Source organism: Streptomyces sp. NPDC001933 (assembly GCF_042890955.1).
Classification (GTDB): Bacteria; Actinomycetota; Actinomycetes; order Streptomycetales; family Streptomycetaceae; genus Streptomyces.
On sequence record NZ_JBIASS010000016.1, the window covers coordinates 415 to 228,289 of the forward strand.

General features: G+C 71.6%; 209 protein-coding genes and 1 riboswitch (1 of these 210 cut by a window edge). Of the genes, 126 read left to right on the forward strand and 83 right to left on the reverse strand.

What is annotated here, in order from left to right; translation table 11 throughout:
* Positions 1-254: 254 nt before the first annotated feature.
* Both rplQ and truA read left to right on the forward strand, forming a co-directional pair.
* A complete protein-coding gene (gene rplQ / locus ACFYY7_RS31610; RefSeq protein WP_072486706.1) occupies positions 255-755 on the forward strand; it encodes a 50S ribosomal protein L17 in 501 nt (166 codons plus the stop codon).
* Between the two features lie 97 nt (positions 756-852).
* Positions 853-1,707 (forward strand): tRNA pseudouridine(38-40) synthase TruA, encoded by an 855-nt coding sequence (truA, locus tag ACFYY7_RS31615; RefSeq protein WP_388667203.1) that lies wholly within the window; start codon positions 853-855, stop codon positions 1,705-1,707.
* Positions 1,708-1,741: 34 nt separating this feature from the next.
* Here the strand turns inward: truA and ACFYY7_RS31620 are convergent, their stop codons facing one another.
* Complete coding sequence (locus ACFYY7_RS31620) at positions 1,742-2,605, reverse strand: hypothetical protein (RefSeq protein WP_388667206.1); 864 nt, start codon at positions 2,603-2,605, stop codon at positions 1,742-1,744.
* 57 nt (positions 2,606-2,662) lie between these two features.
* On the opposite strand from ACFYY7_RS31620, the gene ACFYY7_RS31625 reads away from it, so the two are divergent.
* The 4 genes from ACFYY7_RS31625 (at position 2,663) to glmM (ending at position 7,181) form a co-directional block, all read left to right on the forward strand.
* Complete coding sequence (locus ACFYY7_RS31625; protein ID WP_388667462.1) at positions 2,663-4,291, forward strand: ABC-F family ATP-binding cassette domain-containing protein; 1,629 nt, start codon at positions 2,663-2,665, stop codon at positions 4,289-4,291.
* Positions 4,292-4,631: 340 nt separating this feature from the next.
* Positions 4,632-5,075 (forward strand): 50S ribosomal protein L13, encoded by a 444-nt coding sequence (gene rplM / locus ACFYY7_RS31630; protein ID WP_072486702.1) that lies wholly within the window; start codon positions 4,632-4,634, stop codon positions 5,073-5,075.
* A 44-nt stretch (positions 5,076-5,119) separates the two neighbouring features.
* The gene (gene rpsI, locus ACFYY7_RS31635; RefSeq protein WP_030914197.1) at positions 5,120-5,647 is read left to right on the forward strand and encodes a 30S ribosomal protein S9; all 528 of its coding nucleotides are present in this window, start codon (positions 5,120-5,122) and stop codon (positions 5,645-5,647) included.
* Positions 5,648-5,822: 175 nt separating this feature from the next.
* Positions 5,823-7,181 (forward strand): phosphoglucosamine mutase, encoded by a 1,359-nt coding sequence (gene glmM, locus ACFYY7_RS31640; protein WP_388667209.1) that lies wholly within the window; start codon positions 5,823-5,825, stop codon positions 7,179-7,181.
* A 16-nt stretch (positions 7,182-7,197) separates the two neighbouring features.
* On the opposite strand, the gene ACFYY7_RS31645 is transcribed toward glmM, so the two are convergent.
* From ACFYY7_RS31645 to ACFYY7_RS31660, 4 genes are all read right to left on the reverse strand, one after another.
* Entirely contained in the window at positions 7,198-8,154 is a 957-nt protein-coding gene (locus ACFYY7_RS31645) for a DUF389 domain-containing protein (protein ID WP_388667211.1), read from the reverse strand.
* A 35-nt stretch (positions 8,155-8,189) separates the two neighbouring features.
* Complete coding sequence (coaA, locus tag ACFYY7_RS31650) at positions 8,190-9,185, reverse strand: type I pantothenate kinase (protein WP_388667214.1); 996 nt, start codon at positions 9,183-9,185, stop codon at positions 8,190-8,192.
* A gap of 180 nt (positions 9,186-9,365) precedes the next feature.
* Positions 9,366-10,349: a CU044_5270 family protein gene (locus ACFYY7_RS31655; protein ID WP_388667216.1), complete on the reverse strand. Its 984-nt coding sequence runs from the start codon at positions 10,347-10,349 to the stop codon at positions 9,366-9,368.
* Positions 10,337-10,936 (reverse strand): RNA polymerase sigma factor, encoded by a 600-nt coding sequence (locus ACFYY7_RS31660; protein WP_388667219.1) that lies wholly within the window; start codon positions 10,934-10,936, stop codon positions 10,337-10,339. Before ACFYY7_RS31660 ends, ACFYY7_RS31655 begins: the two co-directional genes overlap by 13 nt.
* Before the next feature lie 178 nt (positions 10,937-11,114).
* Here ACFYY7_RS31660 and glmS point away from each other — a divergent pair, with 178 nt between their 5' ends.
* From glmS to ACFYY7_RS31715, 11 genes are all read left to right on the forward strand, one after another.
* Positions 11,115-12,962, forward strand: a complete 1,848-nt coding sequence (glmS, locus tag ACFYY7_RS31665; protein ID WP_388667222.1) for a glutamine--fructose-6-phosphate transaminase (isomerizing) — start codon at positions 11,115-11,117, stop codon at positions 12,960-12,962.
* Positions 12,963-12,982: 20 nt separating this feature from the next.
* Entirely contained in the window at positions 12,983-13,351 is a 369-nt protein-coding gene (locus ACFYY7_RS31670; RefSeq protein WP_360932633.1) for a holo-ACP synthase, read from the forward strand.
* A 4-nt stretch (positions 13,352-13,355) separates the two neighbouring features.
* The gene (locus tag ACFYY7_RS31675; protein WP_388667225.1) at positions 13,356-14,825 is read left to right on the forward strand and encodes an NAD(P)H-hydrate dehydratase; all 1,470 of its coding nucleotides are present in this window, start codon (positions 13,356-13,358) and stop codon (positions 14,823-14,825) included.
* A 50-nt stretch (positions 14,826-14,875) separates the two neighbouring features.
* A complete protein-coding gene (locus ACFYY7_RS31680) occupies positions 14,876-15,259 on the forward strand; it encodes a DUF488 domain-containing protein (protein ID WP_388667228.1) in 384 nt (127 codons plus the stop codon).
* A 62-nt stretch (positions 15,260-15,321) separates the two neighbouring features.
* Complete coding sequence (gene alr / locus ACFYY7_RS31685; RefSeq protein ID WP_388667231.1) at positions 15,322-16,476, forward strand: alanine racemase; 1,155 nt, start codon at positions 15,322-15,324, stop codon at positions 16,474-16,476.
* Positions 16,477-16,569: 93 nt separating this feature from the next.
* Positions 16,570-17,823 (forward strand): alpha/beta fold hydrolase, encoded by a 1,254-nt coding sequence (locus tag ACFYY7_RS31690; RefSeq protein WP_388667234.1) that lies wholly within the window; start codon positions 16,570-16,572, stop codon positions 17,821-17,823.
* Complete coding sequence (gene tsaE, locus ACFYY7_RS31695; protein ID WP_388667237.1) at positions 17,792-18,331, forward strand: tRNA (adenosine(37)-N6)-threonylcarbamoyltransferase complex ATPase subunit type 1 TsaE; 540 nt, start codon at positions 17,792-17,794, stop codon at positions 18,329-18,331. The genes ACFYY7_RS31690 and tsaE overlap by 32 nt, the downstream gene beginning before the upstream one ends.
* A gap of 88 nt (positions 18,332-18,419) precedes the next feature.
* Positions 18,420-19,436 carry a serine/threonine protein kinase gene (locus ACFYY7_RS31700; protein WP_388667240.1) on the forward strand — a complete coding sequence of 339 codons (1,017 nt, stop codon included), beginning with the start codon at positions 18,420-18,422 and terminating at the stop codon, positions 19,434-19,436.
* 6 nt (positions 19,437-19,442) lie between these two features.
* Positions 19,443-21,629 (forward strand): serine/threonine-protein kinase, encoded by a 2,187-nt coding sequence (locus ACFYY7_RS31705; RefSeq protein ID WP_388667242.1) that lies wholly within the window; start codon positions 19,443-19,445, stop codon positions 21,627-21,629.
* 22 nt (positions 21,630-21,651) lie between these two features.
* A complete protein-coding gene (locus ACFYY7_RS31710; RefSeq protein WP_388667245.1) occupies positions 21,652-23,742 on the forward strand; it encodes a protein kinase in 2,091 nt (696 codons plus the stop codon).
* 167 nt (positions 23,743-23,909) lie between these two features.
* Positions 23,910-24,077, forward strand: a complete 168-nt coding sequence (locus tag ACFYY7_RS31715; RefSeq protein ID WP_266730342.1) for a hypothetical protein — start codon at positions 23,910-23,912, stop codon at positions 24,075-24,077.
* An 83-nt stretch (positions 24,078-24,160) separates the two neighbouring features.
* On the opposite strand, the gene ACFYY7_RS31720 is transcribed toward ACFYY7_RS31715, so the two are convergent.
* Positions 24,161-24,724, reverse strand: a complete 564-nt coding sequence (locus ACFYY7_RS31720; protein ID WP_388667248.1) for a L,D-transpeptidase — start codon at positions 24,722-24,724, stop codon at positions 24,161-24,163.
* Between the two features lie 153 nt (positions 24,725-24,877).
* Between ACFYY7_RS31720 and tsaB the strand changes: the two genes are divergently transcribed.
* The 4 genes from tsaB to ACFYY7_RS31740 are packed head-to-tail and all read left to right on the forward strand — an operon-like array spanning position 24,878 to position 27,433.
* Positions 24,878-25,540, forward strand: a complete 663-nt coding sequence (gene tsaB / locus ACFYY7_RS31725) for a tRNA (adenosine(37)-N6)-threonylcarbamoyltransferase complex dimerization subunit type 1 TsaB (protein ID WP_388667251.1) — start codon at positions 24,878-24,880, stop codon at positions 25,538-25,540.
* Positions 25,537-26,052, forward strand: coding sequence for a ribosomal protein S18-alanine N-acetyltransferase (gene rimI, locus ACFYY7_RS31730; protein ID WP_388667254.1), 516 nt, complete (start codon positions 25,537-25,539; stop codon positions 26,050-26,052). The genes tsaB and rimI overlap by 4 nt, the downstream gene beginning before the upstream one ends.
* Positions 26,052-27,158, forward strand: coding sequence for a tRNA (adenosine(37)-N6)-threonylcarbamoyltransferase complex transferase subunit TsaD (gene tsaD / locus ACFYY7_RS31735; RefSeq protein ID WP_259932525.1), 1,107 nt, complete (start codon positions 26,052-26,054; stop codon positions 27,156-27,158). The genes rimI and tsaD overlap by 1 nt, the downstream gene beginning before the upstream one ends.
* A complete protein-coding gene (locus ACFYY7_RS31740; protein WP_388667257.1) occupies positions 27,155-27,433 on the forward strand; it encodes a hypothetical protein in 279 nt (92 codons plus the stop codon). The genes tsaD and ACFYY7_RS31740 overlap by 4 nt, the downstream gene beginning before the upstream one ends.
* Before the next feature lie 15 nt (positions 27,434-27,448).
* On the opposite strand, the gene ACFYY7_RS31745 is transcribed toward ACFYY7_RS31740, so the two are convergent.
* On the reverse strand, positions 27,449-28,156 hold the full coding sequence (locus ACFYY7_RS31745; RefSeq protein WP_388667260.1) for a TetR/AcrR family transcriptional regulator: 708 nt from the start codon (positions 28,154-28,156) through the stop codon (positions 27,449-27,451).
* A 174-nt stretch (positions 28,157-28,330) separates the two neighbouring features.
* On the opposite strand from ACFYY7_RS31745, the gene ACFYY7_RS31750 reads away from it, so the two are divergent.
* From ACFYY7_RS31750 to ACFYY7_RS31775, 6 genes are all read left to right on the forward strand, one after another.
* Positions 28,331-29,755, forward strand: coding sequence for an MFS transporter (locus tag ACFYY7_RS31750; RefSeq protein WP_388667463.1), 1,425 nt, complete (start codon positions 28,331-28,333; stop codon positions 29,753-29,755).
* A gap of 41 nt (positions 29,756-29,796) precedes the next feature.
* Complete coding sequence (locus ACFYY7_RS31755; protein ID WP_388667263.1) at positions 29,797-30,165, forward strand: YciI family protein; 369 nt, start codon at positions 29,797-29,799, stop codon at positions 30,163-30,165.
* A 57-nt stretch (positions 30,166-30,222) separates the two neighbouring features.
* Positions 30,223-31,497, forward strand: a complete 1,275-nt coding sequence (locus tag ACFYY7_RS31760; RefSeq protein WP_388667266.1) for an RNA polymerase sigma factor — start codon at positions 30,223-30,225, stop codon at positions 31,495-31,497.
* Positions 31,498-31,559: 62 nt separating this feature from the next.
* On the forward strand, positions 31,560-32,024 hold the full coding sequence (locus ACFYY7_RS31765; protein ID WP_388667269.1) for a VOC family protein: 465 nt from the start codon (positions 31,560-31,562) through the stop codon (positions 32,022-32,024).
* Positions 32,025-32,070: 46 nt separating this feature from the next.
* Entirely contained in the window at positions 32,071-32,736 is a 666-nt protein-coding gene (locus ACFYY7_RS31770) for a hypothetical protein (RefSeq protein WP_388667272.1), read from the forward strand.
* A gap of 79 nt (positions 32,737-32,815) precedes the next feature.
* Positions 32,816-33,181, forward strand: coding sequence for a hypothetical protein (locus ACFYY7_RS31775; protein ID WP_388667275.1), 366 nt, complete (start codon positions 32,816-32,818; stop codon positions 33,179-33,181).
* A gap of 23 nt (positions 33,182-33,204) precedes the next feature.
* Here the strand turns inward: ACFYY7_RS31775 and ACFYY7_RS31780 are convergent, their stop codons facing one another.
* On the reverse strand, positions 33,205-34,440 hold the full coding sequence (locus tag ACFYY7_RS31780) for a methyltransferase domain-containing protein (protein ID WP_388667278.1): 1,236 nt from the start codon (positions 34,438-34,440) through the stop codon (positions 33,205-33,207).
* A 137-nt stretch (positions 34,441-34,577) separates the two neighbouring features.
* Here ACFYY7_RS31780 and ACFYY7_RS31785 point away from each other — a divergent pair, with 137 nt between their 5' ends.
* Entirely contained in the window at positions 34,578-35,579 is a 1,002-nt protein-coding gene (locus tag ACFYY7_RS31785; protein WP_388667282.1) for a polysaccharide deacetylase family protein, read from the forward strand.
* A 205-nt stretch (positions 35,580-35,784) separates the two neighbouring features.
* Here the strand turns inward: ACFYY7_RS31785 and ACFYY7_RS31790 are convergent, their stop codons facing one another.
* Positions 35,785-36,261 carry a DUF6234 family protein gene (locus ACFYY7_RS31790; protein ID WP_388667285.1) on the reverse strand — a complete coding sequence of 159 codons (477 nt, stop codon included), beginning with the start codon at positions 36,259-36,261 and terminating at the stop codon, positions 35,785-35,787.
* Between the two features lie 286 nt (positions 36,262-36,547).
* Here ACFYY7_RS31790 and groES point away from each other — a divergent pair, with 286 nt between their 5' ends.
* Both groES and groL read left to right on the forward strand, forming a co-directional pair.
* The gene (groES, locus tag ACFYY7_RS31795; protein ID WP_124716902.1) at positions 36,548-36,856 is read left to right on the forward strand and encodes a co-chaperone GroES; all 309 of its coding nucleotides are present in this window, start codon (positions 36,548-36,550) and stop codon (positions 36,854-36,856) included.
* Between the two features lie 98 nt (positions 36,857-36,954).
* The gene (groL, locus tag ACFYY7_RS31800) at positions 36,955-38,580 is read left to right on the forward strand and encodes a chaperonin GroEL (protein WP_266730323.1); all 1,626 of its coding nucleotides are present in this window, start codon (positions 36,955-36,957) and stop codon (positions 38,578-38,580) included.
* A 131-nt stretch (positions 38,581-38,711) separates the two neighbouring features.
* Here groL and ACFYY7_RS31805 read toward each other — a convergent pair whose 3' ends face one another.
* The 5 genes from ACFYY7_RS31805 to ACFYY7_RS31825 form a co-directional block, all read right to left on the reverse strand.
* Positions 38,712-39,740, reverse strand: coding sequence for a hydroxyacid dehydrogenase (locus ACFYY7_RS31805; protein WP_388667290.1), 1,029 nt, complete (start codon positions 39,738-39,740; stop codon positions 38,712-38,714).
* A 35-nt stretch (positions 39,741-39,775) separates the two neighbouring features.
* On the reverse strand, positions 39,776-40,630 hold the full coding sequence (locus ACFYY7_RS31810; RefSeq protein WP_266730320.1) for a carbohydrate ABC transporter permease: 855 nt from the start codon (positions 40,628-40,630) through the stop codon (positions 39,776-39,778).
* Positions 40,627-41,520, reverse strand: coding sequence for a sugar ABC transporter permease (locus ACFYY7_RS31815; RefSeq protein ID WP_327273458.1), 894 nt, complete (start codon positions 41,518-41,520; stop codon positions 40,627-40,629). Before ACFYY7_RS31815 ends, ACFYY7_RS31810 begins: the two co-directional genes overlap by 4 nt.
* Positions 41,520-42,848 (reverse strand): ABC transporter substrate-binding protein, encoded by a 1,329-nt coding sequence (locus tag ACFYY7_RS31820; protein WP_388667295.1) that lies wholly within the window; start codon positions 42,846-42,848, stop codon positions 41,520-41,522. Before ACFYY7_RS31820 ends, ACFYY7_RS31815 begins: the two co-directional genes overlap by 1 nt.
* A gap of 192 nt (positions 42,849-43,040) precedes the next feature.
* Positions 43,041-44,132, reverse strand: coding sequence for a substrate-binding domain-containing protein (locus ACFYY7_RS31825; protein ID WP_388667298.1), 1,092 nt, complete (start codon positions 44,130-44,132; stop codon positions 43,041-43,043).
* 242 nt (positions 44,133-44,374) lie between these two features.
* Here ACFYY7_RS31825 and ACFYY7_RS31830 point away from each other — a divergent pair, with 242 nt between their 5' ends.
* The gene (locus ACFYY7_RS31830; RefSeq protein WP_388667300.1) at positions 44,375-45,904 is read left to right on the forward strand and encodes a right-handed parallel beta-helix repeat-containing protein; all 1,530 of its coding nucleotides are present in this window, start codon (positions 44,375-44,377) and stop codon (positions 45,902-45,904) included.
* An 8-nt stretch (positions 45,905-45,912) separates the two neighbouring features.
* On the opposite strand, the gene ACFYY7_RS31835 is transcribed toward ACFYY7_RS31830, so the two are convergent.
* Together ACFYY7_RS31835 and ACFYY7_RS31840 are read right to left on the reverse strand one after the other, a co-directional pair.
* On the reverse strand, positions 45,913-46,686 hold the full coding sequence (locus ACFYY7_RS31835) for an SDR family NAD(P)-dependent oxidoreductase (protein ID WP_388667303.1): 774 nt from the start codon (positions 46,684-46,686) through the stop codon (positions 45,913-45,915).
* Between the two features lie 35 nt (positions 46,687-46,721).
* Positions 46,722-47,396, reverse strand: coding sequence for an MOSC domain-containing protein (locus ACFYY7_RS31840; protein ID WP_388667464.1), 675 nt, complete (start codon positions 47,394-47,396; stop codon positions 46,722-46,724).
* 108 nt (positions 47,397-47,504) lie between these two features.
* Between ACFYY7_RS31840 and ACFYY7_RS31845 the strand changes: the two genes are divergently transcribed.
* A complete protein-coding gene (locus tag ACFYY7_RS31845; RefSeq protein ID WP_388667307.1) occupies positions 47,505-48,395 on the forward strand; it encodes a LysR family transcriptional regulator in 891 nt (296 codons plus the stop codon).
* Between the two features lie 130 nt (positions 48,396-48,525).
* On the opposite strand, the gene ACFYY7_RS31850 is transcribed toward ACFYY7_RS31845, so the two are convergent.
* On the reverse strand, positions 48,526-48,852 hold the full coding sequence (locus ACFYY7_RS31850) for a WhiB family transcriptional regulator (RefSeq protein ID WP_266730313.1): 327 nt from the start codon (positions 48,850-48,852) through the stop codon (positions 48,526-48,528).
* Between the two features lie 412 nt (positions 48,853-49,264).
* Here ACFYY7_RS31850 and ACFYY7_RS31855 point away from each other — a divergent pair, with 412 nt between their 5' ends.
* From ACFYY7_RS31855 to ACFYY7_RS31875, 5 genes are all read left to right on the forward strand, one after another.
* Positions 49,265-49,876 (forward strand): response regulator transcription factor, encoded by a 612-nt coding sequence (locus tag ACFYY7_RS31855; protein ID WP_003948568.1) that lies wholly within the window; start codon positions 49,265-49,267, stop codon positions 49,874-49,876.
* A 297-nt stretch (positions 49,877-50,173) separates the two neighbouring features.
* Entirely contained in the window at positions 50,174-50,749 is a 576-nt protein-coding gene (locus ACFYY7_RS31860; RefSeq protein WP_376312453.1) for a sigma-70 family RNA polymerase sigma factor, read from the forward strand.
* A gap of 139 nt (positions 50,750-50,888) precedes the next feature.
* Positions 50,889-52,394 (forward strand): IMP dehydrogenase, encoded by a 1,506-nt coding sequence (gene guaB, locus ACFYY7_RS31865; protein WP_326767275.1) that lies wholly within the window; start codon positions 50,889-50,891, stop codon positions 52,392-52,394.
* A gap of 104 nt (positions 52,395-52,498) precedes the next feature.
* The gene (locus ACFYY7_RS31870; protein ID WP_072486665.1) at positions 52,499-53,623 is read left to right on the forward strand and encodes a GuaB3 family IMP dehydrogenase-related protein; all 1,125 of its coding nucleotides are present in this window, start codon (positions 52,499-52,501) and stop codon (positions 53,621-53,623) included.
* Between the two features lie 195 nt (positions 53,624-53,818).
* Positions 53,819-54,364 (forward strand): hypothetical protein, encoded by a 546-nt coding sequence (locus ACFYY7_RS31875; RefSeq protein WP_388667312.1) that lies wholly within the window; start codon positions 53,819-53,821, stop codon positions 54,362-54,364.
* Positions 54,365-54,446: 82 nt separating this feature from the next.
* Here the strand turns inward: ACFYY7_RS31875 and ACFYY7_RS31880 are convergent, their stop codons facing one another.
* Both ACFYY7_RS31880 and ACFYY7_RS31885 read right to left on the reverse strand, forming a co-directional pair.
* A complete protein-coding gene (locus tag ACFYY7_RS31880) occupies positions 54,447-55,010 on the reverse strand; it encodes a hypothetical protein (RefSeq protein WP_388667314.1) in 564 nt (187 codons plus the stop codon).
* Positions 55,011-55,114: 104 nt separating this feature from the next.
* On the reverse strand, positions 55,115-56,377 hold the full coding sequence (locus ACFYY7_RS31885; RefSeq protein ID WP_388667316.1) for a nucleotide sugar dehydrogenase: 1,263 nt from the start codon (positions 56,375-56,377) through the stop codon (positions 55,115-55,117).
* 258 nt (positions 56,378-56,635) lie between these two features.
* Here ACFYY7_RS31885 and ACFYY7_RS31890 point away from each other — a divergent pair, with 258 nt between their 5' ends.
* A complete protein-coding gene (locus ACFYY7_RS31890; protein ID WP_388667318.1) occupies positions 56,636-58,342 on the forward strand; it encodes a glycerol-3-phosphate dehydrogenase/oxidase in 1,707 nt (568 codons plus the stop codon).
* On the opposite strand, the gene ACFYY7_RS31895 is transcribed toward ACFYY7_RS31890, so the two are convergent.
* Positions 58,339-59,427, reverse strand: coding sequence for a serine hydrolase domain-containing protein (locus tag ACFYY7_RS31895; RefSeq protein ID WP_388667320.1), 1,089 nt, complete (start codon positions 59,425-59,427; stop codon positions 58,339-58,341). The genes ACFYY7_RS31890 and ACFYY7_RS31895 overlap by 4 nt on opposite strands.
* A 120-nt stretch (positions 59,428-59,547) precedes the next feature.
* On the opposite strand from ACFYY7_RS31895, the gene ACFYY7_RS31900 reads away from it, so the two are divergent.
* The 5 genes from ACFYY7_RS31900 to ACFYY7_RS31920 all read left to right on the forward strand — a co-directional run bounded on the left by ACFYY7_RS31900 (position 59,548) and on the right by ACFYY7_RS31920 (position 70,052).
* Positions 59,548-61,548, forward strand: a complete 2,001-nt coding sequence (locus ACFYY7_RS31900; RefSeq protein WP_388667322.1) for a serine/threonine-protein kinase — start codon at positions 59,548-59,550, stop codon at positions 61,546-61,548.
* A gap of 230 nt (positions 61,549-61,778) precedes the next feature.
* Positions 61,779-64,595, forward strand: coding sequence for a protein kinase (locus ACFYY7_RS31905; protein WP_388667324.1), 2,817 nt, complete (start codon positions 61,779-61,781; stop codon positions 64,593-64,595).
* Between the two features lie 131 nt (positions 64,596-64,726).
* Positions 64,727-66,403 carry a serine/threonine-protein kinase gene (locus ACFYY7_RS31910; RefSeq protein ID WP_388667325.1) on the forward strand — a complete coding sequence of 559 codons (1,677 nt, stop codon included), beginning with the start codon at positions 64,727-64,729 and terminating at the stop codon, positions 66,401-66,403.
* Positions 66,404-66,543: 140 nt separating this feature from the next.
* The gene (locus ACFYY7_RS31915) at positions 66,544-68,172 is read left to right on the forward strand and encodes a succinic semialdehyde dehydrogenase (protein WP_376317338.1); all 1,629 of its coding nucleotides are present in this window, start codon (positions 66,544-66,546) and stop codon (positions 68,170-68,172) included.
* A 50-nt stretch (positions 68,173-68,222) separates the two neighbouring features.
* A complete protein-coding gene (locus ACFYY7_RS31920; RefSeq protein ID WP_388667327.1) occupies positions 68,223-70,052 on the forward strand; it encodes a GMC oxidoreductase in 1,830 nt (609 codons plus the stop codon).
* A gap of 83 nt (positions 70,053-70,135) precedes the next feature.
* Here the strand turns inward: ACFYY7_RS31920 and ACFYY7_RS31925 are convergent, their stop codons facing one another.
* Complete coding sequence (locus ACFYY7_RS31925) at positions 70,136-71,170, reverse strand: LAETG motif-containing sortase-dependent surface protein (protein WP_388667329.1); 1,035 nt, start codon at positions 71,168-71,170, stop codon at positions 70,136-70,138.
* A 688-nt stretch (positions 71,171-71,858) separates the two neighbouring features.
* Entirely contained in the window at positions 71,859-72,194 is a 336-nt protein-coding gene (locus ACFYY7_RS31930; RefSeq protein WP_388667331.1) for a chorismate mutase, read from the reverse strand.
* A 364-nt stretch (positions 72,195-72,558) separates the two neighbouring features.
* Between ACFYY7_RS31930 and guaA the strand changes: the two genes are divergently transcribed.
* The 5 genes from guaA to ACFYY7_RS31955 all read left to right on the forward strand — a co-directional run bounded on the left by guaA (position 72,559) and on the right by ACFYY7_RS31955 (position 77,864).
* A complete protein-coding gene (guaA, locus tag ACFYY7_RS31935) occupies positions 72,559-74,154 on the forward strand; it encodes a glutamine-hydrolyzing GMP synthase (protein WP_388667333.1) in 1,596 nt (531 codons plus the stop codon).
* 114 nt (positions 74,155-74,268) lie between these two features.
* Positions 74,269-74,874, forward strand: coding sequence for a Uma2 family endonuclease (locus ACFYY7_RS31940; protein WP_388667335.1), 606 nt, complete (start codon positions 74,269-74,271; stop codon positions 74,872-74,874).
* Positions 74,875-74,986: 112 nt separating this feature from the next.
* Positions 74,987-75,757, forward strand: a complete 771-nt coding sequence (locus ACFYY7_RS31945) for a class II aldolase/adducin family protein (protein ID WP_388667337.1) — start codon at positions 74,987-74,989, stop codon at positions 75,755-75,757.
* Between the two features lie 134 nt (positions 75,758-75,891).
* Positions 75,892-77,160, forward strand: coding sequence for a hypothetical protein (locus ACFYY7_RS31950; protein ID WP_388667338.1), 1,269 nt, complete (start codon positions 75,892-75,894; stop codon positions 77,158-77,160).
* Positions 77,161-77,324: 164 nt separating this feature from the next.
* Positions 77,325-77,864, forward strand: coding sequence for a DoxX family protein (locus tag ACFYY7_RS31955; protein ID WP_388667339.1), 540 nt, complete (start codon positions 77,325-77,327; stop codon positions 77,862-77,864).
* Here the strand turns inward: ACFYY7_RS31955 and ACFYY7_RS31960 are convergent.
* Together ACFYY7_RS31960 and ACFYY7_RS31965 are read right to left on the reverse strand one after the other, a co-directional pair.
* On the reverse strand, positions 77,771-78,034 hold the full coding sequence (locus ACFYY7_RS31960; RefSeq protein ID WP_351255674.1) for a hypothetical protein: 264 nt from the start codon (positions 78,032-78,034) through the stop codon (positions 77,771-77,773). The genes ACFYY7_RS31955 and ACFYY7_RS31960 overlap by 94 nt on opposite strands.
* Positions 78,021-79,361, reverse strand: coding sequence for a PspC domain-containing protein (locus ACFYY7_RS31965; protein WP_388667340.1), 1,341 nt, complete (start codon positions 79,359-79,361; stop codon positions 78,021-78,023). The genes ACFYY7_RS31960 and ACFYY7_RS31965 overlap by 14 nt, the downstream gene beginning before the upstream one ends.
* Before the next feature lie 169 nt (positions 79,362-79,530).
* Here ACFYY7_RS31965 and ACFYY7_RS31970 point away from each other — a divergent pair, with 169 nt between their 5' ends.
* The gene (locus tag ACFYY7_RS31970; protein WP_266730285.1) at positions 79,531-80,829 is read left to right on the forward strand and encodes an ATP-binding protein; all 1,299 of its coding nucleotides are present in this window, start codon (positions 79,531-79,533) and stop codon (positions 80,827-80,829) included.
* Positions 80,813-81,508 (forward strand): response regulator transcription factor, encoded by a 696-nt coding sequence (locus tag ACFYY7_RS31975; RefSeq protein ID WP_259932479.1) that lies wholly within the window; start codon positions 80,813-80,815, stop codon positions 81,506-81,508. The genes ACFYY7_RS31970 and ACFYY7_RS31975 overlap by 17 nt, the downstream gene beginning before the upstream one ends.
* 31 nt (positions 81,509-81,539) lie before the next feature.
* Here ACFYY7_RS31975 and ACFYY7_RS31980 read toward each other — a convergent pair whose 3' ends face one another.
* Both ACFYY7_RS31980 and ACFYY7_RS31985 read right to left on the reverse strand, forming a co-directional pair.
* Positions 81,540-82,301 carry a GNAT family N-acetyltransferase gene (locus ACFYY7_RS31980; protein WP_388667341.1) on the reverse strand — a complete coding sequence of 254 codons (762 nt, stop codon included), beginning with the start codon at positions 82,299-82,301 and terminating at the stop codon, positions 81,540-81,542.
* 139 nt (positions 82,302-82,440) lie between these two features.
* A complete protein-coding gene (locus ACFYY7_RS31985; protein ID WP_388667342.1) occupies positions 82,441-83,502 on the reverse strand; it encodes an NlpC/P60 family protein in 1,062 nt (353 codons plus the stop codon).
* A 320-nt stretch (positions 83,503-83,822) separates the two neighbouring features.
* On the opposite strand from ACFYY7_RS31985, the gene ACFYY7_RS31990 reads away from it, so the two are divergent.
* The gene (locus ACFYY7_RS31990) at positions 83,823-84,176 is read left to right on the forward strand and encodes a hypothetical protein (protein ID WP_266730282.1); all 354 of its coding nucleotides are present in this window, start codon (positions 83,823-83,825) and stop codon (positions 84,174-84,176) included.
* Positions 84,177-84,236: 60 nt separating this feature from the next.
* On the opposite strand, the gene ACFYY7_RS31995 is transcribed toward ACFYY7_RS31990, so the two are convergent.
* On the reverse strand, positions 84,237-85,379 hold the full coding sequence (locus tag ACFYY7_RS31995; RefSeq protein ID WP_388667343.1) for an NlpC/P60 family protein: 1,143 nt from the start codon (positions 85,377-85,379) through the stop codon (positions 84,237-84,239).
* 7 nt (positions 85,380-85,386) lie between these two features.
* Positions 85,387-85,552: riboswitch (cyclic di-AMP (ydaO/yuaA leader) on the reverse strand.
* 259 nt (positions 85,553-85,811) lie between these two features.
* On the opposite strand from ACFYY7_RS31995, the gene pcrA reads away from it, so the two are divergent.
* Complete coding sequence (gene pcrA, locus ACFYY7_RS32000) at positions 85,812-88,298, forward strand: DNA helicase PcrA (RefSeq protein WP_388667344.1); 2,487 nt, start codon at positions 85,812-85,814, stop codon at positions 88,296-88,298.
* 63 nt (positions 88,299-88,361) lie between these two features.
* Here the strand turns inward: pcrA and ACFYY7_RS32005 are convergent, their stop codons facing one another.
* Entirely contained in the window at positions 88,362-89,936 is a 1,575-nt protein-coding gene (locus ACFYY7_RS32005; protein ID WP_388667345.1) for a M23 family metallopeptidase, read from the reverse strand.
* Between the two features lie 251 nt (positions 89,937-90,187).
* Positions 90,188-91,105, reverse strand: coding sequence for an esterase/lipase family protein (locus ACFYY7_RS32010; protein WP_388667346.1), 918 nt, complete (start codon positions 91,103-91,105; stop codon positions 90,188-90,190).
* Between the two features lie 363 nt (positions 91,106-91,468).
* On the opposite strand from ACFYY7_RS32010, the gene ACFYY7_RS32015 reads away from it, so the two are divergent.
* Positions 91,469-91,882: a cobalamin B12-binding domain-containing protein gene (locus tag ACFYY7_RS32015; RefSeq protein WP_124716864.1), complete on the forward strand. Its 414-nt coding sequence runs from the start codon at positions 91,469-91,471 to the stop codon at positions 91,880-91,882.
* A 122-nt stretch (positions 91,883-92,004) separates the two neighbouring features.
* Here the strand turns inward: ACFYY7_RS32015 and ACFYY7_RS32020 are convergent, their stop codons facing one another.
* Entirely contained in the window at positions 92,005-93,612 is a 1,608-nt protein-coding gene (locus ACFYY7_RS32020) for a DUF5691 domain-containing protein (RefSeq protein ID WP_388667347.1), read from the reverse strand.
* 29 nt (positions 93,613-93,641) lie between these two features.
* Positions 93,642-95,063: an SWIM zinc finger family protein gene (locus ACFYY7_RS32025; RefSeq protein ID WP_388667348.1), complete on the reverse strand. Its 1,422-nt coding sequence runs from the start codon at positions 95,061-95,063 to the stop codon at positions 93,642-93,644.
* A gap of 133 nt (positions 95,064-95,196) precedes the next feature.
* On the opposite strand from ACFYY7_RS32025, the gene ACFYY7_RS32030 reads away from it, so the two are divergent.
* The 6 genes from ACFYY7_RS32030 to sucD all read left to right on the forward strand — a co-directional run bounded on the left by ACFYY7_RS32030 (position 95,197) and on the right by sucD (position 102,970).
* Complete coding sequence (locus tag ACFYY7_RS32030) at positions 95,197-95,664, forward strand: MmpS family transport accessory protein (protein ID WP_388667349.1); 468 nt, start codon at positions 95,197-95,199, stop codon at positions 95,662-95,664.
* Positions 95,665-95,789: 125 nt separating this feature from the next.
* The gene (locus ACFYY7_RS32035) at positions 95,790-96,902 is read left to right on the forward strand and encodes an AAA family ATPase (RefSeq protein WP_266730268.1); all 1,113 of its coding nucleotides are present in this window, start codon (positions 95,790-95,792) and stop codon (positions 96,900-96,902) included.
* Positions 96,899-99,358 carry a DUF5682 family protein gene (locus ACFYY7_RS32040; RefSeq protein WP_388667350.1) on the forward strand — a complete coding sequence of 820 codons (2,460 nt, stop codon included), beginning with the start codon at positions 96,899-96,901 and terminating at the stop codon, positions 99,356-99,358. Before ACFYY7_RS32035 ends, ACFYY7_RS32040 begins: the two co-directional genes overlap by 4 nt.
* A complete protein-coding gene (locus ACFYY7_RS32045) occupies positions 99,355-100,641 on the forward strand; it encodes a VWA domain-containing protein (protein WP_388667351.1) in 1,287 nt (428 codons plus the stop codon). Before ACFYY7_RS32040 ends, ACFYY7_RS32045 begins: the two co-directional genes overlap by 4 nt.
* 241 nt (positions 100,642-100,882) lie before the next feature.
* Entirely contained in the window at positions 100,883-102,064 is a 1,182-nt protein-coding gene (gene sucC, locus ACFYY7_RS32050; RefSeq protein ID WP_388667352.1) for an ADP-forming succinate--CoA ligase subunit beta, read from the forward strand.
* 21 nt (positions 102,065-102,085) lie between these two features.
* On the forward strand, positions 102,086-102,970 hold the full coding sequence (gene sucD / locus ACFYY7_RS32055) for a succinate--CoA ligase subunit alpha (RefSeq protein WP_266730260.1): 885 nt from the start codon (positions 102,086-102,088) through the stop codon (positions 102,968-102,970).
* Between the two features lie 154 nt (positions 102,971-103,124).
* Here the strand turns inward: sucD and ACFYY7_RS32060 are convergent, their stop codons facing one another.
* Positions 103,125-104,465: a helix-turn-helix domain-containing protein gene (locus ACFYY7_RS32060; RefSeq protein WP_388667353.1), complete on the reverse strand. Its 1,341-nt coding sequence runs from the start codon at positions 104,463-104,465 to the stop codon at positions 103,125-103,127.
* A 116-nt stretch (positions 104,466-104,581) separates the two neighbouring features.
* Between ACFYY7_RS32060 and ACFYY7_RS32065 the strand changes: the two genes are divergently transcribed.
* Positions 104,582-106,321: a DUF6350 family protein gene (locus ACFYY7_RS32065; protein WP_388667354.1), complete on the forward strand. Its 1,740-nt coding sequence runs from the start codon at positions 104,582-104,584 to the stop codon at positions 106,319-106,321.
* A gap of 20 nt (positions 106,322-106,341) precedes the next feature.
* On the opposite strand, the gene ACFYY7_RS32070 is transcribed toward ACFYY7_RS32065, so the two are convergent.
* Positions 106,342-107,271, reverse strand: a complete 930-nt coding sequence (locus ACFYY7_RS32070) for a hypothetical protein (protein ID WP_388667355.1) — start codon at positions 107,269-107,271, stop codon at positions 106,342-106,344.
* A gap of 334 nt (positions 107,272-107,605) precedes the next feature.
* On the opposite strand from ACFYY7_RS32070, the gene purN reads away from it, so the two are divergent.
* Both purN and purH read left to right on the forward strand, forming a co-directional pair.
* The gene (gene purN / locus ACFYY7_RS32075) at positions 107,606-108,262 is read left to right on the forward strand and encodes a phosphoribosylglycinamide formyltransferase (protein WP_266730257.1); all 657 of its coding nucleotides are present in this window, start codon (positions 107,606-107,608) and stop codon (positions 108,260-108,262) included.
* Positions 108,249-109,802, forward strand: coding sequence for a bifunctional phosphoribosylaminoimidazolecarboxamide formyltransferase/IMP cyclohydrolase (gene purH / locus ACFYY7_RS32080; protein WP_388667356.1), 1,554 nt, complete (start codon positions 108,249-108,251; stop codon positions 109,800-109,802). Before purN ends, purH begins: the two co-directional genes overlap by 14 nt.
* Before the next feature lie 113 nt (positions 109,803-109,915).
* On the opposite strand, the gene ACFYY7_RS32085 is transcribed toward purH, so the two are convergent.
* Positions 109,916-110,686 carry an RDD family protein gene (locus ACFYY7_RS32085; protein WP_388667357.1) on the reverse strand — a complete coding sequence of 257 codons (771 nt, stop codon included), beginning with the start codon at positions 110,684-110,686 and terminating at the stop codon, positions 109,916-109,918.
* A 224-nt stretch (positions 110,687-110,910) separates the two neighbouring features.
* On the opposite strand from ACFYY7_RS32085, the gene ACFYY7_RS32090 reads away from it, so the two are divergent.
* From ACFYY7_RS32090 to ACFYY7_RS32110, 5 genes are all read left to right on the forward strand, one after another.
* Positions 110,911-111,774, forward strand: coding sequence for a bifunctional methylenetetrahydrofolate dehydrogenase/methenyltetrahydrofolate cyclohydrolase (locus ACFYY7_RS32090; protein WP_388667358.1), 864 nt, complete (start codon positions 110,911-110,913; stop codon positions 111,772-111,774).
* Positions 111,775-111,803: 29 nt separating this feature from the next.
* Entirely contained in the window at positions 111,804-112,421 is a 618-nt protein-coding gene (locus tag ACFYY7_RS32095; protein ID WP_388667359.1) for a DUF3017 domain-containing protein, read from the forward strand.
* A 422-nt stretch (positions 112,422-112,843) separates the two neighbouring features.
* Entirely contained in the window at positions 112,844-113,374 is a 531-nt protein-coding gene (locus tag ACFYY7_RS32100) for a helix-turn-helix domain-containing protein (protein WP_388667360.1), read from the forward strand.
* A gap of 188 nt (positions 113,375-113,562) precedes the next feature.
* Positions 113,563-114,552, forward strand: a complete 990-nt coding sequence (locus ACFYY7_RS32105) for a malate dehydrogenase (protein ID WP_388667361.1) — start codon at positions 113,563-113,565, stop codon at positions 114,550-114,552.
* A gap of 130 nt (positions 114,553-114,682) precedes the next feature.
* Complete coding sequence (locus ACFYY7_RS32110; RefSeq protein ID WP_388667362.1) at positions 114,683-116,059, forward strand: B12-binding domain-containing radical SAM protein; 1,377 nt, start codon at positions 114,683-114,685, stop codon at positions 116,057-116,059.
* 18 nt (positions 116,060-116,077) lie between these two features.
* Here ACFYY7_RS32110 and ACFYY7_RS32115 read toward each other — a convergent pair whose 3' ends face one another.
* Both ACFYY7_RS32115 and ACFYY7_RS32120 read right to left on the reverse strand, forming a co-directional pair.
* Complete coding sequence (locus ACFYY7_RS32115) at positions 116,078-116,812, reverse strand: isocitrate lyase/phosphoenolpyruvate mutase family protein (RefSeq protein WP_388667363.1); 735 nt, start codon at positions 116,810-116,812, stop codon at positions 116,078-116,080.
* A 58-nt stretch (positions 116,813-116,870) separates the two neighbouring features.
* Positions 116,871-117,386, reverse strand: a complete 516-nt coding sequence (locus tag ACFYY7_RS32120) for a carboxymuconolactone decarboxylase family protein (protein ID WP_388667364.1) — start codon at positions 117,384-117,386, stop codon at positions 116,871-116,873.
* A gap of 47 nt (positions 117,387-117,433) precedes the next feature.
* Here ACFYY7_RS32120 and ACFYY7_RS32125 point away from each other — a divergent pair, with 47 nt between their 5' ends.
* Complete coding sequence (locus ACFYY7_RS32125; RefSeq protein ID WP_388667365.1) at positions 117,434-118,852, forward strand: PLP-dependent aminotransferase family protein; 1,419 nt, start codon at positions 117,434-117,436, stop codon at positions 118,850-118,852.
* Positions 118,853-118,910: 58 nt separating this feature from the next.
* Here ACFYY7_RS32125 and ACFYY7_RS32130 read toward each other — a convergent pair whose 3' ends face one another.
* Both ACFYY7_RS32130 and ACFYY7_RS32135 read right to left on the reverse strand, forming a co-directional pair.
* On the reverse strand, positions 118,911-119,549 hold the full coding sequence (locus ACFYY7_RS32130; RefSeq protein WP_388667366.1) for a LysE family translocator: 639 nt from the start codon (positions 119,547-119,549) through the stop codon (positions 118,911-118,913).
* Positions 119,550-119,605: 56 nt separating this feature from the next.
* Positions 119,606-120,478, reverse strand: coding sequence for a hypothetical protein (locus ACFYY7_RS32135; RefSeq protein WP_388667465.1), 873 nt, complete (start codon positions 120,476-120,478; stop codon positions 119,606-119,608).
* Positions 120,479-120,604: 126 nt separating this feature from the next.
* On the opposite strand from ACFYY7_RS32135, the gene ACFYY7_RS32140 reads away from it, so the two are divergent.
* Both ACFYY7_RS32140 and ACFYY7_RS32145 read left to right on the forward strand, forming a co-directional pair.
* Positions 120,605-120,871 carry a hypothetical protein gene (locus ACFYY7_RS32140; protein WP_351255764.1) on the forward strand — a complete coding sequence of 89 codons (267 nt, stop codon included), beginning with the start codon at positions 120,605-120,607 and terminating at the stop codon, positions 120,869-120,871.
* Between the two features lie 6 nt (positions 120,872-120,877).
* Positions 120,878-122,059: a glutathionylspermidine synthase family protein gene (locus tag ACFYY7_RS32145; RefSeq protein WP_388667367.1), complete on the forward strand. Its 1,182-nt coding sequence runs from the start codon at positions 120,878-120,880 to the stop codon at positions 122,057-122,059.
* A gap of 18 nt (positions 122,060-122,077) precedes the next feature.
* On the opposite strand, the gene ACFYY7_RS32150 is transcribed toward ACFYY7_RS32145, so the two are convergent.
* Both ACFYY7_RS32150 and rocD read right to left on the reverse strand, forming a co-directional pair.
* Positions 122,078-122,887 carry an SMI1/KNR4 family protein gene (locus ACFYY7_RS32150; protein WP_388667368.1) on the reverse strand — a complete coding sequence of 270 codons (810 nt, stop codon included), beginning with the start codon at positions 122,885-122,887 and terminating at the stop codon, positions 122,078-122,080.
* 62 nt (positions 122,888-122,949) lie between these two features.
* Complete coding sequence (gene rocD, locus ACFYY7_RS32155) at positions 122,950-124,155, reverse strand: ornithine--oxo-acid transaminase (protein WP_388667369.1); 1,206 nt, start codon at positions 124,153-124,155, stop codon at positions 122,950-122,952.
* A 141-nt stretch (positions 124,156-124,296) separates the two neighbouring features.
* On the opposite strand from rocD, the gene trpS reads away from it, so the two are divergent.
* Together trpS and ACFYY7_RS32165 are read left to right on the forward strand one after the other, a co-directional pair.
* Positions 124,297-125,310 carry a tryptophan--tRNA ligase gene (trpS, locus tag ACFYY7_RS32160; RefSeq protein WP_388667370.1) on the forward strand — a complete coding sequence of 338 codons (1,014 nt, stop codon included), beginning with the start codon at positions 124,297-124,299 and terminating at the stop codon, positions 125,308-125,310.
* A gap of 113 nt (positions 125,311-125,423) precedes the next feature.
* Entirely contained in the window at positions 125,424-126,014 is a 591-nt protein-coding gene (locus ACFYY7_RS32165) for a 2'-5' RNA ligase family protein (protein ID WP_358944098.1), read from the forward strand.
* Between the two features lie 21 nt (positions 126,015-126,035).
* Here the strand turns inward: ACFYY7_RS32165 and ACFYY7_RS32170 are convergent, their stop codons facing one another.
* The gene (locus ACFYY7_RS32170; RefSeq protein WP_388667371.1) at positions 126,036-126,887 is read right to left on the reverse strand and encodes an SDR family NAD(P)-dependent oxidoreductase; all 852 of its coding nucleotides are present in this window, start codon (positions 126,885-126,887) and stop codon (positions 126,036-126,038) included.
* 57 nt (positions 126,888-126,944) lie between these two features.
* Positions 126,945-128,294 (reverse strand): FAD-binding protein, encoded by a 1,350-nt coding sequence (locus ACFYY7_RS32175; protein WP_388667372.1) that lies wholly within the window; start codon positions 128,292-128,294, stop codon positions 126,945-126,947.
* A gap of 143 nt (positions 128,295-128,437) precedes the next feature.
* Between ACFYY7_RS32175 and ACFYY7_RS32180 the strand changes: the two genes are divergently transcribed.
* Positions 128,438-129,295: a YihY/virulence factor BrkB family protein gene (locus ACFYY7_RS32180; RefSeq protein WP_388667373.1), complete on the forward strand. Its 858-nt coding sequence runs from the start codon at positions 128,438-128,440 to the stop codon at positions 129,293-129,295.
* A gap of 88 nt (positions 129,296-129,383) precedes the next feature.
* On the opposite strand, the gene ACFYY7_RS32185 is transcribed toward ACFYY7_RS32180, so the two are convergent.
* Positions 129,384-130,637, reverse strand: a complete 1,254-nt coding sequence (locus ACFYY7_RS32185) for a D-alanyl-D-alanine carboxypeptidase family protein (protein ID WP_388667374.1) — start codon at positions 130,635-130,637, stop codon at positions 129,384-129,386.
* A gap of 121 nt (positions 130,638-130,758) precedes the next feature.
* Here ACFYY7_RS32185 and ACFYY7_RS32190 point away from each other — a divergent pair, with 121 nt between their 5' ends.
* The 3 genes from ACFYY7_RS32190 (at position 130,759) to ACFYY7_RS32200 (ending at position 134,116) form a co-directional block, all read left to right on the forward strand.
* On the forward strand, positions 130,759-131,004 hold the full coding sequence (locus ACFYY7_RS32190; RefSeq protein WP_093549020.1) for an SCO4848 family membrane protein: 246 nt from the start codon (positions 130,759-130,761) through the stop codon (positions 131,002-131,004).
* A gap of 29 nt (positions 131,005-131,033) precedes the next feature.
* Positions 131,034-132,371 (forward strand): metallophosphoesterase, encoded by a 1,338-nt coding sequence (locus tag ACFYY7_RS32195; RefSeq protein ID WP_388667375.1) that lies wholly within the window; start codon positions 131,034-131,036, stop codon positions 132,369-132,371.
* 188 nt (positions 132,372-132,559) lie between these two features.
* On the forward strand, positions 132,560-134,116 hold the full coding sequence (locus ACFYY7_RS32200) for an ABC transporter substrate-binding protein (protein WP_388667376.1): 1,557 nt from the start codon (positions 132,560-132,562) through the stop codon (positions 134,114-134,116).
* Between the two features lie 75 nt (positions 134,117-134,191).
* Here the strand turns inward: ACFYY7_RS32200 and ACFYY7_RS32205 are convergent, their stop codons facing one another.
* From ACFYY7_RS32205 to ACFYY7_RS32220, 4 genes are all read right to left on the reverse strand, one after another.
* The gene (locus ACFYY7_RS32205; RefSeq protein ID WP_356082149.1) at positions 134,192-134,929 is read right to left on the reverse strand and encodes a TetR family transcriptional regulator; all 738 of its coding nucleotides are present in this window, start codon (positions 134,927-134,929) and stop codon (positions 134,192-134,194) included.
* A 23-nt stretch (positions 134,930-134,952) separates the two neighbouring features.
* Entirely contained in the window at positions 134,953-135,387 is a 435-nt protein-coding gene (locus ACFYY7_RS32210) for a thiol-disulfide oxidoreductase DCC family protein (RefSeq protein WP_388667377.1), read from the reverse strand.
* A 5-nt stretch (positions 135,388-135,392) separates the two neighbouring features.
* Positions 135,393-135,824: a hypothetical protein gene (locus ACFYY7_RS32215; RefSeq protein WP_388667378.1), complete on the reverse strand. Its 432-nt coding sequence runs from the start codon at positions 135,822-135,824 to the stop codon at positions 135,393-135,395.
* A 67-nt stretch (positions 135,825-135,891) separates the two neighbouring features.
* Entirely contained in the window at positions 135,892-137,118 is a 1,227-nt protein-coding gene (locus ACFYY7_RS32220) for an MFS transporter (RefSeq protein ID WP_388667379.1), read from the reverse strand.
* 88 nt (positions 137,119-137,206) lie between these two features.
* On the opposite strand from ACFYY7_RS32220, the gene ACFYY7_RS32225 reads away from it, so the two are divergent.
* Positions 137,207-137,716 carry a MarR family winged helix-turn-helix transcriptional regulator gene (locus ACFYY7_RS32225; RefSeq protein ID WP_388667380.1) on the forward strand — a complete coding sequence of 170 codons (510 nt, stop codon included), beginning with the start codon at positions 137,207-137,209 and terminating at the stop codon, positions 137,714-137,716.
* Between the two features lie 315 nt (positions 137,717-138,031).
* On the opposite strand, the gene ACFYY7_RS32230 is transcribed toward ACFYY7_RS32225, so the two are convergent.
* The 6 genes from ACFYY7_RS32230 to ACFYY7_RS32255 form a co-directional block, all read right to left on the reverse strand.
* A complete protein-coding gene (locus ACFYY7_RS32230) occupies positions 138,032-138,634 on the reverse strand; it encodes a hypothetical protein (protein WP_388667381.1) in 603 nt (200 codons plus the stop codon).
* Positions 138,635-138,807: 173 nt separating this feature from the next.
* On the reverse strand, positions 138,808-139,566 hold the full coding sequence (locus ACFYY7_RS32235) for a succinate dehydrogenase iron-sulfur subunit (protein WP_351255804.1): 759 nt from the start codon (positions 139,564-139,566) through the stop codon (positions 138,808-138,810).
* Positions 139,566-141,320: a succinate dehydrogenase flavoprotein subunit gene (sdhA, locus tag ACFYY7_RS32240; protein ID WP_388667382.1), complete on the reverse strand. Its 1,755-nt coding sequence runs from the start codon at positions 141,318-141,320 to the stop codon at positions 139,566-139,568. Before sdhA ends, ACFYY7_RS32235 begins: the two co-directional genes overlap by 1 nt.
* A gap of 29 nt (positions 141,321-141,349) precedes the next feature.
* The gene (locus ACFYY7_RS32245) at positions 141,350-141,826 is read right to left on the reverse strand and encodes a succinate dehydrogenase hydrophobic membrane anchor subunit (protein WP_360539099.1); all 477 of its coding nucleotides are present in this window, start codon (positions 141,824-141,826) and stop codon (positions 141,350-141,352) included.
* A gap of 5 nt (positions 141,827-141,831) precedes the next feature.
* Complete coding sequence (gene sdhC / locus ACFYY7_RS32250; RefSeq protein ID WP_266689036.1) at positions 141,832-142,212, reverse strand: succinate dehydrogenase, cytochrome b556 subunit; 381 nt, start codon at positions 142,210-142,212, stop codon at positions 141,832-141,834.
* 205 nt (positions 142,213-142,417) lie between these two features.
* Positions 142,418-142,948, reverse strand: a complete 531-nt coding sequence (locus tag ACFYY7_RS32255) for a 2-oxo-4-hydroxy-4-carboxy-5-ureidoimidazoline decarboxylase (protein ID WP_388667466.1) — start codon at positions 142,946-142,948, stop codon at positions 142,418-142,420.
* Positions 142,949-143,249: 301 nt separating this feature from the next.
* Here ACFYY7_RS32255 and ACFYY7_RS32260 point away from each other — a divergent pair, with 301 nt between their 5' ends.
* From ACFYY7_RS32260 to ACFYY7_RS32280, 5 genes are all read left to right on the forward strand, one after another.
* Positions 143,250-144,869, forward strand: a complete 1,620-nt coding sequence (locus ACFYY7_RS32260) for a glycoside hydrolase family 20 protein (RefSeq protein WP_388667383.1) — start codon at positions 143,250-143,252, stop codon at positions 144,867-144,869.
* A gap of 233 nt (positions 144,870-145,102) precedes the next feature.
* The gene (locus ACFYY7_RS32265) at positions 145,103-145,843 is read left to right on the forward strand and encodes a DUF4328 domain-containing protein (RefSeq protein ID WP_388667384.1); all 741 of its coding nucleotides are present in this window, start codon (positions 145,103-145,105) and stop codon (positions 145,841-145,843) included.
* A gap of 115 nt (positions 145,844-145,958) precedes the next feature.
* The gene (locus ACFYY7_RS32270) at positions 145,959-146,528 is read left to right on the forward strand and encodes a hypothetical protein (protein WP_388667385.1); all 570 of its coding nucleotides are present in this window, start codon (positions 145,959-145,961) and stop codon (positions 146,526-146,528) included.
* 299 nt (positions 146,529-146,827) lie between these two features.
* Positions 146,828-147,580 carry an RNA polymerase sigma factor gene (locus ACFYY7_RS32275; RefSeq protein ID WP_388667386.1) on the forward strand — a complete coding sequence of 251 codons (753 nt, stop codon included), beginning with the start codon at positions 146,828-146,830 and terminating at the stop codon, positions 147,578-147,580.
* A complete protein-coding gene (locus tag ACFYY7_RS32280; protein ID WP_388667387.1) occupies positions 147,580-148,701 on the forward strand; it encodes a hypothetical protein in 1,122 nt (373 codons plus the stop codon). Before ACFYY7_RS32275 ends, ACFYY7_RS32280 begins: the two co-directional genes overlap by 1 nt.
* 213 nt (positions 148,702-148,914) lie before the next feature.
* On the opposite strand, the gene ACFYY7_RS32285 is transcribed toward ACFYY7_RS32280, so the two are convergent.
* A complete protein-coding gene (locus ACFYY7_RS32285; protein ID WP_388667388.1) occupies positions 148,915-149,817 on the reverse strand; it encodes a peptidoglycan-binding protein in 903 nt (300 codons plus the stop codon).
* A 241-nt stretch (positions 149,818-150,058) separates the two neighbouring features.
* Here ACFYY7_RS32285 and ACFYY7_RS32290 point away from each other — a divergent pair, with 241 nt between their 5' ends.
* The 3 genes from ACFYY7_RS32290 to leuE all read left to right on the forward strand — a co-directional run bounded on the left by ACFYY7_RS32290 (position 150,059) and on the right by leuE (position 153,066).
* Complete coding sequence (locus ACFYY7_RS32290; RefSeq protein WP_388667389.1) at positions 150,059-151,639, forward strand: methylmalonyl-CoA mutase; 1,581 nt, start codon at positions 150,059-150,061, stop codon at positions 151,637-151,639.
* Between the two features lie 89 nt (positions 151,640-151,728).
* A complete protein-coding gene (locus ACFYY7_RS32295; RefSeq protein ID WP_388667390.1) occupies positions 151,729-152,340 on the forward strand; it encodes a Uma2 family endonuclease in 612 nt (203 codons plus the stop codon).
* 60 nt (positions 152,341-152,400) lie between these two features.
* Positions 152,401-153,066, forward strand: coding sequence for a leucine efflux protein LeuE (gene leuE / locus ACFYY7_RS32300; protein WP_388667391.1), 666 nt, complete (start codon positions 152,401-152,403; stop codon positions 153,064-153,066).
* 9 nt (positions 153,067-153,075) lie between these two features.
* Here the strand turns inward: leuE and ACFYY7_RS32305 are convergent, their stop codons facing one another.
* Entirely contained in the window at positions 153,076-154,509 is a 1,434-nt protein-coding gene (locus tag ACFYY7_RS32305; RefSeq protein WP_388667392.1) for an FAD-dependent monooxygenase, read from the reverse strand.
* Between the two features lie 38 nt (positions 154,510-154,547).
* Here ACFYY7_RS32305 and ACFYY7_RS32310 point away from each other — a divergent pair, with 38 nt between their 5' ends.
* From ACFYY7_RS32310 to ACFYY7_RS32320, 3 genes are all read left to right on the forward strand, one after another.
* Positions 154,548-155,192 (forward strand): TetR/AcrR family transcriptional regulator C-terminal domain-containing protein, encoded by a 645-nt coding sequence (locus ACFYY7_RS32310; RefSeq protein ID WP_388667393.1) that lies wholly within the window; start codon positions 154,548-154,550, stop codon positions 155,190-155,192.
* 207 nt (positions 155,193-155,399) lie between these two features.
* On the forward strand, positions 155,400-156,917 hold the full coding sequence (locus ACFYY7_RS32315) for a hypothetical protein (RefSeq protein WP_388667394.1): 1,518 nt from the start codon (positions 155,400-155,402) through the stop codon (positions 156,915-156,917).
* A complete protein-coding gene (locus tag ACFYY7_RS32320; RefSeq protein WP_388667395.1) occupies positions 156,914-159,259 on the forward strand; it encodes a glycosyltransferase in 2,346 nt (781 codons plus the stop codon). The genes ACFYY7_RS32315 and ACFYY7_RS32320 overlap by 4 nt, the downstream gene beginning before the upstream one ends.
* Before the next feature lie 102 nt (positions 159,260-159,361).
* On the opposite strand, the gene ACFYY7_RS32325 is transcribed toward ACFYY7_RS32320, so the two are convergent.
* Positions 159,362-160,762 (reverse strand): polysialyltransferase family glycosyltransferase, encoded by a 1,401-nt coding sequence (locus ACFYY7_RS32325; protein WP_388667396.1) that lies wholly within the window; start codon positions 160,760-160,762, stop codon positions 159,362-159,364.
* Complete coding sequence (locus ACFYY7_RS32330) at positions 160,759-161,748, reverse strand: glycosyltransferase family 2 protein (protein WP_388667397.1); 990 nt, start codon at positions 161,746-161,748, stop codon at positions 160,759-160,761. Before ACFYY7_RS32330 ends, ACFYY7_RS32325 begins: the two co-directional genes overlap by 4 nt.
* 209 nt (positions 161,749-161,957) lie before the next feature.
* Here ACFYY7_RS32330 and ACFYY7_RS32335 point away from each other — a divergent pair, with 209 nt between their 5' ends.
* The 5 genes from ACFYY7_RS32335 (at position 161,958) to ACFYY7_RS32355 (ending at position 167,949) form a co-directional block, all read left to right on the forward strand.
* Entirely contained in the window at positions 161,958-163,307 is a 1,350-nt protein-coding gene (locus ACFYY7_RS32335; RefSeq protein ID WP_388667398.1) for a DUF6716 putative glycosyltransferase, read from the forward strand.
* A gap of 20 nt (positions 163,308-163,327) precedes the next feature.
* The gene (locus ACFYY7_RS32340) at positions 163,328-164,560 is read left to right on the forward strand and encodes a cytidylyltransferase domain-containing protein (protein ID WP_388667399.1); all 1,233 of its coding nucleotides are present in this window, start codon (positions 163,328-163,330) and stop codon (positions 164,558-164,560) included.
* 44 nt (positions 164,561-164,604) lie between these two features.
* On the forward strand, positions 164,605-165,540 hold the full coding sequence (locus ACFYY7_RS32345) for an N-acetylneuraminate synthase family protein (RefSeq protein ID WP_356082214.1): 936 nt from the start codon (positions 164,605-164,607) through the stop codon (positions 165,538-165,540).
* 11 nt (positions 165,541-165,551) lie between these two features.
* Positions 165,552-166,607 (forward strand): hypothetical protein, encoded by a 1,056-nt coding sequence (locus ACFYY7_RS32350; protein WP_388667400.1) that lies wholly within the window; start codon positions 165,552-165,554, stop codon positions 166,605-166,607.
* A 577-nt stretch (positions 166,608-167,184) separates the two neighbouring features.
* Positions 167,185-167,949 carry an XRE family transcriptional regulator gene (locus tag ACFYY7_RS32355; RefSeq protein ID WP_388667401.1) on the forward strand — a complete coding sequence of 255 codons (765 nt, stop codon included), beginning with the start codon at positions 167,185-167,187 and terminating at the stop codon, positions 167,947-167,949.
* Positions 167,950-168,018: 69 nt separating this feature from the next.
* Here ACFYY7_RS32355 and ACFYY7_RS32360 read toward each other — a convergent pair whose 3' ends face one another.
* Positions 168,019-168,246 carry a type II toxin-antitoxin system Phd/YefM family antitoxin gene (locus tag ACFYY7_RS32360; protein WP_388667402.1) on the reverse strand — a complete coding sequence of 76 codons (228 nt, stop codon included), beginning with the start codon at positions 168,244-168,246 and terminating at the stop codon, positions 168,019-168,021.
* A 273-nt stretch (positions 168,247-168,519) separates the two neighbouring features.
* Here ACFYY7_RS32360 and ACFYY7_RS32365 point away from each other — a divergent pair, with 273 nt between their 5' ends.
* From ACFYY7_RS32365 to ACFYY7_RS32415, 11 genes are all read left to right on the forward strand, one after another.
* Positions 168,520-168,756, forward strand: coding sequence for a hypothetical protein (locus ACFYY7_RS32365; protein WP_388667403.1), 237 nt, complete (start codon positions 168,520-168,522; stop codon positions 168,754-168,756).
* Positions 168,757-168,829: 73 nt separating this feature from the next.
* The gene (locus ACFYY7_RS32370) at positions 168,830-169,210 is read left to right on the forward strand and encodes a hypothetical protein (protein WP_388667404.1); all 381 of its coding nucleotides are present in this window, start codon (positions 168,830-168,832) and stop codon (positions 169,208-169,210) included.
* Entirely contained in the window at positions 169,207-169,470 is a 264-nt protein-coding gene (locus tag ACFYY7_RS32375) for a hypothetical protein (RefSeq protein WP_388667405.1), read from the forward strand. Before ACFYY7_RS32370 ends, ACFYY7_RS32375 begins: the two co-directional genes overlap by 4 nt.
* Before the next feature lie 180 nt (positions 169,471-169,650).
* Positions 169,651-170,877: an amidohydrolase gene (locus ACFYY7_RS32380; RefSeq protein ID WP_388667467.1), complete on the forward strand. Its 1,227-nt coding sequence runs from the start codon at positions 169,651-169,653 to the stop codon at positions 170,875-170,877.
* A 138-nt stretch (positions 170,878-171,015) separates the two neighbouring features.
* Positions 171,016-172,056 carry a BMP family protein gene (locus tag ACFYY7_RS32385; RefSeq protein ID WP_388667406.1) on the forward strand — a complete coding sequence of 347 codons (1,041 nt, stop codon included), beginning with the start codon at positions 171,016-171,018 and terminating at the stop codon, positions 172,054-172,056.
* Between the two features lie 248 nt (positions 172,057-172,304).
* Positions 172,305-173,933 carry an ABC transporter ATP-binding protein gene (locus ACFYY7_RS32390; RefSeq protein WP_388667407.1) on the forward strand — a complete coding sequence of 543 codons (1,629 nt, stop codon included), beginning with the start codon at positions 172,305-172,307 and terminating at the stop codon, positions 173,931-173,933.
* Complete coding sequence (locus ACFYY7_RS32395; RefSeq protein WP_388667408.1) at positions 173,930-175,048, forward strand: ABC transporter permease; 1,119 nt, start codon at positions 173,930-173,932, stop codon at positions 175,046-175,048. Before ACFYY7_RS32390 ends, ACFYY7_RS32395 begins: the two co-directional genes overlap by 4 nt.
* Positions 175,045-176,334, forward strand: coding sequence for an ABC transporter permease (locus ACFYY7_RS32400; protein ID WP_388667409.1), 1,290 nt, complete (start codon positions 175,045-175,047; stop codon positions 176,332-176,334). Before ACFYY7_RS32395 ends, ACFYY7_RS32400 begins: the two co-directional genes overlap by 4 nt.
* Complete coding sequence (locus tag ACFYY7_RS32405; RefSeq protein ID WP_266415187.1) at positions 176,331-176,729, forward strand: cytidine deaminase; 399 nt, start codon at positions 176,331-176,333, stop codon at positions 176,727-176,729. Before ACFYY7_RS32400 ends, ACFYY7_RS32405 begins: the two co-directional genes overlap by 4 nt.
* Before the next feature lie 112 nt (positions 176,730-176,841).
* Positions 176,842-178,119: a thymidine phosphorylase gene (locus tag ACFYY7_RS32410; RefSeq protein ID WP_388667410.1), complete on the forward strand. Its 1,278-nt coding sequence runs from the start codon at positions 176,842-176,844 to the stop codon at positions 178,117-178,119.
* A 98-nt stretch (positions 178,120-178,217) separates the two neighbouring features.
* Positions 178,218-178,808, forward strand: coding sequence for a Uma2 family endonuclease (locus tag ACFYY7_RS32415; protein ID WP_388667411.1), 591 nt, complete (start codon positions 178,218-178,220; stop codon positions 178,806-178,808).
* Positions 178,809-178,923: 115 nt separating this feature from the next.
* On the opposite strand, the gene ACFYY7_RS32420 is transcribed toward ACFYY7_RS32415, so the two are convergent.
* Positions 178,924-182,214, reverse strand: coding sequence for a S8 family serine peptidase (locus ACFYY7_RS32420; protein ID WP_388667468.1), 3,291 nt, complete (start codon positions 182,212-182,214; stop codon positions 178,924-178,926).
* Positions 182,215-182,576: 362 nt separating this feature from the next.
* Between ACFYY7_RS32420 and ACFYY7_RS32425 the strand changes: the two genes are divergently transcribed.
* The gene (locus ACFYY7_RS32425; RefSeq protein WP_388667412.1) at positions 182,577-182,951 is read left to right on the forward strand and encodes an STAS domain-containing protein; all 375 of its coding nucleotides are present in this window, start codon (positions 182,577-182,579) and stop codon (positions 182,949-182,951) included.
* 34 nt (positions 182,952-182,985) lie between these two features.
* Here the strand turns inward: ACFYY7_RS32425 and ACFYY7_RS32430 are convergent, their stop codons facing one another.
* From ACFYY7_RS32430 to ACFYY7_RS32445, 4 genes are all read right to left on the reverse strand, one after another.
* A complete protein-coding gene (locus ACFYY7_RS32430) occupies positions 182,986-183,297 on the reverse strand; it encodes a hypothetical protein (protein ID WP_388667413.1) in 312 nt (103 codons plus the stop codon).
* 8 nt (positions 183,298-183,305) lie between these two features.
* Entirely contained in the window at positions 183,306-184,298 is a 993-nt protein-coding gene (locus tag ACFYY7_RS32435; protein WP_388667414.1) for a sigma-70 family RNA polymerase sigma factor, read from the reverse strand.
* 104 nt (positions 184,299-184,402) lie between these two features.
* Positions 184,403-185,119, reverse strand: coding sequence for a L,D-transpeptidase family protein (locus tag ACFYY7_RS32440; protein ID WP_388667415.1), 717 nt, complete (start codon positions 185,117-185,119; stop codon positions 184,403-184,405).
* An 85-nt stretch (positions 185,120-185,204) separates the two neighbouring features.
* Positions 185,205-186,551, reverse strand: coding sequence for an MFS transporter (locus ACFYY7_RS32445; RefSeq protein WP_388667416.1), 1,347 nt, complete (start codon positions 186,549-186,551; stop codon positions 185,205-185,207).
* A 62-nt stretch (positions 186,552-186,613) separates the two neighbouring features.
* On the opposite strand from ACFYY7_RS32445, the gene ACFYY7_RS32450 reads away from it, so the two are divergent.
* Complete coding sequence (locus ACFYY7_RS32450; protein ID WP_124716787.1) at positions 186,614-187,567, forward strand: LysR family transcriptional regulator; 954 nt, start codon at positions 186,614-186,616, stop codon at positions 187,565-187,567.
* Positions 187,568-187,694: 127 nt separating this feature from the next.
* The gene (locus ACFYY7_RS32455) at positions 187,695-188,000 is read left to right on the forward strand and encodes a hypothetical protein (RefSeq protein WP_388667417.1); all 306 of its coding nucleotides are present in this window, start codon (positions 187,695-187,697) and stop codon (positions 187,998-188,000) included.
* Positions 188,001-188,153: 153 nt separating this feature from the next.
* Here ACFYY7_RS32455 and ACFYY7_RS32460 read toward each other — a convergent pair whose 3' ends face one another.
* Complete coding sequence (locus ACFYY7_RS32460) at positions 188,154-188,924, reverse strand: alpha/beta hydrolase (RefSeq protein WP_388667418.1); 771 nt, start codon at positions 188,922-188,924, stop codon at positions 188,154-188,156.
* Positions 188,925-189,027: 103 nt separating this feature from the next.
* Here ACFYY7_RS32460 and ACFYY7_RS32465 point away from each other — a divergent pair, with 103 nt between their 5' ends.
* Both ACFYY7_RS32465 and ACFYY7_RS32470 read left to right on the forward strand, forming a co-directional pair.
* Positions 189,028-190,182, forward strand: coding sequence for an adenosine deaminase (locus ACFYY7_RS32465; protein ID WP_388667419.1), 1,155 nt, complete (start codon positions 189,028-189,030; stop codon positions 190,180-190,182).
* 136 nt (positions 190,183-190,318) lie between these two features.
* The gene (locus tag ACFYY7_RS32470) at positions 190,319-190,636 is read left to right on the forward strand and encodes a hypothetical protein (RefSeq protein WP_358948383.1); all 318 of its coding nucleotides are present in this window, start codon (positions 190,319-190,321) and stop codon (positions 190,634-190,636) included.
* Positions 190,637-190,706: 70 nt separating this feature from the next.
* Here the strand turns inward: ACFYY7_RS32470 and ACFYY7_RS32475 are convergent, their stop codons facing one another.
* The 5 genes from ACFYY7_RS32475 to afsQ1 form a co-directional block, all read right to left on the reverse strand.
* Positions 190,707-190,910, reverse strand: a complete 204-nt coding sequence (locus ACFYY7_RS32475) for a PspC domain-containing protein (RefSeq protein WP_259928209.1) — start codon at positions 190,908-190,910, stop codon at positions 190,707-190,709.
* A 93-nt stretch (positions 190,911-191,003) separates the two neighbouring features.
* Entirely contained in the window at positions 191,004-191,552 is a 549-nt protein-coding gene (locus ACFYY7_RS32480) for a VanZ family protein (protein ID WP_388667420.1), read from the reverse strand.
* A gap of 212 nt (positions 191,553-191,764) precedes the next feature.
* Entirely contained in the window at positions 191,765-192,394 is a 630-nt protein-coding gene (locus ACFYY7_RS32485; protein WP_388667469.1) for a GerMN domain-containing protein, read from the reverse strand.
* Between the two features lie 11 nt (positions 192,395-192,405).
* On the reverse strand, positions 192,406-193,944 hold the full coding sequence (locus tag ACFYY7_RS32490) for an ATP-binding protein (protein WP_388667421.1): 1,539 nt from the start codon (positions 193,942-193,944) through the stop codon (positions 192,406-192,408).
* Positions 193,941-194,618: a two-component system response regulator AfsQ1 gene (gene afsQ1 / locus ACFYY7_RS32495; protein ID WP_206433404.1), complete on the reverse strand. Its 678-nt coding sequence runs from the start codon at positions 194,616-194,618 to the stop codon at positions 193,941-193,943. The genes ACFYY7_RS32490 and afsQ1 overlap by 4 nt, the downstream gene beginning before the upstream one ends.
* 192 nt (positions 194,619-194,810) lie before the next feature.
* Between afsQ1 and ACFYY7_RS32500 the strand changes: the two genes are divergently transcribed.
* Complete coding sequence (locus tag ACFYY7_RS32500; RefSeq protein WP_266730167.1) at positions 194,811-195,572, forward strand: SigE family RNA polymerase sigma factor; 762 nt, start codon at positions 194,811-194,813, stop codon at positions 195,570-195,572.
* A gap of 135 nt (positions 195,573-195,707) precedes the next feature.
* Here ACFYY7_RS32500 and ACFYY7_RS32505 read toward each other — a convergent pair whose 3' ends face one another.
* Positions 195,708-196,415 carry a uridine kinase gene (locus ACFYY7_RS32505; RefSeq protein ID WP_388667422.1) on the reverse strand — a complete coding sequence of 236 codons (708 nt, stop codon included), beginning with the start codon at positions 196,413-196,415 and terminating at the stop codon, positions 195,708-195,710.
* A 63-nt stretch (positions 196,416-196,478) separates the two neighbouring features.
* On the opposite strand from ACFYY7_RS32505, the gene ACFYY7_RS32510 reads away from it, so the two are divergent.
* Complete coding sequence (locus tag ACFYY7_RS32510) at positions 196,479-196,898, forward strand: hypothetical protein (protein WP_388667423.1); 420 nt, start codon at positions 196,479-196,481, stop codon at positions 196,896-196,898.
* A 66-nt stretch (positions 196,899-196,964) separates the two neighbouring features.
* Here the strand turns inward: ACFYY7_RS32510 and ACFYY7_RS32515 are convergent, their stop codons facing one another.
* Genes ACFYY7_RS32515 through deoC form a run of 3 tightly spaced genes read right to left on the reverse strand, consistent with a single transcriptional unit; the run spans position 196,965 to position 200,324 of the window.
* Positions 196,965-197,927, reverse strand: a complete 963-nt coding sequence (locus tag ACFYY7_RS32515; RefSeq protein ID WP_388667424.1) for an aldehyde dehydrogenase family protein — start codon at positions 197,925-197,927, stop codon at positions 196,965-196,967.
* On the reverse strand, positions 197,917-199,356 hold the full coding sequence (locus ACFYY7_RS32520) for an aldehyde dehydrogenase family protein (RefSeq protein ID WP_388667425.1): 1,440 nt from the start codon (positions 199,354-199,356) through the stop codon (positions 197,917-197,919). Before ACFYY7_RS32520 ends, ACFYY7_RS32515 begins: the two co-directional genes overlap by 11 nt.
* 5 nt (positions 199,357-199,361) lie before the next feature.
* On the reverse strand, positions 199,362-200,324 hold the full coding sequence (gene deoC, locus ACFYY7_RS32525) for a deoxyribose-phosphate aldolase (protein WP_388667470.1): 963 nt from the start codon (positions 200,322-200,324) through the stop codon (positions 199,362-199,364).
* A gap of 124 nt (positions 200,325-200,448) precedes the next feature.
* Between deoC and ACFYY7_RS32530 the strand changes: the two genes are divergently transcribed.
* Positions 200,449-201,105, forward strand: a complete 657-nt coding sequence (locus ACFYY7_RS32530) for a PH domain-containing protein (protein WP_388667426.1) — start codon at positions 200,449-200,451, stop codon at positions 201,103-201,105.
* A gap of 70 nt (positions 201,106-201,175) precedes the next feature.
* Here the strand turns inward: ACFYY7_RS32530 and ACFYY7_RS32535 are convergent, their stop codons facing one another.
* Entirely contained in the window at positions 201,176-201,979 is an 804-nt protein-coding gene (locus tag ACFYY7_RS32535) for a hypothetical protein (RefSeq protein WP_388667427.1), read from the reverse strand.
* Between the two features lie 211 nt (positions 201,980-202,190).
* Between ACFYY7_RS32535 and ACFYY7_RS32540 the strand changes: the two genes are divergently transcribed.
* The 9 genes from ACFYY7_RS32540 (at position 202,191) to ACFYY7_RS32580 (ending at position 213,571) form a co-directional block, all read left to right on the forward strand.
* Positions 202,191-202,571: a hypothetical protein gene (locus tag ACFYY7_RS32540; protein WP_388667428.1), complete on the forward strand. Its 381-nt coding sequence runs from the start codon at positions 202,191-202,193 to the stop codon at positions 202,569-202,571.
* 61 nt (positions 202,572-202,632) lie between these two features.
* Entirely contained in the window at positions 202,633-203,637 is a 1,005-nt protein-coding gene (gene pstC, locus ACFYY7_RS32545) for a phosphate ABC transporter permease subunit PstC (protein WP_388667429.1), read from the forward strand.
* A 13-nt stretch (positions 203,638-203,650) separates the two neighbouring features.
* On the forward strand, positions 203,651-204,862 hold the full coding sequence (gene pstA, locus ACFYY7_RS32550) for a phosphate ABC transporter permease PstA (protein ID WP_388667430.1): 1,212 nt from the start codon (positions 203,651-203,653) through the stop codon (positions 204,860-204,862).
* A gap of 3 nt (positions 204,863-204,865) precedes the next feature.
* On the forward strand, positions 204,866-206,566 hold the full coding sequence (locus ACFYY7_RS32555; RefSeq protein WP_388667431.1) for a phosphate ABC transporter substrate-binding protein PstS: 1,701 nt from the start codon (positions 204,866-204,868) through the stop codon (positions 206,564-206,566).
* A 37-nt stretch (positions 206,567-206,603) separates the two neighbouring features.
* Complete coding sequence (locus ACFYY7_RS32560; protein WP_388667432.1) at positions 206,604-209,054, forward strand: hypothetical protein; 2,451 nt, start codon at positions 206,604-206,606, stop codon at positions 209,052-209,054.
* Positions 209,055-209,243: 189 nt separating this feature from the next.
* Entirely contained in the window at positions 209,244-210,212 is a 969-nt protein-coding gene (locus tag ACFYY7_RS32565; protein ID WP_388667433.1) for a hypothetical protein, read from the forward strand.
* 96 nt (positions 210,213-210,308) lie between these two features.
* Entirely contained in the window at positions 210,309-211,685 is a 1,377-nt protein-coding gene (locus tag ACFYY7_RS32570; protein WP_388667434.1) for an Ig-like domain-containing protein, read from the forward strand.
* An 83-nt stretch (positions 211,686-211,768) separates the two neighbouring features.
* Positions 211,769-212,710, forward strand: coding sequence for a sortase (locus ACFYY7_RS32575; RefSeq protein ID WP_388667435.1), 942 nt, complete (start codon positions 211,769-211,771; stop codon positions 212,708-212,710).
* A gap of 24 nt (positions 212,711-212,734) precedes the next feature.
* Positions 212,735-213,571, forward strand: a complete 837-nt coding sequence (locus ACFYY7_RS32580; protein ID WP_388667436.1) for a phosphate ABC transporter ATP-binding protein — start codon at positions 212,735-212,737, stop codon at positions 213,569-213,571.
* A gap of 70 nt (positions 213,572-213,641) precedes the next feature.
* On the opposite strand, the gene ACFYY7_RS32585 is transcribed toward ACFYY7_RS32580, so the two are convergent.
* From ACFYY7_RS32585 to ACFYY7_RS32595, 3 genes are all read right to left on the reverse strand, one after another.
* Positions 213,642-215,282, reverse strand: a complete 1,641-nt coding sequence (locus ACFYY7_RS32585; protein WP_388667437.1) for a phospho-sugar mutase — start codon at positions 215,280-215,282, stop codon at positions 213,642-213,644.
* A gap of 59 nt (positions 215,283-215,341) precedes the next feature.
* On the reverse strand, positions 215,342-216,166 hold the full coding sequence (locus tag ACFYY7_RS32590) for a purine-nucleoside phosphorylase (protein ID WP_351255921.1): 825 nt from the start codon (positions 216,164-216,166) through the stop codon (positions 215,342-215,344).
* A gap of 102 nt (positions 216,167-216,268) precedes the next feature.
* On the reverse strand, positions 216,269-216,706 hold the full coding sequence (locus ACFYY7_RS32595; RefSeq protein ID WP_072486709.1) for a gamma-glutamylcyclotransferase: 438 nt from the start codon (positions 216,704-216,706) through the stop codon (positions 216,269-216,271).
* Between the two features lie 249 nt (positions 216,707-216,955).
* Between ACFYY7_RS32595 and ACFYY7_RS32600 the strand changes: the two genes are divergently transcribed.
* The gene (locus ACFYY7_RS32600; protein ID WP_388667438.1) at positions 216,956-218,395 is read left to right on the forward strand and encodes an NAD(P)H-quinone dehydrogenase; all 1,440 of its coding nucleotides are present in this window, start codon (positions 216,956-216,958) and stop codon (positions 218,393-218,395) included.
* Positions 218,396-218,647: 252 nt separating this feature from the next.
* Positions 218,648-219,580 (forward strand): DeoR/GlpR family DNA-binding transcription regulator, encoded by a 933-nt coding sequence (locus tag ACFYY7_RS32605; RefSeq protein ID WP_388667471.1) that lies wholly within the window; start codon positions 218,648-218,650, stop codon positions 219,578-219,580.
* A gap of 112 nt (positions 219,581-219,692) precedes the next feature.
* Here ACFYY7_RS32605 and ACFYY7_RS32610 read toward each other — a convergent pair whose 3' ends face one another.
* Together ACFYY7_RS32610 and ACFYY7_RS32615 are read right to left on the reverse strand one after the other, a co-directional pair.
* Positions 219,693-220,292, reverse strand: a complete 600-nt coding sequence (locus ACFYY7_RS32610) for a TetR/AcrR family transcriptional regulator (RefSeq protein ID WP_388667439.1) — start codon at positions 220,290-220,292, stop codon at positions 219,693-219,695.
* A gap of 132 nt (positions 220,293-220,424) precedes the next feature.
* The gene (locus ACFYY7_RS32615; RefSeq protein ID WP_388667440.1) at positions 220,425-222,179 is read right to left on the reverse strand and encodes an acetyl/propionyl/methylcrotonyl-CoA carboxylase subunit alpha; all 1,755 of its coding nucleotides are present in this window, start codon (positions 222,177-222,179) and stop codon (positions 220,425-220,427) included.
* 410 nt (positions 222,180-222,589) lie between these two features.
* On the opposite strand from ACFYY7_RS32615, the gene ACFYY7_RS32620 reads away from it, so the two are divergent.
* Complete coding sequence (locus ACFYY7_RS32620; protein ID WP_388667441.1) at positions 222,590-223,048, forward strand: hypothetical protein; 459 nt, start codon at positions 222,590-222,592, stop codon at positions 223,046-223,048.
* A 79-nt stretch (positions 223,049-223,127) separates the two neighbouring features.
* Here ACFYY7_RS32620 and ACFYY7_RS32625 read toward each other — a convergent pair whose 3' ends face one another.
* The 4 genes from ACFYY7_RS32625 to ACFYY7_RS32640 form a co-directional block, all read right to left on the reverse strand.
* The gene (locus ACFYY7_RS32625) at positions 223,128-223,739 is read right to left on the reverse strand and encodes a nucleoside triphosphate pyrophosphatase (RefSeq protein ID WP_266730148.1); all 612 of its coding nucleotides are present in this window, start codon (positions 223,737-223,739) and stop codon (positions 223,128-223,130) included.
* 56 nt (positions 223,740-223,795) lie between these two features.
* Positions 223,796-223,924: a morphogenic membrane protein MmpB gene (gene mmpB, locus ACFYY7_RS32630; protein ID WP_351255940.1), complete on the reverse strand. Its 129-nt coding sequence runs from the start codon at positions 223,922-223,924 to the stop codon at positions 223,796-223,798.
* Positions 223,925-224,079: 155 nt separating this feature from the next.
* Positions 224,080-224,304, reverse strand: a complete 225-nt coding sequence (locus ACFYY7_RS32635; protein ID WP_388667442.1) for an acyl-CoA carboxylase subunit epsilon — start codon at positions 224,302-224,304, stop codon at positions 224,080-224,082.
* Between the two features lie 14 nt (positions 224,305-224,318).
* A complete protein-coding gene (locus ACFYY7_RS32640) occupies positions 224,319-225,911 on the reverse strand; it encodes an acyl-CoA carboxylase subunit beta (RefSeq protein WP_388667443.1) in 1,593 nt (530 codons plus the stop codon).
* 134 nt (positions 225,912-226,045) lie between these two features.
* Between ACFYY7_RS32640 and ACFYY7_RS32645 the strand changes: the two genes are divergently transcribed.
* Positions 226,046-226,912, forward strand: coding sequence for a biotin--[acetyl-CoA-carboxylase] ligase (locus tag ACFYY7_RS32645; RefSeq protein WP_388667444.1), 867 nt, complete (start codon positions 226,046-226,048; stop codon positions 226,910-226,912).
* Positions 226,913-227,340: 428 nt separating this feature from the next.
* Positions 227,341-227,875, forward strand: partial view of an adenylate/guanylate cyclase domain-containing protein gene (locus ACFYY7_RS32650; RefSeq protein WP_388667445.1) — the beginning only. The gene runs 638 nt beyond the window's last position; 535 of the gene's 1,173 nt are visible here — the first part of the coding sequence; its start codon is at positions 227,341-227,343; the stop codon falls past the right edge of the window.

Below are 227,875 nucleotides of genomic sequence, written 5' to 3' on the forward strand. Positions count from 1 at the left end.
GCCCCGCGCCCGGCCCGGGGGGGGGGGGGCGCCCGGGGGGGGGGGGGGGGGGGGCGCCCCCCCCCCCCCCGCCGCCGGGGGGGGGGGGGGGGGGGGGGGCCCCCCCCCCCCCCCCGGCCGGGGTGAGGCTTTGTCCTCGATCGCCGGACGGGCTTGTTCTGCCCGTCGGCTCTTGAACTTCCGGGTGGCGTCCGCCGCACGGGAACTGACACCGGTACCTGATACGGCCGGTGCAGCACACAAGGAGAAACACCATGCCGAAGCCCGCCAAGGGTGCCCGTCTGGGCGGCAGCGCCGCGCACGAGAAGCTGCTTCTCAACAACCTCGCGAAGTCGCTGTTCGAGCACGGCCGCATCACCACGACCGAGGCCAAGGCCCGTCGCCTGCGTCCGGTCGCCGAGCGTTTCATCACCAAGGCGAAGAAGGGCGACATCCACAACCGTCGCCTGGTGCTGCAGTCGATCACGGACAAGGGCGTCGTCCACACGCTCTTCACCGAGATCGCCCCGCGGTACGAGAACCGCCCCGGTGGTTACACCCGCATCACCAAGATCGGCAACCGTCGTGGCGACAACGCCCCGATGGCCGTCATCGAGCTGGTCGAGGCGCTGACCGTGGCCCAGCAGGCCACCGGTGAGGCCGAGGCCGCCACGAAGCGTGCGGTCAAGGAAGACGCCCTCAAGAAGGACGAGGCTCCGGCCGAGGCCGTCGAGGACGCCAAGCCGGCCGACGACGCCGAGTCCAAGGACGCCTGAGCGTTCTGAGACCACTGGACGGGCCCGCATCACCCTTCGGGGCGGTGCGGGCCCGTTCCGTATGCATCTGCGTGCACTCGCAGGAAAGGACCCATGGGTGAGTGACGAAGTGGAGCCCGGCTTCGTACGGGTGCGGCTCGACCTGGCGTACGACGGCAAGGACTTCTCGGGCTGGGCGAAGCAGACCTCCAGGCGGACCGTCCAGGGCGAGATCGAGGACGCGCTGCGGACCGTGACGCGGTCCTCGCGGACGTACGACCTGACCGTCGCCGGCCGGACCGATGCCGGGGTGCACGCGCGCGGGCAGGTCGCACATGTCGATCTGCCGGACGAGGTGTGGGCCGAGCACGGTGACAAGCTGCTGCGGCGGATGGCCGGGCGGATGGCGCCGGACGTACGGATCTGGCGGATCGCGCCGGCACCCGAGGGCTTCAACGCGCGGTTCTCGGCGCTGTGGCGTCGTTACGCCTACCGCGTCTGCGACCGGCCCGGTGGGGTGGATCCGCTGTTGCGCGGTCATGTGCTGTGGCACGACCGGTCGTTGGACCTGGACGCCATGAACGAGGCGGCCGCCCTGATGACCGGTGAGCACGACTTCGCCGCGTACTGCAAGAAGCGCGAGGGCGCGACGACCATCCGTACGCTGCAGAAGCTGAGTTGGGTCCGGGACGAGGCGAGCGGGATTCTGACGGCGACCGTGCAGGCGGACGCGTTCTGCCACAACATGGTCCGCGCGCTGATCGGGGCCGCGCTCTTCGTCGGGGACGGACGCCGCCGCCCCGGGTGGCCCGCGCAGGTGCTCGCGGCACGGGTCCGCGACCCCGGCGTGCACGTGGTGCGCCCGCACGGGCTGACGCTGGAGGAAGTGGCCTACCCGGTCGACGAGTTGCTGGCCGTCCGGGCCCGGGAAGCGCGCAATGTGCGGACGCTCCCCGGGGGCGGGTGCTGCTGAGGGCCGTTCCCCGGGACGGGGGAAGAGGGCGGGGTCAGGCGGTCCGGGCGCTCTGGGCGGTGGCCGCGGCGGAGGCCTGGACCTCGCCCCGGTGGTGGATCTGACGGAACGTGAAGTTCGTCAGATCGTCACCGGTGGTGTAGGCCTTCTTGTCGGCCGTGGTGACGCTCTTGCCGTTGGTGAACCCGCTGATGGCGAAGTAGGCGTAACGGCCGTAGGAGTTGGCGGTGCGGCGGCAGACCGATCCCGGCGGGCAGAAGGCCGGCACGCCTGCGCCGCTCAGCGTGGCGATGCTGCCGCTCGCCTGCTGGGCCGCCTTCTTGGCCTGTGCCTCCGTCCGGAAGACCGCGAGCCCGACGGTGACGGCGACGCCGTCCTTGCTGTACGTGGCCCGGATGACCTGGTCGCAGCCGTTGTTCACGAGGATCGAGCCGAGCGCGCCCTTCGTGGTCGCGGCGCAGTTCTTCGTCTGCTGCGTCGCGCCCTTGAGATAGACGCGGTCACCCATCGTCAGCTTCTTGCCGGGGAAGAACGCGTCGACGGTGATCGGCGCCCGGTCCTTCTTCGCGTCGGAGATGTAGTCCTTCGGGTTCGGCGGGGGGAGCGGTGCCACCGAGGAGAAGGACGGCTCCGGCTCGGCGGTCTCGTGCGGCAGGTCGCTCGGCGCGGGCAGCTCGCTCGCGTTCTTGCCGGAGCCGGTGGGGCTGTTGTTCTTGTTGGTCGAGATGACCGCGGTGGCCACGATCGCGCCGATCGCGGCGGTGGCGAGCACGCCGCCGCCGATCAGCAGCCACTTCTTGCGTCGGCCCCGCGCCGCGGACTCGTCGGCCAGCGCTGCCCAGTCAGGAGTCTGTGTGCCCCCGGGCCCCCAGGAGGGCCCCCCTTGCCCAAAGCTCATGCCGCGATCCTAGAGGAGACGTAAACCGGTTGGGCCAGGGCTTCGCGGGCCGTGACAATGCTGTGCATGGGACATCTTGAAGCGGGCCACCTGGAGTACTACCTACCGGACGGGCGGGTGCTGCTCGGCGATGCTTCGTTCCGGGTGGCGGACGGGGCCGTGGTCGCCCTCGTGGGGGCCAACGGGGCCGGCAAGACGACGCTGCTCAGGCTGCTGGCCGGGGAGCTCCAGCCGCACGGCGGCTCCGTCTCGGTGAGCGGTGGGCTCGGGGTGATGCAGCAGTTCGTGGGCTCGGTGCGGGACGAACGCACGGTCCGGGACCTGCTCGTCTCCGTGTCCCAGCCGCGCATCAGGGAGGCGGCCCTGGCGGTCGACAAGGCCGAGGAGCTGATCCTCACCGTCGACGACGAGGCCGCGCAGATGAAGTACGCGCAGGCCCTGAGCGACTGGGCGGAGGCCCGGGGGTACGAGGCCGAGACCGTCTGGGACATGTGCACCATGGCCGCGCTCGGCGTCCCGTACGAGAAGGCGCAGTGGCGCGAGGTGCGCACGCTCTCCGGGGGTGAGCAGAAGCGCCTGGTCCTCGAGGCGCTGCTGCGGGGGCCCGACGAGGTGCTGCTGCTCGACGAGCCGGACAACTATCTCGATGTGCCCGGCAAACGGTGGCTGGAGGACCGGCTCAAGGAGACCCGTAAGACGGTCCTGTTCGTCTCGCACGACCGCGAGCTGCTGTCCAGGGCCGCCGAGAAGATCGTCAGCGTGGAACCGAGCCCGGCGGGCAGTGACGTATGGGTGCACGGCGCCGGCTTCGACACGTACCACCAGGCCCGCAAGGACCGGTTCGCCCGGTTCGAGGAGCTGCTGCGGCGCTGGGAGGAGGAGCACGCCCGGCTGAAGGCGCTGGTCCACCGGCTGCGGCAGCAGGCGGCGATCAGCCCCGACATGGCGTCCCGCTACCGGGCGATGCAGACCCGCTTCAAGAAGTTCGAGGACGCGGGCCCGCCGCCGGAGCCGCCGCGCGAGCAGGACATCAAGATGCGGCTGCGCGGCGGGCGGACCGGGGTGCGCGCGGTGACCTGCAAGAACCTTGAGCTGTCCGGGCTGATGAAGCCGTTCGGCCTGGAGATCTTCTACGGGGAGCGGGTCGCCGTCCTCGGCTCGAACGGATCGGGCAAGTCGCACTTCCTGCGACTCCTCGCGGGCGAGCAGGTCGCGCACACCGGGGAGTGGAAGCTGGGGGCCCGGGTCGTGCCGGGCCACTTCGCGCAGACCCACGCCCATCCGGAGCTGCTGGGCAAGACACTCGTCGAGATCCTGTGGACCGAGCACGCCAAGGACCGCGGCGGGGCGATGTCCGTGCTGCGCCGCTACGAGCTGGAACGCCAGGGCGACCAGCCCTTCGAGAAGCTGTCCGGCGGCCAGCAGGCACGGTTCCAGATCCTCCTCCTGGAGCTGGCCGGCACGACCGCGCTGCTCCTCGACGAGCCGACGGACAACCTGGACCTGGAGTCGGCGGAGGCCCTCCAGGACGGCCTCGAGGCGTACGAGGGAACGGTGCTGGCCGTCACCCACGACCGCTGGTTCGCGAAGTCCTTCGACCGCTATCTGGTGTTCGGCTCGGACGGGGTCGTACGCGAGACGACGGAGCCGGTGTGGGACGAGCGGCGGGTGGAACGGGCCCGGTGACGCGGTTGCACCCCCGCGGGGAACCCGCACCGACCAGCCCGTGCGGCGATCGAGGACGGAACCCCCGGCAGCGGGGCCGGCCAGGCCGGGGAACCCCGCTGCCGCCCGCCCGAGGGCCACGCGTTTTGACCCGTCCGGGGCGGGGCGGGTAGTCTCGTCGATTGTTATGCGTATTGGCTTCGTCGTTCTCACGCGTAGGGCCCTTACGTAGGTTCTCTGGAGCAGTTACCAGTGGCTCGCATACGGGCAGCGTCCCCGGCATTGTGAGCCCCAGCTGCATGATCGCTTCAGAGGTGCCATGTGTCTGGACCCCATCCACTGAAGAAGCGAAGGCTACGAAGTGCGTACGTACAGCCCCAAGCCCGGCGATGTGACGCGCCAGTGGCACATCATTGACGCGCAGGACATCGTCCTGGGCCGTCTGGCCACCACGGCTGCGAACCTCCTCCGCGGCAAGCACAAGGCGATCTACGCCCCCCACATGGACATGGGCGACTTCGTCATCATCATCAACGCCGAGAAGGTTCACCTCTCCGGCAACAAGAAGACCCAGAAGATGGCGTACCGCCACTCCGGGTTCCCGGGTGGTCTGCGCTCCGTCCGTTACGACGAGCTGCTCGCCAAGAGCCCCGAGAAGGCCGTCGAGAAGGCCATCAAGGGCATGATCCCCAAGAACAGCCTGGGCCGTCAGATGCTCTCGAAGCTCAAGGTCTACGCGGGCGACCAGCACCCGCACGCTGCTCAGCAGCCGGTCCCGTTCGAGATCACCCAGGTCGCGCAGTAGTTCCGGCCTCCCCCTAAGACCAAAAGAAAGATCTGAGGAGAATCGTGGCCGAGACCACTGTTGAGAACCCCGTCGAGGGCACCGAGGGCGAAGAGGTCTTCGCCGAGGTGACCACCTTCGAGTCCGAGGTTCCCGTCGAGGGCGAGTACACCAGCGAGTCGCTGGCGTCCCGCTTCGGCGACCCGCAGCCCGCCGCCGGCCTTGGCCGTCGGAAGAACGCCATCGCCCGCGTCCGGATCGTTCCGGGCACCGGCAAGTGGAAGATCAACGGTCGCACCCTTGAGGACTACTTCCCCAACAAGGTGCACCAGCAGGAAGTCAACGAGCCCTTCAAGGTGCTCGAGCTCGACAACCGCTACGACGTCATCGCCCGCATCTCGGGTGGCGGCGTCTCGGGTCAGGCCGGCGCCCTGCGTCTCGGCGTGGCCCGTGCGCTGAACGAGGCGGACGTGGACAACAACCGCGCCCCGCTGAAGAAGGCCGGCTTCCTCTCCCGTGACGACCGTGCGGTCGAGCGCAAGAAGGCCGGTCTCAAGAAGGCCCGCAAGGCCCCGCAGTACAGCAAGCGCTAATCCGCCTGCTCATCTGCTTTACACGTTCGCCCCGGCGGCACACCTCGTGCTGCCGGGGCGTTCGTTTATCGGCACCCTCGGGCGTATAACGGCATAAGACGTTCATAGGCTTGTTGCGTTGCTTTGCTTTGGTTGATTTGGTTTTGCGGTTTCGGAGCATCTTCGGAGGACACCAGTGGGACGACTCTTCGGCACGGACGGTGTGCGCGGTGTCGCCAATGCGGATCTGACGGCCGAGCTGGCGCTCGGACTCTCGGTCGCTGCGGCGCATGTTCTCGCCGAGGGGAGCGCCCTCGACGGGACCCGGCCGACAGCCGTGGTGGGCCGTGACCCGCGCGCGTCCGGAGAGTTCCTGGAGGCCGCCGTCGTGGCCGGTCTCGCCAGCGCCGGCGTGGACGTCCTGCGCGTCGGTGTGCTGCCCACCCCGGCGGTGGCGTATCTCACCGGTGCGCTGGGCGCCGACCTCGGGGTGATGCTCTCCGCGAGCCACAACTCGATGCCGGACAACGGTGTCAAGTTCATCGCGCGCGGCGGTCACAAGCTCTCCGACGAGCTGGAGGACCGGATCGAGTCGATCTACCAGCAGCACCGCACCGGTGAGCCGTGGGAGCGTCCGACCGGTGCCGGTGTGGGACGTGTCACCGAGTACGCGGAGGGCTTCGACCGTTACGTGGCGCACCTCGTCGCGGTCCTGCCGAACCGGCTCGACGGGCTGAAGATCGTGCTCGACGAGGCGCACGGCGCGGCCGCCCGGGTCTCGCCCGAGGCCTTCGCGCGGGCCGGCGCCGAGGTGATCACGATCGGTGCGGACCCGAACGGCCTGAACATCAACGACGGCTGCGGCTCCACCCATCTGGAGCCGCTGAAGGCCGCCGTCGTCGAGCACGGCGCCGACTTCGGCATCGCGCACGACGGCGACGCCGACCGCTGCCTGGCCGTGGACTCCACCGGCGAGGAGGTCGACGGCGACCAGATCCTGGCCGTCCTCGCCCTCGCCATGCGCGAGGCCGGACAGCTGCGCAAGGACACCGTGGTCGGCACCGTCATGTCCAACCTCGGCTTCAAGATCGCGATGGAGCGGGAGGGCATCCAGCTCGTCCAGACCGCCGTCGGCGACCGCTACGTACTTGAGTCGATGAAGGCCGAGGGCTACGCGCTGGGCGGCGAGCAGTCCGGCCACGTCATCGTCCTGGACCACGCCACGACCGGCGACGGCACGCTGACCGGCCTGCTGCTGGCGGCCCGGGTCGCCGCCACCGGCCGTACGCTCGCCGATCTCGCCGGGGTCATGCAGCGGCTGCCGCAGCTGCTGATCAACGTCCGCGACGTCGACAAGTCCCGGGTCGGTACCTCCCCGGAGGTCGCCGCCGCCGTGGCCGAGGCCGAGGCCGAGCTGGGCTCCACCGGCCGTGTGCTGCTGCGCCAGTCGGGTACCGAGCCGCTGGTGCGGGTCATGGTCGAGGCGGCCGACATCGAGCAGGCACGGGCGGTCGCCGAGCGGCTGGCCGATGTGGTGAAGTCCGCGCTCGGGTAGTCGGTGGTCCCGGCTCCTATTCGCCGGGCGGGCTCGTGACGAGGCCCGTCCGGCGGCGGTGTGCCGCCCACAGCGCCTTCTGGACCAGCAGGGTCAGCGTCCCCGCGACCACGATCCCGCCGAGGTTCGCCAGCAGCTGGGCCGTGGAGCCCCACATCTGGCTGTAGTCGCGGTAGCTGAACGCCACCGCCGCGTTGGCCGCGGCCGGCACGGTCGTCACCGAGATGGCGACGCCGATCAGCGCCCCGGACTTCGCCGAGGTGAGCGAGAGCGTCCCGGCGATCCCGGCCAGGAAGGCCACCACGAAGGACATCGCGTCGGGCTTCCAGATGAACGCCGTGTTGGGGCGGTCGGCCTCGATCATCGAGCGGGTGAACAGCCCGAAGGCGTCCATCAGCCAGGCGAACCCGGCCGTCAGCGCCATCGCGGCGGCGAAACCGCCGATCAGCGCGTACATCGAACGCAGCGCCAGTCGCGGAGCACGCTGCACCAGGGCCGTGGAGATCCCGGCCAGCGGCCCGAACTCCGGACCGACCGCCATCGCGCCCACGATCAGGATCGCGTTGTCGAGCATCACACCGCAGGCGGCGAGCATCGTCGCGACGGTGAGGAACGCCACGTACGTGACGCTGAACGTCGACTCCTCGTGGGTCGCCTCCGTCAGCTTCTCCCACAGCACCGCGTCCGCGCCCTCGCCCGGCGCGTCCTCCTCGGCCTTGTCGGCGTGGGCGGAGAGCGTCAGATCCGTGTTCTCGACGTTGATCGAACCGGACTTGTCGATACCGAGCCGGCGCAGCGCGGAGATCAGCTCGTCACCCGCCTCACGGGCCACGTCGCACAGGACCAGGTCGCCCGCCGGGTTGCGGGCGGCCCCGGCCATCACGACGAGATGTGTCGTACCGCGGGTGCTCTCCACCAGGTGCAGCACCTCGTCCGTACGGTCGGTGGGGACGATCAGGCGCAGATGCAGCACGCGGCCACTCCCAGGGGGCTCGGGGGTTCGGAGGATCAGAGTTTGCGCAGGGACAGCCGCTGGACCTTGTGGTCCGGGCCTTTGCGGAGCACCAGGGTGGCACGGCCCCGGGTGGGCGCGACGTTCTCCACCAGATTGGGCTTGTTGACGGTCCGCCACATCGTCGCCGCGTACTCCATGGCCTCCTCCTCGGAGACCTGGGTGTACTTGCGGAAGTACGAGAAGGGGTTCTGGAACGCCGTCTCCCGCAGCTTCCGGAACCGGTCGAGGTACCAGCTCTCGATGTCCTCGGTGCGCGCGTCCACGTACACGCTGAAGTCGAAGTAGTCGGCGAGACCGACCCTGGTGCGGCCGTCCTTGCCGGGCATCGCGGGCTGGAGCACGTTCAGTCCCTCGACGATCAGGATGTCGGGACGGCGTACGGTGAGCCGCTCGTCCGGCACGATGTCGTAGATCAGGTGCGAGTAGACGGGCGCCGTCACCTCGTCCTTGCCGGCCTTGATGTCGGCGACGAACCGGGTCAGGGCGCGCCGGTCGTACGACTCGGGGAAACCCTTGCGCGACATCAGCCCGCGGGCCCGGAGCTCCTTCATCGGAAGCAGGAACCCGTCCGTGGTCACCAGCTCGACGCGCGGGTGCTCGGGCCAGCGGGCCAGCAGCGCCTGGAGGATGCGCGCGGTGGTGGACTTGCCGACCGCGACGCTGCCCGCGACGCCTATGACGAATGGGGTGCCGCGCTGCGCGCCGTGGCCGTTCCCCGCGTCCCCGAGGAAGGTGTTCAGGGCGCCGCGCAGTCCCGAGGTGGCCTGGACGTAGAGGTTGAGGAGCCGGGAGAGCGGCAGGTAGACGTCCCGTACCTCGTCGAGGTCGATGACGTCCCCGAGCCCGCGCAGCCGCTCCACCTCGTCGGCGGTCAGCGGCAGCGGTGTCTTGTCGCGCAGGGCGCTCCACTCGGCGCGGGACAGGTCGACGTACGGCGTCGCCGCGTGCTCGGCGCGTCGCTGGGTGCTCCGTGGCGGCGAAGTGATCACGGGTTCATTGTTGCGGGAGTTCCGCAGCGGTGGAGGGTGGGCTCGGTCACGTAGGGGAGGAAACAGGGGTACCGCCGCCGTCGTCCTGCCGGGTGCCCCGCAGTCGGCCGCGCGCCGGCACGAGCGGCGGGCCTTCGGGCCGGTGTCCGCACCCCCGCGGCGGACACCGGCCCTGTGGCGTCAGGGTTTCTGGCCCTCGGCGTCGACGACGGCGGCCTCGATCCGGGCCTCGCTGGTGAGGATCTGCCCGGCCTTGAACTTGAGCGTCGGGCCCTTGGTCCTGCCGTTGGAGAGCTCGTACGTGTAGTCCTCGGTGACCACGGCACGCAGACCGACGTAGCCGAAGTCGTGCGGGTCCAGGAGGATTTCCCGCTGCTCAGGCCTTTCGTCCTCCTTGCGTGTGATGGCGATGGCCTCGCGCCCGGCCGCGTCCTTCACCAGGTGGTCGGTGACGCGGACGCCGGGAATGGTGGCCATGGCGCGGTAGATCCGGGCGAGGGCGGCCGGGGAGACCGGGTACGCCTCGGCCATCAGCCCGATCGCGCGGAAGCTGTGCTGCGCCTTGCCCTCGGGCGGGCTCTCGGCCGTGTGGCCGGTCGGGTAGAAGGCCCGGATCTCCGCCAGCAGCCGCGCCGGGTCGTCGGGCAGCTCGTTGGCCTCCCGGTAGACCTGGCGGGCGGTGCGGTAGTCGTCGTCCTTGCCGTTCTTGGCCGCGGCGGAGTTGTCGTACGGGACCCAGCCGGGCTGGTACGTGACGGGGCTGAGGGACGAGCCGTCGGGGCCGCCCAGCGAGGCCACCTGCGCCATTCTGGTGTAGATCCACTGGTCGTCGCGCGGCTCCGGCCCGGCCGGCTGCTTCTCCAGCGCGTCGGCGGCCCGGTTCAGCACCTCGGCCGGGCTGTCCAGCCGCAGGGTTCCGGCTGTCGACGCGGGCCCGGAGCGGCTGGGCGCGGCGGCGCCCCCGAGCTGGGTGCCCAGCACCGCCGCCACGGTGATCGCCGCGGCCGCGCCGACTGCGGCGACCCGCCAGTCGGCCCGCAGGCGGCGGATGCGGCGGCCCGAGGCCGCGGCCTCGGTGAGCCGCCGCCGGCCCGGGGCGAGGGCGGCGCGGTCGGGAACGGGCACGTCCGCGCGGAGCTCGCGCAGCTTGGTCATTTCGTCCATGACGGGGTCAGCTCCATGGCGTCGGGCGTGAACGAGGGGTCCGTGCTGAGGGCCTCGCGGACTCTGCGGCGGGCGCGGTTGAGCCGGGACCGCACGGTGCCGAGCGGGATGCCCAGCGCGTCGGCGACCTCCTGGTACCCGAGGTCCGCCCAGGCGACGAGCAGCAGTACGTGGCGGTCGCCGGGCGAGAGCGCGGCCAGCGCCGCCGCCAGCGGTGCCTGGGCGGCGATCCGGTCGTCGCAGCGGTCGCTCCAGGACGCGGCCACCGGGTCCTGCCCGGTACGGGCCAGGGCCCGCAGTCCCCGCTCCTCGCTGCGCCGGTGCCTGCCGATGAGGTTCGCCGCGATGCCGTACAGCCAGGGACGGGCGCTTCGCAGGGAACCGTCGAAGCGGCGCCGGGAGCGGAAGGCGATGAGGAAGGTGTCCGCCGTGATGTCGTCCGCCGCGCCCTCCCCGAGGCGGCGGGCGGCATAGCGGTGGATGTCCGGGGCGTGACGGTCGTAGAGCCCGGCGAAGAGCTCGGGTTCCTCCAGCGACTGCGCGATGACCTCGGCATCGTCGTCGGGGCTGGCCGGTGGTCCGGTCACATCGGCTCCTGGGGGGCTCGTCGGGTGGGCGCGTCACCCCTTGTTCCCCGCAGGTGCCGGAAAGGTTCACAGGGTATGCGGGGCGACCGCCGCGCACGCCACGCCGTCCTCCCTGCCGCCCCGTTCGGCTTCTGCGACGATGCGAAGAAGTGGGGGGAGTGACCATGAAGGGAACGGTATGTGCGGAATCGTCGGTTACGTCGGTGGGCAGTCGGCGCAGGACGTCGTCGTCGCCGGGCTCAAGCGTCTTGAGTACCGGGGCTACGACTCGGCGGGCATCGCCGTCCTCGCGGACGGCGGCCTGGCCGCGGCGAAGCGGGCCGGCAAGCTCGTCAATCTGGAGAAGGCGCTGGCCGAGGCGCCCCTCCCGGCCGGGAACACCGGCATCGGGCACACCCGCTGGGCCACCCACGGCGCCCCCACCGACGCCAACGCCCACCCGCACCTGGACAACGCGGGCCGGGTCGCCGTCGTGCACAACGGGATCATCGAGAACTTCGCCGCCCTGCGCGCCGAGCTCGCCGAGCGCGGCCACGATCTGGCCTCCGAGACCGACACCGAGGTCGTCGCCCATCTGCTCGCCGAGGCGTTCTCCTCCTGCGCCGACCCGGCGGAGGCGATGCGGCAGGTCTGCCGCCGGCTGGAGGGCGCCTTCACCCTCGTCGCCGTGCACGCGGACGCCCCCGGCACGGTGGTCGGTGCCCGGCGCAACTCACCGCTCGTGGTGGGGGTGGGGGACGGGGAGTCGTTCCTGGCCTCCGACGTCGCCGCGTTCATCGCGCACACCCGCTCCGCCATCGAACTGGGCCAGGACCAGGTGGTCGAGCTGCGCCGGGAGGGCGTCACCGTCACCGACTTCGACGGGCGGCCCGCCGAGGTCCGCGAGTACCACGTGGACTGGGACGTCTCCGCCGCCGAGAAGGGCGGCCACGACTACTTCATGCTCAAGGAGATCGCCGAACAGCCCAAGGCCGTCGCCGACACCCTCCTCGGCCGGATCGACGCCGCCGGCTCGCTCCATCTCGACGAGGTCCGCATCCCGCCGCACGAGCTGCGGGAGGTCGACAAGGTCGTCATCGTGGCCTGCGGCACCGCGTTCCACTCCGGGATGATCGCCAAGTACGCCATCGAGCACTGGACCCGCATCCCCTGCGAGACCGAGCTGGCCAGCGAGTTCCGCTACCGCGACCCGATCCTCGACCACCGCACCCTGGTCGTCGCGATCTCGCAGTCCGGCGAGACGATGGACACCCTGATGGCCCTGCGGCACGCCCGCGAACAGGGCGCCAAGGTGCTCGCCATCTGCAACACCAACGGCTCCACCATCCCCCGGGAGTCCGACGCCGTGCTCTACACGCACGCCGGACCCGAGGTCGCCGTCGCCTCCACCAAGGCCTTCCTCACCCAGTTGGTCGCCTGCTACCTCGTCGCCCTGTACCTCGGACAGCTCCGGGGGACCAAGTGGGGCGACGAGATCCGCACCGTCATCCGCCAGCTCTCCGCGATCTCCGGCGCCGTCGAACAGGTCCTGGAGACCATGGAGCCGGTGCGCGAGCTCGCCCGCTCGCTGGCCGGCCACGACACCGTGCTCTTCCTGGGCCGCCATGTCGGCTACCCCGTGGCCCTGGAAGGCGCGTTGAAGCTCAAGGAGCTCGCGTACATGCACGCCGAGGGGTTCGCCGCCGGTGAGCTCAAGCACGGCCCGATCGCGCTCATCGAGGACGGCCTCCCGGTCGTCGTGGTGGTGCCGTCGCCGCGCGGCCGGTCCGTGCTGCACGACAAGATCGTGTCGAACATCCAGGAGATCCGGGCCCGCGGCGCCCGCACCGTCGTCATCGCCGAGGAGGGCGACGAGGCGGTCGTCCCGTACGCCGACCATCTGATCCGGATCCCCATTACGCCTACGCTGCTCCAGCCGCTGGTGTCGGCCGTGCCGCTCCAGGTGTTCGCCTGCGAACTGGCCACGGCCCGCGGCAACGACGTGGACCAGCCGCGCAATCTGGCGAAGTCCGTGACCGTGGAGTAGCGAAGGATGAGGGAACGCGCGTGATCATCGGGGTCGGGATCGACGTGGCCGAGATCGAACGGTTCGACGCGGCGCTGGAGCGTACGCCGCAGATGGCCGAACGGCTCTTCGTGGAACGGGAGTTGCTGCTGCCCAGCGGTGAGCGGCGGGGCATCGCCTCGCTCGCCGCCAGGTTCGCCGCGAAGGAGGCCCTCGCGAAGGCGCTCGGCGCGCCCGCCGGACTGCTCTGGACGGACGCCGAGGTGTGGGTCGAGGACAGCGGGCAGCCCCGGCTGCGGGTCCGCGGCACCGTCGCCGCCCGCGCCGCCGAGCTGGGCGTACGGCACTGGCACGTGTCGCTCAGCCATGACGCGGGGGTGGCGTCGGCCGTGGTGATCGCGGAGGGTTGAGCACATGCGTACCGCCTACAGCGTTCAGACCGTACGGGCCGCCGAACAGGCCCTGATGGCCCGGCTCCCCGAGGGCGCGCTGATGCAGCGCGCCGCCGCCGGACTCGCGGCGGCCTGCGCCGACGTGCTGCGGAGGCGCGGCCGGGTGTACGGGTCCCGGGTCGTCCTCCTCGTCGGCAGCGGCGACAACGGCGGCGACGCGCTGTACGCGGGCGCCCGCCTCGCCCGGCGCGGCGCCGGAGTGCGCGCCGTGCTCACCGCCCCCGGCCGCGCCCACGAGGGCGGCCTCGCGGCCCTGCTCGCGGCCGGCGGGCGGATCGCGGACGGCGTTGAGGGGGCGCGGGGCGCGGACGCCTGGGGCGGCCACATCGATCTCGTGGTGGACGGGATCACCGGCATCGGCGGCCGGGGCGGGCTGCGTCCGGACGCCGCCGCACTGGTGCGGGCCTTCGCGGCGACCGGCGCGCCCCTGATCGCCGTCGACCTGCCCAGCGGGGTCGAGGCCGACACCGGCGAGGTGCCCGGCGAGGCGGTGCGCGCCGACGCGACGGTCACCTTCGGCACGTACAAGCCGGGCCTGCTCGTCGACCCGGCCGCCGAACGGGCGGGCGCGCTGCATCTCGTCGACATCGGTCTCGGGCCCGAACTGCCCGAGGTGCCCGAGCTGGAGGTGCTCCAGTACGCGGACGTCGCGGCCCTGCTGCCGGTCCCCGGCGCGGAGAGCGACAAGTACCGGCGCGGGGTCGTCGGCGTCGTCGCCGGGTCCGCGCGTTATCCGGGTGCGGCGGTGCTGGCCGTCTCCGGGGCGCTGCGGGGCGGTGCGGGGGCCGTGCGGTACGTCGGTCCGGGCGCCGGCGCGGTGATCGCCCGCCACCCGGAGACGCTGGTGCACGCGGGGCCGCCGTCGAAGGCGGGGCGGGTGCAGGCGTGGGTCGTCGGGCCCGGACTCGGGGACGGCGCGGAGGCCGCCGAGGCGGTCCGGGACGTGCTCGCGACGGAGGTCGCGGTGCTGGTGGACGCGGACGGGCTGCGGCTGCTGGACGCCGGTGCCGTACGGGAGCGCACCGCGCCGACCGTCCTCACCCCGCACGCCGGTGAGGCCGCGGCCCTGCTCGGCGTCCCGCGTGAGGAGGTCGAGGCGGGGCGGCTCGCCGCCGTGCGGGAGCTGGCCGCCCGCTACCGCGCCACGGTCCTGCTCAAGGGTTCGACGACCCTGGTCGCAACCGGCGACCCGGCCACTCCCGTACGGGTCAATCCGACCGGCACCTCCTGGCTGGCCACGGCGGGCAGCGGCGACGTCCTGTCCGGACTGACCGGCTCGCTGCTCGCCGCGGGCCTCGCCCCGCGCGACGCCGCGTCGGCCGGCGCCCATCTGCACGGACTCGCCGCCCGCCACGCCTCCGACGGCTCGCCCGTCGCCGCGCAGGACGTCGCCGAGGCGATCCCGGCGGCGTGGCGGGACGTACGGGCCTGAGTGATCCTGGGCCCAGCAGCCACCGACCGCAGCCGACAGGAGGGCCGACCGTGGGCAGCAGCGAGGTACGCGTACGCCGGGTGTACGAGCCGAAGGAGGACGCCGACGGCACCCGCGTCCTCGTCGACCGGCTCTGGCCGCGCGGCGAGTCCAGGGAGAAGGCCGCGATCGACAAGTGGCTCAAGGACATCACCCCGTCGAACGAACTGCGCGACTGGTACCACGAGGACCGCACCGGTACCCGTTACGACGAGTTCGTCGACCGCTACCGCGCCGAACTGGCCGACCCCGTCCACACGGCGGCCGTCCGGGAACTGGTCGAACTCGTCGAGGAGGGCGGCCCGGTGACACTGATCACGGCGGTCAAGGACGTACCCCACAGTCATGTCCCGGTCATCGTCGACCACCTGGAACACGAGCTGCACCACCGCTGAGGGACGGCCGGGCGACCCGCCGCCCGGGGGCCCCGCCGGGCGCCTCTGAGAGACTGGGCGCGATGAACGAGACAGCGTCCTTGAGAGCCCGTGCCGAGATCGACCTCGCCGCATTGCGCGCAAACGTGCGTGTGCTGCGCGCACGAGCGGCGGGCGCGCAACTCATGGCCGTCGTCAAGTCCGACGCGTACGGGCACGGGGCGGTGCCCTGCGCCCGCGCCGCGCTGGAGGCCGGGGCGACCTGGCTCGGCACCGCGACCCCGCAGGAGGCGCTCGCCCTGCGGGCCGCCGGACTCGGCGGCCGGGTGATGTGCTGGCTGTGGACCCCGGGCGGCCCCTGGCGCGAGGCGATCGAGGCCGACATCGACGTGTCGGTGAGCGGGGTGTGGGCGCTGCGCGAGGTCGTGGCCGCGGCCACCGAGGCGGGCATCCCGGCCCGGATCCAGCTCAAGGCCGACACCGGCCTCGGGCGCAACGGCTGCCAGCCCGCCGACTGGCCGGAGCTCGTCGCCGCCGCCCGCGATGCCGAGGACGCGGGCACCGTACGGATCACCGGCCTGTGGTCCCACTTCGCCTGCGCCGACGAGCCGGGCCACCCCTCCATCGCCGCCCAGCTGGCCCTGTTCCGGGACATGGTGGCGCACGCGGAGAAGGAGGGCGTCGACCCCGAGGTGCGCCACATGGCCAACTCCCCGGCGACGCTGACGATCCCCGAGGCCCACTTCGACCTGGTCCGGACCGGGATCGCGATGTACGGCATCTCGCCCAGCCCCGAGCTGGGCACCCCGGCCGACTTCGGGCTGCGCCCCGTCATGACGCTCATCGCCTCGGTCGCCCTGGTCAAGCAGGTGCCGGCCGGTCACGGGATCAGCTACGGCCACCACTACACGACCTCCGCCGAGACCACCCTGGGCCTGGTGCCGGTCGGCTACGCGGACGGCATCCCGCGCCACGCCTCCGGCCGCGCCCCGGTCCTGGTCGGCGGCGTCACCCGGCGGATCGCCGGCCGGGTGGCCATGGACCAGTTCGTCGTCGATCTCGACGGGGACGAGGTCGAGGTCGGCAGCGAGGCGGTGCTCTTCGGCCCGGGGGACCGGGGCGAGCCGAGCGCCGAGGACTGGGCGCAGGCCGCCGACACGATCGCGTACGAGATCGTCACCCGGATCGGCACCCGCGTACCGCGCGTGCATCTGCATGCCACCCCGGCCGAGTCCTGACCGATCAGGCGCCGCTGACCAGGCACGATCGGATCACGACCGGAACAGCCCGGCCCTGACCTGACGGATACGACCGACGAGGAGCGCGGCACGGTGAGCGAGATCGGTGCGGGGGACGCGGTGACGACCGCTGCTACGGCGGTCGGCTGGCGCCGGGCGGGGATCGCCGGAGCCGCCATAGGCGTGATCGCGGCGGGCGCCGCCGCCGGTGTCGCGGTCGAGCGGCTCACCGTCGGCCGGGGCATGCGCAGAAGAGCCAGGCTGGCACTGGACGCCACCGGACCGTACGGCTCGCTGCGCGGCCTGCCCGGCCGGGCCGCGGCCGACGACGGCACCGAGCTGTACTACGAGGTCGACGAGGTCGAACCGGACGGCGCCGCGGGCACCGACGCGGGCACCGGGGGCGCCGCCGCCCCCGGCACCCGCCGCCGCAGGCTCTTCGGCCGCAAGGCCCCCGCCCCCGTCACCGTGGTCTTCAGCCACGGCTACTGCCTCAACCAGGACTCCTGGCACTTCCAGAGGGCGGCGCTGCGCGGCCTGGTCCGCACCGTCCACTGGGACCAGCGCAGCCACGGCCGCTCCGAGCGCGGCCGGGCCCATGCGCAGGGCGTGACGGTCGGCATCGACCAGCTCGGCCGCGACCTGAAGGCGGTGATCGACGCGGCGGCCCCCGAGGGCAGGCTGGTGCTGGTCGGGCACTCGATGGGCGGCATGACGATGATGGCCCTCGCCGACCAGTACCCCGCGCTGATCCGGGACCGGGTCGCCGCCGTCGCCCTCGTCGGCACATCGAGCGGGAAGCTGGGCGAGGTCGATTTCGGGCTGCCGGTCGCGGGCGTGAACGCGGTGCGCCGGGTGCTGCCCGGGGTGCTCAGGGCGCTCGGCTCCCAGGCCGAGCTGGTGGAACGGGGCCGCCGGGCGACCGCCGACCTCTTCGCCGGGCTGATCAAGCGGTATTCGTTCGGTTCGCGGGACGTCGATCCGGCGGTGGAGCGGTTCGCCGAGCGGCTCATCGAGTCCACCCCGATCGACGTGGTCGCCGAGTTCTACCCGGCCTTCACCGAACACGACAAGAGCGGCGCGCTGCCCGCCTTCCGCGAGGTCCCGGTGCTGATCCTGGCGGGCGACAAGGACCTGGTGACGCCCAGCTCGCACAGCGAGACCATCGCGGACCAGCTCCCGGACGCGGAGCTGGTCATCGTCCCGGACGCCGGCCATCTGGTGATGCTGGAGCACCCCGAGACGGTCACGGACCGGCTGGCGGACCTGCTGGTACGCGTCGGAGCCGTGCCGGCAACGGCTAACGTTGGCGGACATGGAAGCACCGCACAACAGCCCGGCGACTGAGCTCGTCGAGGACGCCGCGTCCGCAACCGTCACCCTGGGCCTGGCCGTCGAGTCCCCCGAACGGATGCAGGCACTCGGCCGCCGGATCGCCGGGATCCTGCGGCCGGGCGACCTCGTGATGCTCACCGGAGAACTCGGCGCAGGCAAGACGACGCTGACCAGGGGCCTGGGCGAGGGCCTCGGTGTGCGCGGCGCGGTCACCTCCCCCACCTTCGTGATCGCCCGCGTCCACCCGTCGCTGACCGGCGGCCCGGCACTGGTCCACGTCGACGCGTACCGCCTGGGCGGCGGGCTCGACGAGATGGAGGACCTGGACCTGGACGTGTCGCTGCCGGAGTCGGTGGTGGTCGTGGAGTGGGGCGACGGCAAGGTCGAGGAGCTGTCCGAGGACCGGCTCCAGGTGGTGATCCACCGCGCGGTCGGCGACACGGACGACGAACGGCGCGAGGTGACGCTGGTCGGGATCGGCGCGCGCTGGGCGGGACTGCGCGAGGCCATGGGCCACTGAACCGTCGGGGCGGGCGGGCCCGCAGGGGGACCGATGTGTGCGCTCAGTAGGGTGAACCCGTTCGGCACTGACCACGGGGGACACGCGCATGGAACACCTACGCCGGGACGACCCCGGCCGGATCGGACCGTACGTCCCCCTGGCCCGGCTGGACGAGAGCGACGGCGCCCGCCCGGTCCCCGATCGCCGCTACATCGCACGCAGCGCCGACGGCGAACGCACCGTTCTCGTCTGCGTCCCGCGTGCCACCGCCGACCCGTCGCGCTGGGCCGAGGAAGCGCGGCAGGCACGCCGGTCGTCCGTCCCGGGCTTCCTGCGGGTGTCGGACGCGGCGGACGGTACGGACCCGATTCCCTGGTACGCGACGGCGTACGCCCCCGCGCTTCCGCTGCCCGCCGCCCTCGCGGCGAACGGCGGGCCGCTCCCGGAACGGTTCGTACGGGCCCTGGGCGCAGCCCTGGCGCAATCGCTGGCGACCGCCCACGCGCAGGGCGTGGCGCACGCCGGAGTGACCCCGTCCGCGGTCCTGCTGATGGCCGACGGGCCCCGGCTCGCGGGTTTCGGAGCGGTACGGGCCGCAGGGCCGGACGGGTTGAGGCGCCCGGACCTCGCGGGCCTGGAGCCCGCCGCGCTCGCTCCGGAGCAGTTGTCCGGCGGCCTGCCGCGCCCCCTCGGTGACGTGTACGGCCTGGGGGCGGTGCTCTCGTACGCGAGCACCGGTCAGGTCGTTCCCGAGAACGGGGAACTGCCCGCCGCGCTGCGCCCCGTGATCACCGCCTGCCTGGCCCGCGACCCGGCCGCCCGGCCGGCCGCGGCCCGGGTGGCGGCGGAGCTTACGGGAGGTACGGGCTCGGTACCGGCGTCAGCGGCGCCGCAGGTGCCGCCCGGCTCGCAGAACTCACCCGCGTCGTGGGCGCCACCGGCCACCGTGCTCGACGGGACCTCGCCCGCCCCGCAGGCCACCGTGCTCGACGCGGCATTCCCCGTTCCGCTTCCGCCCCGGAGCCTCGCGGAGCTCGCTCGGCAGTCGGCTGCCGTTCTCGCCGCCGAGCTGCCCCGCCGGCTGATACCGGCCGGCCCGGCCGCTCACATCGGGCGGGGCTGACGGCCGGTGTTCACTCCTCTCGGCCACGACGATCCCCTGGACCTCGGCGGTTACCGCCCGGTCGCCCGGCTCGGCAGCGGCGGCATGGGCACCGTCTACCTGGCCCGTTCGGACGGCGGCCGTCTCGTCGCACTCAAGACGATGCACGCCCGCATCGCGTCCGACCCCGTCGCCCGCACCCGCTTCCGGCTCGAAGCCGAGGCCGCCCGGGTCATCGGCCCCGTCCACGGCGCCCGGGTCTTCGCCGCCGACCCCGCGGCCGCCACGCCCTGGCTGGCGACCGAGTACGTTCTCGGTCCGTCGCTCGACGAGGCGCTCGATCAGGCGGGCCCCCTCCCGGAGACTGCCGTACGGGCTCTGGGTGCCCTGCTGTGCCGGGCCCTGACCCAGCTGCACCTGTCGGGCGTCGTCCACCGGGACCTCAAGCCCTCCAACATCATGCTCACGGCGGATGGCCCCAAGGTCATCGACTTCGGCATTGCCCGTGCCATCGGGGACGAGCGGCTCACCCGTACCGGAGCCGCCGCCGGAACGCCCGCGTTCATGTCCCCCGAGCAGGCGACCGGCCAGGAGCACACAGCGGCCGGTGACGTCTTCGCGCTCGCCGGGGTGCTCACCCGGGCGGTGAGCGGGCACGGCCCCTTCGGCTCGGGACAGCCAGCGGACCTCCTCTACCGGGTCCGATACGGCGAACCGGACCTCACCGGCGTGCCGGAGGGTCTGCTTCCGGTCCTCGCCGGCTGCCTGCGCAAGGACCCCGCCGAACGTCCCACCACCACGGCACTCGAGGCCGCGCTCGCCCCGTCCCCGGGGACCTTCGCCGAGTACCTCCCCGAGCCGCTGCTCCTGGAGATCGCCCGTCGCGCGGCGGAGGTCTGGGCCGTCCCCCCGTACCGCCTCCCGCCCCCACCGGACCACGCACTTGCCGAGACCGTGTCCGACGGCGCCCGCCGCCGCAGGGGCCTGTCCCGCCGCGGGCTGCTGACCCTGGGTGGTGGCACCCTGCTCGGCGGGGCCGCGGTCGCGGCGGGACTCCGGTACCTGCCGGACCGGGACGACCCGGCTCCGGGCAGGAGTGCCCCGTCTGCCAAGAGCCGCGCGTGGGACATGCGCTGGCAGGTGAAGGCGGACTACGGGATCAGCCCCCTGGTTCCGCCCGTGCCGCTCCTGCTGGAGGAACTGGCCGTCGTGGCGGTCAGTGCCAGTCGGTTCCAGGCCCTGGAACCGGTGTCGGGCAAGGGCCGCTGGACGGACCCCGACGTGTGCCGCCCGCACCAGGCCGCCACGGACGGCAAGCAGATCTACGTCATCGACTACTCCGCCCAGGAAACCGACCCGCTCACCCTGTGCACCATGGGCCCGGGCGATGGGAAAGTCACCGAACCCTTCGCCCGGCTCCCGGATCTGCAGGGCAGGCATCTGGAGAATCAGGTGCTCGGCGTCTTCGACGGCACCGTGTACGTGGTGGGCGGCCGCGGGCGCTTTTCGGACCAGGGGTTCCGCAAGGACCAGACATGGTCCCTGCTGGCCGTCGACAGCCGTACGGGAGAGACCCGCTGGACCCGGCCGCTGCCCGCGCGGCCGGACGGGTCCGAGCGGCTGCACTTCCTGACCGCACAGGTCCGGGGCACGCATCTGGTCCTCGTCCAGCAGTCCGCGGCGGGCCGCCTGACGCTGGCCGTCCTCGACACCGGCACCGGACGGCGGCTGTGGGACACCCCGCTCGACGGGGAGCAGCACGCGTTCACCCGGGCCCGGCTCGCGGTGGACGACCGGCACGTGTACACCGCGTCCGGAGGCCTGCGCGCGCTCCGGCTGGCCGACGGCGGGCAGGCGTGGCGGTTCGCGCAGGGCCGCTCCGGGGCGGCCTTCAGCCCGCCGGTGGTGGACGGCGGGGTGGTCTACGCAGTGGAGGAGGGCCGGGGCGTCGTCGCGGTCGGCGCCCCGGACGGAAAGCTGCGCTGGGAGGAGAAGGACCGGGCCGATACCCGGACCGTCCTCGACGTGGCACCCGCCGTGGGCGTCGACTACGTCTACAGCGCCTCCACGTCCGGGCTCACCGCCACCCGGCTGCGCACCGGGGTCTCGTCCCGCCCCTTCAAGGCCGCGGTCGGGGGCTATCACCCCCACGAGGCATCCGGGGTGCTCATCGCGCTCGGTGACGCGTACGCCGCCGGATACCCCCTGCTGTGAACTCACGGAAAGCGCTGCGGAAATGAAGCCACTGGAATCCGGTGATCCGATCCGGCTCGGCCCGTACCACCTGCGCGGCGTCCTGGGCGAGGGCGGCATGGGCAAGGTGTACGTGGGACAGGACGCGCAGGGCCGTGCCGCCGCGGTGAAGGTCCTGCACTCCCATCTGGCGCACGACACCCACCTCGCGCAGCGGTTCGTCCGCGAGGCGCAGATGGCGCAGGCCGTCACCGGCGAGGGCGTGGCCCGGGTCCTGGACGCCCGTACTGACGGCGGACGGCCCTGGATCGCCACCGAGTTCCTCATTGGCCCGACTCTCGAAGAGACGGTCCGCTCCCACGGGCCGCTCGACGAGACCGCCGTCCGGGTCCTCGCGGTGGCGTTGGCCCGTGCGCTGAACGTCATCCATGCCTCGGCCCTTGTCCACCGAGACCTGAAACCGGCCAACATCGTGCTCACCTCGGCGGGTCCCCGGATCATCGATTTCGGCATCGCCCGGCCCGAGCACGGGTTCACCCTGACGGTGACCGGACAGGTCCCGGTGACGCCCGGCTACGGCGCCCCCGAGCAGGTGCTGGGCCTGCGTACCGGCCCGCCGGCCGACGTCTTCTCGCTCGGCGCGGTGCTCGTGTACGCGTCGAGCGGGCAGCGTGCCTACGAGGGTGAGCACGTCGCCGCCGTGCAGTACGAGGTCGTCCATGGCGAACCGCGGCTGGACCGGGTTCCGGCCGCGCTCCGGCCGCTCATCGCTCCCTGTCTGGCCAAGGAGCCCGCGCACCGGCCCGCGCCCGAGCAGATAGCCGCCGTCTTCGCCCCGCCCCGGGGCGCGGAGCGGGTCTGGCGGCAAGGGCCGCTCGCGCGGGACGTCATGGCGCGGGAGCGCAGCCTGCACCAGCTCACCACCCTGTCCGCCGCGGACCGCGGCAGCGGCGGTTCTGTCTCCCGCCGCCGTCTGCTGACCGCGCTCGTGGCCGGTGGAGTGGTGGCGGTTGGTGGCGGAGCGGTGTGGTGGAACGTGCGGGGGCGTGGCGACGGGCCGTTCGACATCCCGCCCGCGGCGAGGACGCCGACGGCCCGCGCCCTGTCCCCGGAGCGGGGCGACTACGCCCGCGGGCAGACGCCCGAACCGCTGTGGAGCGTGGCTTCGGCGCTCGCCGAGGCGACCCCGGCGCCGCTGCCGGTGCGCGATGTGATCGTCGCCGGGGGCGCGGCAGGAGGTCTCGTGGCGCGCAGCGTCGTGGACGGTTCGGTGGTGTGGAAGGCGCCCGAGGTGGTGGCGGGCCGCCGGTATGTGTCGCTCTCGGACCGGTTGGTGGCAGCGGTCGACAAGGACGGGGTGCTGCGTACCTTCGTGGCCTCCACAGGGGAGCCGAAGTGGACGGCGGACGCGGACGTTGCCGCCGTCCTCGCCGCGGACGACGAGGCGGTGTACGTGGTCACGGGGGATGGCCGGGTACGGAGCATCGGCCGGTCCGACGCCGAGGTGCGCTGGACCGTCGCGGCCGGAACCGGTCTCACCACGGAGTCCGGGGCGCGCGCAGTCACCGTGCACGGGCGGCTCGTGGTGGCCGGGAACCATGACGTCGTCGCATTCGCCACTGGTGACGGCCGCAGGGTATGGGGACGTGAAGGACGGTCCGTGGGGCGCCCCGGTCTCGCCGTCGCGGGGGACGCCGTCATCGTGAGCGGTTCCCGGCTGGCCGCGCTGGGCGCCGGTGACGGCAAGGAGCGCTGGGTCGCGGACAGCCCGAAGGAGGTGTCCGGGGTCCCGGTCTCGTGGGGCCCACCCACGGTCCACGGCCCCCATGTGTTCTCGGCGGTCCTCGGGTATCCCCGGCGTCTGGGCGTCGCTGACGGGAAACCGAGCGGCTGGGTGTACGAGGGCCTTTTCCAGTGCGACCCGCCGAGCCCGCTCGTCGTAGCGGGCGACGGTCTCTGGTCGGTGGCCGTCAACAAGTCGAGGGGCGGGGTGAACGTCCTCGACCTGGTCGGTGACCGGGAGGCGTGGGTCTTCCCGCTCATCAAGCACCCCGACCGCTACTGGCTCGCGGCGGACGGCGGGCGGGTCTTCCTGCTGGACGGTCCCTCGCTCACCGCACTGCCGGTCTTCTGAGCGCCGTCCGTGTGCGGATCCGGCCGTCCGGGTCCGGCCGTCCGGAATTCTTTCCGACAAGCCGTCGGTAAATTGTTGCGCGGAGAGCGGCGGTCGTGGTCACATGGACGGGAGACCTGGTTAGGTTCGCCTAACCACGACCTCCACCGGAGCTCCAGGAGGCATCCATGCCGACGCCCGAGCGTGACTCGCAGCCGCGGACGCAGCCGCCGTCCGCCCCGTCGATGAAGGATCTGCTGGCCTCGTGCGCCGCCGCCACGGCGGTGTCCACACCACCGGTCGAGCCGGCCGGGGAAGAGGCGGAGGAGCTGCCGTCCCGGCGCGACGCGGCATAGCGCATGCGCGGCGCCCCGCCACGGGACGGGGCGGGGCGGAACGGCGGCGGCGAACCGCTGCGGAACAGCGGCGGGGCCGGCCGCTACGGGACGACGACCACCTTCGTGCCGACCGTCGCGAAGTCCCACATGGCGTCCCCGTCGGGCCGGAACATCCGCACGCCACCCGTCTTCAGCGTCGGGTCCGGGCTCTCCATCGAGCCGTCCACCGCCGCGCTGAACCCGACGGCCGCGTCGTCCACCATCGCGAACCGCACCACGTGCTCGATCATCACGCCGTCCGAGCCCTTGGTGGCGGCGCCCTGGCGGGTGCCCACGCTGTAGGTCCCGGGCAGCGGGCTCAGCGCGCTCGGCATGACCTCGAAGGTCCGGGCCACCTTGCCGTCCGCGTCGACGAGCCACACACGACGGTCCTCCAGGGCGTACACGACCCGCTTCCCGGTACCGGAGCCCTTGGGGAGCGCGGCCGGGCGCGACTTCTCCTTCGGCTTCGCGTGCTCGGTGGCGGTGGCGGTGGCGGAAGGCTTCGGCCTGGGGGCCGCGAGGTTGTCGGGGACGTTCGCCGACGCCTGGAAGGCCAGGACGCCGACGGCGACCAGCGCCGCCGCAGTGAGCCCGGCCACGATTCCCGAGCTGCCCCTAGACACCGTGCGCGCCCCTTTCGCTTCCGTATGTCGTACAAGCGTTTAGCGTTTACGTCGTACCCGCGTGTGCACGGTGACGGTAGCAGCCGGGGCCGGGCGTGCCGGGACGCCGTACGGGGCGCCGTACCCCCGTCGGCGGAGCCGTAGGCTGTTTGCGTGCTCTTGCTCGCCGTGGATACCGCAACCCCCGCCGTCACCGTCGCCCTGCACGACGGGACCTCCGTCGTCGCCGAGTCCGGTCAGGTCGATGCCCGAAGGCACGGGGAGCTGCTGCTGCCCGCCGTCGACCGGGTCCTCGCCGAGGCCGGGGTGAAACTCGACGCCGTGACGGACGTGGTCGTCGGCGTCGGCCCCGGTCCGTACACCGGGCTCCGGGTCGGCCTGGTCACCGCCGCGACCTTCGGCTCCGCCCTCTCCGTGCCGGTGCACGGGCTGTGCACCCTGGACGGTCTCGCGTACGCCGCGGGGCTGGCCGGGCTGGAGGGGCCGTTCGTCGTCGCGACGGACGCCCGCCGCAAGGAGGTCTACTGGGCGAGATACGACGACGCGCGCACCCGGGTCACTGGGCCCGCCGTCGACCGGCCCGCCGACATCGCCGGACAGCTCGCCGGACTGCCCGTCGTCGGTGCGGGCGCGGTGCTCTACCCCGAGGCGTTCCCGGACGCCCGGGGACCCGAGCACGTCAGCGCCGGAGCGCTGGCCGCTCTGGCCGCCGAGCGGCTCGCCGCGGGCGCGGAACTGCTGCCGCCGCAGCCGCTCTACCTCCGCAGGCCCGACGCCCAGGTGCCGAAGAACTACAAGGTGGTCACTCCGAAGTGACGACCACGACTGCCGTTCTGCGCGAGATGCGCTGGTGGGACATCGATCCGGTGCTGGAGCTCGAACACGAGCTGTTCCCGGACGACGCCTGGTCGGCCGGCATGTTCTGGTCCGAGCTGGCGCACTCCCGGGGCCCCCGGGCCACCCGCCGCTACGTCGTCGCCGAGGACCCCGTCACCGGCCGGATCGTCGGCTACGCGGGCCTCGCCGCGGCCGGCGACCTCGCCGACGTGCAGACGATCGGCGTCACCCGCGGCCACTGGGGCGGCGGCCTCGGCTCGGTGCTCCTGACCGACCTGCTGAAGCACGCCACGGCCTTCGAGTGCGCCGAGGTGCTCCTCGAAGTCCGCGTCGACAACACCCGGGCCCAGAAGCTGTACGAACGCTTCGGCTTCGAACCGATCGGCTTCCGGCGCGGCTACTACCAGCCGGGCAACATCGACGCACTCGTCATGCGCCTCCACGTACAAGAACATGTGCAAGAGCACGCACAGGGAACAGAGACTGACTGATGGCTGACGAACCGCTCGTACTCGGCATCGAGACCTCCTGCGACGAGACCGGCGTCGGCATCGTCCGGGGCACCACCCTGCTCGCCGACGCCGTCGCGTCCAGCGTCGACACCCACGCCCGCTTCGGCGGCGTCGTCCCGGAGATCGCCTCCCGCGCCCACCTGGAGGCGATGGTCCCCACCATCGAGCGCGCCCTGAAGGACGCCGGGATCAGCGCCCGCGACCTCGACGGCATCGCCGTCACCGCGGGCCCCGGGCTCGCGGGCGCGCTGCTGGTCGGGGTGTCGGCGGCGAAGGCGTACGCGTACGCGCTGAACAAGCCGCTCTACGGGGTGAACCACCTCGCCTCGCACATCTGCGTGGACCAGCTGGAGCACGGCCCGCTGCCCGAGCCGACGATGGCGCTGCTGGTCAGCGGCGGCCACTCCTCGCTGCTGCTCGCGCCGGACATCACCAATGACGTACGGCCGCTCGGCGCGACCATCGACGACGCGGCGGGCGAGGCCTTCGACAAGATCGCCCGGGTGCTGAACCTGGGCTTCCCCGGCGGCCCGGTCATCGACCGGCTGGCGAAGGAGGGCGACCCGGCCGCGATCGCGTTCCCGCGCGGGCTCACCGGTTCGCGCGACCCCGCCTACGACTTCTCCTTCTCGGGCCTGAAGACCTCGGTGGCCCGGTGGATCGAGGCCAAGCGCGCGGCGGGCGAGGAGGTGCCGGTACGGGACGTGGCGGCGTCCTTCCAGGAGGCCGTGGTGGACGTGCTCACCCGCAAGGCCGTCCGGGCCTGCAAGGACGAGGGCGTCGACCACCTGATGATCGGCGGCGGGGTCGCGGCCAACTCGCGGCTGCGGGCGCTGGCCGAGGAGCGGTGCGAACGGGCCGGCATCCGGCTGCGGGTGCCGCGCCCCGGGCTGTGCACGGACAACGGCGCGATGGTCGCGGCGCTGGGCGCGGAGATGGTCGCCCGGAACCGGCCGGCCTCGGACCTGGAGCTGTCCGCGGACTCCTCGCTGCCGGTGACCGACACCCACGTACCGGGTGCCCACGCGCACACCCACGACCACGACCACGTCCACGAGATCAGCAAGGACAACCTCTACTCATGACCGTCGCACTCATGTGGGAGGCCCGCGCCACCGGCGGCCGGGGCGCCGAACTCCTGGAGTGGGCGCGGGCCCGTTCGGCGGAGCTGGCCCGCGAGCCGCTCCGCCGCGAGCTGTTGCGCGCCCCGCAGGACCGGGTCCTGGTCATCACCTGGTGGGAGGGCGCGTACGGCGACGAACTGCCCGAACTCCCGGAACCGGACGCCGAGCTGATCGCCCGTCCGGTGCACCGCTGGCGTTTCGAGTCGCTGGGGGACGCCGGGGCCGCCACCGGGTGACCTGCCCCCGGTTCCTCAGCCGGAAGCGGCGTCCCGGGGTATCAGCCCCCGGATGATCGCGGCGAGTTCGTCCGCCACGTCGTAGTCGGCGGCGTACGCGCGCCAGTCGTCCTTGATCGCGGCGAGCCGGGGCAGCGTCGCCGCGTCCTGTTCCGTGACCATCTCGGGGAAGTAGCGCCTGCTCGGCGGGGTCTGCGCGCGGCGTTCGGCGGCCCGGCGGAATATCAGGTCGCCGTAGACGTAGCTCCAGATCGTCCGGTACACGCGTACCGCCCGGGCGGGGGAGAGGCCGCAGGCGAGCGCCGAGTCGATGATCTCCTCGACCATCCACAGCGCGTTCCTGTCGGTCAGCTCGCCCAGCGCCAGGATGTCCAGCACCCACGGGATCCGCTCCAGGATGCCGTGCATGTGCACGGCCACGGCCAGCAGCCGCTCGCGCGGGTCCTCGGGCAGCTCGGGGCGGGGGAAGGCGGCCGCGGTGCCCGACAGGGTGAGCATCAGCAGCTCGTCCTTGTCCTGCACGTAGTGGTAGAGCGCCATCGGCGTGGAGCCGAGTTCCTTCGCCACCCGCCGCATGCTCAGGGCGTCCACGCCCTCTTCCTCGATGATGCGGCGCGCGGTGGCGACCATCGCGTCCGGGTCGAGCCTGCGCGGCCGCCCCACGGATCGTTTCGCAGGAGCCCGGTTCGCCGCCGGCGCCCGCTTCTTCTCTGTCCCTGACACCTCGGCATTGTCTCCCGTCCCACTGTCCCCGTGCCTTTCGGGTTCCCTGGCGATTAATTTCTATACGCGTATAGTAATGATCCGACCGGATGATCGCGAAGGAAGGGGCGGGTCGTGGACGAACAGTCACGGCACACGCGTTGGCTGCTGGTGGTGGCCCTCGTCGTGCAGTTCATGGTGGCGCTGGACATGTCGGTGGTGAACGTGGCGCTGCCGGACATGCGCGGCGACCTCGGCTTCACGCCCCAGGGGCTGCTCTGGGTGGTGAACGCCTACGCGCTGGCCTTCGGCGGGCTGCTGATGCTCGGCGGGCGGCTCGCCGATCTGCTCGGCAGCCGCCGGGTCCTGATGGCGGGCCTGGTGCTGTTCGGCGCGGCGAGCCTGGCCGGCGGGTTCGCCCGGTCGCCCGGCACGCTGATTGCCGCGCGGGCGGTGCAGGGCGTCGGCGCCGCGGCGCTCGCCCCGGTCGCCTTCGCGCTGATCGCCCTGGCCTTCCCGGCCGGGCCCGCCCGCTCCCGCGCCCTGGGGCTGTGGGGCATGGCGGGCGCGGCGGGCGGCGCGGTCGGCGTCCTCGCCGGCGGGGTGCTCACCGACGCCGCGGGCTGGCGCGCGGTGATGCTGGTGAACGTGCCGATCGTGGGCTTCGCGCTGGTGGGGGCCGTGCGCGCCGGGCTGCGGGGCGAACGGGCCCGGACCGGCGCCCGGCTCGACGTGCTGGGCGCGCTGCTGGCCACCACGGGTACGACGCTGCTCGTCCTCGGGCTGGTAAGCACCTCGACCGACTCCTGGGGGTCGCCCCGGACGCTGGGCACGCTCGGCGCCGCCGCGCTGCTGCTGACCGCCTTCGTCGCCGTCGAGCTGCGCACCCGCTCCCCGCTGCTCCGTCCCGGGCTGCTGGCACAGCGGCCGGTCCTGGGCGCGAACCTCATCTGCCTGTTGCTGAGCTCCGGGCAGTTCGCCGCGTTCTACTTCGTCTCGCTCTACATGCAGCAGGTGCTCGACTACGGGCCGACCGCCGCCGGTGTCGCCTTCCTGCCGTTCCCGGTGGGCGTCGTCGTCGGCTCCGTCGTCGCCACCCGTACGGTCGCGGCGCTCGGCACCGGACGGCTGCTGGCGCTCGGCGCCTTCCTGGCCGCGCTCGGCCTCGCCGGATACGCGGCGACCGCGCGGGCCGACGGCGGCTTCCTGCTCTCGATCCTGGGCCCGTCACTGGTCTGCAGCATCGGCGTCGGGATGTGCTTCGTACCGCTCGGCACGGCGGCCACGACCGATGTGGCGCCCGACGAGACGGGCATGGCCTCCGGGCTGCTGAACAGCGCCCGCCAGGTGGGCGGCTCGCTGGGCCTCGCGGTCCTGGTCACCGTCGCCGCCCGGGTCACCGGCGACGGGCACCGCCCGGCCGACCTGGCGGCCGGGTACTCGGCGGCGTTCTGGGTCTGCGCCGGGCTGCTCGTGGCCGCGGCGCTGGTGGCCCTGGTGCTGCTCCCGAAGGTGCCGGTGGCCGCCCCCGAGACCGCTCCGGTGGCCGGGCCGGAAGATTCTCAGAAGAATTCCCCGGGAGCTGTCGATCCGGCCGGGTCCCGTTCGACGCAAGGGTGAGAGGCGGGGAGAGCCCCCGCCCTCCCGACCTAGGAGTCACCATGCCGCGCTTCATGTCACTGATCCGCATCGACGAGCAGAACCTCCCCTTCGACGACCCGGACCCCGAGTTCGAGGCACGCATGGGTGCGCTGTTCGAGGAGATCACCAAGGCCGGCGTCATGCTGGAGACGGCCGGGCTCACGCCGACCTCCCAGGGGACCAGGGTCACCTGGTCCGGCGGGAAGCTCACCCACACCGACGGGCCCTTCACCGAGACCAAGGAGGTCGTCGGCGGCTACGCCATCCTCCAGACCAAGGACAAGGAGGAGGCCCTGGAGTGGACCCGGCGGTTCCTGCGGACCCACCCGGAGAACTGGACCGTGACCTCCGAGGTCCGCCAGATCGACGAGACCACCCCGGGCGCCTGAGACCTGTCCGACCGGCCTGCTTGCCCCGCCCCGGCACGGCTGCTGTGATGAGTGATCATGACGGCAGCAAGCCCGGAGCCGGCGGCCGAAGCGGTCGAGGCGGTCTTCAGGATCGAGTCGGCGCGGATCATCGCAGGTGTCACCCGCATCGTGCGGGACGTGGGCATCGCCGAGGAACTCGCGCAGGACGCCCTGGTGGCCGCACTGGAGCAGTGGCCCGAGTCAGGTGTCCCGGACCGGCCGGGCGCCTGGCTCATGGCCACCTCCAGACACCGCGCGATCGACCTCGTACGCCGCAAGGAGACCTACGCACGCAAGCTCGCCGAGGTGGGGCGGTCCCTGGAGGACGTGCCGCCGCCCGAGCCGCCGGAAGCCGACGACATCGACGACGATCTCCTCCGGCTGATCTTCACCGCCTGCCACCCGGTGCTCTCCACCGAGGCCCGGATCGCCCTCACCCTGCGGCTGCTGGGCGGACTCACCACCGAGGAGATCGCCCGCGCGTTCCTGGCCCCCGAACCGACCGTCGCCCAGCGCATCGTCCGGGCGAAACGGACCCTGGGCCGCGAGGGCATCCCCTTCGAGGTGCCGTACGGACCCGAGCGCGCCGCCCGCCTCGGCTCCGTGCTCGAAGTCATCTACCTGATCTTCAACGAGGGCTACGCGGCGACCGCGGGCGAGGACTGGCTGCGCCCGGCGCTCTGCGAGGACGCGCTGCGGCTGGCCCGGGTGCTCGCCGGCCTGATGGAGCGGGAGCCCGAGGTCCACGGACTGGCGGCGCTGCTGGAGCTCCAGGCCTCGCGCACCGCCGCCAGGACCGGTCCGGACGGTGCGCCGGTGCTGCTCGCCGACCAGAACCGGGCCCGCTGGGACCGCCTGCTGATCCGGCGCGGGATCGCGGCCCTGGAGCGGGCCGTGGCGGCGACCGGCCAGGGGGCCGGGCTCGGCCCGTACACCGTGCAGGCCGCGATCGCCGCCTGCCACGCGCGCGCCGTGACGTACCAGGACACCGACTGGACCACCATCGCCGCCCTCTACGACCGCCTCGCCGCGATCGCCCCGTCCCCGGTCGTCGAGCTGAACCGGGCCGTGGCCGTCTCGATGGCGCGGGGCCCGGCCGCCGGACTCGCCCTGGTCGACGCCCTGACCGACGACCCGGCGCTCCGGGACTACCACCTGCTGCCCAGCGTGCGCGGGGACCTGCTGGCCAGGACGGGGCGTACGGACGAGGCGCGGGCGGAGTTCGTACGGGCGGCCGGACTGGCCCGCAACGAACGGGAACGGACGATGCTCCTGGAGCGCGCGGAACATCCGGTCCGCGACGGCCGATGAGTTCCGGCCGTCGCAGGGATCTGCCTTCCACAGCCTCCCGTACCACCCGACAGGAGCAGACCATGCAGAAGATCACCACCTTCCTGTGGTTCGACACCCAGGCCGAGGAAGCCGCGAACTACTACGTGTCCGTCTTCGGCGGCGACTCCGAGGTGCTCAGGACGACGTACTACCCCGGGGCCGGGCCCGGGGAGACGGGATCGGTCATGACCGTCCGGTTCCGGCTGGCCGGCCAGGAGTACGTCGCGCTCAACGGCGGCCCGCAGTTCCCCTTCACCGAGGCGATCTCGCTCTCCGTGGACTGCGCCACGCAGGGAGAGGTGGACACCCTGTGGGCCGAGTTCACCGCGGACGGCGAGGAGGGGCAGTGCGGCTGGCTCAAGGACAGGTACGGCCTGTCCTGGCAGCTCGTGCCCCACGGGTTCGAAGAGGCGCTGTCCGACCCGGACCCCGACAAGGCAGCGCGGGCCATGAAGGCGATGACGGGCATGCGGAAGCTGGACATCGAGGCGTTGCGCAACGCGTGAGCAACGCCTGAACCGGCCTGCGGGCACGGTCGGTAGGGTCATGCCCATGTCTCGTCGCGCACAGCTGCCGCCTCCGCCGCCGCCCGTGGAAATACGCTCCTGGCCCGACCGGGAGGCGCTGCTCGCCGACCGGGCCGCGGTGCTCGGGGCGCTGGTGAGGGCCCATGTCTCGCCGGGGCGGCTGGCGATGCTGTGGCTGTGGGGTGCGATCTGCGCGCTCGGCTGGCTCCTGGTGGGCACGGCGCTCGTCACCTTCGAGGAGTCGTACGACGTCATCAGCGCCGGGATCGGTGTGATCATCGCCGCCATGGGCGTCTGCTGCATGGTGCCCGCGGTCGTCCTCGTCGTCATCGGCCTGCGCCGGGACCGCAGGATCCGCCGACTGCTCGACGTCTGGGGCGGGTTGGACCGCGATCCGGCAGGTGACGCGGCGCTGCGGATGCCGGGCGCAGGCACCGCCTGGATGCTGATGTCCTCCGTGCTGTGCGGGGTCGGGGCGGTCACGTGCTTCGTGGTCCCGGCGACCGCCACCCCGGGCAGGTCCACCTACAGCATGGTCGCCCTGGTCATGGGGCTCGGGCTGATCAGCTGGCTCGTCGGACTCATCGGCCTCGTCAAGGCGTTCGCCCACCGGCGCTGGGTGCGGCGGGTACTGGCCGGGGCGCCCGCCCCGCAGCCGCTGATCTCCGTCGGGGGCGGCGCCCACCGCTGACCGCGGACTGAGACCGACCGGCAATCGGGGGCGGTCTCTATCCTGACGGGACACATGGGTCACGCCGGGGGAGGGCGACATGGAGTGGTACTGGTGGGTGCTCATCATCTTCTGGACGGGCGGCTTCGGGTGGGCCGTCGACAACGTCCGTACGGCGCTGCGCAACCGGCACGACCGCAAGCTGGAACTGCTCGACGCGGCCAAGCAGGAGCGGCTGGCGCTCGAAGCGGCGAACAGGCCGCCGGAGCCGGTCTGCGGCTGCACGCACCATCTCGCCAAGCACGACAAGCAGGGCAAGTGCCATGAGCGGGTCGAGGTGCCGACGGCCTGGGACGAGGCCAGGAAGCCGGTCCGTTTCGAGTCCGGACAGTGCAACTGCCAGCAGTACGTGGGCCCTCAGCCGCTCTCGCAGGTGTACGCCGAGGACCTGACCGACCTCGCCTGACGGCCGCCCGTCCGCCCGTCCGGTCAGGCCGGGCGGGCCAGCGGGTGGCCGATCAGCATCGTCGGCGCTCCGGCCATCCGGGTCAGGAAGACCGTCGCGGACTCGGGCCCCTGGAGCTTCATCCTGCGGCGCAGTTCCTCCGGTTCGACCGCCGAGCCGCGCTTCTTGACGGTCAGTACGCCCACCTTCCGCTCCCGCAGCAGCGCCTTCAGCTTCTTCATGTTGAAGGGGAGCTGGTCGGTGATCTCGTACCCGGAGGTGTACGGGGACTCGTACGGCTCGTCGCTGGTGATGTACGCGATCGTCTCGTCGAGCAGCCGGCCCTCGCACTGCTCGACGAGGTCGGCGACCAGATGGGCGCGGATGACGGCGCCGTCCGGCTCGTACAGATAGCGGCCCACCGGGCCGACCGGCGGGGCGGGCGGCGGGGCCGCGGACCACAGGGTGGCCCCGGCCGGGAGCACGGTGGCGCGGTACGAACCGGCCGCGAAGCCCTCGCCGAACCAGAGCACCGCCTCCTTCACGTCGCCGCCGTCCGAGATCCACTCGGCCTCCGCCTGCGCCGGGATCGCCTCGTGCGGGATGCCGGGGGCGATCTTCAGGGCGGCCCGGGGCGCCGCGAGCGCGGCACCGGTCGCCCAGGAGAGCGGCGGCGAGTACGCCTCGGGGTCGAAGATCCGGCCCCGGCCGCCGCGCCGGGCCGGGTCGACGAAGACCGCGTCGTACGACGAGGTGTCGACGCCCGAGACATCGGCGCACCGCACCTCGATCAGACCGTCCAGGCCCAGCGCGGCGGCGTTGGCACGGGCCACCTCCGCGGTCAGCGGGTCGCGGTCGACGGCGAGCACGCGGATGCCCGCCCGCGCGAGCGCGATCGCGTCGCCGCCGATTCCGCAGCAGAGATCGGCGACGCTGCGCACCCCGCCCGCGGCGAACCGCCGCGCGCGATGGGTGGCCACCGACGTACGGGTCGCCTGCTCGACGCCGTTGGGCGTGAAGAACATCCGGTACGCGTCCTCGGCGCCGAACTTCGCCACCGCCCGCTGCCGCAGCCGCGCCTGGCCCAGCGCAGCCGAGACCAGGGCGGCCGGGTGGGAGCGGCGCAGCCGGGTGGCGGTGGCGAGTTCCTGGGAGGGGTCGTACGACCGCAGCCCGTCCAGGAGCGCGGTGCCCTCGGGGGTGCGCAGGGCCTGGAAGGCGGCGATGGGGTCGCTGGCGTCGGACGGGTCGTTCGGGGCGAGAGCGTTCACCCGCCCCATTGTGAGCCAGCCGGGTAGAGCGGCGGGCCCGGGCGGCGGTGTCGGACCGGGAGGCCAGTCCCGTGCTGGCAGTATGCGACGCCATGCAGCTTGTACGACAAAACGAAAAAAACACTACAAAACTGAGCGAGCCGGGCATGCCCCGGTCCGGGCGCGACCGGGGCTCGGGTGCGTACCGGCCCGCCTGCGCCGTCCTGGCCGCACTCCTGATCGCCGCGGTCGGCTCCGGCTGCGCCTCCGGGGCCGGCGAACAGGCGGGCGACACCGAACACCGGGACCGGCCCCTGGCCGGGAACCCGGGGGCGAACCCGGAGCCGAACCCCGGTTCGAACCCCGCCGCCGGGCACCCGGGCGGCCCCGGACAGCGGCCCGGCCAGGGCCGCGCACCCGACGGGTCCCATGAGAACGCGCAGTTCGCTCCGGCCGTGCGGGCGGCGCTCGCCAAGAAGTGGGGGCTGGAGAAGACGCCGCTGATCGCACCGCCGCCACCCGCCGTGAAGCCGCGCATCACCACCCGCGAGGGGTTCGAGGTGGAGGGCGGCGACGACTCGCTGCCGCCGGTCTTCACCACCGTCCCGACCAAGGACCGGATCGTCTTCCTGACGATGGACGACGGCTCCGAGAAGGACCCCGAGCTGCTGCAGATGATGGACGAGCTGGACATCCCGTACAGCGCCTTCCTCAGCGACTACGAGGTGAGCGACAACTACGGGTACTTCGGCGAGGCCCAGCGGCTGGGCGTCTCCATCAACAACCACACGCTCAACCACCCCTATCTGCCCGGACTCCCGTACGACGAGCAGAAACGCGAGATCTGCCACCAGCAGGAGATCATCGAGAAGCAGTTCGGCAAACGGCCCGTCCTCTTCCGCCCGCCGTACGGCAACTACAACGGCGACACCCTCCGCATCGCGCAGTCCTGCGGGATCAAGGCCGTGCCCCTCTGGAACGCCGAGGCGTTCCCGGACCACATGGAGTGGCGCGAGGACGACCAGGACCTGCACCCGGGCGACATCATCCTCACCCACTTCCGGGGGCGCGGTGAATGGGGCGGCAGCATGGCCGACCTGGTCCGGGCGGTCATGAAGACCGTCACGGACCGGGGATACGCCGTGGCCCGGCTGGAGGACTACGTATGAGAAGGGCGCACCGGCTGCTGGCCGGACTGCTGGCGGCCGGTGCGCTCCTGGCCGCCACCGGCTGCGCCCAGTCGGTGGACCCGATCGAACGGCTGGGCCGCAAGGCCGCCCAGAAGGTGCATCACCCGCAGCGGGCGCCCGAGGCGGGCCCGCCCGCGCACGGCGATCACGGTGAGTCGGGGCCGATGGTCGTGATCTCCTGCGGTCAGCTGCCGGAGTCCCGGCACTCGCGGCTGTCGCCGCCGCTGAGGCACTGGTGGCCGGTCCGGCCGGGATCGTACGAGGGAGCGGGCGCGGGCGCCGGGTGCGAGCGGCGGTAGTCCTCGTGGCCGACCTGCACGGTGACGACGCACAGCGCCAGCGCCGCCAGCACCTGGAGCGCGCCCGCCCAGGGCCAGTTGCTGCGGATCAGCACGACGGCGATCAGGCAGATCACCGCGGCGATCGAGCCGAGGACGAGGACGGGTGTCCAGTCCATCGGCGGCGGGCCCGAGGCCTCCGAGCCGTCCAGGTCCGTTCGCGAGAAGGCCGGCTGGATGGTGGCGACCGCGCAGATCAGCACCTCCAGGAGGATCAGCAGCAGACCGAGCACCACATCCAGGCAGCCGTTCACGGTGCGCGATCGGTACGGGCGCCGCCCGGACGCGGGGTCCGGCTGCCGGTACGGAGAAGGGCGGGCCATCTCCCCACCGTCGTACGGAACGGTCCGGTCCGTCCGTACGTTGCCTCCATGTTGTCCGGACTGTTGTCCGGCCCGGTGTCCGGAAGTGCCGCGCCACGATCGTCTGAATTGGCACTCCGCTTGACCGAGTGCTAATCCCGGTCATAGTCTCGGTGCTGGCACTCACCACTGGAGAGTGCCAGCAGTACTGCGCGACTGGCAGGTCCGGCACCCGCGACGACGGATCGACCTGGTCGCCACCCAAAGACTGTTACCCCGTGAGATCTCCGAAGGGGGAGACCGGATCGTGTCGACCGCCAGCACCAAGGTTGCGATCAAGCCGCTCGAGGACCGCATTGTGGTCCAGCCGCTCGACGCCGAGCAGACCACGGCCTCCGGCCTGGTCATTCCGGACACCGCCAAGGAGAAGCCCCAGGAGGGCGTCGTCCTGGCCGTGGGCCCGGGCCGCTTCGAGAACGGCGAGCGCCTTCCGCTCGACGTCAAGACCGGCGACGTCGTGCTGTACAGCAAGTACGGCGGCACCGAGGTGAAGTACAACGGCGAGGAGTACCTCGTCCTCTCGGCTCGCGACGTGCTCGCGATCGTCGAGAAGTAATTCACCCACGTTTGCTTCTGTTCTGCGCCCCTGGCCCCCGCGAATAACCAGCCGGGTGGTCGGGGGCGCAGTTCGTTCGAGAGGAAAGCTCAGCTCCCATGGCGAAGATCCTGAAGTTCGACGAGGACGCCCGTCGCGCCCTTGAGCGCGGCGTCAACAAGCTTGCCGACACGGTCAAGGTGACGATCGGCCCCAAGGGCCGCAACGTCGTCATCGACAAGAAGTTCGGCGCTCCCACCATCACCAACGACGGTGTCACCATCGCGCGCGAGGTCGAGCTCGACGACCCGTACGAGAACCTCGGTGCCCAGCTGGTGAAGGAGGTGGCGACCAAGACCAACGACGTCGCGGGTGACGGTACGACCACCGCCACCGTGCTGGCCCAGGCGCTCGTCCGCGAGGGTCTGCGCAACGTCGCCGCCGGTGCTTCCCCGGCCGCCCTGAAGAAGGGCATCGACGCCGCGGTCAAGGCCGTGTCCGAGGAGCTCCTCGCGACCGCCCGCCCGATCGAGGACAAGACCGACATCGCCGCCGTGGCCGCGCTCTCCGCGCAGGACCCGCAGGTCGGCGAGCTCATCGCGGACGCGATGGACAAGGTCGGCAAGGACGGTGTCATCACCGTCGAGGAGTCCAACACCTTCGGTCTGGACCTCGACTTCACCGAGGGCATGGCCTTCGACAAGGGCTACCTGTCCCCGTACATGGTGACCGACCAGGAGCGTATGGAGGCCGTCCTCGACGACCCGTACATCCTGATCCACCAGGGCAAGATCGGCTCGATCCAGGAGCTGCTCCCGCTGCTGGAGAAGGTCATCCAGGCCGGTGGCTCCAAGCCGCTGCTGATCATCGCCGAGGACGTCGAGGGCGAGGCGCTGTCGACCCTCGTCGTCAACAAGATCCGTGGCACCTTCAACGCCGTCGCGGTGAAGGCCCCGGGCTTCGGTGACCGCCGCAAGGCCATGCTCGGCGACATCGCAACCCTCACCGGTGCGACCGTCATCGCCGAGGAGGTCGGCCTCAAGCTCGACCAGGCCGGTCTGGACGTGCTGGGCACCGCCCGCCGCGTCACCGTCTCCAAGGACGACACCACGATCGTGGACGGCGGCGGCGAGCCCGGCGACGTCAAGGGCCGGGTCAACCAGATCAAGGCCGAGATCGACGCCACCGACTCCGACTGGGACCGCGAGAAGCTCCAGGAGCGCCTCGCGAAGCTGGCCGGCGGCGTGTGCGTGATCCGCGTCGGTGCCGCCACCGAGGTGGAGCTCAAGGAGAAGAAGCACCGTCTGGAGGACGCCATCTCCGCGACCCGCGCCGCGGTCGAGGAGGGCATCGTCTCCGGTGGTGGCTCCGCCATCGTCCACGCCGTCAAGGTGCTGGACGGCAACCTCGGCAAGACCGGCGACGAGGCCACCGGTGTCGCGGTCGTGCGCCGCGCCGCCGTCGAGCCGCTGCGCTGGATCGCCGAGAACGCGGGCCTCGAGGGCTACGTCATCACCTCGAAGGTCTCCGAGCTCGACAAGGGCCAGGGCTTCAACGCCGCGACCGGCGAGTACGGCGACCTGGTGAAGGCCGGCGTCATCGACCCGGTCAAGGTCACCCGCTCCGCGCTGGAGAACGCCGCGTCCATCGCGTCGCTGCTGCTCACGACCGAGACCCTGGTCGTCGAGAAGCCGGCCGAGGAAGAGGCCGAGGCCGGCCACGGCGGTCACGGCCACTCGCACTGACGCCTGGTCACCGGCGCCTGGCCACTGAGGGCTCACCGCCCCCGGAAGGCCGGGCAGCCCTCGGAAGACCGAAGGCAGCAGAAGGCCCCCTGCCCCACCGCTCGACGGTGGGACAGGGGGCCTTCGGGCGTTCAGGCCGAGTGGCTCAGGCTGCCGGAGTGCACCGGGTCCGCGAAGGGCAGGCCGGCCGCGAACCGCTCCAGCTCGTCCAGCGCCTGGTCGGCCATCCGGTGCAGCTCGTCGCCCAGCGAACCCGCGACGTGCGGGGTGAGCAGCACGTTCGGCAAGGTGTACAACGGCGAGTCGGCGGGCGGGAGTTCGGGGTCCGTCACGTCCAGCACCGCCTGGAGCCGCCCGGCCGTCAGCTCGGGCAGCAGCGCGCCCTCGTCGATCAGCGAACCCCGCGCCGTGTTGATCAGCGTCGTCCCGTCCGCCATGGCGGCCAGCTGCGCCGCACCGATCAGATGGTGGGTCTCCGGGAGCTGGGGGGCGTGCACCGAGACGACGGAGCTGCTCGCGCACAGCTCGTCGAGCGAGGTGAGCCGTACGCCGAGCCGTGCCGCCTCCGGGCCGTCCACGTACGGGTCGTACAGCAGCACGTCCAGGTCGAAGGGGCGCAGCAGCTCGATCACGCGCCGGCCGATCCGGGAGGCGCCGACGATGCCGACGGTACGGCGGTAGTTGCCGGCCCCGTCGAGCTCCGCGAGCCAGTCGTGCTCGGTGCGCAGACCGCGGTAGCGCTCCGCGGAGCGCAGCACCCGCTTGCCGGCGAACAGGATCGCGGCGAGGGTGAATTCGGCGACCGGCAGGGCGTTGGCCCCGGCCGCCGAGGTGACGGTGATGCCGCGTTCCCAGCAGGCGTCGGTGATGTGGTGCTTCACGGAGCCCGCGGCGTGCACGACGGCCCGCAGCCGGGGCGCGCCCGCCAGTACCCCGGCGGTGAGCGGGGTCGCGCCCCAGCAGGTGAACAGCACCTCGGCCTCGGCGAGCGCGGCGGCCACCTCGGGCGTCGGGTCGGCCAGGTCGTGGGCGACGAAGTGCGGGTCGGTGCGGGTGAGGGCGGCCAGCCGGGTGCGGTGGCGGTCGGCGAGGAGACGGTCGGCGATGCCGGGCCCCATCGCGAGCAGGGCCGTCGGCCGGTTGTCAGTGGCGTGGGGCATGGTGGGACTCGTACTCCTCAGGGCTCGCGGTGAGGTCACTTGACGCTGCCGGCGGTCAGTCCGGCCTTCCAGTGCCGCTGCAGCGAGACGAAGGCGACGATCAGGGGGATGACGGCGAGGAGGGACCCGGTGACGACGAGCGGGTAGAAGCTCGGCTCGCCGTGGGTGTTGGTGTTCCAGGAGTACAGACCGAGGCTCAGCGGGAAGAGCTTGCGGTCCGAGAGCATCACGAGGGGGAGGAAGAAGTTGTTCCAGATCGCGGTGAACTGGAAGAGGAAGACCGTCACGAAGCCCGGCATGACCATGCGCAGTCCGATGGACCAGAAGACGCGCAGCTCGCCGGCCCCGTCGATACGGGCGGCCTCCAGGGCCTCGTTCGGTATGTAGCCGGTGCTGAACACCCGGGCGAGATACACGCCGAACGGGTTGACCAGCACCGGGATCAGCACCGACCAGTAGGTGTTGACCAGGCCGGTCTTGGAGGCCAGGAGGTACATCGGCAGGGCGAGCGCCGTGGTGGGCACCAGCACACCCATCAGCACGAGGGCGAACAGCTTCTCCTTGCCCCGGAATTCGTACTTGTCGAAGGCGTATCCCGCGGCGACGCAGATCAGCGAGCAGACGATCGCCCCGCCGCCCGCGTACATGAGGCTGTTGAGGTACCAGCGGAAGTAGATGCCGTCGCCGTAGGAGGCCAGGTTCGACAGGTTCTCGCCGAGGTTGAAGCCCTCGAAGGAGAAGGCGTTGCCCGCGAGCAGGCCGCCGGTGTCCTTCGTGGCGGCGGTGACCAGCCAGACGAGGGGGAAGAGCATGTATACGACGGCGAGCAGGAGAAAGCCGTTGACCGCGGTCTTCGACATCCAGCGGCTGCGGGAGGCGGGGGAGTTCATGCTTTCTTGCCCTTCCGGCCGGTGAAGCGGGTGACGACGAAGGACAGCAGCGCGGCCGTGAGCGCCAGCAGGATGGAGGCGGCCGCGGCGAGACCGTAGTCGTTGCGTTCGAAGGCCGCGGTGTACGCGTACATGTTCGGCGTCCAGGTGGAGGTGACGGCGGAGCCGGTCCCCTTGTTGAGGATCAGCGGCTCGGTGAACAGCTGGAGCGAGCCGATGACCGTGAACAGCGCGACCATCACGACGGAGGCGCGGATCAGCGGAACCTTGATGCTGAGCGCGACGCGCCAGGCGCCGGCCCCGTCGACCGTCGCCGCTTCGAGCACGGAGCGGTCGATCGCCTGCAACGCGGCGTAGAAGATCACCATGTTGTAGCCGAGCCACTCCCACAGGGCGATGTTCACGATCGAGGGAAGGGCGCCTTCGGGGGAGAAGAAGTCGAAGCCGATCCCGCCGGACTCCATGGCGCTGACCACCGGGCTGAGCTGCGGTGTGTAGAGGTACACCCAGATCAGCGCGGCGATGATGCCGGGCACGGCGTGCGGCAGGAAGAGCGCGAGCTGGAAGAACCGGCGGGCACGGGCCAGCGTGGAGTCCAGCAGCAGGGCGAGGGCGAGGGCTCCGATGAGCAGCAGCGGAATGTAGAACAGGCAGTATCCGAGGAGTACGCCGAAGCCCTCGCGGAACGCCCGGTCGCCCAGGGCCGCCGTGTAGTTGTCGAGTCCGCTGAAGACGGTCTCGGTGCCGCCGAAGCCCAGGCCGGACTGCTTCTCGGTGAACAGGCTGAGCCAGACCGCGTAACCGATCGGCAGCACCATGGCCACGGTGAACAGTACGAAGAAGGGCCCCAGCAGGATGGCGGCGGCTCTGGTCGTCCGGGCGCGCTTCATCAGCCTGCGTCCTCGACCTTCAGACCGCGCTTCTTCAGCTCGGCGACAGTGGCGTCGTGCCCGGCCTTCACGGCGTCCTTGATGGTGGTGCCACCGCTGGCGACCTTGCCGAACTGGTCCTTCATGGTGGTGTTCGTGGTGCCGGTCGTCGGACCCCAGCTCCAGTTCTGGCCGATCGACGTCGCGGCGCCCTCGAACACCTGGTAGATGTCCTCGCCGCCGTAGAACCCCGCGTCGAAGGACTTCTTGGCGACCGGGCGCAGGGCGGCCGCGGCCGGGAAGGCGCTCGAAGTGCCGGACTCGATGCGGGCCTTGATGCCTTCCTCGGTGGTCGACATCCAGGTGGCGAACTCGACCGCGGCCTCCGCCTTCTTGCTGGTCTTGGTCACCGCGAAGGTGGAGCCGCCGAGCATGCCGCTGGCGGGCTTGCCGTCCCAGCTGGGCATCGGGGCGACGGCCCACTTGCCGCTCTGCTCGGGCAGCGTGCCCTTGAGGACACCCGCACCCCAGGCGGCGCCGAGGTAGCCGACGGTGCCGCCGTTCTTGAGGGAGTTGGTCCACTCGGGGCTGAACGAGGCGTTGGAGCGGATCAGGTCGTCGTCGAGCAGACCCTGCCAGTAGTCGGCGACCTTGTTGGTGGCCGCGTCGGCGGTGCTGACCTTCCAGGTGTCGCCCTCGGGCTTGTACCACTGGGCGCCGGCCTGCCAGGCCATCGCCTGGAACGTGGTCGGGTCATCGGGGAAGAAGGTGCCGATCCGGGCCTTCTTGTCGGCCTTCTTGATCTTCTCGGCGGCCTTGCGGAACTCGTCCCAGGTCTTGGGGACCTCGACGCCGTACTTCTCGAAGAGGTCCTTGCGGTAGTAGAAGGACTGCGGCGAGGCGTCGAACGGAACGGCCCAGTTCTTGCCGCCGAGCGTCGTCAGCTCGACCGCCTGCGGCAGCAGCTTCTTGCGGATGTCCTCGGTGAAGTACTGGCCGATGTCCTGGAGCGCGCCCTGGCTGACGTACTCCGGAAGCTGCGGGTACTCGATGGAGACCAGGTCGGGGGCGTTGCCCGCCTTCACCGCGTTGGAGATCTTGGCGTAACCGCCCGCGTTACCGGACGGGATCTCCTCGTAGACCACCTTGATGTTCTTGTGCGAGGCGTTGAACGCGTCAACGACCTCCTTGGATCCCTTGGCCCAGCCCCAGAAGGTGATGCTGACGGGCTTGCCGTCGCTTCCGGCGGCGGAGTCGTCGTCACCGCTGCCGCCACAGGCCGTGAGAAGGGCGAGGGCGGTGGCGGTGCCGACAACGGCGAGGGACGTTCTGCTCGGACTGCGGCTCACAGCGAGGCTCCTGAACTGGCGGCGACATTGGCGTTGGCCGTGATCCTTGGACCAGTCGTGACCGAAGTCAAGAGCGAAAGATCGATTGATCGAAAAAAGATCAGATAAGTTACGTACGGAAGGGCATGAGATATCCTGCGAAATCGGGTGCGAGGGCCGCGGGAGCGCCCGCTCCGGGGCCCGCTCCCGCGCCTACGGCAGGCGCGCCCCGCACGAGTCCCTGACCCTCAGCTGCGGCAGCAGCGTCAGATGCCGCCGGGGAGCGCCCGTGCTCTGGCCCAGCCGCTCCACCAGCAGCTCCGTCGCATGGCGGCCCACCTCGCGCTTGGGCGGCGCCACCGCCGTGAGCGGGGTGTCCGCGAGGGCCGCCACCTCGTCGTCGTAGGCGATCAGCGCCAGGTTCTCCGGCACCCGCACACCCAGCTCGGCCAGACGCTGCACCACCTGGATCGCGTCCACGTCGTTGTGGATCAGCGCCGCCGTCGCCACCCCCGACAGGACCGCCTCGCGCAGCGCCCGCACCGCCTCCTCGAAGGCGTCCGGGGCGAGTTCGGCCGGTACGGAATCGATCACGTCCTGCGGTGCGCGCAGCCCGAGCACGGCCAGCGCCTCCGCGTACCCGGACCGCACCGCGACGGCGGTCGGGGAGTCCGCGCGGGCCATCAGCAGCGGGGCCCCGTGCCCGAGCTCCACCAGGTGGCGGACGGCCAGCAGCACACCGTGCGCGTGGTCCGAGCAGACCCGGTCCAGGCCGTCCAGCGGGGAGCCCGCGGTGGGCCTGCGCTCCAGCAGCACGGTCGGCACGGGCAGCGAGGCGATCCAGTCGCCGAACGCGGCGGGGTCGCCCGGGTCCTGCCAGCCGGGCGCGACCAGCAGCCCCTCGGCGCCCGCGGAGAGCAGGCCCTCGGTGCGGGCGTGGTCCTCCTGCGGCCGGTAGTCGGAGATCCGCAGGATGAGCCTGGCCCCGGCCCTGGCGGCGGCCTCGTGGGCACCGCGGATGACCTCGGCGAAGTAGTAGGTCGACGAGGGCGCGAGCATGCCGAGGACCAGCCCGCCGCCCGTGGCGCCGGGTCCGGCGGCGGCGCCCGGAGCGGCGTCCTGCGGCCAGGACACCGATCCGTGGACCCGGTCGAGCAGGCCGCGGCCGGCCAGCTCCTCCACGTCACGGCGCGCCGTGACGGGCGAGACCCCCAGCAGCGAGGCCAGGTCCGAGACCCGGGCCGAACCCCGTTCCCGTACCAGCCCGAGCAGGCGGTCATGACGTTCAGCAGCACTCTCGCGCACGGCAGCAGTCCCCTCGCAGTGTGTGGCCCGGCCCCCGGTCCGGCCGGTGCCGGCGGCCGTTGTCCGACCCTAGACCAACGTGATCGAACGATGGGAGTTTCGATCATTCAAATGTGATCCATTGACGTTCGATCAATCCGAGTCCAGGATTCCCGGCGATGCGGACGCGTCCCGTCCCACCCCGACGGTCCGCCCCCACCCCGACCGTCCGTCCCGACCCTGACTGTTCGTACGGAGGAATTGTGAGACATCGCGTCACCGCTGCGGCGCTCGCGGCCCTGACTGCCGCGGGCGGCCTGACCGTCGCCGGCCAGACCGCCGCGCAGGCCGCGCCCACCGGCCGTACCTTCCACGTCGACTGCGCCGCGGACCCGGCCGGTGCCACCGGCAGCAAGGCACACCCCTGGACCTCGCTCGCCGAGGCCAACGCGCACACCTACGGCCCCGGCGACCGGCTTCTGTTCAAGCGCGGCGCCACCTGCACCGGCACCCTCGCCCCCACCGGCTCCGGCTCCGCCCATGCCCCGTTCACCATCGCCGACTACGGCGGCGGCCCGGCCCGAGCCAGGCTCGACGGCGCGGGCGCCCATGACGTGGTCCTGCTCGCCGACACGCAGTACGTGCACCTCAGGGCGCTGGAGATCACCAACGCCGACAACCCCAGCAGCGAGCGCAACGGCGTCCGCCTCCGCCTCACCGACTACGGCGTCGCCCGCGGTTTCGACATCTCCGGCCTCTACATCCACGATGTGCGCGGCGGCGACTACAAGACGGTCTCCGGCTCCAGCGCGATCCACATCGCGGTCGAGGGGAAGGCGAAGGCCAGCTGGTACGACGGTCTGGACATCTCTCACAACCGCATCGAGGACGTCGACCGCGAGGGCATCTACTTCAAGTCGACCTTCTCCAAGCGCGACCTGGTCGGCCAGCAGCAGGACCCGAACGTGTACCCGGGGGAGTGGACGCCCAGCACCGGGGTCCGCATCCACCACAACACGCTCAAGTCCCTGGCCGGTGACGGGATGAAGCTCGACACCACCAGCGGCGCCCGCGTCGACCACAACCGGGTCGACGGCTTCCAGCTCCGTTCGCCCTCCGCCAACGCGGGCATCTGGACCTTCAACACCGACGACACGACCGTCGAGTACAACGAGGTCTCCGGCGGCGGCAACACCCACGACGGCATGTCCTTCGACGCCGACGGCGCCTCCCAGAACACCGTCTTCCAGTACAACTACAGCCACGACAACAAGGGCGGCTTCCTGCTGATCTGCCCGTACAGCGGCGCCAAGACCATCGGCACGGTCGCCCGCTACAACGTCAGCCGCAACGACGGCGCCCGGCTCATCCAGAACTGCTGGGGCCCGATCCTGGGCACCGAGATCTACAACAACACCTTCCACAACAAGGAGCAGATCCCCGGCTACCTCGTCCAGGACGACGCCGGCAGCCCCGCCACCACCCAGCACGAACTGTCCATCCGCAACAACATCTTCGTGAGCGAGGGCAGCGGCGGCTACGCCTTCAAGAACCCGACCCCCGGGCTCTCCTTCGACCACAACGCCTTCTACGGCATCGACATGACCCGGCCCAACCCGGGCGGCATCACGGCCGACCCGAAGCTCCGGGCCGACTTCCGGCTCGGCGCCGGCTCGCCCGCCCTCGCCGCCGGAGCCGTCATCGAGAACAACGGCGGCAAGGACTACTTCGGCAACGAACTGAAGCCCGGCGCCCCCAACATCGGCGCCTACGCGGGCCGCGGGGTCCGGTAAACCGCAGCTCACTGAGGACCGTACTTGCGGCCTGTCTTGGAGGTCATCCCTCCGAGCAGGCCGCGCGGCGTCACCTTCACGATGCCCATCAGCGCCTTGTACCGGGGATCGGGGACCGAGACCGACTTGCCGCGCGCCAGGTCCGCCAGGGCCGTCGCCACCAGCTTGTCCGCGTCGAGCCACATCCAGCCCGGGATGTTGCCGGTCCCCATCCCGGCCCGCTGGTGGAACTCCGTCCGTACGAACCCGGGGCACAGCGCCATCAGCCGAACTCCCGTACCGGCCATGTCCTTCGCCGCGCCCTGGGTGAACTGCACGACCCACGCCTTGGAAGCGCCGTACGTGCCGCGCGGCACGAACGCGGCCACCGAGGCCACGTTGACCACGCCGCCCCGGCCGCGCTCCCGCATCCCGGCCGCCGCCGCCGAGGTCAGCCGCAGCACCGCCTCGCAGTGCACCTTCAGCATCTTCAGCTCATCGGCCATGGGCACGTCCAGATAGTGGCCCTTGTTGCCGAACCCGGCATTGTTGACCAGCAGGTCGACCGGATGGCGACGGTCCGTCAACCGGTCCTCGACCGAGGCGATCCCGTCGTCCTCGGAGAGATCGGCCCTCAGCACCTCCGCCTCGATGCCGTGCCGGTCGTGCAGCTCCGTCGCCTGCTCGCGCAGCCGCTCGGTGTCGCGCGCCACCAGCACCAGGTTGTGCCCGTCCGCCGCGAGCCGCCGCGCGAAGGCGGCACCGATCCCCGCGGTCGCGCCCGTAATCAGTGCAGTCGTCATACGCGGCACGTTAGTGCCTGTCCGGCACGCGGCGATCAGCCGTCCGCCGCCGGCTTCCCGGCGTACTTCAGAGCGGCGCGCAGCGCCTCGGGATGCAGCGCCTCCCCGGCGGCGAGCAGCTCCGGCAGCAGGTCCCGCCGCGTGGTGGTGGCCAGGAACTCCATCCGCACGGTGACGTCGTGGTCCGGGCGGTACACGATCTCGACCGGATCCCCGGCCCGGATCTCGCCCGGCTCGATCACCCGCAGATAGGCGCCGGGAGCCGCCGCCTGCGTGAACCGCTTGACCCAGCGTTCCTCCCCGACATGACCGGCGAACGTACGGCACGGAATCCGGCCCGACGTCACCTCCAGCACCAGGTCCGCGCCGATCCGCCAGCGCTCGCCGATCCTCGCGCCGCTCACATCGACCCCGCCGGTCGTCAGGTTCTCGCCGAACGCGCCGTTGGCCAGCGGGCGCCCGAGCTCCCGCTCCCACGCGTCGAGCTCCTCGCGGGCGAAGGCGTACACCGCCTGGTCGGAGCCGCCGTGATGGCGCAGATCGCACACCGAGTCCCCGGCCAGACCGCTGCCGCCGGTGCCCTTGGGCCCGGGATCGGCGACCCGGACCGGCCCGTCGGCCGGCCGCTTGTCGATGCCGGTCACCCCGCCGGGGGCGTCGGTGCAGGAGGCGGCCTTCGGGCGCCCCGTGTTCACGGTCAGCAGCCGCATCGGCCCGGTCGGTTCCATGGACTTCATACCGAGAACGCTAACTACTCCACCCTCAAAGATGTGCGCCAATTATTCACATCCGATCCAAGAGCCGCTTATGGTTGAAGGGTGATCGAAGCCCGTCATCTCCGTGTCCTGCGTGCCGTGGCCGCCACCGGCTCGTTCTCCGCCGCCGCCCGCGAACTGGGCTGCACCCAGCCCGCAGTCAGCCAGCAGATGAAGGCCCTGGAGGCCTCGGCGGGCACCACGCTGCTGATCCGTACCGGACGCGAGATGCGGCTCACCCAGGCCGGTGAGGCCCTCGTCCGGCACGCCTCGGGCATCCTCGCCGGTCTCACCGCCGCCGAGGAGGAGGTCGCCGCCATCGCCGGGCTGCGGGCCGGGCGGGTCCGGCTCGTCTCGTTCCCCAGCGGCAGCTCCACCCTGGTCCCAGGCGCCCTCGCCGCGCTGCGCGCCGCCCACCCCGGCACCCGGGTCTCGCTGGTGGAGGCCGAGCCGCCGCGCTCGGTCGAGATGCTGCGCGAGGGCGACTGCGACATCGCGCTGGCGTTCCGCTACGGAGCCTCCGGCGCCGAATGGGACGACCTGGTGGTGCGCCCGCTGCTCACCGACCGGCTGATCGGCCTGGTCCCCGAGGGGCACCGGCTGTCGGGGTCCGCCACGGTGGGGATCGCCGAGCTCGCCGAGGAGTCCTGGATCGCGGGCTGTCCGCGCTGCCGCCGCCAGCTCGTGGAGGTCTGCGAGGCGTCGGGCTTCACCCCCCGGATCGACTTCGCCACCGACGACTACCCGGCGGTGGTCGGCCTGGTCGGCGCCGGACTCGGGGTCGCCGTACTCCCGGAGCTGGCGATCGAGTCCGTACGCCCCAAGGGTGCGTGCACCGTGACGGTGGAGCCGGCCATCGAGCGCGAGATCGTCGCGCTGACCCTGCCCGACCTGGCCCAGGTCCCGGCGGTGGCCGCCACCCTGGACCGGCTGTCCCTGGCGGCCGCCCGCTGAGGGGCCTGCCTGTACCCCGGCCGCCAGTCGGTGGCCGGGTGCTCGGCCCCCTCGGGGCCTGTCCGGCGGACCAGGGTCGGAAGGACCCCGCCGCGGAAACGTTTTTCTTGTTCTTGTGCGCCTGGCGGGATCAGTCGTGCCCCGGGGCGCCCGACGGCGCCGCGGCCGCGATCAGCCGGCTGCGGGCCCGTCCCATGAGCTCCTCGCGTTCGTCCTCGGTCAGTCCGCCCCACACTCCGTAGGGTTCTCGCACCGCCAGGGCGTGCGCCGCGCACTCGGCGCGTACCGGGCATCGCATGCAGACCTCTTTCGCCGAGTTCTCGCGGGCGCTCCGTGCCGCCCCGCGTTCACCCTCCGGGTGGAAGAACAGTGAGCTGTCCACCCCGCGACAGGCCGCCAGCAGCTGCCAGTCCCAGAGATCGGCGTTGGGTCCGGGAAGGCGGGAGAAATCTGCCATTGCTTGTCCCCTCGAAACCTTGCTGAGTCGGAAACGTCGTTGTCGTCCGTCATCGACCGTGCCCACGACCGTACATCTGCTGTGTAAGTAGATGTAAATATGACTGATTGCGAATCTATCCACAGACACCAGCAAAAGGGAAGAAAACCCGCTAAATGGGGCATACCTTCATCTGAAGTTCCGGTTGACGATCGGATGATCCGCGTCGTTCTCCTCCGTGTGCGGCCCCTCACGTAGAGTGCCGAACTCGGTTTCTCGGCCCGTAACTCTTTCGAGTGACCGTCGTTGAGAAGGCGGAGGCGGTTGACGGAAAAAGCGATCGGGCAGGTGTCCGAGAGTGTCAACCGCACAGGTGACGACTTGTAACAGCCTGGAGGCTCAAGGTGACGCGCATCGGCTTCGGAGGACGGTCATGACATCCGTCCTCGTCTGCGACGACTCCCCGCTTGCCCGAGAAGCGCTTCGTCGCGCGGTCGCGACCGTGCCCGGCGTGGAGCGGGTGACGACGGCGGCCAACGGCGAGGAAGTCCTCCGCCGCTGGGGCGCCGACCGTTCGGATCTGATTCTGATGGACGTACGCATGCCCGGTCTCGGAGGTGTGGAGACGGTCCGGCGGCTGCTCTCCGCCGACCCCGGAGCCAGGATCATCATGCTGACCGTCGCCGAGGACCTGGACGGTGTCGCGCTCGCGGTCGCCGCCGGTGCCCGCGGCTATCTGCACAAGGACGCCTCCCGCGCGGAGCTGCGCGCCACCGTCACCCAGGCGCTGGCCGATCCGACGTGGCGGCTCGCCCCGCGCCGGCTGCGGTCGGCCGAGATGGGCGCGGCGCCGACGCTCACCGCACGTGAGATCCAGGTGCTCGAAGGAATGAGCCACGGCCGTTCGAACGCCGAGATCGGCCGTGAGCTGTTCCTCTCCGAGGACACGGTGAAGACGCACGCCAGGCGTCTGTTCAAGAAGCTCGGCGCCTCGGACCGGGCGCATGCCGTGGCGCTCGGCTTCCGCTGGGGCCTGGTCCGCTGAGGTCCGGCCATGGCCGGCAGTCGATCGATTCCCCGCCCGCGCAGCGGCGGGCGGGGCGACGTGACCGACATGCGCGCGACGGGTTCCGCCCGACCGGCGGAGCCCGTCGCGCCGACGCTATGTGACGCTTCCCGGCCGATGCCGCATCCTTGAGATGTGGAGTTCCTCGGGAACGATTCGGTCGAGCGGAAGGGGAGGGCGCAGGACATGACTTCCGGCGCACCCGCTCATAACGCTTCGGTGCACAACTACGGACGCGGCGGCACGGATGATGCGGCTCCGGGGCACCATGGTCCGATGCGCGACGACGAGACGACGGCGATCGGTGCCCTGGTGCACCGTGCCGTCGAGGGCGACGCGCAGGCCACCCATGATCTGCTGGCCCATGTCCACCCCCTCGCGCTGCGCTACTGCAGGTCGCGGCTGAACCGGCTGCCCGGTGATGCTCGCCACTTCGTGGAGGACCTGGCGCAGGAGGTCTGTGTCGCGGTGCTGATGGCGCTGCCGCGCTACAAGGACACCGGCAGACCCTTCGAGGCCTTCGTGTTCGCCATCGCGGGCCACAAGGTCGCCGATCTCCAGCGCGCCGCCATGCGGTACCCGGGGTCGACGGCCGTGCCGTCCGACGAGATGCCCGAGCGGCCGGACGATTCGCTCGGGCCCGAGGAGCGGGCCCTGCTCAGCAGCGATGCCGCCTGGGCGAAGAAGCTCCTGGCCAACCTCCCGGAGAACCAGCGCGAGCTGCTGGTCCTGCGGGTCGCCGTCGGGCTCACCGCCGAGGAGACCGGGCAGATGCTGGGCATGTCGCCGGGCGCGGTCCGGGTCGCCCAGCACCGGGCCCTGAGCAGGCTGCGGGCGCTCGCGGAGCAGTGAGCGGACGCGGTCGGTGCCGTCCGCGAGGTTCCGTACGAAGCTACAGAACCTCCAGGTGATCTTGCTCGTGGAATGAGACACCCCCGCAGGCCGTTAGCATGGACATCCGCACCGATCAAGGCCATATGGGGAAGGTGTCATGACTGCAAACGTCGACGGAGTGCCCGAGAAATTCGCGACGCTCGGGCTGACATACGACGACGTGCTGCTGCTGCCCGGCGCATCCGAGGTGCTGCCGAACGCGGTCGACACCTCGTCCCGTATCTCCCGCAATGTACGCGTGAACATCCCGCTGCTCTCCGCAGCGATGGACAAGGTCACCGAGTCCCGCATGGCCATCGCCATGGCGCGGCAGGGCGGCGTCGGTGTCCTGCACCGCAACCTGTCGATCGAGGACCAGGTCAACCAGGTCGACCTCGTGAAGCGTTCCGAGTCCGGCATGGTGACCGACCCGATCACCGTGCACCCGGACGCGACGCTGGCCGAGGCCGACGCGCTGTGTGCCAAGTTCCGCATCAGCGGTGTCCCGGTGACCGACCCGGCGGGCAAGCTGCTCGGCATCGTCACCAACCGCGACATGGCGTTCGAGTCCGACCGCAGCCGCCAGGTGCGCGAGGTCATGACGCCGATGCCGCTCGTGACCGGCAAGGTCGGCATCTCCGGCGTCGACGCCATGGAGCTGCTGCGCCGCCACAAGATCGAGAAGCTTCCGCTGGTCGACGACGCGGGCGTCCTCAAGGGCCTCATCACGGTCAAGGACTTCGTGAAGGCCGAGCAGTACCCGAACGCGGCGAAGGACGCCGAGGGCCGGCTCCTCGTCGGCGCGGCGGTCGGCGCGAGCCCCGAGGCCCTGGAGCGCGCTCAGGCGCTGGCCGGGGCGGGCGTGGACTTCCTCATCGTCGACACCTCGCACGGCCACAACAGCAACGCGCTGAACTGGATGGCGAAGATCAAGTCCAGCGTCGGCGTCGACGTCATCGGCGGCAACGTCGCGACGCGTGACGGCGCGCAGGCCCTGATCGACGCCGGTGTCGACGGCGTCAAGGTCGGCGTGGGCCCCGGCTCCATCTGCACCACGCGCGTGGTCGCCGGTATCGGCGTCCCGCAGGTCACCGCGATCTACGAGGCCGCTCTCGCCGCCCGCGCGGCCGGTGTCCCGGTCATCGGGGACGGCGGTCTGCAGTACTCCGGCGACATCGGCAAGGCGCTCGCCGCCGGTGCCGACACGGTCATGCTGGGCAGCCTCCTCGCGGGCTGCGAGGAGTCTCCCGGCGAGCTGCTCTTCATCAACGGCAAGCAGTTCAAGTCGTACCGCGGCATGGGTTCCCTCGGGGCGATGCAGTCCCGTGGACAGGGCCGCTCGTACTCCAAGGACCGCTACTTCCAGGCCGACGTGGCCTCGGACGACAAGCTCGTCCCCGAGGGCATCGAGGGCCAGGTGCCCTACCGCGGCCCGCTGGCCAACGTGCTGCACCAGCTCGTCGGCGGCCTCCGCCAGACGATGGGCTACGTGGGCGCCGCCTCCATCGACGAGATGGAGACCAAGGGCCGCTTCGTCCGCATCACGTCCGCGGGGCTCAAGGAGAGCCACCCGCACGACATCCAGATGACGGTCGAGGCGCCGAACTACAGCCGCAGCAAGTAGTCGCCGACGGTGCCAGGGGCGGCCCGGGGACTCCCGGGGCCGCCCCTGGCGCGTATGTCGGGGATACTGGAAGGCGCTGAAACGCAGAGGGAAAGGCCACACACGTGACTGAGATCGAGATCGGGCGCGGCAAGCGCGGCCGCCGGGCGTACGCATTCGACGACATCGCCGTCGTTCCGAGCCGCCGTACCCGCGACCCGAAGGAGGTCTCGATCGCCTGGCAGATCGACGCCTACCGTTTCGAGCTGCCGTTCCTGGCCGCTCCCATGGACTCCGTGGTCTCCCCGCAGACCGCGATCCGCATCGGTGAGCTCGGCGGCCTCGGCGTCCTCAACCTCGAGGGCCTGTGGACCCGGCACGCCGACCCGCAGCCGCTGCTCGACGAGATCGCCGAGATGCCCGTCGAGTCGGCGACCCGCCGCCTCCAGGAAATCTACTCCGCGCCGATCCAGGAGGAGCTGATCGGGCAGCGCATCAAGGAGGTGCGCGACTCCGGTGTCGTCACCGCCGCCGCGCTCTCCCCGCAGCGCACCGCGCAGTTCTCCAAGGCCGTCGTCGACGCGGGCGTGGACATCTTCGTCATCCGCGGTACGACGGTCTCCGCCGAGCACGTCTCGGGTGCTGCCGAGCCGCTCAACCTCAAGCAGTTCATCTACGAGCTGGACGTCCCGGTGATCGTCGGCGGCTGCGCCACGTACACCGCCGCCCTGCACCTGATGCGTACCGGTGCGGCCGGTGTCCTCGTCGGCTTCGGCGGCGGCGCCGCGCACACCACGCGCAACGTCTTCGGCATCCAGGTCCCGATGGCGACCGCGGTCGCCGATGTGGCCGGCGCCCGCCGTGACTACATGGACGAGTCCGGCGGCCGGTACGTGCACGTGATCGCGGACGGCGGCGTCGGCTGGTCCGGCGACCTGCCGAAGGCCATCGCCTGCGGTGCGGACGCCGTGATGATGGGCTCCCCGCTGGCCCGTGCGACGGACGCGCCGGGCCGCGGCCGGCACTGGGGCATGGAGGCCGTCCACGAGGACGTGCCGCGCGGCAAGCTGGTGGACCTGGGCTCGGTCGGCACCACCGAGGAGGTCCTGACCGGTCCTTCGCACACCCCCGACGGCTCGATGAACATCTTCGGCGCGCTGCGCCGTGCGATGGCGACGACGGGGTACAGCGACCTCAAGGAGTTCCAGCGCGTCGAGGTCACGGTGGCGGACTCGCAGCACCGCCGCTGACGCTGTGTCGTAGCGGGCTGTGTCGTTTCAGGACGTGATTGGGGCCCCACCGGGTCGGTGGGGCCCCAATCACGTGCGTGCCTTGGGAAGTGGTTCCCCGCTCGCCAGTGTTGTGACGGAGCTCAGATCTCGCTCAATTCTGGTGGGAGATTCGTGTGCGGAGCCGCGAGCGGGACTAGCGTCGGTGGCGCTGCTGTGACCGGCAGCCACGACGAGGGGAAAGCTTTGCGATTCACGAATTCGACTGTCGCCCGAGGGATAGGCGCTGCAACTACCGTTCTTGCTATCGTCCTTGCGACGATGGGCATGGCTGGTGAAGCCCAGGCCGTCAGCAAGCGGGCTTGCCTGAGCAGCGGTGGGCACTTCGTCTACTGCAAGCTCAAGAACGTCAAGTACGAGGGTGTGGTCCAGGGGAAGGCGGCCATCGCCATGGTTCAGGGGCGGGGGCCCATGACGCTCACACTGACTTCCATCGAGACCGTGAGCAACACCAAAAGCTCGACGGTCACGGTAACTGCGGGGGCCGTCTCGGGTGCAGTCGGGTTCGACGTCACGAAGTCCCGCACGAAGAGCATGTCGGGCAGCTGGGACGTTCCGAAGGGCAAGTTCGGGACGCTGAAGGCATACCCGCTCTACAAGTCGTACTCCTTCAAGATCTACAGCAAGCTCGACGGCAGCTACGTGGGTAAGGGCACGGCACGCAAGGCGATTGGGTATCGCTACAAGCACTCTGCGAAGTAATTGCGCCGTCGACGGAAGGTGCAGACGGAGGTGGGCCCGGACCGCAGCGGCGGTCCGGGCCCACCCGTATGTGTCCGCGCGACTAGCCGGCGGCCTTCTTGGCGCCGGAGAACGCGGCGACCGCCGCGATGGCGAAGAAGAGGTACGAGATGAAGTTCGAGTCGGCCTTCCACAACTCGTTCAGCGCGCCGAAGTGGTCGAAGAACAGCTCGGAGACGGTGACCGGGAGCTCCTTGGCCGCGATCATCGCCTCGCCGAGCAGCTGGCCGAAGTAGACGGCGACCAGCGAGAGCAGGGCGCTGACGACCGGCAGCGCGGGGTTGCGGCCGCCGACCTTGCCCGAGGCGAAGCCGACGACGAAGCCGACACCCACGGCCGCGTAGCCGATCTCGTGCTTGGTGGCGCCGATGATGGCGCCGTAGACGGCCGCGGCGACGACGGCCGCGACGACGGCGGCGGCCAGGCCGAGGCCGATGTTGTTGCGTACCGGGGCCGGCGGGGTGAACGGCGCGCCGCCGAACGGGGCGCCCGGCTGCTGGCCCGCGAACGGGTTGCCGCCCGGGTTGCCTGGCTGCTGGCCCGCGAACGGGTTGCCGCCGGGCTGGGCGTCGTGCGGCTGGTTCGGCGGCGGCACGGGCTGGCTCATGTTGATATCCCCCCTGGGACGGAAGCGCACGACTGTGCGAGAAGTGACGCCGCAGGCTAGCAGCAGCCTGTGACATCTCCTACCGAAATCCTGGGGAGAGATGTTTAAAGCCGGTGTGCGGCCCCCGCCGGGGTCGCTCCCCGGGTGTCCAGGAGGAGCTGGGCCTTCACGGCGAGGCCCTGGAGGTCGTACGTCCGGTGGTGCTGGAGCAGCACCGTGAGGTCTGCGCTGGACGCCGCCTCGTACAGCGAGTCGGCGCGCGGGACCGGGCGCTCGCGTACCCGCCAGTCCAGGACGTGCGGGTCGTGGTAGCCGATCTGGGCACCCATGTCCATCAGCCGGGTCGCGATCTCCCGGGCGGGGGAGCCCTCCTGGTCGGCGAGGTCGGGCTTGTAGGTGACCCCGAGCAGCAGTACCCGGGCGCTGCGGACGGACTTGCCGTGTTCGTTCAGCAGGGTGGCGCAGCGCTGGATCACGTACTGCGGCATCCGGCCGTTGATCTCCTGGGCGAGCGAGACCATCCGCAGGGGGTGGCCGGGGGTGCGGCTGTTGTACGGGAGGTAGCCCGGGTCGACGGGTGCGCCGTGGCCGCCGACGCCGGGGCCGGGGCGGAACGGCTGGAAGCCGAAGGGCTTGGTCTCGGCGCAGCGGATGACGTCCCACAGGTCGACGCCGAGGTCGTGGCAGAGCACCGCCATCTCGTTGACCAGGGCGATGTTGACGTGCCGGAAGTTGGTCTCCAGGACCTTGGTCATCTCGGCCTCGCGCGGTCCGCGCGCCCGGACGACCTTGTCGGTGAGCCGGCCGTAGAAGGCGGCGGCGGATTCGGTGCAGGCGGGGGTGAGGCCGCCGATGACCTTGGGGGTGTTGGCGTAGACGTGGGTCCGGTTGCCGGGGTCGAGGCGGCTGGGGGAGCAGGCCAGGTGGAAGTCGCGGCCGGCGCGCAGCCCCGAGCCCTCTTCGAGCAGCGGCAGCAGGTAGTTCTCGGTGGTGCCGGGCGGTACGGCCGATTCGAGCAGCACGGTGGTGTGCGGGCGCAGCCGGGCGGCGAGTGCGCGGGCGGCGTCGCCGACAGCAGTGAGGTCGATGGTGCGGTCGGCGCCGAGGGGGGCGGGCGCGCAGATCACCGCGGTGCGGACCCGGCCCAGTTCGACCGGGTTGGTGGTGGGCCGGAAGCCCCCCGAGAGCATCCGGCGGATCTCCGAGGCGGTGAGCGATCCCTCGACGGGGGTGCGGCCCGCGGAGAGTTCCGTGTAGGCGCTCGGGTCGGTGTCGTAGCCGACGGTCTGCACGCCCGCGGCCACGGCGGCCTGGGCGAGCGGCAGGCCGAGGTGGCCGAGTCCGATGACTGCGAGGTCTGCGGGCATGTGGATGGGCCGTCCTTCCCGTCGGACTATGACCATGAGGGCAGAAAGCGCAACCGCTGTGGACAGCGCAATGTCACACTAGGCTTATATATGACCTATATGTCGCATTGTGAGCTTCTGTCGTCCCGGTGTTGTCCACAGGCGGTGGCCGAAGTCGTGGACGCCGGACAGAATCGAGAGGTGGGCGCGGGCAGCCCCGGCCGCCGTGCCGGGTCGCGTCCCCGTGCCGGACCACCCCGATCTACCCGGGAGGCAGCAGTGAGGACAGCGACACTGGGACCTGCGGAGCGCGCCGAGGCGCTGGACGCCATGGCCGAGCGCGAACTGGACGTGCTGGTCGTGGGAGCGGGCGTGGTCGGCGCCGGCACGGCGCTGGACGCGGCGACGAGAGGGCTCTCGACCGGGCTGGTCGAGGCACGCGACTGGGCGTCGGGCACATCGAGCAGGTCGAGCAAGCTGATCCATGGCGGGCTGCGGTATCTGGAGATGCTCGACTTCGCGCTCGTCCGCGAGGCGCTGAAGGAGCGCGGGCTGCTCCTGGAGCGGCTGGCCCCGCACCTGGTGAAGCCGGTGCCGTTCCTCTACCCGTTGCAGCACAAGGGCTGGGAGCGGTTCTACGCCGGTTCCGGCGTGGCGCTCTACGACGCGATGTCGGTGTCGTCGGGCCACGGCCGCGGCCTGCCCGTGCACCGCCATCTCTCCCGCCGCCACGCCCTGCGCGTCGCCCCGGCGCTGAGGAAGGACGCCCTGGTCGGGGCGTTGCAGTACTACGACGCACAGATGGACGACGCCCGCTATGTGGCGACCCTGGTGCGCACCGCCGCCGGTTACGGCGCGCACGTGGCCAACCGTGCGCGGGTGGTCGGCTTCCTCCGGGAGGGCGAGCGGGTCGTCGGCGCCCGGGTGGAGGATGTCGAGGCGGGCGGTGAGTACGAGGTCAGGGCCAAGCAGGTGGTCAACGCGACGGGGGTCTGGACGGACGACACCCAGGCGCTGATAGGGGAGCGCGGGCAGTTCCACGTCCGGGCGTCCAAGGGCATTCACCTGGTCGTCCCGAAGGACCGCATCCACTCCTCGACCGGCCTGATCCTGCGGACCGAGAAGTCCGTCCTCTTCGTCATCCCGTGGGGGCGGCACTGGATCATCGGGACCACGGACACCGACTGGGACCTGGACAAGGCCCACCCGGCGGCGTCCAGCGCCGACATCGACTACCTGCTCGAACACGTCAATTCGGTCCTGGCCACGCCCCTGAGCCGGGACGACGTCCAGGGCGTGTACGCCGGGCTGCGGCCGCTGCTGGCCGGTGAGTCCGACGCGACCAGCAAGCTCTCGCGCGAGCACACGGTGGCGCATCCGCTGCCGGGCCTCGTGGTGGTGGCGGGCGGCAAGTACACGACGTACCGGGTGATGGCCAAGGACGCCGTGGACGAGGCGGTGCACGGCCTGGACCAGCGGGTGGCGGCCTGCGTCACCGAGGAGATCCCGCTGCTGGGCGCGGAGGGATACCCGGCGATGTGGAACGCCAGGGCGAGGATCGCGGCCCGGTCCGGACTCCATGTCGCCCGGGTGGAACATCTGCTCAACCGGTACGGCTCGGCGACCGAGCAGATCCTCGAACTGATCCTCGCCGATCCGGTGCTGGGGGAGCCGCTGCCCTCGGCCGACGACTACCTGAAGGCCGAGATCGTCTACGCCGCCTCGCACGAGGGGGCCCGCCATCTCGACGACGTACTGACCCGCCGGACCCGGATCTCCATCGAGACCTTCGACCGGGGCACGCGCAGCGCCCGGCTCTGCGCGGAACTGATGGCACCGGTGCTGGGCTGGGACGAGGGCCAGATCGACCGGGAGGTCGAGCACTACGAGAAGCGGGTGCAGGCGGAGCGCGAGTCGCAGCGCCAGCCGGACGACCTCACGGCGGACGCGGCGCGGCTCGGGGCGCCGGACATCGTGCCCATCTAGGAGCTCCGGGGACTCTCCGGCCGGTCGCAGAACTCCGCTTCGAGCAGTGCGGGTTCGAGGGTCCGCGCGTCGGCCAGCGTGTCCGTGTCGATGCGGTACGTCAGGGTGTGGAGCCCGTCGCGCGTCGCGGCGGTACGGACGTAACTGCCCGCTATGTGGCCGTTGTGCCCCCAGACGGTGGTGCCGCAGGAGAGCTTCTGCGGATAGATGCCCAGTCCGTAGACGCCGTGCGTGGCCCGGGTGTTCAGCAGGATCGCCAGCTGGGCGGGCGCGAGGAGACGGCCGCCCAGCAGGGCCGAGTAGAAGCGGTTCAGATCGTCGAGCGTGGAGATCAGCTCACCGGCCGCGCCCGCCGTGCGGGGGTCCAGCGCGGTGACGTCGCGCAGAGTGCCGTCGGCCGGATCGCGGGTGTAGGCACGGCCGTGCGGGGAGGGCAGGGCGGTACGGGAGCCGGGGAGGGAGGTGCCCGTGAGGTGGAGGGGGGTGATGATGCGGTCGCGGATCTCGGTGGCGTAGCTGTGTCCGGTGACCCGTTGAACGACGAGTCCGAGTACGGCGTAATTGGTGTTGGAGTAGGCGTAGCGGCCGGGGGCGCTCGTCGGACGGTGAGTCAGGGCGACGCGGACCGCCGCGACGGCCGTGAGGGGGTGGGCGGATGGATCGGCGGTGTAGTCGTGGAGGCCGCTGGTGTGGCTGAGCAGGGCGCGCAGGGTGATGCGGCGGCCGTCGTTGCCGTTGCCGCGCACCAGCCCCGGCAGCAGCCGCTCGACCGTGTCCGTCAGCTGGAGCCGTCGTTCCCGGGCGAGTTGGAGCACGACCGTGGCGACGAAGGTCTTGGTGATGCTGCCCGCCCGGAACCGGTCCGCCCGCCGGATTCCGGGGCCTGTCGAGCGATAGGTGTCGTACGGTGCGGTGGAGGCGCGGCGGGCCAGCAGCGCCGCCGTGGGGGCACCGCCCTCGGCGACGAGCCGGGGAAGGTAGGCGGCCGCGGGCGTGAGGTGTGGTTCGCTGGGCAGGGGCACCGTTCCCAGGCCGAGCAGCACCAGCAGCAACGGGGCGGCGAGCAGTGCCCTGGGCATCGGCATGGCGGGGATTCCCTTCCTCGGGGCACATCATGGCGGGCCCGTGGACCCGGCACCATGACCCGTGCCGGGGTGAGGGACAATGAACGCTCTGCCAGGGCGGGTTGATCGCAGAGGGGACGCATGTCGGAGGCGGAACAGGCACGGGAGCCCCAACGGGACAAGGACGGACGTCTCCTTGCGGGGCGCTACCGGCTCGGGGAGGTGCTCGGCCGGGGCGGTATGGGCACGGTCTGGCGTGCCGTCGACGAGACGCTGGGCCGCACGGTCGCGGTCAAGGAACTGCGGTTCCCCACGGCCATCGACGAGGACGAGAAGCGCCGGCTCATCACGCGCACGCTGCGTGAGGCGAAGGCGATCGCCAGGATCCGCAACAACGGCGCGGTGACGGTCTACGACGTGGTCGACGAGGACGACCGGCCGTGGATCGTGATGGAGCTCATCGAGGGCAAGTCCCTCGCCGAAGCCGTGCGAGAGGACGGTGTCCTGACGCCGAAGCGCGCCGCCGAGGTCGGCCTCGCCATCCTCGACGTGCTGCGCTCGGCGCACCGCGAGGGCATCCTGCACCGCGACGTGAAGCCGTCCAACGTGCTGATCGCCGAGGACGGCCGGGTCGTGCTGACCGACTTCGGTATCGCCCAGGTCGAGGGCGACCCGTCGGTCACCTCCACGGGCATGCTCGTCGGCGCCCCCTCGTACATCTCGCCGGAGCGCGCCCGTGGCCACAAGCCGGGGCCGCCCGCCGACCTCTGGTCGCTCGGCGGACTGCTGTACGCCAGCGTCGAGGGCTCCCCGCCGTACGACAAGGGGTCGGCCATCGCCACCCTGACCGCGGTGATGACCGAGCCGCTCGACCCGCCGAAGAACGCCGGTCCGCTGGAGGAGGTCATCTACGGCCTGCTCGCCAAGGACCCCGAGCAGCGGCTCGACGACGCGGGCGCCCGTGCCCTGCTCAACGATGTGATCCACGCCCCCGAGAAGCCGGACCCGGTGGTGGTGCCGCCCGCCGACGCCACCCAGGTCATGGCGCTGCCCGGGAAGACCGACGAGCCCCGCGCCAAGGCGGCGCCGAAGGCCGCGGAACAGGGCGAGGGCGCGCGGGACCGGCTGCGGGGCGCCCTGCGCTCCGTACGGAACGCGAAGACGGCACCGGCCGCCGCGGCGGCGACCACCACGCCGCCCCCGCCCTCGGCACCCCCGTCGGTCTCCCCCTCGTCCGCCGGCGCGGGCACCCCCGCCGAGCCCGCGACCGCCCCGGCCTCTGCGGCCGCCGCGGCCGTACCGCCGCCGCGCCCGGCCACGTCCTTGGCCGCCGCGCCCCGGGCGTCCATCACGGACGTGGTGCCGCGCCGCACCCTGGCGATCATCGCGGCCGTGATCGTGCTCGCCGTGCTCGGCACGGTCCTCGCGCTCACGCTCGGCGGGGACGACAAGAACAACGCGGGCAACGAAGGCGGCAAGGACGACAAGTCCACCTCCGCCGGGCCCTCGGCGTCGACCGGCGGCTCCCCGGAGACCGACAGCGGCAGTGGCAGCGGCAAGGACCAGGGCAACGGCCAGGACCAGGACCAGAACGGTAACCAGGGCCAGGGCCAGGGCCAGGGCGAGGACAAGGGCACGGGCGACGACAAGGGCAGCGGCAAGGGCGACAAGCCGGGCGACGCGCTGCCCGCCGGATTCCGGATGGTCACGAACAAGAAGTTCCACTTCCAGATGGCCATGCCCGAGGACTTCCGCTTCTACAAGACGGCGGGTGAGAACTCCGGCGGCATCTACAACGTCAGCGGCGGCTTCCCCCGTATCCAGGTCGACTACACCGATTCGCCCGGCGGCGACGCGGCCGCGGCCTGGAACGCCGCGAAGGCCGGCGTCGCGGCCGGCAGCAACGGCTACCACCATCTCGGCATCAACAAGGTCCAGTACAACGGCTACCCGACCGTCGCCGACTGGCAGTTCGAGCGCACCCAGAACGGCCAGCGGGTCCATGTGATCAACCGGGGCTTCAAGGTCGACGGCAAGCACGGCTACGCGATCATGATCAGCTGCGGGGTCGACGAGTGGGACAGCAAGGAGTGCCGGACGCTGCGCAAGACAGCGTTCGACACGTTCAAGCCCATCGACTGAACATCCAGGCTCCGGGCGGCATTCGGGCTTCGGTCGCACCGGCGGATCCGTGGGCGGAAGGGGCCGGGATGCGCCGACCCGGCCGCGCGTCCGGCACTTGCCACGTATCGTGAGAGCCTGAAGACCGTACGCAGCCGGAACGATGGGTCAATTGCACGGTGAGTGGCCGCAATTGATGGATTGATTCCGGCTTTCGTGGCCGGGGGGACAGCGCGCTCTGGGGAGGCGTCGTGGACGACTACGCGGGTCGGGTACTTGCCGACCGCTACCGCCTTCCGCTGTCTCCGCACGATGGGTACGAAACGGTCGAGACCCGGGCGTTCGACACCTACAGCGGGCAGGAAGTCCTGGTCCGGCAGGTGCCGTTGCCCGAGGTGGTGGACGCCGAGGTGCTCGACGCCGAGGGCCCGGACCCGTGGGCCCGGCGAGCCGCCGGGCGGGCCGTGCGCGTTCCCGCCGACCCGGTGGTCCGGCGCGCCGTGGAGGCGGCGCAGGCGGCGGCCCAGGTGCCCGACCACCCCAGGCTCGACCAGGTCTTCGACGTGTTCGCCGAAGAGGGTTCGCTCTGGATCGTGAGCGAACTCGTCGCGGCCCGCCCGCTCGCCTCGCTCCTCGCGGAACGGCCGCTCAACCCCTTCCGGGCCGCAGAGATCGGCTCCGACGTGCTGACCGCGCTGCGCGTGCTGCACGCCCACGGCTGGACCCACCGGAACATCACCGTCCGCACGGTGCTGATCTGCGACGACGGCCGGGTCGTGCTGACCGGCCTCGCGGCCGGGGCGGCGGAGGAGGCGCTCTGCGGGTACGTGACGACACCGCGGCTCGACGAGGACGAGGACGAGGGCGAGAGCCAGGGCGGCTACGCGGGCCGGGGCGGTTACGGGCACGACGACGGCCACGGATACGAGGACGGGTTCGCCCGCCCGGCGCTCGGCACGGGCTCCGCGAGCGCCTTCGCGCCGCCCCCGCCCGCCATGCCGCCCCTGCCCGCCCCTCCGGCCGAGGTGCCGGCCTCACGCGGTCCGGCGGCGATCGAGACGGACCGGGGGGCCGACGCGCCCCACGGCGACGACGACCCGTACGCGGACGACGACCCGTACGCGGACGACCCCTACGACGGTCCGTACGACGACGATCCCGACGCCCTCCGTGGCGGCGGCCCGGGAGACGCCGCACAGCTGCGGGCCGAGCGCGCCGGGGCGATCGCCGCCTACCGCGAGGGCGCCCGCGCCGCCGCCCGCGTCAACGAGGACCGGCGGCGCGCCGGTCCGGGCGATGCGGAGGACACCGGAAGCCTGCCGGTCCAGCGTCCCGCACGGCCGGAGGACGCGTACCTGCCCGACCCGGACGACGACGGCCACGAGACCGGCGGCCACGGCTACGACAGCGACGGCCACGACAGCGACGGCCACGACAACGACGACGGCGAAGACGGCCGGCCGCCCCCGCGGCGGCTGCATCTCACCGGTTCCTGGAGCGACGGCCCCGGTTCCGGCCGCCCCGTCCCCGCCGGGGGCTCCGGCGAGGACGCCCTGCGCGCCGACGCCCGGCGCCACGGCGAATCCCCGGCGCTGCCCGCGCACCGCACGGGTCGGCAGCAGCAGCCGGGCCGCTGGGACGAGGCGTCCGCGAGCGACCGTACGGATTCCGTCTACCGGGGCCCCGCCACCCCGCTCGCCGCCGAGCGCGCCCGGCAGACCCGGATCGCCGTGGTCGGCGCGGTCACCGAGCGCTGGGCGCCCGAGCAGGCCGGCCCCGTCCACGAGAACTGGCGGCTGGCACCGCCGATCGGGCCCGTCACCGACCTCTGGGCACTGGGCGCGCTGCTCTACCGCGCCGTCCAGGGCCACGCCCCCTACCCCGAGGAGAACGCGGCCGAGCTCGTCCAGATGGTGTGCGGGGAGCCGCCCGCCTTCGCCGAGGAGTGCGGTCCGCTGCGCCCCGTCGTCGAGTCCCTGCTGCGCCAGGACCCCACCGAACGGCCGGACTTCGAGGAGCTGAGCGGCTGGCTGCGCTCCCTCGTGCGGTCGGCGCCCGAGCCCGAGGCCGGTCTGGACGTCGTACCCCTGCCGTCCGCCGACACGGCCCGGCTCCCCGTCGTACGCCGCCGGGGCGAATTGGTCCGCAGGCGACGCGGCCGGAGCGCGGCCCACGGCCGTCACCGCCACACCAAGGACAAGCCCGGCCGACAGAACCATCAGGACCGACAGGACCATCAGGACCGGCACGACCATCAGGACCGGCAGGCCGGGCTGGACATGCCCAGGGCCGAGCGGGCCCCCCGGGCGCCGCGTGAGCCCAAGGGCCCCAAGGCGCTGCGCACCCCGCCCCGCCCCCACGAGGGCGGGGGCCGGGCGCCGCGGCGGCTCGGGAGGCTGCTCCTGGTGCTGATCCTGCTGGCCCTCGCCGCGGCCATCGCGTACGCCGTGATGTTCATGCCCAAGTCGGACGGAGAACCGGGCAGCGGCTCCTCGGGCCCGGCCTCCTCGGTATCCGGTTCGCCGGATCCCGGCACGGGGGAGTCCGGCGGTCAGGAGTCCTCCGGGTCGCCCGGCGCCCAGCAGCCGCAGACCAGCCGCTCCGCCGTCGCGCTCGCCCCCGGCTACACCCTGCGCAAGGACAAGGAGGGCTTCGAGGTCGGTGTGCTCAAGGGCTGGCAGCGCAGCCCCGCCAACGCGGACCGTCAGATCCGCTACGGCAGCGACGGCTTCAGCCTGCTGATCGTCCCGGGCCGCGACACGGTGAAGGCCAACGGCGACGACCCGCTGGCGTACCAGGCCGGCAAGGAGCTGGAGTTGCAGCCGTTCCGCGACTCCAGCTGGTCGGGGTCGAGCGGGCTGCGCCGGATCGACGTCGGGCGACAGGCCATGGCGGAGGGCCAGTTCACCTGGCAGGACGCCTCGGGGCGCGAGGTGTACGCCCGCAACCTCGTGATGATCGTCGAGGGCCGCTACCACGTCATCCAGGTCATCGGCCCGGAGGACCGGCGCGACAAGGTGTCCGACATCTACGAACAGGCCATCGCCTCCTACCGCGTGACGCGCTGAATCCTCTCCGTACAACTCCCGGGCGGGGGAGGGAGCGACAAGCATCACAGTGCGGTCTCGTGGGCGGTGCGAGGTTCCGTGGCCGTGCGTCCGCTCCGTAATCTGGCAGCCGAGGAACGGGGCGGGGATACGTGGATCGATCACAGGGCACGGACGCGGGACTGGTGCTGGCCGGAAGGTACCGGCTGGGCGAGGTCCTCGGGCGCGGCGGCATGGGCAAGGTCTGGCGGGCCCACGACGAGGTGTTGCACCGCACGGTCGCGGTCAAGGAGCTGACCGCCGGCCAGTACGTCGCGGAGGCCGACCGGATCGTGCTGCACGCCCGCACGCAGAAGGAGGCCCGCGCGGCCGCCCGGATCACGCACCCGGGCGTGGTCACCGTGCACGACGTGATCGAGTACGACAACCGGCCCTGGATCGTCATGCAGTACGTCGACGGCCCGTCCCTCGCCGACGCCGCCAAGGAGTCCGGTGAGATCGAGCCGCGCGAGGCCGCCAGGATCGGCCTCCATGTGCTGAGCGCCCTGCGTGCCGCGCACGGGGCGGGGGTCCTGCACCGTGACGTGAAGCCGGGCAACGTGCTCCTCGCCAAGGACGGCCAGGTGCTGCTCACCGACTTCGGGATCGCCGCCATCGAGGGTGACTCGACCATCACCCGGACCGGTGAACTGGTCGGCTCCATCGACTACCTGGCACCCGAACGGGTACGCGGCAGCGACCCGGGACCGGCCTCCGACCTGTGGTCGCTCGGCGCCACGCTCTACACCGCGGTCGAGGGCCGCTCGCCGTTCCGCCGTACGTCCCCGATCTCCACCATGCAGGCCGTCGTCGCCGACGAGCCCCCGCCGCCCGGCCGGGCGGGCCCGCTGGCCCCCGTGATCACCGCGCTGCTCCGCAAGGAGCCGGACGAGCGTCCGTCGGCCGCGGAGACGGAGCGGATGCTGCTGGAGGCCATGGAGGGCCGCAAGCCCGTGGCCGCGCAGGCGTTCGTACCGACGCAGAGCGTCCCCGACGAGGTCCTGCGCTCCCTGGGCCAGGACGGCCCGTCCGGCCCGCCCGCCCCCGGCACCACCCAGCTGCCCTACCCCACCACCGCCGCACCGGCCCCGACGACCCGGCGCGGCCGCGGCCGCTGGCGCACCGCGGTCCTGGTCATCGCGGCGGCGGCACTGATCGGCGGCGGCGCGGGACTCGCCGCGATGAAGTACGGCGACCGGACGGAGGACAACACCGGGCGCGGCGGCACGGGCACGCACGCGTCCGTCGACCCCGGGAAGCCCGGCGCCGACACCGACACCGATACCGGCGCCCCGCCGTCGGACAAGCCCGACGTGCGGGTGAAGGACGTGCCCGACGGCTGGAAGCGGGTGGAGGACCCCGAGGGCTTCAGCCTGACCGTGCCCGAGGGCTGGGAGCGCCGGGCGGACGGCAATCAGATCGACTACACCCCGGACAACGGCGTGCACTACATCCGGATCAGCATCGACCCGGCGCCCGACTTCGACAACCCGTACATGCACATGCTGAGCCTGGAGACGCAGCTCTCGACGAGGCTTCCCGGCTACGAGCGCAAGACCCTGCACTCCAACACCTACCGGGACCGTCCGGGTTCGCTCTGGGAGTTCACCTGGACCGAGACCAAGGACCATCCGGGCCCGCGCCACGCCATCGACCAGATGTACTTCGGCGAGGAGGGCGGCCCGGAGTACGCGCTGTACATGACGGGCCCGGCGGACGACTGGGACACGACCCGGGCACAGTTCGACACGATGCTGCGCGGCTGGCGCGCGCCGGGCGGCTCCGGCTGAGGCTCCCCGACCCCTTCCCCGACGGAAGGGGTCCTGATCAGGGGCTTTGTTGCCAGTGATCGCTGGCTTGTTTGTGGGGACTGTGAAAACCCGTTACCCACGGGTACCCAAAGTGTGCGGCTGGACGTACTCTCGCCCTCATGACGGACTCGCAGGCCTCCACATCCACCTCCGCAGCCCCGGTCGGCACCAACCCGGTGGCCGCCGCGCCCGCGGGCGTACGCACCGCCGCCGATGTGGTGACTCCCGAGGTGATCGCCCAGCTGACCCGGGGCGTGGCCGGCTCGGGCCGCACGGCCAACCACACCCCCTTCACCGGGGAGAAGCTGGCCGACCTGCCGGAGTCCACCCCCGAGGACGTGGCGGGCGCCTTCGAGCGGGCCCGTGCCGCCCAGCCCGCCTGGGCCGCGACGCCCGTACGCGCCAGGGCCGCCGTGCTGCTCCGTTTCCACGACCTGGTGCTCAGCCGCCAGGCCGAGGTGCTCGACCTCATCCAGCTGGAGACCGGCAAGGCCCGGCTGCACGCCCACGAGGAGGTGCAGGCCGTCGCCGTCGCGGCCCGCCACTACGGGCGCAGGGCCGGCTCGTACCTGAAGCCGAAGCGGCACACCGGGGTCGTACCGACCCTCACCAAGGTCACCGAGCTGCGCCAGCCGCGCGGCGTCATCGGGCAGATCGCGCCGTGGAACTACCCGCTCGAACTGTCCGTCGGCGACGCGCTGCCCGCGTTCGTCTCCGGCAACGCCGTCGTGATGAAGCCCGACACGGAGACCGCGCTGACCGCGCTGTGGGCCCGTGACCTGCTGATCGAGGCCGGACTGCCCGCCGAGGTCTTCCAGGTCGTCCTCGGCGAGGGCCCCGTCGTCGGCCCCGAGGTCGTCAAGCACGCCGACTACGTCTCGTTCACCGGCTCCACCCGCACCGGCCGCGAGGTCGCGCAGGGCGCGGCGGCCCGGCTCGTCGGCGTCTCGCTGGAGCTCGGCGGCAAGAACGCCATGCTGGTCCTCAAGGACGCCGACGTGGAGAAGGCCGCCGCGGGCGCCGTCCGCGCCTGCTTCTCCTCCGCCGGCCAGCTCTGCATCTCCATCGAGCGGCTGTACGTCCACGAGTCGATCGCCGACGACTTCGTGGCCCGCTTCGCCGCCCGCACGAAGGCCATGCGGCTCGGCAACTCCCTCGCCTACGGCGCGGACATGGGCTCCCTGGTGGGCGAGCGCCAGCTGGAGACCGTCACCCGGCACGTCGCGGAGGCCGTCGAGAAGGGCGCCAAGCTCGTCGCGGGCGGCGTCGCCCGCCCCGACATCGGCCCGCTGTTCTACGAGCCGACCATCCTCGACGGCGTCGAGGCACCGATGGCCGTGTGCAGCGAGGAGACCTTCGGCCCGGTCGTTTCCATCTACCGCTTCACCGACGAGGACGAGGTCGTCGCCCTCGCCAACGCCACCCCCTACGGCCTGAACTCCAGCGTCTGGACCAAGGACTCCAGGCGCGGCCACCAGGTCGCCGCCCGGCTGCGCACCGGCACCGTCAACATCAACGAGGGGTACGCCCCCGCGTACGGCAGCGTGCAGTCCCCGATGGGCGGCATGAAGGAATCCGGCCTCGGCCGACGGCACGGCTCCGAGGGCATCCTCAAGTACACCGAGGCACAGACCGTCGCCCAGCAGCGGCTGATGCCGCTCGCCCCGTCCTTCGGCATGGACGACGAGAAGTACGCGGCGTTCATGAGCGTCAGCCTCAAGGCGATGAAGGCGTTCCGCCTGCGCTGAACACCGGTGGTACCGCAGCCCTTTCCGCCCGTTTCGCACCGAGGAGAGCCATGTCCCAGGACAGCCCTGCCCAGAATCGGCCCGCCGGCCCGGAAACGGCCGACGACAACGCCGCGTACGACTACGACGTGCTGGTCGTCGGCTCGGGCTTCGGCGGTGCGGTGTCGGCGCTGCGGCTGACCGAGAAGGGCTACCGGGTCGGGGTCCTGGAGGCGGGCCGCCGCTTCACCCGGTCCGAACTGCCCAAGAACTCCTGGGACCTGAAGAACTTCCTGTGGGCCCCGACGCTCGGCCTGTACGGCATCCAGCGCATCCACCTGCTGGGCAACGTCATGGTGCTGGCCGGCGCGGGCGTCGGCGGTGGTTCGCTGAACTACGCCAACACCCTGTACGAGCCGCTCGCGCCGTTCTTCGAGGACCCGCAGTGGAAGGACATCACCGACTGGCGCGAGGAGCTGGGCCCGTACTACGACCAGGCCAAGCGGATGCTGGGGGTCCGGCTCAACCCGACCATGACCCCGTCGGACGTCCACCTGAAGGCGACCGCGCAGGCCATGGGCATCGGCGACACGTTCCACATGGCGCCGGTGGGCGTCTTCTTCGGGGACGGCGAGGACGGCGACGGCACGGCGAAGGCCCGGCCGGGCGGCGAGGTCGCCGACCCGTTCTTCGGCGGGGCGGGGCCCTCCCGCAAGGCCTGCACCGAGTGCGGCGAATGCATGACCGGCTGCCGGCACGGCGCGAAGAACACCCTCAACGAGAACTACCTCCACCTCGCGCAGAAGGCCGGTGCGGTCGTCCACCCGATGACCTCGGTCGTCGCGGTCACCGAGAACTCCACGGGCGGCTACGCGGTCAAGACCCTCCCCACCGACAACCGGAAGAAGGGCAAGGGCCGCACGTTCACCGCCCGCAGGGTCGTCGTCGCCGCGGGCACGTACGGCACCCAGACACTGCTGCACCGGATGAAGGACACCGGCCTGCTGCCCCGGATCTCGTCCCGGCTCGGCGAGCTGACCCGCACCAACTCCGAGGGCCTGGTCGGCTCGCAGACCAGCGACCGGCGCTACCGCAAGAAGCACGGGACCGCGCGGGCCGACTTCACCCGCGGTGTCGCCATCACCTCCTCGATCCACCCGGACGAGAACACGCACATCGAGCCGGTCCGCTACGGCAAGGGCTCCAACTCGATGGGCGCGCTGACCATCCTCCAGGTGCCGTACGGCGCGCACCGGGTGCGCAGGTGGCTGCTGGAACTGGTCAAGCACCCCACGCTCGCGGCCCGGTCGCTCTCCAACCGCCGCTGGTCGGAGCGGACCATCATCGGGCTCGTCATGCAGTCGCTCGACAACTCCCTGACGACGTACCGCAAGCCGGGCGGCGTGGGGAAGGGCCTGCTCACCGCCCGGCAGGGGCACGGCGCGCCCAACCCGACCCAGATCGAGGCGGCGACGCGCAGTGCCACGCTGCTCGCCGAGGAGATCAACGGATTCGCGGGTTCGAACGTGGGCGAGCTGATGGGCACCCCGCTCACCGCGCACTTCCTCGGCGGCTGCCCCATCGGCGCCACCGCCGAGGACGGGGTGATCGACCCGTACCACCGGCTCTACGGACACCCCGGCATCTCGGTCGTCGACGGCTCGGCGGTCTCCGCGAACCTCGGCGTCAACCCGTCGCTCACCATCACCGCGCAGGCCGAGCGCGCGATGTCCTTCTGGCCCAACAAGGGCGAGGCGGACCCGCGTCCGGCGCAGGGCGAGGAGTACGAGCGGCTGACCGCGGTCGAACCGCGGTCACCGGCGGTGCCGAAGGATGCGTTCGGCGCGCTGAAGCTGCCGTTCCTCGGGCTGCCGGCCGTCCCGCCGAAGAAGAAGCCGTAGTGGAAGCCGTAGTGGACGCGCAGCAGAAAGGGGCTGCACCCCCCTCCGAGTGCAGCCCCTCACGCTCACGGTGAGCGGACGCGTCACACGCCGGCGTCACCGTTCCTGCGGCGCCGCACGATGAACATCGCGCCCGCGCCGAGCACCACGGCCGCGCCGCCCGCGGTGGCGAACACCGGCAGCGCGGAGGACGAACCGGTCTCCGCGAGGCTGCCGGACACCTTGCCCGCCGTGTTGTCGGCCGGCTTCGTGGCCGGGACCGGGGCACTGCCACCGGTCTGCGGCACCGAGCCGCCCCCGCCGGACTTCACGATCTTGAACTTGTACGCGACGTCGCTGACGCCCATGCAGTCCTTGTCGCCCACGTACAGACCGGCACCGAGCGTGAAACCGGCGCCGACGGGGGCGGTCGGCTTCACATTGATGCGCAGCGGGATGTCGACCTCGTAGCCCGCGGGGATCTCGTCGGACTGGCCCACGTAACCGACCGCGCGGCCGTCCTCGCTGAGCTCCTCCCACTTACCGGTCTCCTGGTCCAGGGCCTGGAGGCTGACCTGCTTCGAGCGGAAGAGGTCGTTGCCCGCCTTGTCGGAGGAGGCGCCCGCGAAGTAGTCGATCTCCTTCACGGTGGACTTCGAGGAGTTGTAGACGTTCATCTTGAACTTGTGCCAGCCGCTGCCCCGGACGATCTGTCCCGGCAGGCCGGTGATGGAGATGTCCAGGTCGGACTTGGCGCACTCCGTCGGCTCCTCCGGGTCCTCGGACTCCGACGGGGTGGCGGAGGCGGACGCGGAGGCGGACGACGAGGCGCTCGCCGAATCGCTCGGGGTCGCGCCGACGGCCTCGTCCGGGTCCGGAGCGGAGCCCTCGGCGGACTCGGACTCCTCGCCGGGACCGGGCTCGCCGGGCTCCTCCGCAGGGGCGGAGGAGGATTCGGAGGCGGACGGGGCCGGCTCGGTCGCCGGGGAGTCGGAGTCGCTGGGCGAGGGCGAGACGGTGGTCTCGGCGGCAGCGGTGCCGTCCGTGGTCTCGGCGAACGCGGCGGTGGAGGCCAGGAGCGTGGCAGGCGCGATGACTGCCGTGGCGGCGGCGAGCGCCAGGGCTCGGCGAAGCTTCATGGTGACCTCAGAAGTCCGGCGTACCGCGATGAGCGATACGGGTATCGGGACGGGCCCGCCGTGCGGCAGCACTAGCGGGGCCGGTGGTTCCGCATGGTTGACCCGTGGTCCGCCGCAATGGTTGTCCGGATACTCACAGAACCTTTATGTGACGCCCCTCACGTCCCCGGGGCGCGCCTGACGTGGGCAGGTAAGGGAAAGGGCCCCGCGGACCGGGATTCGGCCGGCGGAGCCCTCGTATGCCGGGACCTCGTACGTCGGTGCCGGGCGCGGCCCGCATCGCGCAGAGGGCTCGACCGCATGCTGAGCAGCAGACGGTTCGACCGCATATTGAGCAGCAGACGGTTCGACTGCTGCTCAAGCAGACAGGCCGACCGCTCAAGCAGACAGGCCGACCGGATCTCGAACGGAAACGGCCGGCCCCGGGCGTCCCCGGAGCCGGCCGTTTCCTGGGGTGACCGGGCTGCTGTCCCCTGCCGACCGGTCACGCACGCTGGAGCGCGGTCCCACGGCGTACCTGCGGTACGCCACACGCACCAGCGGAGCCACGCGTGGTTTCTTTCCAGAGCCGCCCCTGGCTGGCACGGACACCGGGACCAACGAAGCCGCGCCGGACCCGGTCACGCGCCGTACGGGTGAGAGTCGGCCCGAACTGGGATACGCCGGAGTACCCCCGGCCCGCGGGGTGTCACGCCCGGCCGCGGCACAGCTCCAGCAGCGTCATGGCGAGGGAGGTGCCGGGCCTGCCGAGCGCGTCCCGGTACGAGCCCAGGATCTCCATCTCGCGGGCGAGGTTGATCCGGCGGCCGCCCGAGGTGATCCGGGCCTCCTGGATGACCGCCGAGACGGCCATCCGCTCCTGGACGAGCCCGATGATCCGGTCGTCGAGGGTGTCGATCCGGGTCCGCGCGTCATCGATCAGCGCGGCGGCCTCCTCGGTGCCCGCGCCGGTCTTCTCGGCGGCGGTCTTCGTGGCGGTGCTCTTCGCAGGGGCGGTGCTCTTGGTGGGGGCGGTGCTGGTCATGGTGGTGACTCCTCGTGGGGTGTGGTCCCCGAGGCCGGCCGGTCCGTAACGCCAAGGCGCCCCGGGCCTTTCGGCCCGGGGCGCCTGGAACGTTGCTTGTCGGTGGGATCAAGCAGCACGACCATGGCAGCCGGCGGGCCGGATGCCATAGGTAAAGACGAAGGTCGTGTGCTGAAGCATGGAACCAGTATGGCCCGGTCGCCGTGGGCGGACCAACACGGCGCCCGGATGCTGAGACGCCGGGTCCGGGAGGCGGTGGCCCCACATCCGAGCACGAGCGGGACGACGGCGGACTCCGCGGCCCCGGTAGAATCGACAGAACAGACCCCCCTTTTCGCCCCCCTTCACCGCCGGAAGGCCGCCCGTGCCAGCAGCACCCCCCGCCGCCCCCGACACCACCACCGACGTGGTTCTGGTTGTCGACTTCGGCGCGCAGTACGCCCAGCTCATCGCCCGACGCGTCCGTGAGGCCCGGGTCTACAGCGAGATCGTTCCGTCCACCATGCCGGTGGCCGAGATGCTGGCCAAGAACCCCCGGGCGATCATCCTGTCCGGCGGCCCCTCCTCGGTGTACGCCGAGGGCGCGCCGTCGCTCGACCGTGCGCTGTTCGAGGCCGGGGTCCCGGTCTTCGGCATGTGCTACGGCTTCCAGCTGATGGCCACCACGCTCGGCGGCACCGTCGACGACAACGGTGCCCGCGAGTACGGCCGTACCCCGCTCACCGTCTCCAAGACCGGCTCCACGCTCTTCGAGGGCACGCCCGCCGAGCAGTCGGTCTGGATGTCGCACGGCGACGCCTGCTCCGCCGCCCCCGAGGGCTTCACCGTCACCGCGTCCACCGACGTCGTACCGGTCGCCGCCTTCGAGAACGACGAGAAGAAGCTCTACGGCGTCCAGTACCACCCCGAGGTCCTGCACTCCACGCACGGCCAGCAGGTCCTGGAGCACTTCCTCTACCGGGGCGCCGGCATCGAGCCCACCTGGACCACGACCAATGTGGTCGAGGAGCAGATCGCGCTGATCCGCGAGCAGGTCGGCACCAAGCGCGCCATCTGCGGCCTGTCCGGCGGGGTGGACTCGGCGGTCGCCGCGGCCCTCGTTCAGAAGGCCATCGGCTCCCAGCTGACCTGCGTGTACGTCGACCACGGTCTGATGCGCAAGGGCGAGAGCGAGCAGGTCGAGAAGGACTTCGTGGCCTCCACCGGAGTCCAGCTGAAGGTCGTCGACGCCGAGGAGCGCTTCCTGGCCGCGCTGGCCGGGGTCTCCGACCCCGAGCAGAAGCGGAAGATCATCGGCCGCGAGTTCATCCGGGTCTTCGAGCAGGCCCAGGCCGAGATCGTCGCCGAGGGCGCCGCCGACGGCGAGGAAGTCGCCTTCCTCGTCCAGGGCACCCTCTACCCGGACGTCGTCGAGTCCGGCGGCGGCACCGGCACCGCCAACATCAAGTCGCACCACAACGTGGGCGGCCTCCCCGAGGACATCGAGTTCTCGCTCGTCGAGCCGCTGCGCCAGCTGTTCAAGGACGAGGTCCGCATGGTCGGCCAGGAGCTCGGCCTGCCGGAGGAGATCGTCCAGCGCCAGCCGTTCCCCGGCCCCGGCCTCGGCATCCGGATCGTCGGCGAGGTCACCAAGGAGCGGCTCGACCTGCTCCGCGATGCCGACGCCATCGCCCGCGAGGAGCTGACCGCGGCCGGCCTGGACCGCGACATCTGGCAGTGCCCGGTGGTCCTGCTCGCCGACGTCCGCTCGGTCGGCGTCCAGGGCGACGGCCGCACCTACGGCCACCCGATCGTCCTGCGCCCGGTCTCCTCCGAGGACGCCATGACGGCCGACTGGTCGCGCCTGCCCTACGAGACCCTCGCCCGGATCTCGACCCGCATCACCAACGAGGTGGCCGACGTCAACCGCGTCGTGCTCGACGTGACGAGCAAGCCGCCGGGCACCATCGAGTGGGAGTGACCCCTCCCGCAAGGTCAATGCCGATGCCGTCGCTCATTCGTTTGGGCGGCGGCATCGTCGTATGAGCTGGGTACGCTGGCTGTGGAGACGAGACTCTGCCCCATGGGAGCAATCATGAGTGCCGCACCCGAATATGAGCTGGACGAGAAGTACAACTACCCCGTCCCCCCGCCCGAGGGCTGGACCGCGGACGATCTCGACCGGCTTCCGGATCTGCCGCGGCGCACTGAGCTGATCGACGGGAGTCTCGTCTTCATGAGTCCGCAGACCAGGTTTCACATGCGGACGATGCGTCTGCTGGAGAATTCCCTCCTTGAGCAGGCGCCGGACGATTTCGATGTCTTTCGCGAATTCAGCGTCAGACTGGACAGCCGGAACCGGCCGGAGCCGGACGTACTCGTGGTGCCGCTGGGGGCGGATACCGGTCCCAAGCAGACATCGCTCAGGCCGGAGGACGTGATCCTGGCGGTGGAGGTCGTCTCGGAAGAGTCTGCGGACAGGGACCGGGAGGTCAAGCCCCGGAAGTACGCAGCTGCCGGGGTCGTGCACTTCTGGAGGGTGGAGGCGGGCGCGGACGGTCTGCCCATCGTGTACGTGTACGAGCTCGATCCGGCGCTGAAGGCCTACACACCCACGGGCATCCACCACAACAAGCTGAAGCTGGACGTTCCCTTCCCCCTCGAAATCGACCTCACCGCGATCAACGAGCGGCGGCGATAGGCGACGCGAGGGGGTGGCCCCGCAGCCGGCCGTCCCCTCGCACCCCTGGCCACTTGCGGCAACCGGCGGTAACTTCCGATCCCGTACGTCCTGGGAGCCACGAGGAGCCGCCATGTCCGAGCCCACACCCATACCCGTGGACCAGCTCCACTTCGCGATGCCGCCCGTCCACGAATCCGTGGCCGACGAGCGCGCATACCGCAAGGAACGGCTGGCCGGGGCGCTCCGGCTGTTCGGGGAGTACGGGTACGAGGACGGCGTCTCCGGGCACATCACCGCGCGGGACCCGGAATTCTCCGACTGCTTCTGGGTCAACCCCTTCGGGGCCCCGTTCGCCGGGCTCGCGCCGGACGAACTGATCCTGGTCAACGGCGAGGGCCAGGTCGTCGAGGGGCACCACCACGTCAATCAGGCCGCGTTCGCCGTCCACGCGCAGGTGCACCGGGCCCGCCCGGACGTCGTGGCCGTCGCCCACACCCACTCCGTGCACGGGCGGGCCCTGTCCGCGCTCGGCGAGCTCATCGAGCCGATCACCCAGGAATCCTGCGCCTTCTACGAGGACCACGTCCTTTATGACGCGTACACCGGGGTCGTCGTGGACGAGGAGGAGGGGCGTCGGATCGCCGCCGCGCTCGGCGGGCACAAGGCGATCGTGCTGCGCAACCACGGGCTGCTGACCGTCGGTGATTCGGTCGACGCGGCCGCCTGGTGGTTCATCGCGCTGGAGCGCTCCTGCCAGGTGCAGCTGGCCGCGCGGGCGGCCGGGAAGCCGGTGCTGATCGAGCACCCGGACGCGCTCGCCACCCGTGAACAGCTGGGCAGCGACCTGGTGGCCTGGATCAACTACCAGCCCCTGTGGCGCCGGATCAGTCGCGCGTTCTGACGATTCGGTCGCACATTTGGGCGGTCGCCGCCCAGGGGTCGCCCCGATGCGGTCCGGAGCCCCGTCGTACGGCACAATTCGCAGCAATCACAGCAGAGTTGGCTGTACCGGGGGTTGAAAGGGCGGCGTTCCCAGTGGCGTTGGACGAGGCGAGGGCGGGCAGCACGCACGGGGGCGGCTGCACGTGCGGCGACTGCCCGCACGGGGCGCGCGAGGGCCACCGGCGCGCGGTGGCCGCGTTCCTGGCCAAGCGGGACGAACTCGCCGCCGGGCAGGGGCTGCCGCCCGGGGTCGCCCAGTCCGCCTCGGCGACCCGGCAGTGGGTCTCGGACGAGCTGACCCAGTCCGCCAGGACCGTCGCCGAACGGGGCCGGGAGGCGGGCGAGGCATGGCTGTACCGGGTCTGGCGGCGCACCCTGATCGCGGTGTGGGCAGGCGTCGCCCTGCTGGTCATCGGCGAGGCCCTTACCGCCATCGGAGCGGGCTGGACCAACGCCCGCACGGCCGGGCTGGTCGCCGGGCTCGTCACCGCGGGCCTGCTGACCGGCGCCGCCCATGTCCACCGCGCCCGGGGCGGCCTCCTCGCCCCGCTGATCGGCGAGGACCACCGGCTCTCCACCTCCCGGGCGGTCGCCGCCTCATGGGTCCTGCTCGCGGTCTTCTCCGTACTGGTGCTGGCGCTCCAGCTGGCGGGCGCCTCCGGCCACGGCGAGCGGGACGAGCTGATCGAGGGGCTGGACCTGGCCCGGGGCGCCGGGGTGGTGACGGTGCTCGCGCTGGTCTGCGCCGTCGCCGTCGTCGTACGCCGGGTGGTGACCGTACGGACGCTGTCCGGGCGGCTCCAGAAGCTGCGGGCCGTCCGGCCGCGTGCCGCCGATCTGCTCACCGACGACTCCGGGCGGGGCAGCTTCACGGATGTGCAGTACGTGCTGGTGAGCACCGTCGCCGTGCTGTTCGCCGCGGTCCGCCTCGCCCGCCGGCCCGAGCAGCTGCCGGACCTGCCCTGGGGCCTGGCGCTGCTGGTGACCGTCTCGGCGCTCGCCTACTTCGCCGGGAAGTACGCGGAGGGCGGGCGGCCGGTGATCCTCTCGGTGGTCCGGGCCCGCGAGGCCGGGGACCTGGACGCGCCGGTCCGCACCGGCGACGACATCGAGATCCGGGGCGCGGGCTTCGTGCCGCCCGGCGCCGGGACCCCGGAGCGGCTGGCCCGCCTGGTCGTCCGGATCGGCCGGGTCCATGTGCATGTGCCGCTGATCCCGGTCGCCGGAGGCTTCGCCAACCCGACGGACGGTGTGCTCACCGTGCCGGTGCCGGTGGAGGTCGAACCGGGGGTGGTGGAGGTGCAGGTGGTGACCGCCGCCGGGGTGGAGACGAACCGGGTCGAGATCGATGTGACGGACTGACCGCCGGGCCCCTGCCGCTGCAGGACCTCGCGGCTTCCGGGCCCCATGGCCCCGCGACCGCCCCGGCCGGCGGTGGAATCCGGCCGGGTGACCCACCGGTTGAGCAGCCCGGTTCCTGTCTACGTATCGTCAGGTGACGGGTCTACGGAAGGCGGTGCAGGCACATGCAGGGATACGGCACGAACGTACGGGGCACGAACGTACGGGGCACGAACGTACGGGGTCTGGGTGAGTCGAGAGGGCTCAAGGACTTGGCGCGGGAGCACGCCCTGCTGCCGTTGCGGATCTTCCTCGGCGTGACCTTCGTCTACGCCGGGCTCGACAAGCTCACGGACAGCGGCTTCTTCCGGGCGAGCGGCGCCGGCTCCATCGGCGAGACCCTGCACGCGGTACGCGACTCGTCCGCGATCCCGGCCCTCGTCGACCTCGCGCTGAAGAGCCCCGGCGCCTTCGGGTACGCCATCGCCATCGGCGAACTCCTCGTCGGCCTCGGCACCCTCGTTGGGCTGTGGGCACGGCTCGCCGCGCTCGGCGGGGCGCTGATCTCGCTGAGCCTGTGGCTGACCGTGAGCTGGCAGGTCTCGCCGTACTACTTCGGCAACGACCTGGTCTACCTCATGGCCTGGCTGCCGCTGCTGCTCGGCGGGGCCGCGGCGTTCTCCGCGGACGCCTTTCTCGCGTCACGGCGGCGACGGATCCGGTAGTTCACCCAGGTCGCGGTGGCGGCCAGCCAGAGGCCGCCGAAGAACAGCGGGAAGAAGAACACCCACGGGGCGTCCCAGACCCCCGCGGCGTCCGCCGCGTATCCCGCCGCCAGCGCGAGCATGACGAGGCCCGCCACCGCCCGCCCCGGACGGATCTCATGACGCAGCACGGGTGACCTCCACCTGTCCGATGCCGACTTCGAGAGTGAGCTCCACCGTGCCCGCCGGCCTGCTGCCCGGGGACGGCGGCAGCGTCCGGTGCTCGTTCTGGGACGGCCTGATGTCCACGTCGACCGGCGCCTCGGTGGCCGGGGCCGCGCCGGGACGGCTGACCGGCAGGGTGATGTCGCCGAGGCTCGCTCGCGCGTCCACCTTCACCGTCACCTCCTTCGGCACGACCACGACCACGCGGCCGGCCCCGACGCCCACCTCGGTCGCGAGGGTCTCGCCCCGAGGCACCTCGATCCCGGTGAGGTCCAGCCGGGCCACCCCGGTGCCCAGCTCGTACCGCGGCTGGACGGCGGCCACCGAGGCGGGGCGCCAGCCCTCGCGCACCCACTGGGTCGAGATGTCCTTGGGCAGCGCGGAGGCGCACGCCAGCAGGACGGCCGTGACCATCGACAGCATGACCGTGCCGAACCCGGTCCGCCCCAGGAACGCGCTGACCAGCATGCCGAGCCCGAACACCGCGAGCGCGGCGGCCAGGCCGAACTGCAGGCTCGTACCGAGCGGCTGGGACTCCCAGCTCAGCGAGGTGCCCAGCCCGCCCGCGATCAGCGCGAACAGGAACACCACACCGCCGATCGAGGTCGGGCCCCTGGTGCCGGCCTCCCGCCGGGGCGTGCGGAACGGATCCTTCGGCGCGGCACCCGCGGGGCGTGCCGCACGGGGCGGGACCACCGCGTCGGCCGGACCCCACAGATAGCCCGCGCCCACCGGCCCCGTCGTACCGTCCTTGACGATCGGGTCCCGCCACCACGAGGGGCTGCCCGGCGTCGGCGGCGCCTTCACCTCGGGGGGCGCGTCCGCCACCGCCTGCGCGGTCGCCGGATGCAGCGGGTCCTCGGGCGCCGCGGTCCTGCGGTGCTGCGTCCACACGGCGAAGCCGACGACCGCGAGCGACAGCATCGCGGAGAACGCCAGCGTGCCGCCGTTGCCCAGCATCGACAGGAAGAGACCGCAGCCGATCAGCGCGAGCAGCACCGCGATCAGCGACGCCCCCTCCACCCGGCCGGACAGCAGCCTGCGCGCCTCGTTCTCCTCCTCGCCGTCCACCGGGACCAGCAGCCAGGCGAAGCCGTAGAAGATCAGCCCGATGCCGCCGGTCACGGACAGCACACCGAGCACGATCCGGAAGATCACCGGGTCGACGTCGCAGTACCGGCCGAGCCCGCCGCACACCCCGGCCACGACCTTGTGCTGCGGACTGCGCCGCAGCAGCGGGGCCGGTTCGGGGGGCGGAGCGACACCGGGGGCGGTGTCCTGGGGAACGGTCATGGCTCCATGGTGACGGGCCGGGAGCCCGTCCGGGACCCGAGCCGACCCTGGCCGATCCCTGATATTGGCCCGCCGCACCCCTGGGGGCCATCCCGGCCCCGGGCTCTCAGGGTCGATTCGGGGGCCGACCCTGATGCCTCCACCCGTACGGACATGTGACGATCGGGGCATGCCAGCCGCCACGACCCGAGCCGCCAGCTCCCGCAACCCCGCTCCGGAGGAGCCGCCGCTGCGCAGGCTGTACCGCAGCGCCGACGGACGGCTGCTGGGCGGCGTCGCGCGCGGCCTCGCCGGGCATCTCGGGCTGCCCGTCGTCTGGGTGCGGTTCGTCTTCCTCGGCCTCTTCTTCGCGGACGGCCTCGGCGCGCTGCTCTACGCCGTGTTCTGGATCGTCGTCCCGCTCGGCGTCGGCGGCGTCGAGGCACCGCGCTCGGTCTTCGAGACCGCCCCGGACGGCAGCCGCCGGCTCCGCAAACCCGACCGGGGCCAGGTCTTCGCCCTGATCGCGCTGCTCTTCGGCGCCATGATCTTCGTCGGCAACGTCGACATGGGCAGCGGGGCCAACCGCTACATCTGGCCCACGCTGCTGATCGGCGCCGGTTCCGTACTGGTGTGGCGGCAGGCCGACAACGCCCGGCGCGCCCGCTGGATGGAGGTCGGCAGCCGCCGCCGGGTGCTGCACCTGGCCCGGGGCCTCGCCGGGGTCGCCCTGGTCGGCCTGGGCCTGGCCGTCTTCATGGTGGTGCGCGGCTCCGCGGCCCAGCTCGGCAACGTCATGACCGCGGCCATCGCCGTCCTCACCGGCATCGCGCTGCTGGCCGGCCCCTACCTCGTCCGCATGACCCAGGACCTCTCCGAGGAACGCCTGATGCGCATCCGGGCCCAGGAGCGCGCCGAGGTGGCCGCCCACGTCCACGACTCGGTGCTGCACACCCTCACCCTGATCCAGCGCAACGCGGAGGACGCCGGCGAGGTCCGCAGGCTCGCCCGCGCCCAGGAACGCGAACTGCGCAACTGGCTGTACAACCCCGAGGGCACCGGCAAGGACGAGGACGACGAACCCGAGACCCTCGCCGAGGCGGTCAAGCGCGCCGCCGCCGAGGTCGAGGACAAGCACGGCGTCCCGCTGGAGGTGGTCGTCGTCGGCGACTGCCCGCTGGACGAGAAGCTGGCCGCACAGATGCAGGCCGCGCGCGAGGCGATGGTCAACGCCGCCAAGTACGGTGGCGAGGGCGGTGCCGTGCAGGTCTACGCGGAGGTCGAGGGCCGCACGGTCTTCGTCTCGGTCCGCGACCGGGGTCCGGGATTCGACCTGGACTCCGTACCGGGGGACAGAATGGGCGTACGAGAATCGATCATCGGCCGGATGCAGCGCAACGGCGGTACGGCGCGGCTGCGTTCGGTGCCCGGTGGGGGTACGGAAGTCGAGCTGGAGATGGAGAGGGCGAGCGATGACCAAGACCACTGAGGCGACCGGGGGCCCGGAGCGCCGGGTACGGGTCGTGCTCGTCGACGACCACCGGATGTTCCGCACGGGCGTCCAGGCCGAGATCGGCCGCACCGAGGAGACCGGCGTCGAGGTGGTCGGCGAGGCCGCCGACGTCGACCAGGCGGTCACCGTCATCACGGCGACCCGCCCCGAGGTCGTCCTGCTCGACGTGCACCTGCCCGGCGGCGGCGGCGTCGAGGTGCTGCGCCGCTGCGCCCCGCTGATGGGAGCGGTCGAGAACCCGGTGCGGTTCCTGGCGCTGTCCGTGTCGGACGCCGCCGAGGACGTCATCGGCGTCATCCGCGGCGGCGCCCGCGGCTATGTCACCAAGACCATCACCGGCACCGACCTGGTCGACTCGGTCTTCCGGGTCCAGGACGGCGACGCGGTCTTCTCGCCCCGGCTGGCCGGCTTCGTCCTCGACGCCTTCGCCTCCACCGACGCGCCGCCGGTCGACGAGGACCTGGACCGCCTCACCCAGCGTGAGCGCGAGGTGCTGCGGCTGATCGCCCGCGGCTACGCCTACAAGGAGATCGCCAAGCAGCTCTTCATCTCGGTGAAGACCGTCGAGTCGCACGTCTCGGCGGTGCTGCGCAAGCTCCAGCTGTCCAACCGCCACGAGCTGACCCGGTGGGCGACGGCCCGGCGGCTGGTCTGAGTACGCCGGCGGGCGTCGGGCGGCGGTCGCGTCAGGCCGGTTCGAGCGAGATGTTCAGCTTCTCGCCGATCCTGCGGAAGCCGATGCCCGCGTAGATCCGCTCCACATCGGCGTCGCCCGGCTCCAGCCACACCACCCGGCAGCCGCGCCCGAAGGCGGTCGCGGTCAGATGGGCGGAGAGCGCGGCGCCGATGCCGCGGCGGCGGTAGGCGTCGGCGACGGCGAGACCGGCCAGTTCGGTGAGGCCGTCGACCGGGACGGAGCAGCCGCCCGCGCCCGCCGGTACGCCGTCGACCATGGCGAGGGCGGCGACCCCGCCGTCCCGGGCCGCGGTGCGCAGCCAGTCCGCCACACCGGCCTCGGGTTCGCCGGTGCCGCCGTATCCGTGGTGCTGGACGAGCGCGGCGGCGGCCAGCTCGGCGTCGGTGGCCGGCTCGGTGATCGCGAGGGAGTCGACCTGCTTCGGCGTCAGCAGGTCGTCCGGTGCGCAGGCCATGATCGGGGCCCGGTTCTCGACGGTGAACCCGGCGGCGAGCAGCGCGGGTTCGACCGCGGGCGCCGTGCCGGGCAGGAACTCCAGCCGGGGCAGCCGGTCGTGCTCGCGGAACGCCGCGACCAGCGCGTCGAGATCGGCGGGCGTCGGATCGGCGTCCTGGTCGGGTATGGCGTAATTGGCGTACTTGAGTGACCAGTTGGGGTTGTGACGCACCGTGAAGGGCCCGACCCGGAGGTGGTCCGGGGAGCGCTGGGCGAGCGTACGGGCGTGGTTCTGGACCTCGGCGTCCATGGGCATGTGGGGTGGTCCTCCGACCGGGTGGGCGACGGCGAGCCGGTCCGACGGCGGTCCGGCCCGAAGGCGGTTGCTCCGATTGTGGGTCGGACCGAGGGCGCGCTGATCCGATGGCGGGCCGACCCGGACCGGAGACGGGAGCCTATGCCACCCGGGTGGCCCCGGCGAAGGGCATTTGGTCGATCGGCGCGATCCGGACCGGTGACCCGGTGCGCGGGGCGTGGATCATCTGCCCGTTGCCGATGTACAGCCCGACGTGGCTGATGCCGGAGTAGAAGAACACCAGGTCGCCCGGGGCGAGTTCGGAGCGCGATACGCGCTGCCCGGCGTTGATCTGGGTGTACGTGGTCCGGGGGAGCGAGACACCGGCGGAGCGCCAGGCGGCCTGGGTGAGCCCGGAACAGTCGAACGAGGAGGGGCCGGTGGCGCCCCAGACGTACGGCTTGCCGAGCGCTCCGTACGCGAACGCGACGGCCTCGGCGGCGCGGGCGTTCGGGGCGCGGACGGGGCCGCGCGCTGCGGAGCGGTCGGCGCGGTCGGCGGAACCGGCGCCGTCGGCCGACCCGTGGCCGGCGTTCTCGTAGGCGGTGCGCTCGGGCGGGGTGAGCCGGTCGAGCAGCCGCTGTGCCTCCGCCAGTTTGGTGGTGATCGTCGCCTTGTGCTTCTTCAGCTCGGCCCGGCGGGAGGTGAGCGTGGCCAGCTCCCCCTCGGCCTGCGAGCGCAGCGTGGCGATCTGGGCGATCTGACGCCGGACCTTGGCGAGCGCGGCGGCCTGGCGGTCGCCGATGCGGTCCACGTACGACGCCCGTTCCAGGTACTGGTCGGGGTCGGAGGAGAGCGCCAGCTGCACGGAGGTGGAGAGGCCGCCGGCGCGGTACTGCGCCGCGGCGAACGAACCCAGTGCGTCGCGCGAGGCGTTGAGGCGATCGGTCCGGCGGGCGGCCTCGTCGCGCAGGGTGTCGAGGGCGTGCTCGGCGGCGGTCGCCTTCTCCTTCGCGCCGTTGTACTGCTCGGTGGCGACCTCCGCGTCGTGGTACAGCCGGTCCACCTCGGCCTTGACCTGGGCGGGGGTGCGCTGCGGGTCGGCGTGCGCCGGGCCGGGCAGGGCGGCGGCGGTGGCGGCCCCGGTGAGGGCGAGGGTCGCCGCGGTGCGGGCAGCAGGGCCGGTGTACAAGCGCTGCTTGGGTTTTCGATGCGCTGCCACGAGGGCGTGCGTCCTTCCTGACGACTGCCCGCCGGGGGATACCGGCGGGCCCGCCACAACTCTCGGCGGGGCGACCGGTGCACCGTCCGCGTACGGAGCGGCGGCGATCCGGCCGTCTGGTCAGCGACGCTAAACCCGGGGCACGGGCAGGAGTCGTAATGACGCTTATTGTCCGAATTTGGCGCGGCGCTGTCGTCGAACGATCGGAAAAATTACGCCAGAGTCAGGCAATTGGTACAGACGCGAGTGAAGTGGCCGGGGAGCAGCGAAGGCGCACCTGCCCTCCGGGCGGTGATGTGGCCGGGGCTAGGCTGCGGCTCATGGACGTACTCATTCATGTCTTCGTCGCCCTGCACATCATCGGTATCGCCTCCTTGCTGGGCGGTTTCCTGACCCAGATGAAGGCGATGGGCGCGGGCACGGCCCGGTTCGTCCCGGCGATGCTGCACGGCGCGCTGACCATGCTGGTCACCGGTGTCGCACTGGTCGGGCTCAACGAGGCCGACGGCAACCACGTCAACAACATCAAGATCGGCGTCAAGATGCTGGTCCTGATCGTCGTCCTCGCGCTCGTCTACATCAAGCGGGACGAGGAGAAGGTCGACAAGGGCGCCTTCGCGGCGGTGGGCGGGCTGACGCTCCTCAACATCTTCATCGCGACCCTCTGGGTCTGATCCCGCCGTACCGCACCGCGCCGCCCCGGACACCGGGGCGGCGCGGCGTGCTGAGGCCCGCTACGCGGGCCGCACGCTGCCGTAGATCGGCATGTAGTAGATCGACTCCTCGCGCACGTTCGCCCCGGGCTTCGGCGCGTGGATCATCATCCCGTCGCCCTTGTAGATGCCGACGTGGCTGATGTCGTCGTAGAAGAAGACGAGGTCCCCCGGCCGCAGGTCCGCCGTGGCGACCCGGGTGCCGATCTCGACCTGGTCCCAGGTGGTGCGCGGGATGTCGACCCCCGCCGCCTTCCACGCGGCCTGGGTGAGCCCGGAGCAGTCGTACGACGCCGGGCCCGTCGCGCCCCAGACGTACGGCTTGCCGATCTGGGCCCTGGCGAAGGCGAGGACCTGCTCCGCCTTGGTGGTGGCGCCGCTGTCCGAGCCGGTGCCCGTTCCCGCGCCGCTGCCGCTCCCCGGCTCCTTCGCGGCCTCCTCGGCCTTGCGGTCCGCCTCGGCCTTCGCGGCGGACTGCTGCTTCGCCAGCTCCTGGGCCTTGCGCTTCGCCTCCGCCTCCTTCTTGCGCTCGATCTCCGCGAGCCGCGCCTTCTCCTCGGCGGTGAGCTTCGACAGCAGCGTGCGTGCCTCGCCCAGCTTCGTCTGGACGTCCTGCTTGCTGGTGCGCAGCGTGGCCTGCGTCGTCGTCAGCGTCTCCAGGCTCCGTACCGCCTCGGCGCGCTTCTTGGCCGCCTTGGCCTGCTGCGTACGGAAATCCGTGATCGCTTTCTGCTGCCGGCTGGTCATCCGGTCCATCAGCTGGCTCTGGTCGAAGTACGACTGCGGGTCGTCGGCCAGGAAGAACGTGGCGCTCGGCGCTATGGAACCGTTGCGGTACTGCGCGGCCGCGTAGGTGCCGAGCGTCCTGCGGGCGTCGTTGAGCTTGTCGGCGCGCTTCGCGACGTCGTCCAGCAGGGCGTCGACCTTGGCGCGCTGGGCGGCGGAGGCTTCCTTCGCCTGGTTGTACCGCTGGGTCGCGGTGCCCGCCTGCCGGTAGAGGTCGTCGACCTTCTTCTGGACGTCCTCGACGCTGGGCTTCGGGTCGGGCGCGGCGACCGCGCTCTGCGTGGAGAGCAGGGTCACGGACGCCAGGGCCGCCGTGGTGAGACCGATGGCCGGTGCGGTGGTGCGCACCCGGGTGCGCGGCTTGCGATGGGATGCCAAGGCCGGCATCTCCTTCCGTGGACCGCCTACCGGGTTAGCTGTCGGGTTCGGGCGGAACGGAAGGCTGCCCTACGGTCCGAGTGGGGGATATGGACCGATTCACCCCGGTACTGCGTATGGGTCCCCGGTTCCGAACTCCCGTGGGGGCAGCCCGGATTCGGCGGAGGCGCCCGCTCGGCGTGGTTCGCCTCAAGGGGGTACGGGCCGCCCGGTCGAGCACGCTAGCCAACCCATGGTGCTGCTGGGAAGGTTGATGTTCGATATGCCCGATACATTTTCGTGACCTTGCCGCGACGGACGGCCGGGGCCCGGAATTCCTCACGTGGAGTGGGTGATCGGTCCCGCTGTGTGTCCGCCGCGTGTCCGCCGTGCCGTGTGCGGTTGGTCATGCGGCCTCCGGGTGTCGGTGCGGCGGCCTAGACTCGACAAGCGATGAGCAGCCTCTTTGACGACAGCTTCCTGGCCGGCCTCCAGCACTCGGAGGAAGAGCCCCCGCCGCCCCCCGAGGACTCCGCACCCGAAGCGGTGCCGGAGGACCTCTTCTCGGGCGTGTTCGACGGGCCCCCGCCGCCCAGGGACGCCTACTACCGCGACGGCGCGCACCGCCCCGTCATCGACTCGGCGGCGCTCCTCGACGGGCTGAACACCGAGCAGCGCGCCGCCGTCGTCCACGCGGGCTCCCCGCTGCTCATCGTCGCCGGGGCCGGCTCGGGCAAGACCCGGGTGCTGACCCACCGGATCGCCCACCTCCTCGCGGAGCGCGGGGTGCACCCCGGCCAGATCCTGGCGATCACCTTCACCAACAAGGCCGCCGGCGAGATGAAGGAGCGCGTCGAGCAGCTCGTCGGACCGCGCGCCAACGCGATGTGGGTCATGACCTTCCACAGCGCGTGCGTACGCATCCTGCGCCGCGAGTCGAAGCGGCTCGGCTTCACGTCGTCGTTCTCGATCTACGACGCCGCCGACTCCAAGCGGCTGATGGCCCTGGTCTGCCGCGATCTCGACCTGGATCCGAAGCGCTTCCCGCCGAAGTCGTTCACGGCCAAGGTCTCCAACCTGAAGAACGAGCTGATCGACGAGGAGACCTTCGCCGGCCAGGCCGCGGACGGCTTCGAGAAGACCCTCGCCCAGGCCTACGCGATGTACCAGTCCCGGCTGCGCGAGGCCAACGCGCTCGACTTCGACGACATCATCATGACGACGGTCCACCTGCTCCAGGCGTTCCCGGACGTCGCCGAGCACTACCGCCGCCGCTTCCGGCACGTCCTGGTCGACGAGTACCAGGACACCAACCACGCCCAGTACACCCTCGTACGCGAGCTGGTCGGCCCGGCGGGCGAGGGCGACGCCCCGGCCGAGCTGTGCGTCGTGGGTGACGCGGACCAGTCGATCTACGCCTTCCGCGGCGCGACCATCCGCAACATCCTCCAGTTCGAGGAGGACTACCCGAACGCGACGACGATCCTCCTGGAGCAGAACTACCGCTCCACGCAGACGATCCTGTCCGCCGCCAACGCGGTCATCGAGCGCAATGAGAGCCGCCGCCCCAAGAACCTCTGGACCAACGCCGGGACGGGCGCCCGGATCACTGGCTACGTAGCCGACACCGAGCACGACGAGGCGCAGTTCGTCGCCGACGAGATCGACCGGCTCACCGACGCGGGCGACGCCAAGGCCGGTGACGTCGCGATCTTCTACCGTACGAACGCGCAGTCCCGCGTCTTCGAAGAGATCTTCATCCGCGTCGGCCTGCCCTACAAGGTCGTCGGCGGCGTGCGCTTCTACGAGCGCAAGGAGGTCCGGGACATCCTGGCCTACCTGCGCGTCCTCGCCAATCCGGAGGACACCGTCCCGCTGCGCCGCATCCTCAACGTGCCCAAGCGAGGCATCGGCGAGCGCGCCGAGGCGATGGTCGACGCGCTGTCGATGCGCGAGAAGATCACCTTCCCGCAGGCGCTGCGGCGGGTCGACGAGGCGTACGGCATGGCGGCCCGGTCGGCCAACGCCGTCAAGCGGTTCAACACGCTGATGGAGGAGCTGCGCACGATCGTCGAGTCGGGCGCGGGCCCCGCGGTGGTCCTGGAGGCCGTGCTGGAGCGCACGGGCTATCTCGCCGAGCTCCAGGCGTCCACCGACCCGCAGGACGAGACCCGGATCGAGAACCTTCAGGAACTGGCCGCCGTGGCGCTCGAATTCGAGCAGGAGCGCGGAGCGGCCGGCGAGGAGGGCGCGGACACGGCCCCCGGTGCGGGCGCGGGCACGGCCCCCGGCACGGGCACGCTCGCCGAGTTCCTGGAGAAGGTCGCCCTCGTCGCCGATTCCGACCAGATCCCCGACGAGGACGAGGACGGCTCCGGCGTCATCACGCTGATGACGCTGCACACCGCGAAGGGCCTCGAATTCCCGGTCGTCTTCCTGACCGGCATGGAGGACGGCGTTTTCCCGCACATGCGGGCGCTGGGACAGGTGAAGGAGCTGGAGGAGGAGCGGCGCCTCGCCTACGTCGGCATCACCCGGGCCCGCGAGCGGCTCTACCTGACCCGGGCCGCCATGCGCAGCGCGTGGGGGCAGCCCTCGTACAACCCGCCGTCGCGGTTCCTGGAGGAGATCCCGGACCAGCACCTGGAGTGGAAGCGGACCGGGCCGATGGCGGCGCCGGCCGGACCGACGTCGGGGATCACCTCGTCGCTGTCCTCGTCGCGTTCGCGCTCCGGGCCCTCGGGCTTCGCGACCCGGCGCACCTCCGACAAGCCGACGGTCACGCTGGCCGTCGGGGACCGGGTCACGCACGACCAGTTCGGGCTCGGCACGGTCACGGCGGTCGAGGGCATCGGTGACCAGGCGAAGGCCACGGTCGACTTCGGCGACGAACGGCCGAAGAAGCTGCTGCTGCGGTACGCGCCGGTCGAGAAGCTGTAGACGGGGCGAGGCGAGCGAGCGTGCGGGCGGGGGTTGTGGCCCCCGCCCCGCCGGGCTCAGGTCTCAGGTGGGGTTGACGCCGTGGCTGCGGAGCCAGGGCAGCGGGTCCACTGCCGCTCCGCCACCGGGGCGCACCTCGAAGTGCAGGTGCGGGCCGGTCGAGTTCCCGGTGTCGCCGGAGTACGCGATGACGTCACCGGCCTTGACCGGGCCCGAGCGGATCTTGGTGGCGCTGAGGTGGCAGTACCAGGTCTCGGTCCCGTCGGCCATGGTGACGATGGCCATGTTCCCGTAGGCGCTGTTCAGCTGGGTGCGCACGGTGCCGTCCGTCGCGGCCATCACGGGCGTGCCCTGCATGACGGGGAAGTCGATGCCCGTGTGCACGGACATCCAGTTGACGCCCGCCTGGCCGAAGTACGCGCTGAGGCCGTGCCGCTCGACCGGCATGACGAACTTGGGGCGCAGGGCCTCCTTGCGGGCGGCCTCTTCCTCGCGCTTCTTCTTCTCGGCGGCCTGCCGCTCCCGCAGGTCGATGCGCTCCTGGGTGCGGCTGGCGCGGTCGGCGAAGTTCTCCGCGTCGGCGCTGAGGTTGGCGAGCTGGGTGTCCAGCTTGTTGTTGGCGGCGACCGGCTTGACGGAGCCGGGGTCGGCCGCCGCCATCGTGGTGTTGTCGTCCTTCTTGTCCTCGCCGCCCAGCCCGCCGACCGAGGCCGCGGCGATTCCGGCCACGCTCATCACGCAGGCGGAGGGGATGGCGACGGTGAGGAGCGCGGAACGCTTCGCGGGGGAACGCCGCCGGCTGCGGCCGGCGCCGCCGCCGCGGGTTGCGGAGCGTCCGACGGAGCGGCGCGGTTCGGGCACGGCCTCCGCGACGTCCGTGATGGCCGCGACACTGATGGTGGCCGCGTCATGGACATCGTCCGCTGCCGCGGCGTCTGCTGCGATGCCGTCCGTGTCGGCCGCGATGCCCGCGTCAGTGGCGGCGGCGGTGGCGTAGGGCGCGTACGGGTCGTAGAGGTCGTAGGAGCCCGGGTCGGCGTAGGTCTCGTGGGTTCCGAGCGCCTCATGTGCCGAATGTGCCGACTGTGCCTCGTAGGACACCTGTGCGGTTTCTGCGGTTTGTGAGGGTTGCGCGATTTGCTGCTCGTGCTCGGGCGTGGCGCCGGTGTTCCAGGCGGTGGCGTCGTACACGCCGGAGTCGTGGACGGCCGTTTCGCCCGTGGCCCACGGGTCGTTCGTCTGCCAGCCGCTGGTGTCCCACTGGCCCGTGGCGTCCGGGGCGCCGCCCTGTGCCGGGATCCCGGCGAACGTGGCGGTCGCGGTGGCCGTCTCCGTGCCGTAGTCGGCCGCGGGCGTCCAGGTGGCCGTGGTGTCGTACGTCGGCCCCGCCTCGTACTGCTGCTGGGGCTGCGCGGGGTACGCGGTGTAGGCGTCGTACGAGGTGGTCGGGTGTGCGCCCGTGTCCCACTGCGTGGAGTCGTACTGGCCGCTGTACCCGGACTGTCCGGCGCCGTAGCCGCTGCCGTACGCGCCGTCGTGGCCGCCGGGGAGCGAGCCGAAGAGCGGATCGCTGTCGAAGCTGCCGGTCGCATCGCTGTCGTATCCGGCGTACCCGGCGTGGGGGTGCTGGTCGTTCACCAACTTCTCTCTCGCCTCGGCAGCAGGACCTGTGCTCTGGAGTCCGGCAGGGGGATCCCAGGGGGAGCAGTGGCCGCGACTGTACCCGGCGGTACGTGACGCCGACAATCTTCGGCGGGCGCGGGCGGCTCAGGAAACGGGCAATCGGCCGTCTTTCGACGGACTGTGCACACAGCCTTGGCCTTTTGTTCGAAACCCGTTCTATTTGTGGGGTCTCTGTTGGCTCCGTGGGCCCGTCCGGTCCCGCCGGTTCACGCGGCTCCTATGGTTCCGGTGGCCTCGGCCGTCGGTTCGCGGGATTCCAGGGCCTGTCGGACGGCGGCGGCGACGGCCGGGTGCACCGGCAGCGCGAGATGGCCGATCCCGGTGACGCGTACGTTCCGCGCGTCCAGATCCGGATGGTCGATGCAGGCCGCCTCGGCCGGGACGATCACCCGGTCGAGCTCGCTCCAGAAGCTCACGAACCGGGTGCGGCAGCCGGGCGCGGGTCTGCGCAGCTCCTCGATCGGCGCGGAGCCCGTGCGCATCTGCCGCACGATGGGATGGGCACTCGCCAGGGGGGCGACGGCGGTGCCCCCGTGCGGTGTGCCGAGGGTGATCAGCGTACGGACCCGCTGGTCACCGCCGAGTCGCTGTACGTAGTAGCGGGCGATCAGACCGCCGAGGCTGTGCCCGACGATGTCGACCTCGCGGTGTCCGGTGCGGGCGCAGATCTCCTCGACATGCCGCCCGAGCAGTTCGGCCGCCGTCCGGATGTCGCAGGTCAGCGGTGAGTAGTTGAGCGATTCCAGGTGGCGCCAGCCGTGCCGGGCGAGGCAGCGGCGCAGCAGGACGAAGACCGAACGGTTGTCGATGAAGCCGTGCAGCAGGACGACCGGGGGGTGCTCGTCGTCCTCGGTGGGGAGGACGGAGGCCCCGGCCGGGGCGGGGGCGACGGGGGGTGCGGCGGCTTCGGGAGGTGCGGTGGCGCCGGGGGGTGTGGTCTGCGGCCCGGCGGGGCGGGGCGCGGCCCGCCGTTCACCCGGGATGCCGGTGGGATAGATGAGTACATGCCCGGCGAGAACCGCCAGCTCCAGTGCGGTGGCCTTCAGCAGCGCGGCTGACAGCTGGACGGTGGGGAGCGGACACGGTCGGCGCAGCAGCGGGGGGAGAAAAGGCAGGTCCTTCATGGCCGACCTCCTGCTTCGGCAGGCGGGGGGAGGCGGCTCCGGCCCCGGATGCCCTCTCATGGGGCGCCGTCACGAAGGCGCGGTCGCCCGGTCGCCCGGTCGGCCGGATCGCCGGACCGGCCGTACCACCGTGCCGCGCGGCTGACGGCGCGGTGGTACGGCGACCTCGTAGCGGCTCCCCTGGTGGCCGGTCCCGCACGGCAGGTCTGCCGCGTGATTACGGGAACGGCGCCCGGTGAACATGTCCCACGTGTGATTTCCCCCTCCCCGTCCACCGCGAAACGACGGCTTGCGGGATGCTGTAGATAACGTTCGTTCACATCCCCGGCCCTTCAGGCACGGGAGACGCATGTGGAGGCAGTGATGGGTGTGACCGGTCCGATCCGTGTGGTGGTGGCGAAGCCGGGCCTGGACGGCCATGATCGCGGGGCCAAGGTGATCGCGAGGGCGCTGCGCGATGCGGGCATGGAGGTCATCTACACCGGGCTCCACCAGACGCCCGAGCAGATCGTGGACACCGCGATCCAGGAGGATGCCGACGCGATCGGCCTCTCGATCCTCTCGGGTGCACACAACACGCTCTTCGCCAAGGTGATCGAGCTGTTGAAGGAGCGCGAGGCGGAGGACATCAAGGTCTTCGGCGGCGGCATCATCCCGGAGGCGGACATCGCACCGCTGAAGGACCAGGGCGTCGCGGAGATCTTCACCCCGGGTGCCACGACGACGTCGATCGTCGACTGGGTCAACGCGAACGTCCGCCACCCCGCGGAAGCCTGACCCCGTCGGTCCCGGGCCTCGCTCTCGGGCCTGCCCCGTCCCGTCCCGGCCCGTCGCGTTCCCGCGTGTCGCGTCGCGGGGGATGGGCGGGCCCCGTCCGGCCCGTTCTGCCGTCGGCCCCGTCAGGCCGGGGTCAGCTCCGAGTCCATCGCCGCGCGCAGCCGCAAAGTGGAGACCAGCCGTTGGAAGGCCTCGGACCAGTAGCCGTTCGCGCCCGGTGAGGCGTTCTCCGGTTCGTCCGGGGTGGTGGTGAGGACCTCCAGACGGTCCGCCTCGGCCGGGTTCAGACAGCGTTCGGCGAGGCCCATCACGCCGCTGAAGCTCCAGGGGTAGCTGCCCGCGTCCCGGGCGATGTCCAGGGCGTCGACGACCGCGCGGCCCAGCGGCTCGGCCCAGGGGGTCGGGCAGACCCCCAGGAGCTGGAAGGCCTCCGACAGCCCGTGCGCGGCTACGAAGTCGGCCACCCAGCCGGCCCGTTCGGCCGCCGGGAGTATGCCGAGGAGCTTCGACCGTTCGGCGAGCGATGCCGTGCCGGGGCCGTTCGACGGAGGTGCGGAGGGGGCGCCGAGCAGCGCGCGGGCCCACTCGGGGTCCCGCTGTCGCACCGTCGCCCGGCACCATGCCGCGTGCAGTTCCTCGGCCCAGCCGTCCGCGACGGGCAGGCCGACGACCTCCCGGGCGGAGCGGCCGGCGAACCGCGTCGGCCAGGTGGCGAGCGGGGTCGCCTCCACCAACTGGCCGAGCCACCACGACCGTTCCCCCCGCCCGGAGGGCGGCGCCGCCACCACGCCGTCACGCTCCATCGCGGCGTCGCATTCGTGCGGTGCCTCCACGGCGATCGAGGCCTCGTCGCCGGTGAGGTCCGGGCTCACGCAGGACAGCGCGCGGGCCGCCATCCGGCCGGCGAACGCCGACTCCGGCAGTGCGGAGAGCAGTTCGGCGGCTGTCGAGCGGACATTGCGGCTCCGGTCGGAGAGTGCCTGTTCCAGGAAGGGCTCGTCGACCGCGGACAGTCCGGTGCGCAGCGAGTCCAGGAACATCAGCCGGTCCTCGGCCCGCTCGGTGGCCCAGGTGGTCGCGAGCAGTGCGAGCGCCGCCGAGGGATCGTGTGCGCGAACGGCTCCGAGCAGGGCGACCCGCTCGGCGAACAGCCCCTCCTCCCACAGCCGGGTGACCGCTTCCGGCTCCGTCGGGTCGGGCAGCGACGAGCCGCCGGACGAACCGCGCAGCGCGAACTTCCACTCGGGGTTCAGCCCGGCCAGCCAGAGTCCTCGCGGCCCGGCGAAGGCCAGGGCCTGCGGTCGCAGGTCCGTCCGCGCCCTGGCCGCGTCGAGCAGGGCGGGGAGCAGCGCGGCCGGGGCCCGGAAGCCCCGCTGGTTGGCGGTGGCCAGCCACTGCGGGATCAGCTCCGTGAGGTCGGGCGCCGTACCGCGACGGCCGCCCGAGCCGCCCGATGCCGCCCGGTCCGCCAGCAGTTGGGCGAGCCTGCGCCGGGCGGCCGGGGGCAGCGGCGGCCGCGGGTCGACGGGCGCCGGTGCGGGCCGGGCGGCGGGGGCGGCGGGCAGCAGACCCGCCCTGCGCCGCACGGTGTGGAGCGCCGCCGCGTCCAGCAGCCCGGCAGGGCCGCCGTCTCCCGCCGTCGGGCGGCGGTCGGTGCCGAGCAGCGCCGTGGTGACGAGCTCTTCCCACGGTGCGGGTGTGATGGTGCGAGGCATCGGTCCCCCTTGCATTGATCCCCCTGCGGGTTTCGAGTCCATCGTCAGATGAGCGGCACGGTCCCGGACGCCGCGTCGGCACGACCGATCCCGGCTCCCGTACCGTCGTCGGACCAGGCCGCGAACGGGTCGAAGCCGCGGTGGCCGCATTCGCCGAAGACCGTGACCGGAGAGCCGCCGGAGAGCGCGACGAGCTTCCACAGTCCGGGCCGGGACAGAGCCGCCGGGGCGATGGGCAGAGCCGCATCGCCCGCCGCGTCCGCAAGTTGCCAGCCGTCCCCGGACGGCACGGGTATGACGTCGCGCAAGGTCACCGGCCAGGCGTCCAGCCAGGGGTCCTCACGCAGGGCGTCTCCGTACGCGCGCGTCGCGGCCGCGGCCGTGTCGCCCGGTGGCGGTGTGCCGGTCGGCGAGGGCACACCGAACTGCCGGCCCAGCTCCGCCCGCAGCCGGCCGGAACCCGGATGGGGTGTCAGCTCGGCGTCGATCGTGACGCCCACCGGCAGTGCCAGGCCGGGGGAGCGCCCGGCCGCTCCGAAGGAGAGCAGCAGGGCCGTGCGGCCCGTCTCCCTCCCGTACAGCCAGATGCGGCGGGCGACGATCTTGCCGTCCGGGGTGTCGTACTGGGCGAGGACCAGCCAGTGGTCGCGGACCGGCGGGCCCTCGGCGGGGGTCGTCAGCCCCACCCGGGTACGGACCGTGGCCGCCAGCGGCTCCGGCAGCCGGTCGATCCCCAGCCAGGCGCTGTCCAGCAGATGCAACAGCGCGCACTCCTCCAGCAGCCGGGCCGGCCAGCCCGGACCGGATGCCGGTATGGAGCCCAGCTCCCGCACCCGGCCCGCCAGTCCGGGCGCCTGGGCATCGACCATGCGGGCCGCCGTCTCCTCCCAGAGCCCGTACCCCGGCTGATCGGCCGCCGCCAGCCCCCCGCGCAGCAGATCGGTCAGCCGCTCCTCCAACTCCTGCGCGCCGCCGGTGATCCGCTCGGCCCGGCGCTCGGCCCGCCGCCGGGCGGCCTCCGGGTCCGCCGGGCCCGTGGGCGGGGCGCCATCCGCCCCCGTACGCTGCTCCGCCTTCTCGGCCGACCGTTCACGGCGGCCCGTCAGCCACTCTCCGGCCCAGTCCGGCACCTCGCCCCCGGGCAGGGCCGACTCGCCCGACGCCCAGACCAGCAGCAGGCCCAGCGCGTGCTTGCACGGGAACTTCCGGCTGGGGCAACTGCACTTGTACGCGGGGCCGGTGGTGTCGATCACCGTCAGATACGGCTTGCTCCCGCTCCCCTTGCACTGCCCCCACACCGCACCCGAGCCGTCGCACCCGCCGCCCGACCACGGGCCGGCCGTACCGAGCCTGCTCCCGGCCTTGCGTGACGCATCGTCAGGAGCAAGGGCCAGTACCTGCTCCACCGTCCAGCGCGCCACCGGGCCTGCGGTGCGCAAGGGTTCTCCCCCGTGAGATAGCAGCATGGGGACGACGGTAGAGCGCCCCACTGACAATCACCCTGACCTGCTGATTCGTCGTCACGCACGCATCTTGACTTTACTCGTCCTTTGCGATTCGCTGCGATTGGCCGAACCATGGATCCGGGGGGACCAGCCGATGAGCCACACCGTTCGCAACACCCGCAACACCCGCAGCGTCCGTAAGCTTCGCTCCGTCCGGACCGCCGCCTGTGCGGCCGTCGTGCTCGGCCTCGGTCTGGGCCTCGCCGGCTGCTCCGGGACGGCCGGCCAGGTGGACAAGGCCGTGGACGAGGTGATGGACGAGACGTACGAGGTCACCTACGAGGTCACCGGCACGGGCGTCGACGAGATCCAGTTCCACGGCGGCGGGGGCAAGGCGATGGAACCGAAGATCGAGACGGTCAAGTCGCCCACCCTGCCCTGGCGGAAGACCGTCACACTGCGCGGGATCATGCCGCCCGCGGTCATGCCGATCGCCGTCGACGCGGACGGGGCCGACATCTCCTGCTCGATCACGCACAAGGGCAAGGTGATCAAGGAGGCGAAGGGCGAGGGCATGCTCGCCGCGGGCGGCTGCGTGGCCGTCTCGCCGGTGGCCGGCTGAACCGTCGGCCCGCAACTCTTCGCCCGCAGCCGGGAAATCGGCCCTGACCTGCGGTCGGGGCCGATTGTCAGTGCCATGGTGCACGGTGGGAACCACATCGGGTCGACCGATCCGGAGGGGGATCCATGACCGTGTCCGAAACCACTGCCGCCGTCGACGTACAGGCTCTGCGACCGCATGCCGAGGACGCCTTCGCCCATGAGCTGAAGGCCCTCGCCGCGGCCGACGACCGCCCGCGGCCCGCCCGTTGGAATCTTTCCCCGTGGGCCGTCGCCACCTACCTGCTCGGTGGCACCCTGCCGGACGGCACCGTGATCACACCGAAGTACGTGGGCCCGCGCCGTCTCGTCGAGGTCGCCGTGACCACGCTCGCCACCGACCGGGCCCTGCTGCTCCTCGGCGTTCCGGGCACCGCCAAGACCTGGGTCTCGGAGCACCTCGCGGCCGCCGTCAGCGGCGATTCGACACTGCTCGTCCAGGGCACGGCGGGCACCCCGGAAGAAGCGGTCCGCTACGGGTGGAACTACGCGCAGCTGCTCGCGCACGGGCCCAGCCGCGACGCCCTGGTGCCCAGCCCGCTCATGCGCGCCATGTCCGACGGCATGACGGCGCGGATCGAGGAACTCACCCGCATCCCCGCCGATGTGCAGGACTCGCTCATCACGATCCTTTCGGAGAAGACGCTCCCCGTCCCCGAGCTGGGACAGGAGGTCCAGGCGGTCCGCGGCTTCAACGTCATCGCCACCGCCAACGACCGCGACCGAGGCGTCAACGAACTGTCCAGCGCGCTGCGCCGCCGGTTCAACACCGTCGTGCTCCCGCTGCCCGCCACCCCGGACGCCGAGGTCGACATCGTGTCCCGGCGCGTCGACCAGATTGGGCGCTCGCTCGACCTCCCGGCCGCACCGGACGGCATGACCGAGATCCGGCGCGTCGTCACGGTCTTCCGTGAACTGCGCGACGGAGTCACCACGGACGGCCGCACCAAGCTCAAGTCCCCCTCGGGGACGCTGTCGACGGCCGAGGCGATCTCCGTCGTCACCAACGGCCTCGCGCTGGCCGCGCACTTCGGCGACGGGATGCTGCGCCCCGGCGATGTGGCGGCGGGCATCCTCGGCGCGGTCGTCCGTGATCCCGCTGCCGACCGCGTGGTCTGGCAGGAGTATCTGGAGACCGTGGTCCGGGAGCGGGACGGGTGGAAGGACTTCTACCGCGCCTGCCGCGAGGTGTCCGCATGACCGGCGCCGGGCGTCCTGCGGGACCACTGCTGCTGGGGGTGCGGCACCACGGGCCGGGCTCGGCCAGGGCCGTCCGCGCGGCGCTGGACGCCGCCCGCCCGCGTGCCGTGCTCGTCGAAGGGCCCCCGGAGGCCGACGCACTGCTGCCGCTGGCCGCCGACGAACGGATGCGGCCACCGGTCGCGCTGCTCGCCCATGCCGTCGACGACCCGGGGCAGGCTGCCTTCTGGCCGCTGGCCGCGTTCTCGCCAGAGTGGATCGCGATCCGCTGGGCCCTTGAGCACGGCGTTCCGCTCCGGTTCATCGACCTGCCCGCGGCGAACTCCCTGGCCATGGCGCAGGCAGCGGAGAACGAAAACGAAGCGGACGAGAACGGCGAGCACGCACCCGATGCCGATGCCGATGCCGACACCGGCGCCGATGGCCCGGCTGCCGCGCCGGCCCCGATCGACCCCATCGGTGTGCTCGCCGAGGCGGCGGGTTACGACGACCCGGAGCGCTGGTGGGAGGACGTCGTCGAACACCGCGCCCAGGACGGCGGAGCCGTCGACCCGCTGGCGCCGTTCGCCGCCCTCGCCGAGGCGATGACCGCACTGCGCGAGGTGTACGGGGACGGCGGCCACCCCCGGGACGCCGTCCGCGAGGCACACATGCGCATCCAACTGCGCAAGGCGCGCAAGGAGTTCGGCGACGGCGTCGCGGTCGTCTGCGGTGCCTGGCACGTGCCCGCGCTCGGTACGGGGACCACGCTCACCGCCGACCGCGCCCTGCTCAAGGGGCTGCCCAAGGTCAAGGCCGAGCTGACCTGGGTGCCCTGGTCGCACCGGCGGCTGGCCCGGCACAGCGGCTACGGAGCGGGCATCGACTCGCCCGGCTGGTACGGACACCTCTTCGACGCCCCGGACCGCCCGATCGAGCGGTGGATGACCAAGGTCGCCGGACTCATGCGCGACGAGGACCGGTTCGTGTCGTCGGCCCATGTCATCGAGGCCGTGCGGCTCGCCGAGACCCTGGCCGCCATGCGCGGGCGCCCGCTCGCCGGACTGAGCGAGACGACCGACGCGGTCCGTGCCGTGATGTGCGAGGGCTCCGATGTGCCGCTCGCCCTCGTCCAGGACCGGCTGATCGTCGGCGAGACCCTCGGCGAAGTGCCGGACACCGCCCCCGCCGTGCCCCTGCAGCGCGACCTCACCCGCCTGCAGCGCACGCTGCGGCTCAAACCGGAGGCGCAGGAGCGGGAGCTGGAGCTCGACCTGCGCAAGGACAACGACGCGGCCCGCAGCAGACTTCTGCACCGGCTGCGTGTTCTCGCCGTCGGCTGGGGCGAGCCCGCCGCCGGCCGGTCGAGCACCGGCACCTTCCGGGAGAGCTGGCGGCTGCGCTGGGAGCCCGAGCTGTACGTACAGGTCGCGGAGGCCGGTACCTGGGGCACCACCGTGCTCTCCGCGGCCACCGCCAGGGCCGGGGCGCAGGCGGCCTCGGCGACCGCGCTCGCCGAGGTCACGGCGCTCGCCGAACAGTGCCTCCTGGCCGAACTGCCCGACGCGCTCCCCGTCGTGATGCGGGCCCTCGCCGACCGGGCCGCGCTCGACACGGACGTCGGCCGTCTCGCCGACGCGCTGCCCGCGCTGGCCCGCACCCTGCGCTACGGCGATGTGCGGTCCACGGACACCACGGCGCTCGCCGAGGTCGCGGCCGGGCTCGCCGAGCGGATCTGCGTCGCACTGCCGGCCGCCTGCACCGGGCTCGACGCCGACGGAGCCGCCGAACTGCGCGGCCGGGTGGACGGAGTCCACACCGCGATCGGGCTGCTCACCGGGGCCGCACCGGCCGACGCCGGTACGGACGCGGACGGGCTGCGCGAACGCTGGACGGCCGTACTGCACAAGCTCGCCGCCCGGGACACGGTCGCCGGAGTCGTCCGGGGGCGCGCGACCCGCCTGCTGCTCGACGACGGACGGCTCGCGCAGGACGGCGCGGCACGGCTGATGGGGCTGGCCCTCTCGCCCGGCACGCCCCCTGCCGACGCCGCGGAGTGGATCGAGGGATTCGTCGGCGGATCCGCCGGCGGAGGCATGCTGCTGGTCCACGACGAGCAGCTGCTCGGCCTGGTCGACGCCTGGCTCACCGGGGTGCCCGCCGACCGGTTCGCCGATGTGCTGCCGCTGCTGCGCCGCACGTTCTCGGCGTACGAAGCCGGCGTACGGCGCACCCTGGGCGAGCTCGTGCGGCGCGGCCCGGCCGCCGGAGGACCGTCGGCCACCGGTACCGGCACGGGCGGCGCGACGGCACCCGGATTCGGCCCGGGGCTGGACGAAGCGCGGGCCGACGCGGTCGAGCCGGTGCTGCGCCTGCTGCTCGGACTGCACAACGATCCGGGCCCGGACGGCCAGGCCCGGTCCGGGCGGGCCGGGAGAGCCGCGAACGCCGAGGAACCGCTGGGGGCAACGGGATGACCACGGACACGACCACGACCACGGGCGAGGGTGCGGCCGGCCCCACGCCGACCCCACCGCACCCGGCCGGCACAGCGCACCCACCGCACCCGCCGCACGCACCGCGCACGCCGCAGCCCGGCCCGGCGAACGAAGAGCGGCTGCGCAGGTGGCGGCTGGTCCTGGGCGGGGACAGCGCCGAGAGCACCGGCTGCACCCTCACCGGGCGCGACGCCGCGATGGACGGCGCACTGACCGCGCTCTACGGCGACGGAGCCAAGCAGGGTGGCCGCGGCAGGAGCAGCCGCACGGCCGGACTCGGGGCCTCCGCCCCCTCCGTGGCCCGCTGGCTCGGCGACATCCGCACGTACTTCCCCAGCTCCGTCGTCCAGGTCATGCAGCGCGACGCGATCGACCGGCTCGGTCTCTCCGCACTGCTCCTCGAACCGGAGATGCTGGAGGCGGTCGAGGCCGACGTCCATCTCGTGGGCACGCTCCTCTCGCTCAACAAGGTCATGCCCGAGACGACGAAGGAGACCGCGAGAGCGGTCGTGCGCAAGGTCGTCGAGGATCTGGAGAAGCGGCTCGCCGCCCGCACCCGGGCCACGCTCACCGGCGCGCTGGACCGCTCGGCCAGGATCGACCGGCCCCGTCACCACGACATCGACTGGGACCGCACCATCCGGGCCAACCTCAAGAACTACCTCCCCGAATTCGGCACCGTCGTCCCCGAGCGGCTCATCGGCTACGGGCGGGCCGCCCGGTCCGTGAAGAAGGACGTCATCCTCTGCATCGACCAGTCGGGGTCGATGGCCGCCTCCGTCGTCCACGCCTCCGTCTTCGGCGCGGTGCTCGCCTCCATGCGCACCCTGCGGACGAGGCTCGTCGTCTTCGACACGGCGGTGGTCGACCTCACCGACCAGCTCGACGACCCCGTCGACGTACTCTTCGGCACCCAGCTCGGCGGCGGCACCGACATCAACCGCGCGCTCGCCTACTGCCAGTCGAGGATCACCCGCCCGGCCGAGACCGTGGTCGTGCTCATCAGCGACCTCTACGAGGGCGGCATACGCAACGAGATGCTGAAGCGGGTCGCCGCGATGAAGGCCTCCGGCGTGCAGTTCGTGGCGCTGCTCGCGCTGTCCGACGAGGGTGCGCCCGCCTACGACCGCGACCACGCGGCAGCGCTCGGGGCCCTGGGCGCACCGGCCTTCGCGTGCACCCCGGACCTCTTCCCGGAGGTGATGGCGGCGGCCGTCGAGAAGCGTCCGCTTCCCGTGCCGGACAAGGAGAACCACCGGTGACACGGTGCCGTGCGGTCCACTCACACACGGCCACCGGCATGATCTGTGACCGTAATCACCGCTCGGTTGCGATCTCTGATTTAGGGTCCTGCGGACCACGGGGATAACCTGCGAGATGGACATGCCGCGTACCCGGGGTCACCGTGTGCGCCTTCCTGGTGACAGAACAGTCACGTTGCCCCTCGCGGCACGCCCACGCAGAAAACCAACCGCGAGACCATTGATTAAGGGACGGACGCGCGTGGACCTGTTCGAGTACCAGGCGAGGGACCTCTTCGCCAAGCACGGTGTACCGGTGCTGGCCGGTGAAGTCATCAACACGCCTGAGGCAGCCCGCGAGGCGACCGAGCGGCTGGGCGGCAAGTCTGTCGTCAAGGCGCAGGTGAAGGTCGGTGGCCGCGGCAAGGCCGGTGGCGTCAAGCTGGCCGCCACCCCCGACGAGGCGGTCGCCCGCGCGACCGACATCCTCGGCATGGACATCAAGGGCCACACGGTCCACAAGGTGATGATCGCCGAGACCGCGCCGGAGATCCTTGAGGAGTACTACGTCTCGTACCTCCTCGACCGCACCAACCGCACCTTCCTGGCCATGGCCTCGGTGCAGGGCGGCATGGACATCGAGGAGGTCGCGGAGAAGACCCCCGAGGCCCTCGCGAAGGTCCCGGTCAACGCCGTCGACGGCGTCACGATCGAGAAGGCCCGCGAGATCGTCGCCCAGGCGAAGTTCCCGGCCGAGGTCGCCGAGAAGGTCGCCGAGGTCCTGGTGACGCTGTGGGACACCTTCGTCGCCGAGGACGCGCTCCTCGTCGAGGTGAACCCGCTCGCCAAGGTCGCCTCCGGCGACATCATCGCGCTGGACGGCAAGGTGTCTCTCGACGAGAACGCCGACTTCCGGCAGCCCGACCACGAGGCCCTTGAGGACAAGGCCGCAGCCAACCCGCTCGAGGCTGCCGCCAAGGCCAAGAACCTCAACTACGTCAAGCTCGACGGCGAGGTCGGCATCATCGGCAACGGCGCCGGTCTGGTCATGTCGACCCTGGACGTCGTCGCGTACGCCGGTGAGAACCACGGCAACGTGAAGCCCGCCAACTTCCTCGACATCGGTGGCGGCGCCTCCGCCGAGGTCATGGCGAACGGCCTGGAGATCATCCTCGGCGACCCGGACGTCAAGTCCGTCTTCGTCAACGTCTTCGGTGGCATCACCGCCTGCGACGAGGTCGCCAACGGCATCGTCCAGGCGCTCGCGCTGCTCAAGTCCAAGGGTGAGGAAGTCACCAAGCCGCTGGTCGTGCGCCTCGACGGCAACAACGCGGAGCTGGGTCGCAAGATCCTCTCCGACGCCAACCACCCGCTGGTCCAGCGCGTGGACACCATGGACGGCGCGGCCGACAAGGCCGCCGAGCTCGCCGCGGCTGCGAAGTAAGGAAGAGGGACTCAGACCACCATGGCTATCTTCCTCACCAAGGACAGCAAGGTCATCGTCCAGGGCATGACCGGTGCCACGGGCATGAAGCACACCAAGCTCATGCTCGGTGACGGCACCAACATCGTCGGCGGCGTGAACCCGCGCAAGGCCGGCACCTCCGTCGACTTCGACGGCACCGAGGTACCGGTCTTCGGCTCCGTCGCCGAGGCGATGGAGAAGACCGGCGCGAACGTGTCCGTCCTCTTCGTGCCGCCGGCCTTCGCCAAGGCCGCCGTCGTCGAGGCGATCGACGCCGAGATCCCCCTCGCGGTCGTCATCACCGAGGGCATCGCCGTCCACGACTCGGCCGCCTTCTGGGCGTACGCGAGCTCGAAGGGCAACAAGACCCGGATCATCGGCCCGAACTGCCCCGGCCTGATCACCCCCGGCCAGTCCAACGCCGGCATCATCCCGGGCGACATCACCAAGCCCGGCCGCATCGGTCTCGTGTCCAAGTCCGGCACGCTGACCTACCAGATGATGTACGAGCTCCGTGACATCGGCTTCTCCTCCGCCGTTGGCATCGGTGGCGACCCGGTCATCGGTACGACGCACATCGACGCCCTCGCGGCGTTCGAGGCCGACCCCGAGACCGACCTGATCGTGATGATCGGTGAGATCGGCGGCGACGCCGAGGAGCGTGCGGCCGACTTCATCAAGGCCAACGTCACCAAGCCGGTCGTCGGTTACGTCGCGGGCTTCACCGCCCCCGAGGGCAAGACCATGGGCCACGCCGGCGCCATCGTCTCCGGCTCCTCCGGCACCGCCCAGGCGAAGAAGGAGGCCCTCGAGGCCGCCGGCGTCAAGGTCGGCAAGACGCCGACCGAGACCGCCAAGCTGGCTCGCGAGATCCTCGGCGCCTGATCGCTTCACCGCGTCGGAGCAGTACCGCAGGACAGCAGCAACGCGTCACCGCACAGACGGCGCGGGTCCGTACCCGGTCAAGGGGTACGGACCCGCGCCGTTTCGTGTCTTCTCCGCTCCGCGTCCCCGGAGCTCCTCCGCGCCCCGGAGGGGGTCAGCCCACCCGGGGGACCAGCCGGGCCGGGCCCCGCACGAGCTCGCCGTGGAGCTGCTTCTGCAGCTTCAGGTCCTGCGGCGTCAGCTTTTGCGGACCGCCGCGCGGCGGCACCCCGCCGACCTGCTGGGCGGGCGACTCCGGGGTCTCGTACCGGGTCGGGGCCGTAGCCAGCGTGAACAGCGCCAGCCCGATGATCAGCACCGTGAACGAGATGGCCGCCCGGGTCCACAGCTGGGCCTTGCGTTCGCTGTCCGTGCGGATCACGGCGGACGGGGGCAGCGAGCCGGAGGGCTGGGCCAGGGCGAGCGCGCCGAGCCGCTCGTGCAGCAGCGCCGACTGCTCGGCGGGCGACGAGTCCGCCGCCAGCTCGGGCAGCCGCTCGGCCACCGCGGCGCGGGCGTTCATCAGCCTGCCCGCCGCCGCAGGGGTGCTCGCCTCCGTCTCCGCCGCCGTCTCCGGCAGGTCCAGGCCGACACCGTCGTAGAGCAGCAGGGTGCGGCGGTACGACGGCGGCAGCTCCAGCAGCGCGTCGAGCAGGGCCCGCGGACCGGGTTCGGCCTGCGGCGGGTCGAGCCGGCGGCGGGCGCGGCGCAGCCGGTGCCACGGCGACATGGCGTACTCGTACGCGGCGGCCCGCACCCAGCCGGCCGGGTCCCGGTCCACCGCGACCTCGGGCCAGCGCTCCCAGGCCAGCGCGAAGGCCCGTGCGACGGACTCCCGGGAGAGGTTCCGGCGCCCGGTCAGCAGAAACGTCTGGCGGAACAGGGCGTCGGCGGCGTGCGCGTACAAGGCATCGAAGGCCTCGTCGGGGGAGAGGACGGCAGGGGTCGGTCCGGCTTGGGCCGGTCCGGCGGTTTCGGCCGCGGGGGCCGGTTCGGGCATCACGGATGTGTTGGGCGGATCGGGGGTGGTGCCGGGCTCGGTCGGGGCCATGTCGGTGCTCCCGGTGGCTTCGACGGGGGTCGGCGGACGTGGCGGCGGCTTCGTGGACGTCACCGGCTTCGACAGCCTCGCGACCGTCTTCGGCGCCGCCGGGCGGGCCGCACGTTTGACCGCGGCCTTCGGCCGGATGTTCAGGGCGCCCGGACCAAACCGGGCGCTCGGCGGGGTGGCCTGCTGGCTCGGCCGGCCACCGCTTATCAGCCTGGCGTACGCCTCGCGTTTCCGCCCCCGGGGCGTGGTGCGGCCGGTCTCCCAGGACCGGACCGTGGCGCGGGTGACGCCCATCGCCGCGGCGACCTGCTCTTCACTCAGTGACTTCGCCTCGCGCAGTCTGCGTCGTTCCTTGGGGGAGGGAAGCGGATGCGCGGAGGCCGAATCGGCCGAGCTCTCTGTCATGCAGGCCCCCCGACCGAGCTGCACTGGGTAAAAAAGTACATAAACGTATATTGAGCGACACGGCGGCCATTCGCCTGTTACGAGGAATGAGCGCGTGTCGTTGGGAGCATGGCCGTGTGACCCAAGTGACCGGAAGCAGCCCGTCGTTGTCGGCAGAGCAGAGCCGGTCCGCCGTGCTGGCGTTCGCCCTTCTGCGCGGAGCCGTTGCGGCCGGACTGGGACTGGGATCCACCGCCGTCCTCGTCCTGGTGCTGTGGATCAGCTCGCCCACCTCCGACAGCAGCTCCGGCGAGGCGCTCCACGCGGCGGCCGGGCTCTGGCTGCTCGCCCACGGCGCGGAGCTGATCAGAGCCGACACGCTCAGCGGGGTGCCCGCCCCGATCGGCCTCGTTCCGCTGCTGCTCGCCGTGGTGCCGGTGTGGCTGGTCCACCGTGCGGCGCGGGACCTCCTGGTGGAGGAGGAGGGGCGCCCGGTCCTCTCGGCGGCGGGGGCGTTCGTCATGGTCGTCACCGGATATCTGCTGGTCGGAGCGGCTGTCGCGTACTACGGGTGGGACGGTTCGCTGTCCGTGCACCCGCCGTCGCTCCTCTTCCCGTCGGCCATTGTGGTGGCGGGCGCGGCGGCGGCCGGGGTCTGGACAGCGGCCGGGCGCCCGGTCGGGCCGCTGCCGTCCTGGGCGCCGGTGAGCCTGCACGAGGCGTTGGCACGCGGCCGGTTCCGGGAGCACGCGGAGACGGCCTGGCGGGCGGCGGCCGCTGGAGTGACGGTGCTGCTCGGCAGCGGGGCACTGCTCGTCGCGGTGGCGCTGGTGTGGCACGCGCACCCCGCCCAGCAGTCGTTCGTCCGGCTCTCGGGCGACTGGGCGGGCCGGGCCTCGGTCTTCCTGCTCGCGCTGGTGCTGGTGCCGAACGCGGCGGTATGGGGTGCGGCGTACGGGCTCGGGCCGGGCTTCGCCCTCGGTACGGCGTCCACGGTCACCCCGCTCGCCTTTTCGGGGCGTCCGGCGCTGCCCGGCTTCCCGTTGCTCGCCGCGCTGCCCGCCGCGGGTCCGGGAACGGCCCTGAACTGGACGGCTGCCGCGGTGCCGGTCGCGGCCGGGGTGACGATCGCCTGGTTCACGGTGCGGCGGGCCGCGCCCGCGCACGCCGCACCGGAGGAGGCCTGGAGCCTGCGGGAGACCGCGCTGACGGCCGCCCTGGCCGCGCTGGGGTGCGGGGCCGGTACGGCGGTGCTCGCCGCGGCTGCCGGGGGGCCGCTCGGTACCCGGGCGCTGGCGGAGTTCGGGCCGGTGTGGTGGCTCACGGGTGCGGCGGCCCTGCTGTGGACGGCGCTGATCGGCGTTCCCGGTGCGCTGCTGCTCCGGTCCTGGCGGCTGCGGGAGCGCGGCGCGGGCACGTGGGGGTGGGTCACGGGCGCGGCGGCCCTGCTGTGGACGGCGCTGATCGGCGTTCCCGGTGCGCTGCTGCTCCGGTCCTGGCGGCTGCGGGAGCGCGGCGCGGGCACGTGGGGGTGGGTCACGGGCGCGGTACGGAGGAAGGCGAAGGCGGGAGCGGAGGAGGGGGAGAAGGGGCAGGAAGCCGGGAAGCCGGTGCCGCAAACGGTTCCGGTGCCGGAATCGGTGCCGGTGCAGGGAGGCGAGTCCGACGCCGTGTCCGTAAGCCCTTCCCGGCCCACGCCCGCCGCAGCGCCGTCGGCGCCCGCGCAGCCCGCCGCCCGCATGTCCGATCCGGACGCGGAAGCGGACGCGGACACGGACGAGAACGACGACTTCGTACCGTACGATTTCCTGCCGACCGACCCCTGGCACGAGCGGACGGCCCGGCCTGGAGAGGCCGGACCGTCCGGAAACACCTGAGACGCCCGGGGCGCGAGTTCCTAGTTCTTGACGCCGAAGAAGGGTTCCAGCGGCTTCGGCAGCAGGTCGTTGCAGGAGAGCTGACCGGTCTTGGTCAGGGCGTCGTTCACGCAGGTGTAGTAGTCGCGGTAGACCAGCTGCACGGTGTAGGTCGTCGCGACGATCGAGAGCGCGAGCAGCGCCGTCACCAGGCCGCTGACCGCGGCCGTGGTCTGCTGCCGGCCACCACCGGGAGCGGCGGGCGTACCCGGCGCGGAGCCGGCCGCCGGAGCGCGCCCGGCTGCGGCGGCACCGGTCGCCCGGTCCGGACCGGATGCCCGAGCCGGGTCCGACGCCCGGCCGGAGCCGTCGGCCGCCGTGGCGGAGGCGCTCCTCGGCTTCGCCCGGAGCGAGCTGATCGCCCAGTACACGGAGAGCGCGCCGAGCAGCAGGGCGACCTCGGGCAGGTCGAAGAGGGCGAAGAAGAAGGCCCACATGCCGCCGAGCAGGGCGTAACGAGCACGGCGCTGGGCGGGGTCGGTCGGGTCCCAGCGCAGCCCGCCGGGGCTGCCCTCGGGTCCGCCCTGTCCGTTCGAACCGCCCTGGCCCCCGGGGCGGCCGCCGAAGCCGCCGCTCTGGCGGCCGGGCTGCCGGCTGCTCCACTGGCTGCCCCAGGCGGGCCGGTCCTCGGAGGAGCCGCCCTCGGAGGAGTCGTCCCCGTTGCCGTTGCCGTTGCCGGCGCCGTTTCCGGTGTTCGAGGGGCGGCGGGGCTGCCAGGGCTGGTCGGGCCGGTTCTCGGGCGGTGCGGCGAACGGGTTCTCCTCCGCCCGGCCGGAGGCCCCGGACGTACCGGAGGAAGAGGAAGAGGAAGAAGAGGAGGAGCCCGTGGGGGACTGGCGTTCTCGCATCAGCAGTGAGGCCCGCTCGGGCAGCGGGTGGCGGAAGGCGGTGCGGCGGCGTCGGTCCGGCATGTGGTGAACGTCTTCCCCATCTCGTCATTTCCGCCCTGTGGACGGTTCGCTGTCCCCTGACGCTACCTCCCGCCCAGGAGCGGCCGAAAGCTGGGAGCGGGGCCCGAGCAGCCGATATCCGTCCCCCGGACCCGCCGTTCCTCCCCGGAGTCCGGCCGGCCGCCGTCCACCCCCGTCCCGTGGGGGTCCTCCGAGGTGCCGGTATCGTTGCTGACGGTCGGCTTGTTCGTAGAGTTCCCCGTATCGAGGGGCTCAGTTCTTTCGTACGACCATACAAAATCAGCGTCGCTCTGCTCCACCATGCGAGAACCACCACGCGAGAAAGGGCCCAGCAGTGGCCTCCCCGCCCCCCTCAGCCGCCCCGGTGCGCCTGGTCGTACTGGTCTCCGGTTCAGGCACGAACCTTCAAGCCCTGCTCGACGCCATCGGTGACGATCCCGAGGGCTTCGGCGCACGGATCGTCGCGGTCGGCGCCGACCGCCCCGGCATCGTCGGCCTGGAACGGGCGGAGCGCGCCGGACTGCCGACCTTCGTGTGCCGGGTCAAGGACCACGCCACCCGCGAGGAATGGGACGCGGCGCTCGCGGCCGCGACGGCCGAGCACCGCCCCGACCTCGTGGTGTCCGCCGGATTCATGAAGATCGTGGGCAAGGAGTTCCTCGCCCGGTTCGGCGGCCGGTTCATCAACACCCACCCCGCCCTGCTTCCCAGCTTTCCCGGTGCCCACGGAGTGCGCGACGCGCTCGCGTACGGCGTGAAGGTCACCGGGTGCACCGTCCACTTCGTCGACGACGGCGTCGACACCGGTCCGATCATCGCGCAGGGCGTGGTCGAGGTGACCGAAGAGGACACGGCGGAGGGCGAAGAGGCCCTCCATGAACGCATCAAGAAAGTCGAGCGCAAGCTGCTCGTCGAGGCCGTGGGGCGGCTCGCCCGTGACGGCTATCGCATTGAGGGACGAAAGGTTCATCTCGGTCATGTCGGTGAATAAGCCCATCCGCCGCGCCCTGGTCAGTGTCTACGACAAGACGGGGCTCGAAGACCTCGCCCGCGGTCTGCACGAGGCCGGTGTCGAGCTGGTCTCCACCGGCTCCACCGCCGGGAGGATCGCCGCCGCCGGGGTGCCGGTCACCAAGGTCGAGGAGCTCACCGGCTTCCCCGAGTGCCTCGACGGCCGCGTCAAGACGCTGCACCCCCGCGTCCACGCCGGCATCCTCGCCGACCTCCGTCTGGACGCCCACCGCGAGCAGCTCGCCGAACTGGGCGTGGAGCCGTTCGACCTGGTGGTCGTCAACCTCTACCCGTTCAAGGAGACCGTCGCCTCCGGCGCCTCGGCCGACGAGTGCGTGGAGCAGATCGACATCGGCGGCCCGTCCATGGTCCGCGCCGCCGCCAAGAACCACCCGTCCGTGGCCGTCGTCACCAGCCCCGAGCGGTACGCCGACGTTCTCGCCGCGGTCAAGGCGGGCGGCTTCGACCTGACCGCCCGCAAGCGCCTGGCCGCCGAGGCGTTCCAGCACACGGCCGCGTACGACGTGGCCGTGGCCTCCTGGTTCGCCGACGACTACGCCGCCGCCGACGACTCGGGCTTCCCCGACTTCTTCGGTGCGACGTACGAGCGCAAGAACGTCCTGCGCTACGGCGAGAACCCGCACCAGCCCGCCGCGCTCTACACCTCCGGCACCGGTGGCCTGGCCGAGGCGGAGCAGCTGCACGGCAAGGAGATGTCGTACAACAACTACACGGACACCGACGCCGCGCGCCGGGCCGCGTACGACCACGCCGAGCCGTGCGTCGCGATCATCAAGCACGCCAACCCGTGCGGCATCGCGATCGCCGACGACGTCGCCGAGGCGCACCGCAACGCGCACGCCTGCGACCCGCTGTCGGCCTTCGGCGGTGTCATCGCCGTCAACCGTCCGGTGACCGTCGCCATGGCCGAGCAGGTCGCGGAGATCTTCACCGAGGTCATCGTCGCCCCGGCGTACGAGGACGGCGCAGTCGAGGTCCTGGCCCGCAAGAAGAACATCCGCGTGCTGCGCTGCCCCGACGCCCCGACCGCCCCGGTCGAGGTCAAGCCGATCGACGGCGGCGCGCTGCTCCAGGTCACCGACCGCCTCCAGGCCGACGGTGACGACCCGGCCAACTGGACCCTCGCCACCGGTGAGGCCCTGACCGAGGACGAGCTGAAGGAGCTCGCCTTCGCGTGGAAGGCCTGCCGCGCGGTCAAGTCCAACGCGATCCTGCTCGCCAAGGGCGGAGCCTCGGTAGGCGTCGGCATGGGCCAGGTCAACCGCGTCGACTCCGCGAAGCTGGCCGTCGAGCGGGCCGGCGAGGAGCGGGCGCGCGGCTCGTACGCCGCCTCCGACGCGTTCTTCCCGTTCCCGGACGGGCTGGAGATCCTGACCGCCGCGGGCATCAAGGCCGTGGCCCAGCCCGGCGGTTCGGTCCGTGACGAGCTGGTCGTCGAGGCCGCGAAGAAGGCGGGCGTGACGATGTACTTCACGGGTACGCGCCACTTCTTCCACTGACACGAGTCGCACCCGGGCAGCCCGGGCAAGACGGAAGGCCGCCAACCCCCCGGAATGAGCGGGGGATTGGCGGCCTTCGCCATGCGGTGAGGGTGGTTACACCTTCAGCATGCTCACTTCGTCTTGATGACGATCGTGCTGCCCGCGCGGTCGTGCCAGCCCTGGAGCTTGCCCGAGTTGTCGAAGAAGGGGGAGAGGTAGACCAGCAGCGTGCCGAGACCGCAGAAGAGCGAGCCGACCATCGGGATGATCCAGCGGATGAAGCCCGCACCCAGACCCGGGGCCTGGCCGGTGCTCTCCTTGACGACCTTGACCTTGAGGACCATCTTGCCGAGCGTGGCGCCCCAGATGGAGACCATCAGCCACTCGTAGAGCAGCGCGATCAGCGCGAACACGGCGATGAAGCCGAAGAAGCCCGCGACGATGCCGACGCTGGCTTCGGTCGCGTCGTTCATGCACTGGGTGTAGGACTCGGTGCCGTACGAGTAGCTGCTGCAGTCGTCGATGGACTCCGAGGCGCCCACGAGGCCCGCGACGCCGATCGCCGAGAAGATCATGTAGAGGATGAAGTACGCGACACCGTCCAGCGCACGCGCGCCCAGGCGGCGCCCCATCGTGGCGAGTTCGACGGTGCCGAGGCCCGCGACGTTTATGTAGCCGTTGTTGGCCTGGAGGGTGCCGCCCGGCTGCTGGCCCGGCTGCTGCGGGTAGCCGTAGCCCGGCTGCTCGCCCGGCTGCTGCGGGTAGCCGTAGCCCGGCTGACCCTGCGGCGGTACGCCCTGCGGTGCCTGCGGGTAGCCGTAACCGGGCTGGCCCTGCGGCGGCTGGCCCGGCTGCTGGCCGTACGGGTTGTTCGGATTCTGGTTCGGGTCGCCGAAACTCATCTGGGCGTTCCTCCAACGTGCGTGCGGGGACGATGCGGCCGCACGGAGGAAAGAAGAGTCAGTGGTCCGCCCCCCGGTACTTCTGCGGCACTGCGGCCATAATCGTTATAAGCGCAATGTAAGTTTGTCCAGCTGTGACGGTGGTTGTTGCGCAAGTGCAACATCGAGCCACCGCCTGCGGCCTGAATTGGTATGCGGGCGGGGTCATCCGCGAGTATGGAGACATGACTGCCCAGATTCTCGATGGCAAGGCCACCGCAGCCGCGATCAAGTCCGATCTCACCGTCCGCGTGGCGGCCCTCAAGGCGCAGGGCATCACCCCTGGCCTGGGAACCCTGCTCGTCGGGGACGACCCGGGCAGCCGGTGGTACGTGAACGGCAAGCACCGCGACTGCGCCCAGGTCGGCATCGCCTCCATCCAGCGCGAACTCCCCGACACCGCCACCCAGGAGGAGATCGAGGACGTCGTACGGGAGCTCAACGCCAACCCGGACTGCACCGGTTACATCGTGCAGCTGCCCCTCCCCAAGGGGATCGACACCAACCGCGTCCTGGAGCTGATGGACCCGGCCAAGGACGCCGACGGCCTCCACCCGATGAACCTCGGCCGCCTCGTGCTGAACGAGACGGGCCCGCTGCCCTGCACCCCGCAGGGTGTCGTCCAGCTGCTCCGCCACCACGGCGTGGAGATCAACGGGGCGCACGTCGTGGTCGTCGGCCGCGGTGTCACCATCGGCCGTTCCATCCCGCTGCTGCTGACCCGTAAGTCCGAGAACGCCACCGTCACCCAGTGCCACACCGGTACGCGTGACCTCTCCGCCCAGCTCAAGCAGGCCGACATCATCGTCGCCGCCGCCGGGGTGCCGCACATCGTCAAGCCCGAGGACGTGAAGCCGGGCGCCGCCGTGCTCGACGTCGGCGTCAGCCGGGACGAGAACGGCAAGATCGTCGGGGACGTCCACCCGGGCGTGGCCGAGGTCGCCGCCTGGCTCTCCCCGAACCCGGGCGGTGTCGGCCCGATGACCCGCGCCCAGCTGCTCGTCAACGTGGTCGAGGCGGCCGAGCGCAACGCGGCCGCGGCCGTCTGAGCCGGCCGACCCGATCCGGAGGGAACCCCATGGGTGCTGGTACGAGTCCGGCCGACCCGTCCGCCTCGGCGGACGGCACGTCCGCGGAGCCGTCCCGCGCGGACGCGCCGGGCACGGGTGAGAAGGCGGCGGACGGGGCCGCACCGGACCAGGCCGCGACCCGTGACGGCGACGCGCGTGACGACGCCGCGAGTCCTGACGACGCCGCTCGTGAAGGTGCGGGCGACGGCGGTACGGGCACCGGTCCGCGTCCTTCGCGGCGCTTCCCGTCGCTCACCCGGGACACCGCGCGTCCCGAGGGCGGGGGCAGGGCCGCGTCCGGGGACGCCCCCGCACCGGCCCGTCAGTGGCCTCTGCTCGCCGTGCTCTGCACGGCCGGGATCGGGCTGCTGATCGTGGCCGTCGACCCGTTCGCCGAGGCATTCCGGGTCGGCACGATACTGATCGGCGTGGCCCTCATCGGGGGTGCCGTGCTGCGGCTCGTGGTGCCGTCGGTGGGCATGCTGGCGGTACGTTCCCGCTTCACCGACCTGGTGACCTACGGGCTGCTCGGCTTCCTCATCGTGATGCTCGCGCTGGTGGCGCAGCCCAAGCCGTGGCTGGACATTCCGTTCCTGGAGCAGGCGGTCCACTTCACCATCCGCTGAGCCCGCGGTCCGTCGCGCTCGCGGTTCCGCCGCGCTCGCGGCGAAGGCGGTGTCCGTCCCCTCCCCCGAGAAGGGACGGACACCGGTACCGGGGCCCGCCGGAACGTGAACGCTCCGGAACGCGGTGACTTGAGCGGCCTTGCCCCGGCCGGGATTCAGCCTGGTCGACGGGGTGAGGCGGTTCAAGGGATGCCTGTCGCCTGTGGCACGGAAGTGACCATTCCGCCACCGTGTGATCGTCCGGCAACGGAGTCCCGGCCCGAGGGCGTGGAACGGGGCTCGGAGCGGGGGCGCGCGGTAGCCGGGTGCGAGGTTCCGAATACCTCCCTGCGCCCCGTGACGATGACCCGCCGCCCCTCGTTGGGGCCCGCGCCTGGGCAGTCCGGAACGGAAGAATCACCGGATCCGGGCAAGGGGAAGCAATGCCTCGTTGGAAGGCGCTGTCGGATGAACTCGATCCACAGGTCAGGGAGTTCGCCGGCCAGTTGCGCAGGCTCGTCGACCGCAGAGGGCTGAGCGTCGCCGCGGTGGCCGACCGCGCCGCCTGCAGCAGGACCTCGTGGGAGCGGTATCTGAACGGGCGGCAGCTCGCGCCGAAGGGGGCGGTCGTCGCGCTCGCCGAGGCGGCGGGCACCAGCCAGGCGCATCTGGCGACCATGTGGGAGCTGGCGGAGCGGGCCTGGAGCCGTTCCGAGCCGCGCCAGGACGTGACGGTGCTGAACGTCAACAGCCCCGGCGCGCAGCGCGGGGATACCGCCCCGTGGCCCGGTCACGGTCCGCTTCGACGGCGGCCGGAGACGGTCGGTCGTGCTCCTCGCGGGTGTGGTCGGCGCCCTGCTGGCGCTGGCCGCGGTGCTGCTGCTGACCGGGCCGGGGCTCTGACGGCGGGCCGTACGGGAGCCGCCACCCGGTTGCCACCGGGCCGCCGCCTTCGGAGCGACCGGGGCGGGTGACCGGGATTCGGCCGGGTGAGCGCTGTGTGACGGGTTGTGTGCGGTGCCACAGGGGGCAGGGCCGCCGGGAGGTTCCGGGTCGGATAGCCTGATCGCTGGATATCTCTTCACATCAAGATTCAGATGGCGAGGGATGTCCAGCACCAGGGGCAGGGACCCCCACCGCCAGCTGTCTAACGGAGATCGCCATGACCCGCACTCCCGTGAATGTCACCGTGACCGGCGCAGCCGGCCAGATCGGCTACGCGCTGCTCTTCCGCATCGCCTCCGGCCACCTGCTCGGCCCGGACGTGCCGGTCAACCTGCGCCTCCTGGAGATCACCCCGGCCCTGAAGGCCGCCGAGGGCACCGCCATGGAGCTCGACGACTGCGCCTTCCCGCTGCTGCGCGGCATCGAGATCACCGACGACGCCGACAAGGCGTTCGACGGTGCCAACGTCGCCCTGCTGGTCGGCGCCCGCCCGCGCACCAAGGGCATGGAGCGCGGCGACCTGCTCTCCGCCAACGGCGGCATCTTCAAGCCGCAGGGCAAGGCCATCAACGACAACGCCGCGGACGACATCAAGGTCCTCGTCGTCGGCAACCCGGCCAACACCAACGCGCTCATCGCGCAGGCCTCGGCCCCGGACGTTCCGGCCGAGCGCTTCACCGCGATGACCCGTCTGGACCACAACCGGGCGCTGACGCAGCTGGCGAAGAAGACCGGCACCACGGTCTCCGACATCAAGCGCCTGACCATCTGGGGCAACCACTCGGCGACCCAGTACCCGGACATCTTCCACGCGGAGATCGCGGGCAAGAACGCCGCCGAGGTCGTCAACGACGAGGTGTGGCTGGCCGACACCTTCATCCCGACCGTCGCCAAGCGCGGCGCCGCGATCATCGAGGCCCGTGGCGCGTCCTCGGCCGCCTCGGCCGCCAACGCCGCCATCGACCACGTGCACACCTGGGTCAACGGCACCGCCGAGGGCGACTGGACCTCGATGGGCATCCCGTCGGACGGCTCCTACGGCGTCCCCGAGGGCCTCATCTCCTCCTTCCCGGTCACCGTCAAGGACGGCAAGTACGAGATCGTCCAGGGCCTGGAGATCAACGACTTCTCCCGTGCGCGCATCGACGCCTCGGTGAAGGAGCTCACCGAGGAGCGCGACGCCGTTCGCGAGCTCGGCCTGATCTGATCGGATCTGCCTGATCCGTACGCCTCTCCAGGCGCACCCCACGCCCCCGGCCGCACCCGTTGCCGGGGGCGGTGGCGTGTCCGGGCGGCGGCCGGGAACTGACCGCACCCCTTCGCGAGTCTGCGCTGTCATGCGCGTGACGATGATCCTTCCGGCACTGACCGAGGCGACCAGCCCGCTGTTCCGCCCCATCAAGTACTCGCTCTTCCCGCCGCTCGGCCTGGCGACCCTCGCCGGGTACCTCGACCCGGACGACGAGGTGACGCTCCTCGACGAACACGTCGAACGGGTGGACATCGAGGCGCTCGACACCCCCGACCTGCTGGTCGTCCAGCCGTACATCACCTCCGCCCGGCGCGGCTACGAGATCGCCGACCACTTCCGCGCCCGGGGCGTCCACGTGGCCATGGGCGGCCTCCATGTGACCTCGCTCCCGGACGAGGCCGCGGCCCACGCCGACACGATCTTCACCGGGCCGGGCGAGGACACCTGGCCGGTGTTCCTCAAGGAGTTCCGCGACGGGGCGCCGGCCCGTCGGTACGACTCGAAGCTGCGCACGCTGGCCGGGCTGCCGCCAGTGCGGCGCGACCTGATCAAGCGGCAGCTGTATCTCGTACCGAACTCGATCGTCGTCTCGCGCGGCTGCCCGCACCACTGCGACTTCTGCTACAAGGACGCCTTCTTCGAGGGCGGGAAGTCCTTCTACACCCAGGCCGTGGACGACGCGCTCGCCGAGATCGAGCGGCTGCCCGGCAGGCACCTGTACTTCCTCGACGACCATCTGCTCGGCAACCGGCGCTTCGCCGAGGCGCTCTTCGACGGGATGGCCGGCATGGGACGGCTCTGGCAGGCCGCCGGCACCGTGAAGTCCGTGCTCCAGCCGGATCTGCTGGAGCGCGCCGTGGACGCGGGGCTGCGCAGCCTGTTCGTCGGCTTCGAGACCGTCAACAGCGCGAACCTCGCCGAGCGGCGCAAGGACCAGAACATAGGCAAGGACTACGCGGCCGCCGTCCGACGGCTCCACGACGCCGGGGTCATGGTCAACGCCAGCTTCGTCTTCGGGCTCGACCACGACGGCCCGGACGTCTTCGACCGTACGGTGGAGTGGGCCGTCGAGCAGGGCATCGAGACGGCCACCTTCCACATCATGACGCCGTATCCCTCCACCGGTCTGTGGAAACAGATGGAGGCCGAGGACCGGATCGTCCACCGGGACTGGGACCTCTACGACACCCGCCATGTCGTCTACCGCCCGAAGGGCATGACGCCGCGCCAGCTGGAGGACGGGTACTGGCGGGCGTACCGCGACTTCTACCGGTGGTCCAACATCTGGCGCGGGGCGGCAGCCCAGCCCGGCACGCACGAACGGCTCAGGCACCTGGCGTACTCGGGCGGCTGGAAGAAGTTCGAGCCGGCCTGGGACGCCCTGATCCGTTCCCGCCGGGTGGTCCGGGCCATGCCGATGCTGGAACGGACCCTGGCGGCCTTCGGCGGCAGACGGGCCTGAGCGCTCAGCTCCGTACGCTCAGCGCTTCCGCAGCTCGTCCGCGGTCTCGCGCAGCGCCGCCATGGTCCGGCGCTGCAGTCCGGGGCCGAAGGTGATCCGGGTGGCGCCCAGCTCGCCGAGCCGGCGCGGGGCCGGGCCGTCCGGCCGGGCCAGGGCGTTGAGCGGGGCCGGGACGGCGGCGGCCAGGGCGGGCAGCGCCTCGGGCGGGGCCATGATCGGGTAGACGCAGTCCGCCCCCGCCGCCACGTACAGCAGCGCGCGGCGGACCGTCTCCGCCTCCTGGTCGGTGCCCTCGGGGACGCCCCGGACGTAGGTGTCGACGCGGGCGTTGATGAAGAGCGCGTCGCCCGCCACCGCCCGCACCTGCGCGAGCCGGTCCGCCTGCCGCTGGGCGTCGACGAGGGTGCCGTCGGCCGAGTCCTCCAGATTGCAGCCGACCGCCCCGGTGCCGAGGAGCCGCTCCACCAGCTCCTGCGGGTCCAGTCCGTACCCCGCCTCGATGTCCGCCGAGACGGGCACGGAGGCCGGGACGGCCCGCACGATCCGGGCCACGGCCGCGAACATCTCGTCGGCGGGCGTCGCCCCGTCCTCGTAACCGAGCGAGGCCGCGACCCCGGCGCTCGGGGTGGCGAGCGTCGGGAAGCCCGCCTCGACGAAGACCCGCGCACTCCCCGCGTCCCACGGGCCGGGGACGACCAGTGGGTCGCCGGGGGCGCGGTCGTGATGCAGGGCGCGGAGGACGGATGCGGTCACGCGGGGCTCCTGTGGGTGTGTCGGGGCAGTGGCGGTGCGTGTCGGGGCCTGCGGGGTGTCAGTGCTTGATGTCGCCCGGCTGGTAGTGACCGGGGACCATGCGGGTGGTCACCGCGAAGCGGTTCCAGGCGTTGATCGTCGTGATCGCCGCGACGAGGTGGGCGAGCTCCGTCTCGTCGAAGTGCTTCGCTGCCTTCTCCCACACCTCGTCAGGCACGAAACCGTCGGTCAGCACCGTCACGGCCTCGGTCAGCTCGATGGCCGCGATCTCCTTGGGCGTGTAGAAGTGCTGCGACTCCTCCCAGGCGCTGAGCTGGACGATCCGCTGGACGGACTCACCGGCCGCGAGCGCGTCCTTGGTGTGCATGTCCAGGCAGAACGCGCAGTGGTTCAGCTGCGAGGCGCGGATCTTCACCAGTTCCCCGATGACCGGGTCGAGGCCCTTTCGGGACGCCGCGTCCAGACGGACCATCGCCCTGTAGACATCGGGGGCGAGCCCGGCCCAGTTCTGCAGGCGGGGGGTGTACTCGGAGTTGAGCTCGGAAGTCGGGTGGCTGTGCTCGTTCGTCGTCATGGGTACGACGTTACGGGGTGGGTGGCGCACGGGTATGGTCCATTTCCATGACAGATTCATGGGCCACTTTCGGTGCCGACCTGCATCTTGAGACGACCGGTGCGGCAGGGCTGCGGGCCGGGCTCATGGATGCGCTGCGCGAGGCCGTACGGACGGGGCGCCTGACGCCCGGCACCCGGCTGCCGTCGTCCCGCAGCCTCGCCACCGACCTGGGCATCGCCCGGAACACCGTCGCCGACGCCTACGCCGAACTGGTCGCCGAGGGCTGGCTCACCGCCCGGCAGGGCTCGGGCACCCGGGTGGCGCAGCGGGCCGAGCCGCGCCGGCCGTCCACCCGGGCCGTGCGGGCCCGCGCGGCCCGGTCCCGGCCCGTCCACAACCTGCTGGGCGGCTCGCCCGACCTCTCGACGTTCCCGCGCGCCGACTGGCTCAAGGCGTCCCGGCGCGCCCTGACGGCGGCGCCGAACGACGCGTTCGGGTACGGGGATCCGCGCGGGCGCATCGAACTGCGCACCGTGCTCGCCGGCTATCTGGCACGGGCCCGCGGCGTGTACGCGGACCCGGAGCGGATCATGATCTGCGCCGGCTTCGTGCACGCGCTGAAGCTGATGGGGCCGGTGCTGCGCAAGCGGCGGGTGCGGGAAGTGGCCGTCGAGTCGTACGGGCTGGACATCCACCGGAACCTGCTCGCGGACGCCGGGCTGCGGCTGCCCTGCCTGCCGGTCGACCCACTCGGGGCGCGGACCGGCGAGCTGGCCGGAATGCGGGGCGTGGGCGCGGTCCTGATGACGCCCGCGCACCAGTTCCCCACGGGTGTGCCGCTCCACCCCGACCGGCGGGCCGCGGCCGTGGACTGGGCGCGCTCCACGGGCGGGCTGATCCTGGAGGACGACTACGACGGCGAGTTCCGGTACGACCGGCAGCCGGTGGGCGCGCTCCAGGGCCTCGACCCCGAACGCGTGGTGCACCTGGGCACGACGAGCAAATCGCTGGCACCCGGGCTGCGGCTGGGCTGGATGGTGCTGCCGGATGCGCTGGTGGGGGAGGTGTGCGAGGCCAAGGGAGCGAGCGACTGGTCGTCGAGCGCGCTGGACCAGCTGACGCTCGCGGAGTTCATCGGGTCGGGTGCGTACGACCGTCATGTGCGCTCGATGCGGCTGCGCTACCGGCACCGCCGCGACCAGCTCGTCGCGGCACTGGCGGAACGGGCCCCGGGTGTCCGGGTCAGCGGCATCGCGGCCGGGCTGCACGCCGTGCTCGAACTGCCCGAGGGCACCGAGCCGTCGGTGCTCCGGGCGGCGGCCTGGCAGGGCCTGGCGCTGGAGGGGATCTCGCGCTTCCGGCACCCGGACGCGGCGCCGGGCCGCGACGCGCTGGTCATCGGCTACGGGACACCCACCGACAGCGCCTGGTCGAGTGCGCTGGACGCGCTCTGCCGGGTGCTGCCCCGGGAGGCCGCCGGGTGACCTCCGCCCGCCCCGACGGCCTCCGGGCGACGGGGCGGGATGCCCGGCCGCCGGGAGCTCAGTCGCCGAGCGCCAGCCGGACACCGAAGGCGGCGATGACGGTCCCGGTGATCCGGTCGAGCAGCCGGCGGGCCTGCGGTTTGCGGAGCCAGCCGTGCAGTACGCGGGCGAAGCCGACGAGCACGGCCGACCACACCAGGCCCATCAGGATGTGTACGGAGGTGAGCAGGAGGCCCATCGTGAAGTGGCTGGTGCCGGCCGGGATGAACTGGGGCAGGACGGCGACGTAGAAGGCGCCCATCTTCGGGTTGAGGAGATTGGTGAGCAGCCCCTGCCGCCATCCGCCGGCGAACGAGTCCGTGTCGGCCAGGAGGGCGGATTCGTCCGTGCCGCCGCCGGGCAGCCCCCGGAAGGTGTCGCGGAGCATCCGCAGACCCATCCAGACCAGGTATGCCGCGCCGACCCAGCGCAACGTCACATAGGCGAGATGGGAGGCCGTGAAGAGTGCGGTGACCCCGAGGGAGGTGAGCGCACCCCACAGCAGGGTGCCGGACTGGATTCCGAGGACGACGCCCCAGGCTCTTCTGCGCCGGCCGAGGGCCGAGGTGCGCAGGATCAGAGCGGTGTCGAGTCCGGGAGTGAGAGTGAGAAGCCCTACTACGAGGGCGAAGGACCACAGCGCAGTGCTAATTGCCATGGATGGCCAGCTTACGTCACCTTTTCGCGGCCCGGCCGGCCGGGCACCGGTGCGGGTCACTTCCCGCAGCGGTCCCGCTCGCCCGCGCCCTCTGCCGGACCCGGGGCCTGTGCCGGGGCCTCGCCGAAGCGGGCCAGGGCCAGTGCGCCCGCCACCGCCACCACGAAACCGGCGACCGCCACCCACTCCAGGCCCTCGCGGGTGCGGTCGCCGAGCCAGACGACGCCGACCAGCGCCGGGCCGACCGTCTCGCCGAGCACCATGCCGGCCGTCGCCGTCGTCACCGAACCACGCTGCAGGGCCGAGGTGAGCAGCAGGAACGCCGAACCGCCGCCCAGCAGCAGCGCGTACGCGGCCGGGTCGGCGAGCAGCGCCGCCGGGGACACGTCGTCGATCAGCCGGACCGTGACCTCCACCACCCCGAAGCCGCATCCCGCGCCGAGCCCGAGCACGAGCGCCCGTGGCCGCTCCGGGAGGCGGCCGGCCGCCGTGCCGATCAGCAGGATGCCCAGGGCGATCCCGAGCATCGACCAGGCCAGGGCGGCGGAACCGCTCCCGTGGCCCTCACCGCCGGACGCGAGCCCCAGCATGCCGAGCCCGGCGCAGACGACACCGACCGCGGTCCACTCGACGCCGCTCAGCCGCACCCCGAGGAGCCGCGCGGCGACCACCGCCGTCACCGCGAGGCTCGCGGCCAGGGCGGCGCCGACCGCGTAGATCGGCAGGGACCGCAGGGCGATGATCTGGAGGACGAAACCGCAGCCGTCCAGGGCGAGTCCGGCGACGTACCGCCACTGGCGCAGGGCGCGCAGCAGCAGCGCCGGATCGACCCCCGCGTCCGACCCCGGCTCGGCGGCGGCCCGCGCGGCGACGGCCTGGAGGACCGAGGCGGTGCCGAAGCAGACGGCGGCGCCGAGTGCGCAGATCATCCCGAAGACCACATAGCGACTCTACTTGTGGACATCCGGTGCACCGGCTTCCCGTCGCCATCGGCCGGCATTTAATCTGACGGATGGTCGCATTGGCTTGATTCGTACGACGGGGGAGTCGGAAACATGGCACGCAGGCTGAGGTCGAGCACGGTCGTGCTCGGCGGCATGGGGGTGCTCGCGGCGATGATCACCTCCTGCGGTTCGGAGCCGGACAAGCGGTGCGTCGACCCGCTGACCCGCGACAAGCTGCCGAGCTACGAGTGCAAGAACGGCAAGGGCTCGTACTACTACGGCGGCAGCAGCAAGAACGGCAAGGTGGAAGGCGGAAGTTTCGACAAGTCCGCGGTCGACCGCGGCGGTTTCGGCTGCTCGGGCACCGGCGGCGGCTGAACCGGCATGGAACGTCGCACCGCAACGCCCCGCCCCGACTGGCAGCGGACGGTGGAGGAGCAGGGGATCGTCTTCCCGCTCACCCGCTACCCGGACGGATCGCTGCGCCCGTACTGGGACGAGAGCGCCTACTACGTCTTCTCGCTGCCCGAGGTCGAGGCGCTGGAGGACGTCGTCGAGGAACTGCACACCATGTGCCTGGCCGCCGCCGCGCACATCGTGGAACGGGACCGGTTCGCCGAACTCGGCATCACCGACCGGCGGTTGACGGATCTGATCACCCAGTCCTGGCAGCGGCGGCACGAACTTCCCTCCCTGTACGGCAGGTTCGACCTGCGCTACGACGGCACCGGCCCGGCGAAGATGCTGGAGTACAACGCGGACACCCCCACCTCCCTGGTGGAGGCCGCGAGCGCCCAGTGGTTCTGGATGGAGGACCGCTTCCCGGGCGCCGACCAGTGGAACTCGCTGCACGAACGGCTCGTCGAGGCATGGAAGCGGCAGGCACCCCTGCTGCCGCCGGGCCCGCTGCACTTCGCGCACTCCGACGGCGACGAGCTGGGCGAGGACCTGATGACGGTCGCGTATCTGCGGGAGACCGCGGAACAGGCCGGCATCGACACGGAGGCGCTCTCCGTCGAGCAGATCGGCTGGGACCGGCTGAGCGGGCGGTTCGTGGACGAGCGGCTCCGTTTCATCCGGAGCTGCTTCAAGCTGTATCCGTGGGAGTGGCTGGCGACCGACCGGTTCGGCCCGCATGTGCTCGACACCCTCGACAACGGCGGCGGTACGGGCACCACCTGCTGGATCGAGCCCGCCTGGAAGATGCTGCTGTCCAACAAGGCGCTGCTGGCGATCCTCTGGGAGCTCTACCCCGGCCACCCCAACCTGCTGCCCTCCTACCTCGACGGCCCCCGCGAACTCGCGGAGTCGGGCGGCTACGTCGCCAAGCCCCTGCTCGGCCGCGAGGGGGACGGGGTCACGATCCACGAGCCGGGAAGCCCGGCGGTGCCGCGGGACGAGCCGTGCTGCTACCAGGAGCTGGCACCGCTGCCCGACTTCGACGGCAACCGTGTGGTGCTGGGCGCGTGGGTCGTCGAGGACGAGGCGGCCGGGCTCGGCATCCGCGAATCGGCCGGCCTGGTCACGGACGAGTACGCCCGCTTCCTGCCGCACGTCATCCTCTGAGGGATTACGGGACAGCCCTCAGGGCCGGACAGGCCCGGGGATCCCGCCCGCGCGCAGCCAGCCGAGCAGGTCGTCCGTGGCCCACTCGCCCTCCGACGCGACGTCCTCGCAGAGCGCGCCCAGGCCGAGCCGGTGGACGGAGGCGCGGTCGCGGCCGTGGCGGCGCATGAGGAGCCCGTCGCCCCCGCTGTCGTCCCCGACCAGCACCCAGCCGGGCGCGTACCGGGGCACCTCGAAGGTCTCGTTGCGTTCCTGGATCAGGTGCGGACCGTAGATGTGCACGCCGTTGTCGAGCAGCACGCCCGGCGTCGACCGCCACAGCCGGGCGACCGCGGGATTGGGCCCGTCCCGCAGCCCGCGCGACCGGGCCGCCCGGACGGCCAGGAACCCGGCGAAGGACTCCGCCACCGGGTACTCGCAGCCGTCCGTACCGTCACGGCACACCACCGGGTACTCCCCGGTCCCGGCCTCGGTCCCGGTCCCGGCCCCGTCCCCGGCCTCGCCCGCCCGGCCGAGGACGAAGTGGTAGCCGTCGCCGCAGTCCGGCTCGACGGCGAAGCAGAGCCGGTCGCCGTCCAGCCGCCACCCGGCGGTGACGGCCTCGTACATGTCGTCGGCGGATCCGGCGGGCCCGACCGTAGCGATGTCCGCGTCCCCGGCCCGGCCGTGGCCGTACTCGGCCAGCCACCACCGGTACGAGGGCGGCAGCGGGCCGACGCGTGCCTCGGCCTCGCGGATCAGGGGTTCCGGCACGGCGCCCGCGCGCCCGCGGCCGAACCCCGGTGATGCTTCGATCAGTTCCCGCAGCAGTGTCAGGTCGGGTCTCACGGTGCGGAGTCTGCCAGGCCGGGCGGCCGGACGGCCCCGGGCCCGCCCGGCCGCCCGGAGGCTCAGCCGCGCAGGACGGCCCGGAGCTGTTCGAGGCCCCAGTCCAGATCCTCCTTGCTGATCACCAGCGGCGGGGCGATCCGGATCGTTGAGCCATGGGTGTCCTTGACCAGCACCCCGCGCTCCATCAGCTTCTCGGAGATCTCCCGGCCGGTGCCGCGGCCCGGGGCGATGTCGACCCCCGCCCACAGCCCGCGGCCGCGCACCTCCTCCACCGCACCGCCGCCCACCAGCAGCCCGAGCTCCTGGTGCAGGTGTTCGCCCAGCTCGGTCGCCCGCTGCTGGAACTCGCCGGTCCGCAGCATCGCGATGACCTCCAGCGCGACCGCGCAGGCGAGCGGATTGCCGCCGAAGGTCGAACCGTGCTCACCGGGCCGGAACACCCCGAGCACCTCCTGCGACGAGACCACCGCCGACACCGGCACCACACCACCGCCCAGCGCCTTGCCGAGCACGTACATGTCCGGCACCACACCCTCGTGCTCGCAGGCGAAGGTCCGGCCGGTGCGGCCCAGGCCCGACTGGATCTCGTCCGCGATGAACAGCACGTTCCGCTCGCGGGTGAGCGCCCGCACCCCGGGGAGATAGCCGGGCGGCGGCACCAGCACCCCGGCCTCGCCCTGGATCGGCTCCATGAGCACCGCCACGGTGTTCTCGGTCATCGCCTCCCGCAGCGCCGTGAGATCCCCGTACGGCACGATCTCGAACCCCGGCGTGTACGGGCCGAAGTCCTCGCGCGCCTCCGGGTCCGTGGAGAAGCTGATGATCGTGGTCGTCCGGCCGTGGAAGTTGTTCGCGGCGACGATGATCTTCGCCATGCCGTCCGGGACGCCCTTCACCCGGTAACCCCACTTGCGGGCCGTCTTCACCGCCGTCTCCACGGCCTCGGCGCCCGTGTTCATCGGCAGCACCGACTCCATGCCGCACAGCTGGGCGAGCTGCGTGCAGAAGTCGGCGAACCGGTCGTGGTGGAAAGCACGTGAGGTGAGCGTCACCCGCTCCAGCTGCGCCTTGGCCGCGTCGATCAGGCGCCGGTTGCCGTGACCGAAGTTGAGCGCGGAGTAGCCGGCGAGCATGTCGAGGTAGCGGCGGCCCTCGACATCGGTCATCCAGGCCCCGTCCGCCGTGGCGACGACGACGGGCAGCGGATGGTAGTTGTGCGCGCTGTGCGCCTCGGCGGAGGCGATGGCGGTTTCCGTGGTCGACACGGGATCTCCGTTCGTCGTGCGGCGTGGGCGGGGGTGGTGCCCACTTTGTATCGTTGGTCGGATCAGCGGCGAGGAAACCTGTGTTCCCCGGCGCGCCAGGCCGGTCGGGGCCAGCTGCCCGCACCTGAGACAATGAGTTCCATGGCCTCTGAACGCCCCCGTGTGCTCTCCGGGATCCAGCCCACCTCAGGCTCGATCCACCTCGGCAACTACCTCGGCGCGGTCCGCCAGTGGGTGGCGCTGCAGGAATCCCACGACGCCTTCTACATGGTCGTGGACCTGCACGCGATCACTGTCCCGCAGGACCCCGCGCAACTGCGCGCGAACACCAGGCTCGCCGCCGCCCAGCTCCTCGCCGCCGGTCTCGACCCGGAGCGCTGCACGCTCTTCGTCCAGAGCCACGTCCCCGAGCACGCCCAGCTCGGCTGGGTCATGAACTGCCTCACCGGCTTCGGCGAGGCCTCGCGGATGACGCAGTTCAAGGACAAGTCCGCCAACCAGGGCGCCGACCGGACCACGGTCGGTCTCTTCACGTACCCGATGCTGATGGTGGCCGACATCCTGCTGTACCAGGCCGACCAGGTTCCGGTCGGCGGGGACCAGCGCCAGCACCTGGAGCTGACCCGCGACCTGGCCGAGCGGTTCAACGGCAGCTACGGCGAGACGTTCACCGTGCCGAACCCGTACATCCTCAAGGAGACGGCGAAGATCTACGACCTCCAGGACCCGTCGGCGAAGATGAGCAAGTCGGCGGCCACCCCGAAGGGCCTGATCAACCTTCTGGACGAGCCGAAGGTCACCGCCAAGAAGGTGAAGAGCGCGGTCACCGACACGGACACGGTCATCCGCTTCGACCAGGTGGAGAAGCCCGGCGTCAGCAATCTTCTGACCATCTACTCGACACTCACGGGCACCGGTATCGCGGATCTGGAGCAGAAGTACGAGGGCAAGGGCTACGGTGCGCTCAAGACCGACCTCGCCGAGGTCGTGGTCGAGTTCGTCACACCCTTCCGGACCCGCACCCAGGAATACCTGGACGACCCGGAGACGCTGGACTCGATCCTGGCCAAGGGCGCGGAGAAGGCCCGTGCCGTCGCGGCCGAGACCTTGGCCCTGACGTACGACCGGATGGGCTTTCTGCCCGCGAAGCACTGAGTCCAAGGACCCTGGCGGTTTCGCCGCCGCAGGCGTCACACTGGCGACGGGAAGCTGAACCCGGTGGGTGGCCGCAAGCAGGCCACCGACCATCGAGCATTGAGGAGGACGACGTGGGGACCGTAACGCTCGGCGTTTCGATCGCGGTCCCGGAGCCCTACGGCAGCCTGCTCCAGGAGCGGCGCGCGAGCTTCGGGGACCCTGCCGCGTACGGCATTCCCACACACGTCACCCTTCTCCCGCCGACCGAGGCCGAGGCGGCCGACCTGCCCGCGATCGAGGCGCACCTCGCCCAGATCGCGACGGGCGGCCGCCCCTTCCCGATGCGGCTGTCCGGCACGGGGACCTTCCGTCCCCTCTCGCCGGTCGTCTTCGTCCAGGTCGTCGAGGGCGCCTCGGCCTGCACCTGGCTGCAGAAGCGGGTCCGGGACGCCTCCGGGCCGCTGGTGCGCGAGCTCCAGTTCCCGTACCACCCGCACGTGACCGTGGCGCACGACATCGCCGAGGAGGCGATGGACCGGGCGTACGCCGAGCTCGCCGACTACGAGGCGGCCTGGACCTGCGGTTCCTTCGCGCTGTACGAGCAGGGCTCGGACAGCGTCTGGCGCAAGATCAACGAGTTCCCGTTCGGCGCCGGGGGCTGCGCGCCCGCCGTGCCCGCGCAGGGCAGCTCCTCCGTGGACGAGCCCTCCCTGCACTCCTGACCGTCTCCCGGTGGCTCCGGCTCAGATCGGCAGCCGCCGGAACAACGGTCGCGGCACGTGCCGCAGCGCCGACATCACCGCACGGAGCGAGCCCGGCACCCACACGGTCTCCGAGCGCCGCCGCAACCCCGTCACGATGGCCTCCGCGACCGCGTCCGGCGTCGTGGTGAGGGCCGGCGCCTCCAGCGGCGCCGAGGCGAACCGGGCCGAGGCCGACCGCGCCGCGGCGATCCGGGCTCCCACCGGTGACCCGGCAGGCACCGTTCCCGCGACCGGCACCGTCTTTGCCGCTCGCTCCGGTCGTACGACGCCGGGGCGCACGACCATCACATGCACCCCGGTCCCGTGCAGCGCGTCCCCCAGCCCCTGCGTGAACGCGTCCAGGCCCGCCTTGCTGGACCCGTAGATGAAGTCGGCGCGGCGGGCTCGTTCGCCCGCGACCGAGGAGAGCACCACCAGCGAGCCGTGCCCCTGCGCCTGGAGTGCGCCGGCGCACACCAGCCCGGCGGAGACGGCTCCGGTGTAGTTGGTCTGGGCGACCCGGGCCGCGGCGAGCGGCTCCTCCTCGTCGCGTCCCTGGTCGCCGGCGATGCCGAAGGCGAGCAGCACCATGTCGATGTCGCCCTCGGCGAAGATCTTGCCGAGGGCACTCTCGTGCGACTCGATGTCCAGGGCGTCGAAGCCGACGGTGCGGACGTCGGCGCCGCGGGCGCGCAGTTCGGCGGCGGCCGCGTCCAGGGCGGGGCCGGGGCGCCCGGCCAGCCGGACCGTGCGGGTCCGCAGGGCGATCAGCCGCCGGGCGGTGGCCAGCGCGATCTCCGACGTGCCACCGAGGACGAGCAGGGACTGCGGGGCTCCGAAGGCGTCCTTCACGGGAACACTCCTTGCGACGTGGGGGAGGGGAAAGAGCGGCGGCGGTGGCGGCGGTGGTCAGAGCGACAGGCGGCGCGACAGGTCCGAGCGGAAGGCCCCGTCCGGGTCCAGCTCGGCGCGCAGCGACCGGAAGTCCGCCAGCCTCGGATACATCGCGGCCAGCAGCTCCGGCCGGAGCCGGGAGTCCTTCGCCAGGCAGACCCGGCCGCCGGCCGCCGCCACCTCCTCGTCCAGCGAGTCCAGGAACCCGGCCAGTCCGGGCAGGGCGGCGGGCAGGCCGAGGGCGAGCGACCAGCCGGGCACCGGGAACGACAGCCAGCCGGGGTCCCCGGCGCCGAACCGTTTGAGCACGGCGTTCGTCGCCGGGAGGCGCCGCCGGGCGATCCGGTGCACGATCCGGCGCAGCGTCTCCTCCTGGCCGTGGCCGACGGCGAACTGGTACCGCACGGACCCGGCCCGCCCGTGGACCCGGTGCCGGTGCGGCAGGCCGTCCAGGGGGTGGAAGAACGCGGCGATCCGCTGGAGTTCGCCGATCCGGTACTTGGGCGCGCCGCGGTACCGGAGCTCGCTCAGCATCGCGGCCGGGGCGCTGCCGAGCAGCGCCTCCGGTACGAGGGCGGGGGCGGCCGGGATCGGACCCGGGCGGAACGAGAGCGGTGTGCGCCGGGCGCGCGCCGGGAGCGCGTACCGGGGTACGTGCTCCCCCCGGGTGAGTACGGAGCGCCCGGTGGCCCGGCCGCGGGCGTGGAGGTCGATCCAGGCGGCCGAGTAGCGGTAGCGGTGGTCCCCGGCGACGAGCCGTTCCAGCAGGTCGTCCAGGTCGACGGCGCGTTCGGTGTCGACCGACATCCACGAGCTGGTGACGCGGTGGCAGCGGAGCGTGGCCGAGAGGATCACCCCGGTCAGGCCGAGGCCGCCCGCGGTCGCCTCGAAGAGATCGGTGCCGGGCCGGACCGTACGGATCTCGCCCCCGGCGGTCAGCAGCTCCAGCTCCTGGACGTGCCGGGAGAAGGAGCCCGCGACGTGCTGGTTGTGACCGTGGATGTCGGCGCCGATCGCGCCGCCCACGGTGACGTAGCGGGTCGTGGGTGTGACGGGGACGAACCAGCCGAGCGGCAGCAGGACTTCCATCAGCCGGTGCAGGCTGACCCCGGCGTCGCAGACCACGAGTCCGGTGCCGGCCTCGATGGTGCGGATCCGGTTCAGCGCGGTCATGTCGAGGACGGAGCCGCCCGCGTTCTGGGCCGCGTCGCCGTGCGCCCGGCCGAGGCCCCGGGCGATGGAGCCGCGGGGTCCGCAGCCGCGTACCGTCGCCGCCGCCTCCTCGTACGAACGGGGGCGGAAACGCAGGGCGGTTGTCGGGGCGGTGCGGCCCCAGCCGGTCAGGGACACGGTGTCGACGGACATGACGGTGACCGTATCGCCCGAGAAAACCCTTTCGAGGTATTTGTTACAACACTCACCGGTATGGGTGATTGAAGAAGTGTCAGGCCCTGCGGCAACGAGGCCCGGTGCCGGTTTTCCGCGCCCGGAACGGTAAGCCGTACGTCATGGACTGGCTGAAGAACCTCCCCGTCATCGGGCCGATCGTCTCCCGGCTGATGGCGACGCACGCCTGGCGCTCCTACGAGACGCTGGAGCGGGTCCATTGGGCCAGACTCTCCGCCGCGATTACCTTCATCAGCTTTCTGGCGCTCTTTCCGCTGATCGCGGTCGGTGCGGCGATCGGTGCCGCGCTGCTCTCCACCGAGCAGCTCCACAAGATCGAGGACAAGCTGGCCGAGCAGGTGCCGGGCATCTCCGACCAGCTCGGCATCGGGAGCCTGGTGGCCCACGCGGGCACGGTGGGCGTGGTGGCCGGTGCGGTGCTGCTCCTCACCGGCATCGGCTGGATCGGCTCGATGCGGGACTGTCTGCGTGCCGTCTGGGACCTGGACGACGCGGGCCTGGGCAATCCGGTCCTGCGCAAACTCAAGGACGCGGGGCTGCTGCTGGGCCTGGGCGGGGCGGTGCTCGCGACGCTCGCCGTGTCGTCGGCCGGCTCCGTCGCGGTGGGCTGGACGGCGGACCTGGTCGGCATCTCGGACCGAGGCGCCGGCGGTGTGGTGCTCCAGGTGGCCACCCTGGTCGTGGCCGCACTCGCCGGATTCCTGCTGCTGCTCTATCTGCTGACCCTGCTGCCCGGCGTCGAGCCCCCGCGGCGCGCGCTGCTGGTCGCCGCGGCGATCGGCGCGATCGGCTTCGAACTGCTCAAGCTGCTGCTCGGCAGCTACATGAAGGACGTGGCGGCGAAGAGCATGTACGGCGCCTTCGGGGTGCCGGTCGCGCTGCTGCTGTGGATCAACCTCTCGGCGAAACTGCTGCTGTTCTGCGCCGCCTGGACGGCGACGCAGAACAGAGGGGACTAGGGCCTTTCGTTTGGATCATGCCGGATCAGGCACCGGGGCACGCGAGCCCGGCATGATCTGAACGAGAGGCCCTGGGCGTCCGGGGCCGTCAGCGGCGAGGAAGGCGACGCACCAGGTCCGGCAGCGGCCAGCGCCGGTTGATCAGGAACACCGCACCCGCCAGCAGCACCAGGGCGCCGCCGGCGATGCCCAGCGCGATCCCGGCGCCCCCGCCGCCGCCCTCGGACGCGGTGGCCTTCGCGGACTGCGCGGGGCCGTTGCGGCCCTCACCCTTCCCCTGCTCGGCCGCGGGTCCCTTGCCGGACCCGGTGCCGGTGTCGGCGGACTTCGGGGGCACCAGCTCGCCGACCGGGGTCACCTTGCCGCTCGCGTCGAAGCCCCAGTCGAGGAGGCTGGCGGCCTCGTCGTAGACGGCGTGGGGCTTCTCGGACGACGGGTTCATGACGGTGACGAGCAGCACCTTGCCGTCGCGTTCCGCGACACCGGTGAAGGTGTTGCCGGCGTGCGTGGTGTAGCCGTTCTTGACGCCCGCGATGCCCTTGTACGGGTCGACGCCGCCCGCGCCGGTGAGCAGCTTGTTGGTGTTCTGGATGGCGAAGCTCTCGCGCTTCCCGTCCTTCTCCGCGCCGGGGAACTGCGCCTCGGCCGTGGAGCAGTACTCCCGGAAGTCCGCCTTCTGCAGCCCGCTGCGGGCGAACAGCGTCAGGTCGTACGCGCTGGAGACCTGGTCGGGCGCGTCGTACCCGTCGGGCGAGACCACCTTGGTGTCGAGGGCCTGCAACTCCTCGGCGTGCGCCTGCATCGCGTCGACGGTCCTGGGGACGCCGCCGTACATCGCGGAGAGCACATGCACCGCGTCGTTGCCCGAACGCAGGAACACCCCGAGCCACAGGTCGTGGACCGTGTAGGTGAGCTTCTCCTTGACGCCGACCAGACTGCTGCCCTCGCCGAGGTCGGCCAGATCCTCTTCCTTGACGGTGTACTTCCGGGTCTTGGGCTGGAGCGCGGGCATCACGGTGTCCGCGAAGAGCATCTTCAGGGTGGAGGCGGGAGGCAGCCGCCAGTGCGGGTTGTGCGAGGCGAGGACCTCGCCGTTCTCCGCGTCCGCGACGATCCAGGACCGGCCCGTGAGGTCCTTCGGCAGCACCGGGGCGTCCGGTCCCAGCTGCACCTGCGTACCGGCCCGGCCCAGTAGTTCGCCGCCGACCTTGGACATGCCCGCGGGCGGCTTCGGCTGGTCGTCGGAGGCGTCCTTGCCGACCGCCGATGCCGGGCTGACAACAAAAGTGGACAACAGCGCGGCAGAGATGACCGTCATCGCGGTCTTTTTGAGAGCAGGCACGGTCGAAAACGTACATGCAGACGATATGGAAATGGGTGCGGACGCCTTGACCCGCCGGGCGTACCGCCAGGACAGCCCACCCCGGGCGGCTCCACCGGAGGGCGGCGGCGATACTGAGTCCATGAAGCTCAGCCGCCCCGTCTCCTGGTTCCTGCTCGCCTTCGGGGTGTGGAGCTGGTTCATCTGGATCACTTTCGTCAAGAACCTGTGGAAGGACGGCAGCGGACTCGCCTTCGACGACGCGGGTGACCCGACTGCGTACTTCTGGGTGCATCTGCTGCTCGCCATCACGTCCTTTCTCCTGGGGACGGCGGTTGGAGTGATCGGGTTCCGTGGCGTCAGGGCCCTGCGCCGCGAACGCGCATAACCGGCCGTACGGCAGGCGGAGGAGTGCAAGTGGCAGTGGCCGGTCTCGTGCTGATGGTGATCGTGGTGCTCGCGCTGCTGGCCGGCGTGCACCGCTATCTGTGGCGCCGCTTCGTCGGTGATACCACGTCCGAGGGCAGTGCCCTGCGCAGGACCGGCACGGCGGCCGCGTACGTGCTGCCGCTGCTCAGCGTCGGCGCGCTGGTCTCCGGCCGTGCGGGCGCGCCCTTCTGGCTCCAGAAGGTACTGGCCTGGCCGGGCTATCTGTGGCTGGCCGCCGTGCTGTACCTGACGCTGGCTCTGCTGGTGGGCGAGGCGGTACGGCCGGTTCTGCGCCGGGTACTGGCGCGCCGGGCGGACCGGGCCGGGCGGCCGGAGGGCACGGACGCGGGTACGGGTACGGACGCGGCGTCAGCGGACGGTGCATCCGGCGCGGACCCGGCAAATGACGTAAAAGAACCGGAGATCCCGTCGAGTGCGAGCGCTTCCGGCGCCCCGGGCACCCTCGTCGCCGACGCCCCCGCCCCGCCCCGCACCGACGCCCCCACCCGACGGCTGTTCGTCGCGCGGGCCGTCGGCGGGGCCGCCGCCGTCGCCGGGCTCGGCACGGTCGGCTACGGCACCTACGGGGTGCTGCGCGGGCCGCGGGTGAAGCGGATCACCGTCCCGCTCGCCAAGCTGCCCCGCTCCGCGCACGGCTTCCGGATCGCCGTCGTCAGCGACATCCACCTCGGCCCGATCCTCGGCCGCGACCACACCCGGCGGATCGTCGACACGATCAACCGGACCCAGCCGGATCTGGTCGCCGTCGTGGGCGATCTCGTCGACGGAACCGTCGCCGACCTCGGGCCGGCCGCTGAGCCGCTCGCCCGGCTGAAGGGCCGGCACGGGAATTACTTCGTCACCGGAAATCATGAGTACTACTCCGGCGCCGCCCAATGGGTCGACCAGGTAAGGGAATTGGGTCTTCATCCACTGGAGAACGCCCGGGTCGAGATCGACGGATTCGATCTTGCGGGCGTCAATGACGTCGCCGGGGAGAGCGAGGGGCAGGGTCCTGATTTCGCCCGTGCGCTCGGCGACCGGGACCGTGACCGCGCCGCCGTCCTGCTGGCCCACCAGCCCGTCGTCATCCATGACGCCGTCGCCCACGGCGTGGACCTCCAGCTCTCCGGACACACCCACGGCGGCCAGCTCTGGCCGGGCAACTTCATCGCGGATCTGGCCAATCCCACCGGCGCCGGGCTCGACCGCTACGGCGACACCCAGCTGTACGTCTCACGGGGCGCGGGCGCCTGGGGCCCGCCGGTACGGGTCGGCGCACCGTCCGACATCACCGTCGTGGAACTCGCCTCGCGGCAGGCGTAACTCTCCGTCGACAACAGGTTTCAGACGTTCGGATGCACCCAAGGTTTCAACTGTCGAACAAAAGGCTATGAATCACAGTTTCGCTCTTCCAGATGTGAATATCGTGTGATTGGCTGATCGTGAGCATGCGGTGATGTGCGTATCTGGGCGCGATTGCCGAGGTGGGGCTGGTAAGGGAGAGCACGTCAATGCGGTCGATCCGGCTACGGATTCTCGCGATTCTCGCGGTTTTGGTCATCGCAGGCGTTGTCGCCTGGCAGTTGCTCCCCTCGGACGAGGCGAAGAAGGACCCCATCGCGGTCGGCACCACGGACGAGGTCACCTCGCTCGACCCGGCCGGCGCGTACGACGCGGGTTCCTGGGCGATGTACAGCAACATCTACCAGTCCCTGCTGACGTTCAAGTCGGGTGCGGTCGTGCCCGAGCCGGACGCCGCCGAGAGCTGTGGGTTCATCGGCCAGAAGCTCCAGACGTACCAGTGCAAGCTCCGTGACGACCTGACGTTCTCCAACGGCCGCAAGATCACGGCCGAGGACGTCAAGTACTCCATCGAGCGCATGATCAGGATCAAGACGGACGTCGGTCCCTGGGTGCTCTTCCCGAACCTCAAGAACGTGGTGGCGGACGGCCGCACCGTCACCTTCAACCTCTCCTCGCGCGACGCGACCTTCCCGCAGAAGCTCGCCACCGGCGCCGGTTCGATCGTCGACCGCGAGTCGTACCCGGCGGACAAGCTCCGCAAGGGCAGCACCATCGACGGCTCGGGCCCGTACCTCCTGAAGTCGTACCGGTCGGGCGAGATCGCCGAACTGGTGCCCAACCCGCTCTACAAGGGCGCGCTGAGCAAGACCGGTGTCCCGGTCACCGTGCACTACTACGGCAAGTCGGACGAGCTCCTGGCCGCCTGGAACGCCAAGCAGGTCGACGTCACGCACCGCGAACTGCCGCCGGCCACGCTCGCCGAGCTGAACCCCGGCGACCCCGACCTGCGCGTCACCGAGGCGGACAGCGCCGAGATCCGCAATCTCGTCTTCAACGTCCGGCCGGGTTCGCCGCTGGCCGACAAGAAGGTCCGGCAGGCCATCGCCTCGCTCATCGACCGCGGGCCGCTGGTGACCGGCGTCTACAAGGGCACGGTCGAGCCGCTCTACTCGCTGATCCCGCAGGGCTACATCGGGCACAGCACGCCGTTCTTCGACGCCTACCCCACGCCCGACCCGGAGCGCGCCAAGCAGCTGATGAAGGACGCCGGCGTGCAGACCCCGGTGAACATCAGCTTCGGCTACGGCGGCGGGAACGAGACCCAAGCGAAGGAGACCGCGGAGCTCCGCCGCCAGCTGGAGGCCGACGGGCTCTTCAAGGTCACGGTCCACGCCGTCGACTGGCAGAAGTTCCAGAAGGACTACGCGGCCGGCAAGTACGACGCGTACACGGTCGGCTGGCTCCCCGACTACCCGGACCCCGACACCTTCAGCCAGCCGCTGGTCGGCCGGAACAACAGCCTCCACAACGGCTACTCCAGCAAGAAGGTGGACAGCCTCATCGGCTCCACGCTCCAGTACGGCGACCGCGGGCGCACCGCGGCCGACTTCAAGGAGCTCCAGGCGCAGGTCGGCGAGGACGTGCCGCTGGTCCCGCTGTGGCAGAAGAAGGACTACGTCGTCAGCACGACGGACGTCTCCGGTTCGCAGTACCTCTCGGACGGCACCGGCCTCTGGCGGCTCTGGGAACTGAGGCGGATCTGACGGTCCGCAAGGCAGCACACGGGGCGGTCCGCCGGCGTTCGCCGGCCGGCCGCCCCGTCGTCCTGCGAGGGCTCGTCAGGGCTTGTCAGGGCCTGTCCGGCCCCGGTCCCGGGCCTTCACGGCGCCGGGCAGGAACTCCTCCAGCACCTCGTGGATCTGCCGCACCAGCGGCCGAAGCACCCGGAACCGGGAGAGGGCGATGGCGCGGGCGCCGATCGGGGCGGAGCGTTCGACCAGGCGGCGGCTGCGTTCGGTGTGCTCCGTGCGGTCGTACACCCAGTACAGCACCAGGCCCATCTGTATCAGCCACATCAACTCCGGCAGCAGTTCGGCCAGTTCGGGGTCGGTCTTGGTGTCGGACCCGGCCAGGCACCGCCGGTGGATGGAGATCGCCGCCTCGCGGGCCGCGACCGAATCCGCCGAGAACGGGCTGAGCGGGCTCTCCGGGTCGGCGGCGTTCTTGAAGAACTGGGCGGCGAAGCGGTGGTACGGCTCCGCCACGTCCAGCCAGGTGAGCAGGACCCCGCGCATGCGCACCGCGAGGTCCTTGTCGCCGTCCAGGACCGGTTGCACGGCCGCCGCGTGCTCCGCCGCGAGCCGGTCGTAGAAGCCCTGGACGAGGTGTTCCTTGTTCGTGAAGTAGTAGTAGGCGTTCCCCACGGAGACGCCGGCCTCCTGGGCGATGGCCCGCATCGTCGTCTTGTCGTAACCGCGTTCCTGGAAGAGCCGGAGCGCCGTTTCGAGGATGAGTGTGCGGGTCTGCTCGCTCTTGGGAGCCTTGACTTCCTTCACGTCCTTCGCTTCCTTCACCACAGTCCCGAGGGTATCCGTCGCGGTCAGCCCTCGGATCCGGGGACCGTACAGGCACCGTCCCCGCCCTCCCGGCCGCACGGTGCGGCGGTCAGGGAACGGTACTTCGCGGCGGCGAGCACGGTGGCCCGCGCGAACGGGCGGCCCGCCGGGGTGGTCAGCCAGTGGGCCCTGGGCCGGTGCTCGGCCAGCGCCCAGAGGCAGACGATCCACGCGGAGGTCCCGCGGTAGATCTGCCCCCGGTCGCCGATCACCGTGATCTCGTCCAGCGTCCCGGCGTGGTCGAGCCCGGGGAAGCGGCGGCGCGCCTCCTCGGAGGCCGCCGGGACGAGGTCGAGCGGGACGAGCTGACGCTGCTTCATCAGCCACTGCCGCAGATGGAGGCAGAGCGAGCACCGGGCGTCGTACAGCACCGTCAGCCGCTCGACGGAGAGCCGCTGCCCGCCGGGCCGGGCCGTCATGGCGCTCAGGCCCTCGGGGCGGGCGCCGCCCACGGGCCGGTGCCCGGTCCCGTCCAGCCCTGCGGGGCCACGGGCGGGGTCTGCTCGCGCTCCATCAGACCGCGGCGGCGGATCTTGTTGAGCACATAGACATTGCCGAGGTGCATCACACCGAGGACGAGCAGGACGACGCCGAGCTTCACCGACAGCGCCTCGAAGAGTCCGCGGGCGTCGGTGACGGCGTCGGAGTTCCTCAGGTAGAGGGTGACGAAGCCCAGGTTGACCAGGTAGAAGCCGACCACCAGCAGGTGGTTGACGGCATCGGCGAGCTTCTCGTTCCCGTGCAGCACATCGGCGAGGAACACCTTGCCGTTGCGGCTGAGCGTGCGTGCGACCCAGACGGTCAGCGCCACGCTGATCAGCAGATAGATGACGTACGCGACAACAGTGAGGTCCATGCCCCACCCTCCCTTGAACGCGTTCAAAAGCTGTTGTCATGGACTGTAGACCTGTAATTGAACATGTTCAAGCGGGGAGTCCGGCGGCTCGCCCGGGCTTCTCGGCGGGCGCCGCGAAGCGCCGTACGCCCGGCACCGCCGCCGTCCCCAGGCAGGCTGCGCCGACCGCCACCGCGGCGACGGCCAGCGGCACTTCGGCGCCCCAGGCCGAGGCCGCGAGCGGGGCCAGGGCGTAGCCGAGCGGCATCGCGCCGAGGGAGAGCAGCCAGTCGTACGAGGTCACCCGGGCCAGGGCGTGGGCCGGTACGGCGGACTGGACCGAGGTCTCCCAGACCGGGCCGAGGAAGCCGAGGCCGGCCTGGGCGACGCCGTACGCGGCGATGGAGAGCGCGACGGGCGCGTGGGCGGCCAGCAGGCCGAGCGGCAGGGCGTACGTGGCGAGCCCCAGGTTGGCCACCAGGATCGGGCGGCGGGGGCGGGCCCGGCCGGCCAGCAGCGAGCCGAGGAGCAGGCCGACCGCGCCGGTCTGGAGCAGGGCGACCCAGACGCCCTTGCCGCCCAGCTCCCGGACGAAGAGTGCCGGGCCGACGGTCATCAGGACGGCCGCCGCGCCGTTCCAGGTGGCGTGCCCGATCAGGCTCGTCCAGTACCAGTCGCGGCTGCGGACCTCGCCCCAGCCCTCCTTGAGGTCGGTGAACAGCGAGCGCCGGGGGATGGGTACGTGCCGGACCTCGACGGCGGACAGCAGCGCGGCGCTCACCGCGAAGCTGGCGCCGTCCAGCACGAAGGCCCAGCCCGGCCCCGCGGTGAGGATCAGTACCCCGGCGAGGGCCGGGCCGCCGAGCCGGGTGGCGCTGCTGACCACCGCCATCAGGGAGTTGGCGCGCAGCAGCCCGGACTCCGCCACGGTGCCGCGGATCAGCGGTGACACGGTCGGCATCGCGAACGCCCCGGCGGCGCCTCCGACCGCCTCGGCGAGCGCGATCTGCCAGAGCTCGGGGGAGCCGCCGAGAAGCTCCGCGCCGACGAAGAGCTGGGTCGCGCACCGCACGAGATCCGTGGTGAGCGCGACCGTACGGGCATTGAAGCGGTCGCCCACGACGCCGCCCAGCGGCAGCAGGAGCAGCTTGGGGACCATCGCACAGCCCAGGACCAGCGCGAGCGCCCCGGTCGAGCCGGTGGCCAGGTAGACGGCCAGTGAGAGGGCGGTGGGGATGACGGCGTCGCCGAGGAGGGAGAGGGAGCGGCCGATGAAGAGCAGGCGGAAGGCGCGCGTGCGCAGAGGATGCGGCATGCGCGGGAATCTATTTCGTTACCGAACTATTCGTCAACGAAGTATTTGATACCGAAGGGTAGTTGGAGTCCCGGCGTACGCTTTCCCCATGGAGCGACGCGACTGGACCGACGGACATGTGGAGCGCTGGAAGCCCGTCCTTCCCGGCCTCGACCCCGATGTCGAGGGTGCCGTGACCCGCATGAAGAAACTCTCCGTCCACCTGCGCCGGGTACGCGAGCAGTCCCTGGTCGACTTCGACCTGGACCGCCAGGAGTTCGACACCCTCCACAAGCTGGCCGGACGCGGCGGCAAGGCGGCCCCCTCCGAGCTCGCCGCCGACCTGGACCTCGCGCCCGCCTCCGTCACCGGCCGGCTGGACGCACTCGAACGGCGCGGCTTCGTCCGCCGCACCCCCTCCACCACCGACCGCCGACGGGTCGATGTGGAACTCACCGACGCGGGCCGCTCGACCTGGCTGGGCGCCATGGACGTGCTCGGCCACGAGGAGTACCGGCTGCTCGGCGTCCTCGGCAAGGACGAACGCACCCTGCTCAACGACATGCTGCGGCGCATCATGTTGGTCGCCGAGGACCGGGGCGCCGCCGCCTGGGACTGACGGGCGCTCAGCCGGTGCTTCAAGCCGCGCCTCGGCCGGTGCGCGGGCCACCGGGGGCGCCCCGGGCGCCAGGGCGGCCGCCGCCCGCCAGGCGGTGCAGCGAACCCGAGCCCTCGGGACCCCGGACCCGCCCCGCGATTTCCAGCGCCGCCGGACGGTCCGGTCCGCGCAGCCGCACGGACATCCGCCCGGACAGCTCCGGTGACCGCATCAGCTGCTCGACGGCGATCGCACGTGGCGGCAGGTGTGGAGCAGCTCGCGGTCCGGTGCGAGGACGGTGACGGTGTGGCTGAGGCGGGCCGGCGCGGCCGGCCGTCAGATGCTCATCGCACGGGCCGTGTTGAGCTGGGCCATCACCAGGGGGAAGGTGTTCTGGTCGGCCGCCGGGATCATCGTCGAGTGGTGCCGGCCGCCGCTGGACACCGAGACCTGGACGAAGCCGGTCGTCTGCTTCTCCTTCATCAGCAGGAACAGCAGACCGACCAGGCAGAACAGCGCGAAGACGATCGCGAGCACGATCGCCACCGTCGGGATCTTCTCCTCGGTGCGGGTGAGGTCGGTCGCCGTCCACACCGCGCCCTTGAGCGGCATCGGGCCGGACGGGGTCACGATCTGGTCCTGCATCACGGCGATGTCACCGAACGTCATGACCGGCATCCCGGAGCCGCCCATCGGGGCGCCCGGCTGCTGCGGGAAGCCGTGACCGGGCATGGTCGGCTGGGCCGCGACGCCCTGCGGGTAGCCGTAACCGGGGCCGGGCTCGACCGCGGACTCGGGCAGCGGCTGCGGGTAGCCGTACGCCGGGGCACCCGGACCGGGCTGCGCCTGGCCGTCCGCGACGGTGGGCGGATTGCCCGGCTGCTGGGGAGCCGGCCCCCACTTGTATGAGTCGTCCGCGTACGGATTCGGATCGCTCAACGTTCCCCGCTCTCGATCAGGCTGTGCGCCCCGGGCCTGCTGCGCCGGCGGCGAACCGCTTCCGGTTCCGCACGACCGTACCGTCAAGCCCCCGGCGGCGCAGCAAGCGGCCCCGTTCCCCGCGGTGTTGCCGCGGAGAACGGGGCCGGATGCGACTGCTGTGCCGGTGGCGGTCAGAAGCGGCGCGTGATCAGCGCCCGCTTGACCTCCTGGATCGCCTTGGTGACCTCGATGCCACGCGGGCAGGCGTCCGTGCAGTTGAAGGTGGTGCGGCAGCGCCACACACCGTCACGGTCGTTGAGGATCTCCAGGCGCTGCTCGCCGCCCTCGTCGCGCGAGTCGAAGATGAAGCGGTGCGCGTTGACGATCGCCGCCGGGCCGAAGTACTGGCCGTCGTTCCAGAACACCGGGCACGAGGACGTGCACGCGGCGCAGAGGATGCACTTGGTGGTGTCGTCGAAGCGCTCGCGGTCCTCGGCGGACTGCAGGCGCTCGCGGGTCGGCTCGTTCCCCTTGGTGATGAGGAAGGGCATGACGTCGCGGTACGCCTGGAAGAACGGGTCCATGTCGACCACGAGGTCCTTGAGGACCGTCAGGCCCTTGATGGCCTCGACCGTGACCGGCTTCTCCGGGTTGACGTCCTTGATCAGCGTCTTGCAGGCGAGCCTGTTCTTGCCGTTGATCCGCATCGCGTCGGAGCCGCAGATGCCGTGCGCGCAGGAGCGGCGGAACGTCAGCGTGCCGTCGAGGTCCCACTTGATCTTGTGAAGGGCGTCGAGCACACGCTCCTTCGGGTCGATCTCGATCTGGAAGTCCTGCCACTGGGCCTCGTCGGAGACCTCGGGGTTGAAGCGGCGGATCCGGAGGGTGACCGTGATGTACGGGGAGGCGGCGGACTCCGCCTCCACCTTGTCCAGAGTCGGGGTTGCCATCAGTACTTACGCTCCATCGGCTGGTAGCGGGTCTGGACGACCGGCTTGTAGTCGAGCCGGATCGACTCGGTGCCGTCGGCCGAGACCTCGCGGTACGCCATGGTGTGGCGCATGAAGTTGACGTCGTCGCGGTTCGGGAAGTCCTCGCGGTAGTGACCGCCGCGGGACTCCTTGCGGGCCAGCGCGGAGGTCGCCATGACCTCGGCCAGGTCGAGCAGGTTGCCCAGCTCGATGGCCTCCAGGAGATCGGTGTTGAACCGCTTGCCCTTGTCCTGGACGGACACGTTGAGGTAGCGCTCGCGCAGCTCGGCGATCTTGTCGACGGCCGTCTTGATGGTCTGCTCGGTGCGGAACACCATCACATTGGCGTCCATGCACTCCTGCAGCTCCAGACGGAGTGCCGCGACCCGCTCGGTGCCCGTCGAGGAGAGCAGCCGCTCGACCTGCTCCTCGACCATCTGCGCCGGGTTCTCGGGAAGCTCGACGAAGTCGTGCTTGGCGGAGTACTCGGCGGCGGCAATGCCCGAACGGCGCCCGAAGACGTTGATGTCGAGCAGCGAGTTGGTGCCCAGCCGGTTGGCGCCGTGCACGGAGACGCACGCGACCTCGCCGGCGGCGTACAGGCCCGGGACGACGGTGGTGTTGTCGGCCAGCACCTCGCCCTCGACGTTGGTCGGGATGCCGCCCATGGCGTAGTGCGCGGTCGGCTGGATCGGGATCGGGTCCGTGTAGGGCTCGATGCCGAGGTACGTACGCGCGAACTCGGTGATGTCCGGGAGCTTGGCGTCCAGCTGCTCCGGCGGGAGGTGCGTGAGGTCGAGGTAGACGTGGTCGCCCTCGGGACCGCAGCCGCGGCCTTCACGGATCTCCGTGTAGATGGAGCGGGACACGACGTCACGGGACGCGAGGTCCTTCATGACCGGCGCGTACTTCTCCATGAAGCGCTCGCCGTCCTTGTTGCGGAGGATGCCGCCCTCACCGCGGGCGCCCTCCGTCAGCAGGATGCCCATGCGCCAGATGCCCGTCGGGTGGAACTGGAAGAACTCCATGTCCTCCAGCGGCAGGCCCCGGCGGTAGCACGCGGCCTGGCCGTCACCGGTCAGGGTGTGCGCGTTGGAGGTCACCTTGAAGAACTTGCCGGTGCCACCGGAGGCGTAGATGACCGACTTCGCCTGGAAGACGTGGATCTCGCCGGTGGCCAGCTCGTAGGCCACGACACCCGCGGAGTGCTTGACGCCGTCGACCTCGGTGATCAGCTGGTCCAGGACGTAGAACTCGTTGAAGAACTCCACGCCCTCCTTGACGCAGTTCTGGTACAGCGTCTGGAGGATCATGTGGCCGGTGCGGTCCGCGGCGTAGCAGGACCGGCGGACCGGGGCCTCGCCGTGGTTACGGGTGTGACCGCCGAACCGGCGCTGGTCGATCTTGCCCTCGGGCGTGCGGTTGAACGGCAGGCCCATCTTCTCCAGGTCGAGGACGGCGTCGATGGCCTCCTTCGACAGGATCTCGGCGGCGTCCTGGTCGACCAGGTAGTCGCCGCCCTTGATGGTGTCGAAGGTGTGCCACTCCCAGTTGTCCTCCTCCACGTTGGCGAGCGCGGCGGCCATGCCGCCCTGCGCGGCGCCCGTGTGGGAGCGGGTCGGGTACAGCTTCGTGAGCACGGCGGTACGGCTGCGCTTCGTGGACTCGATGGCCGCGCGCATACCGGCGCCGCCGGCGCCGACGATGACGGTGTCGTACTTGTGGATCTGCATGATTTCCTCTGGTCCCTCTGGCCCGGCGCCTAGCGGATGTTCGGGTCGAAGGTGAAGATCACCAGCGTGCCCAGCAGGACGGTGAACACCGTGGCGGTGTACAGCAGCATCTTCAGCCAGAAACGGGTGTTCTCCCGCTCGGCGTAGTCGTTGATGACCGTACGGAGACCATTGGCGCCGTGCAGCATGGCCAGCCACAGCATCCCGAGGTCCCAGAGCTGCCAGAACGGCGAGGCCCAGCGGCCCGCCACGAAGGCGAAGCCGATCTTGGAGACGCCGCCGTCCAGCACCAGCTGGATCAGCAGGTGGCCCAGGACCAGGACGACCAGGACGATGCCCGACAGGCGCATGAAGAGCCAGGCGTACATCTCGAAGTTGGTGCGCGAACCCTTGGGGGTCTTGCCGGTCCGCTTGCGCGGCGGCTCGATGACCGGGGCCGGGTTGTCTGCGTCGTACAGGCTGACGCCCTCGACGGAGCCGATCGCGGCGGAGGACTCGGTGGACATTGGCCTCAGCTCCCGAATACTTCGCGTACGGCGTGGCCGAGGACCGGGTACAGCGCCCCGACCATCAGCACGACCCAGATGCCCACGACCGACCAGAGCATCTGCTTCTGGTAGCGCGGGCCCTTGGCCCAGAAGTCCACGGCGACGATCCGGAGACCGTTCAGCGCGTGGAAGAGAATCGCGGCCACCAGGCCGTATTCGAGGAGCGCGACGATCGGCGTCTTGTACGTGGCCACGACTTCGTCGTAGGCCTCGGGGGAGACGCGGACGAGAGCGGTGTCCAGGACGTGTACGAACAGGAAGAAGAAAATGAGGACACCGGTGACTCGATGAGCCACCCAGGACCACATGCCTTCCCGGCCGCGGTACAGCGTTCCAGCCGGCACGGAAGAACCCTCCGGGAGCGGGGATTGGGGCCGGCCGGCTTGCTGTCGGTCTGACCCGGCCGGGTACGGTCCACCGGCCCCGGCCATCGTAGCGACGGTTTGTCGGTTCGTTCGCGCGGGGGCCCGCGGTGTGATCAAAGTGGCAATCAAACAGGCACGGACGGGCTAGAAAGGGCTGCTGCACGCCTTTACCGAGCCCGTTCCGTTATGAACCCGATACCAGCTCGATGATGCGGCCCCGGGCGAGCCGGCGCATCTCCTCCGCGGTCACCACCCGCTCCTGGTCGGGCTCGTGGGCCAGCCTGGCCCGGATCCCGGCGAGCACCTGGTCCGGCTGCTCGGCCGGCCCCAGGCCGTCCAGGCAGATCACGAAGACATGCCCGAAGCGCGACTCGTACGCGGCGTGCGCGGCCCGCAGCGCCAGATGGGCGGAGTGCGGCGCGGCGTGGTGCAGCCCGGGGGAGACCTCGGCGGTGAGCGCCTCGGCGAGGTCCGCCGGGGCCAGGTCGTAGCCCGCCTCGTCGGCCGCGGCCAGCAGCGCGTCCAGGTCGGGATAGGGGCGGTGGGCGGCCAGCCGCTGCGCCCAGCGGCGGCTGCCGCAGCACTCCAGCAGGGCGGCCTCGGCCTCGGCGGCCGGCACGGCGTTGAAGCGGTCGAGGCCCGGGACATGGGCGGGGACCTGCTCGGCGGCGGAATTCTGGACGGGTACGGCCGTCCGGGTGGCCGGCTGGCGCAGTTGCTCCGGGAGGCCGGCGGGGGACTCGCTGGACCTGGACAGCGTGGGCTCCTCGGCGGGTCAACGGCATCTGTGACCCTGGGGAGGGAAGGGGGGATGAAACCAGGCAGATGCGTGGGTGAAGGGAGAGACGAATGTGCCTCAAAGCTAGCGAGACAGGGCAACGGACGTCCGACAGATGCGCGAACTTCACCCGGACGGGAGAGTTTCGGACCGTCTGACGTGCCGTATTCCAAGGAGAATGCCCGGCTGTCTCCCTTCTTCTGCTTCGTTGTCCGTAAATATCGGAGGTTTCTGACCGATGTCGCCCTCACGTGGCGCTCTCGTGGCCGGTGCGGCCCTCACCGCGGCGGCCGCCGCGACGATCGCCGTCGTCGTCTGGCCGGAAGGCTCCGACAGCGGACTCGCCGGACAGTCCTCGAACGCCCGCACCCCCGAGTCCTCCTCGGCCGCCGCCTCGCCGGCCCCTTCGCCCACCCGGAGCTACCCGCTCTCCACGGCCCCGCGCACCATCCCCGCGGTACGCGAGCACATCGCGGCCCGGGGTCCCGGCTGGCGCCCCGGCCCGGACGCCGGGGTCGTCATCGCCCGCGGCAGCGGGACGCTCGCCGACGAGGGGCAGCTGCTGGCCCAGGAGCTGAAGATCCGTTACCGGGGCGACGTCCCCGCCCGCGCGGGCGACGTGGAGCTGGCCCTCGCCCCGGGCAAGGGCGCCCCCGAGTCGTACACCCTCGGCGTCCACGACGGACGGGTCACCATCAGCGGGCCCGACCAGGCCGGGGTCTTCTACGGGACCCGCACCCTGAAACAGTCGGTGCGCGCCGACGGTGCGATGCCGGAGGGCGAGGTGCGCGACCGCCCCGACCGGCCGCAGCGCGGACTCAACCTCGACATCGCACGCAAGTACTACACCCCGGCCTGGATCGAGGACCGGCTGCGGGAGATGGCCGACCTCAAGCTCAACCAGCTCGGCCTGCACTTCTCCGACGACCAGGCCTTCCGCATCGAGTCCCGCACCCACCCCGAGGTGGTGTCGCCGGAGCACCTGAGCCAGGCGGAAGTGCGGCGGATCGTCGGCCTCGCGTCCCGGCTGCACATCGAGGTCGTCCCGGAGATCGACTCCCCGGGCCATCTCGGCGCGGTGCTGCGGGCCCACCCCGAGCTCCAGCTGCGCAATGTGTCGGGCACGCGCTCGCCCGGGTCGCTCGACATCTCCGACCCGGGCTCGGCCAAGCTCGTCGACCAGCTCCTCGGCGAGTTCACCGAGCTGTTTCACGGCGCGTACTGGCACCTGGGCGCCGACGAGTACCTCGCGCTGACGGTGCGGGACCCGGCCGCCTCGTACCCGCAGCTGCAACGCGCCGCCCAGCAGAAGTACGGGGCGGGGGCGAGCATCAAGGACCTGGCGACCGGCTGGCTGAACGACCGCGCGGCGGTGGTGCGCCCGCACGGCAAGCGGCCCAAGGCGTGGAACGACGGCTTCTTCCGCGACGGGACCGTGCACGCCGACAAGGACATCGAGGTCGAGTACTGGACGGGCAAGGAGTACGGTGCCCGGCTGCCGGAGGAGTACCTGCGCGAGGGCCGGCGCGTGGTGAACCTCAACGACGAGTACCTCTATTACGTGCTCGGCCAGCCCAACCAGTTCGTCTACCCGACGGGCGAGCGGATCTACGAGCAGTGGACCCCGCTCGTCCTGCGCGGCACCCAGCCGGTACCGGCGCGCTACTCCGGTCAGATCCTCGGCGGCCGGTTCGCGGTCTGGGGCGACCTCCCGCAGGCACAGACCCCGGCGCAGGTGGCGCAGGGCATCCGGATGCCGTTGCGCGCGACCGCCCAGAAGCTGTGGGTCCCGGGCAAACCTGCGCTGAGCTGGGAACAGTTCCGGGCACTGGCCGCACGGATCGACAAGGCGGGCTGAGCGCGACCGCCGTGGCCGGCCGGGCGGGATTCCTCGTGGACAGCCAGGTGGCGGGGGGCTAGGTTCCGCATGCCGCGCGTTCCGGGGAGGAACGTGCGGATTCGCGCGTTCGCGCTCAGAACCTTGGGGGGTTCCACTTCATGCTCTGCTCCACCTGCCGTCTCAGACCGCCGGTCACCGACGACGGACGCTGTCTGACCTGTGCCGGTCCGGCCGGTCCGGCGCCTGCCCCGATGCCGCCCGCCCCGGCCTTCCACGCGCCGCAGCAGTACCTGCGTTCGCCCGAGGGGCTCGCGAAGGCCGTCGTCGTACTGCTGGCGGTCGTCGCGGCGGCGGATCTGCTCGCCGTGGCGGCGGGCCTGAACACCCGCCGGGTGATCGCGGCCGGGCTGGAGAACGACTTCGCGACGTACGACGAGGCGGAGGCGACGCTCGCCGACAATCTGTACGGGGCGGCGGGCGGGCTGCAGAGCCTCGCGATCCTGGCCACCGCGGTCGTCTTCATCATCTGGTTCCGGCGGGTACGGCTCAATGCCGAGGTGTTCGACCCGAGCATGCAGCCGATGCGGCCCGGCTGGGCCGTCGGCGCCTGGTTCATCCCGATCGCCAACCTGGTGCTGCCACGCCGGATCGCGGGCGGCGTCTGGACCGCGAGCGCCCAGACGAACACCGACGGCAGCTGGCGCACGGTCCCGGCCACCGTGATGAACCTGTGGTGGGGGTGCTGGATCGTCTCGCTGGTCGGCTCCCAGTACGCGACCCGGCGGTACCGGGCGGCCGAGCAGCCGCAGGAGATCCTGGACGCGGCGGACCTGGTGACGGCCACCGACGCCTTCGACATCGTGGCCGCGGTGCTGGCCATCCTCTTCGTCCGCAAGCTGACCCGGATGCAGGGGGAGCGAGCGGCGCTCGGCATATACCCGCTGGGCATCCCGCGTGTGCCGGGGCGCGCCGACTGGGGTCGCGCCCACTGAGGGATGCAATTCGGCCCTCACGGTGACGGTTTTGAGCCATTCGGCGCTGAACGCGGTAACAGGAAGCGCCTCGTCCCCATGCGCGCGCACGGGGGCGTGCCGACGGGAGACGCCGATGAGCCTGCTGGAACTGATCGCCGCCGCCGACGAGCGAGGGCTCGCGGCGAGCGCGGTCGCCTGCCTCGACCGCTGCCTGCCGCAGCCCGTGGACGGAGCGGACCCGGATCCGCTCCGTCCGCTCTGGGCGGGCTGCGCGGACGCGGCGGTCTGGCCGGACCGCCTCGCCGAGGCCCGTACGGCACTGGACGCCGCGGCCGACGAGACGGGCGCCGCCCCGCGGATCCGGAAGCTGCTGGGCGAGGCGCCCGCGGACCGGGCGGCGCCGGAACTGCGGGACTGGGCCGACGCGTGCTCCCTGCTGGCCCTGGAGGTCCACCTCGGTCCGGACGCGGCGCCGGGCACCACCGCGGAGGCGGTGCGGCGGCTCGGCGAGGACGATCCGGACGCGGCGGGCCCGTTGCCGGCCGGCGAGCTGCACCGGCAGATCCGGATCCTGGAGCTGCTGGCCAAGGCCGCTGACGCCTCGTCGGCGGGCGCCGGGCTGCGCCAGGTGCTGGAGGTGTCGGCGGAGGGGCAGCGGGTGCTGCGCGCGGCGGTCTCGCGGCGGGCCCGGGGGCGGGGCTGAGCGGTGCGCGGTGCGGGGAGGCCGCGAGGTGCCCGGTGCCGGGAAAAACGAGGACGACCGGGGCCGCCACCCCCCACAGGAGAGGCCCCGGTCGTCTTCCGCGGGGCCGTAGGACGACCCCGTACTCCTCTCAGCGCCGTCGCTGCGTTTTCTGTCACACCGCACGTGGTCCGAGGAACGTTGCGGGTTGTACAAGTCATGGACGCGACCCCCGCCGAGGACGTAGCGTGCTGAGTCGCGCAGGGTGGCGCGGCAGTGATGACCAGCTGCGATTCGGGACAGCAGGGCAGGTTGAGGGAGTGCTGGGGGACGACGCGGAGCTCACTGCCGCGGTACTCGCGGCGCAGGACGGGGACGAGGACGCCTTCCGTACTGTGTACCGCGCTGTGCAGCCGCGGCTGCTGGGCTACATAAGGACACTGGTCGGGGAGCCGGACGCCGAGGACGTGGCGTCCGAGTCCTGGTTGCAGATAGCGCGCGACCTCGACCGGTTCAGCGGCGACGCCGACCGCTTCCGCGGCTGGGCGGCGCGGATAGCCCGAAATCGTGCGCTGGACCATCTGCGGATGCGTGGCAGACGCCCCGCGATCGGCGGCGACGAGTCGGAACTGTCCGAGCGGCCGGCCGAGTCCGACACCGCCGACGAGGCGATGGAGGCCCTGGCCACCGGCCGCACGATGTCGCTCATCGCCCAGCTGCCGCAGGACCAGGCCGAGGCCGTGGTGCTGCGGGTGGTCGTGGGCCTGGACGCGAAGGGCGCCGCGCAGACGCTGGGCAAGCGCCCGGGGGCGGTACGCACCGCCGCGCACCGGGGCCTGAAGCGGCTGGCCGAGCTGTTGCGCACGGACGGCGACGACGGCGACGACGACCGGGGCGGCGCCGTCGACGGTGCCCCCGAAGGAGATCCGGCGGACCCGTCCGCCCCGCACCGGGGCACGGCTGCCCGGACGGCGGAACTCGACGCGGTGCCCGCCCAGCGCCCCGCCCGCAACGGTCTGGCGGCGCCGGCCGGTGTGACGCATTCGCGTCCGTGGACGCAGAAGGACATGTGATGGCCGACGAGCGGTACGAATGGCTTGACAAGGACGCCGCGGAGAGATTGCTCCGCGGCGAGCCGGTCGATCCCGTCGGCGGTCGGTCGTGTACGGACGCCGAGAGGCTCGTGGCTGCGCTGGACGCCGCCGCCCGCGCCACCCGCCCGGCCACCGGTGAACTGCCCGGCGAGGCCGCGGCGCTCACCGCCTTCCGCACCGCCTCCCGCTCCGCGCGGGCGAAGACGCGGGCGGACGCGCGGCTCAAGGGCGCCGCGGACGGCCGTCTTGCCGGTGCCGAGGTGCTCGACCCGGTCCGTATCGAGGCCGCCGCCGGCGGCTCCGTCCCGCGCGCCACCGCGTCCGCGGTCTCCGGACGTACCCGCCCCTCGCGCTGGAGCAGGCCCGTCCGCTATGGCCTGGTCGCCTCCCTCGCCGGCTGTGCGCTCGGCGGGGTGGCCGTGGCGGCCGGAACCGGAATGCTCCCCGGACCGTTCGGCGGGCACCCCCTGCCGGCCTCCTCCGTCTCGGCCGAGGCGACGCCCGCGGAGTTCGGCTCCGACGGGCTCACCACGGACGAGACCGCGCAGCCGCCGCCGTCCGCCTCCCCGGGAACGGGCACCTCCCCGTCGCCCACTGACCCCTCGGCCCCGACCGGTGGCCAGGACCGCGGCAGTTCCGGCCGGGCGACGGAGCCGGGCGACACCGACAAGCGGAAGCCCGGCGACGCCGTGACCGGCTCCCCGGGCGGCAACCGGAACAGCAAGCAGCCCGAGCCCCCCGGGAACAACAGCTCCGGCGATTGGTACGCCAAGGCGCTCCAGGCCTGCCTCGACTACCGCGACGGCAATCTGAGCGAGAAACGCAAGCGCAGGCTGGAGGCGCTGGCCAACGGTGCCGAGAACCTGGACCGGTTCTGCGACCGCGTGATCGAGCGGTCCGAGAAGGGCCAGGACAACCAGGGCGGCGACAGCGGCGACGGGCAGAACGACGAGGGCTCGAACGGGAGCAACGCCTCCGACTCCGCCGCCGGCACCGCTCCGTCGGCCCGGTTCGCCAACGGTGTGCGGCTTCCTTCGACCCCGGTCTCCCTGACGCCTTCGGCCCGTACCTCCGGCGTGCGCGCCGGTTCACAGGGCTGAGCGGGACCGCCCGCGACAGGCTTTTTTCGGCCCGTCACCAACAGGTGTGACGTTTTTCGAGGCCGCGGCGCAGTACAGAGTGAGCCGACTGGTCATCGGCAGCGCACAGAGCCGGGGTTCCCCCCGTACCTACGGCTCAGCGCACATGGCGCGGGCGGGACACGTTCCCCCGGTCCCGCCCGCGCCCCTTCTCCTTCTCCGGCCGGACCGGCCCTACCCGTGGACCACGACCTTGTCGCCGTTCTTCACCTGGGCGAAGAGCGAGGCGATCTTCCCCTCGTCCCGGACGTTGACGCAGCCGTGCGAGGCGCCGTTGTAGCCGCGGGCCGCGAAGTCCGCCGAGTAGTGCACCGCCTGGCCGCCGCTGAAGAACATCGCGTACGGCATGGCCGTGTGATAGATCGACGACACGTGGTGGCGGGACTTCCAGTAGACGGAGAAGGTGCCCTCGCGCGTCGGCGTGTACTGGGAGCCGAACCGGACGTCCATCGACGACATGACCTTGCCGTCGATCATCCACGACAGGGTCCGGCTGTTCTTGCTGATGCAGAGCACCCGGCCGGTCATGCAGCGCTTGTCCGGCTTGGCGACCTGCCGCGTGGTCGGCGGATTCAGCTCGGCGGCCGTCGGCTCGTGCGTCATGCCGAGCAGCTTCTGCCAGGTGAGGGTGTCCGCCCTGCCCGTACGGGTCAGGCCCCGCTTGCCCTGGAAGGACTGGACCGCGGCGACCGTGACGGTGCCGTAGTAGCCGGTGGGGCTGCGGTCGAAGTGGCCGATCTGCCGCAGCCGGGCCTGCAGTTCCCGTACCTTCTTGCCCTCGGAACCGCTCGCCATGAGCGTCGTGCCCTGCGGGTCGGGCTTCGGCGTGGGCGACGCAGTGGCCGTCGGCGGCGCTGAGGACGGCGAGGCGATGGGCGAGGACGGCGGCGAGGCGGGCTTGCCGTCGTCGGTTGCCGTGGCCCGCGGCGAGGAGGAGGCCGCCGGTGCGCTGCCGGCGGCCTGCGCCTTGCAGCCGGCCGTCGCGGTGGCGACGGTGAGGACGGCGAGCACCGCCGCCGCCCCCGCCCGGCCCCGTTCCGCGTTCCGTGAGGTGCTCCTGGTGGTGCTGCCTGTCATCTCGGCCCCCTGTGCGTCCGCTGCGTCCGGTGTCCCATTGGACGGATTCCCGCTCTGCCCGGTTGCCAAAGCCCGCGCATGATGGGGGATGAACGGCGACGAGGACCGTGGGCAGGCGCTGTGAGCAAGCTCCCAGCGCCTGCCCCTCCAACGGTCTCGCGCCCACCGCTACAGTCCGTCGCGGGAACCGTGGTTACCAGTAAGTAGCTTTACTGAGCAGCTTCAGCGGGAGGCACAGCAGATGACGCGCGAGTCGGAGTCGGGACTGCCCATCGAACCGGTCTACGGGCCGGACGCACTCGACGGCTGGAACCCCGCCGAGAAGCTGGGGGAGCCGGGCGCCTACCCCTTCACGCGCGGCGTCTACCCCACGATGTACACCGGCCGGCCGTGGACGATGCGCCAGTACGCGGGATTCGGCACGGCCACGGAATCCAACGCCCGCTACAAGCAACTGATCGCCAACGGGACGACGGGCCTGTCCGTCGCCTTCGACCTGCCCACCCAGATGGGCCACGACTCGGACGCGGCGATCGCGTCCGGCGAGGTCGGCAAGGTCGGGGTCGCGATCGACTCGATCGACGACATGCGGGTCCTGTTCGACGGGATCCCGCTGGACCGGGTCTCCACGTCCATGACGATCAACGCCCCGGCCGCGCTGCTCCTGCTGCTCTACCAGCTGGTCGGCGAGGAGCAGGGCGTCCCGGCGGAGAAGCTCACCGGCACCATCCAGAACGATGTCCTCAAGGAGTACATCGCGCGCGGCACGTACATCTTCCCGCCCGGCCCCTCGCTGCGGCTGATCGCCGACATCTTCAAGTACTGCCGGGCCGAGATCCCGAAGTGGAACACCATCTCGATCTCCGGCTACCACATGGCCGAGGCCGGGGCCTCGCCCGCGCAGGAGATCGCCTTCACCCTCGCCGACGGCATCGAGTACGTGCGTACCGCCGTCGCGGCGGGCATGGACGTCGACGACTTCGCGCCCCGCCTCTCCTTCTTCTTCGTCGCCCGCACCACGATCCTCGAAGAGGTCGCCAAGTTCCGCGCCGCCCGCCGGATCTGGGCCAGGGTGATGAGGGAGGAGTTCGGCGCCGAGAACCCCAAGTCGCTGATGCTGCGCTTCCACACCCAGACCGCGGGCGTCCAGCTCACCGCCCAGCAGCCCGAGGTCAATCTGGTCCGCGTCGCCGTCCAGGGCCTGGCCGCGGTCCTCGGCGGAACCCAGTCGCTGCACACCAACTCCTTCGACGAGGCGATCGCCCTCCCCACCGACAAGTCCGCCCGGCTGGCCCTGCGCACCCAGCAGGTCCTGGCGTACGAGACGGACGTCACCGCGACCGTCGACCCGTTCGCCGGGTCGTACGTCGTCGAGACGATGACCGACGAGGTCGAGGCCGCCGCCCTGGAGCTGATGGCCAAGGTCGAGGAGATGGGCGGCGCGGTCAGCGCGATCGAGCGCGGTTTCCAGAAGAGCGAGATCGAGCGCTCCGCGTACCGGATCGCCCTGGAGACCGACAGCGCGGAGCGCGTGGTGGTCGGGGTGAACCGCTTCCAGCTCGACGAGGAGGAGCCGTACGAGCCGCTCCGCGTCGACCCCGCGATCGAGGCCGAGCAGGCGGCCCGCCTGGCGGAGCTGCGCGCCGGGCGCGACCAGGACGCGGTGGACACCGCGCTGGCCCGGCTGCGGAAGGCGGCCGAGGGCACGGACAACGTCCTGTACCCGATGAAGGACGCGCTCAGGGCACGGGCGACGGTGGGCGAGGTGTGCGACGCGCTGCGCGAGGTGTGGGGGAGGCATGTGCCGTCGGACGCGTTCTGAGGGGGCGGGTACCCGTGCGGGTGATCTCTCGCTGAATGTCCGCGACCCTGGACAAGCTCATGAACAGTGGTCCCCGAAAGGAGGATGCCGTGGCCGTAATACAGCACGAGGAGCAGGTGCACGTGCAGGAACAGCCGGAGCTGACGCTCGGCGAGGCAGCCGACCAGCTCGCACGCTCGCTGCCCGGGCATCGCGTGGAGATTCTCCAGGGGAGACTCACTGCGACACCACCGGCGGACGTATCGCACGCTCTGGCCCTGTCCTGGCTGGGTGAGGAGTTCGGCGCGCGGGCGCGCAAGGTCGGGCTCAGACTCGTCCAGGGCGTCGGGCTGTGGCTGCCCACCGGCCCCGACGACTACGCGATTCCCGACCTGTCGGTCGTCGAGGCCGACATCAAGGACGCCCATGTCATGAAGAACTGCTACGCCGCCCACGTCTTCCGCATGGTCGTGGAGGTGACGTCGACCAACTGGGCGGACGACCTCGGCCCCAAGGTCGAGGACTACGCCCAGGCGGGCATTCCGGTCTACGTGGTGGCCGACCGCAAGCACGACCGGGTGCTGCTCTGCACCGACCCCCGGGGCGGCGAGTACAAGAACAAGGCGCACCACAAGCGCGGGACTTCGTTCACCGTGCCTGACGTGGTCGGAGTCGAGATGAAACTCTCCGTCGACCGCCTCCTCGACGGCGACGAGGACTGACCCCCCGCCTTCCCGAACCCCCTGGACAGAGTGTCGTACTCGCGTGCGACACTCCGTTTCATGCTGGGTGTCACCGATCTTCCGACCTATCTCGCCGGCCTGGTGCTGATCGTCCTGCTGCCGGGGCCGAATTCGCTGTACGTGCTCTCCGTCGCCGCCCGGCGCGGGGTGCGGACCGGGTATGTGGCGGCGGCCGGGGTGTGGACCGGGGACACCGTCCTGATGACGCTGTCCGCGCTCGGGGCCTCGTCGCTGCTGCAGACGACGCCGGTGCTCTTCGCCGTCGTCAAGTTCGCCGGTGCGGGCTATCTGACCTGGCTGGCGATCGGCATGCTGCGGGCCGCGGTGACCATGTGGCGCGAGCGGCACCGGCGGATGGCCGAGCTGACCGAGGGGGACGCCGGGCCCGCGGCCGCGGCGGCGATGGAGCGGCCGTACCGGCGGGCACTGGTGGTCAGCCTCTTCAACCCGAAGGCGATCCTGTTCCTGATCTCGTTCTTCGTGCAGTTCGTCGACCCGCACTACGCCTACCCGGCGCTCTCCTTCCTGGTGCTGGGCACCCTGCTGCAGATCGCCAGCTTCCTCTATCTGTCGATGCTGATATTCGGCGGCACCCGGCTGTCCGCCGCGTTCCGCCGCCGCAAGCGGCTGTCGGCCGGGGCCACTTCGGCGGCCGGTCTGCTCTTCCTGGGGTTCGCGGCGAAGCTCTCGCTCAGCAGCGTGTGACGCCCCCGCTCAGCAGGCGGTGACCGGGGCGAGTCCGAACCGGGGCAGGTGCCGCGCCAGCTCCGAGGCGTCCTCGCCCGCCCAGCCGATGTAGCCGTCGGGGCGGACCAGGAACAGGCCCTTGCCGTACGCCTCGCAGGCGCCCGTGCGGTGCACGAGTACCTGACCGCCGTCGCCGTCGAACGCCGGAAGTCCGGTGTCCGTGCCGACCGCCAGCAGCGTGAAGTGCGGGCCCCGGAAGACGTCGAAGAGGCGGCGGCCCCCGGTCGTCGGGCCGTCCGGCGCGCGGTCGCCGGAGTGCAGGGTGCCGGCCCGGCCCACCGACAGCGGGCCCTCGCGGTAGCCGAGGCCGAGCTGCTGGGCCGCAGCGTCGCGTTCCTGTTCGCCCCGGTGGATCCGGGTGGACAGGCCGAGCATGTCGGCGGCGACCGGACGGCGCTCCTGCTCGTAGCTGTCGAGCAGGGAGCCGGGCGCACCGTGCCGCAGCACCTGGCCGAGCTTCCAGCCCAGGTTGTACGCGTCCTGCACGCTGGTGTTGAGGCCCTGGCCGCCCGCGGGGGAGTGCACGTGCGCGGCGTCGCCCGCCAGGAAGACCCGGCCGTCGCGGAACCGGTCGGCCAGCGCGGCGCGCGGCCGGAAGTCGGACGACCAGCGGACCTCGGTGATGTCCCCGGCCGTCAGATGCGTACGGGCGGCGACCAGCGCACGCACCCCGTCCGGGGATGTGTCGGGCTCGCCCTCCTCGAACCGGGCGGTCAGCTGGAAGTCCGCCGTGCCGGGCAGCGGGCAGAGCGCGAGGAAGCCCTGATCCCCGTTCATCACATGCCAGTTGAGCCGGTCCAGTGCGCCCTCGGCCACCCGGACGTCGGCGACCAGCATCGGTGCCGGGTCGACCTCCTCGCCGGTCATCGCGATCCCCAGCGCGCGCCGGACCGTGCTGCGCCCGCCGTCCGCCGCGACCAGGAAGGAGGCCCGGACCGGGCTCGTGCCCAGGTGGGCCGTGACGCCGTCCGCGTCCTGGTCGAGCCCGGTCAGCGCGGTGGAGAGGACGACATCGCCGCCCAGTTCGCGCAGCCGGGCCAGCAGGATCTCCTGGGTGCGCCACTGCGGCATCAGCCACGGCTCCCCGTACGGCTCGGCCTCCGTCGGGGCCGCGCGGCGGAACATGTCGTACTCCTGCTGCCGCTCCCCGTCCTGCCAGACCATCCCGACCGGAGCGGGGCCGCCGTGCTCGCGCACCGCGTCGCCGACCCCGAGGTCGTCCAGCACCTCCCGGGTGCGCGGCTGGATGCCCTTGCCGCGCGAGCCGGGGAAGAGCGCGGGCGCCTGCTCGACGACCAGGGCGCGCACGTCGCGGCGGGCCAGATCGCAGGCGAGGGCCAGGCCGCACGGGCCGGCACCGACGATCAGGACCTCGATTTCCTTAACGCTGTTAAGTTCCATGATTCGGAGTGTGTGCTTAACGCTGTTAAATTGTCAAGGTGGGTACGACGAAGATCGACCGGGCACGGGTTGCCGACACCGGGCTGCGGCTGCTGAACGAGACGGGCCTCGACGGCCTCACCCTGCGCGCCATCGCCAGGGAGCTGGACGTCAAGGCGCCCGCGCTCTACTGGCACTTCAAGGACAAGCAGGCACTCCTCGACGAGATGGCCACGGTGATGTACCGCCGGATGCTCGCCGAGGGCCTGTCCGGCCCGGCCCCGGAGCGCTGGCAGGACCAGCTCATCGCGTACAACACCGCGCTGCGCACCGCCCTGCTGCGCTACCGCGACGGGGCGAAGGTCTACAGCGGGGCCAAATTCACCGGGACCGACCACGCCGACGGCCTCGAATCCCATCTGCGGACGATGGTCGACGCCGGTTACGAGCTGTGGCAGGCCGTCCGGGCGGGCACCACCGCGTACTCGTACACCATGGGCTTCGTCACCGAGGAGCAGGGCGTGCGGCCGATGCCGGACGAGCGGCGCGAGGGCTACGACGTCGACGAGCGGGCCGCGCGCCTGGCCGCGTACCCGCTCGCCGCCGCGGCCGGTGCCGAGATCTTCGCCAACTACGACGAACGCTTCGAGGACGGGCTGCGGCTGATCGTCGCGGGCGTCGAGGCGCGGTACGGGGTGCGCTGAGAAGGCTCGTACCAGCGCGGTCGGTGCGCAGTTTCCTGTACCGACAGGGTCAGTTCATCCGGTGGCCGTTCAGCTTTCTTAGCGTGAAGCGGAACCGAACACGCGCGCCGGGCATCCGCCCCCCGACGGGGCGGGGCCCCGGTGTGCTCCGGTGACCGCACGACCGCACACGCCCCTCCCCCCACGGGCACAGACGCTTGGAGCGCCATGAGAGAAGCCCGCACCCGTTGGTCACGGCAACGTGACGCGGCCCCGCCCGGGAGCGCCGCCTCGCCGCTCGCCTCCGTCACCCCGACCGACGCGGACGTGTGCCTGCGGGCCTGTGCCGCGCACAGCACCAAGCTGGTGGCGGGGCTCGACCGGCGGCGTACGGCACTCGCCGAGGCGCTGCGCCACCTGCTGGCCGTGCACGCCGCGACACAGCCCGCGGCCGCCGCGGGCGCCGCGTCCTCGATCCCGCTGATGCGGCGGGGCGGCAAGGCGGGTGCGGGCTCCGCCCCGGCCCTCGCCGACGAGCTGCTCGACCCGCTGCTCGCGGTCGGCAACAAGGCGCTGGACTGCGGTTACGAGGACGAGCTGAAGCTCGCGGTGCTCATCGGCGACACCGTGCTGACCCAGCGCAAGGGCTCCCGGGCCGGCTGGCGGCTGAGGGCCAGGACGCTGGAGGCGATGGGCGCGGAGACCGCGGCCATCGAGGCGTACGAGCGCTACCTCTCGTTCACCGAGGACGACGGCTTCGGCGTCGCGGCCAAGGTCGTCGGGCTGCGGGCGGGCGCGCGGCTCCAGGACGAGCTGCTGCGGAGGCTGGAGCGCGACTGCCCCGCCGCCGCCGAGCACGCCGCCCGCCCCGTCACCGAGTCCTGGGCCGAGGGCCTGGCCCTCCAGGCACGCGGCGACTGGCGCCGGGCCGAGCCCCTGCTGGTCGGCGCCCTGCTCGCCCAGGAACGCACCGGGGCCCCGGTGACCGAGATCCAGGAGGCCACCTCCCAGTACCTCGCACTGGCCATGGAGGCGGCCGGAACGGACCCCGCTGCCGTGGCCGGGCTCACCGGGATCGTCGCCCTCTACGCCGAACAGCGCCGCAGCCGGATGCGCGGCCCGCTCGCGGACCCCACCTTCGGCGGTGTCGAGTGGACCACGGTCGGCGAGTTCCGCAACCGGATCGCGGGCAAGTCCATCTGCCTGATCGCCAACTCCCAGCGCGTCGGCAGCAGTTCGATGGGCGCCGAGATCGACGGCTACGACCTGGTCGTACGGTTCAACTCGTACCGGATCGACCCGGCGGCGACCGGCCGGCGCACCGACATCCACGCCACCATCCACAAGCACGGGTTCAACTGGGACCAGAAGGTGCACACCCGGCTGGTCTTCGGCGGGGTCTCCGGCGACTGGAAGCACTCCCTGCGCAACCGCCTCGTCCCGGGCGCCCAGCAGTACCTGGGCGACGAGTCGCTGCGCTGGCCGCTGCGCGACATCGGGCGGGTCGGCGCCGACGTCTGGCCGGCCATCCCCACCACCGGCTTCAACATGCTGTGGCTCCTGGACCACCTGGACGTCAGCAGCCGGCTCGACCTGATCGGCTTCGACTTCTACGAGAGCGGCGCCTACCGGCTGCCCGGCGCGATGCGGATGCCCATCACCTCCGTGCACGAGTACACCAGCGAAAAGGCGTGGGTCATGGAACGCGCCCAGAGCGTCACCGACATGAGGATCCGACTGCGATGACGACGACCGCCGCGCCTTTTTCCGCTCTTCCCGCTTCGCCCGCGCCAGCCAACCCGCTCACCGGCAAGCGCCGGGTCGCCTTCGCGAGCTTCGTCGACGAGAACTACCTGCCCGGCTTCCTCGCCCTGCTGCGCAGCCTGGCCCTGTCCAACCCGAACGTCTGCGAGGACTTCCTCGTCCTGCACGACGGACTGCGCCCCGCCTCCGTCGCACAGATCCGGGCCCTGCACCCGCGCGTCGACTTCCGCCGCGTCGACGCCGGGCACTACGACTCGTACGCCAAGGGCGACCAGGACAACTACCTGGTCCGCAAGGCCTACTTCATCCTCGACATCTTCCGGGTCCGCGACTATGACACCGTGATCACCCTGGACACCGACATGGTCGTCCTCGGCGATCTCGGTGAACTGCTCGAACTGCGCGACGGGCTGGCCGCCGTACCGCAGTTCTTCTACGGGCAGCACAAGCTCAACAGCGGACTGCTGGTGATCCAGCGCGAGTATCTGAGCGACGCGTTCTGCGCGCGGATCGACGAGGTCGGGCGGGCCGGTACGTACGAGCTCGACAAGCACGACCAGGGCATCCTCAACGCCGTGCTCGACGGCGAATTCGTCCAGCTCGACGCCCGCTACAACTTCGTCAAGCGGCGGCTCTCCGGCGACCTCCCGGTGCCCGACTCCACCGCGATCCTGCACTTCACCGGGCGGCACAAGCCCTGGCAGGGCGGCGAGGCCGGATACCGCGAGGCCGAGGACCGCTGGCACGAATTCGAGCTGTCCGACGCCGAGTTCCACGCCGCGTACCTGGCCCTGCCCGGTGCCAAGCACCACGATCTGCTGGTCCACTACGGCACCCCGCACGTGGCGCGCACCGGCTCCCCGGAGGACGCCCGCAAGGTCGCCGCCGCCCACATCGCGGCGGGCGAGTACCAGGAGGCGGCCGATCTGCTGGGCCGGGTCCGGATCCCCGTCGACGAGTCCTGGCCGCACGAGGTCCTCGGCCACGCCCTGATGAGCGTCTCCCGCTACGAGGAGGCCCGCGCCCGGCTGCTGCTCGCCACCGCCTCGCCCAACCGGGCCGCCACCGCCTTTGCCCGCCTCGCCCAGATCGCCTGGATCCACGGCGACGACGACGGGGCGGCCGGGTACGCGCTGAAGGGCCTCGCGGTCGACCCCACCCACCGCGCCAACCGGCTGATGCACAAGCGCACCACCGACCTCACCCCGCCCGTGGAGGGCCCCGCCGCCGGCCAGCTCGCCCATGTCGCCTTCTACATGGAGCGCCAGGGCAACGCCGGGGACAAGCTGCTGCCGGAGAGCGTACGGCTGGCCTTCGGCCGGGACACCGGCCCGCGGCGCTGGCACTCGATCCACGCCCACCGGCTCTTCGACGAGGCCGCGCTGGAGCGGGTCAACGAGCGCCGGGGCCTGGTCATCGGCGGCGGCGGCCTCTTCATCCCGGACACCGCGCCCAACGGCAACAGCGGCTGGCAGTGGAACGTCCCGGACGAACTGCTCGACCGGATCGACGTACCCGTCATGGTCTATGCAGTCGGCTTCAACGCCTTCGACGGGCAGGCGTACGGGCACGGGCGGGAGAGGTTCCTCTCCAGCCTGCGAAAGCTCGTCGAACGGGCCTCGTTCTTCGGGCTGCGCAACCACGGCTCCATCGAGAAGGTCCGCGAACTGCTGCCCGCCCCGCTCCACGACAAGGTGCGCTTCCAGCCCTGCCCGACCACGGTCACCAGGCAGCTGGTGGACGGCTGGACGGACCCGGAGCGGCGCGAGGACACCGTGCTCGTCAACGCCGCGTACGACCGTTCCGGGCTCCGCTTCGGGCACGACTACGGGCACTTCCTGGCCGAGATGGCGACCGCGGTGCGGGAACTCGGCAAGCGGGCCGAGGTGCGGTGCGTCGCCCACTCGCTGGACGACGAGCGGATCGCCTTCGACCTGCGGCGCGAACACGGCATCGCGCTGCCGGTGATCCCGATGTACGACTTCGACAACGACGCGATCCGGGACACCTACGCCCGGACCAGGCTGGTCATCGGGATGCGCGGGCACGCGGGGATGATCCCGTTCGGCTGCGGTACGCCGATCATCAGCCTGATCTCGCACCCGAAGATGGCGTACTTCCTCGCCGACATCGGCCGCCCGGAGTGGGGCATCTCGGTCCACGACCGGCACCTCGGGGCCCGGCTCGCCGAGCGGGCCGCCGGACTGCTCGACGACCACGCGGCGAGCGTCGCCGATGTGCACGGCCGGCAGCGGGAACTCTGGAAGGTCACCGAGGCCAACGCGGCGGACCTGCGGGTGATCCAGGGCGGCGTGCCGGTCTGAGGGCGCCATGGGTACGGGGCGGGGCGCCGAATCAGGCGTCCCGCCCCGTACCCGGTGCGGGGGAGGGGCTCGGCGCCTTGCCCCGCCCCGTACCCGGCGCGCCTACCGCCGTACGACCCGGCGCCGCACCGACCGCGCCACCCGGCGCACCACCGCGTTGCGCGGCAGGAACGCGAGCTGGGCCGGCACCGCCCCCGGCAGCGCCAGCGAGGTGAGCCGCTTCCGCTTGAAGTACCGCCAGGTGGAGGCGGACAGGTGGGCGGCCAGATACCGCTCGGCGGCCGGCCGCAGCCCCGGGTAGATCCTCGGCTGCATCGCGAAGCCGACCGCGGTGACCAGCCCGGTCAGGTCGGCCGAATCCCCTGCCCCCGCGTCCGCCACCTCCGCGCCCCGCGCCGTCCCCGCCCGCTCGACGGCCGCCCGGTCCGTGACCTCCGGCAGCAGCGCGTCCACCAGAGTGACCGGGACGCGGTTGCTGTTCTCGTACGGGGCGAGCCGGTCCAGCAGCATCCCGGTGCCGACCCGGGCCACCGGCAGCCCGTAGAACCGCGAAGCGGTGAACAGCGCCGTCGAGAAGCAGCCGACGACCAGGGCCGGCCGCATCCGCTGGTAGAGCACCTCGGCGAGGACCGGCGCGGTGAGCACTCCGTCGTCCAGCACCGTCAGTTCCGCGCCCAGCTTCTCCGCCTCCTCGCCCATCGCCCTCGACCACTGCGCCGGGGCCGTGGGATGCGGCTTGAAGACGATGCGGGTGTGGCCGAGCGCGACCGCGCCGCGCATCATCCGCAGGTGCAGCTCCTCCTCCTCGGCCGCGCTGATCAGCCCGAGCGCCGACAGGTACTGGCCGAGCAGCAGCGCGGGCGCCTCCACGGCCGGAATCCCGTCCAGGGCCCCGGGCGCGTCCGCCAGCTCACCGAGCACCTTGAGGAACACCTCGTCCGGCACGATCTGCGGCGCCACCCCGAACTCCGTGAGCAGCAGCGGCTTCAGCCCCGGCACCAGATCGAGGTGGAGCAGCCGGCGCACCCGCGTACCGACCAGCGGGTCGATCTTGTTGCGGGTGGGGCCGTAGCTCATCAGCCCGTCCGCGTACACATCGAGCGGCGCGCCGGTGAAGATCTGCGCGACGGCCATCGCGGGGTTGACCTGGATCGACTCGACGGCGAGCTCGATGTCGTCGTCGCCGAGCTCCCAGGCGAGGCGCAGATGGCGCTCCCACAGGGGTACGTCGTCGGGGCGCGGCGCCCAGCCGCCCGGGTGGAAGGGGGCGATCGTCGTGTTCCACGACACCACGTCGTCGAACCGGCCGCGCAGCGCGTCGAAGCCGGGCATCGTGTCGAGGGAGGCCGTCGTCTCCGGCACGGCCGCGTTGTTCGAGACGAGCAGGATGCGGCGGTCCGCGTCCGGGAAGCAGCCCGCGTCGAGCGCGGCGGCGAGCGTCGCGGCGCCGTAGAGCGTGGAGGCGAGGAAGATCTGCGTGGTGCGGGTCCGGGCGGTGCTCACGCGGCCGACACCTCCTTGGCGCCCGCGGCGGCCGGGCGGCGGCGCAGCCGGCGCAACACGGTGGCGCGCTGCGCGTCCATCGAGTCCAGGGCGTCGTCGAGCACCTGCTGCGGCATTCGTCCGAGCGCGGCCGCACTCATGGACTTCAGGGTGCGGGCCACGGCTGGTTCGAACCTTTCGATCGAGCTCATGTGGTGAAAAATGATCGCGCAATAGGTACGGACCGCTTTCGGCAGCAGTACCTGCGCGTCGCGGTCTTCCGCGGTTTCCCGAATGACCTGGTCGAACGAGCGAATGAAATCGAGCTGGCGTACGTCGCCGATCTGAGTGAGCGAAGAAGCGACACCGCGCCGGTAGAAAATTCCGAGTATCCCCAGAACCGCGAAGGAATCGGCCTCACGGTGCAGCCGCCAGATCCACGGCCGGTCCTCCGCGGTGCGCAGGCCGTCCGTGAAATGCAGCAGCCCGCGGTCCAGCAGCCGCCGGTGGTACAGCCCGGCCCAGGCGTACGGATAGTCCACCGAGGTGGATCGCTCGGCGGGCAGGATCGCGTCCCGCGGGTCCAGCACCTCGCCGCGCCTGCCGTGCGGGACGCGGTGCACGCTGCGGTTGCGGCCCTCGACCTGGACATGGTCGGTACGGACGAAGTCGCAGCCCAACACCTCGGTACGGGCCAGGAGTTCGGCGTAGTACCCGGGGGCGAGCCAGTCGTCGCCGTCCAGGAACGCGAGGTACTCGCCGCGCGCGGCGTCCAGGCCGGTGTTGCGGGCGGTGGCCAGTCCGCCGTTCTGCTTGTGTCTGCGTACGACCACCCCCGGAATCTCGTCCTCGGCGCGGCGCAGTATGTCCGCGGTCCCGTCGGTCGAACAGTCGTCGACGAGGATGAATTCGAAGTCCTCGCGGGCGTTCGCCCGCAGGCTTCTCAAGGTGTCGGGGGCGTATGTCTGCACGTTGTAGAACGGCACGATGACCGAGAGCTTAACCACCCGTCTCACGCTAGGCGTGAGCCCGTCATTTGCCTTGGCGCCGGGAGGGACGGCGGGTGAACGGCGAATGTCGGAATGATGAACCGGGTCGATTCATGGGCGATTGCGTCCCCTTTGTGAAGGCGATTCGCCAAGCGTCGGCGGGCTGTTAACCATCTGTTGCCGTCACGTTGGGCCGCGAATCGAAATCCCTTCCTAAGTTCTGGGACGTGCCCCCACGTACCGAAAAGACGACCGCCCTCCGGGTAGCCGTACTCGCCGACTCCGACACCCGGTGGAAATGGGGCGCGCTCACCGCGCGCCGCCTCACCGCCGGCGCGTCCGGGGCGTCGGCGCAGCGCGTCGAGATCAGCGGACTGCTGCTGCGCGGCCGGGCCACCCCGACCCCGCGCCAGCTCGCCGAGGTCGGCGACGTCGGTATCGAGGCCGGCCGGGTCCGCGAGGTGACGGCCGTCGAGTTCCTGCACACCGTGCGGGACGAGGGGTACGACGTCGTCGTCCTCGCCCTCGTCGGCGGAGCCGTCCAGGCGATGCTGCACGGACTCGCCGCACTGCGGCTGCCCGCCAGGCCCGTCGTCGTCACCGGCTATGTCGGCGTCGTCTACGAGAAGCTCGCCGACGGGCTGCTGCTGCGGCACGGCGCGGACATCGTCCTCGCCAACTCCCACCACGACGCGGAGCGTTTCCGCGCGGTGTACGAGGGAGTGGGCGCCGACGCCTCGGCGGTCACCGAGGCCGCGCTGCCGTTCCTCGGCGGCGAGCCGCACCGCCCGCAGGAGGGCCGCGACACCGTCGTCTTCGCCGCCCAGCCCTCCGTGCCGGCCTCCCGCGACGACCGCATGTACCTGCTGCGCAGGCTCGTCGAGCACGCCAGACTGCACCCGGCCCGCGAGGTGCTGCTGAAGCTGCGCTCCAAGCCCGGCGAGCACACCACGCACATCGAGGAGCTTCCGTACCAGCGGCTCGCCGAGAAGCTGCCCGGCGGACTGCCGCCCAACTTCCGTCTGGTGTACGGGCACATGGGCGAGGTCCTGGACCGCACCGACCTGCTGGTCACGGTCTCCTCGACCGCCGCGCTGGAGTCCCTGCACCGGCGTGTCCCGACCGCGGTCCTCACCGACCTCGGCGTCCGCGAGGCGCTGGGCAACCACCACTTCATCGGCTCCGGCCTGCTCACCTCCTGGGACCACCTGGACGGCGGCTTCCGCCCGGAGCCCGACCCGCGGTGGCTGGCGGGCCAGGGCGTCGCCGCCGACGGCACGTACGCCACCGCCTACGACCACGCCCGCGCCCGCGTCGACGCGCTGCTCGCTGCGGCCCGGCTGCCCGACCTCGCCCCGTACTACACACCCGCCACCGCCCCCGGCTACCTCCCCGGCATCCTCGCCCGCCACCACCTCGCCCCCGACGGCCACCCGCTGCCGGGCGCCGAACGGCCCCGCGAGACCGGTGGAGTGCGCGGCGCGGTCCGCGAGGCGGTCCGGGAGGCGGCGCGCGGCGCGTACCGGCAGGGCGTCCAGCGGGTCGCCCCGGTGATCCGACGGATGGGCGAGCTGTGAACACCACTTCAGGAGCAGAGATGACCCCGACCCCCACCGTGCTCGCCGTGATCCCCGCCCGCGGCGGATCCAAGGGCGTACCGGCCAAGAACCTCGCCCAGGTCGGCGGCGTACCGCTGATCGCCCGCGCCGTACGCGCCTGCCTGGCCTCCCGCGAGGTCACCGACGTCGTCGTGACGACCGACGACGCGGCCATCGCGGATGCGGCCCGCGCCGCCGGTGACACGCTCGGCGCCGCCGAGCGGCTGCACATCGTCCAGCGCCCCGCGGCCATCGCCGGCGACAGGTCGAGCAGCGAGGACGCGGTGCTGCACGCCCTGGACGCCTACGAGGCGATGCGCGAGCGGGCCGCCGACGTGGTGCTGCTGGTCCAGTGCACCAGCCCCTTCGTGCTGCGGGAGGACATCGACGGCGTCGCCGCCGCGGTCGCCCGTGACGGTGCCGACACGGCGGTCACCGTCGCCCCCTTCCACGGCTTCCTCTGGCGCGACGGCAGCGCGATCGAGGAGGACAACTACGGCGTCAACCACGACAAGTCCGTACGCCAGATGCGCCAGGACCGCCCCGAGGACCTTCTCGAAACGGGCACCGCGTACGCCATGGACGTTGCGGGCTTCCGTACCCACCGCCACCGCTTCTTCGGCCACACCGCCCTGGTGCGCACCGACGCCGCACGGGTCCTGGAGGTCGACGACCCGCACGACCTGGCCCGCGCCCGCGCCCTCGCGCCGCTGCTCGACCCCGCGCCGCTGCCCACCCTCGACGACATCGACGCGGTCGTCCTCGACTTCGACGGCACGCAGACCGACGACCGGGTCCTCATCGACGCCGACGGACGCGAGATCGTCGCCGTCCACCGCGGCGACGGCCTGGGCATCGCCGCCCTGCGCAAGGCCGGACTGCCGCTGCTGATCCTCTCCAGCGAGCAGAACCCGGTCGTCGCCGCCCGCGCCCACAAGCTGCGCATCCCGGTCCTGCACGGCATCGACCGCAAGGACCGGGCGCTCAAGCAGTGGTGCGACGAACAGTCCATCGCTCCCGAACGTGTCCTCTACGTCGGCAACGACGTCAACGACCTGCCGTGCTTCGCACTCGCCGGCTGGCCCGTCGCCGTCGCCAGTGCCCACGACTCGGTACGGGCGGCCGCACGCGCCGTCACGACCACCCCCGGCGGCTTCGGCGCCATCCGCGAGATCGCGGCCTGGCTGCTCGGCCCCACCCTCACGACTCCCACTGCCCAGTCCCCCAAGTAACCCCCGGGTCCCCCAAACCCGTTCTAGCTAAGGAAACACACCTCATGAGCACCTCCCGTCTGCGCACCCTCGGCACCCGCACCGCCGGCCCCGGCAACCCCGTCTACGTCACCGGCGAGATCGGCATCAACCACAACGGCGACCTCGACAACGCCCTCGCCCTGATCGACGTGGCCGCCGAAGCCGGCTGCGACGCCGTCAAGTTCCAGAAGCGCACCCCGGAGATCTGCACCCCGCGCGACCAGTGGGACATCGAGCGCGACACCCCCTGGGGCCGGATGACGTACATCGACTACCGCCACCGCGTCGAGTTCGGCGAGGCCGAGTACCAGGCCATCTCCGAGCACTGCGCCAAGCGCGGCATCGACTGGTTCGCCTCCCCGTGGGACACCGAGGCCGTCGCCTTCCTGGAGAAGTTCGACGTCCCCGCCCACAAGGTCGCCTCGGCCTCCCTCACCGACGACGAACTGCTGCGCGCCCTGCGCGCCACCGGCCGCACGGTCATCCTCTCCACCGGCATGTCGACCCCGCGCCAGATCCGCCACGCGGTCGAGGTCCTCGGCTCGGACAACATCCTGCTCTGCCACGCCACTTCGACGTACCCGGCCAAGGCCGAGGAGCTGAACCTCCGGGTCATCAACACCCTCCAGCAGGAGTACCCCAACGTCCCGATCGGCTACAGCGGCCACGAGACCGGCCTCCAGACCACGCTGGCCGCCGTCGCGCTCGGCGCCGCGTTCGTCGAGCGCCACATCACCCTGGACCGCGCCATGTGGGGCTCCGACCAGGCCGCCTCCGTCGAGCCGCAGGGCCTGACCCGCCTGGTCCGCGACATCCGCACCATCGAGGCCTCGCTCGGCGACGGCGTCAAGAAGGTGTACGAGTCCGAGCTCGGCCCGATGAAGAAGCTCCGCCGGGTCGCGGGCGTCGTCGCGCAGAGCGCCGAGGCGGCCCCGGCCGCCGAGCCGGTCGCGGTCTGACGGGCCGACCGGTGAACCTCGCCTTCGTCGAGAGCCCGGTCCAGCTCCTGAACGTCCTGGAGTGGGCCTACGCAGAGGGAGGCGGCGACCGGGTCCTCACGGACATCACGGTCGTCGTCCTCCCCCCGGTCGACCCGATGTCGCGCGGTCAGCTGCGCCGGATGGCGGAGCTGGCCCGCGACGAGGGCATCAACGTCCGCTGGCAGGAGGCGCGCGGCGGCGCGGGCGCGCCCCTCAAGAGCCTGCGCGACCTGTCCGGACTCGTCCGCAGGGCGCAGCACATCGTCATCGGCGACCCGTTCTCCCGGTACGTACAACTCCTGCTCACCATGGTGCGGGCCCGCCGCCTCACCGTGGTCGACGACGGCACGGCCACCATGGAGTTCGTCGCCCAACTGGCGCGCGGCGAACGCCTGGTGCGCTGGCACCGCAAGGGCAGCTCGGGCCCCCGCGAACTGGTCCTGGCCCCGGTCACGGCCCGCGCCCGCAGCCGCTTCACCCCGTCCGCCACCCGTACGGTCGAGGTCTTCACGGCCATGCCGGTCGAGGCTCCGCCCGGCGTGCGAGTCACCCCCAACACCTTCGCCTGGACCCGCGCCCGCTTCGGCCCGCCGCTGCTCACCAAGGGCGCCGACCTGGTCGGCACCTCGCTGGTCGAGACGGGCGTGGTCGACCGGGACCAGTACTTGGAGGCCGTCGCGGCCCTGTCCCGCACCCACGGCGCGACCCGCTACTTCGCCCACCGCCGCGAGTCCACCGAGAAGCTCCACGCCCTGGAGGCCGCCACCGGCCTGGAGATCGTCCGCCCCGACCTCCCCCTGGAACTCATCGCCCGCCGCGGCCCCATCGGCCGCACGGTCCTCAGCTTCCCCTCCACGGTCGTCCACACCCTCCCCCTGGCCCTGGCCGGCACCGAGGTGAAGGTCGCGGTCTGCGACATCGCCCCGGAATGGCTCCGCGACACGGCATCCCCACGCGCCCAGGGCTTCCTGAGCGGCGTCACGGAAACCGCCCGCGACGTCCAGCGCCTGGCCCCCTGGCGGGCGACGGCGGTGACGGAGGCGTAGGAACCGAGGGAGACGGGGTGGGGTGCCGCGGCAACGTGACACTTGCACCACGAACTGTCACGTCCGCGCACAACCGTGGCTGCGTCAGGTGCCACGCGCTGGGGCGGTACGAGGGGATCCGGGCGAGGCAACGGGAAGGTGTCCGGCCGAAGGGCTCCTATGACGCGGGCTGACGACGACCGCTGGTCGCCGATGGGCGCCTTGCTCTGCCAGAAGGCGCTAACACCCTCCCCCTGACTCATCGTCGGCGCCCCCTGGCCCTATGCGGGTGGTTACGGATCTCCACGTTCGCGTCCGTCGCGGCTGAGTGGTCGCCTCGCGCCCTGGCTTCCTGCCTCTGCTCGGCCAGGGCCGCGCACACATCGCACCCTTCTGCCGGTTTCGGGGGCTCCGGGGAGAGCTGAAGGTGTACGGGCTTGTCCATCGTCGTCCTGTGAGCCGTCATGGTCGTGATGCTGCTCGCCCCTTGCGGACGTATCTCGACATGAATCAGGGACAGTTGGACCGTCGAGCGCTACGGTTCAAAAAGGCCCAAACGTCGCTGGGGGAAGTCTTGAACGTCGCTCTACGATCGGCTATGGCAGACGCCGAGCTCTCGCCACGGAAACTCGCCGCCCGTATCGGCGTGGCACCCAAGACCGTGGAACGGTGGCTGGCTGATGCCGAGTTGGTACCTCATGCAAGGAATCGTGTCGACGCGTGCCGGGCGCTGAAGGTGGACGAAGAGATGATCTGGCCGAAGGCCGTACAGGAACGCGTGAAGACCGGTCATGACCGCGAGTTGGTACACGCATACCCGTACCGGTCGGCCTGCCCGTCGACGGTGTGGGGCGAGCTGATCGAAGGCGCCACGACGGACATCTTCCTGGCCGGTTACACGAACTACTTCGTGTGGCTGGAGCAACCCGCGTTCGTCGACACACTGCGCAGGAAGATCGCGGATGGATGCCGAGTGCGCTTCCTGCTCGGTGACCCTGACGGGGAGGTGACCCATCAGCGCGAGGCCATCGAGGACGTCGCTCTGAGCGTCGCGACGCGCATCCGGATCAGCCTGGAGCATCTGGGGCGCCTCGGCCCGATGGAGGGCCTGGAAGCGCGTTTCAGCAGCGTCGAGGACGCCGTCAACCACGTGTCCCTGTCCGTGTTCAGGTTCGACCACGACGCACTCGTCACACCTCACCTGGCCCGGCTCGTCGGCCACGACTCGCCTCTCCTGCATCTGCGTCGCCAGGGCGACAGCGGGATGTTCGACAGATTCGCGGAGCACGCCGAGGAACTGTGGAGCCGGGGCGTGCCCCAGATGCTGCGAGGGCGCGACCAGGGAGCACAACCACTCTCGTGATCCCGTCGGTGAGCTCGGCGGAGTCGTCGGGCGACCTCATGGCGACACACGCGCCGAGCAACGATCTCGTCAGAGCATCCCGAAGGCGTCGGCCAAGCCGTCCGGCAGGTCGTCGAAGTCCTTCCTGATGTGGATCTGCCCCTGGAGCGAACCGCGTTCGGTCCGCTTCACCCGGGTGCGGAGCGGCACGATCTTCGCCACTGGCTCTCCAGACCTGGAGATCACCATCTTCTCGCCTGTGGCCGCCTGCTCCAGGATGCGTGACTCGTGGACGTTGTACTGACGAACTGCTTCCATGGCTCCCTCGCGGGGACGGATCAGAAGGTGGACCGACCAGTGCACCATGTCTACCCCGCAGGGCCGGGGCACGCCGCGACGGCGCCGTCACGGCGTGCTCGCGATTTCCGCGCCTCGCGGCCTGGCCTCCTGCCTCTGTCCGCCGGAGCTGCGCAGGCATCGCGGCCCTCTGCCGGTCGAGGAGGTGCCGGGGGTGCCGTGGCAACGTGACACCGGCACCCTGGGGTATCACGTCCGCGCACGACCTGTACGTTCGGCGAGGGGCGGTGGGGCATGCGCGTCGAAGAGGAATGCCCGCAGAGATTTCGCTGCTGCGTCTGCGGCGGCGACACGGCCGGTGCGTCGGACTGCATCGCCTTGGAAATGGCGGTGGAGCACCTGCCGACCCGCCAGTGGTTCGGAGCGCATGCGGGGTGTCTCAATGGGGTGTTGGCCGAGGGCTTCGGCGTTGAGCTCCACTTGATGCAGGTCGGACGTCCCCTCGACATCATGGATCACCCTGACTCGTAAGTGGCATACAACCAGGGTTCGTTGGGGGCAGCCCTGATGGCGGGAAGGGTCCGCCGGGCACGAGCATCGACGCATGACGACGATGCGGATGGCGACGGAGCGACAGGGTGGAGCGGCCGGTACGGATGGTGTGGCCGGGGTGACGCTGGGAACGGGCCTCCTGGCAGGGCCGGTCCTGATGGCGGGGTACGGGGTGGTGCGGCTGGCCGGGCGGGGCGTCGGGGATTACGGGCCCGGGGTGTGGTGGACGGTGGCGCATCTGCTGTTCCTGGCCGGGGTGCTCGCCTTCGTGCCGGTTTTCCTGGGGCTGCGGGGACTGGCCGGGGAGCGCGGGGCTGGGCGGGTCGCCTGCGGGGTGGCTGCCTGGACCGGGCTGCTCGGTGCGGCGGCGGTGGTGGTGCAGGCGGTGATCGATCTGGGGCCGGATTCGTCGCGGCGGACAAGGAGGCCATGAGTGAGATGTTCGAGTGGGTGCAGGGCGCGCCCGGTGTGATGCCGTTGGTCTACACGGTGGTGCCGATGCTGTTCTGGCTCGGGCTGCTGGCCCTTGTCACCCTGCTCGCCTTTCTCCGCCGTGATGTGGTCCGGGCGTGGGCGCCGGTGCTGGTGCTGGCGGGGACGGTGGTGATGGCCGTGAGCCTTGATCTGCTGCCGGTCGGACCCCTGTGCCTCGGGGCGGCCCTGCTGCCGGTGCGCCGGGGGCTGTCCGGCTGATGGAGGCCGGTGGCCCGTCGCGGCCGCCGATCATGGCGCAAAAGGGGGCGAGTGTACCCACCCGGCCGTCACCTCACACGCCACGGCGCAGTCATTTATTCGTCTATGTGGCTGAACTTTTCTTGTTTCATGGTCAGTTGAAGGGGGAAGGGCCTTACCCTTCACCAGGTGAACCAGTTGATGTCCCGCGATTCCGATGCCCAGTCGTCCGGTGACGAGGCACTGCCCGGCACCCTGCCCGAGGACCTGCGTGCCGAGCTGATCGCCTTCCGGCGCGACCTGCACATGCATCCCGAGCTGGGCAACCAGGAGTTCCGCACCACCGCGGCCATCAAGGCCCGGCTGGAGAAGGCGGGGCTGGAACCCCGGGTGCTCGACACGGGCACGGGGCTCATCTGTGACGTGGGGAACAGGGAGGGCGAGCGGCGACCGATGCTCGCCCTGCGCGCCGACATCGACGCCCTGCCCATCCCGGACACCAAGGCCGGCGTCCCGTACCGCTCCACCGTCCCCGACCGGGCGCACGCGTGCGGGCACGACATCCACACCACCTCGGTCCTCGGCGCCGGGCTGGTGCTCGCCGAGCTCGACCGGCGGGGGCTGCTCCCGAACCCCGTACGGCTGATCTTCCAGCCGGCCGAGGAGGTACTGCCCGGCGGGGCACCCGACACGATCCTGTCCGGGGCGCTGGAGGGCGTCGGGCGGATCATCGGGGTGCACTGCGACCCGAAGGTCGACGTGGGGCGGATCGGGCTGCGGGTCGGGGCGATCACCTCGGCCTGCGACCGGCTGGAGGTGTCGCTCGACGGTCCGGGCGGCCACACCGCCCGCCCGCACCTGACCACCGACCTGGTCACCGCCGCCGCCAAGGTCGCCACCGAGGTGCCCGCGCTGCTGGCCCGCCGGGTCGACGCACGGGCCGGGCTCGCCGTCACCTGGGGGCGGCTGGAGTCCGGTCACGCCTGCAACGTGATCCCGCAGCACGCCGAACTGTCGGGCACCGTCCGCTGCCTGGAGCTGGCCGCCTGGCGGGAGGCCCCCGACCTGGTGCACGCCGCCATCGACGAGGTGGCCGGGATGCACGGCGCCAAGACGTTGATCAACTACGTCCGGGGCGTCCCGCCCGTCGTGAACGACGCCGCCGTGATCGATCTGCTCGCCACGGCGATGACCGCGCGCCGCGGATCGTATGCGATCGAGGACACCGAACAGAGCCTGGGCGGCGAGGACTTCTCCTGGTACCTGGAACGCGTCCCCGGCGCCATGGCCCGGCTCGGGGTCCGCACGCCCGGCGACACTGCCCGGCTCGACCTGCATCGGGGTGATTTCGACGCCGATGAGGAGGCGATCACGGTCGCCGTGGAGCTGTTCACTGCCTCCGCGTTGCTCGACCGCAACCATCCGTAACCGGAGACGTCGCCGCTGGTTCGCGACGATCCGATAACGGCTTCCGTACAGGGCTTTATCTGACATCTACGCGCGTTACGATCGCCGCGAAACCAGCGCCGGAAGAGGCGCTTCGGTCAGGTTTGAAGGAGCCTTCCCTTGCGCCGGGTATCCAAGATCACCGCTGCGTGTACCGTCACTGCGGCCCTCGCGTTCACCGCCACCGCATGTGGTGAGTCGTCCACCGAGAGCTCCAGCTCCGACAAGGGCAAGATGAAGATCGGCATGGCCTACGACGTGGGCGGCCGTGGTGACAACTCGTTCAACGACTCCGCCGCGCGTGGTCTGGACAAGGCCAAGTCCGAGTTCGGTGCCGAGACCAAGGAGCTCACCGCCAAGACCGGTGAGACCCCCGCCGACCGTGAGCAGCGCCTGGAGTCGCTCGCCGAGGGCGGCTACAACCCGGTCGTCGCGGTCGGCTTCGCGTACAAGGACGCGGTCGACAAGGTCGCCGCCAAGTACCCGAAGGTGAACTTCGGCCTGGTCGACTCGGTCGCCACCGCGAAGAACGTCGACAGCATCGTCTTCACCGAGGAGCAGGGCTCCTACCTCGCCGGTGTTGCCGCCGCGCTGAAGTCGAAGGACGGCCAGGTCGGCTTCATCGGCGGTGTGGACCTGCCGCTGATCAAGAAGTTCGCCGCGGGCTTCCAGCAGGGCGTCCTGGAGACGAACCCGAAGGCCAAGGTGCAGATCCAGTACCTGTCCACCGGTTCGGACCTGTCCGGCTTCGGCAGCCCCGACAAGGGCATGGCCGCCGCCAAGGGCATGCTTGACAAGGGTGCCGACGTCATCTTCGCCGCCGCCGGTGGTTCGGGTGCCGGTTCGATCGAGGCCGTCGCGGGCAAGAAGGGCGCCTGGTCCATCGGCGTCGACTCCGACCAGGCCCTCGACCCGTCGCTGTCGAAGTACAAGGACACGATCATGACCTCGGTCGTGAAGAACGTCGACGGCGGTGTCTACGACCTGGTCAAGTCCGTCAAGGACGGCAAGCCGCTGACCGGCACGCAGACGTACACCCTGGCCAAGGACGGCGTCAGCCTGACCACCACGGGTGACCACATCAAGGACATCCAGGCCAAGCTCGACGAGGCGAAGAAGAAGATCGCCGACGGCACCATCAAGGTCAAGACCACGACCTGATCCACCGTCGATCGGGGCCCGGGTGAGCCGCTTCGGCTTCACTCGGGCCCCGATTTCACGTACCGGCCCGGCCGACTTGCCGTAGCCGTACGCACACGGTCCGCCACCTGTCATCAGGTGGCCAACGATTCGGTGGCGCTACGCGCGTAGCGTCCGCCTGGCGCGATACCTTTCACGCTCCCACCGCCTCCGCCCTCCGCTCCTGCCAAGGAGAGTGCGCCATCAACGCGTCCAGCAGTCCCCATGCCGTGGAGCTCCGCGGCATCACCAAGCGGTTCCCCGGGGTCGTGGCCAACCACGACATCGACATCACCGTGCGCCGCGGCACCGTCCACGCCCTCGTCGGCGAGAACGGGGCCGGCAAGTCCACTCTGATGAAGATCCTTTACGGCATGCAGAAGCCGGACGAGGGCACCATCGCGGTGGACGGCGAGCAGGTCTCGTTCCACAACCCCGGTGATGCCATCGCGCGCGGCATCGGCATGGTGCACCAGCACTTCATGCTCGCCGACTACCTCACCGTCCTGGAGAACGTCGTTCTCGGCTCGGAGAAGCTGTACGGGATCGGCGACCGGGCCCGCGCGAAGATCAAGGAGATCTCCGACTCGTACGGTCTCGGGGTCCGCCCGGACGCCATGGTCGAGGACCTCGGGGTCGCCGACCGGCAGCGCGTGGAGATCCTCAAGGTCCTCTACCGCGGCGCCCGCACCCTGATCCTCGACGAGCCCACCGCCGTCCTCGTACCGCAGGAGGTCGACGCGCTCTTCGACAACCTGCGCGAGCTCAAGGCCGAGGGCCTGACCGTCATCTTCATCTCGCACAAGCTGGGCGAGGTCCTCTCGGTCGCCGACGAGATCACCGTCATCCGGCGCGGTACGACGGTGGGCACCGCCGACCCGAAGAGCACCACGACCAAGCAGCTCGCCGAACTGATGGTCGGCAGCGAACTCCCCTCGCCCGAGACCCGCGAGTCGACCGTCACCGACGTGCCGATGCTGACCGTGGACGGGCTGCGGCTGAGCGCCACCGACCCGGACGGCGTGGTGCGTTCGGTCCTCGACGGAATCGGCTTCACCATCCACAAGGGCGAGGTCCTCGGGATCGCGGGCGTCGAGGGCAACGGCCAGTCCGAACTGGTCGACGCCATCATGGGCATGCGCCACCTCGACGCCGGAGTGCTCACCCTGGACGGCGCCGACATCTCCCGCACGCCGACCCGCAAGCGCCGCGAGGACGGCATGGGCGTCATCCCCGAGGACCGCCACCGGCACGGACTGCTGCTGGAGGCCCCCCTCTGGGAGAACCGCATCCTCGGCCACGTCACCGAACGCCCCAACAGCAAGGGCGCGTTCCTCGACCTCAAGGGCGCCCGCGCCGACACCGAGCGGATCGTGCGCGAGTACGACGTGCGCACCCCCGGCATCGACGTCACCGCCGCCTCGCTCTCCGGCGGCAACCAGCAGAAGCTGATCGTCGGCCGCGAGATGAGCCACGCCCCCAAGCTCCTGATCGCCGCGCACCCGACCCGGGGCGTGGACGTCGGCGCGCAGGCGCAGATCTGGGACCAGATCCGCGAGGCGCGCCGCGAAGGTCTCGCGGTGCTGCTGATCTCCGCCGACCTGGACGAGCTGATCGGCCTCTCCGACACCCTGCGCGTCATGTACCGCGGCCGGCTGGTGGCGGACGCCGACCCGGCGACCATCACCCCGGAGGAGCTCGGCTCGGCGATGACGGGCGCGGCCACCGGCCACCTGGAAGCCCCGGACGAGTCACCGGCACCCGAGGACACGGCCGCCGACGGCGCGGACAGTACCGACACCTCCGACGGCGCCGACAGCACCGACACCGACCCCCGGGACGGGGGAGAGGACCGATGAAGAAGATCGACAAGGAGCGGCTGCTCCTGGGGATCGCGGCCCCCGTACTCGCGATCGTGGTCGCCTTCCTGGTGACCGCACTCGTGCTGGCCGCCACCGGCAAGGAGCCGTTCAGCGCCTTCGGCATCATGTTCGACTACGGGATGAAGTCGGACAGCCAGGTCTACATCCTCAACAAGGCGACGACGTACTACCTCGCGGGTCTCGCGGTGGCCGTCGGCTTCCGGATGAACCTCTTCAACATCGGCGTCGACGGCCAGTACCGCCTCGCCGCCTTCTTCGCCGCCGCGGTCGGCGGCGCGCTGACCCTGCCCGGTGCCCTGCAGATCCCGCTGATCATCCTCACCGCGATGATCGTCGGCGCGATGTGGGCCGGCATCGCCGGTGTCCTCAAGGTCACCCGGGGCGTCAGCGAGGTCGTCTCGACGATCATGCTGAACGCCATCGCGACCGCGATCATCGGCTACCTGCTCCAGCAGGGCCGCCTCGGCCACCTCGACGAGGCCGGCACGAAGATCTCCACCAAGCCGATCCCGGAGTCCTCGCACTTCTTCGAGTTCCCGACCACCCCGTCGCCCGTCTGGGGCTTCATCGTGGTCGCGGTCGTCGCGGGCTTCGCCTACTGGTTCACGCTCTCGCGCACCCGCTTCGGCTTCGACCTGCGCACCGTCGGTCAGTCCGGCTCCGCGGCCGAGGCCAGCGGTGTCGACGTCAAGAAGATGGTCATCACCTCGATGCTGATCTCCGGCGCCGTCGCCGGTCTGATCGGCATGCCGACCCTCCTCAACGACAGCTACGAGTACAGCGGCGACTTCCCGGTCGGCATCGGCTTCACCGGTATCGCCATCGCCCTCCTCGGCCGCAACCACCCCATCGGCATCGCGCTCGGCGCGCTGCTCTGGGGCTTCCTGGAGCGCGGCACCGGCAAGCTCGAATTCGAGGGCTACGACAAGGAGATCGTCGGCGTGATCCAGGGCGTCATCGTCCTGTGCGTCGTCATCGCCTACGAAGTCGTCCGCCGCTACGGACTCAAGCGCCAGCAGAGCAAGGTCGGCGCGGAACTCGCCGCACAGGCCGCCGCCCGTAACAACGACCAGCAGGAGGTGTCGGCGTGAGCGCCACGGCGACTTCCACCCCGCCCCCCGCGGCCCCCAAGGTCTCCGGCGGCAAGGGCGGCCGCACCCGCCTCTCCTTCCCCGTCGTCCTGCTGATCATCGCGGGCGTGCTGCTCGCGCTGTCCGCCGTGCGCGCCATCACCGGCGCCGAGGACGTCACCTCCGCCGGCCAGATCAGCGCGGCGCTCGCCATGGCCGTACCGATCGGCCTCGCCGGTCTCGGCGGCCTCTGGGCCGAGCGGGCCGGCGTGGTCAACATCGGCCTCGAAGGCATGATGATCCTGGGCACCTTCTTCGGCGCCTGGGCCGGCTGGCAGACCAACCCGTGGCTCGGCGTACTGGCCGGGGTCGTCGGCGGCATGCTCGGCGGACTGCTGCACGCGGTCGCGACCGTCACCTTCGGCGTCGACCACATCATCTCCGGTATCGCCATCAACATCCTGGCGCTCGGCTTCACCACCTACTTCGCCAAGCTCTGGTTCAACTCGGGCGAGGCGGCGGCCAAGGGCGGCAGCCCGAAGCAGTCCCCACCGGCCGACGAGATCACCTCGGTGACGATCCCGGGGCTGTCCGACTGGCTGCACTCCATCGAGAAGCACCACTGGTTCTTCGTCTCCGACCTGGCCGGCGTCATCGGCGGCCTGGTCACCAACGTCTCGCTGCTGACGATCCTGGCCATCGTCCTGTTCGTGCTCACGTTCTTCGTGCTCTGGAAGACCTCGTTCGGGCTGCGGCTGCGCTCCTGCGGCGAGAACCCGGTCGCCGCCGAGTCGCTCGGCGTGAACGTCTACACGTACAAGTACATCGCGGTGATCATCTCCGGCGGCATGGCAGGCCTCGGCGGTGCCTTCCTCTCGCTGGTCACCTCGCACATCTACAACGAGGGCCAGACCGGCGGCCGCGGCTACATCGGTCTCGCCGCGATGATCTTCGGCAACTGGCGGCCGGGCGGGCTCGCCATGGGCGCCGGGCTGTTCGGCTTCGCCGACGCGCTCCAGCTGCGCAACGGCGGCGAGTCCGTCCACGCGCTGCTCCTGCTGCTCGTCGTCGTGCTGGCCGCGCTCGCCGCCTGGAAGCTCTACCGCAAGAGCTTCGTGCAGGGCGTGGTCAGCGCGGTCATCGCCGCCGCGGTGCTGGTCTGGTACCTCGGTACGGACACCGTGCCCACCGAGTTCGTGAGCGCCACCCCGTACATCGTCACGCTGCTCGTCCTCTCGCTCTCCGCCCAGCGGCTGCGGATGCCGAAGGCGGACGGCATGCGCTACCGCAAGGGCCAGGGCAAGTGACGGCCGCCGCGGAGGTCGACTGGGCGGCGCTGCGGAGCGCCGCACGGTCCGTGATGACCCGCGCGTACGTCCCGTACTCGCACTACCCGGTCGGCGCCGCGGCGCGTGTGGACGACGGCCGTACGGTCTCCGGCTGCAACGTCGAGAACGCCTCGTACGGCATCGGGCTGTGCGCCGAGTGCGGGCTGGTCTCCCAGCTGCACGCCACCGGCGGCGGCCGGCTGACCCACTTCACCTGTGTGGACGGGGCGGGCGAGATCCTGGTGCCGTGCGGCAGGTGCAGGCAGCTGCTGTACGAGTTCGGCGGCCCCGAGCTCGTCCTGGAGACGCCGGACGGGCTGCGCACGCTCGACGAGATGCTGCCGCAGGCGTTCGGCCCGGACCATCTGAAGTAGAACTCCGGTGGCCCTCCCGCACGTCGGGAGGGCCACCCCCGTTTCCACCCTCTATGCGCGTAGAGTTACTCAGGACTCCTGCGTACGCACCGGCCGGAAGGAATTCCAGGACATGGACGCCATCTCCGTCATCCGCACCAAGCGGGACCGAGGCGAGCTGACCCCCGAGCAGATCGACTGGGTCATCGACGCGTACACCCGCGGTGAGGTCGCCGACGAGCAGATGTCCGCACTGGCCATGGCGATCCTGCTGAACGGCATGAACCGCACGGAGATCGCCCGCTGGACCGCCGCCATGATCGCCTCCGGCGAGCGCATGGACTTCGCGTCGCTCTCCCGCCCCACCACCGACAAGCACTCCACCGGAGGCGTCGGCGACAAGATCACCCTGCCGCTCGCCCCGCTGGTCGCCGCCTGCGGCGCCGCCGTGCCGCAGCTCAGCGGCCGGGGCCTCGGCCACACCGGCGGCACGCTCGACAAGCTGGAGTCCATCCCCGGCTGGCGCGCCCACCTCTCCAACGAGGAGATGCTGAACGTCCTGGACACCACCGGCGCGGTGATCTGCGCCGCCGGTGACGGGCTCGCCCCCGCCGACAAGAAGCTGTACGCGCTCCGCGATGTCACCGGCACCGTCGAGGCCATCCCGCTGATCGCCAGCTCGATCATGTCCAAGAAGATCGCCGAGGGCACCGGCGCGCTCGTCCTGGACGTCAAGGTCGGCTCCGGCGCCTTCATGAAGACCATCGAGGACGCCCGCGAACTGGCCTCCACCATGGTCGCCCTGGGCACCGACAGCTCAGTGCGCACGGTCGCCCTGCTCACCGACATGGCCACCCCGCTCGGCCTGACCGCGGGCAACGCCCTGGAGGTCCGCGAATCGGTCGAGGTACTGGCCGGCGGCGGCCCCAAGGACGTCGTCGACCTCACCCTCGCCCTGGCCCGCGAAATGCTGGACGCGGCCGGGCTCAAGGACGCCGACCCGGAGAAGGCCCTCGCCGACGGCTCCGCGATGGACGTCTGGCGCCGGATGATCTCCGCCCAGGGCGGCGACCCCGACGCCACGCTCCCGGTCGCCCGCGAGCAGCACGTCGTCACGGCCCCCTCCACCGGCGTACTTACCCGCCTGGACGCCTACGACATCGGCGTCGCCGCCTGGCGCCTCGGCGCGGGCCGGGCCCGCAAGGAGGACCCGGTCCAGGCCGGCGCGGGCGTCGAACTGCACGCCAAGCCGGGCGACACGGTGACGGCAGGCCAGCCCCTGCTGACGCTGCACACCGACACCCCCGAGAAGTTCGACTACGCCCTGAAGGCCCTGCCCGACGCCTACGACATCGCCCCGTCCGGCACGACGTTCACCGCCACACCGGTGGTGCGGGAACGTATCGCCTGACCTGCGGTTTCCTCGTACGGGTGAACGGGACCGGTGGACCACCGCCGGTCCCGTTCGGCGTGCTGGACTCGGTGACGTTCCGACAGGAGGAGACCGCCATGAGCGCACCCGCCGTCGAGCCCGTGCCGGGCGACGGTCAGGAATGGGACGACCTCGTCCGGATCTGGGAGGAGACGGACGCCCCCGAGGGCTGCAAGGTGCAGATCATCGAGGGGATCGTCACCGTGGAGCCACCGCCGTCCAAGGACCACAACACGACCGCGGAACTGCTGCAGCGCAGGCTCTACGGCGTCATTCCGGAGGACTGGGGAATCTACCAGCGGCTCGCTGTGTCCGTGCCGGGACGGGGCGGGATCTACGTCCCCGATCTCGTCGTCGTGCCCCGTGCGGTGGCGACCGGACCAGGCAACCGCATCCCGGCCGAGGAGGCCCGGCTCGTCGTGGAGATCACCTCGCAGGCCAACGCCAACCACGACCGCATCGGCAAGGTGCACGGATACGCGAAGGCAGGTGTCGAGCTGTTCCTGCTGCTCGACCCGTGGCACTCGGGCCGCCCCACCGCCACGCTGTACGGGGAGCCCGACGGCGGCGCCTACCGCGTGCTGGACACGGTCGAGTACGGGGAGAAGCTGACGCTGCCCGAGCCGTTCGGGCTGGTCCTGGACACCGGGGTGTTTCCGGTCAGCTGAGAGACGACGCGCGCCGGTCCCGTCGGCGTGCGAACGGCCCGTCGGGGCGGAGGAATCCTCCCCGACGGGCCGCTCTCATGCGGTCGGTGCGCCTACCGGCTCACCGACGTGCCGTTCACTTGCCGAAGTACGCGTTGTAGATCGACACCGACGACTTGTTGCCCTGCTTGTCCGTGACGTTCGCCCGGTAGGAGATGGACTTCCCCTTGGCCGGGTTCTTCACGGAGAGCTTGCCCGCCTTGACCGTGGACTTCTTCCAGGTCTTGCCGGCGTCGTAACTGACGTACACCGTAAGCGACTTGAGGTTCTTTCCGGCGGCGGCGCCCTGCACCGTCACGGGTACGGAAGCGGTCCGGCCGGCCGTGACCCTGCTGTCGAGGGTGACGTTGGGCGTGAACCGAACCGTGGAGACCGGGAGCATGGTCGGGGCGGTCGTGCGCTTGGAGCGGAAGGTCCAGCTCGCGTCGATCCGGGTGGAGACCGCGGAGACCTTGGTGCTGCGCCGCATCGAGGTCGTCAGCCGGTAGTCGGCGGCGGCGGACGGTACGGCGAAGGGGGCCAGGCCGGTCAGCGGGTCGCCGTTCCGGGCGAGCTTCTTGCCGTTGCGGTACAGGACGGTGCTGGCCGAACTGTACGTCGAATCACCGACGTTGCCGCGTCCGTCGGCCACCATCGGCAGCATGCCGACGAGGTTGTCGCCGTCGCGCAGAATGCCGTACTCGGAGCTGACCGCCGGGCCGAACACCGCGGTGTTGACCTTCTTCGTGTAGGACTTGCCGGCCTTCAGGGACTGCGGGGCGCCGAGGGAGTACTGCGCCTCGGTCACCGGGTAGCCGTCCTCGTCGACCGGGCCGTCCTGGCTGAAGTCGAAGCTCCACCGCGCCTTGTCGGCGGTGGAGACATAGGCGGTGGCGGTGCCGGGGACCTTGTGCAGGGACCAGGCGGCCCAGCCGCCGTCCATGCCGGGCAGCGTGCCCGACGCGGCGATCTCACCGGTCTTGCCCTTGGCGGGCGAGCCGAGGGAGAGGCCGACCTTGGCCAGCTGGCCGGTGGTGTACTTGCGCTCGAAGCCGGTGGCCGCCCCGGTCACCGGACCGCCGGCCACGATGTCGTACCGGGTCGAGGTCCCCTTGAGCCAGCTGCCGATCCAGTTCTGGCTGAGCGAGCCGTCGGTGACCTTCGGGCCGAAGTGCGCGGTGCGGAAGTTCTTGTACGTGTCGAGGAGCCAGCCGTACCCGTAGGCGTTGTCCTTGGACGCGTACTGGAGCTCGGTCGTCGCCATCAGGGGCTTGGCGCCGGTGGCGGGCACGGTGATGTTCACCGGCTTCGCCTTGCGCGCGTCGAACGTCAGGCTGACGTTCTTGTTGATGTCCAGCTTCGGCTGGGACAGCCAGTCCGTGCCCTTGGTGTAGTCCTCGGGGTCGACGGTGACGCCGGTGTTCAGCGTGTAACCGCCCGCGGGGACGCGGACCTTCGCCGTGCCGTCGGTGCTCGTCGGCGAGAGCCACTGGCCGACCGCCGAGCCCGTGAGCCCGAAGAGGTTGGAATCGACGAACTCGGCCGGCTTGCCGTCCCGTCCGATGGTCTTGACGGTGAGGTCGTACGACTCGATCTCGCGATCGACCGCGGCCGCCGTACGGACACTCTGGCCGCCGCCGGTCCCGACGACGTACGCGGAGTAGATCCCGTCGTCCTTGCCGCCGAGCTTGGTGTTCACGGTCAGCGGCACTTCCGCGGTGCCGCCCGCCGGGACGGTCACCTTGTCGGCGCCGAGGGTGAAGAAGCCGGCCGGGGCGGGCTTGCCCTTCGGGCCGGTCGCGGTGACCGCGAGGTCGAGGGTGACGTCGCTGCTGCCGAGGTTGCGGTACGTCACCTTCTTGGTGACCGGGGTGTCGTCGGTGTGCGGCCACTGCTGCAGCCCGAAGCCCACCGAGACCGGCTCGGCGACGACGGTCTGCTCGATCGCCCGGTCCACCGCGATCCGGCCCGTGCCCTGCTCGAACGGCGTGTACGCGCCCGGCTTCGTCGAAGCGGCCAGCACGCCCTTGAGCTCGGCGTACTTCCACTCGGGGTGCTGCTGCTTGAGGAGCGCCGCGGCGCCCGCGACGTGCGGGGTCGCCATCGACGTACCGGAGATCGTCAGGTAGCCCGGCGGGTTCTGGCCGACCTCCTGATCGATGGCGGAGCCGGGGGCGGCCGCCGCCGTGATGTCCACGCCGGGGGCGGTGACATCGGGCTTGATCGCGCTGTCGCCGATGCGCGGTCCACGGCTGGAGAAATCGGCCAGCTCGTCCTTGTCGTCGACGGCGCCGACGGTCAGCGCGGCGTCCGCGCTGCCGGGGGAGCCGACGGTGCCGGAGCCGGGGCCATCGTTGCCCGCCGCGATGGCGAACAGGGTGCCCTTGTCGGCCGACAGCTTGTTGACCGCCGCTTCGAGCGGGTCCACCTCGGGGGTGTCACTGCCGCCGAGGCTCAGGTTGATGATGTCGGCGCCCTGTGCGACCGCCCACTCCATGCCGGCCAGGATGCCGGAGTCGTCGCCGAAGCCGTCGTCGTCGAGCACCTTGCCTTCCAGCAGCTTGGCGTCCGGGGCCACGCCCTTGAACTTGCCGCCCGACTTGGCGCCGGTGCCGGCCGCGATCGACGAGACATGGGTGCCGTGGCCGACCCGGTCCTTGGCGTCGGGTGAGGAGGTGAAGTTCTTCGTGTCGAGGATCTGGCCCTGGAGGTCCGGGTGGGTGGCGTCCACACCGGTGTCCAGGACGGCGATCTTGACGCCCTTGCCCGTGTAGCCGGCCTTCCAGGCGGCCGGGGTGCCGATCTGCGGGACGCTCTTGTCCAGGCTCGCCCGGCGTACGCCGTCCAGCCAGACCCGGTCGATCCCGGCGGCGGTGGTGCGCTGGGCACCGTGCGCCGCCTTGCTGGTGAGCGCCTGCCAGATGTCCCGGGCGTCGCGCTGCGGGGTGATCACCGACTCGGCGTTCAGCGTCTTCAGGGTCCGGGCGACCCGGGTGGAACCGGCCTCGCGGACCTCGGCCTTCGCGGCGGCGGCCTTCGCGCCCCGGTAGGAGACGATCAGCTTCAGGCCCGACTTCTGGGCCCGGCGGTTCTCCGCGCGGTTCAGCTCGGTGACGTCGAACAGCCGGCGGTCCAGCTTCCCGGAGCTGATCAGGCGGTGCGCGTCGGCGGGGACGAGCAGGGTGTGCCCGTCGATTATCTGCCGCTGCACGGGTATGTGCTCGCGCCCCTCGGCGGCCCGGAAACCCATGACCCGGCCCTTGGCGTCCACCGTGACGACATCGCCGGTGATCAGCGTCAGCCGGTTCTGGGCCGGGGGCCACTGGGTCCTGGCCCCCGTGCCGGACGGCTGGGCGGCGTCGGGCTGTGCGACGGCCGGGCTGGTCATCCCGGCCGCGAGTGCCACGGCGGCTGCCGCGGCGATGGTCGAAACACACGCGTTTCTCACGTGTTTGCGCAACTCTCCCCCTGGAGAATCGGGCGGCCCGCGAGGGGGCCGCTGGTCAGTCGGCGCGACGGGGACGCCGCACCGGCCGGTTCACGTACCTAGAGGGGGAATTGATCAAACGGGTTCACAGGAAGCCCATAAATAAACGGAGTTGACGGAAGATCACCGGTCGGAGGCCGTCGGAGGCCGTCGGAGGCCGTCGGAGGTGATCGGAGGCGGACGAGGGGCGATGCGGGCCCCGCCTGGCCGCGCACGGCGTCCCGGGCCGCGGCGTCCGCCGGGAAACACGTATCCGGGCAGCGATGAGTTTCGGCCGCCGGGCCGGTCTCCCTGATGTGGAAGCCATGACCCCGATCGTTCTCGTCGTCACCGGCCGCGTCACCAGGGACGTCGTGCCGGGACTCTGCGCCGAGCTGGAGGCGCTGCTGTACGGCCCCGACGGCGCCGCCCGTGATCCGGGCGCCGGGGTGGACTGCGACGTGGGCGGGGTCGTACGCGCGGATCTGGCCCTGGTCGAGGCAATAGCCCGGCTGGGGCTCGTCGCACGCCGGGCGGGGGGCCGAAGGCTGCGGCTGCGCAATGTGCCGCCCGAGCTGCAGAGTCTGCTGGACCTGGTCGGGCTGGCCGATGTGGTGGACCTGGAGTGCGCGACGGGGCCGGGGGAGGGTGGGGGTTGAACGGTACGGGCCGCCCGCCCCGCCCCCGCCCCGTTCAGTCCGTGATCCTGGCCTCGTCGCAGACCACCACCCGGAACTGGGCGGTCCCGCCGTCGACCGGGGCCGCCGACGCCTTGAGGAGCGGGGCCGCGGTGGCGGTGGGGCGCCGGGACGCGGCGCTGATGAGGTCGTCGCAGTCGGACTCGGGCTGCGGCCCCGGCTCACCGCCGGGCCCGGGGGTCCGGGCCGCCCCGGGCGCCGGACCGCCGGTGGCGGACGGCTCGCCCAGCCACTGGGTCACCCCCCAGCCACCGGCCGCCAGCACCACCCAGCCGGCCACCAGCCCGTTGCGTATGCCGCGCTTCATGTCCGGCCTCACACCGCCGCGTCGTCGTCGAGATGGTCCGGCAGTCCGAAGAGCGGGAACCAGCGCGGCGTGTCCAGGAAGCAGTGCATCCCGGTGATGGCCCCGTCCGAGATGTCGATGACCTGCACCGCCCACGGCACGAACCCGGGCCCGTCCGGATTCGGCTTGTAGTGCGCGAACGCGGGGGTGCCGTTCGCCGACGTCGCCACCAGGCGGGAGCCGGCACAGCCCGCGCCCATGGAGAGCATGAAGCCGGTGATGTCGTCGTGCCCCTGGAGCCAGAGGTCGAACGGCGGCATGGTCATCACGGCGTCCTCATGGAGCAGCGCCGTCAGCGCAGCCATGTCGTAGCCCTCGAAGGCCGCCACGTACCGCTCAAGGAGCTTGCGCTGCTCCTCGTCGAGCGGATTCGCGGCGTCGGCGGGCCTGCCCTCGTGTTCGGTGAGGGTGGCCCGTGCCCGCTGGAGGGCGCTGTTGACCGAGGCGACCGTGGTGTCGAGCAGCTCGGCGACCTCGCTCGCCTTCCAGGCCAGCACCTCGCGCAGGATCAGCACGGCACGCTGCTTGGGCGGCAGATGCTGGAGCGCGGCGACGAACGCCAGGCGCACCGACTCCCGCGCCACGGCGGCCTCCGCCGGGTCGGCCACCGTCGGCAGGATGCGGCCGTCCGGCATCGGCTCCAGCCAGGTGTTCTCCGGCAGGGGGTTGAGCGCCGCCTGGGCGAGCGGGGTCGGGCCCGTCAGATCGACCGGACGGGCCCGCCTGTTGCCCGCGTTCAGCATGTCCAGGCAGACGTTGGTGGCGATGCGGTACAGCCAGGACCGCAGCGAGGAACGCCCCTCGAACTTGTCGAAGTTGCGCCAGGCACGCACCAGCGTGTCCTGTACCGCGTCCTCCGCCTCGAAGGCCGAGCCGAGCATCCGGTAGCAGTAACCGGTCAGCTCGACCCGGTGTCCCTCCAGACGGCTGTCCACGTCCGCCGTCGCTGTCAGATCACTCATCGCTCCACCCCTGTTGCGCTGTGACACCGCTCACCCGGCACTTCGGAAGCTACCGCAGGCCACTGACAGCGGGGGTGTGAAGTACCGAAGCCGCCCTGTTTCAGTCACGTTCCGGGCTTGCGTCCGTACACGTATACGTCGTCGCCGTTCTTCAGCAGTTTCCAGTACGACTTGGCGTCGGCGGTACGCATGTTGACGCAGCCGTGCGACCCCGGCGGGTTCCACATCTTCACGCCGACCGCGTGGAACGCCTGCCCCCCGTCGAAGAACTGGGAGTACGGCATCGACACGTGGTAGATCGACGAGACGTGGTCGATGTGGCGCCAGTAGATCTTCTTCGACCCGGTGCGGGTCTCGTACCCGTTGCGCCCGGTCCGCACCGGCACGGGGCCGAACTTCAGCTTGCTGCCGTCCTGGATCCAGCTCAGCTGCCGGGTCAGGTCCACGCACGCGATGCGCCCCTTGTTGGTGGGGCACTTCTTGTCCTTGTTCGGATTCTTGCCGGCCGCCTTCTGGGCGGTGAGCGTCTTCATCGTGCGCCAGGTGACCGGACCCGCGTACCCGATGGTGGGGGTGACCCCGTAGGTGCTCTGGAACGACCTGATCGCCTTGCAGTCGGCCGCCGACTGCTTGCCGTCGACCGGACGCTTCAGGTACTTCTCGACCTGCTTCTGGTACGGCCCGGTGGACGTCGTGCAGGACGCCGCCTGCGCCGACCCGCCGGTGGCCAGCACCAGCGCCGGTACCGCGGTCATTCCCGCGACCGACAGCGCGAGCCCGCGCCGCAGCCGGACTCCCCGTATGTTCCCCGCGACTCCCATGTACGCCAACTCCCCTTCGCGCGCCGTGAGGTGATCCTGCCTTCTAGACGCGCGTCGGGGAGTGGATGGTTGTGCGCCGTATGTCTCAGTTCTGCACGGAGGCCATGCCCCGGTGCGGTACGGACGCCACCGGCACCGTCCGGCGCCGCTCGGCGCGGGCGGCCCGCGTCCCGTACAGGGTGATCGAGACGACGCCGAGGACCGCGAGCAGTCCCAGCGAGACGGTCCCGGCCCAGCCCCCGGCGTGGAAGGCGACCGCGCCGAGCGTGCCGCCCGCGCTGGAGCCCAGGTAGTACGCGGACTGGTAGAGCGCCGACGCCTGGGCGCGGCCCTTCGTCGCGGTCCGGCTCACGGACGAGGAGGCGACCGCGTGACCGGCGAAGAAGCCCGCCGTGATCAGGACCAGGCCGAGGAGCACGGCGGCCAGCTGGTCGGCGAGCGAGAGCAGCAGACCGGCGGCCGTGGTGGAGACGGCCAGGTACAGCGCGCCCCGGCGGCCGAGCCGGGCGACCAGCTTGCCGGCCGCGGCGGAGGAGACCGTACCGACGAGGTAGACCAGGAAGATCGAGCCGACGACGCCCTGCGGGAGGTTGAACGGCGCCTCCACCAGGCGGTAGCCGATCACCGTGTAGACCGCGCCGAACACCGTCATGAACAGCGCGCCGATCGCGTACAGCCGGCGCAGCAGCGGATCGGCGAGGTGTCCGCCGACGGTCTTCGCGAGGGCCTTCGGGTTCAGCGTCCCGGGGGTGAAGTTCCGGGCCCGGGGGATCATGAAGTGGAAGACCACCGCGCAGACCACGGCCAGCAGGCCGACCGCGCCGAGCGCCGCGCGCCAGCCCCAGAGCTGGGCGATCCAGCCGGTGAGGATGCGGCCGCTCATGCCGCCGATGCTGTTGCCGGCCACGAACAGTCCGATCGCGGCGACCAGTGCCTTCGGCCGCACCTCCTCGGCCAGGTACGCCATCGCGGAGGCGGGCAGTCCGGCCAGTGCCGCGCCCTGGACGGCGCGCAGCGCGATCAGCCAGCCCAGCGAGGGGGCGAAGGGGACGAGCAGCCCGACCAGTACGGCGACCGTCAGCGAGGCGGTCATCATCTGCCGCCGTCCGAACCGCTCGGAGAGCGCGCTCATCGGCAGTACGCACAGTGCCAGTGCGCCGGTCGCCGCGGAGACCGTCCAGCTGGCCTGTCCGGCCGTGGCGCCGAAGGAGGCGGAGACGGCGGGCAGCAGGGCCTGCGTGGAGTAGAGGAGTGCGAAGGTCGCGACACCTGCGGCGAAGAGCGCGAAGCTCATCCGGCGGTAGCCGGGGCGGCCCGGTTCGAGACGGTCCGTCGCGGCGGAGTCGGTGGTGGCGACACGGGCGGCGACGGGGGACGGCTGGGGCGAGGCGGCCACGGTGAGGGTGGACGCCCCGGTACTGGCAGGAGGCATGCTTCGAAAGTAGGCTCTCCGGTTTCATGCGTCCAATGCACGAAGTGGCGATAATCAATCCCATGGCGCATGAACGCAGCTCACAGCCCCGGCTGTCACCGAGTAGTTACGAAGAAGACATTCGCGCAGTGCTCGCGCCGCGACTGGCCCACTTCGAGGCGGTGGCCCGCCACGAGCACGTCACGCGCGCCGCGCAGGAGCTCGGCGTCCCGCAGTCGACGCTGTCGCGGGCGATGGTCAGGCTCGAACAGGACCTGGGAGTCGCCCTGTTCGCCCGCAAGGGCCGTACCGTCTCGCTCACCCCGGCGGGCCGCACCTTCCTCGGCTCCGCGGAGCGGGCCCTCGCCGAGGTCGAGAAGGCCGCCGACTCGGTACGGGCCGACGCCGACCCGGCCACCGGCAAGGTCGCCTTCGGCTTCCTCCACACCATGGGCTCGGAGACCGTCCCCGCCCTCCTGCGCGCCTTCCGCGCCGACCACCCCCGGGTCCGCTTCCAGCTCGTGCAGAACTACGGCGAGGCGATGATCGAGCGCCTCCGCGCGGGCGGCCTCGACCTCTGCCTCACCTCACCCGTCCCGGACGCCCCCGACCTGGTCGCCCGCCGCCTGGACGAACAGCGGCTGCGCCTCGTCGTCCCCGAGGACCACCGCCTCGCCACCCGCCGCCGCATCCGCCTCGCGGAGGCCGCCGACGAGAAGTTCGTCACCCTCGAACCGGGTTACGGCCTGCGGCGGATCACCGACGACCTGTGCGCCGAGGCGGGCTTCACGCCCCGGGTCGCCTTCGAGGGCGAGGAGGCGGAGACCCTGCGCGGCCTGGTCGCGGCCGGGCTCGGCGTGGCCCTGCTGCCGCCGCCCGCGGTGGCCCGCCCCGGCGTCGTCGAACTGACCGTCACGGCCCCCAGGGCGGCCCGCGAGATCGGCGTCGCCTGGCTGGACGGCCACCCGGACACCCCGCCGGTCGCCGCCTTCAAACGCTTCCTGCTCTCGCGCCGGGGGCACCTGCTGCCGGACTGACCCGGACCGGCCTGGTCCCACCCGGACGCCCCGGAGCCGTGCCATGATCGATTTCGGCCGGTACGGAGCGCCTGACCTGCGCATCCCGTGCCGTCCGGTTCCTGAGCATCCAAACGAGGGAGAGCACATGAAGCGCGTCATGCGCGGCCTGACGGGCGCCGCCGCCACCGCGGTCCTCGCGGGCGGCCTGATCGTCGCCCTGCCGGGCGCGGCGAGCGCCAACGACTACGGCTACACGTGCAAGAACTGGAAGACCGGCAGCTCCGCCTGGACCGCCTCCTGCGCCGTGACGCGCGGCAAGGCCCGCACGGTGACGGAGTGCTCCAACAGGACGATCTACGGCGCCTGGGTCGGCAAGGGCCACTGGAAGTTCGGCGGCGACTGCGGCAAGTACGCGCTGCGGGCCTACGACGTCCAGTGGAAGAAGGCCTGACCTTCTTTCGCCCCGGCTCCCGCTGCGGTCCCCGCAGGCCGCGGCGGGAACCGCGCCCTGTCGGCCCTCGCCCGGAGACGGCGGGCGCCTCGCGAGCCTGCCGCACCGCGCCCCGGAGGAGGCGGACACCCCGCGCGCCCACCTGCCGGCCTGTCAACTTCCATAGCCCCGCAGCGACTTCCCGAACCCGGCCGCCAGCGGCATCCGCAGCCCCAGCGGCGGTGGCGCGGCCAGCGCGTCCGCGACCGGCCGTGCGTACGCCCGGCCGAACAGCGAACCGCACACGAAGTCAGCGGCCAGGGCCGTCACTTCGGCCCGGTGCTGGCGCAGTCCGTGGCCGTCCGAGTGGACCTCGAAGCGGCAGGTGTCACGGTTGGCCTTCTTGGCCCGCTCGGCCAGGCGGAAGGACAGCTCGGGGTCGGTACGGGCGTCGTTGGTGCCGTGGACGAGCAGCACCTGGCGGCCGAGCAGGTGCTTCACCGGCTCCGCCCCGTCCGCCCCGTCCTCGGGCAGCCAGGGGGCCATCGCCAGCACGGAGTCGACCGCCGCGTGGCCGCCCGCCCGGAGTGCGGCCCGGCCGCCCATGCCGTGGCCGGCCAGGCAGACCGGGACGTCGCCGTAGCGCCGTACGACCTCGTCCACCGCCCACTCGGCGTCCGCCGCGAGTTGCGCGTCCGTGGCGTTCCAGCCCCGGCAGCGATAGCGCACGACATGCGCGGCGAGCCCGTCGTCCTGCCCGGCGCGGGCCAGGGCGCGGGCCAGCGGCAGCTGGAGTGCGTAGGAGACAGGGGAGGGGCGGCGGTGCGAATCGGCCTCGCCGTCCGGGAGCAGCAGAACAACGCCGCTGACCGCGGTTGGAGCTCCGGCCGTCCTGACGGCCCGTCCCAGCCTTGCGTCGGGCAGGGGGAGTGCGCGCTGTGCCATGACAGAACAGTGTCAGAAGGACAGGTGTACTCCACCCGTATTCGCGGTCACTGTTACGCATCGGCAAGCGACAATCTACGCGCGTAGGCGCTAGAGTGCGCAAATGATGAGCCCGACCCTTCATGTGCCCGGCCAGGATCAGATCCGGCGTGCACCCAAGGTGCTTCTGCACGACCATCTCGACGGCGGCCTGCGCCCGGGGACGATCGTCGACCTCGCCCTCGCGAGCGGATACGAGGGACTTCCCGAGACCGAGCCCGACAAGCTCGGCATCTGGTTCCGGGAGGCGGCCGACTCCGGTTCGCTGGAGCGCTATCTGGAGACGTTCGCCCACACCTGCGCCGTCATGCAGACCCGCGAGGCGCTGGTCCGGGTGGCCGCCGAATGCGCCGAGGACCTGGCCGCGGACGGCGTGGTCTACGCCGAGGTGCGGTACGCCCCCGAGCAGCACCTGGAGGCCGGACTGACCCTCGAAGAGGTCGTCGAGGCGGTCAACGAGGGCTTCCGCGAGGGCGAGCAGCGCGCCCGCCGGGACGGGCACCGCATCCGCGTGGGCGCCCTCCTCACCGCGATGCGGCACGCCGCGCGCTCCCTGGAGATCGCCGAACTCGCCAACCGCTACCGCGACCAGGGCGTCGCCGGCTTCGACATCGCGGGCGCGGAGGCGGGCTTCCCGCCCACCAGGCACCTCGACGCGTTCGAGTACCTCAAGCGCGAGAACAACCACTTCACCATCCACGCGGGCGAGGCCTTCGGTCTGCCGTCGATCTGGCAGGCGCTCCAGTGGTGCGGTGCGGACCGGCTCGGGCACGGGGTCCGCATCATCGACGACATCGAGGTCACCGAGGACGGCGGTGTGAAGCTCGGCCGCCTCGCCTCCTACGTACGGGACAAGCGCATCCCGCTGGAGCTGTGCCCGACCTCGAACCTCCAGACCGGCGCAGCCGCCTCGTACGCCGAGCACCCCATCGGGCTGCTGCGGAAGCTGCATTTCCGGGCCACCGTGAACACGGACAACCGGCTGATGAGCGGTACGAGCATGAGCCACGAATTCGAGAAGCTGACCGAGACCTTCGGATACACGCTCGACGACATGCAGTGGTTCACCGTCAATGCGATGAAGTCGGCATTCATTCCTTTTGATGAGCGTCTGGCGATGATCAACGATGTGATCAAGCCCGGATACGCCGAGCTGAAGTCCGAATGGCTCTTCGAGCAGACCGCTGCGACCAGCGTTTCTTCCGCTTCTGCGGGCTGATCGACGTCATCGCGGAGAAGGGCCGGGACGCCGAACTCCCGGCCTTTCCCGGTGTGTCGGCATGTTTGCGGGAAGGGCAGTGGGCTGGCTACTTTTCGGAGCCCCCCACATTCCTATCCCCAAGGATGAATTTCACATGAAGCAGTCTGCTGTCAGGACTCTCGGCGTCGCCGCTCTCGGCGCCGCCTTCGCCGCCGCCGCTGCGGGCACCGCCTCCGCCGCCGTGCTGCCGACCGACGCCGCGGGCACCGCTCTGCCGGTCGCGAGCGCGGCGCTGGGAACGGCGACCCAGAGCCTGCCGGTGCAGGAGACGGCCACCAAGCTGCTCGGCACCGACCAGCAGAAGCTCGTCGGAGAGGTCACCACCCCGGCCAAGGGCCTGCTCGGCGGCATGCCCGCGGGCGGCCTGCGGACCGGCGGCCTGTCGGCCAACGGTCTCCCGCTCGGCGGCTGATCCCCGCACACACGCCCGTGGGGCGGACACCCGGACCGGGTGTCCGCCCCACGGGCGTATGCGTACGAGGTCACCAGGCGGCGGCCGACGACGTCTTCTCGGACGGGAACAGCAGCCACAGCGCCAGGTAGAGCAGGAACTGAGGCCCCGGCAGCAGGCAGGAGACCAGGAAGATGACGCGCATGGTCCCCGCGGAGGTGCCGAAGCGCCGTGCCAGCGCTGCGCACACTCCGCCGATCATGCGTCCGTCACGGGGGCGGGCAAGTGCGGCCATGGTGGGCTCCTTCGCGAACCGTTGCTGGGGAGCAGCTCCGTCGTGCTCCCGATGGCTCCATGGTGGCCCGGCGAACGGGGGCAAAGCGTCGCTCTACGGGGCGATCCCGACCCTGGGAATCGTCGGGGTCGAACCCTGGCCCGCCTCGTCCCTCGGGTGGGGTACCGCCCCGACCCGCTCCTGCTTCCGGCGGCGCAGCCGCGACCGGCACATGGGTACGACGAGCAGATGGGCGAGGGCCACACCGATGGTGTTCAGCAGTAGCGAGTCGACGTCGACGACCTGACCCGGCACTCCGGTCTGGGCCAGTTCGATGGTCGTCGAGATCAGCGCACCGGCCGCGACGGTACGGGCCAGCGAGGCCCACGGCGAGACGGTGAGCCGGCCCCCGGCCATCGGCAGCAGCACACCCAACGGGGCGAGCAGCAGCAGCCCCTCACCGATCCGGCGGGCGGCCTCGACCGGGCCGAGGGACAGGTCGGCTCTGATGCCGGCGAAGGGTCGGAGATTCGAGGCGCCCATCCACGGCACATCGAGCGGGCGCAGGGTCAGCCACCCGACGAGCAGCAGATGCGCGATGAGGAGAGTGACCCCGGCCGCGCGGAAGCGGATGACGGCTGTACCGTCCGAACCTTGACGCACGCCCCCCAAGACGCCACGAACGGCAGGATCGGTTCCGCCGCCCCGGAATCCGGCCCGTCCGGCGCCGCGGAGCGGACCGCCGGGCGTACAGGCCCCCATACACGCCGGGCGTACAGGCCCCCATACACGCCGGGCGTACAGGCCCCCATACACGCCGGGCGTACAGGCCCCCATACACGCCGGGCGCTCAGACCCCCGTACGCGCCGAGCGCTCAGGCCCCCGTACCCAACCCGAGCGTCGGTACCGTCTTGGGGCGCGCCTTCATCTCCGAGGTGCACAGGTACCCGCGCGGCGGATAGTTTCCGGGCCCGCCCAGCACCACCGTGCCCTCCGGGGCGAGCGAGTCGCTCTCCGCGTACGTGCACACGATCTGCGCCAGCGCCTCGGACCGCAGGTCCTCCGGCTGCTCGCTGAGCCGCAGCGTGCCCGACCGGTCGCCGCTGCGGGCCCCGCCGACCCGCAGGGTCTTCGGGACGGTCGTGGAGTACCCGGCCCGCCGTTCGGCGGCGGGCGGCTTCAGCAGCAGCTCGTCCAGGAGCGCCTGCGCGATCCGGACCGGGTCCGAACCGGTCTCGTCGACCTGGACCGTACGGTCCACCGTGACCAGCTGCGAGGAGCAGACCAGATAGATCTGTACGGGGATGCCCTTGAGGGCCTGCGTCGTGACGTCCTCCGCGGACATCGTGCACGGCACCTGCGACGGCGCGGCCCCCGCGTCCACCGGCACCGTGGTGGACCTGATCCCGCAGCCCGCGGCCAGCAGGGCCCCGACCACGGCCCCGGCCAGTGCCACGGCCGTGCGGCGCGCCCGGCGGTTTCCACCACCTGCCGTGCCACCCATCACGCTGTCCGTCACGTCGCGTCGCCCTCCTCGTCCCGGCCCTCGGCATCGTGCCCACCGTCGGAACGGGTGAGCGGCTCGGCATCGCGCGGCAGCCGCAGTACGAACACCGCGCCGTCGCCGTCCGGCGAGTTCGCCGCCGTGATGTCACCGCCGTGGATGTGCGCGTTCTCCATGGCGATCGACAGCCCGAGACCGCTGCCCTCGGAACGCGGGCGCGAGGCGCTGGCCTTGTAGAACCGGTCGAAGACATGCGGCAGCACGTCCTCGGGGATGCCGGGGCCGTGGTCCCGGACCTCGATGACGAGCTGGTCGCCCTCGGTCCGCACCGCGACCCGCACCGGCGAACCGCCGTGCTTGAGCGCGTTGCCGATCAGATTCGCCAGGATCACATCGAGCCGGCGCGGGTCGAGGCGGACCATCATGCCGCGCTCGGCGTCCAGATCCACCGCGTCCAGCCAGGCACGGGCGTCGATGCAGGCGGTGACCTGGTCGGCGACGTCCACGGTGTCGAGGACGAGCCGGGCCGTACCCGCGTCGAAGCGGGTGACCTCCATCAGGTTCTCCACCAGGTCGTTCAGGCGCCGGGTCTCGCTCACCACCAGGCGTACCGCGGGCGCGATCATCGGGTCGAGACTGTCCGCCTCGTCCTCCAGCACCTCGGTGACGGCGGTCAGCGCGGTGAGCGGGGTGCGCAGCTCGTGCGACATGTCGGCGACGAACCGCCGGCTCGCCTCGTCCCGCGCGCTCATGTCCGCGACCCGCTTCTCCAGCGAACTCGCGGTCCGGTTGAACGTACGGGAGAGATCGGCCAGTTCGTCCGTGCCGGACACCACGAGCCGGGTGTCGAGCTTGCCCTCGCCGAGCTTGCGGGCGGCGTCGCCGAGCCGCTGCACGGGCCGCAGCACGGTCGTCGCCGCGGCCTGCGCGAGCAGCGCCGAACCGATCAGTGCGAGCCCGGTGGCGATGCCCAGCGACCAGGCCAGCGAGTTGAGGTCCTGCCGTTCCTGGTCGAGCGACTTCAGCATGTAGCCGGTCGGGCCACCACCGATGATCTTCGTACCGCCCACCAGGTACGGCGTGCCGCGGATGCTGGTCCGCTGCCAGAACAGGTGGTACTCGTACTTGTTGCCCGCCTCCACCGGCTGCTTCTTGTTGACCGCCTTCTGCAGCGACAGCGGGACGTTGTCGAGCGTGAAGGTGTCCAGGTCGGAGTTGCCGACGATCGGCTTGCCGGTGTCGCGCTCGTCGACCAGCAGCACGCTGTAGCCGGGCGAACTGCTCGCCATCTGCACCGCGGCGTTCTGCAGATCGTCCCTGGTGGGGTGGAGCGGCAGCGAGGCCGCCCGGCCCTGCATCTCCTGGCGGAAGTCCCCGAGCGCGGAGTCCTGGGTGCGGGTCAGCACGGCCTCGCGGTTCAGCCAGTACGCGATCCCCGACGCGGACACCGCGGCGGTCAGCGCCACCAGGGCGAACACCACGACGAGCCGCAGCCGCAGACTGGTCCAGCGAAGCCCGGTGAGCAGGCTCCGTTTGACGGCGTCGCTCACTGAGGCGAGTCCAGCCGGTAGCCCACACCCCGGACGGTACGGATCAGGGTCGGCGAGGACGGCACGTCCTCCACCTTGGCCCGCAGCCGCTGCACGCACGCGTCCACCAGCCGGGAGTCACCGAGGTAGTCGTGCTCCCAGACCAGCCGCAGCAGCTGCTGCCGCGACAGGGCCTGGCCCGGCCGGCGGCTCAGCTCCAGCAGGAGCCGCAGCTCGGTCGGCGTGAGCTGCAGATCCTCGCCGTTCTTGGTCACGGTCATCGCGGAACGGTCGATCACCACGCTCCCGAACGACGCGGAGTCGGTGGACTCGCGCTCGCCGCGGCGCAGCACCGCGCGGATCCGGGCGTCGAGCACCCGGCCCTGCACGGGTTTCACCACGTAGTCGTCGGCACCGGACTCCAGCCCGACCACGACGTCGATGTCGTCGCTGCGCGCGGTCAGCAGAATGATCGGCAGCTGGTCGGTGCGCCGGATCCGCCGGCACACCTCGAAGCCGTCGATCCCGGGCAGCATCACATCCAGCACGATCAGGTCCGGCCGCTGCTCACGCAGCAGTTTCAGGCCGTCCTCTCCCGTCGCCGCAGTGGCCACACGGTGGCCCTGGCGCGACAGCGAGAGTTCGAGGGCCGTGCGGATGGCGTCGTCGTCCTCGATCAGCAACAGGAAAGGCACGCTGGTCATTCTGACCCATGGTGGCGCCCCAGTTCGACAGTTGGGGTCGACTCATACATCCCGTGCGCCCCAGAGGCACGGACGACGGGCCCTGTGACAGGCCTGTGACAGTCGGAGGACAGCGCCATGAAACTGCCCCGGCAAGCTCTTGGGCACAAGGAACGGACGGACTCCACCGATGGGGGGCGCGAGATGAACGCAACTCACAGCACCACCGCAAGCGCAGTTGTCACGCGTCTCCACGACGTCGGCCGGAGTATCGAGAAGTCCGGCGCCGGGAACGGGCGGGGGTGCGTTCGTGGCGCCGGGCGTCAGCACCTGTCGTACATGACGGTGGTTGACGCGCCTGTGGGGGGCAACGGGGGAAACAACGGGGGCAGCGCGTACGGGGAGGTCACGGGGGAGCGGAAGGCCCCGGCGCAGGGCGAGGACGCCGAAGCGGCGTTCACGGCCTACGTCCGGGAGCGCCGCGCCTCCCTGTACGCAACCGCCTACCACCTGACCGGCGACCGGTTCGAGGCCGAGGACCTGCTGCAGAGCGCCCTCTTCTCGACGTACCGGGCATGGGACCGGATCAGCGACAAGGCGGCGGTCGGCGGCTATCTGCGCCGCACCATGACCAACCTGCACATCAGCGCCTGGCGCAGGCGCAAGCTCAACGAGTACCCGACCGAGGAGCTGCCGGAGACGGCGGGCGACACGGACGCGATGCGCGGCACGGAACTGCGCGCCGTGCTCTGGCAGGCGCTGGCGCGGCTGCCGGAACTCCAGCGCACGATGCTGGTCCTGCGTTACTACGAGGGCCGCACAGACCCGGAGATCGCGGCCATCCTCGACATCAGTGTCGGCACGGTGAAGTCCAGCATCTGGCGGTCGCTCCGCCGGCTGCGCGAGGACGAGGTCCTCAGCTTCGGCCGTGACGAGGAGGAGTCCTTCGGCGAGCTGGTGGCCTGAGGCGAGGGGGGAACACGGGGGACAACGGGGCCGCTGCTTCGGGGGAGGCGGCGGAGTACGGGGGAAATGCTGCGGGGTCGGATGGGCCGGGGGGTCCTGTCCGGCCCCGTTCGCGTGCGCGAGCGGGGAGGTCCGCTATGCCGTCCCGCGTGCGGCCGGCGCTCGGCGGCACCGGCCCGCTGCCGCCGCGGCCAGGCGGCCCAAGGCCTCTTCCTTGCCGCAGGGGTGGGCGCCCAGGGCCGTCTGGCGGGCCACGATCCGGCGCTCCGCGCGCATCAGCCGCCAGCCGCGCCGCAGCAGGAACGGCACCGACTTGCGGCCCTCGCGCAGGTCCCGCAGCAGGCGGCGGCGGAACGTCGTCGTCGGGCGGCCGCGCAGGCACAGGGCGTCGGCCAGTACGCCGAGTTCCTGGCACCGCTCGACTATGTCCGCCGCGAAGATCCCCTCGGCCACGAACAGCGGCGTGCGCTCGATGTGGAAGGCCTCCCGGTCGATCCGGGAGCTGGTGGCGATGTCGTAGACCGGGACGTGGGTGCGGCCGGTGCGGCACAGCTCCGTGATCGCGGTGACCGCCGCGTCGGCGTCCCAGGACTGTGCGGAGTCCCAGTCGATGTCCGTACTGCCGGGAACGAGCGGCAGCGTGGGGTCGTCGCCCTCCTTGTAGAAGTCGTCCAGGCGCAGCACCGGCAGGTCGGTGCGGGCGGCGAGGGAGGACTTGCCGGAGCCGGAAGGGCCCGCGAGCAGTACGACGCGGGTCGGGATCGGTTGGGAATTCACAGGATACGAGTGTGAGGCATTGACCCGCGCAGGGGATCCCCCGGTGCCCTTGTTGGTATCGAGCATCACACCTCAACTACTCTACGCACTCAGATGGTTACTCGATCGTCTCGATCAGGTGGGAATTCCATGGCACGTCATGCACTTTCCAAGTCCCGTCGCCGCGCCCTGCTGAGGGCAGGGCTGACCGTCACCGCGGTGGGTGCCGCGCTCGGTGCGGGGGGTGCGGCGGCCCAGGCGGCGCCGCTGCCCCACGTGCCGGCCGTGGGCGCCGACACCGGCCTCGGCGCGGCCGGGGAGGCCGCGAGCGGCGCGGTGACCGGGGCGCTCGGCCACTCGCTCAGCAACGGCATCGCCCCGGTGACGCATCTGCGGCTCGACCCGCTGGCCGGCACGGGCACGGACCCGCTGGACAACGTGGTGGGGACGCAGGTCGCCGACTTCAAGCCGCTCTCCACGGCCGCCGTCACCGATCCGCTGACCAGTGGTGGCGCGCTGAAGGACCTGCCGGTGGCCGGGCCGTTGGCGCAGACGCTGCACGGCGGCTGAGCAGCCGGGAACGGCCTGTTCCTCCGGGGTGCCGGAGGAACAGGCCGCTGCCGTGCGGGGAGCCGGTCAGTACGAGGAGCCCGAGACGCCCAGGGCGCCCGTCGGGTGCCAGACCGTCTTGGTCTCCAGGAAGGCCGTCAGGCGGCGGGTGCCCGGATCGGCTGTCCAGTCCGTGGCGCCGCCGCCTTCGCCGTCCACAGGAGAGGGAGGTGCAGCGCTTTGCGCTTCCTTCTCGGGGCGGTGGCGGGAGACGGGTGGGCGCAGGACGCGCTTCAGGTTGTCGGCCGCCGCGATCTCCAGCTCCTTCGCGAGGGCCGTGTCGGCGCCCGTGAGGTCGATGGCGTTGACGTCCTGGTGGGAGGCGAGCGGCGTCGCGATCTCCGCCGTCCTGCCGGACAGGATGTTCACCACGCCGCCCGGCAGGTCGGAGGTGGCCAGCACCTCGCCCAGGGACAGGGCCGGGAGGGGGGAGCGGGCCGAGGCGATGACGACGGCCGTGTTGCCGGTCGCGATCACGGGGGCGATCACCGAGACCAGGCCCAGGAACGAGGACTCCTGGGGGGCCAGGACCGTGACCACGCCGGTCGGTTCGGGGGTGGACAGGTTGAAGAACGGGCCCGCGACCGGGTTCGCCCCGCCCACGACCTGGCCGATCTTGTCGGTCCAGCCCGCGTACCAGACCCAGCGGTCGATCGCCGCGTCGACGACGGCCGCCGCCTTGGACTTCGACAGGCCCTCCGCGTCCGCCACTTCCCGCACGAACTGGTCCTTGCGGCCCTCCAGCATCTCCGCGACGCGGTAGAGGATCTGGCCGCGGTTGTACGCGGTCGCTCCCGACCAGCCGCCGAAAGCCTTGCGGGCGGCCACGACCGCGTCGCGCGCGTCCTTGCGGGAGGACTGGGGGGCGTTCGCCAGCCACTTGCCCTTCGAGTCCGTCACCTCGTACACCCGGCCGCTCTCGGAGCGGGGGAACTTGCCCCCGACGTACAGCTTGTAGGTCTTGAAGACGCTCAGACGGTTATCGGACATCGAGGTACGCCTCCAGGCCGTGACGGCCGCCTTCGCGGCCGAAGCCCGACTCCTTGTAGCCGCCGAAGGGCGAGGTCGGGTCGAACTTGTTGAACGTGTTGGCCCAGACGACGCCTGCCCGGAGCTTGTTCGCCACCGCGAGGATGCGGGAGCCCTTCTCCGTCCAGATGCCGGCCGAGAGGCCGTACTGGCTGTTGTTGGCCTTGGCGACCGCCTCGTCGGGCGTACGGAAGGTCAGCACCGACAGCACCGGGCCGAAGATCTCGTCGCGGGCGATGGTGTGTGCCTGGGTGACGTTGGTGAACAGCGTCGGGGCGAACCAGTAACCGGCGGAGGGCAGTTCGCAGGGGGCGCTCCAGCGCTCCGCGCCCTCCGCCTCGCCCGTCTCGGTGAGCGCGGTGATCCGGGCGAGCTGCTCCGCGGAGTTGATCGCGCCGATGTCGGTGTTCTTGTCCAGCGGGTCGCCGAGCCGGAGCGTGGACAGCCGGCGCTTCAGCGCGTCCAGCACCTCGTCCTGGACGGACTCCTGGACCAGGAGCCGGGAGCCCGCGCAGCAGACCTGGCCCTGGTTGAAGAAGATGCCGGTGACGATGCCCTCGACGGCCTGGTCGATCGGGGCGTCGTCGAAGACGATGTTGGCGCCCTTGCCACCCAGTTCGAGGGTGATCTTCTTGTCCGTGCCGGCGATCTGGCGGGCGATGGCCTTGCCGACCGCGGTCGAGCCGGTGAAGGCGACCTTGTTCACGTCCTCGTGCGCGACGAGGGCGGCGCCCGCGTCCCCGTAGCCGGGGAGGATGTTCACGACACCCTTGGGCAGGCCCGCCTGGCGGCAGATGTCCGCGAAGAACAGTGCGGAGAGCGGGGTCGTCTCGGCGGGCTTGAGGACCACCGTGTTGCCGGTGGCGAGCGCCGGGGCGATCTTCCAGGCCAGCATCAGGAGGGGGAAGTTCCAGGGGATGACCTGGCCCGCGACGCCGAGGGGGGCCGGGTTCGGGCCGTACCCCGCGTGGTCGAGCTTGTCGGCCCAGCCCGCGTAGTAGAAGAAGTGCGCGGCGACGAGGGGGAGATCGGCGTCCCTCGTCTCCTTGATCGGCTTGCCGTTGTCCAGGGTCTCCAGGACGGCGAGCTCGCGGCTGCGCTCCTGGATGATCCGGGCGATCCGGAAGAGGTACTTGGCGCGCTCGGAGCCGGGCAGCGCCGACCACTTCTCGAACGCCTTGCGGGCCGCCTTCACGGCCCGGTCGACGTCGGCCGCACCGGCCTGCGCGACCTCGGAGAGCACCTCCTCGGTGCTCGGCGAGACGGTCTTGAAGACCTTGCCGTCGGCCGCCTCGGTGAACTCGCCGTCGATGAACAGCCCGTACGAGGGCGCGATGTCGACGACCGCGCGCGACTCGGGGGCGGGGGCGTACTCGAATGCAGATGCCATGGGGATCAGTCCACCGTCACGTAATCGGGGCCGGAGTAACGGCCGGTGCTGAGCTTCTGGCGCTGCATCAGCAGGTCGTTCAGCAGGCTGGAGGCGCCGAAGCGGAACCAGTGGTTGTCCAGCCAGTCCTCGCCCGCCGTCTCGTTCACCAGCACCAGGAACTTGACCGCGTCCTTGGACGTGCGGATGCCGCCGGCCGGCTTCACACCGATCTGCACGCCGGTCTGCGCGCGGAAGTCGCGCACGGCCTCCAGCATCAGCAGGGTGTTGGCGGGCGTGGCGTTCGTGCCGACCTTGCCGGTCGAGGTCTTGATGAAGTCGGCGCCCGCCAGCATGCCGAGCCAGGAGGCGCGGCGGATGTTGTCGTACGTGGACAGCTCGCCGGTCTCGAAGATCACCTTCAGCCGGGCGTCGGGGCCGTCGGCCCGCGCGCACTCCGCCTTCACGGCGAGGATCTCCTCGTACACCTTCAGGTAGCGGCCGGAGAGGAAGGCGCCCCGGTCGATCACCATGTCGATCTCGTCGGCCCCGGCGGCCACGGCGTCACGGACGTCCGCGAGCTTCACGTCGAGCGCGGCGCGGCCGGCCGGGAAGGCCGTCGCCACCGAGGCCACCTTCACGCCGGAGCCGGCCAGCGCGGCGACGGCGGTCGCCGCCATGTCGGGGTAGACGCAGACCGACGCGGTGCGCGGGGCCGTGCGGTCGGTCGGGTCGGGGTTGACGGCCTTGGCGGCGAGGGCCCGGACCTTGCCCGGGGTGTCCGCGCCTTCCAGCGTCGTCAGGTCGATCATCGAGATGGCCAGGTCGATGGCGTACGCCTTGGCCGTCGTCTTGATCGAACGGGTGCCGAGGGACGCGGCGCGCGCTTCGAGGCCGACGGCGTCGACGCCGGGCAGCCCGTGCAGGAAGCGGCGCAGCGCACTGTCGGACGCGGTCGCGTCGCTGAATGCGGGAGCTGTGGTGGGCATGGTCACCAGAGGAGCATATCTACGCGCGTAGCGGCCTGTACAGGGGGACCACCTCTCCGCGCGGGGCGCGGCCTGGGGGCGGCCGCCCCGGCGCTCCTTGCGCCCGTCAGGCAGAATCGGGCCCATGACGAGCCCCACACCACCCGCCGAGCCGGTCTACGCCGACCGGACCTTCCGCTCGCCCGCCGGGATCGTCGGGGGTGTTCTGCTGCTCCTGCTCATCTGCTGGATCGGCGGGGACGCCCTGATCCGGGGGGACGGCCGGGTGCCGTGGCTGGCGCTGGCGGGGATGCTGACCGCGGTGCCGCTGGTCGTCGCCTTCACGCTGCGGCCGGTCGTGCTCGCCAACGAGCAGCGCATCCGGATCCGTAACCCGTTCCGGACGATCGGCATGCCGTGGACCGAGGTCGCGGATCTGCGGGCCGGGTACTCCTGCGAGCTGTTCACCGAGGGCGGCGCCAAGTACCAGCTCTGGGCGGTGCCGGTGTCGCTGCGGCAGCGGAAGAAGGCGGCCCGGCAGCAGTCCCGGCGGTCGCTGGACGACCCGTACGACCGTACGTCCGTGCACGCCGATGTCCGCGACACCAACGCCCGGATGGCGTCGGCCGACCAGACCATGGTGGACCTGCGTGAGCTGGCGGAGCGGGCGAGGGCGGGCGGTGCGGGCGCCGCTGCGGGGTCCGCGGAGCAGTCGTCGGTGTCCGTGCGCTGGGCGTACGAGGTGATCGCACCGGCGGTGGTGGGTGCGGTGCTGCTCGTGGTGCTGTTCGCGACCGGCTGAGGGCGGACCGCCGGATCCGACGAAGCCCGCACCGGGTTGCCGGCGCGGGCTTCACTCGTGCTGCAGGGGTCTACTTGACGTCGACGTAGTCCCCGGCGGCGGTCGCGCCGCCCGTCGTGGACGTCTCGCCGAAGGTCCAGCGCCAGTAGCCGTCCGAGGCCGCCTTGACCGTGGTCCTCAGGTTGCCCGTGGAGTTCGCCTTGACGATCTTCACCGTGGAGTAGGTGCTGGTGCCCGCCTTGCGGAACTGCAGCTTCGCCGCCTTGCCGCTGTAACCGGCGTAGGAGTGCTTCACCCAGTCGGCGCGGGTGAGCCGGCCGGTCACGGTGATCGTCCTGCCCTTGGCCACCGGCTCGGGCGAGGCGTCGACGGTCGCCCGCGCCGCGCGCTTTACCTGCGCCGTGCCGAGGGCGGGCAGGTACTCCTGGGTCTTCGGCTGCCCGTCGGAGCCCCAGACGCGTGCGGCCGCGCCGACCTTCCAGGTCGTGGCGTCGTTGTTCGAGTCCAGGGTGTAGCGCGGCTCGATGTACAGCTCGCCCTCGCAGTCGGCGGCGCGCGAGCCGTCCTCGTAACAGGTCATGCTGCTCAAGTAGATGCCGCCCTGGTCGGCACCCTTGCTCGCCGTGGTGTCGTGGTACAGGTACGGACTCGCCTCCACGTCGGAGAGCGAGTGGCCCGCGGACCACGTGACGTGGAAGCTGATGCCGGGGAGCTTCTCCTCGGTGGTGCCCACGACGATGGGCCTGCCCGAGTTCACGACCATCTTCGACACCGTGATCCCGGTGTCGGCGGCTTCCGCGGCCGGGGCGGTGAACGCCGCAAGGGCGAGCGCTCCCGCGAGGGCGGCCACGGTGCCGGTTCTGCCTGTGCGCATGCACGGCCTCTCACTGGTAGGTATGCGAGTTGCCGCAGAGTACCGCCCCGGCACCGGGCGGAACGCCCCCGTGTATGCCGGGCGCACTAGGGGCAACTTCCGTGTGAAAGCCGACCGCTGCGGCGGTTTCCGGTCCCGGCGGTCAGGCCCCTCTCCATACATTGCGCGTGCCGCCCGACTTCCGAAGCGGGCGGCGGGGGGTGGGGACGACATGACGGACGACGGCGGTCCCGGCAGAACGGACGCCACGGGCGCGCGCTGCCGGATAGACATCGACACGGACGGCGGCTACGGCTGGCGGATGATCGCGCAGAACGGACGCGTGGTCGCGGTCTCCGCGCTCTCGTACGGCGAGCACGGCGAATGCCGGGCCGCCTTCGAGGAGTTGTGCGCGGGACAGCAGGCGCTGACGGGCGGGGTGCAGCACACGCCCGGCGGCAACGGCTGGATGTGGTTACTGAGGGACCGGGACGGACGGGCCACCGTCGTCTCGGCGCGGGCCTACGAGCGCCATTCGACCTGCCGGGCCGCGTACGAACGGTTCCGCGCACTGCTCGCCGAGATGGGAGGCGTCACCGGAAGTTGCCTTTAGGGCACACCTCATTCACATCTCGGAGCGGGCGTGTCCATGACGCGGCAGCAGCGTCGACCGCGTGACGAGAGATACGAGTGGGACCGCGGCGCCGGACAGGCCGCGGCGGCTGTACGCGGATCCGGGCCTGCCCGACCGTGTGTTCAGGGGCGTGGCCCGCAGCGGCGGCGGGCTGGTGCTCGCGGTCATGCTGCTGGTCGGCGGATTCCTGCTCTACCGGGCCTGGCAGGCGCTGTCCCGGGCGGGCTGGTCGTTCCTGACGACCGAGGCGTGGGAGCCGGACGCCGGCCGCTTCGGGATCGCCGCCGTGCTGGTCGGGACGGTGCTCATCGCGCTGGTGGCCATCGCCGTCGCCGTACCGCTGGCGGTCGGCGGGGCGCTGTACATCTCCGAGTACGCACCACCCCGGCTGCGCCGCACGCTGATCAGCGTCGTCGACCTGATGGCGGCCGTGCCGTCGGTCGTCTACGGACTGTGGGGGTTGTTCTTCTTCGAGGGGAAGATCCTCCCCACCGCCCGCTGGATCGCGGCCTATCTGGGCTGGATCCCGGTCTTCCGGGTGGACGGCGCCGACCCGTCCGACCCGCTCGCGCCGGAGAGCGTGTACACCTCCTCCACGCTGGTCGCCGGGGTCGTCGTGGCGCTGATGGTCGCGCCGATCGCCTGCTCGGTGATGCGCGAGGTGTTCTCGCAGGCGCCGGTCGGCGAGCGCGAGGGCGCGTACGCGCTGGGCGCCACCCGCTGGGGCATGATCCGCAGCGTCGTCCTGCCGTTCGGCAAGGGCGGCATGATCGGCGGCACCATGCTCGGCCTCGGCCGGGCCCTGGGCGAGACCATCGGGGTCTACCTGATCATCTCGCCGGTCTTCGAGATCCAGTGGCACGTGGTGCAGAGCGGGGCCAGTTCGGTCGCCGCGCTGATCGCGCTGCGCTACGGCGAGGCCAGCGAATTCGGCATGTCGGCGCTGATGGCCGCGGGCCTCGCGCTCTTCCTGATGACGCTCGTCGTCAACTTCGCGGCGTCGTCGATCGTCGCCCGCAGCCGTTCCGGCGCGACGAGTGAATGAGGGGACCCAGCAGATGACCATCGCACCCGAGAGGCCCGCCGCCACCGCGGAACGGGCCGCGCCGGTGGGGGAGCGGCGGCGGTCCCTGACCCTGCTGCGCGCCACCGACGTGTACGCGCTGCTCGGCGCCGCGGCCGCCGCGCTGTCGATCACCTGGCTGCTGTTCGCCCGGCTGCTGCCGTTCAGCGGCACCGTCGGCTTCCTTGCCGTGGCGTACGGGCTGTTCCTCGGCCTGTACGCGCTGCTGGTCTCCTTCGACGAGAACGGCCCCGCGGTACGGGACCGGCTGGCCGCCGTCGTGGTGCAGAGCCTCGGCCTGGTCATGGTCGTCGCGCTCGGCTTCGTCGTCGTGTTCACCCTGTGGGAGGGCCGCAAGGCGCTGCCGCACCTGAACTTCTTCACCCAGGACATGGCCGAGGCCGGCCCGCTGGACCCGCTCTCGGCCGGCGGCATCCTGCACGCGATCCTCGGCACGCTGGAGCAGATCGCCATCGCGCTGACCCTGACGGTGCCCGCGGGCCTGGTCTGCGCGGTCTTCCTCAACGAGGTGCCGGGCCGCTTCGCCCGGTTCGTACGGACCGTCGTCGAGGCGATGACCGCGCTGCCGTCGATTGTCGCGGGGCTGTTCGTCTACGCGACGGTGATCCTCGCCCTCGGCTTCGACCGGTCCGGGCTCGCCGCCTCGCTCGCGCTCGCCGTGATGATGCTGCCGATCGTCATCAGGGCGGCGGACGTGGTGATCCGGCTGGTGCCGGGGACGCTGCGGGAGGCCTCGTACGCGCTGGGCACCTCGCGCTGGCGCACCGTGTGGCACGTGGTGCTGCCGACCGCGCGGTCCGGGCTGACCACCTCCGTCATCCTCGGCACCGCGCGCGGCATCGGCGAGACCTCGCCCGTGCTGCTGACCGCCGGGTTCACCGCCGAGATCAACGGCGATCCGCTGTCGGGGCCGCAGGTCTCGCTGCCGCTCGCCACCTTCGAGTTCGTCAAGTCGCCCGAACCCACGATGATCGCCCGCGGTTTCGGCACGGCGGCCGTCCTGATGGCGCTGGTGCTCGTGCTGTTCGTCGTCGCCCGCGTCATCGGCGGACGTGGTCCGGGACAGCTGACCAGGCGCCAGGAACACCGCAGGGTCCAGGCGTCGGGACGTGACGCCGAACGCTTCGCCGCCCGGTCCCGGCGGGCCGCGCCCCGGGAAACACCCATGGATACGAGGAGTGAGTGACCAGTGAGACCGGCAACCGTCTCCCGACTGACCATGGCGGTGGCGGCACTGGTGTGCGCGCTGCTCGCCCTGCACCCGGCGACCGCCCGCGCCGCCTCGTACACGAAGATCAGCGGCGGCGGCTCCACCTGGAGCTCCAACGCGCTCGACCAGTGGCGCCGCAATGTCGCCGCCAACAGCGGCATGACGGTCAACTACTCACCGGTCGGCTCCTCGGTGGGCCGTGAGCAGTTCAAGAACGGCACGGCCGACTTCGCCGTCTCCGAGATCCCGTACGGACTGACCGAGTCCGGGATGCGGGACGCGCCGCCGAAGCGCGGCTACGCGTACATGCCGATCGTGGCCGGTGGCACGGCCTTCATGTACAACCTGCGGATCGGCGGCCGGAAGGTCACCAACCTCCGACTATCCGGCGAGGTCATCACCAAGATCTTCACCGGCACGCTCACCATGTGGAACGCCCCCGAGATCCGGGCCGACAACCCCGGTCTGGTGCTCCCGGCCCGCCGCATCATCCCCGTCGTACGCTCCGACGGCTCCGGCACCACCGCCCAGCTGACCACCTGGCTGGCCAAGGAGCACGGCGGACTCTGGGACGCCTACTGCAGGCGCGCCGGGCGTTCCGCCCCGTGCGGGATGACCTCGTACTTCCCCGTGGTGCCGGGCTCCTCGACGATCGCCAAGTCCGGTTCGCTCGGTGTCTCCGGCTACACCAAGCAGGGGCACGCCGAGGGCGCGATCACCTACGTCGAGTACTCGTACGCCATCAAGACCGGCTTCCCGGTGGCGAAGGTGCTCAACGCCTCCGGCTACTACGTCGAACCGACCGCCTCCAGCGTCGCCGTGGCACTGATGAAGGCCCGGATCAACGAGGACAGGAACTCCGAGAACTACCTCACCCAGATCCTCGACGGGGTCTACCGCTCGGCCGACCGCCGCACCTATCCGCTCTCCTCCTACAGCTACATGATCGTGCCCACCAAGGCCGAGTCGCCGTTCACCACCGCCAAGGGCAGGACGCTGGGCGCCTTCGCCAACTACTTCCTCTGCGAGGGCCAGCAGCAGGCCGAGGAGCTCGGCTACTCGCCGCTGCCCAAGAACCTCGTCGAAGCCGGGTTCACCCAGGTCCGCAGGATCCCGGGCGCACCGTCCGCCGCCGTCGACATCAAGAGCTGCCGCAACCCCACGTTCTCCTCCGACGGCTCCAACACCCTTGCCAGGAACGCCCCGTACCCCAAGGCCTGCGACAAGCGCGGCACCACGCAGTGCGCGGACGGCACGGCGGGCGCCAAGGAGCGGACCCGGGTGAGCCCCGGGGCGAACGGCGGCGGTTCCGGCGGCGGATCCACCGGCGGCGCTGCGGGCGGCACGGGTTCCGCCGGTGGTGTGGGCGGCGCCGGGACGGCGGGGTCCTCGGGCGGCTCGGCCGGTACGGACGGGGCGTCCGGCGGCGCGGCGGGCAGCGCGGCCTCGGGCGCCGTCGACCCCGACACCGGCGAGCTGATCGAGGGGTCGGCCGGGGCCGGGGGTGGGGACGCCTCCGTCGTCGGCAACCCGGTCACCCTCGCCGCCGGCGGCTCACCCGGACTGCGCGGCGTACTCATGGCGCTCTCCGCCGTCCTGCTCGTCGGCGTGGTCGTCGGACCACCGCTCACCGCGCGTGCGCTCGCCGCGCGCAACCGCCGCAAGGAAGGGCTGCGATGACCCGCGTACGACACACCTGCCGCGAGGAGGGGCCGCGATGACCCGCGTACGACACACCCGCCGACGCGTCACCACCGGCATCGGGGCGCTGCTCGCCGCGCTGCTGGTGGCCCTGCTGCCGCTGCCCGCCACCACGGCCCCCGCCCGGGCGGCGGCGGGCTCGGCGGTGACCGTGACCGGCCGCAAGGGCCCGTACGACGACTTCTCGAAGCTCAAGGTCACCGTCCACCAGACCGAACAGCTGCGCGGCCAGGGCGTACGGATCACCTGGACCGGCGGCAGGCCGACGCAGGACGGCTTCACCTACGACTACCTCCAGATCATGCAGTGCTGGGGGGACGGCGCCGACGGGCCCTCGCGCGAGCAGTGCCAGTTCGGCGCCCAGGGCAACGGCGGGCAGGGCGGCAACTGGACCGCGCTCCGCCAGATCGGGGCGGGCGCCGCCGACCCCGCCGAGAAGGAGTACGTGGGCAACGGGGCCGGCGAGTCGTACGTACCGTTCCGCCCCGCCGACGGCGGGCCCGGGACCACCGGGTCGCGCGACTGGACCTACTTCAGCTCGATCGACTCCAACGAGGAGCCCTACGCCGTCACGCACGCGGACGGCACCGGCGAGTTCACCTTCCAGATGCAGTCCGGGCAGGAGGCCTCCCAGCTCGGCTGCGGCGAGGTGGTGAAGCGGTCCGGCCGGACCGGGACCCGTCCCTGCTGGCTCGTCGTCGTACCGCGCGGCGGGCACGACGTGGACGGCGGTACCGGCTCTAACCACCGGCTGGAGACCTCGCCGCTGACCACCTCCAACTGGGCCCAGCGCCTCGTCGTGCCGCTGCACTTCCAGCCGGTGGGCAACACCTGCCCGGCCGGCCGGGCCGAGCGCCGGGTGACCGGGTCCGAACTCGTCACCGAGGCGATCAGCTCCTGGCAGTCGACCCTCTGCGCGGGCGCCGGCAGCGCCAAGTTCGCGTTCAGCCAGAGCGGCGAGCCGAGCGCGCGGGACACCCTCGCCCGGCCCGTGGCGGGCTCCCCGCACCTCGCGTTCACCGTCGACCCGCTGCTCCGGGACGGGAGCGCCAGAACCCCGGTCCACGCGCCGGTGGCGGTGAGCGGGCTGGTGGTCGGCTTCTTCGTCGAGATGCCGGGCTCCGGACAGCTCACCTCGATGAGACTCACCCCGAGACTGCTCGCCAAAATGCTCACCTCGTCCTACCAGAAGGATGTGGTCAGCAGGGCCAAGGAAGCCCCCGAACACATCAAGGGAAATCCGCTCAGCCTCTTCCACGACGAAGAATTCAAGAAACTCAATCCGGCCTTCGACGACTGGGTTCCCTACCTCTCCCCGTCCAGCATCATGGTGCAGCTGGAGAGCTCCGACACCACCGAAATGCTGTGGAAATGGCTGCGGTCCGACACCGAGGCGCGGGAATTCCTGGCCGGTACCCCGGACCCCTGGGGAACGAAGGTCAACCCGTACTTCGAGGAGCTGCACCTGGACACCGGGACCGGCGTCAACGACTTCCCGAAGGCGGATCCGACCCGCACGACCGTGACCGTCGGCGAGGAGTCCCTGGAGTACGGGACCACCGAGATCGCCCCGTACGTCCAGGACATGCACGAGGGCGCGCTGCGCACCCGCCGGGGCAACAACGGATCCACCACCACCGCGGCCGCCGGAGCCAACGGCTCCCCGGCCAAACTGGTCAACACGCCCCCGCTGGCCGGCCAGCGCATGGTCCTCGCGATCACCGACGCCGCCTCCGCGGCCCGCTACGGACTCCAGACCGCTTCCTTGCGCAACGCCGACGGCACCTTCGTCGCCCCCACCTCCGCCTCGCTGCTCGCCGGTGTCGCCGCTATGAAGGACTCGGCCGAGCCGGGCGTCCTCGCCCCCGACCCGGCCCGCGCCAAGGGCGGTGCCTACCCACTGGCCTCCGTCGTCTACGCGGGCGCCTACACCGGCACCCCGGCGGCCGAGCGCAAGGACTTCGCCGGACTGATCCGCTACGCGGCGCGGGCCGGCCAGACCCCGGGCGCCACCGCCGGACAACTGCCGCCCGGATACGCGCCGCTGCCCGCCGCCCTGCGCACCAGGGCGCTCGCCGCCGCGGACCGGCTGGAGCACGCCAAGGGCACGGCCGGGGGCTCCGGCGAGGGCGGACCGGCGGGCTCCGGGGGCTCCGGCACCTCGGGCGGCGGGACCGCGGGAACGGACGGCGGCGCGGGCGGGCCGGGCGGCGCCTCCAGCGGCTCCGGCGGGGACGGCGCGAATTCCGGCACGGGGGACGGGGCGGCGCACCGGGCGGACCCCGGCGGCCCCGATCGGCAGAACACCGCCCATTCCGGCGGCCTGACCCCCTCCACGGTCCTCGGGATCGTCCGCTGGGTGCTGATCGGCGTACTGCTCGCGGGCGGCATCGCGGGCCTTTCCGGACCCGTTCTGCTGCGCCTTTCCGTGCGGAAATCCGTCCGGAAACCCGTTCGGACCGGCTGAGTTCTCCAGGTGTCACCTCGTAAAGCATTTCGTAACCTGAACAACCGTCGCCGTTGGTGGCCGCCGATGACCGGATACGGAAAAGTCATCGGTGGCCGGCCGACGGGCCGGTGGAAAAAGAATTCAGAATTCTGCTTGAGCGTCCATTCCTTCCATTCCTCGTTTCCGTATGCACGGAGGAGAACAGAAGTGAACGTCAAGTCCCGCGCACGCATCGGTGCCGTCGTCGGTACCGCCGCCCTCGCCCTCGGCGCCATGGCGGCCCCCGCCTCGGCGGACCCGGCCCCCGGTAACTACCGGGTCCTCGCCGGTGTCGGCTCGGACACCACCCAGGACGTCGTGAACGGCCTCGGCGACGCCGTCGACACCGGCACGCTGATCGCCTCGTACAACGCCCTCGGCACGACGACGGTCAAGACCCGCGCCACCGGCTGCGAGATCGCCCGGCCCAACGGCTCCTCGGCCGGCATCAACGCGCTGCGCAACGCCGTCGACAACAACACCGGCTGTCTGGACTTCGCGCGCTCCTCGCGCGGCGTCGCGGACACCTCGTCCACCGACCTGACCTGGATCCCGTTCGGCAAGGACGCGGTCACCTTCGCGGTCCGCTCCGACAGCGCGCTGCCCAAGGCGCTCACCAAGGCGCAGCTCGTCTCGGTCTACACCTGCCAGACGACGTCCCTCAACGGTGTGGCGCTCACCCCGCTGCTGCCCCAGTCCGGCTCCGGCACCCGGTCCTTCTTCCTGGGCCAGCTGGGCCTCACCGAGTCCACCTTCGGCTCCTGCGTCGACGACACCGTCCAGGAGCACAACGGCGAGGCGCTGGACAGCGCGGGCGACATCGCCCCGTACTCCGTCGCGCAGTACATCGCGCAGAGCAACGAGCCGGGCGACGTCGTCGACCGGCGCGGCGCCTCCGTGCTCGGCTCGGTCAACGGTGTCGCCCCGCGCAACGCGGACGGCACCCTCAACACCGCCTTCCCCTTCAACCGCGACGTCTACAACGTCGTCCCGACCGCCAAGCTGACCGACCCGACGATCGCCGCCGCCTTCGTCGGCTCCTCGTCCAAGGTCTGCGCGCAGAGCGGCGTGATCGCCACGTACGGCTTCGGCACCATCGCCGACTGCGGCAGCACCGTCCTGCGGGGCGAGAGCTGACCACCACCCCGTAACCGCGCCACGGCCGGGCACCCCCAGGGTGCCCGGCTCCCCGGCGTACCCGCCACCACCACATCCCTTGGGGGACCGACCGCCATGAGACACCTCGCACCACCGAGAACACCCACCGCCCTGCTGCTGTGCTGCTCGCTCCTGCTCGCCGCGGCGGCCACGGTCCTCGGCCTCGCACCGACCGCCCGCGCCGAGGACTCGCTGGGACGGCTGACGTTGCCGGTCGCATCGGGGAAGACCGCCGACAACCCGACCTTCCCCCGGGTGACCACCGACGGCGCCTGCCCCGCCGAGAACGCGCAGCAGGTCTCACTGGTCCTGGCCAAACCGGCCGGCGGCACGGTCACCCTGGGGAAGACGACCGTCGGCGCCCCGTTCGACCAGGGGCCGTTCAGCGCCGACATCCTCGCCGGGAAGTCGCTCGAAACCCTGCTGCGGAGCTGGATCCCGAGCGGATCGCTGGACGGTACGTACGACATCCGGCTCATGTGCCGCGACGCCGCCAACATCGGCGGCAGGTACTTCCCCGCGAAGATCCAGGTCACCGGCGACTCCTGGACCGTCCCGACGGCCGCCGCCACCACGACCGCGCTCACCGCCACCCCCGCGACCACCGCCCCCGCCGGTACCGCGATCACGCTGAAGGCCGCCGTCACACCCCCGGCCGCCGCCGGGAAGGTCGCCTTCCTGGACGGGACCACCGAGCTGGGCCGTGCCGATGCCGCCTCCGGCGCCGCCGAGTTGAGGACGCAGACACTGGCCGAGGGCGCGCACAGGCTCACCGCGAAGTTCATCCCGGCGGACTCCGGCACGTACGCGGAATCCGTCTCCGCCGCCGTGCCGTACACCGTCACCGAGGCCGGCTCCTCGCCCTCCCCGGACCCGAGCGGCACCGGCAGCCCCACCCCGGGGACACCCGCCGATCTCGACGTCACCGACGCGGACGGCAATGCCCTGGACGTCAACCCGACACTCACCGCAGGGCAGAAGGTCCTCATCACCGCCCGCGGCTACGCCAAGGACGCCAAGGTGAAGGTCACCCTCGCCGACAGCGTGGCCGCCCTCCCCGACGCCACCGCGAACGCCGAAGGGACCGTCTCCGCCTACGCGTTCACCGTCCCGGCGGACATCGAGGACGGCTCGTACACCCTCGCCCTCGCCGAGCCGGGGACCGACGGGCACCGCGTCGAGTTCCTCTTCGCCATCGGTGACGCCCCGGGCCCCGACCCGAGCCCGAGCGACTCCGCGGGCGCCGACGACGGCGGTACGACGGCCGGTGCGGACGGCGGAGCCGGGGGCTCGTCCACCGGTGGTCCGGGCGACGGCTCGGACACCGCCACCGGCCCGCTCGCCTCGACCGGCACCAGCGCGCTCGCGCTCGGCGCGGCGGCGCTCACGCTCTGCGGTCTCGGCACCGCGCTCGTGCGGCACACCCGCCGCAGGGGCCTGCTCCGGTTCTGACGTACGGGGCGGGGGTCACCGGGCCCCCGCCCGCACCCGTTCCGCTTGGCCCCCGCCCCTCCCCGACCAGGAGCGCATCCGACGTGACGACCGTGCTGACCCCGCCGCCACCGGTGGCCCCCGCCCCGCCCCCGACGCCGCCGCCGGACCCCTCGGCGGCGTCCCGGCCCCCCGCCCGCCCCGGTCTCGCCCTGGCCGGAGCGGCGCTGTGCGTCCTCGCGGCCGTGCTCCTCGGCTTCGCCGCGAGCCTCACGGTCGTCGGCCACCTCCAGCACGCCCGCGACCAGCGGACCGGCTACGCCGAGCTCCGCAGGCAACTCGCGCTCGGTACCGCCCCGGTGGGCCAGCGCACCTACGACAACAAGCCCCTCGCCCCGGGGGAGCCCGTCGCCCTCCTGCGCATCCCGGCCCTCGGACTGCGCGAGGTCGTCGGCGAGGGCACCACCTCCGGCGTCCTGATGTCGGGCCCCGGACACCGCCGCGACACCCCGATGCCCGGCCAGGCGGGCACCAGCGTGATCATGGGCCGCCAGTGGGGGTACGGCAGCCCGTTCAACGGACTCTCCGAGCTCCCCGCCGGGTCGAGGATCGAGGTGACGACCGGCCAGGGCAGGGCCGTGTACACGGTGTCGGCGCTCCGGCGCTCGGGCGACCGGCTCCCCGCACCCGCCGGAACCCGGGGGCGGCTCACCCTCATGACCGCGTCCGGCAGCCCGTACACCCCCAGCGGGGTGCTGTACGTGGACGCCGAACTCACCACCCCCGTCCAGCCCAGCCCGCCCCGCCCGGTCCGCCTCGGCTGGATCGGCCCGGCCGAGGAGGCGCTCGGCGGGGAGAGCGGGGAGGGCGCCTGGCTCACGGTCTTCCTCCGGTCGCAGGCCCTGCTCGCCGCCGCGCTCCTCACCGTCTGGCTGCACCGGGTCTGGGGGAACTGGCAGACCTGGATCAGCGCCGGACCCGTACTCGCCGCACTCGGCCTCGCGGTCGCCTCGGCCGCCACCCGTCTCCTGCCCAATCTGCTCTGAACGACCAGGAGTTGACGCATTCCGATGACCGAGACCATCCCGCTGCCCGCCGCCGCGCCGAACCGGCCGCGCACCGTCGCCGCCTCGCCCGCCACCCTCGAAGCCGAAGCGGTCTCCGCGTGGTTCGGCGACCACAAGGTCCTGGACCGGGTCTCCCTGCACATGCCCGCCCTGGAGGTCACCGCCCTCATCGGCCCGTCGGGCTGCGGCAAGTCGACGTTCCTGCGCATCCTCAACCGGATGCACGAACTGGTCGGATCCGCCTCACTGGCCGGCCGGGTCCTGCTGGACGGCGAGGACATCTACGACCGGGGCCGCCGCATCACCCGGGCCCGCCGCGAGATCGGCATGGTCTTCCAGAAGCCCAACCCGTTCCCCGCCATGTCCCTGTACGAGAACGTCCTCGCCGGACTGAAACTCAACGGGATCAAGGCGTCCAGGGACGGCCGGGACGATCTCGTCGAGGAGTGCCTGACCAAGGCGGGCCTGTGGCGCGAGGTCAAGGACCGGCTCCGCCAGCCCGGCGGCGCGCTCTCCGGCGGACAGCAGCAACGCCTGTGCATCGCGAGGTCGTTGGCGGTACGGCCCAGGGTGCTGCTGATGGACGAGCCCTGCTCCGCGCTCGACCCGACCTCCACCCGCCGGATCGAGGAGACCATCGCCGACCTCAAGGAGGAGGTCACCATCGTGATCGTCACGCACAACATGCAGCAGGCGGCACGGGTCTCCGACCACTGCGCGTTCTTCCTCGCCGAACAGGGCACCCCCGGCGTCATCGTCGAGCACGGTCCGACCGACGAGATGTTCCACTCCCCGCAGGACGGCCGGACCGCCGACTACGTGAACGGCCGCTTCGGATGACGCCCCCGGGGGACCGCCGCGCTCACCGCCGCGCACCTGCCGGTGCGTGCGCGAGGGCGGCGGCTCCCGCTCAGATCCCGGCCGCGGCCGCCAGATCGCGCTTGATCCCGTCGAGCAGCTCGGCCCCCCTGGCCCGCGCCGCCGGCAGCTCGTCCGCCGAACCGACCGGCACCACGACCTCCAGATAGCACTTGAGCTTCGGCTCGGTGCCGCTCGGGCGGACGATCACCCGGGCGCCTTGGAGCCGGTAGCGGAGCCCGTCGGTGGGCGGCAGCTCGGCCGTGCCCCGCGCCAGGTCCTCGGCCGAGGTGACGGCGAGGCCCGCCAGCGCGGTCGGGGGCTGCTCGCGCAGCCGCGCCATGGCGTCGGAGATGACCGACAGGTCCTTCACCCGGACCGACAGCTGGTCGGTGGCGTGCAGCCCGTGGACGAGTGCCAGGTCGTCGAGGAGATCGGGCAGCGTACGCCCCTGCTCCTTGAGCACGGAGGCGAGCTCGGCGACGAGCAGCGCGGCCGTGATGCCGTCCTTGTCACGCACGCCCTCGGGGTCGACGCAGTAGCCGAGCGCCTCCTCGTACCCGTAGCGCAGCCCGTCCACCCGGGCGATCCACTTGAAGCCGGTCAGCGTCTCCTCGTGGCCGAGCCCCGCCTTCCGGGCGATCCGGCCGAGCAGCGAGGACGACACGATCGACTCGGCGAAGACGCCGCTCACGCCCCGGTCCACCAGATGGGCGGCGAGCAGCGCCCCGACCTCGTCGCCGCGCAGCATCCGCCAGCCGCCCTCGGTGGCGGGGTCCGGGACGGCGACGGCGCAGCGGTCGGCGTCCGGGTCGTTGGCGATGACGATGTCGGGCTCGGTGCGGCGCGCGGTCGCGAAGGCGAGGTCCATCGCGCCGGGCTCCTCCGGATTGGGGAACGCGACGGTGGGGAACGCCGGGTCGGGCTCGGCCTGTTCGGCGACGAGCACCGGTGCGGGGAACCCGGCCCGGTCGAAGGCGGCGGTCAGCACGGACGTACCGACGCCGTGCATCGCGGTGTACACGACCCGGGCGGTACGCGGCGAACCGGCGGCGAGCACCGCGTCCGTGCGGGCCAGGTAGGCCGCCAGGACCTCCTCGCCGAGGGTCTCCCAGCCCTGGTCGGGGCGGGGCACGCGGTCGAGCGGGCCGACCGCGGCGATCTCGGCGGCGATCTCGCCGTCCGCCGGGGGGACGATCTGCGAGCCGTCGCCGAGATAGACCTTGTAGCCGTTGTCGCGCGGCGGGTTGTGGCTGGCGGTCACCTCGACGCCCGCGACGGCTCCCAGGTGCCGTATGGCGTACGCCAGCACGGGGGTGGGGAGCGGGCGGGGGAGCACGGCCGCCCGCAGGCCCGCGCCGGTCATCACGGCCGCGGTGTCCCGGGCGAAGTCGGCGGACTTGTACCGGGCGTCGTACCCGATGACGACGAGCCCGCCGCCCTGCCCCCGCGCCTTGAGATGGGCGGCGAGCCCGGCCGCGGCGCGGATGACGACACAACGGTTCATCCGCATCGGCCCGGCCCCCAGCTCACCGCGGAGCCCGGCGGTGCCGAACTGCAGGGTGCCGGCGAACCGTGCGGCGAGCTCGTCGGCACTCCCGGATTCGATGAGCGCGGCGAGCTCGTCGCGGGTCTCGGGATCGGGGTCCTCCGCGAGCCACGCCCTGGCCTGCGCGATGAGGTCCTGCTGCACGGTGTCCGCCTTCCTGCGGGTGGTTCGTGGGTGGGTGCGCGGATCCGGCCGCGGCCGGATCAGATGCGTTCGAGGACCCGGGCCAGCAGCGCGCCCATGCGCGTGGCGGAGTCCCGGCCCGCCTGGAGCACCTCTTCGTGGTTGAGCGGCTCCCCGCTCAGCCCCGCCGCGAGGTTGGTGACCAGCGAGATGCCCAGCACCTCGGCGCCCGCCTCGCGGGCGGCGATGGCCTCCAGCACGGTGGACATGCCGACCAGGTCGCCGCCCATCACACGGACCATGTTGATCTCGGCCGGCGTCTCGTAGTGCGGGCCGGGGAACTGCACGTACACACCCTCTTCGAGGGTCTCGTCGACCTCCTTGCACAGCGCGCGCAGCCGCGGCGAGTACAGGTCGGTCAGATCGACGAAGTTGGCGCCGACGATGGGGGAGGCCGCCGTCAGGTTGATGTGGTCGCTGATCAGCACCGGCTGACCGGGGCGCATGCCCTCGCGCAGACCGCCGCAGCCGTTCGTCAGGACGACGGTCCCGCACCCGGCCGCGACGGCGGTACGGACTCCGTGCGCGACGGCGGCGACGCCCCGGCCCTCGTAGAAGTGCGTACGGCCGAGGAAGACCAGGACCCGCTTCTCACCGATCTTGTACGAGCGGATCGTCCCGCCGTGCCCCTGCACGGCGGGCGCCGGGAAACCGGGCAGCTCGGTCACCGGGAACTCGGCCTCCGGAGCGCCGAGCGCATCGCCCGCGGGCGCCCAGCCGGAACCCATCACGAGCGCGACGTCGTGGGTCTCGGCGCCGGTCAGCTCGCGCAGGCGGGCGGCGGCGTCGGCGGCGGCCGCGTACGGGTCGCCCTGGATGTTGTCCGGAATAACTGATGCGTTCACGCGGATGAGGGTAGCCGGTGATTCCCTACGCGCGTAGATGCCCTTGTGCAGAGTCTGGACACGCTTGCTCGTACATTCACACAAAAGCGCTGGCCGGACCGGTCAACAGGGGCGCTTGCGGAGTTCCATCACATAGTCGTGCGGCGCGCCCGCGGACTCGGCGGCGTCGGCGATCTCGCCCAGGTAGCGGGCGGACGGCAGCCCGCCCTCGTAGCCGTTCAGCACGTACATCCAGGCCGGCTCCTCGCCGTCCAGGGTGTGCACCCGCACCCGCATCCGGCGGTAGATGTCGAGGCCGACACCCTCCCACCGGTCCATGGAGTCCTCGTCCATCGGCGCCAGGTCGTACAGCGCCACGAAGACCTGGGAACGGGGCGCCTCCACCACGGTGGCCAGCGCGCCTTCCCAGCCCATCTGCTCCCCGCCGAAGGTCAGCCGCCAGCCGTTGAGCCAGCCCGTGCCGCGCAGCGGGGAATGCGGTGCGCGGCGCGTCATCAGCCGCGCGTCGAGGTTGCCGGCGTACGCGGCGTAGAGCGACATGGGTCCGAGGGTACGGGAGGTGACGGCGGGAACGTCGATTCCGGTGCGGAAGACCACTCGCCGGGTTCCGCTTCCCGTCCCCGGGCCCCGGCGCGCACGCCCCGGCGCACGTATGGAGGGCCCCGGGGCGAAGCACCTTGGCGCGTGCGGGACAATGAAGTACGTACTGCATTCCCCCGGGGCGCTCCCCCGGACCCCCGGCCGGGGCAGCAGACGGCCGCGGGATGACATACGCGAGGCGGACTTTTCGTGACCCGGATCGTGATCATCGGCGGCGGACCCGGCGGCTACGAGGCGGCACTGGTGGGCGCCCAGCTCGGCGCGGAGGTGACCGTCGTCGACTGCGACGGCCTCGGCGGCGCGTCCGTCCTCACCGACTGCGTGCCCTCGAAGACCCTGATCGCGACGGCGGAGGTGATGACCACCTTCGACTCCTCGTACGAGGAACTGGGCATCATCGTCGCGGACGACACCCCGCACGTCGAGCAGGCCGCCCGCGTGGTCGGCGTCGACCTCGGCAAGGTCAACCGACGGGTGAAGCGCCTGGCGCTCGCCCAGTCCCACGACATCACCGCCTCCGTCACCCGGGCCGGCGCCCGCGTGATGCGCGGCCGCGGCCGGCTGTCCGGCCTCCAGGCCGCCGACGGCTCCCGGAAGGTCGTCGTGACCGCCGCCGACGGCACCGAGGAGACGCTCACCGCCGACGCCGTGCTGATCGCCACCGGCGGCCACCCCCGGGAGATCCCGGACGCGCTCCCCGACGGCGAGCGGATCCTGAACTGGACCCAGGTCTACGACCTCGACGAGCTGCCCGAGGAGCTCATCGTGGTCGGCTCCGGCGTGACCGGCGCCGAGTTCGCGGGCGCCTACCAGGCGCTCGGCTCGCGCGTCACCCTCGTCTCGTCCCGCGACCGGGTGCTGCCGGGCGAGGACCCGGACGCCGCCGCCGTGCTGGAGGACGTCTTCCGGCGCCGCGGCATGAACGTCATGGCCCGCTCCCGCGCCCAGGCCGCCAAGCGCGTCGGCGACCGGGTCGAGGTCACCCTGGCCGACGGCCGAGTCATCTCCGGTTCGCACTGCCTCATGGCGGTCGGCGCCATCCCGAACAGCGCGGGGATGGGCCTGGAGGAGGCCGGGGTACGGCTCAAGGAGTCCGGCCACATCTGGACCGACAAGGTCTCCCGCACCAGCGCGCCGGGCGTGTACGCGGCCGGTGACGTCACCGGGATCTTCGCCCTCGCCTCGGTCGCCGCCATGCAGGGCCGGATCGCGATGTACCACTTCCTCGGTGACGCGGTGGCCCCGCTGGACCTGAAGACGGTCTCCTCGAACGTCTTCACCGACCCCGAGATCGCCACCGTCGGCTACACCCAGGCCGATGTCGACGCGGGCAAGATCGACGCCCGGGTGGTCAAGCTGCCGCTGCTGCGCAACCCGCGCGCGAAGATGCAGGGAATCCGCGACGGATTCGTCAAGATCTTCTGCCGGCCCGGCACCGGAATCGTGGTCGGCGGCTGCGTCGTCGCGCCGCGCGCGAGCGAACTCATCCACCCCATCTCGATCGCGGTCGACAACAATTTGACGGTAGAACAGATCGCAAACGCTTTCACCGTGTATCCGTCCCTGTCGGGTTCGATCGCGGAAGTGGCCAGGCAGTTGCACACCCGTAAGCGCGCGGGCGAGGCGTAAGCGCCTTCGAGGACGCTGTATTCCCCGGCATCTCCCGGCATCTCCCGGCATCTCCTGGCAACCCCCGGCAACTTGGGTGCTCCGGCGATCGCCGTCCGGTCAGTACAGAACAACAACGGGGCCGCCCATATCACTTGGCGGCCCCTTGTATGTACAACTTCCGTTATTCGGCGCAAACTGCTGAAAACACTCGGGCGTCACGTTACTGTCAGTTTTGTGTTCGCTGCAGAACGTCGTCAGTTGATCCTCGAAATGGTGCGCGCCAACGGGGCGGTATCGCTCCGTGAGCTCGCCCGCGTCGTCCAGACCTCCGAAGTGACCGTACGGCGGGACGTGCGGGCACTGGAGGCAGAAGGACTCCTCGACCGCCGGCACGGCGGTGCGGTACTGCCGGGCGGTTTCACACGGGACTCCGGCATTCCGCAGAAATCCCATCTCGCCACCGCTGAGAAGACGGCCATCGCCGACCTGGCCGCCGGTCTCGTGGAGGAGGGCGAGGCCATCGTCGTCGGCGCCGGTACGACCACGCAGGAGCTGGCCCGCCGGCTCGCGCGGATCCCCGGCCTGACCGTCGTCACCAACTCCCTGCTGGTCGCACAGGCGTTGGCCCATGCCAACCGGGTGGAGGTGGTGATGACCGGCGGTACGCTGCGCGGTTCCAACTACGCCCTGGTGGGCAGCGGTGCCGAGCAGTCCCTCCAGGGGCTGCGGGTCTCTCGCGCGTTCCTCTCCGGGAGCGGGCTCACCGCGGAGCGCGGCCTGTCCACCTCCAACATGCTCTCCGCGAGCGTGGACCGGGCGCTGGTACAGGCCGCCGCCGAGGTGGTGGTCCTGGCGGACCACACCAAGCTCGGCTCCGACACCATGTTCCAGACGGTGCCGACCGACATCATCACCCGCCTGGTGACGGACGAACCCCCCGGCCACGACGACCGCGCCGCCGCCGAACTGCAGGCCCTCGCCGACCAGGGGGTCCATATCGCGGTGGCCGGCTCGGGCGGCGGCCCCGCATCGGCCGAGCCCCTCCCGCGCGGCCGTCAGGGCCGCCGCGACATGCCCCTGCCCGGACAGCGCCGGACGCACGGGGGCGGACCCGGGGGGCCGGGCCCGCAGCAGCTGCGGAGCGCGGCGGCGATGGCGGAGCAGGGGGACCGGGCGAGGGTGGCGGACCTGCGGCGCCGCTAGACCCCCGCGCGCGGCGGAGCCGCATATCGGTGCCGCATATCGGTGACGCCGGGAAGGGACGGGCAGGGGAACAGCCCCGCGCAGCGGACCGCACGGCCTGCACGCCCCCCGCTCAACCCTCCTCCGCGCGCGCCCCCTTCAGCCCCTGCAAGGTCAGCATCAGCAACCGCTCCGCCAACTCCGGGTCTTCCGGCGACTGTTCGGCGGCCAGCGCGATCGCGTTCGTCAGCTGCAGCAGGTCGTCGATCGACACCTCCGACCGCACGGCCCCGCTCGCCTGCGCCCGCCCCAGCAGCACCGTCCCCGCCTCGCGCAACGGCACATTGCACTGTGCCAGGGCGGAATTCTCGTCCCGCGACGTCGACATGAGCGCCTGCGCGAGCCCTCGGTATTCACCCGCGTGGGTGATGATCGCGCTCAGCCACTCCACCAGGGCCCGGCACGGCTGCTCCGCCCCCGCGAGTTCACGGGAACGGGTGATCAGGGACGTCACCGCCTCCTGGAAGACCGCGTTCATCAGCGCGTGCCGGTTCGGGAAGTGCCGGTACAGCGTGCCGATACCCACGCCCGCGCGCCGCGCGATGTCCTCCAGGGACGCGTCGGTGCCGTGCTCCGCGAAGGCGGTCCGCGCCTCGCTCAGCAGCCGGTCGTAGTTCCGGCGCGCGTCGGCCCGCATGGGCCGGGGCGGCGTCTGTGCCGTACTGATCGTCATGGCGCGGTCATCCCTTCTTCCGTCTCGGGTCCAGGATGCCACCACGCGTCCGAGGGAGTGACCGCACGACCGGGTCCCCCGGGAAGACCTGCGTCTTCCCGGGGGACCCGGTCGTGCGGAACAACGTGTCGGTCAGTCCTTGATCTCACAGATCACGGCGCCGGAGGAGACCGAGCTGCCGACCTCGGCGGCGAGGCCCTTGATGGTGCCGGAGCGGTGCGCGTTGAGCGGCTGCTCCATCTTCATGGCCTCCAGGACGACGATCAGGTCGCCCTCCTGGACCTCCTGGCCCTCCTCGACGGCGATCTTGACGATGGTGCCCTGCATCGGGGACGCCAGGGTGTCGCCGGAGACCGCGGAGCCGGACTTCTTGGCGGCGCGGCGCTTCGGCTTGGCGCCCGCGGCGAGTCCGGTGCGGGCCAGGCTCATGCCGAGCGAGGAGGGCAGGGAGACCTCCAGGCGCTTGCCGCCGACCTCGACCACGACCGTCTCGCGGCCGGCCTCCTCCTCGGCCTCCGTGGCGGCCGTGGCGGTGAAGGGCTTGATGTCGTTGACGAACTCGGTCTCGATCCAGCGGGTGTGGACCTGGAACGGTTCGCTGGTGAAGGCCGGGTCGGTGACGACCGCGCGGTGGAACGGGATGGCGGTGGCCATGCCCTCCACGTTGAACTCGGCCAGCGCACGGGCCGCGCGCTGCAGCGCCTGCTCACGGGTCGCACCGGTCACGATGAGCTTCGCCAGCAGCGAGTCCCAGGCCGGGCCGATGACCGAGCCGGACTCCACGCCCGCGTCGAGGCGGACACCGGGGCCGGTCGGCGGGGCGAAGGTGGTGACGGTGCCCGGGGCGGGCAGGAAGCCGCGGCCCGGGTCCTCGCCGTTGATCCGGAACTCGAAGGAGTGCCCGCGCACGGCCGGGTCGTCGTAGCCCAGCTCCTCGCCGTCGGCGATGCGGAACATCTCGCGCACGAGGTCGAGGCCGCTGACCTCCTCGGTCACCGGGTGCTCGACCTGGAGTCGGGTGTTGACCTCCAGGAAGGAGATCGTCCCGTCCGTGCCGACGAGGAACTCCACCGTGCCGGCGCCGACGTAGCCGGCCTCCTTCAGGATGGCCTTGGACGCCGCGTACAGCTCCGCGTTCTGCGCGTCGGACAGAAACGGTGCCGGGGCCTCCTCGACCAGCTTCTGGTGGCGGCGCTGGAGCGAGCAGTCACGGGTGGAGACCACGACCACGTTGCCGTGGCTGTCGGCCAGGCACTGCGTCTCGACGTGGCGCGGCCGGTCGAGGTAGCGCTCCACGAAGCACTCGCCCCGGCCGAACGCCGCGACGGCCTCACGGACCGCGGAGTCGTACAGCTCCGGGATCTCCTCCAGCGTGCGGGCCACCTTCAGCCCGCGACCGCCGCCACCGAAGGCGGCCTTGATCGCGATCGGCAGCCCGTGCTCCTCGGCGAACGCCACGACCTCGGCGGAACCCTCGACCGGGTCGGGCGTGCCGGCCACCAGCGGAGCCCCGGCGCGCTGCGCGATGTGCCGGGCGGCGACCTTGTCGCCGAGGTCCCGGATCGCCTGCGGCGGCGGGCCGATCCATGTCAGGCCGGCATCCAGCACGGCCTGCGCGAATTCGGCGTTCTCCGACAGGAAGCCGTAGCCCGGGTGGATCGCGTCGGCACCGGAGTCCTTGGCAGCCTGGAGCACCTTGGCCATGTCCAGGTAGCTGGCGGCCGGGGTGTCACCGCCCAGAGCGAATGCCTCGTCGGCCGCACGCACATGCAGAGCGTCGCGGTCCGGGTCTGCGTAGACGGCCACGCTCCCGATCCCGGCATCCCGGCATGCCCGAGCAACGCGGACAGCAATTTCGCCACGGTTGGCGATGAGCACCTTGCGCACGATGGCTCCCTCCTTGAAACAAGCTGAGTTTAGGGACTACCGACACGGCCCTACGACCCGTCCCCAATGGTGAGCTTGCCCACACGGAGTGTGATTCGAGGCTTGCTCAAGTCGCGAAATCCCTTGTGGCACCACGGTACGCCGGGTTTCATAACCGCACAGTAGCCACGAGGTGTGGTCCAGGTCTCTGTTCGGGCGAGCTGTGACTCCGCGCGTTTCTTTGTCGAGTCCCCACTAATGGGCGAACGATTCTTTGCCCGACGCGCCCGGGGCCGCGACAGCGGGGTGCGGGACGAGTGCGCTCGCGTGCGCCACGAGCGCGGGGCGGAAGCGGAGATCGCCGGGCCCTTGTCCGGAGCGTTACCGGTTAGTAGGGTCCGCGCTATCTCACGTACTGCAGGTAACAGGGGGTGAACACCGTGGTGCGCAGACCGGTGGCGTTCGTGGCCGCGATCGTGCTGTTCGCGGAGGCCGTGGGCATCGTGCTCATCAACGGCATCCTGGCGACGGTCGTCAAGAACCAGGACATGTCACTGGCCGGGATGAACCCCGCCGTCATGTCGAACGGCACCTGGGCGATGGGCGGCTTCTTCGGCCTGTACCTGCTGCTGTGCGGGCTGTTCCTGCTGCTGGCCGGCGTCCGCGACCGGGCCCCCGGGCGGTTCGCCCGCATCGTCCTGATCATCTGCGCCGTGGTGCACGCTGTGCTGGGCGCGCTGACGGTCGGGCTGATCGGCTGGGCCGCGTTCGCGAGCATGATGGTGGTGCTCGGGCTGATAGTGCTCACTCTGGTGGCGTACGGCACCCGGTCCGAGGAGCCCCCGTCCGAGGAGCCCGCCGACGACGCCGGAGCTCCGGCCGCCGTCTGACCGGTCCGGCCCGAGTCGGACCCGAGCCGGGTCCGACTCGTTCCCGAGCCGGGCCGCCGGACCGCCGGCCCGTCGCGCGTCAGACCCAGAGCTCGGTGACGGAGATCCCCAGCTCGCCCAGCAGCCGGCGCAGCAGCGGCAGCGAGAGCCCGATGACATTGCCGTGGTCGCCCTCGATGGCGTCGACGAACGGTGCCGAGCGGCCGTCCAGGGTGAAGGCGCCCGCGACGTGGAGCGGCTCGCCGGTTGCCACGTAGGCGGCGATCTCGGCGTCCGTCGGTTCGCCGAAGCGGACGGTCGTGGAGGCGGTCGCCGAGGCGGTACGTCCGGTCGCGGTGTCGATCACGCTGTGGCCGGTCTGCAGCACACCTGCCCGGCCGCGCATGGACTTCCAGCGGGCGATGGCCTCCTCGGCGTCGGCCGGCTTGCCGAGCGCCTCGCCGTCGAGTTCGAGCACCGAGTCGCAGCCGATGACCAGGGCGCCCGCCGCCTCCGCCCGGCCCGCCACCGCCGCCGCCTTGGCCTCGGCGAGCACCAGCGCCAGCTCGGCCGGGGTCGGGGCGCTCAGCGCGTCCTCGTCCACCCCGCTGACGATCACCTCGGGCGCGAAACCGGCCTGCCTCAGCAGACCGAGGCGGGCGGGGGAGGCGGAGGCGAGCACGAGACGGCGCTGATCAGTCATACGGGCCATCGTAGAAGAGCCGCACCGGCCCCGGCCCCGTACGGCGGCCTCCGCGGACCGGCCCCTCAGCGCATTCCGATCGCGATCATCGCGACCACCATCGCGAGAGCGAGCACCAGCCCCGCACGACGCATCATGTCCTGGGCGTCGCGCAGTTCCTTCGGCGGCTTGTTCTCGGGGTCGGACCACAGCATGGAAACGATCCTGCTGCCGTGGCGGACGGTGCGCCTGAGTACGGGTACTCAGCCGCCGTGGTGCGTACGGACCAGATCGCGCCCGGACGCACCGGAGGCCCGGACCCAAAGGGGCCCGGACCTCCGGAAACGTGCGCGAAGGGCTGCTCCCGCGCCTACCCGGGCCAGTACGTCCGGGCCCAGGCCCGGGGCCCCGGCAGAGGGCGTGTGCGCCGGGCGATGCGCCCCGGGTCGGACCACTGGCCGGGCAGCGCCGGCCCGGTGGCCGGAGCACCGGCCGACTCGTCGGACGACGTCGTCGCGGCGGTGCGCGCCCGCACCACCGCCAGTGCGGCTGCCAGTTCCTCCGGGGTCGGGTTGCCCCGTACGACCTTGATCATGGCCAGGACCCTTTCTAGAGGGGGATGTTGCCGTGCTTCTTCGGGGGCAGCGACTCCCGCTTGGTGCGCAGCTGGCGCAGCCCCTTCACGATGTGGGCGCGGGTGTCGGACGGCATGATCACCGCGTCGACGTAACCGCGCTCGGCCGCCACGTAGGGGTTGAGCAGGGTGTCCTCGTAGTCGGCGATCAGCTTGGCGCGGGTGGCGTCTGCCTCGTCGGGGTCCGTGACGGCTGCGATGGTGCGGCGGTGCAGGATGTTCACCGCGCCCTGCGCACCCATCACGGCGATCTGGGCGGTCGGCCAGGCGAGGTTGATGTCGGCGCCGAGGTGCTTGGAGCCCATGACGTCGTACGCGCCGCCGAACGCCTTGCGGGTGATCACCGTGATCAGCGGGACGGTCGCCTCGGCGTAGGCGTAGATCAGCTTGGCGCCGCGGCGGATGATGCCGCCGTACTCCTGGTCGACGCCGGGCAGGAAGCCGGGGACGTCGACGAAGGTCAGCACGGGCACGTTGAAGGCGTCACACGTGCGGACGAAGCGTGCGGCCTTCTCGCTCGCGTTGATGTCCAGGCAACCGGCGAACTGCATCGGCTGGTTGGCGACGATGCCGACGGGGTAGCCCTCGACGCGCCCGAAGCCGGTGATGATGTTCGGCGCGAACAGGGCCTGCGTCTCCAGGAACTCGCCGTCGTCCAGCACGTGTTCGATGGCGGTGTGCATGTCGTACGGCTGGTTCGCCGAGTCCGGGATGAGGGTGTCGAGCTCGCGGTCCTCGTCCGTGGTTGCGAGATCGGCCGCCTCGGGGAAGGCGGGCGCCTCGGACAGGTTGTTCGAAGGGAGGTACGACAGCAGCGACTTGACGTACTCGATGGCGTCCTTCTCGTCGCCCGCCATGTGGTGCGCCACCCCGGAGGTGGTGTTGTGGGTGCGGGCGCCGCCGAGCTCCTCGAAGCCGACGTCCTCACCGGTGACCGTCTTGATGACGTCGGGGCCGGTGATGAACATGTGCGAGGTCTGGTCGACCATGACCGTGAAGTCGGTGATCGCGGGGGAGTAGACCGCGCCGCCCGCGCACGGTCCGACGATCAGCGAGATCTGCGGCACGACACCCGAGGCGTGCACATTGCGGCGGAAGATCTCGGCGAACAGACCGAGTGCGGCCACGCCCTCCTGGATCCGGGCGCCACCGCCGTCGTTGATGCCGATGACCGGGCAGCCGGTCTTCAGCGCGAAGTCCATCACCTTGACGATTTTCTCACCGTAGACCTCGCCGAGCGAGCCGCCGAAGATGGTGAAGTCCTGCGAGTACACGCAGACGGGGCGGCCGTCGACCGTGCCGTAACCGGTGACGACGCCGTCCCCGTAAGGGCGGTTCTTCTCGATGCCGAAGTTGGTCGAGCGGTGCCGGGCGAATTCGTCGAGCTCCACGAAGGAACCCTCGTCGAGCAGCAGTTCGACCCGTTCCCGCGCGGTCAACTTGCCCTTTGCGTGCTGCTTCTCCACCGCGCGCGCGGAGCCCGCGTGCGTCGCCTCGTCGATGCGGCGCTGCAGGTCCGCGATCTTGCCCGCGGTGGTGTGGATGTCGGTCTCTTCCGGCTCGGACATCGGGTGGCGGCTCCCTGCCTGGTCACGGGGACGACTGTGCTGCTGAACAGGTACTGAAACACCTACTGATCCGTAGCGTATCGGCGCGGATACGGTTCGGCAGTGCGTCGTTTGCCACACCTAGTCTGGCTTGCATGACACCTTCGGATGCGCCACAGAGCCGTTGGTCGGACCTGGACCGACCGCCCCTGAACGTTGCCGCGCTGCGCCGCGGACTGCTGCGGCCGGGCGGGCTGTGGACCTCGCTCGACGTCGTGGAGACGATCGGGTCCACCAACTCCGAGCTCGCCCGGCGTGCGCCGGCCGGGCTCGACGAAGGCACCGTGCTGGTCGCCGAGGAGCAGACCGCCGGCCGCGGCCGCCTCGATCGCACCTGGACGGCTCCGGCCCGTTCGGGCCTGTTCTTCTCCGTCTACCTGAAGCCGGGCGACGTCCCCGCCGAACGGTGGGGCTGGCTGCCGCTGCTCACCGGCGTCGCCGCGGCGACCGGCCTGGCGAAGTCCGCGGGCGTCGACACGGCCCTGAAGTGGCCCAACGACGTCCTGGTCACGGTGGAGGGCGTGGAGCGCAAGGCGGGCGGCATCCTGGCCGAGCGCGCCGGGGACGGCGTCGTCGTCGGCATGGGCCTCAACGTCTCCCTGCGCGCCGATGAGCTGCCCACCCCCACGGCCGCCTCGCTGGCCCTGGCCGGTGCCGTGTCCACCGACCGCGAGACGCTGCTGCGGGGCGTGCTGCGCTCGCTGGAGCACTGGTACGGCCAGTGGCGCGCGGCGGACGGCGACGCGGCGGCGAGCGGCCTCCAGGCGGCGTACGCGGCGGGCTGCGCGACGCTGGGCCGGACGGTACGGGCCCAGCTGCCCGGCGACCGCACCGTCGTGGCCGAGGCCGTGGCGATCGACGGCGACGGCCGCCTGATCCTGTCCACCGAGGACGGCCTCCAGGAACCGGTATCGGCCGGCGACATCGTCCACCTGCGGGGCGTGGAGGGCGGTCTGGTCTGACGGCGGGGCGCCCGGCTGCCGTCTTGTCCTCAATCGCCGGACGGGCTGGGGACGGCTTACCCAGGAAGCGTTCCGGGAGGCGTCATGGCTTGAAAACCGTGCCCTCCTGGAAACCACCCACTGGCCGCAACCACCCACGCCCCCTGGCTCACCCAGGAACATTCCGGGACGACCTGGAAACCACCCACCGGCCGCAACCACCCACGCCCCCCGGCTCACCCAGGCAGCGTTCCGGGAGGCGTCGTGGCTTGAAAACCGTGCCCTCGTGGAAACCCCCCACCGGCCGCAACCACCCACGCCCCCCGGCTCACCCAGGAACATTCCGGGACGCCATAGGGGCGTGAGCTTCGGCACACCTGCCGTATCGTTGAGGCGATCCACCGACAGATCGGCAGGGCAGTGCGCAGGGAACGGGCAGGAGGCGGCTGGTGACCGTCGACGACACGACCTCCGGTGCGGGCACACAGCCCCCGTCGGAACCCTCGGTCCACGCGACACCGCATCACGAAGTCGACCATACGGCGGAACCGACCGACGACCCCCTCGCGATCCGGCTGGAACAGCTGATCCTGGGCGCCGACCGTCGTTACACGCCGTTCCAGGCGGCCCGTACCGCCGGTGTCTCGATGGATCTGGCCTCCCGGTTCTGGCGGGCCATGGGCTTCGCCGACATCGGGCAGGCCAAGGCGCTCACCGAGGCCGATGTGCTGGCGCTGCGTCGGCTCGCCGGTCTCGTCGAGGCGGGGCTGCTCAGCGAGCCGATGGCGATCCAGGTGGCCCGGTCCACCGGGCAGACCACCGCCCGCCTGGCGGAGTGGCAGATCGATTCCTTCCTGGAGGGGCTGACCGAGCCGCCCGAGCCCGGAATGACCCGTACCGAGGTCACGTACCCGCTGGTCGAGCTGCTGCTTCCGGAGCTCCAGGAGTTCCTGGTCTACGTGTGGCGGCGCCAGCTGGCCGCCG

Coding starts and splice junctions, on each gene's coding strand:
- rplQ (WP_072486706.1), top strand. CDS start 255: ATGCCGAAGCCCGCCAAGGGTGCCCGTCTGGGCGGCAGCGCCGCGCAC.
- ACFYY7_RS31620 (WP_388667206.1), bottom strand. CDS start 2,605: ATGAGCTTTGGGCAAGGGGGGCCCTCCTGGGGGCCCGGGGGCACACAG.
- ACFYY7_RS31625 (WP_388667462.1), top strand. CDS start 2,663: ATGCTGTGCATGGGACATCTTGAAGCGGGCCACCTGGAGTACTACCTA.
- ACFYY7_RS31655 (WP_388667216.1), bottom strand. CDS start 10,349: ATGGACGAAATGACCAAGCTGCGCGAGCTCCGCGCGGACGTGCCCGTT.
- glmS (WP_388667222.1), top strand. CDS start 11,115: ATGTGCGGAATCGTCGGTTACGTCGGTGGGCAGTCGGCGCAGGACGTC.
- ACFYY7_RS31675 (WP_388667225.1), top strand. CDS start 13,356: ATGCGTACCGCCTACAGCGTTCAGACCGTACGGGCCGCCGAACAGGCC.
- alr (WP_388667231.1), top strand. CDS start 15,322: ATGAACGAGACAGCGTCCTTGAGAGCCCGTGCCGAGATCGACCTCGCC.
- tsaE (WP_388667237.1), top strand. CDS start 17,792: ATGGAAGCACCGCACAACAGCCCGGCGACTGAGCTCGTCGAGGACGCC.
- ACFYY7_RS31700 (WP_388667240.1), top strand. CDS start 18,420: ATGGAACACCTACGCCGGGACGACCCCGGCCGGATCGGACCGTACGTC.
- ACFYY7_RS31710 (WP_388667245.1), top strand. CDS start 21,652: ATGAAGCCACTGGAATCCGGTGATCCGATCCGGCTCGGCCCGTACCAC.
- ACFYY7_RS31715 (WP_266730342.1), top strand. CDS start 23,910: ATGCCGACGCCCGAGCGTGACTCGCAGCCGCGGACGCAGCCGCCGTCC.
- tsaD (WP_259932525.1), top strand. CDS start 26,052: ATGGCTGACGAACCGCTCGTACTCGGCATCGAGACCTCCTGCGACGAG.
- ACFYY7_RS31740 (WP_388667257.1), top strand. CDS start 27,155: ATGACCGTCGCACTCATGTGGGAGGCCCGCGCCACCGGCGGCCGGGGC.
- ACFYY7_RS31750 (WP_388667463.1), top strand. CDS start 28,331: ATGGTGGCGCTGGACATGTCGGTGGTGAACGTGGCGCTGCCGGACATG.
- ACFYY7_RS31755 (WP_388667263.1), top strand. CDS start 29,797: ATGCCGCGCTTCATGTCACTGATCCGCATCGACGAGCAGAACCTCCCC.
- ACFYY7_RS31760 (WP_388667266.1), top strand. CDS start 30,223: ATGACGGCAGCAAGCCCGGAGCCGGCGGCCGAAGCGGTCGAGGCGGTC.
- ACFYY7_RS31765 (WP_388667269.1), top strand. CDS start 31,560: ATGCAGAAGATCACCACCTTCCTGTGGTTCGACACCCAGGCCGAGGAA.
- ACFYY7_RS31770 (WP_388667272.1), top strand. CDS start 32,071: ATGTCTCGTCGCGCACAGCTGCCGCCTCCGCCGCCGCCCGTGGAAATA.
- ACFYY7_RS31775 (WP_388667275.1), top strand. CDS start 32,816: ATGGAGTGGTACTGGTGGGTGCTCATCATCTTCTGGACGGGCGGCTTC.
- ACFYY7_RS31780 (WP_388667278.1), bottom strand. CDS start 34,440: ATGGGGCGGGTGAACGCTCTCGCCCCGAACGACCCGTCCGACGCCAGC.
- ACFYY7_RS31785 (WP_388667282.1), top strand. CDS start 34,578: ATGCCCCGGTCCGGGCGCGACCGGGGCTCGGGTGCGTACCGGCCCGCC.
- ACFYY7_RS31790 (WP_388667285.1), bottom strand. CDS start 36,261: ATGGCCCGCCCTTCTCCGTACCGGCAGCCGGACCCCGCGTCCGGGCGG.
- groL (WP_266730323.1), top strand. CDS start 36,955: ATGGCGAAGATCCTGAAGTTCGACGAGGACGCCCGTCGCGCCCTTGAG.
- ACFYY7_RS31805 (WP_388667290.1), bottom strand. CDS start 39,740: ATGCCCCACGCCACTGACAACCGGCCGACGGCCCTGCTCGCGATGGGG.
- ACFYY7_RS31810 (WP_266730320.1), bottom strand. CDS start 40,630: ATGAACTCCCCCGCCTCCCGCAGCCGCTGGATGTCGAAGACCGCGGTC.
- ACFYY7_RS31815 (WP_327273458.1), bottom strand. CDS start 41,520: ATGAAGCGCGCCCGGACGACCAGAGCCGCCGCCATCCTGCTGGGGCCC.
- ACFYY7_RS31835 (WP_388667303.1), bottom strand. CDS start 46,686: ATGACGACTGCACTGATTACGGGCGCGACCGCGGGGATCGGTGCCGCC.
- ACFYY7_RS31840 (WP_388667464.1), bottom strand. CDS start 47,396: ATGCGGCTGCTGACCGTGAACACGGGGCGCCCGAAGGCCGCCTCCTGC.
- ACFYY7_RS31850 (WP_266730313.1), bottom strand. CDS start 48,852: ATGGCAGATTTCTCCCGCCTTCCCGGACCCAACGCCGATCTCTGGGAC.
- ACFYY7_RS31855 (WP_003948568.1), top strand. CDS start 49,265: ATGACATCCGTCCTCGTCTGCGACGACTCCCCGCTTGCCCGAGAAGCG.
- ACFYY7_RS31860 (WP_376312453.1), top strand. CDS start 50,174: ATGCGCGACGACGAGACGACGGCGATCGGTGCCCTGGTGCACCGTGCC.
- guaB (WP_326767275.1), top strand. CDS start 50,889: ATGACTGCAAACGTCGACGGAGTGCCCGAGAAATTCGCGACGCTCGGG.
- ACFYY7_RS31880 (WP_388667314.1), bottom strand. CDS start 55,010: ATGAGCCAGCCCGTGCCGCCGCCGAACCAGCCGCACGACGCCCAGCCC.
- ACFYY7_RS31885 (WP_388667316.1), bottom strand. CDS start 56,377: ATGCCCGCAGACCTCGCAGTCATCGGACTCGGCCACCTCGGCCTGCCG.
- ACFYY7_RS31895 (WP_388667320.1), bottom strand. CDS start 59,427: ATGCCGATGCCCAGGGCACTGCTCGCCGCCCCGTTGCTGCTGGTGCTG.
- ACFYY7_RS31900 (WP_388667322.1), top strand. CDS start 59,548: ATGTCGGAGGCGGAACAGGCACGGGAGCCCCAACGGGACAAGGACGGA.
- ACFYY7_RS31915 (WP_376317338.1), top strand. CDS start 66,544: ATGACGGACTCGCAGGCCTCCACATCCACCTCCGCAGCCCCGGTCGGC.
- ACFYY7_RS31920 (WP_388667327.1), top strand. CDS start 68,223: ATGTCCCAGGACAGCCCTGCCCAGAATCGGCCCGCCGGCCCGGAAACG.
- ACFYY7_RS31925 (WP_388667329.1), bottom strand. CDS start 71,170: ATGAAGCTTCGCCGAGCCCTGGCGCTCGCCGCCGCCACGGCAGTCATC.
- ACFYY7_RS31930 (WP_388667331.1), bottom strand. CDS start 72,194: ATGACCAGCACCGCCCCCACCAAGAGCACCGCCCCTGCGAAGAGCACC.
- ACFYY7_RS31940 (WP_388667335.1), top strand. CDS start 74,269: ATGAGTGCCGCACCCGAATATGAGCTGGACGAGAAGTACAACTACCCC.
- ACFYY7_RS31945 (WP_388667337.1), top strand. CDS start 74,987: ATGTCCGAGCCCACACCCATACCCGTGGACCAGCTCCACTTCGCGATG.
- ACFYY7_RS31955 (WP_388667339.1), top strand. CDS start 77,325: ATGCAGGGATACGGCACGAACGTACGGGGCACGAACGTACGGGGCACG.
- ACFYY7_RS31965 (WP_388667340.1), bottom strand. CDS start 79,361: ATGACCGTTCCCCAGGACACCGCCCCCGGTGTCGCTCCGCCCCCCGAA.
- ACFYY7_RS31970 (WP_266730285.1), top strand. CDS start 79,531: ATGCCAGCCGCCACGACCCGAGCCGCCAGCTCCCGCAACCCCGCTCCG.
- ACFYY7_RS31975 (WP_259932479.1), top strand. CDS start 80,813: ATGACCAAGACCACTGAGGCGACCGGGGGCCCGGAGCGCCGGGTACGG.
- ACFYY7_RS31980 (WP_388667341.1), bottom strand. CDS start 82,301: ATGCCCATGGACGCCGAGGTCCAGAACCACGCCCGTACGCTCGCCCAG.
- ACFYY7_RS31990 (WP_266730282.1), top strand. CDS start 83,823: ATGGACGTACTCATTCATGTCTTCGTCGCCCTGCACATCATCGGTATC.
- pcrA (WP_388667344.1), top strand. CDS start 85,812: ATGAGCAGCCTCTTTGACGACAGCTTCCTGGCCGGCCTCCAGCACTCG.
- ACFYY7_RS32010 (WP_388667346.1), bottom strand. CDS start 91,105: ATGAAGGACCTGCCTTTTCTCCCCCCGCTGCTGCGCCGACCGTGTCCG.
- ACFYY7_RS32015 (WP_124716864.1), top strand. CDS start 91,469: ATGGGTGTGACCGGTCCGATCCGTGTGGTGGTGGCGAAGCCGGGCCTG.
- ACFYY7_RS32020 (WP_388667347.1), bottom strand. CDS start 93,612: ATGCAAGGGGGACCGATGCCTCGCACCATCACACCCGCACCGTGGGAA.
- ACFYY7_RS32025 (WP_388667348.1), bottom strand. CDS start 95,063: ATGCTGCTATCTCACGGGGGAGAACCCTTGCGCACCGCAGGCCCGGTG.
- ACFYY7_RS32030 (WP_388667349.1), top strand. CDS start 95,197: ATGAGCCACACCGTTCGCAACACCCGCAACACCCGCAGCGTCCGTAAG.
- ACFYY7_RS32035 (WP_266730268.1), top strand. CDS start 95,790: ATGACCGTGTCCGAAACCACTGCCGCCGTCGACGTACAGGCTCTGCGA.
- ACFYY7_RS32040 (WP_388667350.1), top strand. CDS start 96,899: ATGACCGGCGCCGGGCGTCCTGCGGGACCACTGCTGCTGGGGGTGCGG.
- ACFYY7_RS32045 (WP_388667351.1), top strand. CDS start 99,355: ATGACCACGGACACGACCACGACCACGGGCGAGGGTGCGGCCGGCCCC.
- sucD (WP_266730260.1), top strand. CDS start 102,086: ATGGCTATCTTCCTCACCAAGGACAGCAAGGTCATCGTCCAGGGCATG.
- ACFYY7_RS32060 (WP_388667353.1), bottom strand. CDS start 104,465: ATGACAGAGAGCTCGGCCGATTCGGCCTCCGCGCATCCGCTTCCCTCC.
- ACFYY7_RS32070 (WP_388667355.1), bottom strand. CDS start 107,271: ATGCCGGACCGACGCCGCCGCACCGCCTTCCGCCACCCGCTGCCCGAG.
- purH (WP_388667356.1), top strand. CDS start 108,249: ATGTCGGTGAATAAGCCCATCCGCCGCGCCCTGGTCAGTGTCTACGAC.
- ACFYY7_RS32085 (WP_388667357.1), bottom strand. CDS start 110,686: ATGAGTTTCGGCGACCCGAACCAGAATCCGAACAACCCGTACGGCCAG.
- ACFYY7_RS32090 (WP_388667358.1), top strand. CDS start 110,911: ATGACTGCCCAGATTCTCGATGGCAAGGCCACCGCAGCCGCGATCAAG.
- ACFYY7_RS32095 (WP_388667359.1), top strand. CDS start 111,804: ATGGGTGCTGGTACGAGTCCGGCCGACCCGTCCGCCTCGGCGGACGGC.
- ACFYY7_RS32100 (WP_388667360.1), top strand. CDS start 112,844: ATGCCTCGTTGGAAGGCGCTGTCGGATGAACTCGATCCACAGGTCAGG.
- ACFYY7_RS32105 (WP_388667361.1), top strand. CDS start 113,563: ATGACCCGCACTCCCGTGAATGTCACCGTGACCGGCGCAGCCGGCCAG.
- ACFYY7_RS32110 (WP_388667362.1), top strand. CDS start 114,683: ATGCGCGTGACGATGATCCTTCCGGCACTGACCGAGGCGACCAGCCCG.
- ACFYY7_RS32120 (WP_388667364.1), bottom strand. CDS start 117,386: ATGACGACGAACGAGCACAGCCACCCGACTTCCGAGCTCAACTCCGAG.
- ACFYY7_RS32125 (WP_388667365.1), top strand. CDS start 117,434: ATGACAGATTCATGGGCCACTTTCGGTGCCGACCTGCATCTTGAGACG.
- ACFYY7_RS32130 (WP_388667366.1), bottom strand. CDS start 119,549: ATGGCAATTAGCACTGCGCTGTGGTCCTTCGCCCTCGTAGTAGGGCTT.
- ACFYY7_RS32135 (WP_388667465.1), bottom strand. CDS start 120,478: ATGATCTGCGCACTCGGCGCCGCCGTCTGCTTCGGCACCGCCTCGGTC.
- ACFYY7_RS32140 (WP_351255764.1), top strand. CDS start 120,605: ATGGCACGCAGGCTGAGGTCGAGCACGGTCGTGCTCGGCGGCATGGGG.
- ACFYY7_RS32145 (WP_388667367.1), top strand. CDS start 120,878: ATGGAACGTCGCACCGCAACGCCCCGCCCCGACTGGCAGCGGACGGTG.
- trpS (WP_388667370.1), top strand. CDS start 124,297: ATGGCCTCTGAACGCCCCCGTGTGCTCTCCGGGATCCAGCCCACCTCA.
- ACFYY7_RS32175 (WP_388667372.1), bottom strand. CDS start 128,294: ATGTCCGTCGACACCGTGTCCCTGACCGGCTGGGGCCGCACCGCCCCG.
- ACFYY7_RS32180 (WP_388667373.1), top strand. CDS start 128,438: ATGGACTGGCTGAAGAACCTCCCCGTCATCGGGCCGATCGTCTCCCGG.
- ACFYY7_RS32190 (WP_093549020.1), top strand. CDS start 130,759: ATGAAGCTCAGCCGCCCCGTCTCCTGGTTCCTGCTCGCCTTCGGGGTG.
- ACFYY7_RS32200 (WP_388667376.1), top strand. CDS start 132,560: ATGCGGTCGATCCGGCTACGGATTCTCGCGATTCTCGCGGTTTTGGTC.
- ACFYY7_RS32210 (WP_388667377.1), bottom strand. CDS start 135,387: ATGACGGCCCGGCCCGGCGGGCAGCGGCTCTCCGTCGAGCGGCTGACG.
- ACFYY7_RS32215 (WP_388667378.1), bottom strand. CDS start 135,824: ATGGACCTCACTGTTGTCGCGTACGTCATCTATCTGCTGATCAGCGTG.
- ACFYY7_RS32220 (WP_388667379.1), bottom strand. CDS start 137,118: ATGCCGCATCCTCTGCGCACGCGCGCCTTCCGCCTGCTCTTCATCGGC.
- ACFYY7_RS32225 (WP_388667380.1), top strand. CDS start 137,207: ATGGAGCGACGCGACTGGACCGACGGACATGTGGAGCGCTGGAAGCCC.
- ACFYY7_RS32235 (WP_351255804.1), bottom strand. CDS start 139,566: ATGGCAACCCCGACTCTGGACAAGGTGGAGGCGGAGTCCGCCGCCTCC.
- sdhA (WP_388667382.1), bottom strand. CDS start 141,320: ATGCAGATCCACAAGTACGACACCGTCATCGTCGGCGCCGGCGGCGCC.
- ACFYY7_RS32245 (WP_360539099.1), bottom strand. CDS start 141,826: ATGTCCACCGAGTCCTCCGCCGCGATCGGCTCCGTCGAGGGCGTCAGC.
- ACFYY7_RS32260 (WP_388667383.1), top strand. CDS start 143,250: ATGTCGCCCTCACGTGGCGCTCTCGTGGCCGGTGCGGCCCTCACCGCG.
- ACFYY7_RS32265 (WP_388667384.1), top strand. CDS start 145,103: ATGCCGCCCGCCCCGGCCTTCCACGCGCCGCAGCAGTACCTGCGTTCG.
- ACFYY7_RS32270 (WP_388667385.1), top strand. CDS start 145,959: ATGAGCCTGCTGGAACTGATCGCCGCCGCCGACGAGCGAGGGCTCGCG.
- ACFYY7_RS32280 (WP_388667387.1), top strand. CDS start 147,580: ATGGCCGACGAGCGGTACGAATGGCTTGACAAGGACGCCGCGGAGAGA.
- ACFYY7_RS32285 (WP_388667388.1), bottom strand. CDS start 149,817: ATGACAGGCAGCACCACCAGGAGCACCTCACGGAACGCGGAACGGGGC.
- ACFYY7_RS32290 (WP_388667389.1), top strand. CDS start 150,059: ATGACGCGCGAGTCGGAGTCGGGACTGCCCATCGAACCGGTCTACGGG.
- leuE (WP_388667391.1), top strand. CDS start 152,401: ATGCTGGGTGTCACCGATCTTCCGACCTATCTCGCCGGCCTGGTGCTG.
- ACFYY7_RS32305 (WP_388667392.1), bottom strand. CDS start 154,509: ATGGAACTTAACAGCGTTAAGGAAATCGAGGTCCTGATCGTCGGTGCC.
- ACFYY7_RS32315 (WP_388667394.1), top strand. CDS start 155,400: ATGAGAGAAGCCCGCACCCGTTGGTCACGGCAACGTGACGCGGCCCCG.
- ACFYY7_RS32320 (WP_388667395.1), top strand. CDS start 156,914: ATGACGACGACCGCCGCGCCTTTTTCCGCTCTTCCCGCTTCGCCCGCG.
- ACFYY7_RS32340 (WP_388667399.1), top strand. CDS start 163,328: ATGACCCCGACCCCCACCGTGCTCGCCGTGATCCCCGCCCGCGGCGGA.
- ACFYY7_RS32345 (WP_356082214.1), top strand. CDS start 164,605: ATGAGCACCTCCCGTCTGCGCACCCTCGGCACCCGCACCGCCGGCCCC.
- ACFYY7_RS32355 (WP_388667401.1), top strand. CDS start 167,185: ATGGCAGACGCCGAGCTCTCGCCACGGAAACTCGCCGCCCGTATCGGC.
- ACFYY7_RS32360 (WP_388667402.1), bottom strand. CDS start 168,246: ATGGAAGCAGTTCGTCAGTACAACGTCCACGAGTCACGCATCCTGGAG.
- ACFYY7_RS32365 (WP_388667403.1), top strand. CDS start 168,520: ATGCGCGTCGAAGAGGAATGCCCGCAGAGATTTCGCTGCTGCGTCTGC.
- ACFYY7_RS32370 (WP_388667404.1), top strand. CDS start 168,830: ATGACGACGATGCGGATGGCGACGGAGCGACAGGGTGGAGCGGCCGGT.
- ACFYY7_RS32375 (WP_388667405.1), top strand. CDS start 169,207: ATGAGTGAGATGTTCGAGTGGGTGCAGGGCGCGCCCGGTGTGATGCCG.
- ACFYY7_RS32380 (WP_388667467.1), top strand. CDS start 169,651: ATGTCCCGCGATTCCGATGCCCAGTCGTCCGGTGACGAGGCACTGCCC.
- ACFYY7_RS32395 (WP_388667408.1), top strand. CDS start 173,930: ATGAAGAAGATCGACAAGGAGCGGCTGCTCCTGGGGATCGCGGCCCCC.
- ACFYY7_RS32410 (WP_388667410.1), top strand. CDS start 176,842: ATGGACGCCATCTCCGTCATCCGCACCAAGCGGGACCGAGGCGAGCTG.
- ACFYY7_RS32415 (WP_388667411.1), top strand. CDS start 178,218: ATGAGCGCACCCGCCGTCGAGCCCGTGCCGGGCGACGGTCAGGAATGG.
- ACFYY7_RS32420 (WP_388667468.1), bottom strand. CDS start 182,214: ATGACCAGCCCGGCCGTCGCACAGCCCGACGCCGCCCAGCCGTCCGGC.
- ACFYY7_RS32425 (WP_388667412.1), top strand. CDS start 182,577: ATGAGTTTCGGCCGCCGGGCCGGTCTCCCTGATGTGGAAGCCATGACC.
- ACFYY7_RS32430 (WP_388667413.1), bottom strand. CDS start 183,297: ATGAAGCGCGGCATACGCAACGGGCTGGTGGCCGGCTGGGTGGTGCTG.
- ACFYY7_RS32435 (WP_388667414.1), bottom strand. CDS start 184,298: ATGAGTGATCTGACAGCGACGGCGGACGTGGACAGCCGTCTGGAGGGA.
- ACFYY7_RS32440 (WP_388667415.1), bottom strand. CDS start 185,119: ATGGGAGTCGCGGGGAACATACGGGGAGTCCGGCTGCGGCGCGGGCTC.
- ACFYY7_RS32445 (WP_388667416.1), bottom strand. CDS start 186,551: ATGCCTCCTGCCAGTACCGGGGCGTCCACCCTCACCGTGGCCGCCTCG.
- ACFYY7_RS32450 (WP_124716787.1), top strand. CDS start 186,614: ATGGCGCATGAACGCAGCTCACAGCCCCGGCTGTCACCGAGTAGTTAC.
- ACFYY7_RS32455 (WP_388667417.1), top strand. CDS start 187,695: ATGAAGCGCGTCATGCGCGGCCTGACGGGCGCCGCCGCCACCGCGGTC.
- ACFYY7_RS32460 (WP_388667418.1), bottom strand. CDS start 188,924: ATGGCACAGCGCGCACTCCCCCTGCCCGACGCAAGGCTGGGACGGGCC.
- ACFYY7_RS32465 (WP_388667419.1), top strand. CDS start 189,028: ATGATGAGCCCGACCCTTCATGTGCCCGGCCAGGATCAGATCCGGCGT.
- ACFYY7_RS32470 (WP_358948383.1), top strand. CDS start 190,319: ATGAAGCAGTCTGCTGTCAGGACTCTCGGCGTCGCCGCTCTCGGCGCC.
- ACFYY7_RS32475 (WP_259928209.1), bottom strand. CDS start 190,910: ATGGCCGCACTTGCCCGCCCCCGTGACGGACGCATGATCGGCGGAGTG.
- ACFYY7_RS32485 (WP_388667469.1), bottom strand. CDS start 192,394: ATGGGTGGCACGGCAGGTGGTGGAAACCGCCGGGCGCGCCGCACGGCC.
- ACFYY7_RS32500 (WP_266730167.1), top strand. CDS start 194,811: ATGAACGCAACTCACAGCACCACCGCAAGCGCAGTTGTCACGCGTCTC.
- ACFYY7_RS32505 (WP_388667422.1), bottom strand. CDS start 196,415: ATGCTCGATACCAACAAGGGCACCGGGGGATCCCCTGCGCGGGTCAAT.
- ACFYY7_RS32510 (WP_388667423.1), top strand. CDS start 196,479: ATGGCACGTCATGCACTTTCCAAGTCCCGTCGCCGCGCCCTGCTGAGG.
- ACFYY7_RS32515 (WP_388667424.1), bottom strand. CDS start 197,927: ATGTCCGATAACCGTCTGAGCGTCTTCAAGACCTACAAGCTGTACGTC.
- ACFYY7_RS32520 (WP_388667425.1), bottom strand. CDS start 199,356: ATGGCATCTGCATTCGAGTACGCCCCCGCCCCCGAGTCGCGCGCGGTC.
- deoC (WP_388667470.1), bottom strand. CDS start 200,324: ATGCCCACCACAGCTCCCGCATTCAGCGACGCGACCGCGTCCGACAGT.
- ACFYY7_RS32530 (WP_388667426.1), top strand. CDS start 200,449: ATGACGAGCCCCACACCACCCGCCGAGCCGGTCTACGCCGACCGGACC.
- ACFYY7_RS32535 (WP_388667427.1), bottom strand. CDS start 201,979: ATGCGCACAGGCAGAACCGGCACCGTGGCCGCCCTCGCGGGAGCGCTC.
- ACFYY7_RS32540 (WP_388667428.1), top strand. CDS start 202,191: ATGACGGACGACGGCGGTCCCGGCAGAACGGACGCCACGGGCGCGCGC.
- pstA (WP_388667430.1), top strand. CDS start 203,651: ATGACCATCGCACCCGAGAGGCCCGCCGCCACCGCGGAACGGGCCGCG.
- ACFYY7_RS32560 (WP_388667432.1), top strand. CDS start 206,604: ATGACCCGCGTACGACACACCCGCCGACGCGTCACCACCGGCATCGGG.
- ACFYY7_RS32570 (WP_388667434.1), top strand. CDS start 210,309: ATGAGACACCTCGCACCACCGAGAACACCCACCGCCCTGCTGCTGTGC.
- ACFYY7_RS32580 (WP_388667436.1), top strand. CDS start 212,735: ATGACCGAGACCATCCCGCTGCCCGCCGCCGCGCCGAACCGGCCGCGC.
- ACFYY7_RS32595 (WP_072486709.1), bottom strand. CDS start 216,706: ATGTCGCTCTACGCCGCGTACGCCGGCAACCTCGACGCGCGGCTGATG.
- ACFYY7_RS32605 (WP_388667471.1), top strand. CDS start 218,648: ATGGTGCGCGCCAACGGGGCGGTATCGCTCCGTGAGCTCGCCCGCGTC.
- ACFYY7_RS32610 (WP_388667439.1), bottom strand. CDS start 220,292: ATGACGATCAGTACGGCACAGACGCCGCCCCGGCCCATGCGGGCCGAC.
- ACFYY7_RS32625 (WP_266730148.1), bottom strand. CDS start 223,739: ATGGCCCGTATGACTGATCAGCGCCGTCTCGTGCTCGCCTCCGCCTCC.
- mmpB (WP_351255940.1), bottom strand. CDS start 223,924: ATGCTGTGGTCCGACCCCGAGAACAAGCCGCCGAAGGAACTGCGCGAC.
- ACFYY7_RS32635 (WP_388667442.1), bottom strand. CDS start 224,304: ATGATCAAGGTCGTACGGGGCAACCCGACCCCGGAGGAACTGGCAGCC.
- ACFYY7_RS32640 (WP_388667443.1), bottom strand. CDS start 225,911: ATGTCCGAGCCGGAAGAGACCGACATCCACACCACCGCGGGCAAGATC.
- ACFYY7_RS32645 (WP_388667444.1), top strand. CDS start 226,046: ATGACACCTTCGGATGCGCCACAGAGCCGTTGGTCGGACCTGGACCGA.